Raw genomic sequence first — 228,296 nt, 5'->3', positions numbered from 1 at the left:
CGGAGAGCACGAGGACCAGCGGCGCCCGGGTCCCGCGGACCCCGGCGGCCAGCGCGGCGAGCGGACCGCCGCCGGGCGGGTCCTCGCGGGCCCAGGCCACCGGGCGCGCGGTGGCGTGCCGGCCGCCGACGACCACCGTGGCCCCGGCCCCTTCACAGGCCGTCAGGACCCGGGCGAGCAGGGTCCGTCCGCCGATCCGCACCGCGGCCTTGTCGACACCGCCGAGCCGCCGCCCGGCGCCCCCGGACAGCACGACGGCGTCATACGCGTGGGCACTCATGCCCCGAAGTATGGCCGGGCCCCGCGGCCGTCGTCGGCGAGGGGGCCCGGCCCGGGGCCGATGGCGTGTCAGAGAGTGCGCAGCAGCAGTGCCGGGTGCTCGACGCAGTCGGCGACATACCGCAGGAAGCCGCCCGCGGTGCCGCCGTCGCAGACCCGGTGGTCGAAGGTCAGCGAGAGCTGGACGACCTGGCGCACCGCCAACTGGCCTTCGTGCACCCATGGCTTGGGCACGATGCGGCCGACGCCGAGCATGGCCGCCTCGGGGTGGTTGATGATCGGCGTGGAGCCGTCGACGCCGAACACCCCGTAGTTGTTGAGGGTGAAGGTGCCGCCGGTGAGCTGGGCGGGGGTGAGCCTGCCCTCCCGGGCCGCGTCGGTGAGACGGACGAGCTCCTCGCCCAGGGACTCCACGCTGCGGGTGTGCGCGTCGCGGACGACCGGGACGACGAGTCCGCGCTCGGTTTGGGCGGCGAAGCCCAGGTGCACCTCGGAGAGCCGGACGATCTCGCGGGCCTCGGTGTCCACGGTGGAGTTCAGCTCGGGGAAGCGGGCCAGGGCGGCCGTGCAGACGCGGGCGAGGAGGGCCAGCACGGACACCTTGGGCCCGTTGCCGACGCTGTTCATCGCGGCGCGGGCGGCCATCAGCTCGGTCGCGTCGGCGTCCACCCAGCAGGTGGCGTCGGGTATCTCGCGGCGGCTGCGGGACAGCTTGCCGGCGACGGCTCCGCGCACCCCCTTGAGGGGGACCCGGACGGCGGACGCGGCGGACGGGGACGGGGCGGGCGCGGCTGCCGCAGCGGCGGAAGCCGTGACGGGGGCGGCGGGACCCGGGCGGACGGCAGCGGTCGACCCACCGGCGGCGGGCGCACGGAGGGCCTGCTCCACGTCGCCGCGCAGGATGAGCCCGTCGGGTCCCGAGCCGCTCAACTGCCGCAGATCGAGTCCGTTCTCGCGCGCCAGCCGACGTACGAGAGGAGAGATCACCGGCACGGGACCTCCGCCCCTGCCGGTGGGAGCGGGCGCACCGGCAGGAGCCACCGGAACAGCGGAAGGGGCGGCGGCAGCCGGGACCGCCGGGGCCTGCGGAGCCACGGGCTGCGCCTCACCCGCCCCCCGCGCCCCGGCCCGCACCCGGCGCCGGCGCGCCGCAGGGGCCGTCGTGCCGTACCCCACCAGCACGTTCCCCGACCCGGAGGCAGCGTCCGAGCCGTTCGCGGCAGGGGCACCGTCCGAGGCGTCCGCGCCCACCGCCACGGTCAGCAGCGGCGAGCCGACGGGCAGTTCCGTCCCCTCCTCGCCGAAGCGCGCGGTGACCACGCCCCCGTACGGGCACGGCACCTCGACCATCGCCTTGGCCGTCTCGACCTCGACCACCGGCTGGTCGACGGCGACGACGTCGCCGACCCGCACCAGCCAGCGCACGATCTCCGCCTCGGTCAGTCCCTCGCCGAGGTCCGGCAGCCTGAACTCCAGACTCGCCATTCCAGAAGCCTGTGCCATCGTCAGTCCTCCCACTGGAGCCGCGCGACCGCGTCCAGCACCCGGTCCACGCCGGGCAGGTGGTGGCGCTCCAGCATCGGCGGCGGGTACGGCACGTCCAGCCCGGCGACGCGCAGTACCGGAGCCTCCAGGTGGTGGAAGCAGCGCTCGGTGATCCGGGCGGCGATCTCGCCGCCGGGTCCGCCGAAACCGGGCGACTCGTGCACGACGACCGCGCGCCCGGTGCGCCGCACGGAGGCGGCCACCGTCTCGTCGTCAAAGGGCACGAGGGAGCGCAGGTCGACGACCTCCAGGTCCCAGCCCTCCGCCGTCGCGGCCTCGGCGGCCTCCAGGCACACCGGCAGGGACGGCCCGTAGGTGATGAGGGTGGCGCTGCGGCCGGGGCGGCGGACGACGGCCCTGCCCGTCGGGGCGACGGCGGTCGGTGCGTCCGGCGACCAGTCGGCCTTGGACCAGTAGAGCCGCTTGGGCTCCAGGAAGACGACCGGGTCGTCGGAGGCGATGGCCTCGCGGAGCATCCCGTAGGCGTCCTCGACGGTCGCCGGGGTGACGACGTGCAGGCCGGGGGTGGCCATGTAGTACGCCTCGGAGGAGTCGCTGTGGTGTTCGACGCCGCCGATGCCCCCGCCGTACGGAATCCGGATCGTCAGGGGCATGGGGAGTGCGCCGCGCGTCCGGTTGCGCATTTTGGCGACGTGGCTGGCGAGCTGCTCGAACGCCGGGTAGGCGAACGCGTCGAACTGCATCTCCACGACGGGCCGCAGCCCGTACATCGCCATGCCGACCGCCGCGCCGAGGATGCCGGCCTCGGCGAGCGGGGTGTCCGTGCAGCGGTCCTCGCCGAACTCCTTGACCAGGCCGTCGGTGATGCGGAAGACGCCGCCGAGCGCGCCGACGTCCTCACCCATGACGTGCACGGTCGGGTCCTCGGCCATCGCGTCGCGCAGGGCGCGCTGGAGGGCCTGCGCCATGCTCGCGGGCTTCGCGGCGGCCTTCGCCGCGCCGCGGGCCACGGTGGTGCTGCTCATCGCCCGTCCTCCACGTCTGCTTCCGCTTCCAGCTCGGCCCGCAACTGTGCCTCCTGCTCGCGCAGTTGCCCGGTGCGCTCCGCGTAGACGTGGGTGAACAGGTCCATCGGGTCGAGCACCGGGTCCGCGTTCATCCGGGCCCGCAGGTCGGCGGCCATGGTCTCGGCGGCCTCCGCGGCCTCCCGTACGCCGTCCTCGTCCAACAGGCCGCGGGCGGTCAGCTCCCGCTCCAGCAGGGCGATCGGGTCGTGGTCGCGCCAGGCGTCCACCTCGGCGTCGCCGCGGTAGCGGGTGGCGTCGTCGGCGTTGGTGTGGGCCTCCATGCGGTACGTGATCGCCTCGACCAGCGTCGGGCCGCCGCCGCGCCGGGCGCGCTCCACGGCCTCGCCGAGCACCTGGTGCAGGGCGGCCGCGTCGTTGCCGTCGACCAGGCGGCCCGGCATTCCGTATCCGACGGCCTTGTGCGCCAGGGAGGGGGCGGCGGTCTGCTTGGCGAGGGGGACGGAGATGGCGAAGCCGTTGTTCTGCACGAGGAAGACGACCGGCGCCTGCCACACGGCGGCGAAGTTCAGCGCCTCGTGGAAGTCGCCCTCACTGGTGCCCCCGTCGCCGACCATGGCCAGCGCGACCACGTCGTCGCCCTTGAGGCGGGCGGCGTGTGCGAGGCCGACCGCGTGCGGCAGTTGGGTGGCGAGCGGCGTGCACAGGGGCGCGATGCGGGCTTCGCGCGGGTCGTACCCGGTGTGCCAGTCGCCGCGCAGCAGGGTGAGCGCCTGCACGGGGTCCAGGCCGCGGGCCACGACGGCGAGGGTGTCGCGGTACGAGGGGAAGAGCCAGTCCTGCTCCTGGAGCACCAGCGCGGCGGCGACCTCGCAAGCCTCCTGGCCGGTGCTGGAGGGGTACACGGCGAGACGACCCTGCCGGGTGAGCGCCGTGGCCTGCGCGTTGTACCTGCGGCCGCGCACCAGCTCGGCGTACAGCCGGCGCAGCAGGGCGGGGTCGGCCCCGGCGGCGGCCCCGGTGCCGAGCACGCGGTACGGCGACGCGTCGGGGAGCAGCGGAGCGGGGTCGGTACGCGGCTGCCAGGCCGGGGGCGGGCTGGGCCGGTAGGCCGTGCTGCCCGGCATCTCTTGAATCGTCACGACGAACACCTCCTCGTGGGAGCGGTGCGGACATGCCGCCCCGGCGGGTACAGGACCCACAGGACGGAAAGGACAGGTCCAGGAGGGCGCCGGAATGTGGCGCGTCTCACCTACCGATTGTTCGGTCGTGGATGCAGTTTGGCTACAGGCGGCATCAGCCTGTGGACAAACGGTTCTGCGCAGCCTGGGATGGGGACAGTACGTCCATGGCGGGGAAGCGGGGGGACATGGCAGCTGAACAAATGGCCGGATCGGGTGACGGGGTTTCCCGGGATGCGGGGGATGTCCACAGGGACCGCGCCCGGGACCTGCCGCCCGCCGCCCCCCGGGACGAGCAGCTCGCCGGCGCCCGGGGCCCGTCGCCCGCCCTCACCGGGGACCGGCCGCCCGCCCGCCCGCTGGACGCCATCGACCGCGACATCCTGCACATGCTCCAGACCGACGGCCGGGCCTCGATACGGTCCGTCGCCGAGCGCGTCCACGTCTCGCGGGCGAACGCCTACGCCCGCATCAACCGGCTCATCGACGACGGCGTCATCCGGGGCTTCAGCGCCCGCGTCGACCACGAGAGAGCAGGTCAGGGCGCCTCCGCGTACATCACCCTCAAGATCGTCCAGAACTCCTGGCGGACCGTCCGCGAACAGCTCCAGGCGCTGCCGGGCGCCGCGCACATAGCGCTGGTCAGCGGCGATTTCGACGTCCTGCTGCTGGTGCACACCCCGGACAACCGCACCCTGCGCGAACTGGTCCTGACGAAGATCCAGTCCATCCCGGAGGTGCTCAGCACGCGCACCCTGCTGGTCTTCGAGGAGACCGGCCTGGACCCGCAGCGCCCGGCCCAGGACTGAGGCCCCAGCCAGGACTGAGGGGCCCTGGTGCCGGGCGTGCGCCCCGCACCCCGGCGCCGGGCGCGGCCCCACGCCGCTCAGCCCGTGCGCAGCCCGTCGAAGGCCATCCGTACCACCGTGTCCACCAGCTGCTCCTGCTCCGCGCCCCCGTCGGGATGCGGCCGGTACCATTCCACCAGCGAGTTGATCATCCCGAAGAGCAGCCGGGTGGCCAGCCGGATGTCCACGTCCGCCCGCAGATCGCCGTCGGCGGCGGCGGCCTTCAGCAGATCGGCCACCCGCTGGTCGAACTCGCGCCGGCGCTCCAGCGCCCACCGCTCCGTCTGCGTGTTGCCGCGCACCCGCAGGAGGAGGGTCACGTACGGCAGTTCCGCCATCAGCACCTCGACGGTGCGCCGCGTGACGTGCTCGACGCGCTCGATGGCCCGCCCGCGCTGCGCCCGCGGCTCCTCCAGGGCGGCGAAAAGCCCGTCCAGCGCCCGGCTGACCGCCCGCCGCAGCAGTTCCTCCTTGCCCGCGACGTGGTGGTAGATGGACGACTTGGAGATGCCCGCCGCCTTGGAGAGGTGCTCCATGGAGGTGCCGTCGTAGCCGCGCTCGTTGAAGACGTTCACCGCCACGGCCAGCAGCGTCTCCGGGGTGTACGTGTCCCGCTTGGCCGCGGTCGGCCGGTCCGTGGTGGTCATCCGGTGCTCTCCTGTGCGGCGGTGTCCGCCCGGCCGGCGGCCTCGGACGCGGACGCCTGGTCGGCGTACCCCTGCCGGTAGTGCGCGAGCGAAGGGGCGTACCGCCCGGTGGGACAGCGCTGGTGCATCGCGGTGAGCAGGTCGAAGGTCCAGTCGGCGGTCAGTTCGCGGCCCCATTCCAGCGGTCCGCGCGGGTAGTTGACGCCCAGGCGCATCGCGGTGTCGATGTCACCGGCACTGGCGACGCCCTTGGCCACGGCGTCCAGCGCGAGGTCCACGAGCATCGCGACGGTGCGCGCGACGATCATCCCGGGGACGTCGCCGATGACGCTGACGTCCTTGCCGAGCGCCTGGAAGAGCCCGATCGCCTCGTTGAGGGTCTCCTCGGAGACGTCGTCGGACGCGGCGAGGGCGATGCGGGTGGCGGCCCGGTAGTCCAGTGCCAGGTCGAAGTAGACGACGTCGTCGTACTCCACCGAGGTGTGCCCGTCGACGGGGGCGAGCTGGCCGCCGCCGGGGAGGCCGATGTACGGGCCGCCGGAGGCCAGTTCCGTGACCTCGATGCCGTCCGTCTCCCGGAGCATCGCGAGCACCTCGGCCGCCGGCCCGAAGTCACCGGCGACGGTGACCCGCGCGGGCGGCCGCGCCGGCGGCGCGGTGTGCGGCGCGGGCCCGGCGCCGTTCTCTCCGTACGGGAACCAGCCGTGCCCGGACTTGCGGCCGAGCCGGCCGGACTCGACCAGGCGCCGCTGCGGCAGCGCCGGCACGAACTTCGGGCTCTGGTGGAACGCCTCCCACACCGAGCGGGAGACGGCCTCGTTGACGTCCTGGCCGATCAGGTCGGTCAGCTCGAAGGGGCCCATCCTGAAGCCGCCGGACTCACGCAGCACGGCGTCGATGGTGGCGGGGTCGGCGGCCTGCTCCTCGTACACCGCGAAGGCCTCGGCGTAGAAGGGCCGGGCGATCCGGTTGACCAGGAAACCGGGGGTGTCGGCGCAGCGCACCGGAGTCTTCCCCCAGGCGAGCGCGGTGTCGTAGGCGCGCGTGGCGGCGTCCGCGTCCGTGGCGAAGCCGCTGACGACCTCCACGAGGGGGAGCAGGGGCGCGGGATTGAAGAAGTGCATGCCCACGAAGCGCCCCGGATGCTTCAACGCGCCCGCGACGGCGGTCACCGACAGCGAGGAGGTGTTGGTGGCCAGCAGACAGTCGGGGGAGACGAGTTCCTCCAGCGACCGGAACACCTGCTGCTTGACCTCCAGACGCTCCACGATCGCCTCGACGACGAGGGCGGCTCCGGAGAGGTCCCGCAGGTCGTGGGCGGGGTGCAGCCGCTCCAGGGCGGCATCGGCGTCGGCGCGCGCCAGCTTCCCCTTCTCCACCAGCCGCTCCACCCGGGAGCGTACGGAGGCGTCCGCGGCGGTGGTGCGCCCGGCGTCGACGTCGAAGAGCCGGACGGGGTGTCCGGCGAGGAGGGCGACCTGGGCGATGCCCTGGCCCATGGTCCCGGCCCCGACGACGGCGACGGTGCGGGAGCGCTCGATTGCTGTCATGCGGCCCATCCTCCAGGACGGTTGTCCACAGGTTCACGCCGGTCCCGCGAACCGGTCGTCCACAGGTTCATGTCGGCCCCCTTGTCCCGACCGATCGTTCGGTTACTCTAACCGTGTCCGACCGCCACGGCCCAGCCCGAGCCCGCCCGGAGCTCAGCCGGTGCCCATCACGAGCCCATCTCGACGAGGAGTTGGTCCGCGCAATGCAGTCGCCGCAGACGCCGTCACAGTCGCCGCAGAAGCTGACGCAGCTGACCGAGACCCACCGGCCCACACTCGACCAGGCCCTCGACGCGATCCGCACGCGCGCCTACTGGTCCCCGCACCCCGAGCACCCCAAGGCGTACGGCGAGAGCGCGGCGGCCGACGGTCTCGCCGCGTTCGAGGCACTGAAGAACACCCGCTTCGACCTCGGCGACCAGCCGGGCACGGACGGCTGGGTGGGCGGCTCCGCCGCCGACGGCGGCGAGGTCTCCCCGTACGGTCCGGAGCTGGGCGTCTCCTACCCGCACGCCGACCTCGACGTCCTGCTGCCCGCCCTGCGCGCGGGCGTGGGCGCCTGGCGCGACGCGGGGCCCGAGGCGCGCGCCGTGGTCTGTCTGGAGATCCTGGCCCGGATCAACGCCCGCACGCACGAGTTCGCGCACGCGGTGATGCACACCAGCGGCCAGGCGTTCATGATGGCGCTCCAGGCGGGCGGCCCGCACGCCCAGGACCGCGGCCTGGAGGCGGTGGCGTACGCCTACGCCGAGCAGACCCGGGTGCCCGCGTCGGCCGACTGGTCGAAGCCGCAGGGCAAGCGCGACCCGCTGAACCTGGCGAAGTCCTTCACGGCCGTCCCGCGCGGGGTCGCCCTGCTCATCGGCTGCAACACCTTCCCCACCTGGAACGGCTACCCGGGCCTCTTCGCCTCCCTGGCCACCGGCAACCCGGTCCTGGTCAAGCCGCACCCGCGCGCGGTGCTCCCGCTCGCGATGACGGTCAAGGTCGCCCGCGAGGTCCTCGCGGAGGCGGGCTTCGACCCCAACCTGGTGGCGCTGGCCGCCGAGCGTCCCGGCGAGGGCATCGCCAAGACGCTCGCCACCCGCCCCGAGATCAAGATCATCGACTACACCGGGTCCAGCGAGTTCGGCGACTGGCTGGAGGCCAACGCCCGGCAGGCGCAGGTCTACACGGAGAAGGCCGGCGTCAACACGGTCGTCGTCGACTCCACCGACGACTACCAGGGCATGCTCGCCAACCTGGCGTTCTCGCTGTCCCTCTACAGCGGCCAGATGTGCACCACTCCGCAGAACCTGCTGATCCCCCGGGGCGGCATCACCACCGACGCGGGCCCCAAGTCGTACGACGAGGTGGTCGGCGACCTCGCGAAGTCGGTCGGCGGCCTGCTCGGCGACGACGCCCGGGCGAACGCCCTGCTGGGCGCGCTGGTCAACCCGGACGTGAAGGCCCGCCTGGAGGCGGCGGCCGGCCTCGGCGAGGTCGCCCTGCCGTCCCGGGAGGTCACCCACCCGGACTTCCCCGGGGCCACGGTCCGTACGCCCGTCATCGTCAAGCTGGACGGCGCGAAGCCGGACGACCAGGCCGCGTACCTCTCGGAGTGCTTCGGCCCGGTGTCCTTCGCCGTCGCCGTGGACTCCACGGCCGACGCCGTCGAGCTGCTGCGTCGTACCGTCCGCGACAAGGGCGCCATGACGGTCGGCGCGTACACGACGTCCGACGAGGTGGAGCGGGCCGTGGAGGAGGTCTGCCTGGAGGAGTCCGCGCAGCTCTCGCTGAACCTCACGGGCGGGGTGTACGTCAACCAGACCGCCGCGTTCTCGGACTTCCACGGTTCCGGCGGCAACCCGGCCGCGAACGCCGCACTGTGCGACGGCGCGTTCGTGGCCAACCGCTTCCGGACGGTGGAGGTGCGCCGCCAGGCCTGACGGCGGCGTACGCACCGGAAAACCGAACGCCGTGGTTCGCGCCCCCCAACGCGGACCACGGCGTTCCCGGTGCGCCCCGTCGGGTCAGGACGGTTCCGGCACGTCCGCGTACCGCTGCACCCAGGCGTGCATCGCGATGGCCGCGGCCGCCCCCGCGTTGATCGACCGCGTCGACCCGAACTGCGCGATCGAGCAGACCATCGACGCGTGCGCCCGCGCCTGCTCGGTGAGCCCCGGCCCCTCCTGCCCGAACAGCAGCACGCACCGCTTCGGCAGCACTGTCCGCTCCAGCGGGACCGCCCCCGGCAGGTTGTCGATGCCGATGATCGGGACGTCCTCGGCGGCCGCCCACGCGGTCAGCGACGCGGTGTCCGGGTGGTGGCGCACATGCTGGTAGCGGTCGGTGACCATGGCCCCGCGCCGGTTCCAGCGCCGCCGCCCCACGATGTGGACCTCCTTGGCGAGGAAGGCGTTGGCGGTGCGCACCACGGAGCCGATGTTGAAGTCGTGGCCCCAGTTCTCCACGGCGACGTGGAAGTCGTGCCGCCGGGTGTCCAGGTCGGCGACGATCGCCTCCCGCGTCCAGTACCGGTACGGGTCGACGACGTTGCGCCGGTCGCCGTGCGCCAGCAGCTCGGGGTCGTAGCGCTCGCCCTCGGGCCAGGGCCCGGGGTGCGGGCCGACGCCGATCCCGTCGCCGAAGCCGTCGTCGTACTGGACCGGCTCGTACGGGACCGGCTCGTCCTGGGCGGACTCGTCCACGCTGCTGTCGTTCTCGCTGCTCACCCCACGAGCGTACGGGGCCGCTCCACGGCCTCGGGACGCCGCTGGGGGCGGCGCTTGCGCGAGGGGGCGAGCACCCGGTCCCGCAGCCGGCCGGCCCGTCCGCCCAGCCACAGCAGGAACACCGTCGGCAGGAACACCGCGTCCGCGGCGATCATCGCCAGCGAGAAGAACGGCAGCCCTAGCAGCACCGCGATGCTCGCGTGCTCCAGGATCATCAGCACCAGCAGGACGTTCTTCACGCGCCGGTTGAAGAGCGTGAACGGGAAGGCGACCTGCACGATCACCGTTCCGTACGTCACCAGCATGACCATCGTGCCGTGCGCGGCGAGCTGCTCGGACAGCCACGGCCAGGGCGTGAAGTAGTCCAGGTGCAGGGGGTAGTGGACCGCGGTGCCGTCCTGCCAGCGCGAGCCCTGCACCTTGTACCAGCCGGCCGTCGCGTAGACGAAGCAGACCTCGACCATGATGATCAGCAGACCGGCGTTGTGGACAAGGTTGGCCAGGACGTCCAGCAGGCGTCGCGGCTCACCGTCCGCCCGGCGGCACGCGGCCCACCACAGCAGGTGCGCGAGCAGCAGCGCCCAGAACACCAGCGCCCAGCCCCAGCTCAGCAGCCCCATGACGGTGACCGCGGCGAGGGCCGCGCCGAGCACCGCCCACAGCACGGGCCCCGCCCGGTCCCGTACGGCGGCGGCGACGGCACCGCCCGCGTCCCGCACCCGGCGCGCGTCCAGCGACCACACCCGGCCGCAGCGCGTGAGCACCAGGTACATCGCCATCAGGTGGATGACGTTGTCGCCGCCGTCGCCCATGAAGACGCTGCGGTTCATCAGCGACAGCACGCCGATCATGAACAGCACGGACATCGTCCGGGTGCGCCAGCCGACCAGCAACAGGGCGCTGGAGACGATCGCGAGGACGTACACGAACTCGAACCACAGGGTGCTGCTCGTCCACATCAGCACGGTGAACGCGCCGTTGTCGGCGATGAGCTGCTGCCCCATGTCCCAGCCCCAGGGGCCGTCGGGTCCGTACAGCTCGTGCCGGTGGGGCAGTTCGCGCAGCAGGAACAGCAGCCAGGTCCCGGAGAACCCGATGCGCACGATCGCCGTCTGGTACGGGCCGAGGGCCGTGGCGGTGACGCGCTGGAGACCCCGCAGGAGCGACTGCCGCACCCGGGCGGGCAGCGGCCTGGCGAGGAACGGGCCGACGGCGCTCACCTGGTCACTCCCGCCTCGTCGGCGACCTTCGTCAGATCGGCGCGCGTCACCGTCCACCAGGGCAGCGTCCGGTACACGGGCTTGGTGGAGATCTTCTCCGTGCTCCACGGCGGCGGCTTCACCGAGGTCGTGGAGGAGCGGACCTGGATGCGCACCACCCGGCCGCCCATGTCGAGCTCGGACATCCGCTCCAGCACGATGCGCCGCACGTAACGTGCGGAAACGTCCCCGCGCATGCCCAGTGACTCGTTCTTGTCGTTGTGCCAGTTGGTGTAGAAGTCCCAGCCGCGACGCAGTTCGTTCTGGGTGGTGTGGCTGGGCAGGAGGCTGCCGCGGATCTGTTCGGCGTCCTTGGCGGAGAAGTCGATCCACTCCGTGATGCGCCACTGGCCGCTCTTGGTCTGGATCTGGGCGCGGGACTGGACGGCGACGTTCTGCTGCAGCGGGTTGGGGGCGAAGAGCTTCCAGTTCTGCTCGAACTCGGGGTTGATCCAGGCGCTGACGGCCTCGCCGTGCTCCTTGGAGAGCGTGTTCGACGGTGCGATGTGCAGGAACACCGCGCCGAGGTGGACGAGTGCGGTCACGCCGGCCAGGGCGAGGACGAGGGCCGCGACGACCCGGGACGGAAGGGAGAGCCCCGCGATGCCGGGGATCTCCACGGGCGCCTCGGGGGGCGGCGCGGCGGCCTCCGCCGGATTCTCGGCGGCGTCCGTGGTCGGGCCGTCGTCCGGGGTCGGGTCGGCGTCCGGGGCCTTGGCGTCGTCCGGGGCCGGGCCGGCGGCCGGGGCCTTGACGTCGCCCCGGGCCCTGTCGTCGCCCCGGGCCTTGTCGTCGTACGAATCCATCCCGCCCCGATCAGACGCGTCGGCCAGTTGTCCACAGAGGTTGACACCCTACGGGCCGTCGCTCCACCATTGAAGCCAACGAACCGAACGATCGGTCGGTAGGTGGCACAGGGGGCCAGGATGACGGCAGTGACGGAAGGGCAGACCCACCCCGCGACAGAGGGGCGGGCGGGAACGGCTCCGGACCCGCAGGCGGTGTTCGACGCGGCCGTCGCCGCGGACGAGCGCATCGAACCGCGCGACTGGATGCCGGACGCCTACCGCGCCTCCCTGGTCCGCCAGATCGCCCAGCACGCGCACTCCGAGATCATCGGCATGCAGCCCGAGGCCAACTGGATCACCCGCGCCCCCTCCCTGCGCCGCAAGGCCATCCTCATGGCCAAGGTCCAGGACGAGGCCGGCCACGGCCTGTACCTCTACAGCGCCGCCGAGACCCTCGGCACCAGCCGCGAGGAGCTCCTCGACAAACTGCACGCGGGCCGCCAGAAGTACTCCTCGATCTTCAACTACCCCACCCTGACCTGGGCCGACGTCGGCGCGATCGGCTGGCTGGTGGACGGCGCCGCGATCACCAACCAGGTCCCCATCTGCCGCTGCTCCTACGGGCCCTACGCCCGCGCGATGGTCCGCATCTGCAAGGAGGAGTCCTTCCACCAGCGCCAGGGCTTCGAGTCGCTCCTCGCCCTCTCCCGGGGCACCCCGGAGCAGCACGCCATGGCCCAGGACGCGGTGAACCGCTGGTGGTGGCCGTCGCTGATGATGTTCGGCCCGCCCGACGACGAGTCCTCGCACTCCGCGCAGTCCATGCAGTGGAAGATCAAGCGGCACTCCAACGACGAACTGCGCCAGCGCTTCGTCGACATCGCCGTCCCCCAGGCCGAAGCCCTCGGCCTCACCCTTCCCGACCCGGACCTGCGCTGGAACGAAGAACGCGGCCACCACGACTTCGGCGCCATCGACTGGGCCGAGTTCCGGGACGTCCTCAAGGGCAACGGGCCCTGCAACGACCAGCGCATCACCCAGCGCCGACGCGCCCACGAAGAGGGCGCCTGGGTGCGGGACGCCGCCGCGGCACACGCAAGCAAGCACCGCCAGAACCAGGGGGAAGCCGCATGACCGGCCCGGACACGACCAGCACGGACCAGCACCACGACTGGCCGCTGTGGGAGGTGTTCGTGCGCTCCCGCCGCGGACTGTCCCACACCCACGCCGGCAGCCTGCACGCCCCGGACGCCGCCATGGCCCTGCGCAACGCCCGCGACCTCTACACCCGCAGGTCCGAAGGCGTCTCGATCTGGGTCGTGCCGTCCGCCGGGATCACCGCCTCGTCCCCCGACGAGAAGGACTCCTTCTTCGAGCCCTCCGGCGACAAGCCCTACCGCCACCCCACCTTCTACGCGATCCCGGACGGGGTGAAGCACCTGTGACCGCCGCCGTCCCGCGTACCGCGGCCCTCGCGCTGGGTGACGACGCCCTCGTCCTCTCGCACCGGCTGGGGGAGTGGGCGGGCCACGCCCCCGTCCTCGAAGAGGAAGTCGCCCTCGCCAACATCGCGCTCGACCTCCTCGGCCAGGCCCGCATCCTGCTCTCCCTCGTCGGCGACGAGGACGAACTCGCCTACCTCCGCGAGGAACGCGCCTTCCGCAACCTCCAGCTCGTCGAGCAGCCGAACGGCGACTTCGCCCACACCATCGCCCGCCAGTTGTTCTTCTCCACCTACCAGCACCTCCTGTACGGCCGACTGGCCGCCGGAGAGGGCCCGTTCGCGCCCCTCGCGGCGAAGGCCGTCAAGGAGACCGAGTACCACCGCGACCACGCCGAGCAGTGGACGCTGCGCCTGGGCGACGGCACCGAGGAGAGCCACGACCGGACACAGCGCGCGGTGGACGCCCTGTGGCGGTTCACCGGAGAGCCCTTCCAGCCGGCCGAGGGGCTGGAGGAGGTGCCGCCGCTGGAAGAGGAGTGGCTGGCCTCCGTCACCGCGGTACTGGAGCGGGCCACGCTCACCGTGCCCGAAGGCCCCCGCACCGGAGCCTGGACGGCGGGCGCGGGCCGGCAGGGCCTGCACACCGAACCCTTCGGCCGGATGATCGCCGAGATGCAGCACCTGCACCGCAGCCACCCGGGGGCGACATGGTGAAGGACCACGCGGCAGCAGGCGAGGATACCGCCCTGGAGGCCGAACTGCGCCGCCTGGCCGGCACGGTCCCCGACCCCGAACTGCCCGTCCTCACCCTGGCGGAGCTGGGCGTACTGCGCGCCGTGCACGTCACCGGACCCGGCCGCGTCGAGGTCGACCTCACCCCGACGTACACCGGCTGCCCCGCCGTCGAGGCGATGTCCGCCGACATCGAGCGGATCCTGCACGACAGCGGCGGCATGACCGAGGTCACCGTCCGCACGGTGCTCGCCCCGGCCTGGAGCACGGACGACATCAGCGCGGAAGGGCGGCGCAAGCTCGCCGCGTTCGGCATCGCACCGCCGCGCACGACGCGCGAGGTGAACGGCCCAGGTTCTGCGGGGTCGGGGGGTTCCGGGGGTTCCGGGAGCCCCGGTTCCGGCCCGGTACCGCTGTCGCTCGCGATCCGCTGCCCGCACTGCGGCTCCATCGACACCGAACTGCTCAGCCGGTTCTCCTCCACCGCGTGCAAGGCACTGCGCCGCTGCGTGGCCTGCCGCGAACCCTTCGACCACTTCAAGGAGTTGTAGATGCCGTTCCACCCGCTCCGGGTCCGGGGCATCGAGCGGCTCACCGACGATGCGGTGGCCGTCACCCTCGCGGTGCCGCCCGAGCTGCGCGAGACCTTCCGGCACGTGCCCGGCCAGCACCTGGCACTGCGGCGGATCGTGGACGGACGGGAGATCAGGCGCACGTACTCGATCTGCGCCCCGGCGGCCGAGGCCCCGGACGAGCCGGTGCTGCGGGTCGGCATCCGGCTGGTCGACGGCGGCGCGTACTCGACGTATGCACTGAAGGAACTGCTGGTCGGGGACACCGTCGAGGCGATGCCGCCGACGGGGCGCTTCGTGCTGGAACCACGCGACGGGCACTTCGCCGCGATCGTCGGCGGCAGCGGCATCACCCCGGTGCTGTCGATCGCGACGACCCTGCTGACCCGACGCCCCCACGCCCGCTTCTGCCTGATCCGCAGCGACCGCACGGCGGCCTCCACGATGTTCCTGGAGGAGATCGCCGACCTCAAGGACCGCTTCCCCGACCGGTTCCAACTGGTCACGGCGCTGTCGAGGGAGGAGCAGCAGTCGGGTCTGCCGTCGGGGCGGCTGGACGGGGACCGGCTGACGGAACTGCTCCCCGCGCTCCTGCCGGTCGCCGACATCGACGGCTGGTACCTGTGCGGGCCGCTCGGACTGGTCGAGGGCGCCGAGCGCGCGCTGCGCGGACTCGGGGTCGGCCGGGACCGCATCCACGAGGAGGTCTTCCACGTCGACGACGGCGCGGCCGCCGCAGCACCGGCCGCGACCGTGCCGGCCGCGGTGGGCGGCACCCTGACCGCGACCCTCGACGGGCGCTCCGGGACCTGGCCGGTGCAGGACGGCGAATCGCTGCTGGAGACCGTACTGCGGGCGCGGGCCGACGCTCCGTACGCCTGCAAGGGCGGGGTGTGCGGGACCTGCCGGGCGTTCCTGGTGCGTGGTGAGGTGCGCATGGACCGCAATTACGCGCTGGAGGAGGAAGAGACGGCCGCGGGCTACGTGCTGGCCTGCCAGTCCCGTCCGGCCACCGGGGAAGTGGAGCTGGACTTCGACCGCTGAACGTACGGCGCTCGGCGCCCGCCGCCATTCCCTTCCCGTAGAACGTGTTCTATCTTGACGCTCCGTCAGATATTGGGCGTTCCGCGAGCACGGGCACGGAGGGCAGGGCAGTGGACTTCACCTTCACCGAGGAACAACAGGCGGCCGCCGAGGCGGCACGGGCGGTCTTCGCCAACGTGGCGCCGGACGCGACACCGAGCCCGGCGCTCACCACGGGCGCCGTCGCCGACGACTTCGACCGCCCGCTGTGGGCGAAGCTGGCCGCCGCCGACCTGCTGAGCCTGCTCCTGGCGAAGGAGCACGGCGGCGCCGGCCTGGACCCGCTCGCCCTCTGCCTGGTCCTGCGCGAAGCGGCGAAAGTGCTGGCCCGGGTGCCGCTGCTGGAGACGAGCGCGGTGGCCCTGACCGTACAGCGGTACGGGGACAAGGAGCTGGCGGACGAACTGCTGCCCCGGGCCGGACGCGGCGAGCTGGTCCTCACCGCCGCCGCCCACGGGCGCACCGGCCACGAAAGGGCCGAACTCGCCGTCACGGCACGCCAGTCGGACGACTCCGGGTGGACCCTGGACGGCGTCCAGACGGCGGTGCCCTGGGCCCGGCACGCCGACCACATCGCGGTGCCCGCGCACACCGAGGACGGACGCACGGTCCTCGCGCTGATCCCCCGCGGCCGCACCGGCGCCACCCTCGCCGACCAGGTCTCCACCAACGGCGAACTCCTCGCCGAGGTCCGCCTGGACGCCGTGCCCGCGACCGCACACGAGGCGATCACCGACCCGGCGGCCTGGGAGCGGCTGCACGCCCTGCTCACCACCGGAACCTGCGCGCAGGCACTGGGCCTGGGCGAACGCGTCCTGGAGATGACGGCCGCCTACACCTCGCAGCGCGAACAGTTCGGCTTCCCCGTCGCGACGTTCCAGGCGGTCGCCGTGCAGGCCGCCGACCGGTACATCGACCTGCGCGCCATGGAGGCCACCCTCTGGCAGGCCGCCTGGCGGCTGAGCTGTGACGCGGACGGGGCGCTGCCCCTGGCGGGAGACGTGGCGGTGGCGAAGATCTGGGCCTGCGACGGCGTACGCCGCACCGTGCAGACCGCCCAGCACCTGCACGGCGGCTTCGGCGCGGACACCGACTACCCCCTGCACCGGTACCACGCCTGGGCCAAACACCTGGAACTCAGCCTCGGCCCGGCCGCCGCCCACGAGGAAGCCCTGGGCGACCTGCTGGCGGCCCACCCGCTGGGGTAGCGCTCCGGGAACGGACCGGGCACCCGGCCGCCGGGCTCAGCGTCCAGGGAATGCCCCGGACACACGGCCGCCGGGCTCAGCGTCCCGAAAACGGACCCGACACTTGTTCGCCGGGCCGACGGCCCGGGAACGTCACAGGACGAACGCGGGGGCGTCGCCCTCGGCGACCATCGGCCGGCCCGCCCCGTCCCACGCCAGCATGCCGCCCTCGATGTTCACCGCGTCGATGCCCTGCTGCACGAGGTACTGGGTGACCTGCGCCGAACGCCCGCCGACCCGGCACATCACATGGGCGCGGCGACCGTCCGCCACCGCCTCGGTGACCTCGCCGAACCGGGCGACGAAATCGCTCATCGGAACGTGCAGCGCGCCCTCGACGTGCCCGGCCGCCCACTCGTCGGCCTCCCGGACGTCCAGCACCAGGCCGTCGGCCGGCACCGACGCGACGTCCACCGAGGGCATGGAGGCGAAATTCATGGGGTCAAGCCTTCTCTCGTACACACGAACCACAGGACTACACGACTACAGATCACTCACCGCACACGACGACGGGCCGCCCACGGCCCCCCGCCGCCGCCCGGAACGCTACTGCACCCAGCGGGCCAGCTCGGCCTCCCGCTCGGAGACCTGCGCGAGCAACTGCTCGGCGATCTCCTCCAGGAGCCGGTCGGGATCCTCGGGCGCCATCCGCAGCATCGACCCGATGGCGCTCCCCTCCAGGTCACGGGCGACGACGGTCAACCACTCCTTGCGCCGCGACAGCCACTCCAGCCGGGCGTACAGCTCCTCGCTGGCGCTGAGCCGCACCTCGGGCACGGGCCCCGCCGCCCACTCCTGCGCCAGTTCCCCGAGCAGCGCCTCGTCACCACGCGCATAGGCGGCGTTGACCCGGGTCAGGAACTCCTCCCGGCGGGCCTGCTCCTTCTCCTCCCGCGCCAGGTCGGGGTGGGCCTTGCGCACCAGCTCGCGGTACAGCTTCCGGGCCTCCTCGCTGGGCCGCACCCGCTCGGGCGGCCGAACCGGCTGCTCGTTCAGCATGGCCGCGGCCTCGGGCGAGAGCCCGTCGGAGTCCATCCAGTCGTGGAAGAGCTCCTCGACGCCCGGCATCGGCATGACCAGCGCCCGCAGCTCGTCCGCCTTCGCCCGGTCCTCCGGATCGCCGGTCCGCCGCGCCTTCGCCTCGGCGATCTGCGCGTCCAGTTCGTCGAGCCGCGCGTACATCGGCCCGAGCTTCTGGTGGTGCAGCCGCGAGAAGTTCTCGACCTCGATCCGGAAGGTGTCCACCGCGATCTCGAACTCGATCAGCGCCTGCTCGGCGGCCCCCACCGCCTTCTCCAGCCGCGCCTCGGGCCGTGCGTCGTCTTCATTGGGGGGAACCGGTCCCCCGGCGGCATCCTGAGTCACCCGGCCAGCCTACGGTCCCGGGCGGGGCCAGGTCCTCTTCCCCTGCCGGACGGGCCGTCCTGGGGCCCCCTCCCCCCTCCCCCCCCGCCCCCTCACCCCACCCCCCTCACACCCCCATCTCCCCCTCGATCCGCCCACCCCTCACCGCGGCCACCAGCTCCGCGTGGTCCGCCTCCGTGCGGTCCGCGTACGTCACGGCGAAGTCGGCGACGGCCTCGTCGAATTCCTCGTTCTTCCCGCAGTAGCCCGCGACGAGTTCCGGATCGGCGCTGTGCGCGTGGGCCCTGGCCAGCAGAGCCCCCGTCATCCGCCCGTAGTCGTCGACCTGCCCCGCCTCCAGTGCCGCCGGATCCACGCTCCCCTTCCTGTTCCTGAACTGCCTCACCTGGTACGGCAGTCCGTCGACCGTGCACCAGCCGAGCAGGATGTCGCTCACCACCTGCATCCGCTTCTGCCCGAGCACGACCCGCCGCCCCTCGTGCACGGGCTCCGGTATCGCGAACCCCGCCGCCGGCAGGTACGGGGTGAGAGCGGAGGCCCGCGCCTCCTTCACCTGGAGGACGAGCGGCTCCCCCCGGTGGTCGAGCAGCAGCACCACGTACGACCGGGTGCCGACGCTCCCGGTGCCGACCACCCGGAACGCCACGTCGTGTATCGCGTACCGGGCCAGCAGCGGCAGCCGGTCCTCGGCGACGGTCCCCAGGTACTCCCCGAGCGCGGTGGCGACCGCGGCCGCCTCCGCGTCGCCCACCCTGCGCAGCACCGGCGGCGCGTCCACGAAATGCCGGCCGCCGTCCTCGGTGACCTCGGTGGACCGGGCCGCGAACCGGGCGCTGGTGTTCTTGCGGGCCTTCTCGGAGACCCGTTCCAGCGTCCCCAGCAGGTCGCGGGCGTCGGTGTGCGAGACGAGTTCCTCGTCGGCTATCGCGTTCCACGCGTCGGCTGCGGGCATCTTCGCCATCAGGCGCATGGTCCGCCGGTACGCGCCGACCGTGTCGAACGCTCCCCGGCGGCAGGTGTCCTCGTCGGCCCCCGCCTCGCGTCCGGCGAGCACCAGCGAGGTCGCGAGCCGTTTGACGTCCCACTCCCAGGGGCCGACGACCGTCTCGTCGAAGTCGTTGAGATCGATGACCAGGCGGTTCCTGGCGTCTCCGTAGAGGCCGAAGTTCGCCGCGTGCGCGTCTCCGCATATCTGGGCGGCGACCCCGGTGACGGGGGTGCCGGCCAGGTCGTGGGCCATCAGGCCCGCCGTGCCGCGCAGGAAGGAGAAGGGGCTGGCGGCCATGCGTCCCACGCGTATCGGCGTCAGGGACGCCACCCGCCCCCGGTTGGACTCCTCGACGGCCCGTACGGCGTCCGGCCGCCCCGCGTCGAGGGGGAGCCTGCGGTGGTCGCCGCGCGGCACCTTCGCCCGCAGGGCCTTGCCCTCGGCCTTGCGGGACTCGGCCTTGTGGGAGGCCGCCTTATGGGACTCCGCCGTGTGGGACTCCGCCTCACCCGATGCCGCCCGACCCGGTCCCGACTCCGCACCTCTCCGCACGGCCCGCTTCGCGAAGCCCTCCACGTCCGGAATCCGCCCGTTCCCCCTGGTCCCGTTCATCACGCCGCCTCCCCCGCTCCGTACCGCTTCACGAACCGCTCTCCGCGGCCGTTCATCAACTGCCCACGACCGTAGCGCCGTTGTCGCCCCCCTGCTCAGACACCCTGTGGATAACCGAGGATTAGTACGAAAAACGGCCCCGGACCGAAGTCCGGGACCACTCCCTCCCCTGCACACAACCTCACGTACGGGACCCACATCCGCCGGCCCCACACGGACTCGCACGCACCCCGCCTCACACCCCGACCGCCTCCTCCAGCTCCTCCTCCACCGCGTCCTCGCCCCGCACAGCCGCCCCGGGCTGCTTCCCCCGCCGCGCCGCCTCAGCGAGCGCCGCAGCCCCCATCACGGCCGCGCCGGCCACGAACCACAGCGCCAGGACCAGCACGCTGCGTCCGACCCCGTTGCCCTCGAAGTACACGTGTCCGCGCGCCCCTTCGATGAACCCGGCGCCGTTCCAGAACGAGTGCAGCGCAGCGAAGAAGCCGGACTGGAGCTCGGGCCGGAAGATGCCGCCGGAGCTGGTGAAGTTGAGCATCACGAACAGCACCATCACGCCCAGCGTGGTCCACCGCTTGAGGAAGGTGTGCAGTCCCACACCGACCAGCAGAATGCCCGCCGAGTACAGCCACGACATCGCCCACACCCCGGCGAGCCCCTGGTCCACCAGGTGGAAGAGCGGCCCCGCGAACACCGCCCCGATGGCGCTGACCACCAGTGACATGCCCACCGCCAGCAGTGCCCGCAGCCGCAGCGCCAGCACCGCCCCGGCGCCGCCGATCACCGCCACCGAGGCGTACGAGCCGATGCTGAGCGCGACGAGCAGGAAGAACAGGCCCTGCCCCGTCGGGTCTCCGGACGCCACGGGCACCACGTCGGTCACCTTCAGCGGCGCCCCCTGCTGGGCCGCGATCCCGGTGAACACCTTCTCGACGACGGTCGCGGTGGTGTCCGACCCCGCCGAGGCGACGAGCAGCTCCGGTTCGGCGCCCGGCACGTACGCCCCGTAGGTCTCCCGGTCCTCCAACTGCTGCCGCGCGGTCGCCCGGTCGCCGACGGTACGGACGTCGAGCGCGCCGTCGCCCTTGTCGTTCAGCGTCTGCGCCAGCACCTGCGCACTCGGCCCGGACCCGACGACGTCCACGCGCAAGTCGTGCGGCGCGGGCGCGTGGAAGGCCCCCAGGTACGCCAGCCCCATGCCGATGCACATGAGCAGTGGGGTGAGGAGGTGGCCGAGGACGTGCCGGAGTTGCGCCCCCGTACCGCTGTGAGCCGTGGCCATGGGGGAAGCAGACATGGGCAAACTCCAAGAAATGGGACTACGGGGAGAGCGAGGGCAGCAAGGAAAGCGACCCGGGAAGAAAAAGACACAGTGGTTGGCAATTACAACCACCCGATGAATGTACTATACAACCAATAGAGTGAAGGGCAAACCACCCCATGACCACCCAGCACCCCCACGAAACCCAGCAGCCCCACAACACACAGCGCCCCCACGGCACCGAGCAGCCCCACGGCGCCCAGCCCCCTCGAAGCACCGACGCCGGCCGCAGCACCGCCGTCGACACCATCGAGCGCGAGCTGACCGCCTTCGCCCGCCGGGCCCGCGCCGCCGCCGCCCGGCTCCACCCGGACCTGCCCCTGGTCTCGTACACGCTGCTCGCGCACATCCACGACCAGCAGGGCTGTCGCGCCACCGACCTGGCCACGCACTACATGCTCGACAAATCCACCGTCAGCCGACAGCTCACCACCCTGGAGAAGCTCGGCCTCGTCGAGCGCCGACCCGACCCCGCCGACCAACGCGTCCAGGTCCTGCACCCCACCGCCGCCGGCGCCGCCACTCTCACCGCCACCCACGCCAGCCGGCACGCCGCCTACCAGGAGCGCCTCGCCGACTGGAGCGAGGACGACCTCACCCGCTTCGCCTCGTACCTGCTGCGCTACAACAACAGCCGCACCTGAGAAGCCCCGCCCCCACGGCGCCTCTCAAAGGCTCAGAACCGCACGCTCCACACCGTCGCCGCCCCCGCCGACCCTCCCGCCACGGCCGGCATCCGCAGCCGCGTCGCCGCACGCCCGTCGATGAGGTCGCGCACCCCCGCCGCGTTCGGCTGCAGCCGCCCCTTGTCGAACCGTACGAAGCTCACCCTGGTCCCCGCGGGCACCCGCACCGTCCGCCCGTCGCCGTACTTCTCCCGGTACTGGCGGTACGTCAGCGCATCGCACCCCGAATACCAGCCGAACTCCGGCTCGTAGCCGGTGACGATCAGGCAGCGCTCCCCGTCCTTCGCGGCCAGCGCCCGCGCCACCGGCACCGTCGACGCGCCCAGCTTCGTCGGTGCCGGCATCGCTCCGTGCGCCACCACCTGCGCCGTCCCGAGCACCGTCACCGCCGCCAGCGCCCCCACGCACAGCAGCACCCGGGGCGCCCACGCCCGGGTGAGCTCCGCCAGCGCCTGCACGCCGAGCACGGTGAGCAGCGTGACGGGCAGATACACGAACCGGGGCTCGCCGTCGGTGGCCACCCCCAGCACCACGAACACCAGCAGCGCCGCGGCCCCCAGGAACACCCGGCGCCGGTCGTCGCCACGAACCCCGGACCCGGACGCACCGCCCCGGCGCACCCGCCGCCAGGCCGCGAACGCCGCGCACACCCCCGCGGCCATGACCACCGCGCCCAGGTCGCCGGCCAGCCGGTACGGGAAGACACTCAGGTAGTAGACGAAGCCGTCGCCGACGTACTCCCGGTTGGCCTGCGAGGTCGCCGACAGGATCATGCCCAGCGGCTTCCCGGTGCGCTCCACGGCGTACACGAAGTGCGGCACGAGCCCCGCCGCGAGCACGCCGACCGCCGCCCACAGCCGCCACCCCAGCGCCCACCAGGCCCGGGGCCCGTATGCGAGAACACCCGCAAGAGCGACAGCGAGGAGGTTTCCGACGACTCCGTAGCGCAGATAGAAGGCGGCGAGCACCACGACCGGCGTCAGCAGGAGCGCCCTGCCGCCCGCCTTCGTGCCGGCCTGCTCCAGCGCCCGCACCAGCAGGAACACCACGATCAGCAGCAGCGCGGTGGACCCGATGTCGTTCAGGAACTCCGGCATCCTGCGCAGGAATCCCAGCCCGCTCAGCAGCACCAGGACCGCCACCAGCGCCCGCCGGGGCGTTGTCCACGCGCGGGCCACCAGGTACGTCACGCACAGCATCAGCAGGGCCAGCACCAGGGTCACCGCGCGCAGCGCCCCCGTGCCGCCGCCGGACGCGTAGCCGTCGTACCCCGTGATCCACAGGGCGAGCGCCCCCAGCGCCGGCAGCCCGACGGGCCGGTAGACGCCCCAGCCCGCGTCCGGCGTCCCGTCGAACCAGAAGCGCGCCTTGTTCGCGTAGACCGCCTCCTCATGACCGAGGTACGGCTCGAAGTCCTGCAACCAGGCCCACACGGTGGCCGTGAGGACCAGCACCGCCACGACGTACGCCCACACCGGAACGCGTCGCAGCCACTTCTCGGCCGTGTCCCAGAACCCGGGAACTCCGCCCGGGACCGGGCCGTTCTCCCTCCACCAGGGCTTCGCGAGGAGCCACAGCACGGCGGCGAGCAGCAGATAGGGCCACGGCTGCCAGCCGGGCAGCCAGCCCCCCAGGCCCACTGCCAGCATCACCTGCTGCGCGGCAGCCAGCCCCGTCAGCACCCCCGCACCGACACCGAACAGCCCCGACCGCGTCACAACCGCCTCCGACCAGCACACCGTCAGGCCGACCGCCCCGTGAGCAGAGAGGTCGCCCCGAGCCCGGACGTCCCGTGTCCGGACATACAGAAACGGGCCCCACCGTTTTCACGGTGAGACCCGAATCCCAAGAGTGCGCGAGGGGGGATTTGAACCCCCACGTCCCGAAGGACACTGGCACCTGAAGCCAGCGCGTCTGCCGTTCCGCCACTCGCGCATGAGTGATGTCGTTCGATTTCCTCGCACTGGTTTGTGCGACTGCCTGGCGACAAGAAGAAGATTAGCACGCTGGTCGGGGTGGGTTCACACCCCTTGTTTCCGGGGACCCGCCAGTGGAACGTCGGCCTCCGGCACCCACTCCTCAGAGGAGGAGCGCACGTGCGGGACACTGTCAGGAAGCCACCTCTACGATCCCTTGTGAGGGGTGACACTCATCGACTGGGCGGACAAGGGGAACCAGCCGTTTTCCCGGCGCGTGGATACGATCAGTAAGCAGTACCAGGACGACAACGACGGAGGAGGTGCCCCATGGGAGTCCTGAAGCGTTTCGAACAAAAGCTCGAAGGCATGGTGAACGGCACCTTCGCCAAGGTCTTCAAGTCCGAGGTCCAGCCCGTCGAGATCGCCGGCGCCCTCCAGCGCGAGTGCGACAACAACGCGACGATCTGGAACCGCGACCGGACCGTCGTCCCCAACGACTTCATCGTCGAGCTCAGCGCCCCCGACTACGAGCGCCTGAGCCCGTACTCCGGCCAGCTCGGCGACGAGCTCTCCGGTCTGGTCCGCGACTACGCCAAGCAGCAGCGCTACACCTTCATGGGACCCATCAAGGTCCACCTGGAGAAGGCGGACGACCTCGACACCGGTCTCTACCGCGTACGCAGCCGCACGCTCGCTTCCAGCACGTCCCAGGTCGCGGCGCCCGACGCCGGCCCCGGCCCCGCCGCTCCGCGCGGCGGCGGACTCCCGCCGTCCGCACCGGGCGGCCCGCCGCCCATGCCGCCCGGACCGCCCGGCGGCAACCGCCCGTCGGTCCCGGACCGGAGGCCCCCCGCGGGCCCCGGCCCGATGCCCGGCGCCCAGACCAGACGCTGGATCGAGATCAACGGCACCCGTCACCAGATCTCCCGTCCCACCCTCGTGATGGGCCGCAGCACCGAGGCCGACGTACGGATCGACGATCCCGGCGTCTCGCGCCGGCACTGCGAAATCCGTACGGGCAACCCCGCGACGATCCAGGACCTCGGGTCCACCAACGGCATCGTGGTGGACGGACAGCACACCACCCGCGCTACGCTCCGCGACGGCTCGCGGATCGTCGTGGGCAGCACCACCATCGTTTACCGGCAAGCCGAAGGGTGAAGCGGGGGCAATGTCAGAGCTGACCCTGACGGTCATGCGGCTAGGTTTCCTAGCTGTCCTGTGGCTATTCGTAATCGTGGCCGTCCAGGTCATCCGCAGCGACCTGTTCGGCACCCGTGTCACGCAGCGCGGCTCCCGCCGCGGCAATGCGCCCGACACGCGTGCCCAGCAGCAGAACACCGGGGCGGGCCGCCAGGCCGCGCCTCCGCAGCAACAGCAGCGCCAGCGCCGCGGCGCACCGACCAAGCTGGTCGTCTCCGAGGGCAGCCTCACCGGAACCACGGTGGCGCTCCAGGGGCAGACCATCACCCTCGGCCGCGCGCACGATTCGACGATCGTGCTGGACGACGACTACGCGTCCAGCAGGCATGCCAGGATCTACCCGGACCGCGACGGCAACTGGATCGTCGAGGACCTGGGTTCCACCAACGGCACCTACCTCGACCGGAACCGGCTCACCACGCCGCAACCGATTCCGCTGGGCGCGCCGATCCGCATCGGCAAGACCGTCATCGAGCTGCGGAAGTAGTACGACAATGAGCGAGCGGAGCGAGCGAGCCGCAGCGGCCCTGGCACAGGGCCCCCGAGCCCTGCCCGGGGCCCCGGGCGCGCTCTCGACCGGAGGGTGGGCAGTGTGGCTCGAAACCCGGTGTACCCGGAGCCGACGGGCGAGGTGCGTATGAGTCTGTCCCTGCGCTTCGCCGCCGGATCGCACAAGGGCATGATTCGCGAGGGGAACGAGGACTCCGGCTACGCCGGCCCCCGGCTCCTCGCGATCGCCGACGGCATGGGCGGCCAGGCCGCCGGCGAGGTCGCCTCCTCGGAGGTGATCTCCACTCTGGTCCAGCTCGACGACGACGTACCCGGGTCGGACATCCTGACCTCCCTGGGCATGGCCGTACAGCGGGCCAACGACCAGCTGCGGCTGATGGTCGAGGAGGACTCCCAGCTGGAGGGCATGGGCACCACGCTCACCGCCCTGCTGTGGACCGGCCAGCGCCTGGGCCTCGTGCACGTGGGGGACTCCCGCGCGTACCTGCTGCGCGACGGCGTCCTCACCCAGATCACGCAGGACCACACCTGGGTGCAGCGCCTCGTCGACGAGGGCCGCATCACCGAGGAAGAGGCCACCACCCACCCGCAGCGCTCCCTGCTGATGCGCGCGCTGGGCAGCGGCGACCACGTCGAGCCCGACCTCTCCATCCGTGAGGTACGGGCCGGCGACCGCTATCTGATCTGCTCCGACGGCCTGTCCGGCGTCGTCTCGCACCAGACGATGGAGGAGACGCTCGCCAGCTACCAGGGCCCGCAGGAGACCGTCCAGCACCTCATCGAGCTGGCACTGCGCGGCGGCGGCCCCGACAACATCACGTGCATCGTCGCCGACGTCCTGGACGTCGACGGCAACGACACCCTCGCGGTCCGGCTCAACGACACCCCGGTCGTCGTCGGCGCGGTCGCCGAGAACCAGCACCAACTCCACGACGGCGGCGCCATGCAGACCCCGGCCGGCCGTGCCGCGGGCCTGGGCCGTTCCGCGCCGCAGCCGTCCCCGGGCGGCTTCGGCCCCGCGGGCAACGGCGGCGGCAGCGGCGGCGGAGGCGGGTACGGCGGCGGTCTGCCGGACGAGACGTTCGACATGTACAACGGCGAGGACTTCGTGAAGTCCCCCGGCCGCAAGTGGTTCAAGAGATCCCTGTACCTGGTGCTCGCGCTCGCCGTCGTCGGCGGCGGCCTGTACGGCGGCTACCGCTGGACCCAGACCCAGTACTACGTCGGCGCCAACAGCGAGCACGTCGCGCTGTACCGGGGTGTCGACCAGGACCTTCCGTGGGTCTCCCTCTCGAAGATCGAGAAGGACCACCCCGAGATCGAACTCAAGTACCTCCCGGCGTTCCAGTCCAAGGAGGTCAAGGACTCGCTGCCCGCGAGCGACCTCGCCCAGGCGCGCGAGAAGATCGAGAAGCTCGCGCTCCAGGCGTCCGCCTGCAAGAAGAAGTCCGAACAGCGGTCCGCGCCGCCGAAGCCGCCGGCGAAGCCCGACCCGGCCAAGTCGCCCGGCGCCACGAACTCGCCCACACCCACTCCGAGCGCCCCCGCTCCCGGTCCCACGCTCTCCGAAGAAGAGCAGGAACTGGCCTCGCAGTGCGGTAAGCCGGCCACACCGTAGGGGGCCCACACCACCATGAGCGTTGTCACCAACACGACCACCATCGGCGCGATCGAAGCACCCAGCAGGCGCAACACCGAGCTGTTCCTGCTGGCGTTCGCCGTGATCATCCCCGTCTTCGCGTACGCCAACGTGGGCCTCGCGAAGGACGGTTCACTGCCCGCGGGCATGCTCGGATACGGAGTGGGCCTCAGCCTCCTTGCCGGCGTCACGCACCTGATGATGCGCAAGTTCGCCAAGTACGCGGACCCGCTGATGCTGCCGATCGCCACCCTGCTCAACGGCATGGGCCTGGTGTTCATCTGGCGGCTCGACCTGGAGCCCTCGCTCGGCAAGGCCATGGCGCCCAACCAGCTGATGTGGTCGACCGTCGGCGTGGCCCTCTTCCTCGCGGTCCTGCTGTTCCTCAAGGACCACCGGGTGCTCCAGCGCTACACCTACATCTCCATGGTGGTGGCGCTGGTCCTGCTGATCCTGCCGATGTTCTTCCCCGGCGTGAACGGCGCCAAGATCTGGATCACCATCCCGGGTGTGGGCTCGCTCCAGCCGGGCGAGTTCGCGAAGATCATCATCGCGATCTTCTTCGCGGGTTACCTCATGGTGAAACGCGACGCCCTGGCCCTGGCCAGCCGCCGCTTCATGGGGATGTACCTGCCGCGCGGCCGCGACCTCGGCCCGATCCTGGTCATCTGGGTGATCAGCCTGATGATCCTGATCTTCGAGACCGACCTCGGCACCTCGCTGCTGTTCTTCGGCCTCTTCGTGATCATGCTGTACGTCGCCACCGAGCGCACGAGCTGGGTGGTCTTCGGCCTCACCCTGAGCGCCGCGGGCGCCGTGGGCGTGGCCTCGTTCGCCACCCACGTCCAGACGCGTGTCAACAACTGGCTGAACCCCCTCGCCACCGCCTGCGACTACAAGGGCAACTGCGGACTCGTCACCGAGACCGCCCAGGCCATGTTCTCCTTCGGCTCCGGCGGCCTCTTCGGTTCCGGTCTCGGCCAGGGTTACTCCCGGTTCATCGGCGGCATCGCCCCCAAGAGCGACTACATCCTCGCCACCGTCGGCGAGGAGCTCGGCCTCACCGGCGTCATGGCGATCATCCTGCTGTACGGCCTGCTCATCGAGCGCGGCATCCGCACCGCCCTGGCCGCCCGGGACCCCTTCGGCAAGCTCCTCGCGATCGGCCTCTCCGGTGCCTTCGCCCTCCAGATCTTCGTGGTCGCGGGCGGCGTCACCGGCCTCATCCCGCTGACCGGCATGACGATGCCGTTCCTGGCACAGGGCGGTTCCTCCGTGATCGCCAACTGGGCGCTCGTGGCCATCCTGCTGCGCATCAGCGACACCGCCCGGCGGCCCGCGCCCGCCCCCGCCCCCACCTCCGACGCCGAGATGACCCAGGTGGTCCGCCCGTGAACAAGCCCCTGCGCCGGGTCGCGATCTTCTGCGGAATCCTGGTCCTCGCCCTGCTCGTCCGCGCCAACTGGGTCCAGTTCGTCCAGGGCGACAAGCTCAAGTCCCACAAGGACAACCGCCGTGTGCTCGTGGAGCGTTACGCCCATCCGCGCGGCAACATCATCGTCGACGGCGAGGCCATCACCGGCTCCGTCGAGGCGAAGAACGGCGACCTGAAGTACAAGCGCACCTACAAGGACGGCCCCATGTGGGCCCCCGTCACCGGCTTCGCCTCCCAGGTCTACGGCGCCACCCAGTTGGAGTCCCTCAACGACGGCATCCTCACCGGCACCGACGACCGCCTCTTCTTCGACCGCACGCTCTCCCTCTTCTCCAACGAGGAGAAGAAGGGCGGCAACGTCGTCACCACCCTCAACGGTGACGCCCAGCGCGCCGCCTACGAGGGCCTCAAGGGCAAGAAGGGCGCCGTCGCCGCCCTCGACCCGAAGACCGGCAAGATCCTCGCGCTGGCCAGTACCCCGTCGTACGACCCCTCGAAGATCGCGGGAATGGGCGACGCCGATGCCTGGAAGCAGCTCGACAAGAAGGTCAACCCGGACGACGTCTCCCTCAACCGGGCGCTGCGCCAGACCTACCCGCCCGGCTCGACCTTCAAGGTCGTCACCGCGGCCGCCGCGCTGGAGCACGGCCTGATCAGCGACATCGACGCGCCGACCAAGACGCCGCTCCCGTGGGTCATGCCCGGCACGCGGACCGAGCTGAAGAATGAAGGCACCATCCCCTGCGAGAACGCCACCCCGCGTGTCGCGCTGCGGTGGTCCTGCAACACCGTCTTCGGCAAGCTCGGCTCCGACCTCGGTGCGGACAAGATGAAGGAGACGGCGGAGAAGTTCGGCTTCAACAGCGAGCAGTTCACCCCGGTCCGCTCCAACGCGAGCGTCTGGCCCAAGAAGTTGAACCCCTCGCAGACCGCCCTCTCCTCCATCGGCCAGTTCGACACCTCGGCCACCCCCCTCCAGATGGCCATGGTCACCGCCGCCATCGCCAACGACGGCAAGCTGATGACCCCGTACATGGTCGACAAGCTGACCGACCCCAACCTGGACGTCGTCAAGCAGACCGACCCCACGGAGATGAGCCAGCCGCTCTCGCCGGACAACGCCCAGAAGGTCCAGCAGATGATGGAGACCGTCGTCAAGGAGGGCACCGGCACCCGGGCCCAGATCAACGGCGTCACCGTCGGCGGCAAGACCGGTACCGCTCAGCACGGTGTGAACAACGAGGGCAACCCGTACGCCTGGTTCATCTCGTACGCGAAGACCGACAAGGGGTCTCCGGTCGCCGTCGCCGTCGTCGTCGAGGACAGCGAGGCCGCGCGGGGCGACATCTCCGGTGGCGGCCTCGCCGCGCCCATCGCCAAGAACGTCATGAAGGCGGTGCTCGACCGCGCCAAGTAGGCGCGGGACCAAGGACCCGGCGACGGTCCGCAGAGGAATGTTTCACGTGAAACGGTCAGGCCGACCGCCGACGTTTCACGTGAAACACCCCAGCGGAAACCGATGTTTCACGTGAAACGTCCCCCCGCCCCGCCGGGTCCGGCGTGACCCCCGTCACCCCGCTTCACCATTCATGCACGTTGACGTACCGGTCAGGTATCAGGTGACGGTCGCGGGCCGAACGGCTGCGGACCGCCCGGTACCGTATGCGCGAACAGCACACCGCCGGACCACGCACAGGTGCGGTCGGGACAGACGGAGAGGGCTGGATTAGCTATGGAAGAGCCGCGTCGCCTCGGCGGCCGGTACGAGCTGGGCTCGGTGCTCGGTCGTGGTGGCATGGCCGAGGTCTACCTCGCCCAGGACACCCGGCTCGGCCGCACCGTCGCTGTGAAGACACTCCGGGTGGACCTCGCCCGCGATCCGTCCTTCCAGGCCCGGTTCCGCCGTGAGGCCCAGTCGGCCGCCTCGCTCAACCACCCGGCGATCGTCGCCGTCTACGACACCGGCGAGGACTACGTCGACAACGTCTCCATCCCGTACATCGTGATGGAGTACGTCGACGGATCGACCCTGCGCGAACTCCTGCACTCCGGGCGCAAGCTCCTTCCCGAGCGCACCCTGGAGATGACCGTCGGGATCCTCCAGGCGCTGGAGTACTCGCACCGCGCCCAGATCGTGCACCGCGACATCAAGCCGGCCAACGTCATGCTGACGCGCACCGGCCAGGTCAAGGTCATGGACTTCGGCATCGCCCGCGCCATGGGCGACTCCGGCATGACGATGACCCAGACCGCGGCCGTCATCGGCACCGCCCAGTACCTCTCCCCCGAGCAGGCCAAGGGCGAGCAGGTCGACGCCCGCTCCGACCTCTACTCCACCGGCTGTCTGCTGTACGAGCTGCTGACGGTACGTCCGCCCTTCATCGGCGACTCGCCGGTCGCGGTCGCCTACCAGCACGTACGGGAGGAGCCGCAGCCCCCGTCGAACTTCGACGCCGAGATCACGCCCGAGATGGACGCCATCGTCCTCAAGGCACTGACCAAGGACCCCGACTACCGCTACCAGTCGGCCGACGAGATGCGCGCCGACATCGAGGCCTGCCTCGACGGGCGTCCCGTCGCCGCGACCGCGGCCCTCGGCGCGGTCGGCTACGGCGGGTACGGCGGCAACGACCAGCCCACCACCGCCCTGCGCCAGACCGGCCAGGGCGGGCAGACAGCGATGATGCCGCCCGTCGGGAGCGGCGGGGACGGCTACGGCGGCCCGAACGGCAACGGCGGCTACGACGAACCGCAGGGGCGCCGTCGCCAGCAGCCCAAGAAGAGCAACACGTCGACGATCCTGCTGGTGATCGCGGGCATCTGTGTCCTCGTCGGCGCGGTCTTCATCGGCAGCTCGGTGTTCAGCAAGGACAAACCGCAGGACAAGGCCGTTCCCAAGCTCATCGGCAAGGTGCTCGCGGACGCGAAACTGTCGGCCGACAACGTCGACATGGTTCTCAAGGCGACCAACAAGCCCTGCGACAACATGGACAAGGGCAAGATCTGCTCGCAGACCCCGGCGGCCGGCACCACCCTCCCCAAGGGCGGCTCCATCGACGTCGTCGTCTCGACCGGCGCCCCCAAGGTCGAGGTCCCCGACGTCATGGAGCAGACCGAGAAGCGGGCCACTCAGCGGCTGACCAAGGAGGGCTTCACGCCCAAGGTCGAGCAGGAGGAGTCGCAGAAGCCCGAGGGAACGGTCATCGACCAGCGCCCCAAGGGCGGCGAGCAGGCGGAGAAGAACTCCGAGGTCACCATCGTCATCGCCAAGAAGAAGACGACGAAGCTCCCCAACCTCAAGGGCCAGACCTTCGAGGCCGCCTCGGCGACCCTGACGAGCCTCGGCTTCACCAAGATCACCAAGGCGGAGCAGGAGTCGGACCAGCCGCCCAACACGGTCATCCAGCAGACGCCCGAGGCCGGCACCAAGGCCCTCCCCGACACGGGCATCACGCTGATCGTCGCCAAGGCCAAGGCGACCCAGCCGCCGCCGGACGGCGGCACCGCGCAGATCCCCTTCGACCTCACGGGCAAGACCGTCGGCGAGGCCAGGGGCAAGCTCGAAGGACTGGGCCTGCGCGTCGTCGTGCCCGACGGCGTCCCGGACGACGCCAAGGTCATGAGCACCAACCCGCCCGCGGGCAGCACCGTCCCCAAGGACAGTGAGGTGACCCTGACGCTCTTCCCCGGCCAGGGCCACCACGACGGCGGAGGACTGTTCGACTAGCAGCCCGCGTACCCGGCCCCGGTACGCGGAAGGGCCCCCGGCACACACCGTGCCGGGGGCCCTTCCGCGTGCGGTGGACTACCGCAGTTCTGCCGGGGGCGTCCGCTGCGCGTTCACCCGCTCCGTGCGCTCCAGCTCGCCCCACACCACGTAGCGGTACTTCGACGTGTACACCGGTGTGCAGGTCGTCAGCGTGATGTAGCGGCCCGGTTCGGTCCTGCCGGACTCCCGGGGGACCGGGTCCAGCACCTTCACGTTGTACTTCGAGGTCTGCGGCAGCGAGGCGTACACCTTGTAGACGTACCAGGTGTCCTTGGTCTCGAAGACGATCGAGTCGCCCTTCTTCAGCTTGTCGATGTTGTGGAACTTCGCGCCGTGCCCGTCGCGGTGCGCGGCCAGCGAGAAGTTGCCCTGCCGGTCCGACGGCAGGGCGGCCTTGACGGGGTCCGTGTAGTAGCCGGCGATGCCCGCGTTGAGCGCCTCGGTGCTGGTGCCCTCGCGGACCAGCACCTCGCCGTTCTTCATCGCGGGCACGTGCAGGAAGCCGAGCCCGCCCTTTATGTCGATCTCGCCGGGCGCGCTGCTCTCCCACTGCTGGCGGACGTCGTCGCTCTGCCTGTCCGCCTCGCGGTCCGCCAGGACGTTCGTCCACCACAGCGAGTACGCGACGAAGAGCCCGAGCACCAGTCCCGCCGTGATCAGCAGTTCGCCGAAGACGCTGATCGCCCCCGCGATCCGGCCGCGCGGCCGGGTCGTACGCGGCGGCGCGGACTTCTCGGTCCGCTCTTCCTGCTCGGTACTCGCTGCCACCGCACCCGTCCCTCGTGTCCTGGTCACCGGCGTCGCCGGCCCCGGCGGCCGCGTGCAGCCGCTCCGTCAGCCGTCGAGCGCCTTCGGCATGCCCTTGCTCCGGGGGCGCTCCTCGACCATCTTGCCCCAGACGATCAGCCGGTAGGTGCTGGTGAATTCCGGGGTGCACGTCGTCAGGGTGATGTAGCGCCCGGGCCCGGTGAAGCCGGAGCCCGGCGGCACCGGCTGGATGACCCCCACGTTCGACGGCGAGGTCTGCGGCAGCATCGACGTCATCTCGTACGTGTAGAAGGTGTCCTGCGTCTCCACGACGATCTTGTCGCCCTTGACCAGCTTGTTCACGTAGCGGAACGGCTCGCCGTGCGTGTTGCGGTGGCCCGCCACCGCGAAGTTGCCCTGCTTGTCGCCGGGCATCGCCGTCTTCAGCCCGCCGTCCGCGTAGTGGCCGACCATGCCGCGGTCCAGGACCTTGTGCTTGTCGATGCCCTCGGCGACGGGCACCTTCACGTCCAGCTTCGGGATGTGCATGATCGCGAAGCCCTGGCCCGGTTCGAACGCCCCGGCCGGCTTCGCACCGTCCTTGGCCTTGGCCCACCCGTCCTGGAGGCTGTGCGCGGCGCCGTCGGCCTGCATTCCAGCCCGGACGTTGGTCCACCACAGCTGGTACGTCACGAAGAGCAGCATCACGACGCCGAAGGTGATGAACAGTTCCCCGACGAACCGGCTGACGACGACGCCGGTGCTCTCCTTGCCCACGGACGCACCCGCCGAAGTGCCGGTCGGCGCGCGCCCCTTCGCGCTCCTGCGGCGCTCCGCCCTGCCCCCGGTGCGCACGGGTTCCGACGCACCGTCACCCCCGTCACGGTCCGGCCCCGTCACCGGCTCCGGTGCGAACTCCCGCTCCGGCAGGTACTGCTGCGGCTCAGCCTCGTACGCCTGCTGCGGCGGTACGTACGTCTGCTGCTCCGGTGCGTACACCTGCTGCGGCGGCACCGGGGCCACCGGCTCCCGCGGCGCGTGGAGGGCATCCGGCGGCGGCGCGTACGCAGCGTCCTGCGGCGGCGCCCAGGAGACGTCCGGCTGCGGCGGCGCGTACGCGGCAGCCTGCGACGTCGCGTACGGCGCGTACGGGGCCTCCGGCTGCGGCGGGACAGCAGGCGCCTGCTGCTCCCCGTACCAGTCGCGGCGGTACCCCTGCGGGTCGTACCACTCCTGCTGCGGCTCCTGATGGCCGCTGTACGCCCCGTAGGCGCCGTCACGGCCCCCAGGGGCTTCCTGCCCCCAGCCCTGCTGCCGCGCGCCCGGCAGCGGATCGTTCAGCGGGTCCGCGAGCCGGTCCACCACGGCCCCGAGATCCTCCTGCGCCCCGTACACCTGCCGCCGCGGGTCGTACCCCTCCCCGGGAGCGTGGCCGTAGCCCTCCTGGGGGACGCCGTAGCCCGCCGCGTCGTGCTCGGGGCGCAGTGCCGTCACGCGAGCGCCTTGGCCGCACCCACCACCGGGGCCAGCCCGGCCGACCGCGCCACCGCCTCCGTGTCCCCGCACTGCACCAGCCAGTTGGCCAGCATCAGATGCCCCCACTCGGTGAGCACCGACTCCGGGTGGAACTGCACGCCCTCGACCGGCAGGTCACGGTGCCTGAGCCCCATCACGATGCCGTCGGCGGTCCGCGCGGTCACCTCGAGGGCGTCGGGGACGGACGCGGGCTCCGCCGCCAGGGAGTGGTAGCGCGTCGCGGTGAACGGCGACGGCAGCCCGGCGAACACGCCCGCGCCCTCGTGCAGCACCGGCGACGTCTTGCCGTGCAGCAGTTCCGGCGCCCGGCCGACCACACCGCCGTACGCGACCGCCATCGACTGCATGCCCAGGCACACCCCGAAGACCGGGACCCCGGTGCCGGCGCAGTGCCGCACCATGTCGACGCAGACGCCCGCCTGCTCCGGCGCGCCCGGTCCCGGTGACAGCAGTACGCCGTCGAAGCCGTCCTGGGCGCGGCTCAGCTCCACCTCGTCGTTGCGCAGCACCTCGCACTCGGCGCCGAGCTGGTACAGGTACTGGACCAGGTTGAAGACGAAGCTGTCGTAGTTGTCGACGACCAGAATGCGCGTGCTCATGAGCTGTTGGACCCGTTTCTTCCGTCGACGGTCACATCACCGAACGGCAGCAGGGGCTCCGCCCACGGGAAGACGTACTGGAAGAGCACGTACACCACCGCCAGGACCAGCACGATCGAGATCAGCGCCCGCACCCATGTGTTGCCCGGCAGATGCCGCCAGATCCAGCCGTACATGCTGTCCCTTCCCGTTCGGTGGTCACCAGACTAAAGGGCAGGGGCAAGCGGCAGGGGTTACCCGTCCCGAGGCGGCGGTCAGCCTTCCAGAGCCGCCGGCCGCCCCTCGCCGACCGGCTGCGTGGCGTCCAGGTGCGCCCAGACGACCAGCCGGTGGGTGCTGCCCCACTCGGGGTCGCAGGTGGTGAGGGTCAGATAGCGGCCCGGTCCGTCGAAGCCGGCCTTGCGCGGCACCGGATCGACGACGCCGACGTCACCGGGCACGGTCAGGTACGGCTTCTTCTGGACGCGGTACGTGAACCAGGTCGTCCCGTCGTTCACCACCACCGCGTCCCCGCGCCGCAGCCGGGGGAAGTCCTTGAAGGGGTCGCCGTACGTCCTGCGGTGGCCGGCGACGGCGAAGTTGCCGGTCCCGCCCGGCCGGGCGGTGCCCGCGTAGTGGCCCAGGCCCTTCTTCAGGGTGCCGGCGCCGGTGCCCTCCAGGACGGGCCAGTCCCACTGCCAGCCGAAGCGGGGCACGTACATCACGGCGAAGGGCTTGCCTTCTTCGTGGGCGGGCGCGATGCTCGGCTCCGTCGTACCGGCGGCAGCGGGCGCCGACGCCGGTGCGGGGGGACGCCGTGCCCACTCCTGCTCCAGGGAGTCGATCTGGCCGTCGGAGGCACCGGTGGCCTGTACACCGGTCCAGAAGAGCACGTAGCCGACGAACAGGACGATGAGCGCGCCCACGGTGACGCAGAGTTCGCTGAACGTCCTGACGACCAGTCGCACCGACCGTGGCACCGACACCGGGGAAGCCCCCTCCCGAGCCCCTACGGCTGTCGCACGGGCTTCGCGTAGTGGAGATCCACTGTGCCCGAGTAGCCCGGCAGAGTCACCGCCTCGCGCTCGTCGACTTTCCAGCCGAGTCCGTACGCCTTGACGTACAGCTGGTAGTTCTGGACGGCCCGGGAGGCGGTGAGGGACTGCTTGAGGCGGCCGCGGTCGCCGACGGCGGTGACCGTGTACGGGGGCGAGTAGACGCGGCCCTGGAGGATCAGGGTGTTGCCGACGCAGCGCACCGCGCTGGTGGAGATCAGACGCTGGTCCATGACCTGGATGCCCTGGGCGCCGCCCTGCCACAGGGCGTTGACGACGGCTTGGAGGTCCTGCTGGTGGATGACCAGGTCATTGGGGTGCGGCTTGGGGTAGCCGGGGTTGGCGGTGGCGCCGGGCGGGGCGTCGTTGAGGGTGACGGTGACGGCGTCGCCCGTCAGCTTCTTGGTCCCGGCGGCCTTCTCCAGCACGCCCAGCTTGGCGTCCTCGGCCCGGGTGCTGCCGTCGTCGCGCCGGGCGAGGGCGTCGACCTCGCTCCGCACGACACCGGTGGACTTCTCCAGCTCCTTGTTCTTGTCGCTGCGCTGCCGGGTGAGGTCGGAGAGCTTCAGCAGGGAGTCGTCCGTACGGATGTTGGTGCCCTTGGCGGTGTTGAAGCTGGTGACGAAGATGAGCCCGGCGAGGGCGAACACGGCGGCGGTCAACAGCCGTACGGGACGCAGGCCCGGACGTCGTACGGGCGGCCGGTCGGTGGACCTCTCCGGCACGCGTTGTGCGGGCTGCTCCGGAGAGTCGGCAGAATTGCTCATACCCTTATCTCCTTCCACGCCGCGGAAGCACTACGCTAACGGACGCCCGGGGGAGGCCGTGTTTCCCCTGTCGGCTCCCGCTTGTCCCCCGGCGTCACGCCACAGTTCCCTGCGCGGTAACGCAGCGCATCGACAGGAGAGTCCCTCGTGCCGAAGTCACGTATCCGCAAGAAGGCCGAATTCACGCCTCCGCCCGCCACGAAGAAGGCGACGGCGATCAAGCTGACCAACCGCAGCTGGGTCGCGCCGGTGATGCTGGCCCTGTTCCTGATCGGGCTCGCCTGGATCGTGCTGTTCTACGTGACCGAGGGCGACCTGCCGGTGCAGAGCCTGCAGAACTGGAACATCGTGGTCGGCTTCGGCTTCATCGCCGCCGGCTTCGGTGTCTCCACGCAGTGGAAGTAGGGGCTTGAGGGCTGGGGACGCGGGGCGCGCGAAGCACACGGGCACCTCGTTCCGCAAGCATTCCCCAGAGCTGTCCACAGCGTTATCCACACCTGAGGAAAAGTTATGACGATCTGTGGATAACTCTCACGGTGTTGACGCCAGTGTGATCGCATCCTCACTCCCCGCCCCGCTGACGCCCCTTGTCCTGGCCGGAAAAACCCAGCTCAGCGACGAGGGGCTCAGTTGTTCCCGCGTGAGCCCACAGCGTGCACAGCCATGGCCACGCGCTGTGGACAACACCCGTGGCACCGGGTGGGGAAGTCCTCCGCCCACAGCCCCTCAGGCGACCAGCGTCGCCGTTCTGACCAGCACCGTCACCAGCACGGCGACGAAGACCAGGCCCAGGGTCCCGGCCTGGACGAGGTTCCGCTTCTCCTTCGGCGCGTACACCAGGCCCAGCGCCAGCAGCAGGCCCCCGACGAGGCCGCCGATGTGCGCGGTCCACGAGATGCCGGGGACACCGAAGGTGATGATCAGGTTGATCACCAGCAGGGCGATGACCGGCCGCATGTCGTACTTCATGCGCTTCATCAGCACGGCGGTCGCACCGAACAGCCCGAAGATCGCCCCCGACGCACCCAGTGACAGGGCCTCGGGCGCGGAGACCGCGTAGGTCAGCGCGCTGCCCGCGAGCCCGGACAGCAGGTACAGGGCGAGGTAGCGGGTACGCCCCAGCGCCGCCTCCAGCGGGCCGCCGATCCACCACAGGCTGAGCATGTTGAACGCGATGTGCCAGACCTGCTGGTGCAGGAACATCGACGTGACCAGCCGGTACCACTCGCCAGCCGCCACGCCCTCGAACACCGGGTACGGCGGCGGAGGCCACGCCCCGACCAGGACGAGCTCACCGATGACGCGCTCTCCGGTCTCCGGAATCAGGGTGAGGCCGAACACCAGCAGGTTGATCGCGAGCAGGATCTTGGTGACCAGTCGCGGGTCGCCGCCGCGCACCACGCTGCCCACGACGTTGCGCGGCTGGTTCGCGCCGGGCGCGTGCCCCGTCCCCGAGCCGCCCCGCACACAGTCCGGGCACTGGAAGCCCACCGAGGCGCTGACCATGCAGTCGGGACAGATCGGCTTGTCGCACCGGGTGCACCGGATGGCGGTCTCCCGGCCGGGGTGCCGGTAGCAGTGCGCCACCGGGTCCTGCGCGTCGTCGGCGGGCTGGGGGTCCGGGCTCTTCGGCGGCTGCTCCATGCCGTCCATTGTCACGACTGCGCGCGGTGCCCGGCCACGGTCCCGGCGGTCATTCAGCGCTTCTCCACCAGGACGGTCTCCACGACGACGTCCGTCACGGGCCGTTCGGTGCGCGGGTTGCGCTCGGCGCGGGCGATCGCGTCGACGACCCGCTTGCTCGCCTCGTCGGCGACCTCGCCGAAGATCGTGTGCTTCCGGTTGAGCATCACGGTCGGCTCGACGGTGATGAAGAACTGCGATCCGTTGGTGCCGGGCCCGGCGTTCGCCATGGCGAGCAGGTAGGGCCTGTCGAAGCTGAGCTCGGGGTGGAACTCGTCCGCGAACTCGTACCCCGGGCCGCCCATTCCGTTGCCCAGCGGATCGCCGCCCTGAATCATGAACCCGCTGATCACCCGGTGGAAGATCGTTCCGTCGTACAGCCGGTCGGTGGTCTTCTCACCGGTGCCGGGGTGCGTCCACTCCCGTTCACCGCGGGCCAGTTCGACGAAGTTGCGGACCGTTCGGGGCGCGTGGTTCGGCAGCAGCCGGATGTCGATGTCGCCCTGGCTGGTCCTGAGAGTGGCGTAGAGCTGCTCGGCCACGGGTCTCCTCCGCTGAGTCCTGGTGGGCCCGCTGCGGTGCTTCAGCCGGGCGTGCGTCGATCCTCGCACGCCCCACCGGGTACGGGCCGGGTCCACCCCGTACCGACCGCTCGCCGACCGGCTTTCTTCGGACGAGTACCCCCGGAACCGGCGCGGGCGGCCGAGAAGCGTGGCATTGTCGTCGGCAGTTCCCCTTGAACCGTATTTGCCCCACCGTCTCCGTTCATGACCGTTCATGACCCGGATGCCCTTCCGCACATGCCGGGATCGGCCGTGCCGGGCATGATTTCGATTCGGGTGGAAAGGCGCATCAACGAAGCGCCACCGAGGAGGAGGATTTCCGTGACCCGTAAGGACAGCGTGCGCCACGCGACCAGTACGGCGAAGGACAGCGTGCGACACGCCGCCGAAGTGGTGGCGCCCTACGCGGGCACGGCCAAGGACACGGCCGTGCACTACGCGCACGAAGCCCGCACCAAGCTCGCCCCACGGGTTTCGCAGGCCACCCAGCAGGCAGCCGAGCAGGCCCGCGCACAGTACGGGGCGCACCTCGCCCCCCGTATCGAGCAGGCCCGCACCCATGTGCCGGCCCGGGTGGACGAAGCGGCCCACAAGGCGGCCGTACGCACCAGGCAGGCAGCCAAGCAGGCGGCGGACTACGCGGCGCCCCGCGTCGAGCAGGCCGTCGCCGCCGCACAGCCGGTGCGCGACGAGGCCGCGGCCCGCAGCGCGGCCGCTCTCGCCGCACTGCGCGGCCAGGTCTCCGCGAAGGAGGTCCAGAAGCTCGTGCGCAAGCAGGAGCGCCGGGCCCGTTCGGGGCGCCTCGCCAAGCGGTTGACGGTACTGGGCCTGCTGGCGGGCGGTGCTTTCGCCGCCTGGAAGTGGTGGGACAAGCAGGCCAACCCGGACTGGCTGGTCGAGCCCCCGGCGGCCACCGAGGTGCACGACCGCACCCCGCTGACCTCTGTCGACAGCAACGGCAAGGCCGTTCTTGACCCCGAGGTCGAGGCCAAGCAGGCCGAGGCGGAGGCCGCGGACCCCAAGGACCGCTGACCTCCTCCCGCACCGAGAAGACCCTCTGTCCCGTGACGCCACGGGCCGGGGGGTCTTGCTTGTGGCCTCTGCGGATGGGGAATCGGGGTCCGCTCAGGGGGCGACCGGCACGGGCCTGCGGTGTCGCGCAGGTCGGCGAAGGCAACGTGCCGGACGCGGTTGAGGGTGGCGAGGACCGCGAGGCGGGTCGAGTTCCAGGGCGGTGACCAGCCCGCCGTGCAGGCCGATGAGCGTGGCCCGCCCCCGGTGCGCCCGGTGCTTCGCTCCGTACCGCTGGAAACGGGCCCCGCCCACGCCGGACCATTGGACATTGCAATAGCGAATAGAGCTTCTCAGTGCTCGGGGTCTACCCCTCCTTCAACGCACGAAGGGACTGACCTGCCAGCAGTGGCGATCCCCAGGCGGTGACGAGCGACACTCCGTCCGGCCGTTTGCACAAGCATTTCGTGCCGCGCGCGAAAGGTTCTATGTGAGGGCGTTGGCACCGTGGTCCGTGTTCGAGGGGACGCCGAGTACGACGACGGCCACGCAGGCCGCCCCGGCTGTCTTCAGGGCGGCGGACGCGGTCCCATCCGGCCAGAACTGGGAAAGGAGCAGCCCCGCTCGGCGATCTCCTGCCGCAGCCGGACCGCTGATCACGGTGACACCGCGCCCCGCGAGTCCGCCGACGCTTGCACGCGCATGCGCCACACCCTCCGGCGTGGGCGCACGCATGCCCACCACAACGACCTCCAGCGCGTACCGGAGGCGGTGCACCCCGCCGAGCGGCCTAGCACGCGAAAACCCCACTGCCTGCGTTTCCGCAGCTCAGTGGGGTCTCGTCACGTGGAGCCTAGGAGATTCGAACTCCTGACATCTGCCTTGCAAAGGCAGCGCTCTACCAACTGAGCTAAGGCCCCGAAAAGGGATGCCGCGAACGCGCCGCACAGCGCGCGTCCACCGACGCACACCAGAGTAGCGGGTGACCCCCGCAATCCTGCAAACAGATTGGGACTCCCCGTCGGTGACCACTCTCCGTAAGATGCACCGCGAGGTTCGCAGCAGCGAAGGGGAGACGCAGATGGACGCAGCACAACAGGAAGCCTCGGCGCGGGCCAGAGAGCTTCAGCGCAGTTGGTACGGGGAGCCGTTGGGGGCGCTCTTCCGTCGGCTCATCGACGACCTGGGACTCAACCAGGCCCGGCTCGCGGCCGTGCTCGGCCTCTCCGCGCCCATGCTCTCCCAGCTCATGAGCGGCCAGCGCGCCAAGATCGGCAACCCCGCGGTGGTCCAGCGCGTCCAGGCCCTCCAGGAACTCGCCTCCCTGGTGGCCGACGGCAGCGTCAGCGCGGGGGAGGCCACGGACCGGATGGAAGAGATCAAGAAGTCCCAGGGCGGCTCCGTCCTGAGCACCACCAGCCAGTCCACGCCCAGCTCCGGTGCGCCCACCGTGCGCCGCGTGGTGCGCGAGATCCAGTCGCTGCTGCGCTCGGTGGCCGGGGCGGGCGACATCATCAACGCGGCGGACTCCCTCGCCGCCGACCACCCCGAGCTCGCCGAGTTCCTGCGGGTGTACGGCGCCGGGCGCACCGCCGAGGCCATCGCGCACTACGAGGCACACCAGAGCTGACGCGTCACCAGAACTACTGCGGACGGGGGCGGGCGGGGACCATGGGCGAGATCTTCGCGAACCGGTACGAACTGATCGACCCGATCGGACGCGGCGGGTCGGGAGCGGTGTGGCGCTCCTGGGACCACCGCCGCCGCCGTTACGTCGCGGCGAAGGTGCTCCAGCAGCGCGACGCCCACGCGCTGCTGCGCTTCGTCCGCGAGCAGGCCCTGCGCATCGACCATCCGCACGTCCTGGCGCCTGCCAGTTGGGCGGCGGACGACGATCAGGTCCTGTTCACGATGGACCTGGTGAACGGCGGCTCGCTCGCCCACCTCATCGGGGACTACGGCCCGCTCCCGCCCCGCTTCGTGTGCACCCTCCTCGACCAGTTGCTGTCCGGCCTCACCGCCCTCCACGCCGAGGAGGTCGTGCACCGGGACATCAAGCCCGCGAACATCCTCCTGGAGGCGACCGGCACGGGCCGGCCGCACCTGCGGCTGTCGGACTTCGGCATCGCCATCCGCAAGGGCGACGCCCGTCTGACCCAGACCGACTACGTCATCGGCACCCCCGGCTACCTCGCCCCCGAGCAGCTCCGGGGCTGCGAACCCGACTACCCCGCCGACCTCTACGCGGTCGGACTGGTCGGGCGCTACCTGCTCCAGGGCCGCAAGCCCGAGCCCGGAGAGCTCGCCGAGTGCTTCGCCCACGGCACCCCCGCCGCCCCCGAGGGGATTCCCGAGCCCCTGTGGCAGGTCGTCGCCGGACTGCTCAGGCCCGATCCGCAGGCACGGTTCCGTACCGCCACCGGCGCCCGCAAGGCGCTCACGGCGGCCGTGGAGCTGCTCCCGGAGCTCCCGGAGGACGACACGGGGCAGGACCCGGTAGAGGTCTTCGACCAGTTGGGCCCGCTGCCGCCGGGCTTCGGCCCCTCGGGCCCACAGCACCCCGGTCCGTCCAAGGCGCGTCAATCCTCCGGCCTCCCGGACCCGCGCCCCCGGACGTCGGACCCGCAGGGCCGCCCGACACCCGCCGTACCGGCTTCGGTGCCCCGCGCGACGACCGCACCGCAGTATGCCGTACCGGTGCCCGATCCGGCCCCGACCTCGACCCCGCCCCCGGACCGGGCCCGTACTTCCGCGTCCACCCCGACGCCGGCCCCCTCCCCGGCTCCCATACCCGCCCCGCACCCCGCGCCGCCCACACCGACCCCCGTGTCATCGACCGGCAGCTACCGCCTCGCTCCCCCGCCGCCGCAGCCCGCGCCCGCCGCCTTCCCACCGCCCGGAACGCCCCGGCCGTCCCCGAAGCGCACCGGGCCGCCCCCGAAGGTGACGGTCCCGGTCCTGCTGCTCGCGCTGGTCTGCTTCGCCGTGGGCATCTGGGCCCTGACCCAGACCTGATGCGGAGCAGCCGTCCGCACATGCGACCGGCACCGCTGAACCGCCCGCCCCCTCCTACCGGTCCGGGGGCGCCCCGTACCCGGACCCCATGGACCCCGGACCGGCCGCCCCCGCGCCCGCCCTCCGTCTGGCCAGCAAGGTCCACACCCCCAGCCCCAGGACCAGGACGCTCCCGGTGCCGATACCGGCCGCCGCGACGGCCCGCATCACCCCGCTCCGCTCGCTCCGCCCGTCCTGCCCGCCCGGCCGCGCCCTGTCCACTGCCTGGGGACCCCTCCCGGGGACGCCGAACTCCCGGGAGGCCGCCGCGTACGCCGGGCCGGCCTTCCGGCTGCCCTGCACCGCGACCCGGAGCGTCACCCCGTACGCCCCGTCGCCGAAAACGGTGCCCACCTCGGGGCTCAGGGTGACCCGCAGGTAGTACCAGCCCGCCAGCCGCATGCCGCCGACGCGGTCGGAGGAGTCGAAGCGGTTCTCGTACGCCACGGGCGGCAGCGGATCCAACGACACCGTCTTGAGCTCGCCGTCGTACAGCATCGAGTGGTGGCCCGCCACGAACGTCCGCGCGGGATTGTGCAGCGAGAACGCCAGCGCTCCGCCCACGATCCCCTTCCGGCCTCCCTCGGCGTTGTGCAGGCCGACGTCCGCTTGGATCTGCTGCCCCCAGTCGACGGGCACCCGGTAGAAGAGCGTCTGCCCGGGGGTGATCTCGTCGCGCCACTCCCCGCCGGCCAACGTCGAGGCGTCGTTGAAGCCGGTGCCGCCGTGCCGCTTGCGCGCACCACCCGTCGGCGGTCCGGGCGACGCACTGGGCCAGCTCCGCGGCGCCTCGGTCGGACCGGCCTTCTTCAGCCCCGGCTCGGCCTGGTGCCGGATCTCCAGTTCCCATGCCTCCCGCGAGGACGAAGCCTTGGTGGTGCGCTGCACCAGGACGTAGTAGACGCCCGCCGTCCCGCACCTGCGCGCGTCCGGCTCGATCAGCCGGGCGGCGGTGGCGCTCAGCGGACGCGGGTACGTCGCCGATCCGAAGTTCCTGGTCTGGCCCTGGTCACAGGGGTGGCTGCTCGCGTCGAGCACCGACACCTTGAGCCCGTCGGCGTAGTGGACGTCCGCGCCGGGCTTCGGCACCCCGACGGCCGAGACATGCGCGTTCGTCCTCGCGTCGAGATCCAGCCGGTAGTACCGCTTCTCGTCCGGCCCGATGCTGTCCCGGTACGTGTGCCCGGCCACCAGCGGGGGAGCGTCGGCCGTGCTCGACGTGGCCCGGACCCGCTCCGCTCCTTCGGCGAAGACATAGGGACCGGGCGCGGCCGCCGCGAAGGTCTGTCCCGGCAGACCGACGGCCGCGCAGAGCACTGCCGCCACCCCTCCGACGAGTACCCGCAACCGTCCGCGCCCCGAAGCCGGCCACCGCTCCCCGCCGTGCTGCCTTCTCACCACGCCGCCCCTCGCCCTCTCCGGACGGCCGTCGGCCGCCGCGACGATCCCAACGGACTCCGTGGGGCTCATCCTGCCCGGCCACACCAGCAGTGTCCGCTCATACGACCGATTAGCAGCCCTGGAAGCCCCTCTGCGAGCCTGGGAAGTGACGGCCCGCCAGGAACCCTTCCCCGCCTCGCGCATCGCCCACAGCCCGTTCCACCGCTTTTCGGCCGACCGGGCCGCACAGCCGAGACCAGGCGCGCGTTTCACGTGAAACACCGACCCATGTTTCACGTGAAACATCGACCACGCACCACCCAAAGGCCCGGGGTCCACCCAAAGGCCCGGACAGCACAAGACCCCGGCCGCTCGAAGCGGCCGGGGTCTTGCGTGGTGACTACTGGGGCTCACACACCCGAACCTGCGGGCACGGAGTCAGTCGCCTCCGTCCACAGATCCTGCTCGGCGCGATCCGCCTGGATCTGGCGGTACACGAGGAGCCCGCCAATGGCGGCCAGTGCGACCAGGAGAAGCTTCTTCACCGCGCTACCTCGTCTTTCCTTGACGTAGGAGACCTCTTGGCGGCCGACTATACACACCGGCCGATACCGATCGGTGACCTACCGGGGGGGTTCAAGTGCCGGATACACAAAACCGGTTGGCCCGGACGAGAATTACCTCGTCCGGGCCAACCGGCATCTGTGGGGCTAACAGGATTTGAACCTGTGGCCTCATCCTTATCAGGGATGCGCTCTAACCAACTGAGCTATAGCCCCGCCGCGCTCGCGCGCTGACTCCTGAAGATTAGCGCACGTGGGGCGCAGTCCCAAAATCGGTTCTCCGCCCCCCGCCACCAGCGCCTACTCGTCCTCGGCGAGCGTGAGCTCCACACCGCCCACGAAACCGGCCGACAGGTTGTAGATGAAGGCCCCCAGCGTCGCCAGGGCCGTCATCAGCACGACGTCGATCACGGCGATCACCGAGGTGAAGATCAGCACCCGCGGCAGCGACAGGAACGACTGGAGGTCGAACCCGCTGCTCTCGCCGGAACCGGCCGTCGAGCTGGTCGCCTCGCTGATCGTGCCGCCGACGGTCGCGAAGACGCCCATGGCGTCCATGACCATCCACAGCACGGCCGCCGCGATCACCGTGCAGACGCCCAGCGCGATCGACAGCAGGAAGCTCACCTTCATCACCGACCACGGGTCGGCCTTCGCCACCCGCAGCCGCGCCTTGCGCGTACGGGGCGTGGTCCGCGCACCCGTACGGGGCCGGCGCACGGCCCCCGTCTGACCGCCCTGCGTGCCGCCACCGCCCGCAGGAGGACGCTGACCGCCCTGGGTGGCCTCGCCGCCCTGCTGGCCGCCCTGCGGCGCCGGATACGCCTGCGGCGGGTTGTACGGCTGGGACCCCGGCCCCTGAGCCGGCTGCTCCCGCTCGCCGGGCAGCGGCCCGGCCGCGTACCCCTCATAACCCTGCTGGGGCTGCGGCCCCCGGGTGTCCGTCACAGTTCCCCCCTGGGAGTCCGCGGCAGAGCCACGGGCACCGGGTGCTGCAGGTGCGGAAGTTTTTCCTCCGGTGCCCGTGGCTCCACTCACGACCTACTCCTCGTGCTCCCCTGCCGAAGGCTCGGCGCCCTCGGCGACTTCGGTCGCGGCCGTGGCGGTGACCGCACCGTCCGCGTCGATCTCGGAGCCGTCGGCTCCGTCGACCTCTTCGGCCTCACGGCCGGCCTCGGCGTTGCGGGCGATGCCGACGACGGCGTCCCGCTTGCCCAGGTTGATCAGTTGGACGCCCATGGTGTCACGGCCCGTCTCCCTGACTTCGTTGACTCGCGTGCGAATCACACCACCGCCGAGGGTGATGGCGAGGATCTCATCCGTCTCCTCGACCACCAGCGCGCCCACGAGCGAGCCCCGGTCCTCCACGATCTTGGCTGCCTTGATGCCGAGACCGCCGCGGCCCTGGACGCGGTACTCGTCGACGGGAGTGCGCTTGGCGTACCCGCCGTCGGTTGCGGTGAAGACGAACGTACCGGGCCTGACCACATTCATCGAGAGCAGTTCGTCGCCCTCGCGGAAGCTCATGCCCTTCACACCGGACGTCGCTCGGCCCATCGGGCGCAGCGCGTCGTCCGTCGCGGTGAACCGGATCGACTGCGCCTTCCTGCTGACCAGCAGCAGGTCGTCCTCGGCCGACACCAGTTCGGCGCCGATCAGCTCGTCGTCGCTGCCGTCCGCGGTCTCCCGCAGGTTGATCGCGATGACACCACCCGAACGGGGTGAGTCGTAGTCCTTGAGCGACGTCTTCTTCACCAGGCCGCCCTTGGTGGCCAGGATCAGGTACGGCGCCGCGTCGTAGTCCCGGATCGCCAGGATCTGCGCGATCTTCTCGTCCGGCTGGAACGCGAGGAGGTTCGCCACGTGCTGGCCGCGCGCGTCCCTTCCGGCGTCGGGGAGCTCGTACGCCTTCGCCCGGTAGACCCGGCCCTTGTTCGTGAAGAACAGCAGCCAGTGGTGCGTGGTGGACACGAAGAAGTGGTCGACGATGTCGTCCTGCTTCAGCTTCGTGCCGCGGACGCCCTTGCCGCCGCGCTTCTGCGAGCGGTAGTCCTCGGTCTTCGTGCGCTTCACGTAGCCACCGTTGGTGATGGTGACGACGATGTCCTCCTCGGCGATCAGGTCCTCGATGGACATGTCGCCGTCGAAGGGCACCAGCTGGGAGCGCCGGTCGTCGCCGAACTTGTCGACGATGACGGCCAGTTCCTCGCTGACGATCGCGCGCTGGCGCTGCGGGGAGGCCAGGATCTCGTTGTACTCGTTGATCTTGGCCTGCAGCTCGTCGTGCTCCGCGACGATCTTCTGCCGCTCCAGGGCGGCCAGCCGGCGCAGCTGCATCTCCAGGATCGCGTTCGCCTGGATCTCGTCGATGGAGAGCAGGCCCATCAGGCCCTCACGGGCGATCTCGACCGTGTTCGAGCGGCGGATCAGCGCGATGACCTCGTCGATCGAGTCCAGCGCCTTGAGCAGGCCGCGCAGGATGTGCGCCCGCTCCTCCGCCTTGCGCAGGCGGAACTTCGTACGCCGGACGATGACCTCGATCTGGTGCGTCACCCAGTGGCGGATGAACGCGTCCAGCGACAGGGTGCGCGGCACACCGTCGACGAGCGCCAGCATGTTGGCGCCGAAGTTCGACTGCAGGTCGGTGTGCTTGTAGAGGTTGTTCAGCACGACCTTGGCGACCGCGTCGCGCTTGAGCACGATGACCAGGCGCTGACCGGTGCGCGAGGAGGTCTCGTCGCGCACGTCGGCGATGCCGCCGACCTTGCCGTCCTTCACCAGGTCGGCGATCTTCTGCGCCAGGTTGTCCGGGTTCGTCTGGTACGGGAGTTCCGTGACGACCAGGCACTGACGGTTCTGGATCTCCTCGACGGCCACCACGGCGCGCATCGTGATCGAGCCGCGGCCCGTCCGGTACGCCTCCTCGATGCCCTTGCGGCCCACCACCAGGGCGCCGGTCGGGAAGTCGGGGCCCTTGATGCGCTCCATGAGGGCGTCCAGGAGTTCCTCCTGCGAGGCCTCCGGGTTCTCCAGGCACCACTGGGCGCCGGCGGCGACCTCGCGCAGGTTGTGCGGCGGGATGTTCGTGGCCATGCCGACCGCGATGCCGGCGGAGCCGTTGACCAGCAGGTTCGGGAAACGCGACGGCAGGACCGTCGGCTCCTGGTTGCGGCCGTCGTAGTTGGCCGTGAAGTCGACGGTCTCCTCGTCGATGTCGCGGACCATCTCCATGGAGAGGTTCGCCATCTTGCACTCGGTGTAGCGCATGGCGGCCGCCGGGTCGTTGCCCGGGGAGCCGAAGTTGCCGTTGGAGGCCACCAGCGGCATCCGCATCGACCACGGCTGCGCCAGCCGCACCAGGGCGTCGTAGATCGAGGAGTCGCCGTGCGGGTGGTACGTGCCCATGACGTCACCGACGACGCGGGCGCACTTGTAGAAGCCCTTCTCGGGCCGGTAGCCGCCGTCGTACATCGCGTACAGCACACGGCGGTGCACGGGCTTCAGGCCGTCCCGCACGTCGGGCAGCGCCCGCGCCACGATGACGGACATCGCGTAGTCGAGGTACGACCGCTGCATCTCGGTCTCGAGCCCGACGGGCTCGATCCGTACGGTCTGATCCTCGGGAACAGGGGTGACAGGGGTGTTCTCGTCGGCCATTGCTGGTCAAAATCCTTTCGAAGCGGTCAGCGACGGACCGACTCAGATGTCGAGGAAGCGAACGTCCTTGGCGTTGCGCTGGATGAACGAGCGCCGCGCCTCGACGTCCTCACCCATCAGCACCGAGAACAGGTCGTCGGCCTGCGCCGCGTCGTCCAGGGTGACCTGGCCGAGCACACGGTGGTCGACGTCCATCGTGGTGATGCGCAGTTCCTCGGCATCCATCTCGCCGAGACCCTTGAAGCGCTGGAGGTCGCCCTCCTTGATGCGCTTGCCCTGCTGCTCGCCCGCCTCGCGGAGCGCGTCGCGCTCACGGTCGGAGTAGGCGTACTCGACGTGGTCGCGGCTCCACTTGAGCTTGTACAGCGGCGGACGCGACAGGTACACGTGCCCCGCCTCGACCAGCGGCCGCATGAAGCGGAACAGGAACGTCAGCAGCAGCGTGTTGATGTGCTGACCGTCGACGTCGGCGTCCGCCATCAGGATGATCTTGTGATAGCGGAGCTTCTCGATGTCGAAGTCCTCGTGCACACCGGTGCCGAAGGCGCTGATCAGCGCCTGGACCTCGGTGTTCTGCAGGATCTTGTCGATGCGCGCCTTCTCGACGTTCAGGATCTTGCCTCGGATCGGCAGAATGGCCTGGTACATCGGGTTGCGGCCGGACTTCGCCGAGCCGCCGGCGGAGTCGCCCTCGACGATGAAGATCTCGCACTTCGTCGGGTCGTTGGACTGGCAGTCGCTGAGCTTGCCCGGCAGCGACGCCGACTCCAGCAGCCCCTTGCGGCGGGTCAGGTCGCGCGCCTTGCGGGCGGCGACACGGGCCGTCGCGGCCTGGATCGCCTTGCGGACGATGTCCGCGGCCTCGTTCGGGTTGCGGTCGAACCAGTCGTTGAGGTGCTCGTGCACGACCTTCTGCACGAAGGTCTTGGCCTCGGTGTTGCCCAGCTTGGTCTTGGTCTGGCCCTCGAACTGCGGCTCGCCCAGCTTCACCGAGATGATCGCGGTCAGACCCTCGCGGATGTCCTCGCCCGCCAGGTTGTCGTCCTTCTCGCGCAGGAACTTCTTCTCCCGCGCGTACCGGTTGACCAGACCCGTCAGCGCCGCACGGAAGCCCTCCTCGTGCGTACCGCCCTCGTGCGTGTGGATCGTGTTCGCGAACGAGTACACGCCCTCGGTGTACTGCGAGTTCCACTGCATCGCGATCTCGACCGAGAGCATCCGCTCCCGGTCCTCCGCCTCGACGTCGATGACGGTCGGGTGGATGAGCTCGCCCTTGCGCGAGTTCAGGTACTTCACGAAGTCGACGATGCCGCCTTCGTAGTGGTACGTGACCGTGCGGACCTGCTCGTCGTCGACGGTCTCCGGGGTGTCCGCACCGGCGACGGCCTTCGCGGACTCCCGCTCGTCGGTGAGCTTGATGGTCAGTCCCTTGTTCAGGAACGCCATCTCCTGGAAACGCCGCGACAGCGTCTCGAAGGAGTACTCGGTGGTCTCGAAGATGTCCGGGTCGGCCCAGAACGTGACCGAGGTGCCGGTCTCCGTGGTGGCCTCGTGACGCTCCAACGGCGCGGTCGGGGCGCCCGCCTTGTACTCCTGCGTCCAGCGGTAGCCGTCCGTGCGGATCTCGACGGCCAGCTTGTACGACAGGGCGTTGACGACGGAGACGCCGACGCCGTGCAGACCGCCGGAGACCGCGTAGCCGCCGCCGCCGAACTTGCCGCCCGCGTGCAGCACGGTGAGCACGACCTCGACGGCCGGCTTCTTCTCCACCGGGTGGATGCCCACCGGGATGCCTCGGCCGTTGTCGATGACGCGCACGGCGCCGTCGGCCAGGATCGTGACGTCGATGGAGTCCGCGTGCCCGGCCAGGGCCTCGTCGACGGAGTTGTCGACGACCTCCTGCACCATGTGGTGCAGGCCACGCTCACCGGTTGAGCCGATGTACATGCCGGGGCGCTTGCGGACCGCGTCCAGGCCCTCGAGGACTGTGATCGCGCTGGCGTCGTACGACGAGGTGACCTCGGAGTTGGTGCCTCCCGAAGGAGTCACCTTCGCGGGGGTGACCTCGGCGTCCTCGCCTGCGGTGGACGGACTGATCTCGTTGGGGTTGCCGGAATCGGCCACGAAGCGCCCTTTCTGGCACAGCACAGGCCCATCCCCTGCCGTCGGCTGGGGGAATCCCCATCCCCAGGCAGGCAGGAGCGGCTGCGTCGTTCTGTGTGAGTCGACGTGCCCCGCGAAACAAGCGAGGACTAGCCACCAGTCTACCGGTAGCGCAGACATGAATGGGGGTTTGCCGGTACCTGAGTCCGCATGTGCCGCCCGGAACCGGGGCTGCCCGACTCCCCATATCCGGAGAGGGGCTCCAGGCGGCTCCAGAGGGCGTCCAGCGCTTCGGGCTGTCAACCACCCATCACCGTGAGGGACGCCTCACTCCCGCTATCCGGTTTCACGTGAAACATCCGCGTCATGTTTCACGTGAAACATGGACGCATCGGCTCTAGCCGTACGTGTCCCCGGGCCCCGTGCTGCCCGGTGCGCGGAGCGGCCCGTACCGGCGCTGGGGCGCGTTCGGCCCCTGGAGCACGATCCGGCGCACGGTGTCCCGGCCCAGCTCCCCGTTCAAGCGGCGCAGCAGGTCGGGGACCATCCACTTCAGCTGGGTCGCCCACGCCGTCGAGTCGCACCGCACCACCAGGACCCGCTCGTCCTCGTCGTACTTCAGCGGCTCCGAGTGCTGCGCGTTCTCGGGGCCCACGATGTCCTTCCAGCGCCCCATCACCCCGCTGACCGCGATCGGCATCTCCCAGCCGCGCTCGGTCTTCAGCCGGTCCAGCGCCACCCCCAGCTTCAAGGGGTCCCGGCCGTCGGCTCCCGCACCCGACCGGATGCTGCCGCCCCGTCGTACCGTCTTCTTCTGCTGGGCCATCGCCCCGCGCGCCCTCGCCTGCTCCTTGGCCGCCGCCAGGGCCTGCCGGGCGAGGTCCACCCCCGAGGACTCCGGAGGCGCGGGCTTCTTCTTCTCGTCACTCACAGCCGGGTCACCTCGCCGTCGGCCACCGCGTGCCGGACCCCCGAGAGCACACCCGGAACGTCGTCGTCCACGGCCGCCGTCACCAGCACCTGCTCACCGGGGGCCACCAGCTCCGCCAGCCGCTCCCGCCGCCGCACGTCCAGCTCGGCGAAGACGTCGTCCAGGACGAGCACGGGCTCGTTGCCCTCGGCGCGCAGCAGGTCGTACGAGGCGAGCCGCAGCGCCAGCGCGTACGACCAGGACTCCCCGTGACTCGCGTAGCCCTTGGCGGGCAGTTGCCCCAGCTTGAGCAGGAGGTCGTCCCGGTGCGGGCCGACCAGGGTCACCCCCCGCTCGATCTCCTGCTTGCGCGCCTCGGCGAGTGCCGCGAGCAGCAGACCGTAGAGCTCCTCGCGGGTCTGTCCCTGGCCGGGCGCCGAGCTGCGGTACTCCAGCAGCAGCGGGCCGCCGCCGGGGGCGAGTTGCTCGTACGCCTTGTCGGCCAGCGGCTGGAGCGTGGCGACCAGGTCGAGGCGCTGGGCGAGCAGCTCGGCGCCGGCCTTGGCCAAGTGCTGGTCCCACACGTCGATGGTGGACATGTCCATGGACCGGCCGCCGTGCCGCCGTGCCATCGCCGCCGACTTGAGGAGGGTGTTGCGCTGCCTGAGGACGCGTTCGTAGTCGGAGCGCACCCCGGCCATGCGCGGGGAACGCGCGGTGACCAGCTCATCCAGGAACTTCCGGCGCTCGCCGGGGTCGCCCTTCACCAGAGCCAGGTCCTCGGGCGCGAACAGCACCGTTCGTACGATGCCCAGCACGTCCCGGGGCCTGACCTGCGAGGACCTGTTGATGCGGGCCCGGTTGGCCCGGCCGGGATTCAGCTCCAGCTCTACCAGCTGCGAGCGCTCGCCCTGGGTGACGGCGGCCCGGATCACGGCGCGTTCGGCGCCCATCCGCACCAGGGGCGCGTCCGAGGAGACCCGGTGGCTGCCGAGGGTGGCCAGGTAGCCGATCGCCTCGACGAGATTGGTCTTGCCCTGCCCGTTCGCCCCCACGAAAGCAGTGACGCCCGGGTCGAGAGGAACTTCGACCCGGGCGTACGAGCGGAAGTCGGCCAGCGACAGATGCGTGACGTGCATGGTGGTGCGCCGACCTTCCCCCGACCGCGCTTACTTCTTGTTGGACTCGACCGCGTGGCCGCCGAACTGGTTGCGCAGCGCGGCGATCATCTTCATCTGCGGGGAGTCGTCCTGACGCGAGGCGAAGCGTGCGAACAGGGAGGCGGTGATCGCGGGCAGCGGCACGGCGTTGTCGATGGCGGCCTCGACGGTCCAGCGGCCCTCGCCGGAGTCGGCGGCGTAGCCGCGCAGGCCCTCCAGGTGCTCGTCGTCGTCGAGCGCGTTGACCGCGAGGTCCAGCAGCCAGGAACGGATGACCGTGCCCTCCTGCCAGGAGCGGAAGACCTCGCGCACGTCGGTGACGGAGTCGACCTTCTCCAGCAGCTCCCAGCCCTCGGCGTAGGCCTGCATCATGGCGTACTCGATGCCGTTGTGGACCATCTTCGCGAAGTGGCCGGCACCGACCTTGCCCGCGTGCACCGAGCCGAAGTCACCCTCGGGCTTGAGGGCGTCGAAGACCGGCTGGACCTTCGCGACGTCGTCGGCGTCGCCGCCGTACATCAGCGCGTAGCCGTTCTCCAGGCCCCAGACGCCGCCGGAGACGCCGCAGTCGACGAAGCCGATGCCCTTGGCCTTCAGCTCCTCGGCGTGCTTCTCGTCGTCCGTCCAGCGCGAGTTCCCGCCGTCGACGACGACGTCGCCGGGGGAGAGCAGCTCGCCCAGGGCGTCGATCGTCGACTGGGTGGCGTCACCCGCGGGGACCATGACCCACACGACGCGCGGGCCCTTGAGCTTGCCCACAAGCTCTTCCAGGCTGTGGACGTCCGCGACGTCCGCGTTGCGGTCGTAACCGATGACGGTGTGGCCTGCGCGGCGGATGCGCTCGCGCATGTTGCCGCCCATCTTGCCGAGGCCGACGAGACCGAGCTCCATCAGAAGATTCCTTTAGCTTCGAGGCGATTCGTACCCGGGTCCGAGCCTACGCCCGGCGTGTGCGGATGGCCCGAGGGGCACGTGAGGCCCGGCGCCACCTGGGCTCCGGGCCTGCACGGCACTGCTGAGCGGTCAGCCGGACAGACGCACCGGCATGATCAGGTACTTGTACGCGTCGTCCGCCTCGGCGTCCGCGGCCGGGCGGCCGCTGAGCAGCGCCGGCTTGGTGGACGTGGTGAACGAGAGCTGGGCGACGGGGGAGTCGATCGCGCTCAGGCCGTCCAGCAGGAACGTCGGGTTGAAGGCGATCGAGATGTCGTCGCCGTCGAGGTTGGCGTCGACGCGCTCCACAGCCTGTGCGTCGTCGCTGGAGCCCGCTTCGAGGATCAGGACGCCCTGCTCGAAGGTCAGCCGGACCGGAGTGTTGCGCTCGGCGACCAGCGCGACGCGCTTGACGGCCTCGACGAACGAGGCGGTCTCGATGACGGCCACCGAGTTGAACTCGGTCGGGAACAGCGTCCGGTACTTCGGCAGGTCGCCTTCGAGCAGACGGGTCGTCGTACGCCGGCCGGCGCCCTCGAAGCCGATCAGGCCCTCACCGGCACCGGAGCCCGACAGCGCGATCGTGACCGTGTCTCCGCTGGTCAGGGACTTGGCGGTGTCCAGGAGCGTCTTGGCGGGCACCAGGGCGACCGCGGAGGCCTCCGGGTCCTCCGGCTTCCACAGGAACTCGCGGACCGCGAAGCGGTAGCGGTCGGTGGAGGCCAGCGTGACCGTGTCGCCCTCGATCTCGATGCGCACGCCGGTCAGCACGGGCAGCGTGTCGTCGCGGCCGGCGGCGATGGCCACCTGGGCGGCGGCGGAGGCGAAGACCTCACCGGGGACGGTGCCCGTGGCGGTCGGCATCTGCGGCAGCGCCGGGTACTCCTCCACAGGGAGGGTGTGGAGGGTGAACCGCGAGGAGCCGCAGGCCACGGTCGCCCGTACACCGTCTGTGGAAATCTCCACCGGGCGGTTGGGGAGGGCCCGGCAGATGTCGGCGAGCAGACGTCCCGACACCAGGACGGTGCCGTCCTCCTCGATCTCGGCGTCCACAGACACCCGGGCCGAGACCTCGTAGTCGAAGCCGGAGAGGCTCAGCGCGCCCTCCTCGGCCTTCAGCAGAAGGCCCGCGAGGACGGGCACCGGCGGACGGGCCGGGAGGCTGCGGGCCGTCCAGGCCACCGCCTCCGCGAGTACATCGCGCTCCACCCGGATCTTCACCGGAACCGCCTCCTGCTGTTGCTGGCTCGCCCTGCTGGCTTTCGTCGTCTGGATCGGTGTCCCCCTGCCGTCGGCGGGGGAGGTTCACCGGGGACCAGTCTGACGCACGCCACCGACACTCGGTGCTGCCGCCGGTCAAGTCGGGCCGGGAGCGGCCTGGAGGGTCCGGGCCGAGTTGTACACAGGGCCTTCTTCTTTGCGGATTCCGGGCTCTCTCTGAGTGGGAGTAGTAGTAGGGCCTGTGGAAACCGTGGATAACCCCGTTTCCGCAGCTCAGACCTACTTTTTTGTCCACTGACCCTGTGGGTGGCGCCCGTGGACAACTCGCCTGTTCTGTGGACGGCGCGAAGTTCTGCACACCCGATGCACAGGCAGGGGCCACTTCCCCACAGCTGCGTCCCCAGCTTTACCCACGTTCCCCACAGCCCAATCGGCCTCCTTGGTGTGACGCCTTTCACTCGACCCGGTGAAAAGGGGTGTCGCGTTGCCGAACAGTGGACAGCGGTGTGGAGAAGTTGGGGACAAGGCGGCTCAGCCTGTGGGCCGCCCGTGGACAACCTCGCTGGACCCCTGTGGAGGAAAACTTTGTCCACAGCCTGTGGATTATTGTTTGCCACAATTCCACAAGCACCTGACCTGGGGTGATGAAGTCTCAGTAACCGCCCCTGTGGACACAATCTGGACAACTCCACAGTCCCCAGGGTGTGGACGGAACATCGTCCCAGGATCTGTGGAAAACTCCAGCCCAACGGCCCGAATTCGAACAGCGCGGACTGCTGAAGACTCGTCAACAGCCTTGGGAAAACCTCGCGAAGTCCCGGAAACGGGTCCTGCGACCGCCCGGACGCACCGTCGACGGCCGTCCGGAGAACGCTTCTGGGGCAACCCGCGGGCCGCTCCCGGCGCAGACAGAAGGGCGCCCGGGGACCCGTGGCCCCCGGGCGCCCCCGGTGTCGTAACAGCGGCTGCGTCAGCCGTTCTTGATGCGGTTGGTGAGCTCCGTGACCTGGTTGTAGATCGAGCGGCGCTCCGCCATCAGGGCCCGGATCTTGCGGTCCGCGTGCATCACCGTCGTGTGGTCCCGGCCGCCGAACTGCGCGCCGATCTTCGGCAGCGACAGATCGGTGAGCTCACGGCACAGGTACATCGCGATCTGCCGGGCCGTCACCAGCACCCGACTGCGCGAGGATCCGCACAGGTCGTCCACCGTCAGCCCGAAGTAGTCCGCGGTCGCCGACATGATGGCCGGCGCCGTGATCTCCGGGGAGGCGTCCTCGCCGCCGGGAATGAGGTCCTTCAGCACCTGCTCGGTGAGGCCGAGGTCCACCGGCTGCCGGTTCAGGCTCGCGAAGGCCGTGACCCGGATCAGCGCCCCCTCCAGCTCGCGGATGTTGCGCGAGATGCGGGAGGCGATGAACTCCAGCACCTCCGGCGGGGCGTTGAGCTGCTCCTGCACCGCCTTCTTGCGCAGGATCGCGATCCGCGTCTCCAGCTCCGGCGGCTGCACGTCAGTCGTCAGGCCCCACTCGAAGCGGTTGCGCAGCCGGTCCTCCAGCGTCACCAGCTGCTTGGGCGGCCGGTCGGAGGACAGCACGATCTGCTTGTTCGCGTTGTGCAGGGTGTTGAAGGTGTGGAAGAACTCCTCCTGCGTCGACTCCTTGCTCGCCAGGAACTGGATGTCGTCGACGAGCAGGATGTCCACGTCGCGGTAGCGCTTGCGGAACGCGTCGCCCTTGCCGTCACGGATGGAGTTGATGAACTCGTTGGTGAACTCCTCCGAGCTCACGTACCGCACCCGCGTGCCCGGATAGAGGCTGCGCGCGTAGTGACCGATCGCGTGCAGCAGGTGCGTCTTGCCGAGGCCGGACTCCCCGTAGATGAAGAGGGGGTTGTACGCCTTGGCGGGCGCCTCGGCGACGGCGACCGCGGCCGCGTGGGCGAACCGGTTCGAGGAGCCGATGACGAAGGTGTCGAAGAGGTACTTCGGGTTCAGGCGCGCGTGCGGCTCGCCGGGCCCGGGGGCCGGCGCGGGCTGCGCGGCCAGCGGACCGGGCGCCCCGCCGGAGGCCGGGAGCGACGGGCCGCCGCCGTGCCGCGGGCCCTGGTCCTGGCGGTCCTGCCGGTCCTGGCGGTCCTGCCGGTCCTGGCGCTCCACCCGCTCCTGCCGCTGCTGCTCGTACGACGGCGACTGGTCGTAGGACTGGCGGTCGGGAAGCTGCGAGCGGTAGTCGTGCTGCGGCGGCCGGGAGTAGGGGTCGCGCTCCGGGAAACCGCCGAGCCGGGGCTGCTGCCAGCCGCCGTGGTCCTCCGCCGCGCCGGGCCAGGTGCCGGGCGCGGGCCGCGACTGCTGGCGGTACTCGGGGTAGGCGGGCCGGGCGACGGGCAGGCCGTCGTCGGTCGAGCGGTGGCCGTAGGAGTCGTACGCGTCACGGTCCTCGCGGCTGTCGCGGAGGTCATGCTGCTGCTCGTCGTGCTGGCCGCGCTGGCCGGGCGGGCTGTGCTGCCCCGGCTGGCGCTGCGCCGGGTAGGAGGACGACGGGCGGGACTGCTGCCGTACGGGGACGGGCGTCTCGCCGACCGAGTCGTCGACCGTGATGGCGATCCGGATCGGCCGGCCGCACTCGTGGCTCAGGGCCTCGCTGATGAGCGGCGCGAGACGGCCTTCCAGGACCTGCTTGCTGTACTCGTTCGGCACGGCGAGCAGAGCGGTGTCGGCGACCAGCGCGAGCGGCTGGCAGCGCTCGATCCACTGTTTGTCCTTGGCCTCGACCCCCTGCTGTTCCTCTCCGAGCAGGTGCTCCAGCACGCGCGGCCACACTGCGGCAAGATCGGCAGGTACGTCAGCCACAGGGCACGCTCTCTCACAGGTCCCACGAAGGTGTGGTTCTCAAGGGACGGGACGGGAAGGACAGGCCGGCCGGGCAGGGACACGGGGTCCGCTTGTCGACGAATGCCTGAATCCTGGTTGTCCCACGGTAGTCGCGGCAGCTCACGCGGTTCAAGTTGTTGTCCACAGGCTGTGCACAGTCGGCCCCCGACAAGCCCCGGTTTGACCGGATGGCGTAGCCGCGCGTACCGTAACCAGGTCGAGTTGTCGATGGCTGCTGCCGCCTGCCTCCGATGGGCAAAGATCATGGTCAATGATCGTGAAGCGGTGCACTGAGAGCGTTGCGAGCTTCCTCGTGGGCGCACGGTGACAGCCAGGCGATGTCCCGCCACCCCCGATTCATTTCTGGAGCCCCCGAGTGAGCAAGCGCACCTTCCAGCCGAACAACCGTCGTCGTGCCAAGACCCACGGCTTCCGTCTGCGCATGCGTACCCGCGCCGGCCGCGCCATCCTGGCGAACCGCCGTGCCAAGGGCCGCACTGAGCTGTCCGCCTGATCCCGTACGGGTCATGACGTGCTGCCTACCGAGAATCGGCTGAGGCGGCGCGAGGACTTCGCAACCGCAGTACGGCGAGGGCGCCGCGCAGGCCGCCCGCTTCTCGTCGTCCATCTACGCAGTAGCGGTGCAACGGACCCGCACGCGGCAGGGGAGAGCACTCCCCCGACGCGTGCGGGTTTCGTCGTGAGCAAGGCCGTTGGTGTTGCTGTCGTACGCAATGCGGTGAAGCGGAGACTGCGCCACCTCATGCGCGACAGGATCGCCGAGCTGCCCCCCGGTAGCCTGGTAGTCGTACGGGCGCTGCCCGGAGCGGGCGGTGCCGACCACGCACAGCTGGCCCGAGACCTGGACGCCGCACTGCAGCGGCTGCTGGGCGGGGCTCCCCATACCGAAGGTCAGGGGAGAGGCACGCGATGAAGTACCCACTACTGGCCCTCATCAAGCTGTACCAGTGGACCATCAGCCCGCTGCTGGGGCCGGTCTGCAGGTACTACCCGTCGTGTTCCCACTACGGATTCACGGCCATCGACCGGCACGGCGCGGTGAAGGGCACTGCCCTCACCGCCTGGCGCATCCTGCGGTGCAATCCGTGGTCGCCCGGCGGTGTGGATCACGTGCCGGCACGCACGCGCCGTCGTTGGCACGAAGCGCTGCGCGACGCGTGGCGCGGAAGCAAGGGCGAGAAGTCCGCCGTCGGCGTGTCTTCTCCGGGATCCGACCAGAACCCGAGCCCGGCCGCAGAGACCTCGCCCAATGCTCAAGGAGCTTGATTAGTGGACACGATTGCCAGTCTGTTCAGCTTCATCACCTGGCCCGTTTCCTGGGTCATCGTCCAGTTCCACAAGGTGTACGGATTCCTCTTCGGACCCGACACGGGGTGGGCCTGGGGCCTGTCCATCGTGTCCCTCGTGGTGCTCATCCGCATCTGCCTGATCCCGCTCTTCGTGAAGCAGATCAAGTCGACGCGGAACATGCAGGTGCTCCAGCCGAAGATGAAGGCGATCCAGGAGCGCTACAAGAGCGATAAGCAGCGTCAGTCCGAAGAGATGATGAAGCTGTACAAGGAGACGGGCACCAACCCGCTCTCCTCGTGTCTTCCCATCCTGGCGCAGTCCCCGTTCTTCTTCGCCCTCTACCACGTGCTCTCCAGCATCGCCGATGGCAAGAAGATCGGCGTCATCAACGACCAGCTGCTGGAGAGCGCCCGTCAGGCGCACATCTTCGGCGCTCCGCTGGCCGCGAAGTTCACGGACAGCGCCGACAAGATCGCCGGCCTGGAAGCCTCGGCGACCTCGGTGAAGATCGTCACCGCCGTCATGATCGTGATGATGTCGGCCTCGCAGTTCTTCACCCAGAAGCAGCTCATGACGAAGAACGTCGACCTCACGGTCAAGACGCCGTTCATGCAGCAGCAGAAGATGATGATGTACATCTTCCCGGTGATGTTCATGGTGATGGGCATCAACTTCCCCGTCGGTGTCCTCGTTTACTGGCTGACCACCAACGTGTGGACCATGGGCCAGCAGATGTACGTCATCAACCAGAACCCGACGCCGGGCAGCAAGGCCCAGGACTCCTACCTGCAGCGGCTGCTGAAGTCCACAGTGGACTCGGGCCAGGTCAAGGCCAAGCGCAAGCGCAACGTCGTCAAGGTCATCGTCGCCAAGGGTCCCGACCGCAACGACGTCGAGCGCAAGTTCATCACCGGGCTCGCCAAGGCCGGCTTCGTCGCCGAGGCGGACGGCACGGTCTCCAGGAGCACCACCGCCCTCGCCGAGGCGGAGGGCGGCGCGACGGCCGCCAAGCGGCAGCAGCCCAAGCGGCAGACCAAGGCCAAGCGCCAGGCGGCCACCGCCGCGCCGGGCGCGGCGGCCGCACGGGCCGCCGAGGACTCCGGCTCCAAGACCTCCTTGGAGAAGAAGGACGCGCCGCAGGACGCCAAGACCGCCGCGGCCGACAAGCCCGCAGGTTCCGCACGCCAAGCCAAGACCGGGCAGCGCAAGGGCCCGCAGCGGCCCAAGCACCCGTCCAAGAAGTAAGAAGGAGTCCTCCCGTGACGGACGGCACCACCACTTCCTCCGCGCCCGCCGAGGGCACCGACACCCTGACGCGTCTGGAGCAGGAGGGCGAGATCGCGGCCGACTACCTCGAGGGTCTGCTCGACATCGCCGACCTGGACGGCGACATCGACATGGACGTCGAGGCCGACCGGGCCGCTGTCTCGATCATCAGCGACTCGAACGGCCGCGACCTGCAGAAGCTCGTGGGCCGTGACGGCGAGGTGCTCGAAGCGCTTCAGGAGCTGACCCGGCTCGCCGTGCACCGGGAGACCGGCGACCGCAGCCGCCTGATGCTGGACATCGCGGGCTTCCGTGCCAAGAAGCGCGAGGAGCTCGCGGAGATCGGCGCCAAGGCGGCGGACGAGGCGAAGACCTCGGGCGCACCCGTGAAGCTGGACCCGATGACGCCGTTCGAGCGCAAGGTCGTGCACGACGCGGTCGCCGCAGCGGGCCTGCGCAGCGAGTCCGAGGGCGAGGAGCCCCAGCGCTTCGTCGTCGTTCTCCCGGCCTGACCGGACACGTGCTTTCTCGGCCCCGTCTGTTCTGTTCGCAGGCGGGGCCGAACTTTTGTCAGCCTGATAGTTCAGCCACCACAGTGCGGTACGGAAGGACGGTCCCCGTGACGGAGGCAGCAGCGGAGCTTCCCCAGGCGCCCGAAGAGGCCAAGGCGGTATTCGGTGAGTACTTCCCGCAGGCCGTTCGGTACGCCGAGCTGCTCGCGGACGCGGGGGTCGAACGCGGTCTGATCGGCCCGCGAGAAGTGCCGCGCCTGTGGGAGCGGCACCTGTTGAACTGCGCTGTCCTCTCGGAGGTCGTGCCGCAGAACACCACGGTCTGCGATGTCGGCTCGGGTGCCGGTCTGCCCGGCATCCCGCTGGCACTCGCCCGTCCGGACCTGAAGATCACTCTTCTGGAGCCCCTGCTGCGCCGCACGAACTTCCTCCAGGAAGCCGTCGAGCTGCTGGGGCTGGACCATGTCACCGTCGTAAGGGGCCGTGCCGAAGAGGTCATGGGCAAGGTCGAGCCCGTTCACGTGGTGACCGCGCGTGCGGTGGCGCCGCTGGACCGGCTGGCCGGCTGGGGCGTTCCCCTGCTGCGTCCGTACGGGGAGATGCTCGCCCTCAAGGGAGACACCGCCGAGGAGGAGCTCAAGGGGGCGCGGGCCGCGCTCGGCAAGCTGGGCGTGGTCAAGACCGAGGTGCTCCAGGTCGGCGCCGGTGTGGTGGACCCCTTGTCCACGGTCGTACGGGTCGAGGTCGGTGAGAGCCCGGGCGGCGTGCGGTTCGCGGCGAAGCGGGCCAAGGCGGCGCGGACCGGCAGGGCGCGTCGCCGCCGCTGAACGGCGGAGATTCACCCCGATGCTCCATCCAGGGACCCGCACCTGTGCGGCGCGGAGTGTCGGGGTCTTCCGCGGAGACCCTGCGGTCCATCGTGTTTCACGTGAAACATCGCTCGTTGCTGCAAGGAATCATCAGCCGGGGCCGTGGCGCTACCGCTCCGCGCGAATCGAGACCCGAAAGGGTCACGGGGTTGTCCACAAGAGCGGGTTCTTCCACAGGGGGACGGGCCTCACTGGTTCATGACCCCCTAAGCGTGACAGGCTCTGAGCACTACGAGCCTGAAGTCGAGGAGAGTGAATCCTTGCGGTCCGACGCCAACATCGCGGGACCGATGACCGATCCGGTCCCCGGCCCCCGTTCCGAAGCGGCAGGCGCCGATGTTTCACGTGAAACATCGCCCCTGCCGGACGACGCCCCCGTGGGGCGTGCTGCCCAGATGGCGGTGGATGCCCTCGGCCGTACCGGCGAGGGCCTTCCGAAGCCCGAGCAGACACGCGTGATGGTGGTCGCCAACCAGAAGGGCGGAGTGGGGAAGACCACGTCCACGGTCAATCTCGCCGCCTCGCTCGCACTGCACGGTGCACGGGTCCTGGTGATCGACCTCGATCCGCAGGGCAACGCCTCCACGGCACTGGGAATCGACCATCACTCCGAAGTCCCCTCCATCTACGACGTGCTGATCGACAGCAAGCCGCTGTCGGACGTGGTCCAGCCCGTCCGGGATGTCGAAGGGCTCTTCTGCGCCCCCGCCACCATCGATCTCGCCGGTGCGGAGATCGAGTTGGTGTCCCTGGTGGCACGTGAGAGCAGGCTCCAGCGGGCCATCCAGGCCTATGAACAGCCGCTGGACTACGTCCTTATCGACTGTCCGCCGTCCCTGGGGCTGCTGACGGTCAACGCGATGGTGGCCGGCCAGGAAGTGCTGATCCCCATTCAGTGCGAGTACTACGCGCTGGAAGGGCTCGGCCAGCTCCTGCGGAACGTGGAACTGGTGCGCGGGCATCTCAACCCCGAGCTCCATGTCTCCACGATCCTGCTGACCATGTACGACGGCCGGACCAGGCTCGCCTCGCAGGTGGCGGAGGAAGTGCGCAGTCACTTCGCCAAGGAAGTGCTCAAGACCAGCATCCCGAGGTCCGTCCGGATCTCGGAGGCTCCCAGCTATGGGCAGACCGTGCTCACCTACGATCCGAGCTCCAGCGGCTCGCTGTCGTACCTCGAGGCGGCGCGGGAGATCGCGTTGCGGGGGGCCGGAGTCTTTTATGACGCGCAGCACGCCCATGCTGTCGACCAGAACAATCAGCACGGTGTGGCGGAGGGTGTCCAATGAGCGAGCGACGTAGAGGACTGGGGCGCGGGCTCCAGGCGCTGATTCCGAATGCTTCCCGGGAACCGCAGGCTCCTGGGGCCGGCACGGCGACCGCGGAACGCGGGGTGGCCGCAGCCAAGGTGACCGCATTGCGGGAGAGCGATGTTTCACGTGAAACATCGCCGCTGCCGCCCCGCTCTCCGGGGACACCGGCGGCCCCGGAGCAGGAGGCCGAGACGGCGGCTCTGCAGGTGCCCGTAGGGGCGTTCTTCGCCGAGCTTCCGCTGGACGCGATCACGCCGAACCCCCAGCAGCCGCGTCGGGTGTTCGACGAGGACGCGCTGGCCGAGCTCATCACCTCCATCAAGGAAGTGGGCCTCCTCCAGCCGATCGTCGTACGGCAGGTGGGCCCGGAGAGCTTCCAGCTCATCATGGGTGAGCGGCGTCTGCGGGCCGGCCGGGAAGCCGGTCTGGAGCGCATTCCGGCAATCATCCGGGCCACGGAGGACGACAAGCTCCTCCTCGACGCCCTTCTGGAGAACCTCCATCGGGCTCAGTTGAACCCGGTGGAGGAGGCCCTGGCGTACGACCAGCTGCTCAAGGACTTCGGCTGCACGCACGACCAGTTGGCCGACCGGATCGGGCGTTCGCGTCCGCAGGTCTCCAACACGCTGCGCCTGCTGAAGCTGCCGATGGCCGTGCAGAAGCGGGTGTCGGCGGGGGTGCTCTCCGGCGGCCACGCGCGTGCGCTCCTCGGCCTTGAGGACTCCGAAGCGCAGGAGCACCTCGCGAAGCGCATCGTCCAGGAGGGTCTCTCGGTCCGTACGACCGAGGAGATCGTCAAGATGATGGAGTCCGAGCCGGCGAAGCCGGTCAAGCCGAAGGGCCCCCGGGCCGGCGCCCGGATGGCTCCCGCTCTGTCGGACCTGGCCTCGCGGCTGTCCGACCGCTTCGAGACCCGGGTGAAGGTCGACCTGGGACAGAAGAAGGGCAAGATCACCGTCGAGTTCGCCTCGGTGGAGGATCTGGAGCGCATCCTCGGCACGCTCGCCCCCGGCGAGGGACGCGTTCTGGAGAAGAGCCTGAGCGAGCAGGACGGGCAGAACCAGGAGAGCTGACCCCCCGAGGCGTCTGTGCAGGGCGGGGGTGTTCCGGCAGTGGCCGGAACACCCCCGCCCTTTGCGCTGCGTCGGTACCCGTCCGATGGCCCGATGGATACGATGCCTCGTGGTACGGCGCATCCACTGTGATCCACCTCGGAGGGGGAACGGAGCCATGCGATCGGTGAGCCGGAGCCAACTGGTGACTGCGGGTCTGGGAATCGGCGCGGTCGGCGGATTCGTCGGCAGCCTGCTCCGGGAATGGAGCGCGCTGAGTGCCGCCCGCGGTGCGGCAGGCGAGGAAAGTGGGGAACGGCCTTGGGTCGTCGGCTCGTACCGCTCACGCTGGACAACCTTGCGGATCTTCCCCAGCGGTGTCGCGGTTGCGTCTTCTGGGAACTCGACCCCGTCCGCGGTGAAGCGGCGATAGAGGCGGGTCGGGCTGAGTCGGAGAAGGAGGCCTGGATCTCCGCGGTACTCCTGGAGTGGGGGTCCTGCGGCCGGGTCGTCTACGTGGACGAGGTCCCGGTGGGCTTCGTGATGTACGCGCCGCCGGCCTACGTGCCCCGGGCCACGGCGTTTCCCACCAGCCCGGTGTCGCCGGACGCCGTGCAGCTGATGACGTCCCTGATCGTGCCCGGCTACCAGGGGCAGGGGCTCGGGCGGGTGATGGTGCAGACCGTGGCGAAGGACCTGCTGGGGCGCGGCTTCAAGGCGATCGAGGCGTTCGGCGATGCCCGGTGGAAGGAGCCCGGGTGTCTGCTGCCCGCGGATCATCTGCTGTCGGTCGGCTTCAAGACGGTCCGCCCGCACCCCACTCATCCCCGCCTCAGACTGGAGTTGCGGACCGCGCTGTCCTGGAAGGAAGACGTGGAGCTGGCGCTGGACAAGCTGCTGGGGGTCGTGCAGAAGGATCCGGTGCTGCGGCCGCTCTAGGGAGAACGGGCGGAGGCCCACCCCGTGCGGGGTGGGCCTCCGTGTTTCACGTGAAACAGCGCCGGTGATTACTCGCCGATGAAGGGGTCCAGGTCGCGGACGATCGCGGCCTTCGGCTTGGCGCCGACGATGGTCTTGGCGACCTCGCCGTTCTGGTAGACGTTCAGCGTCGGGATGGACATGACGCCGTACTTGGCAGCGGTGGCCGGGTTCTCGTCGATGTTGAGCTTGACGACCTCGATCTTGTCGCCGTGCTCGGCCGCGATGGCCTCCAACGAGGGGGCGATCTGACGGCACGGACCGCACCAGGCGGCCCAGAAGTCAACGAGGACGGGCTTGTCGCTCTTGAGGACGATCTCGTCGAAGGAGTCGTCGGTCACGTTCTTCAGGTCGCCGGCCACGGCGGCCTCCTTCACTGCTCAGGGGTGTGGGGTGGGGGTGGGGTTCAGACAGCGGGGGTCTTCTCGGGCTCGGCCAGCTTCTCGCTGTCGGCGAGAGCCGCGAGGTAGCGCTCCGCGTCGAGCGCGGCGGAGCAGCCGGTGCCCGCGGCCGTGATGGCCTGCCGGTAGGTGTGGTCGACGACGTCACCTGCGGCGAAGACCCCGGGGAGGTTGGTGCGGGTCGAGGGAGCTTCGACCTTCACGTAGCCCTCGTCGTCCAGTTCGACCTGGCCCTTGAAGAGCTCGCTGCGCGGGTCGTGGCCGACGGCGATGAACAGGCCGGTCACGTCGAGCGGGGCGGTCTCGCCGGTCTTGGTGCTGCGCAGCGTGATCCCGGAGAGCTTCTGGTCGCCTTCGAGGGAAGCGGTCTCGCTGTCCCAGGCGAACTTGATCTTCGGGTCGGCGAAGGCGCGCTCCTGCATCGCCTTGGAGGCGCGCAGGGTGTCGCGGCGGTGGACGATGGTGACGGACTTCGCGAAGCGGGAGAGGAAGGTGGCTTCCTCCATCGCGGTGTCGCCGCCGCCCACCACGGCGATGTCGTGGTCCTTGAAGAAGAAGCCGTCGCAGGTGGCACACCAGGAGACGCCGCGTCCGGAGAGCGCGTCCTCCTGGGGCAGGCCCAGCTTGCGGTGCTGCGAACCGGTGGAGATGATCACGGCCTTGGCGCGGTGCACGGTGCCGGCGGTGTCGGTGACGGTCTTGATGTCGCCCTTGAGGTCCACCGAGACGATGTCGTCGGGGATCAGCTCGGCACCGAAGCGCTCGGCCTGGGCGCGCATGCTGTCCATCAGGTCCGGGCCCATGATGCCGTCACGGAAACCGGGGAAGTTCTCGACCTCGGTGGTGTTCATCAGGGCACCACCTGCGGTGACAGCGCCTTCGAACACCAGCGGCTTCAGCGACGCGCGCGCGGTGTACAGCGCGGCGGTGTAGCCGGCCGGCCCGGAGCCAATGATGATCACGTTACGGACGTCGCTCACGGGTTTCTTCCTCGTCTCTGCAGACTGCTTACTGCCAACCGGGGCCCGGTCTGAACCTTTCACCCCACCCAACGGATACTACGGGGCTGGCATTCCCGAGCCGGACGTCCGCTTTGCGCGCGGGTCAGCCGCGGGGGTAGCCATGCGTCAGCAGCAGCTCGCCCTTGCCCGCGGGCGCCGTCTTCACACAGGCCGCGTCCACGACGTACGCCTGGACCTGCTTGGGGTCGGACGTGTGCGGGAGCAGGAGGAGGAAGGCCTGCTTGCCCTCGTAGGAGCCCTGCTTGGCGGCGAGCGGGGCGTCGGACCTGCCGGTGCCCTGTTGCACGCAGGCGGGGACGGCGACGGTCTGCACCGCGAAGGGCGTCTTCTCCTGGACGTCGACCGAGGGGGCGTTCTTGTCGCTCCGCACGGGCTTGGGAGGGTCCAGCAGAGCATCCACCTGTGTTTCCAGCGGGGTGCCGGCGAACTGCGGGGTCTGGGCCTTGGCTGCGTTCGGATGGTCGGCGTCGTTGCCGTCGGCCGGAAGGTTCTGGACGAGCAGGACGCCCAGGCCCAGGGCTGCGGCACCCAGTACGGCGCTCCACACGGCACGGCGCCGTGGCGTGCGCTGGGAGGAGCGACCGGGACCGGTCGTTCCACGAGCACGGCCCGCGGGGCGGCCTGCGGCCGGCCGGGCAGGAGCCTGTGTTGTTTCACGGGAAACATCGCCTGCTGCCGTTTCACGTGAAACATCGGCGGCCGTCGTTTCACGTGAAACACCGTGGGCCGTGTCGGAGCTCGCTCCGGGGGCCGTGGAGTCCAGCAGGGCTTCAGCGGCGAGGGCGGCGTCGATGCGGCCGGCGATGTCGGCGGGCATCCGCTGCGGCCCCGGCAGCGTGCCGAGCAGTCCGCGGATCTCCTCCAGGGACAGCTGGACGTCGGCGCACAGCTCGCAGTCGTCGACGTGACGGCGTACGTCCTGAGCGCGGGACGGCGACAGCAGCCCCTCCGTGAGATCGGAGATCTCCGCGACATCCGGGTGCTGAGCCGTTCCGGTCGTGGATGTCACGCGCGCCCACCTCCGCCCTTCACAGCGGCAGGACCGTTCGGCCCTGCGTCCCTCGGTTCCGTTGCCGGTGGGACGGATGTCCCCGGCCTCCGGTTCCTTCCCCCTCCGCGGTCCTCGTTACCCCCGGTTCCGCTGCGCAGATGAGTGAGAAGAGGAAGGAGCCTGGCGCGGCCGCGTGCGCAGCGGCTTTTCACTGTTCCGGTGGGGACGTCGAGGACGCGCGCGGCCTCGGCCACCGGGTATCCCTGCATGTCCACGAGGACGAGTGCGGCTCTCTGCTCGGCCGGGAGGGTACGCAGCGCGGCCAGGAGCTCGCGGTGCAGGTCCTGGCGTTCAGCGGGGGCCTCGGCGGACTCGTGGGGCTCCAGGAGCTGGTCGAGCCGGTCGGCGTCGTCCACGGGCGAGGTCTTGCGGGAGGCGGCCTTGCGGGCGCGGTCCAGGCAGGCGTTCACGGTTATCCGGTGCAGCCAGGTGGTGACGGCGGACTGGCCGCGGAAGGTGTGGGCGGCCCGGTAGGCGGAGACCAGGGCGTCCTGCACCGCGTCGGCGGCCTCCTCCCGGTCGCCGAGCGTGCGCAGGGCCACGGCCCACAGCCGGTCGCGGTGGCGGCGTACGAGTTCACCGAAGGCGTCGGGGTCTCCTCCGACGTGCTGGGCCAGGAGTTCCTGGTCGTCGGCATCGCGCAGTGTGACCTCGTCCAACGGTGAGCCCCCTTCCCCCCGGCGGCTGAGTCAGCCTGTGAACTTCACATCGGTTATGGCCTGCTTGTACCCGGCGTCGCTGTACTGGTCGTAGGGAGCCTGCGGCATGGCCGTGATCCACACAAGTACGTACCGGGTCTTCACAGGAGACTTTGCCCGCAGGGAGGCCGTCTTGCCCTCGGTCTCCGTGGAGGCGAACTTCTTCATCGAGTCGAGAGGGGTCGACGAGGAGAGGGACTTCGCGGCGTACAGGGAGATGGCGGTCTTGTTGCCGCTGTAGTTCAGCTGTATCGACGCGGTCGACACGTCCTTGGCCTCGCCGAGGTCGTAGACGATGCCGACGCCCTGCTTGAACGGGGCGAGTACCGGGCCGCCCTTGAAGGAGTAGGAGCGCCAGTACGTCGAGCTGTCGCCGTCGTAGGTCTTGTCGACGTCCTCGGGGTGCTGCGCCTTGCCGTCCGGGTAGTACTCACGGGCGTCCTTGATCGCGACTGGCCCGGCGGGCCTGGGCTTCTCGTTGCCGCCCTGGTTGGTGGTGATCTCCGTGGGTTCGGCCACTTTGTTGCGGTCCAGGAGTGTGTCGGCGAGCTGCCAGCTCCCGAGGCCGAGGGCGGCGATCAGGAGGGAGGCGACCCCCCACTTGAGGGCCCGGCCGGTACGGCTCTGCAGAGGACGGGGCGGCGGCTGCACGGGCTGCGGGGCGGCGGCGGGCCCTGGCTGCGGACGCCCGTAGGCGCCCTGCTGGTACGTGGTGCGCTGGTACTCGGGACGGGGGGCGAACTCGGGCTCCGGCGGGCGGACGCGGGGCATCGCCGCCACCGCCTTGGCCAGCTCGTCGGGGGTCGTGCAGGGCGGTTCCTGCCGGGACGCGGTCGCGCCGTCGTTGGCCAGAGCCCGCATGGCGAGCTCGGACAGGCCCCGGTGGACGCCGGCCCGCACCTGGTCGGGGGCGATCAGCCCGATGCCCTTGGGGAGCCCGGTGAGGCCGTAGGCGTCGCTCTCGTACGGCCAGCGCTGGGTCAGCGACGCGTACAGCAGGGCGCCGATGGCCTCGGTGTCTTCGAGCTGCGGGCGCTCGGAGGTGATGCCGCGCAGGGCGGCGCTGACCGCGAGGCCGCGGATGCGGTACTGGCCGGTGGAGGTGCGCAGGACGGCGTTCGGGGTGAGCTGGAGGTGGGCCAGGCCCTCGCGGTGGGCGGCGGCCATGGCCTGGGAGACCTGGCTGACCAGCTGGTACGCGTCGTGCGGTTCCAGCGGGCCGGAGGCGAGGACGGCGGTCAGCTCGGTGGCGTCGGGCAGCCACTCGTGGACGACGTAGACGAGGTCGTTCTCCTCGACGGCGTCCAGGACCTGCACGAAGCGGGGGTCGCCCAGCAGTGCGGAGGCGCGGGCCGCGGCGAGCACGGAACGGGCCCGGGCATGGTCTGCGGGCAGCAGGTGGACCCCGACGGCTCGGCGCAGCTTCTCGTCGACGGCCCGCCAGCTGCTGAAGCCGTCGAGCCGGGTGAGGCACTCCTCCAGTCGGTAGCGTCTGGCCAGCTTGTGGCCGCTGTGGAGTTCGGGCGCGACGATCGCGGACTCCGTGCCCTTCTTCGTACCGGGCTCGTCCTGCGTGCTCATCTCCGGTGTGTCCTGGCCTTCCGCCACCCCGTCGGCCGTGGCCCCGTCCGCACAGGCGGTGACCGGTCCTGCTCCGCCGGGGGCGGGAGTGGGACCGTCACCGCTGTTGTCGGCCACGTCGACGGCAGCCGTGCTACGTTCCGCCACCGTCGTTCCTGCCTCCCCATTCGTTGCGCGCTGCTGTGCAGCCCTGCCAATTGTGCCCACAGTCCGCCGCCGCGCACGACATGCGGCGGCGGGCGGGGGCGCCCCGGGCGCTTCGCCGGCTCAGCGGCCGAGGCGTCCGCGGACCATGCCGACCAGGGCGTTGAGTTCCGCGATGCGCATCTTCTTCGCCGCGACGAAGAAGACTCCGAGCAGGACCGCACCGCCGACGACCAGCGCCGCGATCGAACCGAGGACCCCCTTGCCGAGGGCCTGGGAGAGCGCGTACCCCACTCCACCGGCAAGCATGGCTGCGGGAATCGAGGCGATCGCGAGACGTGCGTACGTACGGAGGACGTTCGCGCCGTCCAGGTCGCCGCCCAGCCGCTTGCGCAGCCGCTGCCAGGCGATGCCGACACCGATGGCGTAGGCGAGGCCGTAGGCGGCCGCCATGCCGGTGACGGCCCAGCGGTCGGGCAGCAGCAGGTAGCACAGGGCCGAGGCGCCGGCGTTGACGGCGGCGACGATGACCGTGTTGTAGAAGGGGGTGCGGGTGTCCTCGTACGCGTAGAAGGCGCGCAGGACGACGTACTGCACGGAATAGGGGATCAGGCCGAGGCCGAAGGCCATCAGCATGTACCCCATGTTCGTGGCGGCGGTGATGCCCGAGGAGCCGAAGATCAGGGTGCAGATCGGCACGCCGAGGGAGAGGAAGGCGAAGGCGATCGGGACGATGGCCACGGCGGTGGTGCGCAGCCCCTGCGAGATGTCGTCGCGGACGGCGCCCGCGTCGTTCTCGTTGGCCGAACGCGAGAGCCTCGGCAGCAGGGCGGCCATCAGGGAGACGGTGATGATGGCCTGCGGGAGGCCCCAGATCAGCTGGGCGTTGGCGTAGGCGGCGAAACCGATGCCCTCGCCGTGCTTGCCGACGGCGGCGGTGGCGAGCTGGATGACGACGACCGCGCCGACCTGGTTGGCGAGGACGAACAGGATCGTCCACTTGGCCAGCTTGGCCGCCTTGCCGAGGCCCTGGCCCTTCCAGTCGAAGCGCGGACGCAGCTTGAAACCGGTCTCGCGCAGGTACGGGATCATCGCCAGGGCCTGCACGACCAGGCCCAGCAGGACGCCGACGCCCAGCAGGCGCTCGCCCTCCGGCGGGATGGTCGAGACGGTCATTCCGGAGCTCGCCGAGGTGCCGTACACCCAGATGAACATGCCGAGGGTGGCGATGATGACGATGTTGTTGAGGACCGGGGTCCACATCATGGCGCCGAACTTGCCGCGCGTGTTGAGGATCTGGCCCATCACCACGTGGACGCCCATGAAGAAGATCGTGGGCAGGAAGTAGCGCAGCAGGGTCACCGCGACGTCGTTGGACTCCGGGTTGCTGGAGATCGGCACCGACAGGAAGCGCACCAGCAGCGGCGCGAAGACCATCGCGAGGGCGGTGAGCGCGCCGAGTGCGACCGTGACCAGCGTCAGCAGGCGGTTGGCGTACGCTTCGCCGCCGTCGGCGTCGTCCTTCATGGCCCGCACCAGTTGCGGTACGAAGACGGAGTTGAGGCCGCCGCCGACAGTGAGGATGTAGATCATCGTCGGCAGTTGGTAGGCCACCTGGAAGGTGTCGCCGAGCAGACCCGCGCCGAGCGCCGCGATGATCAGCGCGGAGCGGATGAAGCCGGTGAGGCGGGAGACCATGGTGCCCATGGCCATGACGGCGCTGGACTTCACGAGGCCCGCCGCGCGGCCCGCGGGCTTCTTGGGCGCGACAGGCGGGGCCGCCTGCGGTTCCGGGGCCGCCGGGGCGGGGATTCCCGGGGTTTGCTGGTCGCGGTAGAGGTGCGCGAAGGCGTCCTTCTCCGGCTGCTCGTCCTGGGCGGCCCGGGTCACCAGGTCGTCGACGCCGGTGAACTGCACGGTGCGGGCGTCGTCCCCGTACGGCAGGTGGCGGGACGGGCCGTCCGGTTCGGGCGGCGGGGTCTGGGCCCACACCCTGGGGTCCGGGGCGTGCCGGGGCGCGGCGGGCTGCTGGTAGAGCGGCGGGGTGTCCGGGTAGGTGCCGGGCGGCGGCGGGGGGTGCGCGGCGCGGTCGTAGAGCGCCTCGGTCACCGGGTCCTGGGCGGAGAGGTCCTGCGACCGGTAGGGGTCGTGGTCGTAGGCGGAGCGGAGGTACGGGTCGTCCGGGGCGTCCGGTGCGGGCTGCTGCGGCGGGGCGTGGCCCGCCGCATCGCCGCCCGCGCGCTGGCCGCGGTCACCGTCGTACGGCGCGTTCATTGCAACCCCACCTCATCGTCCCCGGCCGACGGCCGCGACATCATGACATCGCTCAACGGTCCACTTTCTCACCCGTGGCCTTGGGCTCCCCGCTTTCCGGACCGGTGTCCGCGGGCGGATCACTCGGCTGCTCGGGGTTCTCGTCCTGATCCGTGCCGTCCTCGGGGACCTCGTCCCGGGCGGCGGCGCGCTTGCGCTGCGAGTACATCTTGATTCCGGCGAGCACCAGCAGGAGCACACCTCCGGCGATCACCAGCATGATCGTCGGGGTGACCTCGTTGACCTTGACCGTGAACTGCATCGGCGGGCCGTACGGCGTGTTGTCCTCGGTGAACAACTGCGCGACGACCTGGACCTTGCCGTTGGCGTTGGCGGTCGTGGGGATCTTCACGGACTGGCTGTGCCCGCCGCGGACCTTGATCGGCACACGGGTCTCCGCCTGGCCCTCGCCCTCGCCCAGCTTGAGCCGGGTCGGCATGGTCGAGCGGAGGCGCAGCACCAGGTGGTCGACGTCCTGCACCAGCTTGTTCTGCACCGTCACCGGGATCGTCGCGCTGCGGCCCGAAAGGGTCGCCGTGGACTTCTCGATCAGATTGACTTCCTCGGTGAGGGCCAGCAGATAGCCCTGGACGTCCTCCCGGTAGGCGCCCGCGGCGGTGTCCTTGCCGCGCCAGGAGGTCGACATCTCGCGGTTTATGGCGTTGCCGAACGGGGTGACCACCCGCTCCGGCCGGGTCAGGACCACCTTGAACTGGTCCAGCCGCTGCTGGGTGGCCTTGATGGTCTCGAAGGCGGAGGTCGGGAGCTCCCGGTCGCGCAGCTCCTCCGGATAGGCAGCGGAACCGGGCACCCGGGTGGTGGCGCCGGGGTCCGGCTTGGCCTTGGCCGCGGCCTCCAGGTCGAGGGGCTGCGTCCAGCGCCCGGCGCTCAGTGCGCGCAGGGCGGCGGCCATCGTCTGGACCTGGGTGACGCTGGGCATGCGCTGGGGCGCGACGACGATGCTGCGCTGCTTGTCCTCGTCCTGCAGGGTCAGCGCCAGGGTGTGGGCGAGGAACTGCTGGACGGCGCGCGTCGAGTTCTCCGCCCGGGACATGTCGCCCTGGAAAACGGTGGAGAGCCGCGCGTCGGCGACGACGGCGGTGCGTCCCGCGCCGATGGGACGGACGGCGGTCGGCGTGTAGCGGAGATTGCCGCCCTCACCCAGGCTGTCACTGCGGGCGATCACGTGGTGGGCGCCCGCGGAGGTGGCCGCGTTGACGATCGCCGGGTCGACGGCCCCCTCCACCGGCCAGGCGAAGTCGGTGGACGGCTTCACGTGCAGGATCGAGTCCACGGTGATCACGGCGGCCTCGGTGGCCCGCTGGAGCTGGTTGAGGGAACCGGGGACCTGCTTGCCGCGGTGGGCGAGCGAGGCCAGGTCGGGGTCGGCGAAGGGCAGCGCGACCACCTTCTGGTCCTTCACCGCCTTCTCCAGCGAGTTCAGCCAGTTCTTGGCGACGTTCCGGTTCTCGCGGGTGCCGGCGGACGTGCTGCCGGTCGCCTTGTCCTTGACCGTGTAGCCCTTCACCATCGCTTCGACGGTGGCGAGCAGGTCGGGGTCGATCACCCAGGTCACGGGCAGTTCGTCGCCGAGCGAGACGAGCTGCTCCAGCCGCCCGCCCGGAGCGAGCTCCCTGGCCAGGTCGTCGTTCTCGAAGACGGGGGTCTGCTGCTCGTCGGAGCCCGTCTCCGCGGACAGCCGAGTCGTGGAGATCAGCGGCCACAGGTAGGTGAGCTGCGTCTTCTGCTGCGCCGGGCTGCTCTGCCAGGGAAGGAAGGTGCGCTCGACGCCGAGCACCCGCTCGGTGCTGCGTCCCCTGGTCTTCCCGGAGAGAGTCACGCCGAGCTGGTAGACGCCGGGGTCGTCGAGGTCGAGCTTGTCGACGGGGACGGCCAGGCTGAAGTCCTTGCTTATCCCCGGCGCCAGTTCGGGGATCTTGACGACGTACGTCTCCAGCTCGTCCGGCTCGACGCTCTCGACGAAGCCGGTACGGTCCGCCGCGGTGTCGAGCTGAGTGCGGCCGGAGAGCGGCTTGCCGACGCGCAGACCGACATGAGCCTCCGTGACGGGGGTACGGCTCTTGTTGGTCACCGTGCCGGAGAGGGTCACGGTGTCGCCCTTCACCGGGGCCGCGGGAGCCAGCGAGTCCAGCGACACGTCCACGGTGCGTGACCCCGAGGCCTCCTCCGCGGCCTGAGCGGCCGGTGCGGGCGGCAACTGTGCCGTCGCCGCCAGAAGCGGCGCTCCGACCAGCAGGGATGCCGCGCGCAGGGCCCATCGGCGGGCAGGAGAGGGAGTCATCCCCTGAAAGTCTGCCGCCTCGGCCACGCGCCCGCCCGTCCCTGTTCGTTGGCTGCCGTTGATGGTTGCCCGGTTGCTGCGTCCACGCATGGTAACGATGCGCGCGGCACCGAAGTGCCGCGGACCGTGCCACGTGATCGCACGAGTCTCTCAGGGGCCCGGAAAACGAGGACATCGCGCCCGGCGGGGGCACGTACCCTTTTCTGTTGTGCCGAACGCCAACGAAGACCACTCCAGTGCCCTGAGCCAGGTGCAGCACCGCGCAGTCAGTGAACTGCTGCGGGTCTCACCCGTCGCCGACGACCTCGCCCGCCGTTTCCAGGAGGCGGGCTTCAGCCTCGCCCTGGTCGGGGGTTCGGTCCGGGACGCGCTCCTGGGCCGGCTCGGCAACGACCTGGACTTCACCACCGATGCCCGCCCCGAGGACGTACTGAAGATCGTCAGGCCGTGGGCGGACGCCGTGTGGGAGGTCGGAATCGCCTTCGGGACGATCGGGTGCCAGAAGAACGCCCGCGTCGGAGAAACCGATGTGAGCTTCCTCGTCGAGGTCACGACGTACCGCTCCGAGGCGTACGACCGGACCTCGCGCAAGCCCGAGGTGTCCTACGGCGACTCCATCGAGGAGGACCTGGTCCGCCGCGACTTCACGGTGAACGCCATGGCCGTCGCCCTTCCCGAGAAGGAGTTCGTCGACCCGCACGGCGGACTGGAGGACCTCTCGGCGAAGGTGCTGCGCACGCCGGGCACGCCCCAGGACTCCTTCTCCGACGACCCGCTGCGGATGCTGCGCGCCGCCCGCTTCGCCGCCCAGCTCGACTTCGAGGTCGCCCCCAAGGTCGTCGCCGCGATGACCGCGATGGCGGAGCGCATCGAGATCGTCTCCGCCGAGCGGGTGCGCGACGAGCTCAACAAGCTGCTGCTGTCCGCGCACCCCGCCAAGGGGCTGTCGCTGCTCGTCGACACCGGACTGGCTGCGCACGTTCTTCCCGAGCTGCCCGCGCTGCGCCTGGAGAGCGACGAGCACCACCGGCACAAGGACGTCTACGAGCACTCCCTGATCGTCCTCCAGCAGGCCATCGACCTGGAGGAGGACGGCCCGGACCTGGTCCTGCGGCTGGCCGCGCTGCTGCACGACATCGGCAAGCCGCGCACCCGCCGCTTCGAGAAGGACGGCCGTGTCTCCTTCCACCACCACGAGGTGGTCGGCGCGAAGATGGCCAAGAAGCGGATGACCGCGCTGAAGTACTCCAACGACATGATCAAGGACGTGTCGAAGCTGGTGGAGCTGCACCTGCGCTTCCACGGCTACGGCACCGGCGAGTGGACCGACTCGGCCGTCCGCCGGTACGTGCGCGACGCGGGCCCGCTCGTGGAGCGACTGCACAAGCTGACCCGTTCGGACTGCACCACCCGCAACAAGCGCAAGGCCGCCGCGCTCTCCCGGGCGTACGACGGGCTGGAGGAGCGCATCGCGCAGCTCCAGGAGCAGGAGGAGCTGGACTCGATCCGGCCCGACCTGGACGGCAACCAGATCATGGAGATCCTGGGCATCCGTCCCGGTCCCGCGATCGGCAAGGCCTACCAGTTCCTGCTCGAACTGCGGCTGGAAAATGGGCCGATGGAGCACGACGACGCGGTCGCCGCGCTCAAGGAGTGGTGGGCCCAGCAGGACTGAGGGGCTGTCGCACGGGCCGATGTTTCACGTGAAACATCGGCCCGTCTTCGTGTGCGGCAACGGATGCTCCTCGTGCGCCGACGAGCGGTGTTTCACGTGAAACGGTGGGCCGTGTTTCACGTGAAACATCACGCGCGCTCCCTCTGCCGGTTCCACCGGAACAGCGCCGCCGACACCGCCGCGTACAGGACCGCGACCCCCAGAACCAGGGCCACCGAGCGTCCGTCCGTCGGCAGGACCAGGGCGGCCGTCGCCGCCGCACCGACGAAGGCGACGTTGAAGAGCACGTCGTAGAGCGAGAAGACCCGACCCCGATAGGCGTCGTCCACCGCGGACTGCACGACCGTGTCGGTGGCGATCTTCGGGCCCTGGGTGACGAGCCCCAGCACGAAGGCGCCGATCAGAACCGGTACGGGCGAGAACGGCAGCCACAGTGCCGGCACGAGGACGGCGGCCGAGGCGGTGCACACCACCATCCAGCCGTACGGGCCCCATCGTTTCGCGGCCCACGGGGTGAGCACGGCCGCGGTGAAGAAACCCGCGCCGGAGAGCCCGGCGGCCAGGCCGAGCAGCGCCAGACCGTCGGCTCCGCCGGAACGGGCGGGCTCCTCGGTCCAGGCGTACCGGCAGAGCATCAGGACCGTGACCGTCAACGCGCCGAAGCAGAAGCGCAGCACGGTCATCGACGCCAGCGCACGGACGGCGGAGCGGTGTTCGCGCAGATGCCGCAGACCGTCGCGCAGTCCGTACGCCGTGGAGGCGAGCGCGGCACCGAGCCTGGGCTGCCGCAGTTCGGGTTCGGGCCCCAGCAGTTCCCGGTTCATGCGCAGTGAGGCCAGCGCCGAGCAGAGGTAGAGGACCGCGCCCAGCAGGACGACCACGGCGTCGGAGTCCGAGCCGAGCAGCCGTACGCCGAAGGCGAGCCCGCCGCCGAGCGTGGCGGCGAGGGTGCCGGCGGTCGGCGAGAGGGAGTTGGCGATCACCAGGCGATCGGCGTCGACCACCCGGGGCAGGGCGGCCGAGAGCCCGGACAGGACGAAGCGGTTGACGGCGGTGACCGACAGGGCGGAGGCGTAGAAGATCCAGTCCGGGGCGGATCCGACGATGAGCAGGGCGGTGCAGGCGGCGAGGACCGCGCGCAGCACATTGCCGTACAGGAAGACCTGGCGACGGCTCCAGCGGTCGAGAAGGACCCCGGCGAAGGGGCCTACCACCGAGTACGGCAGCAGGAGCACCGCCATGGCGGAGGCGATCGCGGCGGGCGAGGTCTGCTTCTCCGGTGAGAACACGACGTACGCGGCGAGGGCGACCTGGTAGACGCCGTCCGCGGACTGGGAGAGCAGCCGCACGCTCAGCAGGCGCCGGAAGTCGGGCAGGCGCAGCAGCACTCGTAGATCACGCACGACGGACATGCGAGCAAGAGTCACACACAGCGGACACGAGGAGGGGCCCGGGCAGTAGCTGCCCGGGCCCCTCCTCGTGGAGGACGGTGGTGCTTAGCGCTCGACCTCGCCCTTGATGAACTTCTCGACGTTCTCGTAGGCCTCGTCGTCGAAGTACTGCACCGGCGGCGACTTCATGAAGTACGAGGACGCGGAGAGGATCGGGCCGCCGATGCCGCGGTCCTTGGCGATCTTGGCGGCGCGCACCGCGTCGATGATGACGCCCGCGGAGTTCGGGGAGTCCCACACTTCGAGCTTGTACTCGAGGTTCAGCGGGACGTCGCCGAAGGCACGGCCCTCCAGGCGGACGTACGCCCACTTGCGGTCGTCGAGCCAGGCGACGTAGTCGGAGGGGCCGATGTGGACGTTGTTGTCACCCAGCTCGCGGTCGCGGATCTGCGAGGTGACGGCCTGCGTCTTGGAGACCTTCTTGGACTCCAGGCGGTCGCGCTCCAACATGTTCTTGAAGTCCATGTTGCCGCCGACGTTCAGCTGCATGGTGCGCTCCAGGCGCACACCGCGGTCCTCGAAGAGCTTCGCCATGACGCGGTGCGTGATGGTGGCGCCGACCTGCGACTTGATGTCGTCGCCGACGATCGGGACGCCCGCCTCGGTGAACTTGTCCGCCCACTCCTTGGTGCCGGCGATGAAGACCGGGAGGGCGTTGACGAAGGCGACCTTGGCGTCGATGGCGCACTGGGCGTAGAACTTCGCCGCGTCCTCGGAGCCGACCGGGAGGTAGCAGACCAGGACGTCGGCCTGGGCGTCCTTCAGGGCCTGGACGACGTCGACCGGCTCCTGCTCCGACTCCTCGATGGTCAGGCGGTAGTACTTGCCCAGACCGTCGAGGGTGTGGCCGCGCTGCACGGTGACGCCGGTCGGCGGCACGTCGCAGATCTTGATGGTGTTGTTCTCGCTGGCGCCGATGGCGTCCGCGAGGTCGAGACCGACCTTCTTGGCGTCGACGTCGAAGGCGGCCACGAACTCCACGTCCTTGACGTGGTAGTCGCCGAACTGGACGTGCATCAGACCGGGCACGCGAGCGTCCGGGTCAGCGTCCTTGTAGTACTCGACGCCCTGGACCAGCGACGCAGAGCAGTTGCCCACGCCGACGATGGCTACGCGAACGGAACCCATTGACGGTTGCTCCCTGTGTGTTCTGTACGAGACCTGCGGAGTGCAGGACCTCAGTTGGCGGTGGCGTCGGGCGTTTCCGGCGGGGTGGAACCCCTGTCCCGGGGCGGTCCGCCCTTGTCACCTGATGTGTGGTCACCGGCCGTGCCGGCGTCCTCGGCCCGGAGTCGGTCCCGGCCCACGCGCTCGCTCTCGATGAGCTCGTTCAGCCAGCGCACCTCGCGCTCCACGGACTCCATTCCGTGCCGCTGGAGTTCGAGGGTGTAGTCGTCCAGGCGCTCCCGGGTGCGGGCCAGCGAGGCCCGCATCTTCTCCAGGCGCTCCTCCAGACGGCTGCGGCGCCCTTCCAGGACGCGCATCCGCACCTCGCGCTCCGTCTGCCCGAAGAAGGCGAAACGGGCCGCGAAGTGCTCGTCCTCCCAGGAGTCGGGACCGGTGTGCGAGAGCAGCTCCTCGAAGTGCTCCTTGCCCTCCGCCGTGAGCCGGTAGACGATCTTGGCCCGCCGTCCGGCGAGCGAGGCGGCGAGCGCGTCCTCGGGGGCGCTGCCCGGCTCCTCGATCAACCACCCATGTGTGACCAGTGCTTTGAGGCACGGGTAGAGGGTGCCGTAGCTGAAGGCACGGAAGACGCCCAGCGAGGTGTTGAGCCTCTTACGGAGTTCGTACCCGTGCATCGGGGACTCGCGCAGCAGACCGAGCACGGCGAATTCGAGGATGCCGGAGCGTCTGCTCATCCTTCGCCTTCCCTGTCGCTGTCGTGAAGTCCCGCCCGTCGACCTGCACTTATGCCGATCTTATGCCGGACCGATGTATCGACTCGATACATCCAGACGATAGAACGGCCGTCTGCCCGCGACAAGGCCAGCCACCGTGAGCGGCGTCACATCATCAATTCGTGGGAAGCAACTTGCCTGATTTGGGGTGAACATCGGCACTGAGGCGGTTTTGAGCGTGCGTAGTCTGTGCGGCATGCACAACACCGGAAGCCGCGTGACGCAAGGGGGCGTCGTGCTTCCGGGAGTAGCGAGAGCGGGCCTGTGGGAAGGCTCGTTCGCATTTCGGGGGGACCGGAACTCAGCTGCCGCTTCCAGGCGAACTCGCCTGCCCGAGGAGTAGTCGTTCGATGAGCGAGCACCGTCGCAAGCCTCCGCAGCCTCAGGGCGGCGGGCGTGCCGCGGCCAGGAAAGCCGCCCAGCAACCGTCAGGCCGCCGCGCGGCCCCGCCGCCCCCCGGTGCTTCCGAGGGGTCGCAGTCCGGTGCGTACGGGCAGGAACGTCCGTACGGAGGAAGGGCCGAGGCGCGTCGTGCCGCCCAGCGGGGCAGTGGCGGTGGCGGCGGCAGGCGCGGAGGAGGCGGCGGCCGGGGCGGCCCCGAGGGCCCCGGCCGCGGAAGAGGCGGACAGCCGCCGGGCAGAAAGAGGTTCATCGACTACCCGCGCTCCACGAAGTACGGGTGGCAGCGGTTCGTTCCGTCGTGGAAGCAGGTGGCGGGGCTGGGCATCGGCTTCGTCGGTGCGGTGATGGCGGCGGGCAGCATCGGGTACGCCATGGTGGACGTTCCGGACATCAACAAGGCCGCCAAGGCGCAGAACAACGTCTACTACTACTCGAACCCCGACGGGACCAGGGGCGACCAGATGGTCGCTACCGGCGGGGAGATCAACCGCCAGGCGCTGTCGATCAAGCAGATCCCCGACGCCATGAAGAACGCGGTGATCTCCGCGGAGAACAAGACGTTCAGGACGGACAAGGGCGTCGACCCCATGGGCATCGCCCGGGCCGTCTTCAACATGGCCAGGGGAGGCAACACCCAGGGTGGCTCCACCATCACCCAGCAGTACGTCAAGAACTCCCGGCTGAGCCAGGAGCAGACGCTCACCCGGAAGGCCGAGGAGCTCTTCATCTCGATGAAGGTCGGCATCGAGGAGGGCAAGGACACGATCATGGCGGGGTACCTCAACGTCTCGTACTACGGACGCGGTGCCTACGGACTCCAGGCGGCTGCCCGCGCGTACTACAACAAGGACGCGAAGGACCTCAACCCGAGCGAGTGCGCCTTCCTCGCCGCGGTCCTCAAGGGCGCGACGTACTACGACCCCGCCGGCGCGCCCGAGATCGACCCCCGGGCCACCAAGGAGCAGAACACCTACAACGCCACGAAGCGGTGGCGCTGGATCATGGACGAGATGGTCAAGGACGGTTCGCTGAGCGCCGGCGACCGGGCCAAGTACCGCGAGTTCCCCATGCCTCTCGCACCGCGCAAGAACGCGCAGCTCGGCGGGCAGGTCGGTTACCTGGTCGACCTGGCGAAGTCGTACATCCTGAACAACACGGACATCGACTCGGACAAGCTCTCCCAGGGCGGCTACCAGATCCAGACCACCTTCCAGAAGGACAAGGTCCAAGCCCTCTCGAAGGCCGTCAAGAAGGTCTACGACAAGAACATCGACCCGAAGAAGCGCCCCGACCTGGACTCCCACGTGCAGTTCGGCGGGGCTTCGGTCAACCCCAAGGACGGGGCGATCGTCGCCATCTACGGCGGCACCGACGCCACGAAGCACTTCACCAACAACGCCGACACGACGGGCGCCCAGGTCGGTTCGACGTTCAAGCCGTTCGTCCTCGCGGCGGCGATGGAGTGGGGCAAGCGCGACCCCGAGGGCGGCAAGGAGCAGGGCGAATCCATGCGGACCAAGCTCTCGCCCAAGAGCATCTACAACGGCAAGAACAAGCTGAAGATCAAGGAATATGACGGCAGCGTCTGGCGGAACGAGAAGGGTCTGGAGTGGCTCCAGACCAACGACGGTGACGAGTCGTACGGCGACATAGACCTCCGCAAGGCGATGGAGGTGTCGGCCAACTCGCCCTATGTGCAACTGGGCATGGACGTCGGGGTCGGCAAGGTCCGGGAGATGGCGATCAACGCGGGTCTGCTGAAGAGCAGCCTGGGCGGCGGCGACGTTCCGTCGTTCTCCATCGGCATCTCCGACCCGAGCGCCATCCGGATGGCGGGCGCCTACGCCACCTTCGCGGCCAGCGGGAAGCAGAACGACCCCTACTCCGTCGTCAAGGTGGAGAAGGAGGGCGTGACCAAGTACGAGCGGAAGTCGGACCCGGAGGCCAAGGCCGAGCAGACGATCTCCAAGAACGTCGCCGACAACGTCACCGAGGTGCTGAAGAACGTCGTGGAGAAGGGCACCGGCACCAAGGCCCGGATTCCGGGCCGCGAGGTGGCGGGCAAGACGGGCACGACCGACGGCAACAAGTCCGCCTGGTTCGTCGGGTACACACCGCAGCTGTCGACCGCCATCGACATGTACCGGTTGGACGACAACGCGGAGAACAAGAAGCGGGCGTTCCTGAAGATGTTCGGAACGGGCGGCCAGGAGAAGATCCACGGCGCCTCGTTCCCGTCGGAGATCTGGCGCGACTACATGGTCACCGCGCTCAAGGGAACGGACCCCAAGAAGTTCCCCGTGCCCGAGCCCATCGGCGAGACGGTCTGGGGCGGCGGTGCCAAGAGCCCGGAGCCCACGCCGACCGACACGCCCGACCCGACCCCCTCGGACACGCCCCCGGTGACGACACCGCCGGTGAACACTCCCCCGGCCCACACCCCGCCCCCGGAGCCGCCGGACGGCGGCGACAAGGAGTGCGAGTTCTGGGACTGGGAGTGCAAGCAGAACCAGAACGGCGGCGGCGACAACAAGGGCGGCGACAACAAGGGCGGCGACAACGGCGGCGGCGACCCGGGCCGCCCGCCGGAGGAGACCAAGCCTCCGGGCGGGGACAACGGCGGCGACAACGGAGGCGGCAACGCCAACGGCAACGGAGGCGGCGGCATCTTCGGCTGACCCCGGCCGTCACGCCGACGAGCCGGCTCCCGTCCCCGGGTCCGCCCGGCGCCACCCAGGAGGGCCGTCGCACCGAGAATCCCGGTGCGGCGGCCCTCCGCCGTGACCGGGCCCGGCCGGCTCAGGTGCAGGGGGGCCTGGCCGTGTGTCCCGTCGCGCTCAGGCTCGTACGGCAGGATGTCCCGCATGACGAGCGTGCACGAGGACCGGCCTGTACCCCCCACACGGCAGGACGACGTCGCCGCCGCGGGCAGCGAGCTGATCGGCGGTCCCGTCGGCCGGTGGGCGAGACTCGGCAGCAGCCCGCTCACCCCGGTCCGGGTGGTCGCGCTCGTGATGATCGGCATGTTCGCCCTGGGCATGGTGCAGAAGCTGCCCTGTTACAACTGGGCCTGGTTCCAGGGCGCCAGCTCCCAGTACACGCACGCCTGCTACTCCGACATCCCGCACCTTTTCGTCGGACGTGGCTTCTCCGAAGGGCTCCTGCCCTACTTCGACCGGCTCTCCGGCGACATGGACTTCCTCGAGTACCCGGTGCTCACCGGTCTGTTCATGGAGGTCGCGTCCTGGTTCACCCCCTCCGGCGGGACGATCCAGTACCGGGAGCAGATCTACTGGCTCGTGAACTGCGGGATGCTGATGGTCTGTGCCGTCGTCATCGCGGTCTGCGTCGCCCGTACCCACCGCAGGCGCCCCTGGGACGGGCTCCTGGTCGCCCTGGCGCCCGCGTTCGCCCTCACCGCGACGATCAACTGGGACCTCTTCGCCATCGCCCTCACGGCCGCGGGCATGCTGATGTGGTCGCGCGGCCGCTCGCTGATGTTCGGCATCCTCATCGGGCTCGCCACCGCCGCCAAGCTCTATCCCGTACTGCTGCTGGGACCGCTGCTCGTGCTCTGCCTGCGGGCCGGGAAGTGGCGGGAGTTCGGGGCCGCCCTGTTGGGCACCGCGGGTTCCTGGCTGCTGGTGAACCTGCCCGTGATGCTCGCGGCGCCCGAGGGCTGGAAGAAGTTCTACTCCTTCAGCCAGGAACGCGAGGTCGACTTCGGCTCGTTCTGGCTGATCATCACCCAGAGCACCGGCGTCTCGCTCCGGCACGAGCAGGTCAACACCTACGCCATCGTGCTGATGGTGCTGGCGTGCGCGGGCATCGCCTGGCTGACGTTCACGGCCCCCCGCCGGCCGCGCTTCGCGCAGTTGGCCTTCCTGGTCGTCGCCGCGTTCATCCTCACCAACAAGGTCTATTCACCGCAGTACGTCCTGTGGCTCATCCCCCTCGCAGCGCTCGCCCTGCCGCGCTGGCGGCACTTCCTGGTCTGGCAGGCCTGCGAGGTCATGTACTTCCTGGGGATCTGGATGTACCTCGCCTACACGACCAGCGGTGACAAGCACCAGGGCCTGCCCACCGACGGCTACCACCTGGCGATCCTGCTCCACCTGGTCGGCACGCTGTACCTCTGCGCGGTCATCGTCCGCGACATCCTGCTGCCCGACCGGGACACGGTCCGCCGCGACGGCTCCGACGACCCTTCCGGGGGTGTGCTGGACCGGGCTCCCGACGTGTTCGCCCTCGGCCGGGCCGCGGCGCCCAGCCGGGGCGAGGCGCAACTGGTTCAGGGGCCGCGCGTGCAGTGGGGAATGCGGCAGGGCGGGGCCACGGCAGTCGACTGAGGAGGTGTTTCACGTGAAACGACCCATGTTTCACGTGAAACGCCGCACGGGCACGTGAGCCGCTCCACGGGCACGCGGGACGCTCCACGCGGCACGCGAAACGGCCGGTGTTTCACGTGAAACACCGGCCGCCGGTTTCCGCTCAGGGACGTCTCAGCGGTCGAGCATGCGGTCGAACTGCGTCGTCGTGTGCCGCAGATGGGCCACGAGTTCGTCACCCACCGTCGGCTCCGTCGCGTCGGACGGCACGAACAGGATCGACACCTGCATGTGCGGCGGCTCCGCGAACCAGCGCTGCTTGCCCGCCCACACGAACGGCGACAGGTTCCGGTTCACCGTCGCCAGGCCGGCCCGCGCCACCCCCTTGGCACGGGGCATCATGCCGTGCAGCGCCTTCGGGGCCTCCAGGCCCACACCGTGCGAGGTTCCTCCCGCGACGACCACCAGCCAGCCGTCGGAGGCCACCTTCTGCTGCCGGTAGCCGAACCGGTCGCCCTTGGACACGGGCGTCACGTCGAGCACCGAGCCCCGGTACTCCGTCGCCTCGTGGTCGCCCAACCACAGCCGGGTGCCGATCCGGGCGCGGAACCGGGTCTGCGGGAACTGCTGCTGGAGTCGCGCCTGTTCCTCGGCCTTGAGGTGGCTGACGAACATGGTGTGCAGCGGAAGCCGCGCGGTACGCAGGCGGTCCATCCACGCGATGACCTCCTCGACCGCGTCGGAACCGTCGGCGCGGTCGAGCGGCAGGTGCAGCGCGAAGCCCTCCAGCCGGACGTCCTCGATCGCGGCGTGCAACTGCGCGAGTTCGGACTCCTTGACGCCGTGCCGCTTCATCGAGCTCATGCACTCGATGACGACCCGGGCGCCCACCAGGGCGTGCACACCGTCCACGGACGACACGGAACGGATGACCCGGTCGGGCAGCGGCACCGGCTCCTCACCCCGCCGGAACGGGGTGAGGACCAGCAGGTCTCCGCTGAACCAGTCCTTGATCCGAGCGGCCTCGTAGGTGGTGCCGACGGCGAGAATGTCCGAGCCGAAGCGCGTCACCTCTTCGGCGAGACGCTCGTGCCCGAAGCCGTATCCGTTGCCCTTGCAGACCGGAACCAGGCCCGGGAACTGCTCGATCACGGACTTCTGGTGCGCCCGCCAGCGCGCGGTGTCGACGGAGAGAGTGAGCGCCATGAGCCGGTCCGGAACCTTTCCTGTTGCTGCGGTGTGTCGGAGGTGGGAGAACGTACGGGGGCCGGGGAGGCCCGGCCGTCAGCGGCGTGACATGTAGACGTCGAGCGCCTTGTGCAGCAGCTTGTTGAGCGGGAAGTCCCACTCGCCGAGGTACTGGGCGGCCTCGCCGCCCGTGCCCACCTTGAACTGGATCAGTCCGAAGAGGTGGTCCGTCTCGTCCAGCGAGTCGGAGATGCCCCGCAGGTCGTAGACCGAGGCGCCCATCGCGTAGGCGTCGCGCAGCATCCGCCACTGCATGGCGTTGGAGGGACGGACCTCACGGCCGATGTTGTCGGAGGCGCCGTAGGAGTACCAGACGTGCCCGCCGACGACGAGCATCGTCGCCGCGGAGAGGTTCACCCCGTTGTGGCGGGCGAAGTACAGCCGCATCCGGTTGGGGTCCTCGGTGTTGAGGGCCGACCACATGCGCTGGAAGTACGCCAGCGGGCGGGGCCGGAAGTGGTCGCGGACCGCGGTGATCTCGTACAGCCGCTGCCACTCGGCGAGGTCCTGGTAGCCGCCCTGGACGACCTCGACACCGGCCTTCTCGGCCTTCTTGATGTTGCGGCGCCACAGCTGGTTGAAGCCCTTGTGGACGTCCTCCAGCGAGCGGTTGGCGAGGGGGACCTGGAAGACGTAGCGGGGCTGCGCGTCGCCGAATCCGGCGCCGTCGTCCTCACCCTGCTGCCAGCCCATCTTGCGCAGCCGGTCCGCCACCTCGAAGGCGCGCGGCTCGATGTGGGTGGCCTCGACGTCGCGCAGGCGCTTCACGTCCGGGTCCTGGATGCCCGCCTTGATGGCCGCGGCGTTCCAGCGGCGGATGACGACGGGCGGGCCCATCTTCACCGAGAAGGCGCCCTGCTGCTTGAGGTGCGTCAGCATCGGCTGGAGCCAGTCGTCCAGGTTCGGGGCGTACCAGTTGATGACCGGGCCCTCGGGGAGATACGCCAGGTACCGCTTGATCTTCGGGAGCTGCCGGTACAGCACCAGGCCGGCGCCGACCAGTTCGCCGTTGCGGTCGTCGAACCAGCCCAGGCTCTCCGAGCGCCACTCCGCCTTCACGTCGGCCCATGCCGGGACCTGCATGTGGCTCGCCGCGGGCAGGCTCTGGATGTACGCCAGATGCTGCTCTCGGGGGATGGTCCGAAGGGTCAGGCTCGTCATGCGGGGCGCTCCTCGGCAGGTGTGTCCCCATGGGGTCAGGGGCTCCGGCTCTCGCGCCGAAGCCTACTGGGCCGATGGAGCGCCCCGTCCGGCCCTGCCCGGCCGAAATGCCGCCGGGTTCAGCCCAGAAGGCCGCCGAAGAGCCCGCCGTGTGCCATCCCCAGGAAGAAACCGAGCGCGGAGGCGCCCAGACCGAGGATCAGAGCGAAGCGCTCGCGGGTGGTCGCGGAGACGTACATCCCGTAGCCCCCGGTGAGGATGCCCACCAGGCCGGCCCAGGAGGACAGGAGGTGGAGGTGGTGGAACATCGCCGTCACCAGGGCCAGCACGCCGAGGACCAGGGTGATCCCCAGAAGGGTGTCCTGGAGCGGATGGGGCTTGCCGTCGGTGGCGAAGAGGGAGACGGACGAGTCGTGTCGCATTGCCTGTGCCATGGGGCACCTCCTGGCAGAAGGCGGCGCACTGTAGCGCCGCTCACACCCGATGTGTACAGATTGCGGTCATCCGGGGCCCGATTTCAACCGGAAGCCTCTCTACGGGTACTCTGGACGGTCTGCACCGGTGTCACCCCTGCCCTAAACATCTCCGCGGGTTCTTTCCCGCAGGATTGTCAGAGGCAGCCGATACCGTTGCGTACGCATCACGACCCTCCTGCCACGGAACGACCGTGGCCGCTGAGTCCAAAGGAGGTGGGTTCCACATGCGTCACTACGAAGTGATGGTCATCCTCGACCCCGATCTGGAGGAGCGCGCTGTCGCCCCCCTGATCGAGAACTTCCTCTCCGTCGTCCGTGAGGGCAACGGAAAGGTCGAGAAGGTCGACACCTGGGGCCGTCGTCGTCTGTCCTACGAGATCAAGAAGAAGCCCGAGGGCATCTACTCGGTCATCGACCTGCAGGCCGAGCCTGCGGTCGTCAAGGAGCTCGACCGACAGATGAACCTGAACGAGTCGGTCCTCCGGACCAAGGTCCTCCGCCCCGAGACCCACTGAACTTCGGTTCAGCGGTAATCGGGTTCGAGTAGCACCCACCAGCAGCACCACAGCTTTCCGCAGCAATCCCCGCCGAGAGGTTCACCCATGGCAGGCGAGACCGTCATCACGGTCGTCGGCAATCTCGTCGACGACCCCGAGCTGCGCTTCACCCCGTCCGGTGCGGCGGTCGCGAAGTTCCGTGTCGCGTCCACTCCCCGCATCTTCGACAAGCAGACCAATGAGTGGAAGGACGGCGAAGGCCTGTTCCTCACCTGCTCGGTCTGGCGTCAGGCGGCGGAGAACGTCGCGGAGTCGCTCCAGCGAGGCATGCGCGTCATCGTGCAGGGCCGGCTGAAGCAGCGGTCCTACGAAGACCGTGAGGGCATCAAGCGCACGGTCTACGAGCTGGACGTCGAAGAAGTCGGTCCCGCGCTCAAGAACGCCACGGCCAAGGTCACCAAGACCACCGGCCGCGGTGGTCAGGGTGGCGGCGGCGGATTCGGCGGCGGCCAGCAGGGTGGCGGCGGAAACTGGGGCGGCGGTTCCGGTGGCGGCCAGCAGGGCGGCGGAGCTCCCTCCGACGACCCCTGGGCCTCCAGCGCGCCGGCCGGTGGGCAGCAGCCGCAGGGCGGGGGTGGCTGGGGCGGAAACTCCGGCAACTCCGGCGCCGGCGGCGGCGGTGGCTACTCGGACGAGCCGCCCTTCTAGGGCTGTTCGTACCCCCACTTCTTGATCACACAGGAGAAACACCATGGCGAAGCCGCCTGTGCGCAAGCCTAAGAAGAAGGTCTGCGCGTTCTGCAAGGACAAGACCCAGTACGTGGACTACAAGGACACGAACATGCTGCGGAAGTTCATTTCCGACCGCGGCAAGATCCGTGCCCGCCGCGTCACCGGCAACTGCACGCAGCACCAGCGTGACGTCGCCACGGCCGTCAAGAACAGCCGTGAGATGGCGCTGCTGCCCTACACGTCCACCGCGCGATAAGGAAAGGGTGACCGAAAAATGAAGATCATCCTGACCCACGAGGTCTCCGGCCTCGGTACCGCTGGCGACGTCGTCGACGTCAAGGACGGCTACGCTCGCAACTACCTGGTTCCCCGCGGCTTCGCGCTGCGCTGGACCAAGGGTGGCGAGAAGGACGTGGCGCAGATCCGCCGCGCCCGCAAGATCCACGAGATCGCGACCATCGAGCAGGCCAACGAGGTCAAGGCCAAGCTCGAGGGCACGAAGGTCAGCCTCTCCGTTCGCTCCGGCGACGCGGGCCGCCTCTTCGGCTCCGTGACCCCCGCCGACGTCGCTGCCGCGATCGTCGCCGCCGGTGGTCCGAAGGTCGACAAGCGCAGCGTCGAGCTGGGCTCCCCGATCAAGACCCTCGGTTCGCACCAGGTCTCCGTGCGTCTGCACGCCGACGTGGCCGCGAAGCTCGGCGTCGAGGTCGTCGCTGCCTGAGTGCAGCACGCCCCGGCCTGAGAAGGTCTGAGCAGTGGGAAAGGGCCGCATCCCCTCGGGGGTGCGGCCCTTTCTCATGGGCGGATGTTTCACGTGGAACATCCACCGCCACGTCACCGGGATGCGCCGGTGACGATCCAGCGGCCCGAGCGGGTCCGCCACCACAGGGTGACCATGCGGACCGCCATCATCAGCACCATCGCCCACCACAGCGCCGTCAGGCCGCCGCCCAGCGTCGGTACCAGCAGGGCCACCGGGGCGAACACGGCGAGCGTGGCCAGCATGGCCCAGGCCAGGTACGGGCCGTCGCCCGCGCCCATCAGCACGCCGTCCAGCACGAAGACCACACCGGAGACCGGCTGGCTGACGGCCACCACCAGAAGCGCGGGCAGCAGGGCGTCCCGGACGAGCTGGTCGCCGGTGAAGAGCGGGACGAAGAGCGGGCGGGAGAGTACGACCAGGACGCCGAGCACCACACCGGCCGCGATGCCCCACTCGACCATGCGGCGGCAGGCGGCCCGGGCGCCCTCTTCGTCCCCCGCGCCCAGACAGCGGCCGATGATGGACTGCCCGGCGATGGCGATGGCGTCCAGGGCGAAAGCGAGCAGGCTCCACAGGGTCAGGATGATCTGGTGGGCGGCCACGTCCGCGTCGCCGAGCCGGGCGGCGACGGCGGTGGCGATCATCAGCACCGCGCGCAGCGACAGCGTACGGACGAGAAGGGGGGCGCCGGCCTGGGCCGAGGCCCTTATCCCGGCGGCGTCCGGACGCAGGGAGGCGCCGTGCCGGCGGGCGCCGCGGACGACGACCACGAGGTAGACCGCGGCCATGGCCCACTGGGCGGCCACGGTGCCCCAGGCCGACCCGGCGATGCCGAGCCCGAAGCCGTACACGAGGAGCACGTTGAGGATGCCGTTGGCGACGAAGCCGCCGATGGCGACGTACAGCGGGGTCTTCGTGTCCTGGAGGCCGCGCAGGACACCGGTGGCGGCCAGGACCACGAGCATCGCGGGGATGCCGAGGCTGGAGATGCGCAGATACGTGAGGGCGTGGGGAGCGGCGGTGTCCGAGGCGCCGAAGAGCTCGACCAGGCCGGGGGCGGTCGGCAGCACGGCGGCGATGACGATCGCGCCCAGGAGCAGGGCGAGCCAGATGCCGTCCATGCCCTGGCGGATGGCGGCGGCGAGGTCGCCCGCGCCGACGCGTCGGGAGACGGCCGCGGTGGTGGCGTACGCGAGGAAGACGAAGATGCTCACCGCGGTGGTGAGCAGCGCCGAGGCGATGCCGAGACCGGCGAGCTGGGGGGTGCCGAGGTGGCCGACGATGGCGCTGTCGGCCATCAGGAAGAGGGGCTCGGCGACGAGTGCGCCGAACGCGGGCAGGGCGAGGGCGACGATCTCGCGGTCGTGCCGTCGGCGGCCTGCTTTCGTTGTCGCGGGAGCCGATGTCATGGCCTCAATCTAATCTTCCACAGGTAAGAGATGCAATGGCTTTGGGACCCTTACTGATCGGCGTTTCGCGGTGCGTGGCGTGCGCCGTTTGCAGTGATCTTGGCCTGCTGGGGAAAGTTTTTCTCCCTCACAGCCGGTGGATGGCGTTTCCGCAGGTCAGATGGGTCACGGTGAGAGTGCTGTGAACTTGTCCACAGCACTGTCCCCCGGTCCGTGCACAGGTTCTGGGGAGTTCTCCACAGCAACGGCGCACTTTCTCACAGGGCCTGTGGATAACCAGATTGGCTGACGGTGCCCGCGGGCCTACCGTGGACCGGCGCCCGCCCTGTCTTCCGGCCGCGTTCGGCCTCCGGGCGCCTGCGGAGATCACGCCTCATCCGAACAGTGGGAAGCGGAAGTCGGGCGTCTCATTTGTCGGAGCCGTGCCGTAAGAAAGAGTGGCACAGCGAGGTCCGCGGAGCGGACGGGAGGAGGTGGGCCCGGTGACGATTTCCGAGCCCTTGGACGACCCCTGGGCCGACAGCGGTCCGGGTGACCGTCTGCCCGCCCGTAAGCGAGGCGACGGCGGCGGCCGAGGCCGTGACGACCGGCACGACCGCGGCTCCGACAGCGGAGGCTGGGACGGCGGCGGGGGCAGCGGCTTCGAGCGCGTACCGCCGCAGGACCTGGACGCGGAGCAGTCGGTGCTCGGCGGCATGCTGCTGTCCAAGGACGCCATCGCGGACGTGGTCGAGGTCCTCAAGGGCCACGACTTCTACAAGCCGGCGCACGAGACCGTCTTCCAGGCGATCCTCGACCTGTACGCCAAGGGCGAGCCCGCCGACCCGATCACGGTCAGCGCCGAGCTCACCAAGCGCGGCGAGATCACCAAGGTGGGCGGTGCCCCGTATCTGCACACGCTGGTGCAGTCGGTGCCGACGGCGGCCAACGCCGAGTACTACGCGGAGATCGTCCACGAGCGGGCGGTGCTGCGCCGTCTCGTCGAGGCCGGCACGAAGATCACGCAGATGGGATACGCGGGCGACGGCGACGTCGACGAGATCGTCAACTCCGCGCAGGCCGAGATCTACGCGGTCACCGAGCAGCGCACCTCGGAGGACTACGCGCCGCTCGGCGACATCATGGAGGGCGCGCTCGACGAGATCGAGGCGATCGGCTCCCGCAGCGGTCAGATGTCCGGCGTGCCGACGGGTTTCACCGACCTGGACTCGTTGACCAACGGCCTGCACCCGGGCCAGATGATCGTCATCGCGGCCCGGCCCGCCATGGGCAAGTCGACGCTCGCCCTGGACTTCGCCCGCGCCTGCTCGATCCAGAACAACATGGCCAGTGTGATCTTCTCGCTCGAAATGGGCCGCAACGAGATCGCGATGCGCCTGCTGTCGGCCGAGGCGCGGGTGGCGCTGCACCACATGCGCTCGGGCTCGATGACGGACGACGACTGGACGCGGCTGGCGCGCCGGATGCCGGACGTCTCGGCGGCCCCGCTGTTCATCGACGACTCCCCGAACCTCTCCATGATGGAGATCCGCGCCAAGTGCCGCCGGCTCAAGCAGCGGCAGGACATCAAGCTGGTCATCATCGACTACCTCCAGCTCATGCAGGCCGGCGGCTCCAAGCGCAGCGAGAGCCGTCAGCAGGAGGTCTCGGACATGTCGCGGAACCTGAAGCTGCTGGCCAAGGAGCTGGAGGTGCCGGTGATCGCGCTGTCCCAGCTCAACCGTGGCCCCGAGCAGCGCACGGACAAGAAGCCGATGGTCTCCGACCTGCGTGAATCCGGTTCCATCGAGCAGGACGCCGACATGGTGATCCTGCTGCACCGCGAGGACGCGTACGAGAAGGAGTCGCCCCGCGCGGGCGAGGCGGACATCATCGTGGGCAAGCACCGCAACGGCCCGACGGCGACGATCACGGTGGCCTTCCAGGGCCACTACTCCCGCTTCGTGGACATGGCCCAGACCTGACGGGCCCGGAGTTCGAGGACGGGCCGGGGGAAAGCGTCGGCGTGCGGCATCCGAACCGAAGTCCTCCGTCCGGCGGGGATAATCGCGGAGCATGACACCTTCTGCGGACACCGCCCCCGGCAGCCCCGACCATGAGTCCTGCGACCTCCTTGCGAGCACCCGTCGCTCCCTGCTTCGTTCCGTCGCCGCTTCCCAGGCCGAGGGGCGTGCGCCGTCCCTGGTCGCCGCCGTGCTGCGGGACGGGCGCGTCGTGTGGAGCGGGGTGCGGGGCACGGACGTCGACGGGCGTGCGCCGGGGGAGGAGGACCAGTACCGGATCGGTTCGATCACCAAGACGTTCACCGCGGTGCTGGTGATGCGGCTGAGGGACGAGGGACTGGTGGGTCTCGCGGATCCGCTGGAGAAGTACGTGCCCGACACGGGAGTCGGCGATGTCACGATCCGTCAACTCCTGGGGCACACGGCGGGGCTGGCGGCCGAGACGCCGGGGCAGTGGTGGGAGCGCACGCCCGGCACGCTGCGCCCGGATCTCGCCGATGTGCTCGCGGCGGACGGCAAGCCGGACGGAGCGCGTCCGCACGAGGCGGGGCGGATCTTCCACTACTCCAATCCCGGGTACACGCTGCTCGGCGCTCTGGTCGAGGCGGTGCGCGGGATGCCGTGGGCCGAGGCCGTGCGGCGCGAGATCACCGAGCCGCTGGGGCTGACGCGGACCAGCGCGCAGCCCGAGGCCCCGTACGCGGAGGGCTGGGCGGTGCACCCCTGGGCGGACGTACTGATTCCGGAACCAGTGGAGGACCTGGGGCTGATGGCGCCCGCGGGGCAGCTGTGGTCGACGGCCGGGGACCTCTGCCGCTTCGGTGCCTTCCTGCTGCACGGCGACGACCGGGTGCTGTGCGCGGACTCGGTACGGGAGATGCGCGTGCCGGCGGCGCCGCTGGAGGCGGGCAACTGGTCCGGTACGTACGGGCTCGGGGTGCAGGTGATCCGGGCCGGGGGACGGGAACTGGTCGGGCACGGCGGTTCGTTGCCGGGGTACGTGGCCGCGCTGTGGGTGGATCCCGCCGCCGGGGTGGCGGCCGCGGCGCTGGCCAACGCGACCTCGGGCCCCGCGACGGGCGCGCTGGCGGCGGAGTTGGCCATCACGGTCGCCGAGGCCGAGCCCGGCATTCCGGAGCCGTGGCCTCCGCTGCCGGAGGGCCAGGTGGACCAGACGCTGCTGGAGCTGACCGGCGCCTGGTACTGGGGCACGCTCGCCCACGGACTGCGCCTGACCGGTGACGGCGGGCTCTCGCTGGGCAAGCTCGACGGCAGCGCGGGGCGCACCTCGCGGTTCCGGGCGCGGCCGGACGGGACGTGGGTGGGGCTCGACGGGTACTACGCGGGGGAGACGCTGCGGGTGGTGCGGCGGCCTGACGGCACGGTGAGCCACCTCGACGTGGCGTCGTTCGTCTTCACCCGGCAGGCGTACGACCCCGGGGCGCCGGTGCCGGGCGGGGTGGACGCGCGGGGGTGGCGGGGGATCGGCTAGCGGCCGGTACCGGGGGGCGCGGCCGGCGCCGCGTTCCCCGCCGGGCCGGAGTCGGGTCAGAGCGGGAGCTTGAAGCCCACGTGGGATCCGGTGAAGCCGAGCCGCTCGTAGAAGCGGTGGGCGTCCGTGCGGGTGGCGTCCGAGGTGAGCTGCACCAACTGGCAGCCCCGGGCGCGGGATTCCGCGATGGCCCACTCGATGAACCGGGTGCCGAGACCGCTGCCCCGGGCGTCCTCGTGGACGCGGACCGCTTCGATGATCGAACGGGTGGCGCCCTTGCGGGACAGGCCGTGGACGATCGTCAACTGGAGGGTGCCGACGACCTTTCCGTCCAGTTCGGCGACGACGACGTACTGGTTCGGGTCGTCCCGGAGCTGTTTCAGGGCGGCCGTGTACGGGGCGAGGTCGTCCGGCGATTCGCGGTGCGCACCGAGCGGGTCATCGGCGAGCATCGCGACGACGGCGGGGAGATCGGCCTCGGTCGCGGGCCGTATCCGGAGGTCTTCGGCAGTGGTCATGGCCGCAGGTTACGCAGGTCGGGCCGGGGTGCGCAGCTCTTCCACCGTGCGTACGAGAGGTGCGAGTTCGGGGTTCTCGGCGGCGGCGTCGAGGGCTTCGCGCAGGGCGGTGTCGTTGGTGGGGCGCGCCTCGGCGAGGAGGGCCTGGCCGGCGTCGGTGACGTCGGTGTAGATGCCGCGGCGGTCGGTGTCGCAGAGGTAGCGGGTGAGCAGGCCGCGGTCCTCCAGCCGGGTGACCAGGCGGGTGGTGGCGCTCTGGCTGAGCAGGACGGCCTCGGCCACCTGGCGCATCTGGAGGTGCCCGCCGGGCCCGCTGTGCTGGCGGCTCAAGACGTCGAGCAGGGAGTACTCGCGGACGCTCAGGTCGTGCCGGGCCTGCAGGGCCTTCTCGATGTGGGCCTCGATGCGGCTGTGCAGGAGGGAGAGCGCGCACCAGCCCTGGGCGAGGGCGGTGAGCGCGGGATCGGTGGCGGTCATCTGTTCTCTCCTCGTCCCCGGGCGCTGTGGAGGGGCCGGCGGTGTGCCGTGCCGTGGGCGGAGGGGGTGCGGCCCGCAGACCAGGATAGGCGACTTCCGCAATATCCCGCGCTTGCAATTAACCCGCGTCTGCAATTATTGTCTACGCTCGTAAGGGGTCCTTGCAAGCAACGGTGCAGGCAGGACCCCCAAGCCCCCCGCTCTCCTCCGGAAGGACCCCCATGCCGCTCGCGCTCCTCGCACTGGCCATCGGCGCCTTCGGTATCGGCACCACCGAATTCGTGATCATGGGGCTGCTCCCCGAGGTGGCCGCCGAGTACCAGGTCTCGATCCCCACCGCCGGACACCTCGTCACCGGATACGGCCTCGGCGTCGTCCTCGGCGCCCCGCTCATGACCGCGCTCGGCACCCGCGTCTCGCGCAAGAACATGCTGATGCTGCTGATGGGTCTCTTCGTCGTGGGCAACGTGCTCACCGCCGTCGCCCCCGCCTTCGGCGTGATGCTCGCCGGGCGGGTGGTCGCCTCCTTCACGCACGGCGCGTTCTTCGGCATCGGCTCGATCGTCGCCGCCGGGCTGGTCGCACCGGACAAGAAGGCCAAGGCCCTCTCGATGGTGTTCACGGGGCTGACCCTGGCCAATGTGATCGGCGTTCCGTTCGGGACCTGGCTCGGGCAGCAGGTCAGCTGGCGGGCCACCTTCTTCGTCGTCGCCGGGCTGGGTGTGCTCGGCCTCGCGGGCATCGCCAAGCTGGTCCCCGAACAGCCGAAGCCGGAGGGCGTGCGGCTGCGGGACGAGGCGGCCGCCTTCCGCAACGTGCAGGTGCTGCTCGCGATGGCGATGACCGTGCTGGGCTTCGGCGGTGTCTTCGCCGCGATCACCTACATCACGCCGATGCTCACCGATGTCGCGGGCTACGCGAGCGGCTCCGTCACCTGGCTGCTGGTCCTCTTCGGCCTCGGCATGGTCACCGGCAACCTGATCGGCGGCCGGTTCGCCGACCGCGCCCTGATGCCCCTGCTGTACGTGTCCCTGGCCGGCCTCGCCGTGGTGCTCGCCCTCTTCACGGTCACCGCCCACAACAAGGCCGCTGCGGCCGTCACCCTCTTCCTGATCGGCGCGTTCGGCTTCGCGACCGTGCCGCCGTTGCAGAAGCGGGTGCTGGACCAGGCCGCCGCCGCGCCCACGCTGGCCTCCGCCGGGAACATCGGCGCCTTCAACCTCGGCAACTCCCTCGCGGCCTGGCTCGGCGGACTCGTCATCGCCGGCGGACTCGGGCTGACCGCCCCGAACTGGGTCGGAGCCGGGCTGGCGGTGTCCGCGCTGGTGGTCGCCCTCATCTCGGGGTCGCTGGACCGTCGTACGGTACGAAACGGCAGCCGGGTCGTCAGGGGAAGCGCGCCCGAATCAGAGACGGCCGTACTCGCCGCGCAACGCTGACCTGCGGCTTCTGCGCCGCCCGCCCCCGGACTCTCCCGCACGGGAGGGGCCGGGGGCGGGCCTTTTTCGATCACGGGGCAAACTGGGCAACCGGTCCATGCGGTGTGTTTCACGTGAAACATCGCGGTTCGGCCGGTGACGGAGGACGGCAGGAATGGTGTCGGGGTTACTGGGAATGCGCTGCCTCGGACCGAGGGCCCATGGGCATGGGGCGAAAGCAGCCTAGGCGTAAGGAGAGATCGGAAACCTGGACTTCCCGGTCTTCGCCCGCTGTGGGCGACGGGCTGACACGCTGCGACGACGAGAACTGCGGCCGATGCGCAGCCTTTTCCGCCTTGCTCTCACAGAGCTCTCACTGAGGGAGAAGCGCGACCACATGACGTTCGAGGCGAGGCACAGAATGGACGCTCCGACAGCGACACCGACCGGGAACACCGCCGCGGCCAGGCAGAACCGCATAGCCGAGGCCGGTGGAGAGGGAGCCGGAAGAGGCCCGGACGGCGACAGGAGCAGCGGGTGGTTCGTCCCCGCGCCCGGTGCCACGGCCACTGCTGAACCCGCGGAGGCGACCGAACCACCGGCCACCGGCCCCGCCCCGACGGCGGCCGCGCCGCAGGCCGCCGACACGGACCCGGCGGACGGACCACGACGGGCCGCCGACGCCGCCCCGTCGGCCCTCGAGTCGCCGGCCGCGGACCCCGCGCCGACGGCTGCCGCACTCCTCTTCGGGAGCACCCCGCCCCGGCCCTTCGCCGCCCCCGAGGGCCACCAGCCCTCCCCGGACGCCCTTCGGGTGCGCAGGACGCTGGCCGAGATCGAGCCGGTGGCGGACCGGGCCACCTCGTACTTCTACGCGCTGCTGTTCGTCCGGCACCCCGACCTGCGGCCGATGTTCCCGCCGGCCATGGACACCCAGCGCGACCGGCTGTTCAAGGCGCTGCTGACCGCCGCCGACCACATGGACACCCCCGAGGTGCTCGGCCAGTACCTGCGCCACCTCGGCTCCGGGCACCGCAAGTACGGCACGCGGGCCGCGCACTACCCGGCTGTCGGCGAGGCCCTGATCGGGGCGCTGACCCGGTACGCGGCGGCGGTGTGGGACGCGGAGACCGAGGCCGCCTGGGTGCGGACGTACACGAAGGTCTCGCAGATCATGATCGACGCGGCGGCGGAGAGCGAACTGACCTCGCCGCCCTGGTGGCACGCCGAGGTCGTCGCGCACGACCTGCGCACCCCCGACATCGCCGTGATCACGCTCCGCCCCGACCAGCCGTACCCGTTCCTGGCCGGGCAGTACACCAGCCTGGAGACGCCGTGGTGGCCGCGGGTCTGGCGGCACTACTCCTTCGCGGCGGCCCCGCGCCCGGACGGGCTGCTCACCCTGCACGTGAAGGCCGTCCCGGCGGGCTGGGTGTCGAACGCGCTGGTGCACCGGGCCCGCCCCGGCGACGTCCTGCGGCTCGGCCCGCCCTCCGGTTCCATGACCGTCGACCACACCACCGACAACGGGCTGCTCTGCATCGGCGGCGGCACCGGCATCGCCCCCATCAAGGCACTCGTCGAGGACGTCGCGGAGCACGGGGAGCGGCGGCCGGTCGAGGTGTTCTACGGGGCGCGCACCGACTTCGACCTGTACGACATCGACACCATGCTGCGCCTGGCGGAGTCGCACTCCTGGCTGTCGGTGCGCCCGGTGGTCGACGACCGGTCCCAGTTCCCCGACGCGGTGCGCAAGTTCGGGCCCTGGAACGCGTACGACGCCTACCTGTCGGGGCCGCCCGGCATGATCCGCAGCGGACTCGACGCGCTCAGGACGGTCGGCATCCCGGGCAGCCGCATACGGCACGACGCGGTGGAGGAGCTCGTCGCAGCGGTCGGCTAGCCCAGGTCGGGGGCGAGCAGTGCCCGTACGCCCTCGATGTTGCCGTCCAGGTAGTGCCGCAGGGACAGCGGTACGAGATGCACGGCCGCGATGCCGACCCGGCTGAAAGGCACCCGCACGATCTCGTACTCGCCGAGCGGCTCGTCGACCTCCGGGCCGTGCCGCAGCGCCGGGTCTATGGACTCCAGGCGGCAGACGAAGAAGTGCTGCACCTTCACGCCCGCGCCGGCGTTGCCCGCGATGTGCTCGACGGTGTCGACGAAGCAGGGGACCACGTCGCTGATCTTCGCCCCGAGTTCCTCGTCCACCTCCCGGTGCAGGGCGTCGACGACGGTGGCGTCCGTCGGCTCGACTCCTCCGCCGGGGGTCACCCAGTACGGGTCGACGCCGGGCTTGGTGCGCTTGATGAGGACGAGGTGGTCGCCGTCGAGGAGGACGGCGCGGGCGGTGCGCTTGACCACGGGACGTTCGGTCATGGCAATAACGTGGCCCGCGCGGGGCCGGTCGAAACTTCGGGCCCCCCTCGGCTCCCGCTCAGCACCAGTCTCCGGCAGCGCGCAGCAGCCATTCGTGCGCCCGCGCGAGATGGGGCTGGGCGAGCGTGCCGGTGCGCACCGCGAGGAAATAGGTGCGCAGGGGCGGCACCGCGGGCTCGTGCAGCGCCACCACGTCGCCGCGGGCGAGCGCGTCCGCGCACAGGTAGCGGGGCAGTACGGCCAGACCCGCGCCGGCGCTGGTGGCGGTCAGGACGGCGCGCAGGTCCGGGGCGACGACGGTGCCCGCGGACGCGGGCGGGGTGTCGAAGACGGCGGCCCAGTACCGGGTGACCAGCGGCAGGCTCTCGTGGACCTCGACCACGGGGAGGTTCTCCAGGACGACGGCGCCCTTGTCGGCGAGGAGTTCCGGGGTGAGGTGCTTGGCCCAGCGGGGTGCGGCGACCAGGACGTGTTCCTCGTCGCACAGGGCGGTGGCGGTCAGCAGCCCGCCACGCGGCCGGTCGGTGGTGAGCGCCAGGTCGTGGTGACCGGCGGCGAGCCCTTCCAGGGTCTCCTCGGAACTGCCGAAGGCGGCCCGCAGCGCCAGTCCCTGGGCGGTGAGCGGAGCGAGCGCGGGCAGGGCGCGCAGCGAGGTGAACTCGGGCGGCCCGGCCAGATGCAGGGTGCGTACACCGGACTGGTCGTCGAGGCCGGTCTCGGTGATCTCGACCAGGGCGTCGAGGTGCGGGGCGGCCCGGTGGGCGAGTTCGTCGCCGATGGCGGTGGGGGTGACGCCGCGGGCCCGGCGCAGGAACAGGGGACGGCCCAACTGCCGCTCCAGCGTGCGTATCTGGCCCGTGACGGCGGGCTGGGAGAGGCCGAGCAGGGCGGCGGCCCGGGTGAAGGAGCCCGCCCGGTGGACGGTGACGAAGGTGCGCAGCAGGGCCAGGTCCATGTCATGCCTTCCGCGTCGCGCGGTACCGGGACGGCGGTCGCGGAGGCCGGAGTGCGCCCGGCCCCGTACCGCTGTCCAGGTCCCGTGGTCCGGTCCCCGCCGGTGTGCCCGAAGACGCAGTATAAATATGTCGATAGGTCGCTGTCGCTAGCGTGATTGGACACTGACGCAGAGTCAACTAGCCTTGTGCAGGCGGTTCTTCGCGCGCAGAACCGGGGCGGTCCGAGCCACGAGGGGGGAGGTTCGGACCGCCCGTCCTACGCCGGGCGGCTACCCAGCGCTACGTACATGCGTGCCGCATCGAGCGCTCGGAGACCGTCAGCCGACCGGTCCGTCCAGCGGGCCGCCCGCCGCCTCCAGCGCCCGCAGGATGTCGACGAGCAGGTCGTCCGCGTCCTCCGCGCCCACCGAGAGCCGGATGAAGCCCTCCGGCACCGCGTCGCCGCCCCACCGCCCGCGCCGCTCGGCGGTGGACCGCACGCCGCCGAAACTCGTCGCGTCGTCCACCAGCCGCAGCGCGCCCAGGAACTTCTCCGCGAACTCCCGGTCCGGCAGCGTGAACGACACCACGCAGCCGAACCGCTGCATCTGCCGCGCCGCCACCGGGTGTGCGGGGTCCTCGGGCAGACCCGGGTGACGCAGGCCGCTGACGTACGGGTGCCCGCGCAGGGCCGTCGCGAGCAGCAGGGCACTCGCGCCCTGCCGGTCGGCGCGCAGTTGCAGTGTGGCCAGCGAGCGGTGGGCGAGCCAGGCCTCCATCGGCCCGGGAATCGCCCCGACGACCTTGCGCCAGCGGCGCACCCTCGCCGCCAGTTCGGCGTCGCGGCAGGTCACGTAGCCGAGCAGCAGGTCACCGTGGCCGGTGAGCCCCTTGGTGCCGCTGGCCACCGAGAAGTCGGCGCCCAGGTCGAGCGGGCGCTGTCCGAGCGGGGTGGCGAGGGTGTTGTCGACGGCGACCAGGGCGCCGGCCTCGTGGGCGGCGTCGGCGAGGAGGCGGATGTCGCAGACGTCGAGGCCCGGGTTGGACGGCGACTCGATCCACAGCAGTCTCGCGCCGGTGAGGTGGACGATCTGCGCCTCGTCGGCGGTGGGCGCGGTACGCACCTCGACCCCGTACGCCTCCAGTTGCTCGCGGACCAGGGGGAGCGCCTGGTAGCCGTCGTCGGGCAGCACGACGGCGTCGCCCGCCTTCGCCTGGGAGAGCAGCACCGCCGAGATCGCGGCCATGCCGGAGGCGAAGACCACCGTGTGGGCGGCGCCGCCCGGGTCCTCCAGCTCTCCGATCGCCCGTTCCAGATGGGTCCAGGTGGGGTTCTCGTCGCGGCCGTAGGTGTACGGGCCCGTGGGTTCGCCCGGCAGGTGGAAGTGGGCGGCGAACACCGGTCCCGGCAGGGTCGGCTCGTAGGCGACGGGTTCGGGCAGCCCGGCCCGCACGGACCGGGTGCCGTCGCCGTCTTCGTCGGACATCGGCATGGAGGTCAGTCCCTTCCGTCGGGGAGGATCATGTTCAGGGCCCAGGACACGACGCTGATGATGAGCGCGCCGAGCACGGCGGTCCAGAAGCCCTCGACGTGGAAGGCGAGGTCGAACGTGTCGGCCAGCCACGAGGTGAGCAGCAGCATCAGAGCGTTCACGACCAGGGTGAACAGACCCAGCGTGAGGACGAACAGCGGGAAGGAGAGGAGCTTCACCACCGGCTTGACCAGGAAGTTCACCAGCCCGAAGAGCAGGGCCACCACGACGAGCGTGCCGATTCTGCGGCCGGTGCTGTCGCCGGTGAGCGTGATGTCCTGGACGAGCCACACGGCCACCCAGAGGGCGACCGCGTTGGCGATCGTCTTTACTGCAAAATTCATCATGTGCCCGATCGTGGCAGACGTGATCGGTCATACCCAGTACGGCGGTACGCGGCGAGGAGCGAGCAGGCATGAAGGCATTCCGACTGGACGATCTGGAGGCGGAGCGCGCCGCGAACGACGGCGCGTATCTGCAGTTCCTCAAGGAACGGAACATGTCGGCCGGTTTGTACGCGCTCGACGCGGGCGCGACGGACCCGCAGCAGCCGCACAACGAGGACGAGATCTACTTCGTGGTGAGCGGCCGCGCGGCGGTCACCGTCGGCATGGAGACGACGCAGGTGGCGCGGGGCAGCGTGGTCTACGTGCCGGCCGGGGTGGCGCACAAGTTCCACCACATCTCGGAGGACCTGCGGGTGCTGGTGGTCTTCTCCCCGCCGGAGGGCTGAACCCCACTGGAGAGCTGTCCCCTCCGGAGGGCTGTCCCCACCGGAGGGCTGAGCTCCCCCGGAGACCTGAGCTCCGCCGAAGGGCTGAGCCGCTTCCGTGGGCCGGCCCCCGAAATGTTTCACGTGAAACACCCCGGGTTCCCTAGGGGGCGGATCAGGGGTCTTCAAGGGCTGCCCGGCCCCGTTGGACGTGCTTCCGCGCCTAGCATCGAAAGCAGGAAAACATCGCAGAGCCGGGCAGATTCCGGACCTAGGGAGAGGCACGAAGATGGCTGCACGAGAAGTATTCGAAGGTCTGCCGGGCTGGGTGAAGTGGGTCGCGATCCCCGCCCTCGTCCTCCTCGTGTTCGGCGGTGCGATCCTCACCGCGATCGGCACGCTGATCGGGCTGCTGTTCAAGCTGCTGGTCCTGGTCGCGCTGGTCGGCGGTCTGATCTACGTCGTACGGCGCTTCAAGTCGTCCTCCTCGTCCGGCGGTTCCTCCAAGGGCTGGTGACGCCGCGCGCGGCGGGACCGTGGCCGCCGTCAGGCAACCCGTGCGGGCGTTAGCCCGCCGGGGGGAATCTGACACGTGAAAACAACTGAGCCCCCGGGCTTGGCAGTTAGGGTGAAAAACCGCTGCCGTCACCCGGGACTCCCGCTCCCCGGCGGCCGCACCGCCCCTCGGGACCCCGGGAGTGACCCATGGCCACGGCCCAGCCCACGGCCCGACCGACCGCCCCGCCCGCACCGATCACCGCGACCGTGCCGGCCGCCCCCCGCCCCCGCACCCCACCGGCGCCCGCTTCCGGAAGACCCGCGCCCGGAAGACCCGAGCCCGGCGGTTCCCCGGCAGGTGGACCCGTGCCCGGCGGTCCGGCATCCGCCCCCACCCTGATCGGCTCGGTCCAGCGCGCCCTGCGCCTGCTGGAGGCGGTCAGCGACCACCCCGGCGGCGCCCCCGCCAAGCAGCTCGCCCGCGAGGCCGGGCTTCCGCTGCCCACCGCCTACCACCTGCTGCGCACCCTGACCCACGAGGGATACCTCCGTCGTGAGCAGGGTGTTTTTGTGCTCGGACCGGCCGTCGGGCGGCTCGGGCGGGGGGCGGCGGGGCAGGACCGGCGCGAGGTCGTCACCGGGACGATGGAGCGCTGGCGCGACACGCTCGGGGTCGCGGTGTATTTCGCCGTCTACCGCGAGGGTGAAGTCGAACTGACGGCCCTCGCCGAGAGCATCGAACACCCGGCCGTCGAGGAATGGGCCGACCTCCGCGAGACGGCGCACGCGCACGCGATCGGCCAGTGCCTGCTCTCCCAGGTGGACACCCGAACCCGCCTCGACCACCTCGACCGCCACCCCGTCGAACCCCTCACCCCGTACACCGTGCGCGACGCGTCCGCCCTGCTGGAGAGGCTGTCGGCGGTCGAGCGGATGCAGACGGTGGTCGAGCGCCAGGAGTACGTGATCGGCACGGCGTGCGCGGCGATCCCGGTCACGATCGGGCCGACGGCGGCCGCGCTGGCGATCTCGCTCCCACTCGATCAGGAACATCGGCTGAGACCCGCTGTCGAACAGATGCGCGCTGAACTCGGTGGGGTGATCCGTTCGCTCATGTTCTCTATCAGTATCTGAAAACTCACTCCTTGTGATCTGTTAGTGCTTCAAGCACGATGGCGTCAAGAGGTCCGGAAGGGATCGTTCCGGCCACTTTCATCTACGGCAGGGTTGGCTATGCGCGAGTCGGTTCAGGCAGAGGTCATGATGAGCTTCCTCGTCTCCGAGGAGCTCTCCTTTCGCATTCCGGTGGAGCTGATGTACGAGGCGAAGGACCCGTACGCGATCCGCCTGACCTTCCACCTGCCCGGTGATTCCCCTGTGACCTGGGCTTTTGGGCGTGAGCTGCTGGTCGACGGGATCAATGAACCCTGCGGCGAGGGGGATGTGCACATCTCGCCGTCCGATCCGGACGAACTCGCGGACGTCCACATCCGGCTCCAGGTCGGTGGCGACCGGGCGCTGTTCCGGGCGAGCGCGGCGCCCCTGGTCGCCTTCCTCGACCGCACCGACAAGCTGGTCCCCCTCGGCCAGGAGCACACGCAGAGTAACTATGCCGGGTGCCTGGAGGACGAGCTCGGCCGCATCCTCGCGGAGGAGAACGCGGGGTGACCCCGGCCCGCGTCAGCTCTTGCGGCGCCGGCCGCGTCCGCGTCGTACCGGCCGCGCGTCCGGCGCCGTGACCGAGCCGGAACCCGTACCGGCTCCGGTGCCCGAGCGGTCCGCGGAGACCACCAGCGCCGCGAGCGCGGTGGTCACCGGCACCGAGGCCACCAGGCCGATGGAACCGACCAGGGTGCGCACGATCTCCTCCGCGACCAGCTCGCTGTTGGCCACCGTGCCGACGCTGGACTGGGCGATGGAGAACAGCAGCAGCAGCGGCAGCGCGGCGCCCGCGTAGGCGAGCACCAGGGTGTTCACGACGGACGCGATGTGGTCGCGGCCGATGCGGATGGCCGCCCGGTACAGCGCGCGCGGGCCCATCGTCGGGTCGGCCTGGTGCAGTTCCCAGACGGCGGAGGTCTGGGTGACCGTCACGTCGTCCAGGACGCCGAGCGAACCGATGATGACGCCGGCGAGCAGCAGGCCGCTCATGTCGATCGACGGATAGAGGCTGTGGATGAGGCCGGTGCTGTCGTCGATGTTGCCGGACAGGAACGCCCAGCCGATGAACAGCGAGCCCAGCAGCCCGATCAGCAGCAGCGAGATCAGCGTGCCGAGCACCGCGACGGAGGTGCGCGCGTTCAGGCCGTGGCAGGCGTACAGCGCGATCAGCATGATCGCGCTCGCCCCGACCACCGCCACGACCAGCGGATTCGACCCCTGGAGGATGGCCGGGAGGATGAACAGGGTCAGCACCGCGAACGACGCCACCAGCGCGATCAGCGCCATCACGCCCTTCAGCCGGCCGACCACGACCACCGCGACGGCGAAGATCCCGGCGAGCAGGGCGAGCGGAAGCTTCCGGTTCACGTCGGTCACCGAGTACTGGAGGTCGCGGGGCGCGTTCGGGGCGTACGCGACGACGACCTCCTGATCCTGCTTCAACTGCCGGGAGGATTCCGGCTGGACGATCTCGGTGAAGGTACGGCCCTTGTCGGCGCCGGTGGTCACCTCGACGGTGGCCTTCTTGCACTCGGTGGCGGGACCGCTGCCCGGCGGCGTCGTCCGCTCGCCCGGCGCCGCCTGCTGCGGGGCGACATTGGCGTCCTTGCAGTCGATGGTGTCGACGGCGACGACCCTGCCCTGTTCGCTCTGGCGGTCGAAGCCGACTCCGGTGCGCTCGTGGGCGGGTGCGCCGCCCGGCCACAGGATCGCCAGTCCCACGAGGACGGCGGTCGCGAAGGGGATCAGGACGGCCGCGATCACCTTGCGCAGGTGCTTGGACACCGGCGCGACCGGGCCGTGGCCGTGGCTGTGTCCGTGCCCATGACCTGCGGCGGGAGGCTGCTGGGGGGGCGTCGGCTGGGGGGAGGGCTGTGATGGGGTCACGAGGCGATCATCGCAAGAACGACAGGGGCCCTCTGTTCAGCGCGCCCGGCATGGCGCTAGCGTGGGGGCACCTTTGCACACGCGGGAGCTCGGAGCACCGGGCTGAGAGGGCGCTGACCTCCGTACGCATACGCATACGTATGCACGGAAACGGCTGCGTCGACCGCCGAACCTGTTACCGGGTAATGCCGGCGTAGGGAGTAGGTCTCATGACCACGATGGATGCACGCACGCCTGCCTCGGACCAGGACGGGCGCACGCCCGGCTGGCACAAGGGGTACGTCGAGGGATCGCGGCCGGACCTGCGGGTGCCGGTCCGTCAGGTGCACCTGACCAATGGGAAGGACGTGACGTTGTACGACACGTCCGGCCCGTACACCGACCCGACCGTCGAGACGGACGTACGGCGCGGCCTGGCCCCGCTGCGCGAGAACTGGATCATCGGGCGCGGCGACACCGAGGAGTACGCGGGCCGTCCGGTCCGCCCCGAGGACGACGGCATCAGGCACACGTCGCCGCGCGGGGGCCTGAAGAACCTCGACGCGGTCTTCCCCGGCCGGCCCCGGCAGCCCCGCCGGGGCCGCGAGGGCCGGGCCGTCACGCAGTTGGCGTACGCACGGCGCGGGGAGATCACGCCGGAGATGGAGTACGTCGCGATCCGGGAGAACGTCTCCCCCGAGGTCGTACGGGAGGAGATCGCGGCGGGCCGCGCGGTGCTCCCGGCGAATGTGAACCACCCGGAGATCGAGCCGATGATCATCGGCAAGCGGTTCCTGGTGAAGGTCAACGCCAACATCGGCAACTCCGCGGTCACTTCCTCGATCGAGGAGGAGGTGGACAAGATGACCTGGGCGACGCAGTGGGGCGCCGACACGGTCATGGACCTGTCCACCGGCCGCAACATCCACACCACCCGCGAGTGGATCCTGCGCAACGCGCCCGTGCCGATCGGCACCGTGCCGCTCTACCAGGCGCTGGAGAAGGTCGACGGCCGCGCCGAGGAGCTGTCCTGGGAGGTCTACAAGGACACGGTCATCGAGCAGGCCGAGCAGGGCGTGGACTACATGACCGTCCACGCGGGCGTGCGCCTGGCCTACGTGCCGCTGACCGCGCGCCGCAAGACCGGCATCGTCTCGCGCGGCGGGTCGATCATGGCGGCCTGGTGCCTGGCGCACCACCGGGAATCGTTCCTCTACGAGCACTTCGAGGAGCTCTGCGAGATCCTCGCCGCGTACGACGTGACGTACTCGCTGGGCGACGGTCTGCGGCCGGGGTCGATCGCGGACGCCAACGACGAGGCGCAGTTCGCGGAGTTGAGGACGCTCGGGGAACTCAACAAGACCGCAAAGCGTTTCCACGTACAGACCATGATCGAGGGCCCGGGGCACGTCCCGATGCACAAGATCAAGGAGAACATCGACCTCCAGCAGGAGATCTGCGAGGAGGCGCCGTTCTACACGCTCGGCCCGCTGACGACCGATGTGGCGCCCGCCTACGACCACATCACCTCCGGCATCGGCGCCGCGATGATCGCCTGGTGGGGCACCGCGATGCTCTGCTACGTGACGCCCAAGGAGCACCTGGGGCTGCCCAACCGGGACGACGTGAAGACCGGCGTCATCACGTACAAGATCGCCGCCCACGCGGCGGACCTCGCCAAGGGCCACCCGGGGGCGCAGGAGTGGGACGACGCGCTCAGTGACGCGCGGTTCGAGTTCCGGTGGGAGGACCAGTTCAACCTGGCCCTCGACCCGGACACGGCCCGGGAGTTCCACGACGAGACGCTCCCGGCGGAACCCGCGAAGACGGCGCACTTCTGCTCCATGTGCGGGCCGAAGTTCTGCTCGATGAAGATCAGCCAGGACATCAGGAGGGAGCACGGGGGGACCGCCGAGGAGATCGAGGCGGGCATGGCGGAGAAGTCCGCCGAGTTCGCGGCGGCGGGCAACCGGGTCTACCTGCCGATCGCCGACTGAGGCGCGGCGTGGCCGACGGGGGCACGGCGTAACGGAAGCGGCGGCTCCGGGCCGCACCGGTCACTCCGGTGTGTGGTCCGGGCCGCCGAAGTCGGGGCTGGAGAAGTCCGGGCTGGAGTAGCTGGGACGGGTCTTGTGGCCGTTCTCGCCGGGGCTGCTGAAGTCCGGCCGGGAGTATCCGAGCCCCGGGATGCGGCCGGTCTGCCGGGGCGGCCCCGGAGCGGAGGAGTCCGGTTCGGGCGCGTCGGCGAGGGCCTCGCGGAGGAACGGGACGATGCCCCGCTCCATGAGGGCTTCCGTCCAGGCGTCCCTGGCCCGGTCGACCTCCTCCGCGCTCGCGTCCCGGTGACTCGCCCGGAAGGCGGTCGAGCCGTTGCGCAGCGCGGTGAACAGCAGACCCACCGCCGCTCCCAGCAGGCCCGCCGCGGCCAGCGCCGTAAAGACCCAGCCGGCGGTCAGCAGGGCGTCGGCGATCGCGGGCGGCGGGGTCAGCATCCGCAGCGAGAAGCCCACGAGCAGCAGCACCACGGCGGCGATCCCGGCCAGCACGGGGGTCAGCACGGCGACCACGGCGATCGCCCCGGCACCGGTCGTCTCGGCGTGCTCGCCGACCCCGGGCGCGAGCAGCGTGGTGGGCAGGGCCGGCGCGCGCAGCTCGCCCCGCACCTTCACGTAGTGGTCGTACTCGGCGAGAGCGTGACCGTTGATGATCTCCCTCGCGTTGAGGGCGGCGGTGCGGAGCTGATCATTGTTCAGCCGCCCGTTCCCGGCGGCCAGTTCTGGGCGTTCGCGCGCGGTGCGCAGTGCTTCGTCGAGGGTCCGCTCGAACTCCGGGCGGTCCTCGGCCAGCAGGTGCGGAGCGCTGTTCATGTGCATCCCCCGATGCTCCGTAGGGCCGGGTTGCCCGCTTCGGTGGGGCGGTTGGGCGGAAACGGAGGAGAGCCTGCTACGGATAACCCGATGGTAGAGCCGTTACGGCACGGGGTGACAGGGGGTTTGCGGAAATTGACCCGGCGCCGGGTTTGTGTTCGATTGGCGTGCGTATGAACACGTGACGCTCAGTCATTCAGCGGCAGTTGGACCACCAGCAGCTTTCCGGCCATGGTCACGCCGCCGTCCATGGCGATCGCGAGCGAGTCGGCGTAGACGTGCGGACCCTCCACGAGCGGTCCCGAGCTGCCCTCTCCGTCCGAGGGGTCCTCGCCCCCGACCTCGCCGAGAAGGTACGGGATGGGGCTGTGACCGTGCACGATGCGCTCACCGCCATATGCGGCGAGCAATTCCCGCACGGCGTCGGAGCCGCCTTCGTCACGGAACGCGAAGCGCTTGGTGAATTTGCGGAAGACGTCCCAGCACTCGTCGGCGTCATTGCGGTTGAGGATGTCGTGCACGGTGTCGTTGACGTCCTCGATGGTGCTGCCGTAGTCGAGGTAGGCGGTGGTGTCGGAGTGCGTCAGCAGGTGCCCGTCCTCCAGGGCGACGGCGTCCAGGCGTGCCATCCAGTGCAGGTGTACGTCCTGGAGGCGCTCCATGTCGTGCTTCTGGCCGCCGTTGAGCAGCCAGGCCGCCTGGAAGGTGGCGGTGCCGGCGCCGGAGTTGACGGGGGTGTCGCCGAAGCGGCGGGCGCCGAGGAGCAGGAGTTCGTGGTTGCCCATGAGGGCCTTGCAGTAGCCGCCGGCCGCCGCCGCTTCGGCGGACAGCCGCATCACCAGGTCGATGACGCCGATGCCGTCGGGGCCGCGGTCGGTGAAGTCGCCGAGGAACCACAGGCGCGCGTTGCCGGCCGACCAGTGGCCCTCGCCGTCGATCAGGCCCTGCTCGTGCAGGGCGTCCAGCAGCTCCACCAGGTAGCCGTGCACGTCGCCGACGACGAACAGCGGGCCGGGGCCCTCGCCCTCGCTCCGGGCGGCGAAGTCCGGCCGCGGGACGCGCAGCGTGTCGCCGGGGCCGCGGTCGTCCCGGGTGATCACCGGGAGGTCGCGCTGGGTGGGGGTGTAGCCCTCGGGCTCGTCGCCCTCGTCGAAGGGGGGCTCGGGGTCGTACCCGTCGTGCGCCGAGACGTAGGGGTCAGGTGCGGGGGCGTAGGGCTCCTTGGCGAGGTCGTACGGCTGCGGCGTGGGGGTGTACGGCTCGTTGGACACGTCGTACGGCTCCTCGGCGAGGTCGTACGGCTCCTGCGCGACGACGTACGGGCGCCCCGTGTGCGGCTGCTCCCCCGGGTGCACCGGCTCTTCCGGACGCCTCTGCTCACCCACGTGCACGGGCTCTCCCGCGTGCACGGGCCCTCCCGGATGCACCGGCTCTTCCGCGCGCACCGGCTCTCCCCCGTGCGTCTGCTCCGCGTCGTACGCCGCGACGGGGGCCTGCGCATAGGGAGGCACCCGGAAGTCCCGCAACGTAGCCGTACGCACCGCGGGTCCCTGACCGGCCCCCTGAGTCATTGACCCCTCCACCACCGTCGCACCGCCGTACACCTTGGGGTCCCACCTGGTCTCGGGTGGTCCGCTGTGTCGTGCGCCCATCATAGGAATGCGTCCCGCGCTGTGTGAGGCACCAGGGGTGGTGAATCCGGGTACACCCGTGGTTCACCAGTGGTTTCGTCCGGATTGCGGAGATCGGTCCCGGTGTTGATTTCGGGGCGGCTCCCCGCCTGCCGCCCCGTCCGCCCCTTCGTGGCCCCCCTCGGGCCGTGCGCTCAGTCCCCCGCCGGCGACCGCGGGGCGCTCACCGTGGTGCGCGGCGGACGTCGCTGGGAAGACGTACGGATGATGAGCTCGGTCGGTATCACCTGCTCGACCGGGTGCCCGGTGTCCAGTCCCTCGATGGCGTCGATGAGGAGCTGCACGACGGCCGTGCCGATCCGGCGCGGCTTGAGCGAGAGCGTCGTGATGGGCGGCTCGGTGCTCGCGTACACCGTCGACTCCGAGCAGCAGACGAGCAGCAGGTCCTCCGGGACCCGCAGCCCGTAGCGCCGGGCGGCGGCCAGCAGGTCGGTGCCGTTGGGGTCGAAGAGCCCGTAGACGGCGTCCGGGCGGTCCGGGCGGGCGAGCAGCCGGTCGGCCGCGACGGCGCCCGCGCACGGGTCGTGCGCCGGGTAGGACTCGTACACCGGGTCCTGGCCGACGCGCTCGCACCAGCGCAGGTACGCGGTGGTGGAGAGCCGGGTGTACGTGTCCGTGGTGGTGCCGGTGAGGAGGCCGATGCGGCGGGCGCCGGCGTCCGCGAGGTGGTCGAGGAGATCGAGTACGGCGGCCTCGTGGTCGTTGTCGACCCAGGCGGTGACCGGCAGGGCCCCGGACGGGCGGCCGTCGGAGACGACGGGCAGGCCCTGGCGCATCAGCTCGGTGACGACCTGGTCGTCGTCGGAGGGGTCGATGACGACGGTCCCGTCGAGCGCCACGTTCTGCCACACGTCGAAGGGGCTGTGGCGGGAGGAGGCCGGAAGGATGACGAGGGCGTAGCCGCGGGCGAGGGCCGCCGAGGTCGCGGCCCTCGCCATCTCCGCGAAGTACGCGAACTCGGTGAAGGTGAAAGGTTCATCCCCGTACGTCGTCACGGTCAGACCGATCAGGCCCGACTTGCCGGTACGGAGGGTGCGGGCCGCGGCGGAGGGGCGGTAGCCCAGCCGGTCGGCGACTTCGCGGACGTGGCGGCGGGTGGCGTCCGGGAGCCGTCCCTTGCCGTTGAGGGCGTCGGAGACAGTCGTGATGGAGACACCGGCTGCGGCGGCGACATCCCGGATGCCCGCACGTCCTGGCCGACTGCCTCGCCGGGGTGTCTCGGTCCGGCTCACCTGATGCTTCCCTGCTGCTGTCATGGCGAGCCGATATTAGGGCGCGGGGGGCCAATTGACTGCCGTGCATATGCGCTCGGTGGCAGGCACGTTTTTGCACGGGTTGGATCTTCAATGACCATGGAAGTCAAGGGCGTTGGGGGGTGCGTTGCCGTGGAGTCCATGGGCTGACGGGGTGCGTCCGGCATCTGTCGTATGTTGCGGGCAGGTCTCAACTCACCGGTTCGGGGGACGCGCGCCACGGCGTGAGCCACCGGCGCGCGCGCAGACCGGGGGCGCGCCCCCCAGGGAGGCGCGCCGGTGCTTTCCGGACGGGCGGCGGTCTTCTGCGGCCCCTTCGCAGCGCTGCCCAATCCTCATAGGGTGTGCAGCATTGGCGGTACGTACGGTCGAGGAGGACCTGAAGTGAGCGAGACGAGCGCGGGGAGCCCCAAGCTGCGTGCGGTGCTGGACGGCATCCCCACGTACAAGCCCGGGAAGCCGGCCGCGGCCGCCGAGGGCGACGGCCCGGTGGCGTACAAGCTGTCCTCCAACGAGAACCCCTATCCGCCGCTCGCGGGCGTCATGGAGCAGGCGATCGCCGCGGCCGGGGTCTTCAACCGCTACCCGGACATGGCCTGCACGGGGCTGATGGAGGAGCTGGCGAAGCGTTTCGGCGTGCCGGTGTCCCACCTGGCGACCGGCACGGGCTCGGTCGGCGTCGCGCAGTCGCTGCTCCAGGCGACCTCCGGTCCGGGCGACGAGGTGATCTACGCCTGGCGCTCCTTCGAGGCCTATCCGATCATCACGCAGATCAGCGGGGCGACCTCGGTCAAGGTGCCGCTGAACGAAGGCGACGTGCACGACCTGGACGCCATGTTCGACGCGATCACCGAGAAGACCCGGCTGATCTTCGTCTGCAACCCCAACAACCCTACCGGCACCGTGGTGCGCCGGGCTGAGCTGGAACGTTTCCTGGACCGGGTGCCGAAGGACATCCTGATCGTCCTGGACGAGGCGTACCGCGAGTTCATCCGGGACGAGCAGGTGCCGGACGGCATCGAGCTCTACCGGGACCGGCCGAACGTCGCCGTGCTGCGCACCTTCTCCAAGGCGTACGGGCTCGCGGGGCTGCGGGTCGGTTTCGTCGTGGCGCACGAGCCGGTGGCGGCGGCGCTGCGCAAGACGGCCGTGCCCTTCGGTGTGAGCCAGATCGCACAGGAGGCGGCCGTCGCCTCGCTGCGCGCCGAGGACCAGCTCCTCGAGCGGGTGGACGCGCTGATCGCCGAGCGGACCCGGGTGTACGACGCGCTGGTCGGCCAGGGGTGGACGGTGCCCGTGACGCAGGCGAACTTCGTGTGGCTGCGGCTGGGGGAGCGGACGACCGACTTCGCGGCGGCGTGCGACAGGGCCGGGGTCGTGGTGCGGCCGTTCGCGGGGGAGGGCGTGCGCGTGACGATCGGCGAGGTCGAGGCGAACGACCTGTTCCTGAAGGCGGCGGAGGCGTTCCGCAAGGAGCTGTAGCCCCGCGGGAGCGCGTTGCGTCCGGTGCCCCTGCGAGCCGTGTGGCGGCTTGCGGGGGCACCGCTGTTTCTTAGGGGGACCCCCCTGGATTCCTCCGAATGGACGTGCGACATAATGCTTGTGAATGTGAACGCGTTCACAAGCGTGTCCCTGTTCGTCCCATGATGTGTGGGATTTACGGGGCGCGCAGCCCGATGGATGTCCCGCACGTCCGGGACCGTGCATGGGGCTGTGGGTTCGGCGACGTAAGGAGAGACGACGTGGAGCTGGCACTGGCGCCAGAGACCCTCGCGCGATGGCAGTTCGGTATCACCACCGTCTACCACTTCCTGTTCGTCCCCCTGACGATCTCGCTCGCCGCGCTGACCGCCGGCCTGCAGACCGCCTGGGTGCGGACCAACAAGGAGAAGTACCTCAAGGCGACCAAGTTCTGGGGGAAGCTCTTCCTCATCAACATCGCGATGGGGGTGGTCACCGGCATCGTGCAGGAGTTCCAGTTCGGCATGAACTGGTCCGACTACTCCCGCTTCGTCGGTGACATCTTCGGCGCTCCCCTGGCCTTCGAAGCGCTGATCGCGTTCTTCTTCGAGTCGACCTTCATCGGGCTGTGGATCTTCGGCTGGGACAAGCTGCCGAAGAAGATCCACCTGGCCTGCATCTGGCTGGTCTCGATCGGCACGATCCTGTCCGCGTACTTCATCCTGGCGGCCAACTCCTGGATGCAGCACCCGGTCGGTTACCGGATCAACGAGGAGCGCGGGCGGGCGGAGCTCACCGACTTCTGGCAGGTGCTCACCCAGAACACCGCGCTCGCCCAGTTCTTCCACACCATCACTGCGGCCTTCCTGGTCGGCGGGGCGTTCCTGGTCGGCATCGCGGCCTTCCACCTGGCCCGCAAGAAGCACGTCCCGGTGATGCGGACCTCGCTGCGGCTCGGCCTGGTCACCGTGGTGGTCGCGGGTCTGATGACCGCGATCAGCGGCGACACGCTCGGCAAGATCATGTACGAGCAGCAGCCGATGAAGATGTCGGCCGCCGAGGCGCTGTGGGAGGGCGAGGCGCCCGCGCCGTTCTCGATCTTCGCCATCGGTGACGTGGACAAGGGACACAACCGGGTCGCCGTCGAGGTCCCCGGAATACTGTCCTTCCTCGCCCACAACAACTTCACCGACTACGTCCCCGGCATCAACGAGATCAACAAGGCCGAGCAGGAGAAGTTCGGCCCGGGCGACTACCGGCCCAACATCCCGGTCGCCTACTGGGGCTTCCGCTGGATGATCGGCTTCGGCATGGCGTCCTTCGCCCTCGGCATCCTGGGCCTCTGGCTGACCAGGAGGAAGTTCCTGCTCCCACCGGCTCTGCGAACCGGCGAGGACGAGGTGCCGAACCTGGTGCTGTTCCGCAACAAGGTGCTCAGCCCGCGCCTCGCGTCGCTCTACTGGGTCGTCGCGCTGTGGACCATGCTCTTCCCGCTCATCGCCAATTCCTGGGGCTGGATCTTCACCGAGATGGGCCGCCAGCCCTGGGTCGTCTACGGAGTCCTGAAGACCTCCGCCGCGGTCTCCCCCGGTGTCTCGCAGGGCGAGGTCATCACCTCGATGACCGTCTTCACCCTGCTCTACGCCGTGCTCGCCGTCATCGAGGTCCGGCTGCTGGTGAAGTACGTGAAGCTCGGCCCGCCGGAACTCACCGAGGCCGACCTCAACCCGCCCACGAAGATCGGCGGCGACGACCGCGATCCCGACCGGCCGATGGCCTTCTCGTACTAGGACTGGGGAACTGCTGTGGAACTCCACGACGTCTGGTTCGTGCTCATCGCCGTCCTGTGGATCGGCTACTTCTTCCTGGAGGGCTTCGACTTCGGAATCGGCGTCCTCACCAAGCTGCTCGCCAGGGACCGCAAGGAACGGCGGGTCCTGATCAACACCATCGGACCCGTCTGGGACGGCAACGAGGTCTGGCTGCTGACCGCCGGCGGCGCCACCTTCGCCGCCTTCCCCGAGTGGTACGCCACCCTCTTCAGCGGGTTCTACCTGCCGCTCCTGCTCATCCTGGCCTGCCTGATCGTCCGGGGCGTCGCCTTCGAGTACCGGCACAAGCGGGCCGAAGCGCGCTGGCAGACCAACTGGGAGCACGCGATCTTCTGGACCTCCCTGCTGCCCGCCGTCCTGTGGGGCGTCGCCTTCGGCAACATCGTGCGCGGCGTGAAGATCGACGCGGACATGGAGTACGTCGGGAACTTCTTCGACCTCCTCAACCCGTACGCCCTCCTCGGCGGGCTGGTCACGCTCACCCTCTTCACCTTCCACGGCGCGGTGTTCGCGGCGCTCAAGACGGTCGGTGACATCCGGATGCGGGCGCGCGCGCTCGCGGTGAGGACCGGTCTGGTGGCCGCGGTGCTGGCCATCGGTTTCCTGGTCTGGACCCAGGCCGACAAGGGCGACACCGCAAGCCTCGTCGCGCTGCTCGTGGCGGCGCTGTCCATGGTCGCCGCGGTCGCGCTGATCAAGCGGGGTCGCGAAGGCTGGTCGTTCGCCCTGTCGGGTGTCACCATCGCGGCCGCCTTCGCCATGCTCTTCCTGACGCTCTTCCCGAACGTCATGCCGTCCTCGCTGAACGACGCCTGGAGCCTCACGGTCACCAACGCCTCGTCCAGCCCGTACACCCTGAAGATCATGACCTGGTGCGCCGGCATCGCGACGCCGCTGGTGCTGCTCTACCAGGGGTGGACGTACTGGGTGTTCAGGAAGCGGATCGGCACGCAGCACATCGCCGACGCGCACTGATGCGGTCCGCTTCCGTTGATGCTGTTCGTTCTCGCTAGTGGGAGATGTTTCACGTGAAACCGATCGACCCGCGTCTGCTCAGGTACGCCCGGGCCACCCGTTTCTTCCTCGGAGCGGTCGTGGTTCTCGGACTCGCAGGCGCGGGTCTGGTCGTGGCCCAGGCCATGCTCATCGCCGAGGTGGTGGTCGGGGGCTTCGAGGACGGCCTCGGCTCCGCCGGTCTGCGCACTCCGCTGATCCTGCTGGCCGTGGTCGCGGCCGGGCGGGCACTGGTGGCCTGGCTGACCGAGCTGGCCGCCCACCGGGCGAGCGCGGCGGTCAAGTCCGAGCTGCGGGGCCGACTGCTGGAGCGGGCGGCGGGGCTCGGGCCCGGGTGGCTCGGGGGGCAGCGGGTCGGCTCCCTGATCGCGCTGGCCACCCGGGGTGTCGACGCGCTGGACGACTACTTCTCCCGGTACCTGCCGCAGCTCGGGCTGGCGGTCGTGGTCCCGGTGGCGGTGCTGGCGCGGATCGTCACGGAGGACTGGGTGTCGGCCGCGATCATCGTGGTGACGCTTCCGTTGATCCCGGTGTTCATGATTCTCATCGGTTGGGCCACCCAGTCCCGGATGGACCGTCAGTGGAAGTTGCTGTCGCGGTTGTCCGGGCACTTCCTGGACGTGGTCGCGGGGCTCCCGACGCTCAAGGTGTTCGGCCGGGCCAAGGCGCAGGCCGAGCAGATCCGGGCCATCACCGGCGAGTACCGCCGGGCCACCATGAAGACGCTGCGGATCGCCTTTCTGTCGTCCTTCGCGCTGGAACTGCTGGCCACCCTGTCGGTGGCGCTGGTCGCGGTCACCATCGGCATGCGGCTCGTGCACGGTGAGCTGGATCTGTACACGGGGCTGGTGATCCTGATCCTGGCCCCGGAGGCGTATCTGCCGCTGCGCCAGGTCGGGGCGCAGTACCACGCCGCCGCCGAGGGGCTGGCGGCCGCCGAGGAGATCTTCGAGGTGCTGGAGACCGGGCTGCCCGAGGGCGGCTCGGGAGAAGCTCCGGCCGTCGGCGCGCTGCGGGTCGAGGGGGTGACCGTACGGCACGAGGGGCGGACGGCCGCTTCGCTGGACGCGGCTTCGCTGGAGGTCGGGGAGGGGGAGACCGTCGCCCTGGTCGGGCCCAGCGGTGCGGGCAAGTCGACGCTGCTGAACGCGGTGCTGGGGTTCGTGCCGCTGGAGTCGGGGCGGGTGCTGGTCGGGGACACCGATCTGGCGACCGTGGACCCGGAGAAGTGGCGGGCACGGGTGGCGTGGGTGCCACAGCGGCCGCACCTGTTCGCGGGAACCGTCGCCGAGAACGTACGGCTCGCCCGGCCGGAGGCGGACGACGCGGCGGTGCTGGAGGCGCTGCGGGACGCCGGGGCGCAGGATTTCGTGGCCGCGCTGCCGCAGGGCGTGGAGACTCTCCTCGGCGAGGACGGGGCCGGGCTCTCCGCAGGGCAGCGGCAGCGGCTGGCGCTGGCGCGGGCCTTCCTGGCGGACCGGCCGGTGCTGTTGCTGGACGAGCCGACGGCCGCGCTGGACGGCGAGACCGAGGCGGGCATCGTCGAGGCGGTACGGCGTCTGGCGGTGGGGCGGACCGTGCTGCTGGTGGTGCACCGGCCGGCGCTGCTGGCGGTGGCGGACCGGGTGGTGGCGCTGGGGGATGCGGGGGCTGTGCCGGCGGGGGCGCGGGCGCCGCGGGCGGCGGTGAGCGATGTTTCACGTGAAACGGGCCTGGAGGCGGGGGGCCCGGTGGTGGATGTTTCACGTGAAACAGGTTCGGCCGCAGTGGATGTTTCCCGTGGAACGAGCTCGGCCGCTGAGGGCGCGGCGGTGGATGTTTCACGTGAAACAGCGCCGGTCGCAGGGGGCGGTGTGCTGCGCCGGGTGCGGCACGACGCGGGCGAGCAACGCGGGCGGCTTGCGCTGGCGCTGCTGCTCGGGAGCTTGGCGCTGGGGTCGGCCGTGGGGCTGATGGCGGTGTCCGGCTGGCTGATCTCGCGGGCCTCCGAGCAGCCTCCGGTGCTGTATCTGATGATGGCGGTCACCGCGACCCGCGCTTTCGGCATCGGGCGGGCCGTGTTCCGGTACGCGGAGCGGCTGGTGTCGCATGAGGCCGTGCTGCGGATGCTCGCGGACATGCGGGTGGCCGTGTACCGGCGACTGGAGCGGATCGCGCCCGCGGGGCTGCGGGAGACGCGGCGCGGAGACCTGCTGTCCAGGCTCGTCGCCGATGTGGACGCCTGGCAGGACTACTGGCTGCGCTGGCTGCTGCCGGTCGGGGCTGCGGTTCTGGTGGGCGGGGCCGCCGTGGGCTTCACCGGCTGGCTGCTGCCGGAGGCCGGGGCCGTGCTGGCGGTCGGGCTGCTGCTCGCGGGTGTCGGGGTGCCGCTGGTGAGCGGTGCGGCGGCGCGCCGGGCGGAACGGCAGCTCGCTCCCGCTCGGGGTGCGCTGGCGGTACGGGTGGCGGACCTGCTCGGCGGGGTCGGCGAGTTGACGGTGGCGGGCGCGCTGGGGCGCAGGCTGGCCGCGGTGCGGGAGGCGGACGGGGAACTGACCCGGATCGCCTCGCGCGGGGCCTCGGCGACCGCGCTCGGCGGCGGGCTCTCGGCGCTGGTGTGCGGGCTGACCGTGGTCGGGGCCGCGTGGGCCGGGGTGCAGGCGGTGGCGGACGGGCGGCTGGCCGGGGTGGCGCTGGCGGTGGTGGTGCTGACCCCGCTGGCCGCGTTCGAGGCGGTGACCGGGCTGCCGCTGGCCGTGCAGTACCGGCAGCGGGTGCGGCGCAGTGCGGAGCGGGTGTACGAGGTGCTGGACGCGCTGCTTCCCGTTCGGGAGCCGAGGACGCCCGCGGCGCTGCCCGCGTCGCCGTTCCCGATCGAGGTACGGGGCCTGTCCGCCCGCTACGCAGGGCAGGAACGGAACGCGCTGAGCGAGGTGGACCTGACGCTGGAGGCCGGAAAGCGGATCGCCGTGGTCGGGGCGAGCGGGGCCGGGAAGACGACCCTGGCCCAGGTGCTGCTGCGGTTCCTGGACGCGGAAGCCGGGTCGTACACGATCGGCGGGACGGACGCCGACGCGCTCGACGGCGACGACGTACGGACGGTGGTCGGGTTGTGTGCGCAGGACGCCCACCTCTTCGACAGTTCGGTGCGGGAGAACCTGCGGCTGGCCAGGACCGACGCGGACGACGCGGTGCTGCTGGAGGCGCTCGGCCGGGCCCGGCTGCGGGAGTGGGCCGAGGCGCTGCCCGAGGGGATCGGCACCCTGGTCGGCGAGCACGGGGCGCGGCTGTCCGGCGGGCAGCGGCAGCGGCTCGCGCTGGCGAGGGCGCTGCTGGCCGACTTCCCCGTGCTCGTACTGGACGAACCGGCCGAGCACTTGGACCTGGCGACGGCCGACGCTCTGACGGCCGACCTCCTGGCCGCCACCGAGGGGCGCACGACCGTGCTGATCACGCACCGGCTCCGGGGTCTGGAGGCGGTGGACGAGGTGGTCGTGCTGGACGCGGGGCGGGTCGTGCAGCGCGGGGACTTCGTGGCGCTGACCGCGGTGGAGGGGCCGCTGCGGCGGATGCTGGAGCGGGAGAGGGCGGCGGAGCCGGTGGCGTAGGAGAAAGGGGATGGCGGTGGGGCGGGCGGCGCTGGGGAACGGCGGGCCGGCAGCTCACCGGGTCTCAAGTGGGGGAAACGCGTTCTGGAGTGGTCGAAACGCGCTACGGTCGACTTTCCCCTTTAAATCGGACTAACTAGTCTCAAGGGCATGTCAGCGCAGCAGGACCCGCTCGTACCCGACGGCCGGTCCGCCTCACCGCACTCCCTCGATGCCGCGACCGAGGCGACGCGCAGCCTGCAGGGGTTGTCGACCGAGCTCACCGCGCGGGTGCCGCACCTGCTGGAGGCCATGCGGTCGGTGGGTACCGGACTCGAACTGCACTCCACCCTGGACCGCATCTGCGAGACCGCCGCGGAACTGGCCGGCGCCCGGTACGCGGCGATCGGCGTCGTCGACGACGAGGGCGACGGGCTGTCCGACTTCGTGACGTACGGCGTGACCGTCGAGCAGGCGGCCGCCATCGGCCGCCTGCCGGACGGACACAAGGGCCTTCTCGGTGCGTTGATCAGGGATCCGGAGCCGGTGCGGCTCGCGGATCTGACGGCCGACCCCCGCTTCGCCGGCTTCCCCGCGCACCACCCGCCGATGCGGACCTTCCTCGGCGTCCCCATCCGGGTACAGGGCAACATCTTCGGCAATCTCTACCTCACCGAGAAGAACGACGGCGGCGAGTTCAACAACTACGACCTGCACATGCTGCGGGTGCTGGCCACCGAGGCCGGCATCGCCATCGGCAACGCCCGCCTGTACGAGGCGGCCCGTCAGCGCGAGCGGTGGATCGACGGCTCGGTGGCCGTGACGACGGCCCTGCTGTCCGGCGGGGACGTGGATGACGCGCTCACCGTGGTCGCCGAGCAGGCACGGCGGCTGGCGGACTCGGACGCCGGGATGGTGCTGCTGCCCACCGAGGACGGCGGTCTGGAGATCGCGGCGGTGTCCTCCGAGAACCCCGGCGAGACGCTGGGCAAGGTGATGCCGGCGGAGAGCCCGATCGTGAAGCTGCTGCTGGGCGGTGAGTCGGTGTTCGTCCAGGACTCCGCCACCGACCCGCGCATGATCACCCGGATGTCCGCGCGGTACGGGCCGAGCATGTTGCTGCCCCTGCGCAGCGGCGGCCGTGTGCTGGGCGCGCTGGCGACTCCGCGGGGGCGGGGCGGGAAGCCGTTCACCGAGGCGGAGCGGACACTGGCCACTCAGTTCGCCTCGCAGGCGGCGCTGGCGCTGATGATGGCCGAGTCGCAGCGCGACCGTGAGCGGCTCGCGGTGTACGAGGACCGCGACCGGATCGCCCGTGACCTGCACGATCTCGTCATTCAGCGGTTGTTCGCGACCGGGATGATGCTGGAGAGCGCCCAGCGCAGGTCGGTCGTTCCGGCGGTCCAGGAGGGGGTCGGCAAGGCGGTGGACGAGCTGGATGTGACGATCCAGGAGATCCGTACCGCGATCTTCGCGCTCCAGCAGGGGCCGGCCGAGGCGCCGTCCGGGCTGCGCACCAGGGTGCTGCGCGAGATCAACATGGCGGCGGTCCCGCTGGGCTTCAAGCCCGGGCACCGCTTCGTGGGTCCGGTGGACGCGCTGGTCGGCGAACTGACCGGGAAGAACCTGATCGCGGCGCTGCGCGAGGCGCTGTCGAACGCCTTCCGGCACGCGGCGGCCTCCCGTATCGAGGTGGTCGTGGACGCGACGGTGGCGCTGGACGACGGGCAGCGCGCGGTGCGGCTCACCGTGGCGGACGACGGGGTCGGCATCCCGGAGGGCGGCCGGCGCAGCGGGCTGCGGAACCTGAGGCGGCGGGCGGAGGCGCTGGGCGGGTCGAGCTCGTACGGTCCGGGGCTGGGCGCGGACGGCGGAGGGACGACGGTGGTGTGGGAGGCGCCGTTGTAGTGGGCGTCGCCGAGGCGGACACAGGTGAGGGGCGTCCTCCCGGATGGCGCCCCTCACTGCCTGTGGCTCCTGGTGTCGCTGCTACCGCTGCCGCTCGGCCAGGATCTGCTCGATGACCGCTGCGACCCCGTCCTCCTCGTTGGGAGCGGTGCGCCCCGAAGCGACGGCCAGCACCGCCGGGTGGGCGTTGCCCATGGCGTACGAGCGGCCCGCCCAGGCCAGCATCTCAATGTCGTTCGGCATGTCGCCGAAGGCCACGACCTCTTCCGGGAGGATGCCGCGCTCGGCGCAGCAGCGGGCCAGGGTGCTCGCCTTGGAGACGCCCGGGCCGCTGATCTCCAGGAGCGCGGTCGTGCTGGAGCGGGTGACCGAGCCGTGGGTGCCGACGACGGCACGGGCCAGGTCGAGGAAGTCGTCCGGGGCCATCGCGGGGTGGTGCGCGAGCAGCTTGATCACGGGGGTGCCCGGGCCGGGGTCCTGCGCGCGCAGCAGTTCCTCGGCGGTGCCGATGCTCGCCGCCGGGTCGAACTGGAAGGGCGGGTAGTCGGGCTCGTAGTGGATGCCCGTGGTCAGCTCCACCGCGAAGGAGGTGTCGGGGGCGGCGGCGCGCAGCGCGGCCACGGTGGCGAGGGCGTCGGGCCGCTCCAGGGGGTGGACCTCGATGAGCTCCCCGCCCGCGTGCAGGTCGACGACGGCGGCGCCGTTGGCACAGATGGCGAGGCCGTGGCCGTGGACGTGCGCGCTGACGACGTCCATCCAGCGGGCCGGGCGGCCGGTCACGAAGAAGACCTCGATGCCGGCGGCCTCGGCGGCGGCCATGGCGGCGACGGTGCGTTCCGAGACGGACTTGTCGTCGCGCAGCAGGGTGCCGTCCAGGTCGGTGGCGATCAGACGGACGGCCGTGGCACCGCCGGTGCCGTCTTCGGGGTCGTCGGCCGGGCGGGAGCGGAAGTCGGTAGCTGAGGTCATCGCTTCATCTTCCCGCATGGAACGCACGGACGTGCGAAAGGCCGCACATCTGAGGGGACGCGGTCTGCTGGGTCACGCCTCTGCGGGGGACGCAGAGAGGGAGCGGCCCACGTCTGGCCCGCGCCGGGCCCTGGCGGGTTCGCCCACGGGGTCCCGCTCCCGCCGCGCTCAGCCCAACTGTGCGAGCCCCTCGCTCGCGATCTGCTCGAAGACCTTCTCGTCCGCCGCGAACTGCGTGTCCGCGACGGGCCAGTGCAGCACCAGCTCGTCGAAGCCCAGTTCCGCGTGCCGCCCCGCGAAGTCCACGAACGCGTCGAGGGATTCCAACGGGCGGTCCGGCGTGAACCCGGTCAGCAGGGTCTTGCCCAGCTCGCCGACGTCCCGTCCGACGGCCTCGCACGCCGTGCCGAGCTTCGTCACCTGGCCCCGGATCGCCGCCAGGGACTCGTCGGGCGTGCCGTTCTCGTACAGCTTGGGGTCGCCGGTGGTCACCCACGCCTGCCCGTACCGCGCGGCCAGCTTCAGCCCGCGCGGACCGGTCGCCGCCACGGAGAACGGCAGCCGCGGCCGCTGCACGCACCCGGGGATGTTCCGCACGTCCCCGGCCGACCAGAAGTCACCCTCGTAGGACACGGCGTCCTCGGTCAGCAGCCGGTCCAGCAGCCCCAGGAACTCGGCGAACCGGTCCGCCCGCTCGCGCGGCGTCCACGGCGCGGTCCCCTCGGGCGCCAGGGCCGTCGCGTCGAACCCGCCGGCGCTGCCCGCGCCGATGCCCAGGGTGACGCGCCCGTCGCTGATGTCGTCGAGTGAGATGAGTTCCTTGGCCAGGGTCACCGGGTGCCGGAAGTTCGGCGAGGTCACCAGCGTGCCCAGGCGCAGCCTCCGGGTGGCCGACGCGGCAGCGGTCAGCGTGGGCAGCGCCCCGAACCACGGGCCCTCCCGGAAGGGCACCCGCCACGACAGGTGGTCGTAGGTGTACGCGGTGTGGAAGCCCAGTTCCTCGGCCCGTTGCCACACCTGCTTGCCGCCCTCGTTCCAACGGCGGATCGGCAGAATCACAGTGCTCAGACGCATGATCCGACTGTACGGGCCGGGCCTGCGGAGCCGGGACCCGTGGCCCGCCCGCCGACGTCGGGACCCCGCCGCCGCCCGAAAGCGCCCGCCGCGCTTTCTGAAAAGCGCCCGTCACACCCCGGGAGGGCCGCGTCACGCCTCCGGGAAGCGCAGGAATTCCACCGGCACCCGGGCCGTCAGCCACACCCCGTTCGCGCTCACCCGGAAGGTGTGGCCCGCCCGGTGCATCGCCGCCGCGTCCACCGACAGCACCACCGGTCGCCCCCGGCGCGCGCCGACCCGTGTCGCGGTCTCCCGGTCGGCCGACAGGTGCACGTCGTGCCGGGTCATCGGGCGCAGGCCCTCGGCGCGAACGGCCTCCACGGCCCGGTGGTGGGTGCCGTGAAAGAGGTACGCCGGGGGCTCGACCGGCTCCAACGCCAGATCGACCTCGACGGTGTGGCCCTGGCTGGCCCTGATCAGGGTCCCTCGGACCTGGTCCTCCCGTACCGCGAAACGCTTCTTGTCGTTGGTGGCGACGACGTGGTCCAGCTCGGCCCGGGTGAAGCGGAAACCATGTGCGGCGGCGGCTTGGACGAGGGCGTCGATCTCGACCCAGCCGTTCGCGTCGAGGGTGAGGCCGATGCGCTCGGGCTGGTGGCGCAGATGTCGCGAGAGGTACTTCGAAACCTTCACGGTGCGTTGTTCGTCCATGCGGTCACAATCCCCGGCGCGATGCCGTGCGCGCATCCGAATTCCCCTGGATCGTGCAGCAGTTGTCGGTAATCCACAGCCAACCGCCCTTTTCCACAAGGGAAATGCAAGATCTGTGGATAACTGGTGTCCACTTTAGGGTGCTTCGTCACTTTTCATGTGATTGTGTTGTGTCGCTGACAAGGCGTCCAAGGTCCGGGCGTGAAGCTCCCGCTCCGTGGCCGCCGTGACAAAGGCCGACGCGTTCTCTGCTCCGACCAGCGCCTGGACGGCGGCGATCGTTCCCGCCGGAAGGGCGAGCGCCTGCGGCCGGACGTCCGGATCGGCCACCGGTGCCGTGCCCAGATGCCGCTGGAGGTGCCGGGTGGCGTACAGCCTCATGGCACGGGCCAGTTCGGCGTCCACGCTCTGCTGGGCGAGCGGCCGCAGCCGGCGCACGAGAGCGGCCGCCTCCGCCGCCTCCGCGTCGGTGGGAGGGGTGTGCCCCAGGTAGCGCGCGAAGACGTGCTCGGTGGTGAACTCCAGGAACCTGGCCGCTATGTGCTCGACCTGGCCCCGCAGCTCCCGCAGGTGGCCCGAGATCGCGCGCAGCGGAACACCCGCCGCGTACAGCTCCACGGCCACCGCGAGCTCCTGCGGAGAGGGCACCAGGAACTCGTCGTCGCGGCCCTCGATCCTCTCCAGCACCCCGAGTTCGACCGCTTCGGCGACCGCCGCGTCGTCGGGCCGGCCGCCGAACCGCGCGTCCAGTTCCGCGCGGGTGATCCGGCTCGCCTCCTCGTCGGTCCACGGCCCGCCGACCTCCGCGACGAGGCCGAGCACCCCGCCGAGGCCCCGGCCCGCGTCCCACGCCTCCAGCAGTTCCTTGATGCTGGCCAGGGTGTAGCCGCGGTCCAGCAGGTCGGCGATCTGGCGGAGCCGGGCCAGGTGCGCGTCCCCGTACACGTTGGCCCGCCCGCGTCGCTCCGGCTTGGGGAGCAGCCCGCGGTCCTGGTAGGCGCGGATCGTGCGGACCGTGGCACCGCTGTGGTGCGCGAGGTCCTCGATCCGGTACTCGCCCTGCGCCTGTCGCTCGGGCATGACCACTTCCCTTCCGTCCGGCTCTGTCCCGGTGTCCGCCGGCCTCTCCCCGGCTCAGGGCCGCAGTGCCGCCGTCCTGTCGCACTCGTCCCACCACACCCACCGCGCCCGCCGCACCCACCGCGCCCGCCGTGGCGCGGGCCGCGAGGCGGGGCGGTCGGGTACGGGGCGGGCGGGTACAGGACGGCCGTGCGCAGCGAGCCTTCCTGCGAGGGATGGTACGACCGCCCCAGGTACCGGGATGGCACCGCGCCCGGCCCCCGCCGGTCGGCAGCACGACCATGCCCTCCCCCGGGGTCCGGTGCTCACAGCCGCGGCTCCCAACGGGCGACCGCGCGCAGCGCCCTCGGCGTGAAGCGCGACATCAGGTGCGAGGCGCGCGCCTCCGGCGTCACCGGCACCACCGCCTGGTTCTTCACCACGGCGCGCAGTACGGCGTCGGCGACCTTCTCCGGTGGATAGTTGCGCAGCCGGTACAGCCGCGCCGAACGCTGCTGCTTGCGCTCCTCCTCTTCCTCGGTCACTCCGGTGAAGCGGGCGCCGGCCGTGATGCCGGTGTTGACGAGACCGGGGCAGATGGCGCTGACTCCGATGCCCCGGCCCGCCAGTTCGGCGCGCAGGCACTCGCTCAGCATCAGCACCGCCGCCTTCGAGGCGCTGTAGGCGGACAGCGTCTTGGAGGGCTGGAACGCCGCCGCGGAGGCGGTGTTGACGATGTGACCGCCCTGTCCGCGCTCGGCCATCTGCCGGCCGAAGGTGCGGCAGCCGTGGACGACACCCCACAGGTTGACGTCCAGGACCTTCTTCCAGTCCTCCGCCGAGGTGCTCATGAAGGGCCCGGACATGCCGATCCCGGCGTTGTTGACCAGTACGTCCACGACGCCGTGGTCGGCGGCGACCTTCTCGGCCAGCTTCTCCATCGCCTGCCCGTCGCTGACATCGACGACCTCCGCCCAGGCGTCGGGCGCCCCGATCAACCGGGCCAGCTCCGCCGTCCTGGACGCCCCCTCCGCGTCCCGGTCGACGGCCACGATCCGCGCCCCCGCCTCGGCGAACGCGAAAGCGGTGGCCCGCCCGATCCCGCTGCCCGCGCCGGTCACCAGGACCAGCTGCCCGCCGAAGCGGTCGGCGTACTTGCCGTTGGCCGCCGGCGCACGTGGGGCGACGCCCGCCGCGCTGTCCTCGTTCGCCAGGACGAACTCGGCTGTCCACGCCGCCAGTTGGTCGGGACGGGTGCGGGGCGCCCAGTGCTTGGCGGGCAGGGTGCGGCGTACCAACTGCGGAGCCCACATTTCCAGTTCGTCGTACAGGTGCTCCGACAGGAAGATGTCGCCGGTCGGGATGATCAGTTGCACGGGTACGTGCGCGTATGCGTCGGCGCGCGGCCTGCGCAGCCGGGTGCGCACGTTGTCGCGGTAGAGCCAGGCTCCGTGGGCCGCGTCCCGCGGCAGCGAGGACGTCGGGTAGCCGTCGGCCGGGACCTTCTCGACCCGCTCCAGCAGCTTGGGCCAGCGCTTGCCGAGCGGACCGCGCCAGGCCAGCTCCGGCAGGACCGGGGTGTGCAGCATGTACACGTACCAGGACTTGATGCCCTGGTCGAGGAGCTGGGCGGCACGGCGCGGGGTCGGCCGGGTCGTCCGCTTCTTGATCCAGTGGCCGAAGTGGTCCAGGGACGGGCCCGACAGGGAGGTGAAGGACGCGATCCGCCCCTGTGTGCGCCGGGTCGTCGCGAACTCCCAGCCCTGCACGGACCCCCAGTCGTGCCCCACCAGGTGCACCGGCTTGTCCGGGCTGACCGCGTCCGCGACCGCCAGGAAGTCGTCGGTGAGCTTCTCCAGCGTGAAGCCGCCGCGCAACGGCTTCGGCGCCTGCGAACTGCCGTGACCCCGTACGTCGTACAGCACCACGTGGAAGCGGTCCGCCAGCCGCGTCGCGACCGCCGACCACACCTCCTTGCTGTCCGGGTAGCCGTGCACCAGCAGCACGGTCGGCCGTGCCGCGTCGCCCAGTTCGACGACGCACAGTTCGATCCCGCCGGTGCGCACCCGGCGCTCGCGCGCTCCTTCGAGTCCGGGCGCTTCCCCGGAGTGGCGCCCGGTCGTCCCCTCTGCGGGGTGGTCCTTCTCCACGCTCATGCCGCCTTCTCCTCGGCCCAGCGCCGCACGTGCGGCAGGTCGTCGTCCAGCCAGAACGCGCTCTGCTCGGGGTCCCTGGAGTCGGTGACCACCAGGATCTCCTCGAACTTCGCGCCCGTACCCCGGAATCCGAGGTGCGGTTCCACCGCCCACAGGCCCGGCTGCGGCGGATGGTCGGAGAACGTGTACGGGCTCCACAGGGGCGACCAGCCGTCCCGGTGCCCGTGCAGCGCGTCGCCCGCCAGTCCCTTCAGCGACTGCGTCCCGAATCCGAACACCTGGGGCGACCAGGAGCGTTCCCTCACCCGGCCGACCTTGTGGGCGATCACGCCGAACGGATACGCGCGGTGCCGGTTGGTGTAGCCCTGGCGGGCCATCAGCCGCTCGACGTTCTGGTAGATCTCCCGCAGCGTGCGCCGCTCGCGGACCTGGTCCAGGATCAGCGTGCGGTGCGCCTCCAGGTCGGCGAGCAACCGGTCGTGCACCGGATGCGGGCCCAGACAGCCGGAGTAGCCGATGTCCGCGGTGAAACCCTGGTGGACCGGGGCCATGTCGAGGATGAACGGCATGCCCGCCTCCAGCCGCCGGTTCGTCGGGAAGAACTGGAGAGGTATCCGGAATCCGGTGAACGCCGTCCGGTCGCCGAACCATGCGAAGGGCAGGTGGAACCAGTCGCGCACCCCGCGCTCGCGCAGCCACACCCGCTGCATACGGGCCGCGTCGCGCTCCGTGACACCGGGCCTGAGCTGCGCCGCGACGGCTTCGGCGCACTCGTACGCGAGGCGTTGCACGTGCCTGAACCCGCGCAGTCGCCGGGCGAGTTCATCCCGCGAGCCGGAGACTTCTGTGATTGCTGAGGTCATGCCACCCGTCCGTCCCGTGTAGCGGTACGCGTCCGTAACTTGACACTGATGAATGTGACAATGCCCGGCGGCTGCGTCAAGGGCTGTGCATGACGGCCTGTGGACAACGCCGCGCAATCAGCCCGTGGTTCCCTTCGGAGGCCGTTTTCGGCCGTCGGGTCAACCTCCGGTACTGCTCCCCCCTACGGGTCCGTACGACCAGAGGGGGAGAGGAGAACAACCGCCAGGGCTGACGTGGATTGTGGCCTGCGCCACTACCTTCGGACTTGTGACTGCCGTGATCGCAACCGAAGCCCTGAGCAAGCGGTTCCCCCGGGTGACCGCGCTTGACCGGCTCACGTTGGACATCGGGCCCGGAGTGACGGGTCTGGTGGGAGCCAACGGAGCCGGCAAGTCCACATTGATCAAAATCCTGCTCGGCCTGTCCCCCGCCACGGAGGGCACGGCCGCCGTGCTCGGCCTCGACGTCGCGACCAGCGGCGCCGAGATCCGCGAGCGCGTCGGGTACATGCCCGAGCACGACTGCCTGCCGCCGGACGTCTCGGCCACCGAGTTCGTCGTCCACATGGCGCGGATGTCGGGCCTGCCCGCGACCGCCGCCCGCGAGCGCACCGCGGACACCCTGCGGCACGTCGGCCTCTACGAAGAGCGCTACCGCCCCATCGGCGGCTACTCGACCGGTATGAAGCAGCGGGTGAAGCTGGCCCAGGCCCTGGTCCACGACCCGCAGCTGGTCCTCCTGGACGAGCCCACCAACGGTCTCGACCCGGTCGGCCGCGACGAGATGCTCGGCCTGATCCGCCGCGTGCACACCGACTTCGGGATCTCGGTCCTGGTCACCTCGCACCTCCTGGGCGAACTGGAGCGCACCTGCGACCACGTCGTCGTCATCGACGGCGGCGCGCTGCTGCGGTCCAGTTCGACCAGTGACTTCACCCAGACGACCACGACCCTCGCGGTCGAGGTCACCGACTCCGACACCCACCCCGACGGCACGCGGGCGCTGCGCGAGGCGCTCACCGCGGCCGGCGTCACCCTGCACGCCGCCGAGGAGCAGGGCCTGCCCGGCGCCGGTCACATCCTGCTCGTCGAGGGCGAGGGCGACGCCACGTACGACCTGGTCCGCGACACCGTCGCCGACCTGGGCATCGGCCTGGTCCGCATGGAGCAGCGCCGCCACCACATCGCCGAGGTCTTCCGCACCGACCGGAACACCGACCGGAACACTGACCGGAACACCGACCGGAGCAGCGGTCGGGGCACCGGCCCGAGCGCCGACCCGGTCACCGGCGAGAGCACCGACCAGCCCGCGGGCGCGGCACCCGTTCCGTCCGCGGCCCCCGCGGGCACCGCCCGGGGCGCCCAGCGCAACGACCAGCAGAAGGGAGGCGGCCACGATGGCAACTGAGTTCACGCCGCAGGGCGCCGACCCGACGCGCATCCACAACATCGGCTACCGCAAGTACGACGGTCCCCGCCTCGGCCGTGCCTACGCCCGCCGTTCGCTCTACTCGCAGTCCCTGCGCGGTGCGTACGGACTGGGCCGCAGCGCCAAGTCCAAGGTGCTGCCGATGGTCCTGTTCGGCGTGATGACCGCCACCGCGGCGATCATCGTCGCCGTCGCCGTGGCCGCCCCCGCGGGCACCATGACCAAACTGCCGCTGTCCTACACGGCGTTCGCGATCTCCCTGCAGCCCGTCATCGGTCTCTACCTGGCCGCCCAGGCACCCCAGACGGTCTCGCGCGACCTGCGCTTCAAGACGGTGCCGCTGTACTTCTCCCGGCCCATCGAACGCCGGGACTACGTGCTCGCCAAATACGCCGCGATGGCCTCGGCGCTGTTCGCCCTCACGGCCATCCCGCTGGTCATCCTCTACGCGGGCGCGCTGCTCGCGAAGTTCGACTTCGGCACCCAGACCAAGGGCTTCGCACAGGGGTTGGTCTCCGTGGCACTGCTGTCCCTCCTGTTCGCCGGGATCGGCCTGGTGATGGCCGCCCTGACGCCGCGCCGCGGCTTCGGCGTCGCCGCCGTGATCGCCGTGTTCACCATCTCGTACGGCGCCGTCTCGACCGTCCAGGCCATCGCCACCAGCCAGGAGGCGGACAGCGCGGTGGAGTGGCTCGGCCTCTTCTCGCCCGCCACCCTCATCGACGGCGTCCAGACCGCCTTCCTCGGCGCCACCTCCGCCTTCCCCGGAGGCGCCGGCCCCGGTGCCGGCACGGGCGTGGTCTACCTGCTGGTCGTCCTCGGGCTCATCGCCGGTTCGTACGCCGTCCTGATGCGCCGCTACCGGAAGGTCGGACTGTGACCACGATCGACATCTCCAAGGCCTCCCGCTGGTTCGGGAACGTGGTCGCCGTCAACGACGTCACCATGAACATCGGCCCCGGCGTCACCGGCCTCCTCGGCCCCAACGGCGCGGGCAAGTCCACCCTGATCAACATGATGGGCGGCTTCCTCGCCCCCTCCAACGGCTCCGTCACCCTCGACGGCAAGCCGATCTGGCGCAACGAGAGCATCTACCGGGAGATCGGCGTCGTCCCCGAACGGGAGGCGATGTACGACTTCCTCACCGGCCGCGAATTCGTCGTCGCCAACGCCGAACTCCACGGTCTGGACGAGCGGGCGGCGCAGAAGGCACTCGCGACCGTCGAGATGGAGTACGCCCAGGACCGCAAGGTCGCCACGTACAGCAAGGGCATGCGCCAGCGCGTGAAGATGGCCTCCGCCCTGGTGCACGACCCGGCGGTGCTGCTGCTCGACGAGCCGTTCAACGGCATGGACCCCCGCCAGCGCATGCAGCTGATGGACCTGCTGCGGCGCATGGGCGCCGAGGGCCGCACGGTGCTCTTCTCCTCGCACATCCTGGAGGAGGTCGAGCAGCTCGCCTCGCACATCGAGGTGATCGTCGCCGGCCGGCACGCGGCATCAGGCGACTTCCGCAAGATCCGCCGCCTGATGACCGACCGCCCGCACCGCTACCTCGTACGCTCCAGCGACGACCGCGCCCTGGCCGCCGCGTTGATCGCCGACCCGTCCACAGCGGGCATCGAGGTCGACCGCGCCGAGGGCGCCCTGCGCGTCCAGGCCGTCGACTTCGGCCGCTTCACCGAGCTGCTCCCGCGGGTCGCCCGTGCGCACGGCATCCGCCTGCTCACGGTGCAGCCCTCCGACGAGTCCCTCGAATCGGTCTTCTCCTACCTCGTCACGGCCTGAAAGGAGCTTGCTGCGATGTACGAACCCACCGTCGCCCGGCTCACCTACCGGGCCCTGCTCGGCCGCCGCCGCGCGGCCATCCTCTTCCTGCTGCCCGCCCTGCTCATCGTGATCGCCGTCGCGGTGCGGGCCCTGGTCGGCGTGGACGACGGCGTCGCCGCCGACGTCCTGGGCGGCTTCGCGCTCGCCACGATGGTCCCGCTGATCGGCGTCATCGCCGGCACGGGAGCGATCGGCCCGGAGATCGACGACGGCTCGATCGTCTACCTGCTGTCCAAGCCGGTGAAGCGGCCCACGATCATCTTCACCAAGCTGATCGTCGCCATCGCCGTCACCATGGCGTTCTCCGCGATCCCCACCTTCGTCGCGGGCCTGATCCTGAACGGCAACGGCAGCCAGATCGCCATCGCCTACACGGTCGCCGCCCTCGTCGCCTCCATCGCCTACAGCGCCGTCTTCCTGCTGCTCGGCACGGTCTCGCGGCACGCGGTCGTCTTCGGGCTGGTGTACGCGCTGGTGTGGGAGGCCCTGTTCGGCAGCCTGGTGCCGGGCGCCCGGACGCTCAGCATCCAGCAGTGGGCGCTGTCGCTGGCCGAGAAGATCGGGGCGGACGGCGCGATCGCCTCGGACGTGGGGCTGCCGACCGCGGTGATCCTGCTGGTCGTCGTCACGGGCCTGGCCACGTGGTACGCGGGCCAGAAACTGCGTTCGCTCACTCTTGCGGGTGATGAATAGCCGTATCGGCTCCTTCCGGGAACGGGGAGCGCCCCCGGTTCGTATGTCAGACACGAACCGGGGGCGCTCCCCGTTTCGGTGACAGGCCGGGAATGCCTGGCCCTGGGGACAAGGACCCCTCGGACCTTGACACCTGAAGAGCGTCAGATCTTGCGGTCCCGGGCCGCGAACAGGCCCACCGACAGAGCTGTCGCGCACACGCCCAGCATCAGGGCGATCGGCACCGTCCAACTGCCGGTCACCTGGTACACGGCCCCCGCCGCCAATGGGCCCACGGCGGCCAGCAGATAGCCGATCGTCTGCGCCATGCCGGACAGCCGCGCAGCCGTCGCCGCGTCACCGGCGCGCAGCACGATCATCGTCAGCGCGAGACCCACGGCGCCGCCCTGGCCGACGCCGAGGACCGCCGACCACAGCCAGGCCCCGGACACCGGGGCGACCATCAGACCGACGTAGCCACCCGCCACCAGAGAGGAGACCAGCACCACCAGCGGCCGCTGCGAGCGCATCCGCCCCGCCAGCAGCGGCACAGCGAAGGCGCCCGCCACCTGGATCAGGTTGTTGAACGCGAAGATCACACCGGCCGTGGAACGGCTCATCCCGTGATCCGTGAAGATCGTCGGCATCCAGGCGATCAGGACGTACGACCACAACGACTGGAGGCCCATGAAGAGAGTGACCTGCCAGGCCAGCGCCGAACGCCAGACGCTCTTCGGCGCGGTCCCGACGACGGGCTCGACCCGTACCTCGTGTCCGGTACGGCCCCGGGCGATCAGCACCTGGGGGAGCCAGGCCACCGCGGCCACGGCCGCCAGCAGCGACCAGAACGCCAGCGACGCCTCCCAGCTCCCGCCGAAGGCCTTCTCCAGCGGCACCGAGGCCGCGGCCACGACGGTGGCACCGGCGATCATCGAGCCCGTGTAGACCGACGTCATCGAGGCGGCCCGGTCGGGGAAGTCCCGCTTGATCAGACCGGGCATCAGCACATTGAGGAGGGCTATCGCGACACCGATGAGCACCCCGCCGCCGTACAGTGCCACCGTCGAGGGCACCACGCGCACCACGATGCCGATGCCCAGCAGCACCAGCGCGCAGAACAGCACCGCCTCGGTGCCGAAGCGCCGGCCCAGCCAGGGGGCCACCATCGCGCCGACGCCCAGGAAGAGCACCGGCACGGACGTCACCAGGCTGGTGGCCGTGGACGACAGGCCGAAGGCGTCACTGATCTCGCCGACCAGCGGGGACACACTCGCGAGTGCCGCGCGCATGTTGAGCGAGGCCAGCACGATGCCGACCATCAGGATCACCGGATGCGCAAGCAACGCCCGCCGCGCGGCGACCCCTTGAGGGGTGGGCCGGACGTCGGCCTCGGCGTCCAGCAGGAGTTGATCGGCTTCCGGGCGTGACAAGACGAACACCTTTCCAAGGAGAGTAAGAAAAACGAGGGAACGAAGGGGCGGAGGAACGAGGTGAAGGGGGCGGGGACTGCCGAGGGTCCGCAGGCGGACCGCAACGGCCCCGGCCGCAGGGCCTCAGCGGCCGACCAGACCCCGGATGACGTCGATGGGCACCTGGAGCAGCGCTCGCGCCGCCTGCTCGGCGGCGGCGGGGTCCCCGCTCTCGACGGCGTCCACCAGGGCGGCATGGGCGACCAGATCGATGGGCGGCATCTCGTGATCGCCGAGCGAGGTCACCAGCGACTCGTGCACCTGGGCCGAGAAGAAGCGGTAGACCTCGGTGAACGCGGCGTTGTGGGTGGCCTCCACGATCCCGAGGTGGAAGGCGAGGTCGGCGTCGGCCGCCCGGTCGCCCTGCTCGTGCAGCTTCGCGAGGGCCGCCCGCAGGGCGAGCAGGTCGTCCGCGTCCCGGCGCACCGCGGCCAGCCGGGCCGCCTCCGCCTCCAGGGCCACCCGCAGCTCCAGCACGTCAAGGGCGCCCGCGTGCCGCATCCCGCGCAGCACGGCCGCGGGGTCGGCGGTCGAGCGGACGAAGGTGCCGTTGCCCTGCCGGGATTCCAGCAGCCCCGCGTGCACCAGGACACGCACGGCCTCCCGGACGGTGTTGCGGCCGACGCCGAGCTGCTCCGCGAGGTCGTGCTCGGTGGGAATCCGGTCGCCGACGGACCACTCGCCGTCGGCGAGCTGATCGCGGAGCTGCTCCACGACGGTGTCCACCAGGGACTTCCGCCCCGCCGCCCGAAGTGCCATGCCGTACCCCGTATCCGGTCCGCTCGCCGCTGATGACCGGACGGTGATTCGCCCGGTTGCCCAGTCATCCTACAACCGAAATCGTTGTACGGCGCACGCGGTCGGAAAAGGAGTGGCGAGCGGCGGACGCCGACGCGCACAGTGGTGGGGCGGCGACGCCCGACTGCCGGGGGTGGAGCACTCGTCGGCCGGACACCCGGCCCGCGTGGCTCCCGTCGGGGCAGCGGAGCGGGGCAGGCACCGGAGGGGCGCACACCCGTCACTCCGTCGTGCGGCCCTGCGGCGACTGCCCGGGGCGGCCCTGCGCATCGCGCCGGGCCGCCTCTTCCCCGTACTCGGCCGAGGATCCGTCCGCTCAGCGGGTGCCGGCGAGCAGGTTCTCCAGGACCACGGCGATGCCGTCGTCCTCGTTGGACGCGGTGACCTCGTGCGCGACGGCCTTCAGCTCGGTGTGCGCGTTGGCCATCGCCACCCCGTGCGCCGCCCAGCCGAACATCGGAACGTCGTTCGGCATGTCGCCGAAGGCGATGGTGTCCGCCGCCTTCAGTTTCAGCCGACGGGCCGCCAGGGACAGCCCGGTCGCCTTGCTCAGGCCCAGCGGCAGGATCTCCACGACTCCGGCCCCGGCCATGACGACGTCCACCAGGTTCCCCACCGTCCGGCGGGCCACCCGGGCGAGGTCGTCGTCGGACAGGCCGGGGTGCTGGATGTACAGCTTGGTCAGCGGGGCCGCCCAGACGTCCGCGATGTCAGTGAACGGGACGTACGGCAGCTCGCCCTCGTGCACCCGGTAGCCGGGGCCGATCAGGACCGCGCCGTCCGTCCCGTCGCGGCTCGCGGCCAGGGCCAGCGGCCCGATCTCCGCCTCGATCTTGGACAGGGCGAGACCGGCGAGCTGCCGGTCCAGCGTCACCGAGGTCAGCAGGCGGCGCTCGCCCGCGTGGTAGACCTGCGCGCCCTGGCCGCACACCGCGAGTCCGTCGTAGCCGAGGGACTCGAAGATGTGCTTCGTCCAGGCGACCGAGCGTCCGGTCACCACGATGTGCGCGGCGCCCGCCGCGCAGGCGGCGTCCAGCGCGTCACGGGTGCGCTGCGAGACCGTCTCGTCGGAACGCAGCAGCGTGCCGTCGAGATCGGTCGCGATCAGTTTGTACGGGAACGGCGCGGGCGCGACCGGTCCTGTGGAGGGAGCGGTGCTCACGTGGCGATCGGCTCCAGGACCTCGCGGCCGCTCAGGTAGGGACGCAGGATCTCGGGGACCCGTACCGAACCGTCGGGCAGCTGGTGGTTCTCCAGGATCGCCACGATGGTGCGCGGGACCGCGCACAGCGTGCCGTTCAGGGTGGCCAGCGGCTGGACCTTCTTGCCCTCGCGCATGCGGATCGAGAGCCGGCGGGCCTGGAAGCTGTTGCAGTTGGACGACGAGGTGAGCTCGCGGTACTTGCCCTGGGTGGGGATCCACGCCTCGCAGTCGTACTTCCGCGCCGCCGAGGCGCCGAGGTCGCCGGTCGCCACGTCGATCACCTGGAACGGCAGCTCCAGGGCGTTCAGCCACTGCTTCTCCCACTCCAGCAGCCGCTCCAGCTCGGCCTCCGCGTCGTCCGGGTGGACGTAGGAGAACATCTCGACCTTGTCGAACTGGTGCACCCGGAAGATGCCCCGGGTGTCCTTGCCGTACGTCCCGGCCTCGCGGCGGAAGCAGGGCGAGAAGCCCGCGTACCGCAGCGGCAGCTTGTCCGCCTCGATGATCTCGTCCATGTGGTACGCCGCGAGGGGGACCTCGGAGGTGCCGACCAGGTAGTAGTCGTCCTTCTCCAGGTGGTAGACGTTCTCCGCGGCCTGGCCGAGGAAGCCGGTGCCCTCCATGGCGCGCGGGCGGACCAGCGCGGGGGTCAGCATCGGTACGAAGCCGGCCTCGGTGGCCTGCGCGATCGCGGCGTTCACCAGGGCCAGCTCCAGGAGCGCGCCGACGCCGGTCAGGTAGTAGAAGCGGGAGCCGGAGACCTTCGCGCCGCGCTCGACGTCGATGGCGCCCAGCGCCTCGCCGAGCTCCAGGTGGTCCTTGGGCTCGAAGCCCTCGGCGGCGAAGTCGCGGACGGTGCCGTGCGTCTCGCGGACGACGAAGTCCTCCTCGCCGCCGACCGGCACGTCCTCGTGGACGATGTTGCCGAGCTGGAGCAGCAGGCGCTGGGCCTCTTCGGCCGCCTCGTTCTGCTCGGCGTCCGCGGCCTTCACGGCGGCGGAGAGCTCGCCGGTGCGCTTCAGCAGCTCGGCCTTCTCGTCGCCGGAGGCCTTGGGGATGAGCTTGCCGAGCGACTTCTGCTCGTTGCGGAGCTCGTCGAAGCGGACGGCGGACGACCTGCGCCGCTCGTCGGCCAGGAGCAGGGCGTCGACGAGCGCGACGTCCTCTCCACGGGCGCGCTGGGAGGCGCGAACACGGTCGGGGTCCTCACGGAGCAGGCGAAGGTCAATCACCCCACCAGGCTACCGGTGCCCGCCTGCGCCACTCGACTTGATATCCAGGCACCTTCTTATTTGTCCGTATTGCCGGGAATGGTAATGCGGACAAAGACACTCGCCGCAGGGAGCGGAAACGCATCGCGGAAGCCGCCGCGAACCTCCCCGTGTTCGGCCCGACGGGTGCCGCATTTCTCCGGACGCGGCGACAGGCCAGGGTTCGGTGCCCCTCCGGCCTTGTGCGAGGCGGTAGTTGGGGGACCTTGTCCGAACCTCTTTTCCACAGGGGGTCGCGATTTCCGAAAGTTATCCACAGGGTGTGCGAAAGTTCTGTGGATGTCGGAATCAGATCTTCCGAATGGAGTGGAAGGGGCAGGGATTCCCAGTCCAAACCCACCCCACTCGGCTCATTCGAGTGGGAATTGCCCCCCTAAAGAGTTGATCAAGGCAAATGAGGTGACGGCGCCGGCCCTGCCGAGCTGTGGAGCACCCCTGAGCCGCTGGGGCGATTTGTCGACCATGTCGCATTGCGTTGTCGACTTGTCCCCAACCCCGACCGCTGGCCTGTGGATAACTCTGTGGGAAACTCCGACGTCCACCCGTCCCGCCTTTCCGGGCCGCCGCGGTCTCCTTCTCAGCCCCGCCCGTCCTGGCAGCGCGCCAGCCAGTCCGAGGCCTCCGTGAACTCCCGGTCCGACGTCCCGTGCCGCAGCTCCGGCACGTCCTCCACCGCCACCCCGGCCCTCGGGTACGAACCCAGGAACCGCACCTTCGGAGCGATCCGCTTCAACCCCATCAGGGCCTCGCCCACCCGGCGGTCCGCGATGTGCCCCTCCGCGTCGACCGCGAAGCAGTAGTTCCCGATCCCGGCCCCCGTCGGCCGCGACTGGATCAGCATCAGGTTCACCCCGCGCACCGCGAACTCCTGGAGCAGCTCCAGCAGCGCACCCGGCCGGTCGGGACCCAGCCAGATCACCACCGACGTCTTGTCCGCCCCGGTCGGCGCCGCCGGCCGGGCCGGCCGTCCCACCAGCACGAAGCGCGTCTGCGCGTTCACCGCGTCGTGGATGTCGGTGACCAGCGGCTCAAGCCCGTACGTCGCCGCCGCGAACTCGCCTGCGAAGGCCGCGTCGTACCGCCCCTCCTGCACCAGCCGCGCACCGTCCGCGTTGGAGGCCGACGACTCCCACAGCGCGTCCGGCAGGTTCTCCTTCATCCAGTTGCGGACCTGCGGCTGGGCCGCCGGGTGGGCAGTGACCGTCTTGATGTCCTGGAGCTTCGTCCCCGGCCGCACCAGCAGCGCGAACCGGATCGACAGCAGCACCTCGCGGTAGATCATCAGTGGCTCGCCGGAGGTCAGCGCGTCCAGCGTCGCCGTGATGCCGCCCTCCACCGAGTTCTCGATCGGCACCAGGGCCGCCGCCGCCTCGCCGTTGCGCACCGCGTCCAGCGCGGCCGGGACCGACAGCATCGGGGCGAGCTCGCGGGTGGCGGCTTCGGGGAGCGTACGAAGGGCGACCTCGGTGAAGGTGCCCTCGGGGCCGAGATAGGCGTAGCGCGTCGCTGACATGCGGTCACCCTAATGCGCCGGACGGGGCCGGGACGCGCCGTACGGGAACGGGCGGAGCCTCACGCCTCCAGCAGCCGCTGGCCCACGTACTCGCCCTCGCGCGGACCGCCCGGCACCGCGAACAGCCCGCTCGACTCGTGCCGGATGAACTTCGACAGCGCGTCCCCCCGGTCGAGCTTGCGCTGCACCGGCACGAACCCCCGCATCGGGTCCGCCTGCCAGCAGATGAACAGCAGCCCCGCATCCGGTACCCCGTCCGCCGAGATGCCGTCGTGGTACGAGAACGGCCTGCGCAGCATGGCCGCCCCGCCGTTCTGCTCCGGGGCCGAGATCCGGGAGTGCGCGTCGGACGCGATGACCAGCTTGCCGTTCGGCCCCGCCTTCTGGAGGTCCGGCTCGGTGAACTCGTCCCCGCCGGTCAGCGGCGCGCCGTCCTTCTTGCGCCGTCCGATGACCGCCTCCTGCTCGCCGCGCGGCAGCTTCTCCCAGTCGTCCAGGAGCATGCGGATGCGCCGTACGACCGCGTACGAACCGCCCGCCATCCACTCCTGACCGGCCGGGCCGCCCTTCTCCGGCACGAAGATCCGCTTCTCGAAGTCCGGCTCCGACGGCTTCGGGTTGCCCGTCCCGTCCACCTGGCCCATCAGGTTGCGGGTCGTCATCGGGGCGGCCGTCGCGCCCGGCGAGCGGTTGAACCCGTTCATCTGCCAGCGCACCCGGGCCGCGTCCCCGGCCTCCCGCTGCACCGCCCGCAGCGCGTGGAAGGCGACCAGCGCGTCGTCCGCGCCGATCTGCACCCACAGGTCGCCGTTGCTGCGCCGGGCGTCGAGCCGGTCGGAGGAGAAGTCCGGCAGCGGGTCCAGCTCCACCGGACGCTTGGCCGTCAGCCCCGTCCGGTCGAAGAAGGTCCGTCCGAAACCGAAGGTGACGGTCAGCGACGAAGGACCCGCGTCGAACGCGACTCCGGTGTCCTCCCCGGCCAGCGGCCGCCCCGCCATCAACTGCTGCGCCACCTCCGACCAGCGGCGCAGCAGTGCCGTGGCCTCCTTGCGGCCGGACCCGGGAGCCAGGTCGAACGCGATCAGATGGCCGCGGGCCTGGAGCGGAGTGGTGATTCCGGCCTGGTGTTTCCCGTGGAACATCGCCTTGGCCGTGCCCAGCGAAGCCAGCACCGCTGGACCCTCGCCCTGCGAGGAGACCGCGGTGGCGACACCCGCGCCGCCCGCCGCGCCCACGACCAGTCCGGCCGCCGCGGCTCCGCCCGCGGTGCCGAGCAGCCGCCGCCGCGAGATTCCGCCGGCGGCCGGGGCGTCAGCGTCCGGGGAGGTGGAAGAGGAGGGGGAGGACGAGGTGGAAGAGGGAGTGTTGGTCACGCCGGTCAGCCGATCTTGACGTTCTGGGAAACGGTCACTTGGTCGATGTCGGAGGTGCGGATCGTCACGTCGATCTTCCAGCTCCCGGCGATCGGGATCTGTACACCGTTCGCACTCCAGTGTCCGGCAGCGAGCTTGTCGGGCACGACGGGCAGCGGGCCGATCTGTTTGTCTTCGTTGGTGAACGCGACCTTCAGCTCGGGTGCGTCCACCGGCTTGTTGTCCGGCGAATTGGCCCAGACGTGCAGGGCGTTGCTGCCGGTGCGGCCCGGGGTGACCTGGAGGCGGACGGTGCCCTTGCCGTTCGCGCCGCCGGTGTCGAAGGGCAGGGTCAGGTCGACGGGCCGGTCGGCGACCGCGGGGGCGGCGGCAGTGCCACGGCCCGCCTCCTTGAGTTCGGTACGACCCGGTTCGGTGCCGGTCAGAACGGTGGTGACGGCGAGCAGCACCACGGCGACCCCGGCCTCCAGAAGCACGGAACGGCGCAGTCCGGTGCGCTCCGGGTCGGCGTCGCGGACCCGTTTGGCCCGGACGGTGTTCATGGCGGCCCGCTGCCGGGCGAGCTGGGCGGCCCGCTCGGGGTCGTCGGGCACGGTGACCTCGGCCTCGGCCTCCTGTACCGCCCGCTCCTCGCGCTGTGCGAGTGCGTTCTCCGCCTCGGCCTCCGGAGCCGTCCGCTCCGCCATCCGCCCGATCCACCGGCGGGAGAACCACGCCGCGGCGACCATCACCGCGACCAGCGCGATCTTCGCCAGCAGCAACTTCCCGTACGCCGTCCCGAAGAGGGCGTCCCAGGAGCCGACCTGCCGCCAGGACTGGTAGAGCCCGGTCGCGGCGAGCACGACGACGCTGCCGAAGGCGAGCCGGGAGAAATTCCGTACCGCCGTCCGTTCGAGGAAAGGGGACCGGTAGAGCGCGGTCAGCAGCGCGGCGAGCCCGCCCAGCCACGCGGCGACCGCCAGCATGTGCAGCACGTCGACCGGCATCGCGAGGCCCGGCTGAAGACCCGTCGAGGCGTGCTCGGACATCGCCCAGGTCGCGGCGATGCCCGCGGCCACGACCCCGCCGCCCAGGGCGAGACCGAAGGTGAGGTCCTTGCGCGAGGAGTCCTCGTCGTCCTCCTCCTCGGGCTCCTCGGGCTCTTCGGGGTGGGCCGCCACCTTCTTCGCGTACGCCCCGAAGAGGACGGCGACGAACAGCGCCGCCGCACCGAGCAGCAGCAGCCGCGACACCAGCGCGGCCCCGGTCTTGGTGGTCAGTACGGCCTTGAGCGCGGCCAGGTCGAAGATCCCCGACAGCTCTCCCGACCCGGTGTACGGGGCGCGCAGCAGCAGCATCAGCAGGGTCGCGGCGGTCAGCAGCAGCCAGCCGCGCACCACCAGCCGCTGCATCGGCCGCTCGGAGGCCCCGCGCCGCCAGCAGGCCAGGACGAAGGCCGCACCGCCGACGAGCAGGATGAACCCGGCGTACGCGGCGTACCGCGCGATGCCGTAGAGCACGCCGACGATCCCGCCGCCGGCCTCCTGCGAGGGCAGCACGACGCTGCTCTCGGAGGGGGCGCCGATGGAGAAGGTGAGCGCACCGGAGATGGGGTGGCTGTCCGCGGAGACGGCCTGCCAGGCGACGGTGTACGTGCCGTCGGGGAGTCCCTTGTGCAGTGCGACCCCGTACTGGACCAGGTTGCCGTTGCACAGGTCGAGCACTTCGCCGGTGTCGGCGCGCTTGCCCGTGGGGTCGAGGACGCGGATGGCGTCCTCGCCGAGCTGGATCTGCTCGGAGAAGTTCAGAGTGATGTTCTCGGGGGCGGTGGCGACCACCGCCCCGTCCTTCGGGTTGCTGTCGGTGAGCGCGGCGTGCGCGGCGGCGGGGCCGGCGCTCACGAACAGCGCGCCGACCAGGGCGAGCACCACGAGCAGTGCGCGCACTGCCGTGGAGGCCGCCGAGGGTCCGAAGCGCGGGGCGGTGGTGTCCTTCATGGTGAGTCCTCAGCCCCTCAGTGGTGCTGCTGCGGGTTGTGGGTGGCTGCTTCGACCGGCATGTCGACCTGCACGGTCCCGGCCTTCTCGAAGTGCAGCTCGACGGCGACCTTGTCGCCCTTCTTCGGCTTCTGCTTCACCTCGAGGAACATGATGTGCTTGCCGCCGCGCTTGAGCTCCAGCGTGCCGTTGGCCGGCACCGGGAAGCCCTCCTTGGCCTCCTTCATCTTTCCGTCCGCGGTCGTCTCGTGGATCTCGGCCTTGCCGGAGAACGCGGAGGCGGTGACGGACTTCAGACGGTCGGCGACGGAGCCGGAGTTCTTGACGACGAGGAAGCCGCCCGCCATGTCGGCCATGGCGGGTTCGGGCATGAACGCGCCGGTGACCGCGATCTTCGGCTTGCTGTCGGCCGCCGGGGCAGTCGTCTTGGCAGCGGCCGGGGAGCCGGTCTTGGCGTCGCCGCCGCACGCCGTCAGCGCGAGCGAGCCCGCCACGGCTATGGCGGCGAAACTGGTGAGGCGCGTCGTCCAGCGGAGGGAACGGGTGGTGCGGGTGTTCACGGGGTCTCTCCCTTGACGATCTTCGGGAGATCGGCGGTGTAGTCGTCTGCGGTCGCCTCGTCGGTGTAGAGGAGGTACCCGGCGTCGGTCTTCGGCGAGAACGCGATGACCTGCTTGGTGTGCATCGAGGTGACCTTGCCGTCCTTGTCCTTGGTGGACGGCTCGATGCTGACGCCCAGTTGGCGGGCGCCGGCCTGGATGGTCGGGAAGTCGCCGGTCAGCCCGATGAAGTCGGGGCTGCCCGCGCCCTTGAGCCACTTGCCGAGTTCCTTCGGCGTGTCCCGCTCCGGGTCGGTCGTCACGAAGACGACGCGCAGCTTCTCCTGGTCGGCCTTGGGCAGCTTCTTGTACGCGACCGCGATGTTGCTCATCGTCAGCGGGCACACGTCGGGGCAGTTGGTGTAGCCGAAGTAGATGAGCGTCGGCTTGCCCTTGGTGGCCTCGCGGAAGTCGTACTCCTTGCCGTTCGTGTCCTTCAGGACGAGGTTCGGCTTGGTGTACGGCCGGTCGAGGACCGTCGCGGCCTTCTCCTTGGTCGGGGTGATGTTCGTGGCGGTCCGGCCGTCCTCCTGCTTAGGGGAGGATTCGCCGCCGCACGCGGACAGGGTGAAGGTGGCCGCGGCGACGAGAGCCGCCGCGACCAGCACGTTCTTCTTGTGCATGAAAATCCTGGAACTGTGAGAGGGCGGGTCAGGAGGCGCGGCGACGGCCCGCGAGAACCCCGAACGCCACACCGGCGACACCCACGATGATGCCCACGATGCCGAGCACGCGGGCGGTGGTGTCGCTGGCGGAGGCCGCGGTCTCCTTCTTGTCGTCGTCGTGCGCGTCCGAGGCCTTGGAGTCCTTGGCCTTCTTGTCGTCGTCGGCGGGCGCCGCGCCGTGGCCGTCACTGGCCGGGGCGGTCAGCTTCAGGACGGGCGCGGGGCTCTGCGGCTCCGGCTGGCCCGCCTTGGGCTCCTCGATCCAGCGGACGACTTCCTTGTTGTCGTACGTCTGGATGGCCTTCAGCACGAGCTGGTCGGCGTCCTCGGGGAGCTGGCCGAGCGAGAGCGGGAACTGCTGGAACTCACCGGGGCCGATCTTCCCGCCGGTCCAGGTGATCTTCGAGACGGCTTCCTTGATCTCCTTGCCGTGCACCTTCAGCGGCTTGTCGAGCTTGGCCTTCTCGACGTTCACGGTCCAGCCGGGGACGGCCTGCGGCATCACGGAGGTCAGCGGGTGCTCGGTGACCGGGAAGCTCACTTCGAGCTTCACCGTCGAGGCGTTGTCCCGCTCGTTGGGGACCTTCACATTGACGGTCGCGTAGCCGCCCTTGGCGGCAGCGCCGACCGGCTGCACGGTGACGTGCGCGAAGGCCGGACCGGCGAGCACCACGACGGACGCGGCCGCGGCGACGCCGACGGCGGAGAGGCGGGAGATACGGGTGCGACGGTTTGCGTTCATGACGGTGAACCCCACATGGCAGAAGTGGATCGGGTGAGAGGCACACCTCGCGGGGCGCGCCGATGTTTCACGTGAAACGTGGAACACCGCGGCGCACACCTCGGCGAGGCGCGCCGGAAGCACGACCCGCCTCCGGTGACGTACGCGAGGGGGCCGTGTCAGGCAGCGAGGGAGAACGCCGTCGCGGGCGGCCCGCGCCTGATCACCGAGTGCTGGAGGTCCTCCTCGCCCGTGCGCACGGGAACGAGGAAGGGTGCGGGCGCCGACAGCGGCCCGCACGCGGGCGCGCCGGAAAGCCCCGCCCACAGGGCGCGCACCAGCGCGAAGGCGGCACGCAGGGCGCGTACGAGCACTCCCACGGCCACTTCGTACGCCCCGTAGGCGGACAGCCGGGCCAGCCGGCGCAGTGCGAGATCGCCGTGCCGCAGCAGCCACCCGGTCGCGAGCGCGGCCAACAGGTGACCGAGCAGCATGGGGAGGCTGGGGACCAGGGAATGCAGACAGCCGGCCGCACCGGCGCCGATGTCCTGTCCGCCGCCCGTACCGAGGGCGGCGTAGCCCTCGTACGCCGTCCCGGACGCTCCCGTTCCGTGGGCGGTGTGCGCACCGGAGGCCGGGTCGAGGCCCGCCGTGGCGAGCACCTTCCGCGTCTCGGCGTCGCTCATGCCGGCGCCGCCGCCGCACATCAACTGCGCGGCGAGTCCGGACAGCGGCGCGTCGCCGCCGCCCCGCACCGTGCCCGCGTGGTTCTGGCCGAGGCCGAACAGGGCGTGCAGCGCGAGCTGTCCCGCCGTCATCGCGAAGGTGATGCCGGGCAGGGAACGCGTGCGTCCGGCCAGCGGCACGGCCAGCGCGAACACCCCGGTGAAGGCCACCGCGAGGGTCCACCACGGCACGCTCGCCGTGGAGCCCAGCACGTGCCCCGTCGCGGACAGCACGACGCAGACCGCGGCGAACACCGCGGCCCTGGCGAGTCGCGGAGCGACCCGTTCGTGTGCGCCCGGCGGGGCGGGGGGCTGTGACATGGCGCAGCCATCATCGCACTGCGCCCCGGTGGCGGACCGGGCAGGTCCGGAAGCTCACAATCGTCCGGTACGTCACGGGGCCCGGCCGGCGCCGGGTCCCCGCGGCGGCCTCCGGCGGCCCGGCGCGCGGAGTGCGCGCATCCGCCGAACGAGCGCTCCGGCACCGGTTCCTGGCTTACCGACCGCCGTCGGCGGCAATAGGTAGTCGTATGTCGAGCCGCAGCCAGGAGGCTGGAGCATGAGCATCTGGTGGTCACTCCACTTGCGGCGCGAAGCCGCGAGCGTTCCGCTCGCCCGCCGTCTTCTGCTCGACAGCATGAACACCGCGGGCGTCGATCCGGACATCTCCTACGACCTCTCGGTCGCCCTCAGCGAAGCCTGTGCCAACGCGGTCGAGCACGGCGGCGACGACGAGCCGGACCCGCAGTGCGCGGCGTACCAGGTCACCGCCTACCTCGACGGCGACACCTGTCGCATCGAGGTCGCCGATTCGGGTCCCGGCTTCCCGGCCGAGCGCAGACGCGGCAGGGGCCGGGCGCGCACGCACCTGCGCGAGAGCGGCCGCGGGCTGTGCCTCATCGAGCAGCTCGCCGACCACGTGCACTTCCGCAACCGGCCCGGCCGGGGCGCGGTGGTCAGCTTCGACAAGATCTTGAAAGGGCGCGAGGGCATACTGCTCCGGGCATCCTGAGATTCCCGGGCGGCATGCCCTCGTACGTCACCCCCGCACGGCCGGCCCGCGTACGGGCGACCCGTGCCCGGCTCCTACTCGGCGGCCCTGGTCGCCGCCATCCACGCCTCGACCTCGTCGGAGCGGCGCGGCAGCGCGGCCGACAGGTTCCGGTTTCCGTCCTCGGTGACCAGGATGTCGTCCTCGATCCGCACGCCGATGCCGCGGTACTCCTCGGGCACCGTCAGGTCGTCGGCCTGGAAGTACAGGCCGGGCTCGACGGTCAGGCACACGCCCGGCTCCAGGACGCCGTCGGCGTACGCCTCGCGGCGCGCGGCGGCGCAGTCGTGGACGTCCAGGCCCAGCATGTGACCGGTGCCGTGCAGGGTCCAGCGGCGCTGGAGACCCAGTTCCAGGACGCGCTCGGCCGGGCCCTCCACGAGGCCCCACTCGACGAGCTTCTCGGCGAGCACGCGCTGGGCGGCCTCGTGGAAGTCACGGTAGGAGGCGCCGGGCTTGACGGCCGCGATACCGGCCTCCTGGGCCTCGTACACCGCGTCGTAGATCTTCTTCTGGAGCGGCGAGAACGTGCCGTTGATCGGCAGCGTGCGCGTCACGTCGGCGGTGTAGAGGGTGTGCGTCTCCACCCCGGCGTCGAGCAGCAGCAGGTCGCCGGAGCGCACCGCGCCGTCGTTGCGCACCCAGTGCAGCGTCGTGGCGTGCGGGCCGGCGGCGCAGATCGAGCCGTAGCCGATGTCGTTGCCCTCGACGCGGGCGCGCAGGAAGAACGTGCCCTCCAGGTAGCGCTCGGAGGTGGCCTCGGCCTTGTCCAGGACCTTCACCACGTCCTCGAAGCCGCGGACGGTGGAGTCGACGGCCTTCTGGAGCTCGCCGATCTCGAACTCGTCCTTCACCACGCGGGCCTCGGAGAGGTAGACGCGCAGCTCCTCGTCCGTCTCGGCGGTGGTCTTGTCGGCGAGGGCGGCCTCGATGCCCGCGTCGTGCCCGCGGACGTTGCGGACCCGGCCGGTGGCCTCGCGCAGCGCCTTGGGCAGTTCGCGGACGTCCTTGGCGGGCAGGCCCAGCAGTTGCTCGGCCTCGGTGAGGGAGTGGCGGCGGCCGACCCACAGCTCGCCCTGGCCGTCCAGCCAGAACTCGCCGTTCTCCCGGTTGGAGCGCGGCAGCAGGTAGACCGTCGCGTCGTGCCCGGACTCGGTCGGCTCCAGCACCAGGACGCCGTCCTGGGTCTGGTCGCCGGTCAGGTACGCGTACTCGGTGGAGGCGCGGAAGGCGTACTCGGTGTCGTTGGAGCGCGTCTTGAGGTTGCCCGCGGGGACCACCAGGCGCTCGCCCGGGAAGCGCGCGGAGAGCGCGGCGCGGCGGGCGGCGGTGTGCTCGGCCTGCGCGATCGGCTCCAGGCCGTGCAGCTCGGTGTCCGCCCAGCCGGACTTCATGTTCTCGGCGAGCTCGTCGGACAGACCCGGGTACAGCCCGTTCTTGCGCTGCTTGATGGGCTCTTCCTCCGTGGCTTCGGCCTCGCCGTCCACAACTTCCGGGGTCTCCGGCTTGAGCTCCTCAGACACGACACGTCTCCTCATACGACACAGGGACCAGGGGTTTCCCGCCTCCTGGTTCTCCATCGTATGTCCGTGCGGTCGATCGCTCCCCGGCCTGTGGACAACTGTGAGGAATCCATCCGCACCGGGCCGCACCGGCCCCCGTCGGCGCCCCGGCGGTCCCGTCCGGGCCGCGGGATCAGTCGAAGCGGGCCGCCAGCAGCACGACGTCCTCCGCCGAGTCCACCGCGTCCAGCCCGTCGGGCAGCACCGTGCGCAGCACGTGGTCGCAGATCGCCCCCGGGTCGCTGCGGACCGCCTTCGGCACGCCCGCCGCCGCCGCGTGCAGCCGCGCGAACGCCCGGTCCATCGGGTCGCCCGTGCGGCGCAGCAGCCCGTCGGTGTAGAGCAGCACGGTCTCGCCCGGGTATGGGCTGATGTCCACGCTGGGCGCCTCCCAGCACGAGAGCATCCCCAGCGGAGCCGACAGCGACGTCTCCGCGTACTCGGTGCGCCGCTCGCCGACGATCAGCGGCGGGGTGTGCCCCGCCCCGGCGAGCACGATCTTCCGCTTGGCCGGTTCGCAGTACGCCAGCAGCGCGGTCGCCGAGCGCGCGGGCTCGGTCAGCCGCAGCAGCAGCTCCAGGTCGGAGAGGACGGCGACGGGGTCCTCGCCCTCCATGACGGCGTACGCCCGCATGCTCGCCCGCAGCCGTCCCATCGCGGCGGTCGCACTGGGCCCGGCGCCGGTGACCGACCCGACGACCAGACCGAGCGCCCCTTCCGGCAGCGGCAGCGCGTCGTAGAAGTCGCCGCCGCCGCGCGGCCCGGTCCGGTGGCGCACCGCCAGCCGTACGCCCGCGACCCGGGGCAGGCGGCTGGGCAGCAGCTCCTCGGTCAGGGCCCGCACCTGCGCCCGCGCCCGCTCCAGCTCCAGCAGCCGGGCCAGGTGCTCGGAGGCGTACCGGCCGTAGAGCCGCACCAGGTGCCGCTGGCGCTCCGCCGGTTCGGCGGGTTCGTCGTACAGCCAGACGGCCGCGCCGAGCCGACCGGCGGCCCCGGCGAGGGGGAGCGCGTAACTGGCGGCGTAACCGAGGCGGCGGGCGACCTCGCGGTGCAGCGGGTCGAGCCCCTCCTCGTGCAGCAGGTCGGGGCTGGCGCCCGGGTCGCCGTCACCGGGCCCGGCGACGCCTTCGAGGAAGCGGCCGTACGCGGTGGCGTCGCGCGGCACGGTCTCGATGTGGCCGAGGTCGGCGTGCGCGAGACCGAGGCCGACGGTGCTGGCGGGCCCGAGGCCGTCGGCCGGCTCCAGCACGGCGAGTCCCCGGCGGGCCCCGACGAGGGCGGCTCCGGCACGCACCACCTCGTGCAGCGCCTCGTCGAGGGTGCCCGTCGCCACCAGGCGTTCGGTCAGTTCGTGCAGGGTGGTCAGGTCCGAGACCCAGCCCGCCAGCCGGTCCTGGATCACCGCTCCCGTGGGGACGGAGGGCGTTCCCGCAGGCGCGGGAGTCTGCGCGGGGGGCGGAACCAGTGGATCGATTCCGGCCACTTTCGGCACGTTCGGGGCGCTCATGTCAGCCGGCTTTCCACCTGGTGCGTTCTGCTCAATAGCATCGCAAACCCCCATGTCATTCTGCGCCGCTATCAATGGATCCACATCTACACGCAGATGTAAGGCCATGTCCAGCATTGTCCTGGAGGGATTGATGGTGTCCCTGGGAAAACAGAGGAATGGGTACCTGGCCGGAAAAAGCCGCCCCGTACCCGCATTTGCGGTCGACTGAGGGCGTTCGACAGCGCGTCATATCGGCCGTGCTGGGTATCTGCCTCAGGTGATGACCGGGGGACTGCGGCCGTGCCGCCGTCGGCCCGGAACCCGGCGGCAGGCGCAGGCGTCCTATCCGCTGTGGGCCCGGCGCCGTTCCGAATGACGGTCAGGGACCGTTCAGGCACCAGGGATCAAGCACCAGGGATCAGCACCATCGGAAACGACGGCGACGTCCCTCGGGGACGGGAAAGCGCCCTGTGCGCGCCACCCCCCGCCACGTTCCGCGCTCGGCCCCTGTGGGGCTGCCGTACCGCAGGCTGTCGAGTGGCTCTGAAATACGTCCCGTAAGTACGCGCAGTGTGCAGCAGTGAGTGCAGTAGTCATGTGGACCTCGGCGTTCAACGGAAAGGAACGAGCGCTCATGCGCGAGATCCTCGGAAGGCGACGCAGGCTCCGGTTCCGGCGGAGCGAGCGGTCGGTCCTGCCCGGTACGGCGCTCACCTGCGCCACCGTGTGGCAGTGGCCGGTCCTGCCGGGCGTGGGGCTGACGGCGGCCGACGGCCGCGCGGGCGCGGCGGTTCGCTGCGCCTGTCCCGACCCTGAGTGCGTGGTGCCCGGCGCGCACCCCTTCGATCCCGGCCTGCCGGCCGCCACCACCGACGCGCGCATGGTGCGCTGGTGGTGGGAGAAGCGCCCGGACGCACCGGTGGTGCTCGCCACCGGCGGGCGCGCCCCCTGCGCGCTCAGTCTCCCGGCGCTGGCGGGCGCGCGGGCGCTGGTGGCGCTGGACCGGATGGGGGTGCGCCTGGGCCCGGTCGTGGCGACGTCCACCCGGTGGTCGCTGCTGGTCGCTCCGTACTCCCTGGAGCGGCTCGGTGAACTCCTGTACGCCAAGGACCGGGTGCCCTCCTCGCTGAGGTTCCACGGCGACGGCGGCTATCTGGTGCTGCCGCCCGCCGAAACGGGTGCGGGGCAGGCGCGTTGGGAGCGCGAACCGGCGCTCGGCGGGGACGGGCGCCCCTGGCTGCCGGACGTGGAGACGGTGCTGGACGCCCTGGTGGTGGCGAGCAGCGGTGCTCCCGGCGGCGGCAGCAGGCTCGCCTACTGACCCGTGTTCGGTGAGCGGCGGCGGCGGACCGCCGTGCGCCGCTCACTCGTAAGAGTGCGAGACGGCGCGAGTTCAGCGGAATTGGGCGCGCGGCCGTCGAACCGTGCGCCCACCGTCGATATCTTCGGCCCACCGTCACGAATTCCCCGGCAGTTGACAGGTGGGACTCCCCTTGAATATCCGCATGATCGGGCTTTCGGCCGTCGTGGTGTTCACCGTTCTGCTGCCGTTCGCGGGAGCCTCCGCGGGGCCCGCGCCCGGAACGCCGGCCGAGCCCGGCAGGGCGCTCGCCGGCGTGCCGCGCGTGACGGACGACCCGAAGCCCCGGGAGACCGAAGCCCCGGGGCGCGTGCGCGCCCGGTGCGGTCCCGAGGTCTCCTCCCCCGACGGGGTCGAGGCGCAGACCTGTGTGCTCACCGAGGCGGGGAGGGCCTGGGCGCGCACGTACTACCGCAACGCCACGGGCGAGGAACTCGACGCCGTGCTGACGCTGATGGCTCCGGCCGGCCGTACCGTACGGATGCGCTGCGCGATCGGCGCCGGGGACGAACCGGGGTCGTGCGAGACGCCGCGCGAGCCGGCGGCGCAGCGGTGGGCGGCGGCACCCGAGAAGGACGCCTCGTACACGGCGGTGTCGGAATTCGCGGCCCGGGGAGACGGGCCGTTGCTGCTGCGCTCCGGGAGCAACTCACCGGAGTCGGCGCGGCCGTAAAGAGGCCGTAAAAATGAAAGGCCCGATCGCTGGCGACGGGGGATGCACCAGCGACCGGGCTCCTAGAACGGTAACAAGAGATCTGCTGTTCGCAAATTCGATCTCGTGTATTCAGACAGGGATTTACTCGTCAGTACGGGCCACTGTGACCGGAGTCACTGCGCCCGCTCCGTCCCGTTGTGCGACGTGCAACGGAGGGGCCCGAAGAGCCCCGTCCGGGGAGTCAGCTCAACGTCACCTGACGGTTCGTGAGGCCGCCGCGCGAGCGCCGCTCCTCGGACGTCAGCGGGGCGTCCGAGGCGAGCGCGCCGGCGAGCCGCTCGGCGAACGCGGCGGCGGGCTTCTCGCACTCCTCGGCCGTCATCGCGCTCGGCAGGTCCCAGACCGGAACGATGATCCCGTGCGCCCGGAACGAGCCGACGAGGCGGGTGTCCTCGCCCAGCGACGAGGCGCCCGCGGCGTGCAGCCGGGCCAGCGCGTCCAGGAGCTTCTCCTCCGGGTGCGGCATGGCCCACCGCAGGTGGTTCTTCTCGGGCGTCTCGCACCAGTACGCACTGTCCACACCGGTCAGCCGCACGGTCGGGATCGCGGCCGCGTTGGCGCGCTCCAGGGAGGCGGCGACCTCGGGGTCGGCGTTCGCGCCGTTCTCGGCGTCCGGCACCCAGAACTCGAAGCCCGTGTGCACGTCCGGCGCGAAGGCGGCGTCCGGGTCCAGGAGGTCCTGCAGCCGCGGGCCGTCGGCGGGCGCCGTGTCGGCGGTGACCGGGTTGCCGGGCTCGGCGACGAGCGCCCGCCGCAGGGTGTTCGCGAGGTCGCGGCTCAGGTCGCCGGAGGGGGTGTCGTTCTGCAGGCCGAGGAGGACGGAGCCGTCCGAACGGCGCAGCGCGGGCCACGCCATCGGCAGCACCGTCGCGAGGGTCACCGAAGGAACGCCGTCGGGGAGCCCGTCCTTCAGGGTGAGCGCGACCGTCGCGGCCGGCACCAGCTCGCGCAGCGCGACCCAGTCGCACTCCCCGGCCAGGCCCTCGAAGGGGCGCTGGACCAGCTCGGTCACGGCGTGCGAGGCGGCACGGCCGTGACACGCCTTGTAGCGGCGGCCCGAGCCGCACGGGCAGGGCTCGCGCGCCCCGACCACCGGCACGGGCTCGTTGCTGACGGTCTGCGGCTTGGCGGCCTTGGTCTGCGGGCGCTTCTTGGCCATGCGTGCTTCTCCCCTTGCGGCAGTGCGGTGTCGGCGCGAGCCTAGCCGCAATGGGGGACACGTCCGGCGTACGTCCTCACCCGTCCCGCGCACGTCCTCGTGCGCCCCCGGCGCGGCGGGCGCCGGCGCCGCCCGACGGCGCGGGCCGTCAGCCCAGGTCGTCGAACGGGACCGCGAAGTCCAGCACCGGCGGTGCCACGCGCGTGGCGAAGTCGCTGTGCCGGTCGCTCTCCTCGAGCACCACCCACACCGTCACCTCGCCGGACGCCCGGTCGTCCCGGACACCCCAGTCGCGGGCGAGCGCGCTGATGATGTTCAGCCCGCGGCCGCCCCGCGCGGTCACCGAGGGAGTGGCCGGAACCGGCCGGGTCGGGCCGCCGCCGTCCGTCACCTCCACGGTCAGCCGTCCCGTGGGGCCGACCTGCCAGGCGGCCCGGACGGCTCCGTCGCCGACCTCCGCCGCCCCCAGTGGCCTGCCGTGCCGGCAGGCATTGCTCAGCAGTTCGGAAAGGACCAGAACCGCGTCGTCGACGACCGATTCCGACACCCCTCCGGTGCGCAGCTCCGTACGCATCCGACGTCTTGCCGCGCCCACGCCGGCAGGGCCATGCGGAATGGCCATGCACGACGACGTGGGCACCTCCTGTGCCTCCATCAACGCCACCCCCGAGACCTCCTTCGCCCCACGCCACGGTGTGGATTCCCCAATGGCCTGGACCGGAAACCGGCCAAGCATTGGCCAATGATGCACTCGTAACGATCGAATCCGGTACGGATGCGCCGGTGCACTCCCGGCGGTGGCCGGGGCCGGTCCCCGGGCGTCAGGCGCGGCCGAGCTGCGCGAGCACCTGCCGGGGGCGGTTGGTGATGATCGCGTCCACGCCCAGGCGGACGCACAGCTCCACGTCCTCCGGCTCGTTCACCGTCCAGACGTGCACCCGGTGCCCCGCGCGGTGCAGGCGGGCGATGTAACCGGGGTGGTTGCGCACGATGCGCATGCCGGGGCCCGCGATCCCGGCGCCCGCCGGGAGCCGCCCGTCGCGCAGCCGGGGCGTCACGAACTGCATCAGGTACACCGTGGGGAGGGCGGGCGCGGCGAGGCTCACCCGGTGCAGGGAGCGGGCCGAGAAGCTCATCACGCGCACCGGGGCGGGCGCGCCCGCCTCCCGGGGCGGCCCGTCGAGACCGAACCGCCGCAGCATCTCCAGCAGCCTCTCCTCGACCCGGCCCGCCCACCGGGTGGGGTGCTTGGTCTCGATGGCGAGCTGAACCGGACGGCCCGCGTCCGCGACCAGTTCGAGCAGCCGCTCCAGGGTCAGCACGGAGGTGAGCTCGCCGCGGTCCGGGTCCCGGTCCGGACGCTCCCCGCTCTCCTCGATGCCCTTCCAGGACCCGAAGTCCAGGGCGGCGAGGTCGGCCAGCTCCAGGGTGGAGACGGCGCCGCGACCGTTCGAGGTGCGGTTGACCCGGCGGTCGTGCACACAGACGAGATGGCCGTCGGCGGTCAGGCGCACATCGCACTCCAGGGCGTCGGCCCCGTCCTCGATGGCCCTGCGGTACGCGGCCAGGGTGTGCTCGGGGGCCGCTTCGGAGGCTCCGCGGTGGGCGACTACCTGGATGGTCTGCTGTCGTGCGTGAGTCACCGCGTCATGGTGTCACCGCCGACGGGCAGGTGTACGCGAAGCAGTGCGGGGAACGGGTGGCCGCGAGGGAAACAGGGGGCCGTTCGGCCGCTTCGAGGCCGGTTCCGGGTGCGTCCGTTTGGTCCGGAATAAAGGATGACGAGCGGACGCACAGGTCCCGTTTACAGTGCTCTGACGTGCTGTGGGAAAAGCTGACAGCACACACTTGCACAGCGGAAAACGGCCTACAACGGGACCAGGCTTCCCGGAGCGTGCCGCACCATCAGAAACAGGACGACGTGGAACCGAGGAGAGAGCTGTGAGCACCGAGAACGAGGGCACTGCGGTACCGGCCGCCCCGTCCGTACCGCCGTCTCCCGTCCCGGCCACGGAACAGGACGCGAAGCCGTCCGGCGCCCCGGGCGCGGGTGCTCCCGCGGCTCCCGCGGCCGGTGCCGGTGCTCACCCCGACGCGGCGGCGCCCGCCGACCGGACGCCGGCCCCGGAGCACCCGGCGGAACACCCGCCGACCCCGCCGTCCGCCGCGCACCAGCCCCCCGGCCAGCAGCCTCCCGCCCATCAGCCCGCCGCGCACCAGCCCCCGGCGCCGCAGGCCCCCCAGCAGCACCAGGCCGCGCCCGGCGCGGCCTGGCCCCCGCCGCCGCCCGCGTTCCCGGCGTACGGCACCGCCTACGGCAGCGGCCACGGCGGCGACGCGCACCACGGCGGCGGCCACGGCGGTGGCGGCCACGGCGGCGGCGACCCCTGGGGCGCCCCGCTGGGCCAGGAGCCCCCGGCCCCCAAGCGCCGGGGGCGCGGCGGGCTGATCGCCGCCGTCCTGGTCGCCGCACTGGTGGCGGGCGGCGTCGGCAGCGGCATCGGCTTCTGGATGGCGAACCGCGAGGCGAACTCCCCGGGCGGGTCCACCACGATCTCCGCCGCGGGCAACCCGCAGGACTTCAAGCGCGACCCCGGCAGCGTCGCGGGCGTGGCGGGCAAGGCGCTGCCCTCCGTCGTCACCATCGACGCGCAGAGCGGCAGCGGCGAGGGCGGTACCGGCACCGGCTTCGTCTACGACAAGCAGGGCCACATCCTGACCAACAACCACGTGGTCGCCTCCGCGGCCGACGGCGGCGACCTGTCCGTCACCTTCTCCAACGGCAAGAAGTACGCCGCCGAAGTCGTCGGCCGGGCCCAGGGTTACGACGTGGCCGTCCTCAAGCTGAAGAAGGCGGGCGACCTCGCCCCGCTGCCCCTCGGCGACTCGGACAAGGTCGTCGTCGGCGACGCGACGATCGCAATCGGCGCGCCCTTCGGCCTGTCCAACACGGTCACCACGGGCATCGTCAGCGCCAAGGACCGCCCGGTCGCCTCGGGCGACGGCCAGGGCAGCAAGGCTTCGTACATGAGCGCCCTGCAGACGGACGCCTCCATCAACCCGGGCAACTCCGGCGGCCCGCTCCTCGACTCCCGCGGCGCGGTCATCGGCATCAACTCCGCGATCCAGTCCGTCCCCAGCGGCGGCTTCGGCTCCGGCAGCGGCCAGGCGGGCTCCATCGGCCTCGGCTTCGCGATCCCGGTCAACCAGGCCAGGACGGTCGCCGACCAGCTCATCAAGACGGGCAAGCCGGTCTACCCGATGATCGGCGCGACGGTGGCGATGGACCAGAAGGGCGAGGGCGCGAAGATCTCCGAATCGGGCGCGGGCAACACCCCCGCGATCACCCCGAACGGCCCGGCCGCCGCCGCCGGCCTCAAGCCCGGTGACGTCATCACCAAGTTCGAGGACCGCGTCATCGACAGCGGTCCGACCCTGATCAGCGAGATCTGGACGCACAAGCCCGGCGACAAGGTCAAGCTGACCTACACGCGCGGCGGCAAGGAGTCCACCACCGAAGTGACCCTCCAGGCACGCGAGGGCGACAACTGACCGGCTAGGCTGTCCTCGCGTCCCCGCAGGCGGGTGACGCGAGGGTGGGTTGCCCGAGCGGCCTAAGGGAACGGTCTTGAAAACCGTCGTGGCAGCGATGTCACCGTGGGTTCAAATCCCACACCCACCGCACCGGGTCAGTCGGCGCACTGATCAGAAGGGGTGTCCCCGCCAGGGGGCACCCCTTCGTCGTGGGGTCTGCCTCCTGCTGATCCGCCCGTGCCGGGAGCGGCGCCCGCCGGAAGACCGTTCGGCGGGCCGGCAGCCGGTCGTCCGGGGTCAGGAGCGTTCGCGGGCGGCCGGGTTGTTCAGGCAGAGCGCGATGTTCCGGACCGCGGCGGTGAGTTCCTCGATCACTCGGGCCGCCTGCTCCGCGTTGTGGAACGCCGGGCGTTCCGCCAGGGCCAGGCCCAGTTCCTGGGCGGACCGGAGCGCCGGCTCGACGCTCTCGACGGAAGGGACGACGGGTACGGGAGCGGGCGCCTCGGCCGCGGGGAGGGGCTCCGGTGCCGCCGGGCCTGCCGTGGGCGCGCCGGAGGCGGCGGGCGCGGGCTGGTACGCCGGCGCGGGTGCGACGGGCGCGGGCGCCGACGCGGGTACGCCGGTCGTCGGCGTGCCGGTCCCCAGAGCCTCCCGGTGCGCGTCGAACCGGGTGTGCACGGAGCTGAAGTCACCCGTCATGGAGGAGCACTCCTCCGTCGGCCGCGACGACATGGCCGACACGGACTGCTCGGGACGGAATTCGTGGGAGGCCCGCGGGGGGTGGTGGGACACGTCCTGCGCGTGCCGTGTCCGGGGGAGCGTGAAGTGGTCGAAACCCGGGAACGCCGGAGCGGCCGGCAGCGAGGGGGCCGCGTGGGGCCGGGGGTTGTACTCGGTCTGCCACTGCATCCGGTAGCAGTCGACCTGGTCGGCGCAGGAGGTGCGGCCGTGGAAGACGGCCGTGTCCTCGCCCAGGTCCGGGTACCAGAGGTTGGGGCCCGGGAACCGCACGGTCCGCACCCGTGGCTTGATCGGCTCGGCGCACCCCATGCAGCAGTCCTCCGGCACCATGAGCGGGATGCCGCCGTTCTGCTCCGGCCAGCGGGGGCCGCCCTCCCAGCGGTACTCCCCGTGCCGGCAGGGCGGCAGCTCGCCGCAGGCCCGGCAGACGGCGTAGTGCTCGGGCAGGACCCGCCAGTCGTGGCTGGCGGGAGCGCACCAGTGCTTCGGCGCGGAGCGGGGCAGGTTCTCGTTGCGCAGCACCAGCACCACCGGGCGCTTGTAGAACTCGGCCTGCTCGGGGACCGGTTTGATCGACTGGTTGTTGGCCCGCCGCAGTTCGTTGGCGTGCCACCACAGTTCCACGTGGTCGCGCCACGCCTTCTCGTAGGAGTCCGGCCACCGGTCGCCCGGATAACCGTTGATCTCCAGGATCCGCCACGCCTGCCGATCGAGTACCACGATGGAGCCGACTCGCAGTCGCATGTGCGTTCCGTTGTTCCCGTCGTCCGGCCAGTCGTGCCGGCCGATACAGGTGGGCTGGTCTGGGAGCCACTTGCGCGTCTGCATGTCATGCTCCTCGGCAACGAAACTTCATAGTTCCAACTGGGGCAGTAAGCAACATTCTGAACAATCAGGACGTTTAGGACGGTGTAGACACGCGCACGTTGCTGATCGAAGGCGACCGGAAAAGCCTTCCGGCGTACCGCTTTTTTCGCGTACAGCGTCGCTGCCAGGCATTTCGACCGTGAAGGACGTCATTCGTTCGGGTCCTCCCCGGCGGGCGGTCAGCAACCCCGTACCCCTGCGACCGGACCCGACACTCACCCATACGTGTGGTGACATGTGCGTTGCTGTCACTCCGTACGGGTACATCGCCTCCTATGCGCGATGCCGACCGCCTCGCGGTGGTGCCTGGCCCGGCCCGGAGAGTGGTACTGGGCGGGCGTCGGCCGGGGGCCGGGCGCGGGTGCCCGTGGAACGGCGGACGGCCGAGGCGAGGGTGGAGTGGATCTCCGGGAGGGCGAGGCCGGTGTGGAGGGCCGCGGCGGTGAGGGCGGCGGCGAGGGTTTCGCCGAGGCCGTTCTCGTAGGCGCGGCAGGCGGCCCAGAAGAGGCGGGTGTTGCGCTGGCCCTCGTGGGCGGTGCGGACGAATTCCACCAGGCCGTGTCCGTGCGCGGTACGTAACGGGGCCGGCGGCGGGGGCTTGCGGCGCTCCCGGGTGAGGAGCGCGAGGAGGGGGCCCGGGCAGGGGGCGGCCGGGAGGTGGGCCGTGCCGGGGGCCAGGCGGTAGACGCCGGCCGTGGTGAGGGAGCCCGGTCCGACCAGGTAACCGCCCGCGCCGCGGACGTCGACGCCCGGGGCGAGGCGGCTCGCGGAGTTGGGCACCGGGACGCCCGGCGGTCCGGTGAGCCACACGTGGCGGCCGCCGGAGGGGGTGAGCACCGTGAGGGTGGCGGGGATCGTGAAGCCGTGGTCCCGGGCGAGCCGGTGGAGGGCGGCGAGCGGATCGGCGCCGTGCTTGGTGTCCAGGTCGAGCCCGATGAGGTGGTGCCGGGGCCGGCCGCAGGCGATGCCGTAACCGGTCGCCCAGGGGGCGGCGGCGAACAGGGCGCGCACCACCGCGGGGTCGGTGGAGGCGTCGTGCACGCCGTGCCCGGTCAGGCCGCAGGCGCCGCGGCAGGGCGGGCCTGCCGCGGGGGGTTCTTCGCGGTGCGGCGAGGGCAGGGCCGGGAGCTTGGTGCGGGACAGCGGGATGACGGGCAGTCCGCGCTCCGCGGCCGAGAGCGCGTGGGCGAGGGCCAGGGTGGCGGTGAGCCGGTCTGGAGTGGCCATGACTCCATCGTCGTACGAATGTTCGAATAAGGGAAGCCGGGAAAGTTGGCTGAAAATGTGCCGGAACGGTTCCTCTTATGGGGTTACTGGACTCAGTGGGCTATTTGGCCAGTAGGAGGGTGATTTGCGACGGGGTCGGGGGTTTATCGACAAAAGCTCACGCTTGCGAGCGAATAAGCGCGTGGGGGGTGGTTCGCCGGGGATTCGGTGGGTCAACCTGATGTCGCGACGTCGACACCAGCGCCGAGGCGGTCGGCCGACTCTCTCGGTATCAGCCGTACTTAACAGTTCCTGGAGGAATTGACATGGCACGTATCCGTAACGCTCGCGTCATCGCCGCTGTCGCCGCTCTCCCCCTCGCGGCCGCCCTCTTCACGGGTGTTGCCACGGCCGACAACGGTTCCTTCGCGGACGACGGATCGAACGCGACCGTTGCCACGCAGATCGGCACCGGCGTGGGCGGCACGAACAACGGCAACTCCGTTTCCACGCAGCAGGTGGCCACCGGTGCCGGCGCCTCGAACCAGAACAACACCGCCGCGGTGAACGACTCGGACGACACGGCCATCCAGCAGGGCAACTACAACGTCGCGGTGAGCTTCACCGAGCTCTGGTAGTGCCGCGCGGCCTGATGGGGGGCCGTGCTGCGGGGTGAATGACTGCCTGTGCGGCGGTGCTTCGGCGCCGCCGCACAGGCATGTGTGCGTGCGGTCCCCGCCTCTTGACACGGTCGCGGAATCTGACGGACAGTCAGGAACTCTGCTCCGTACGTCCGGACACCAGCCGGAGGCCACCGCCGTGCACCTCGCACCGACCGGGCGCCAGCGACGGCTGCGCGCCGAACTCCGTTCGTACTTCCGTGAGCTGATGCCGCACGGGCCGCCGCCGGACCCGGCCGGGCAGCGCGCCCTGCTGCGGCGGATCGGCGCCGACGGGATGCTCGGGCTCGGCTGGCCGCGGGAGTACGGGGGCCAAGGACGCGGCCCGGACGAGCAGTTCGTGTTCTTCGACGAGGCGTACCGGGCGGGCGCCCCCGTCTCGATGGTCACGCTCAACACGGTCGGTCCGACCCTGATGAAGTACGGGACCCAGGCGCAGCGGGAGTTCTTCCTGCCGCGGATCCTGCGCGGTGAACTCGTCTTCGCGATCGGCTACAGCGAGCCCGAGGCCGGCACGGACCTCGCGTCGCTGCGTACCCGCGCCGTGCGGTCGGCGGACGGCGAGACGTGGCTGATCGACGGGCAGAAGGTCTTCACCAGCAACGCCCAGAACGCGGACTGGATCTGGCTCGCCTGCCGCACCGACCCCGAAGCCCCCAAGCACCGGGGGATATCGATCGTCCTGGTCCCGACGGACGCGCCCGGTTTCTCCTGGACGCCGATCGAGACGGTCGGCGGCCTGACCACCACCGCCACCTACTACGACGGGATACGCGTCCCGGCCGCCCACCTCGTGGGGGCCGAGAACGAGGGCTGGGGGCTGATCACCAACCAGCTCAACCATGAACGGGTGGCCCTCGCGGCCATCGGGATGCAGGCCGAGGACGTGTACGCCGAAGCCCTGGCCCACGCTCGGCGCATCGACCCGGAGACCGGGGAAATGCCAGGTCAGAAGCCCTGGGTGCGGGCCTGTCTGGCCGAGGCGCACGCCCGGCTCGCAATGGTGCGGCTGCTGAACTGGCGGCTGGTGGGCGATGTCGGCGCGGGAACCCTGGCACCGGGCGACGCGAGCGGAGTGAAGTTCGTCGGCACCGAGAGCGCGGTCGCCGTCTACCGGCTCTGCCAGGAGGTGGTGGGCGACGCGGGTCTGGTGCGGGCCGGTTCGCCGGGGGCCTTCGGGGACGGCGAGCTGGAACGGATGAACCGGGCCGCGCAGATCAACACCTTCGGCGGCGGGGTGAGCGAGGTGCAGCGGGAGATCGTGGCGACGATGCGGCTCGGGATGCGGAGGGCCAAGCGGTGACGGGTGACTCGACGAGCGACCGGTCCGTAACGGACGGTGCGGGAAAGCGGAAATTCGTCACAGAAAGTTATGGCGATGGGGAACGCGACGGATTCCACGCCCGTTTGAAGAAGTACGAGGGGCAGACGGCGGCCTCCTCGGCAGTGGGCAAGGACCTGGTCAACGAGCCGATGATCAGGCATTGGTGCGAAGCGATGGGAGACACCAGTCCGGCGTACGGGGGACCGGACGCGACAGCTCCGCCGACGATGCTTCAGGCCTGGACGATGGGCGGCCTGTCCGGGCACACGGATCGTTCGCCGGCATACGAGGACCTGTTCGCGCTGCTCGACGGCGCCGGGTGCACGTCGGTGGTGGCCACCGACTGCGAGCAGGAGTACGTGCGGGACCTGCGGCCCGGACAGCGGGTCACCTTCGACGCGGTGATCGAGTCGGTGTCCGACCGCAAGACGACCAAGCTGGGCTCCGGGTACTTCGTCACGACCCGGACGGACGTCTTCGGGGACGGGGAGCTGGCGGGCACGCACCGCTTCCGCATCCTGAAGTACGCCCCGGCGCGACGCCGCGAAGACCCGGCTGCGAGCACAACTCCACAGGGAGCGGCGGCACAGGAGCGCGCGGAGGTCCGGACGGAGGCCCCGGCGGAGGTCCGGGCGGAGGCCCGGACAGCGGCCCGGGCGGAGCCGTCGAAGGACGTGCCGCCCGTGCTGCGGCCGCGGCCGGTGGTCAACCGCGACAATGCCGGTTTCTGGGAGGGGGTTTCCGCGCACCGGCTGCTGATCCAGCGCTGCGGGACGTGCGAGCTGCTGCGGTTCCCGTGGCTGCCCGGGTGCAACGGGTGCGGTTCCGCGCGGTGGGACACCGTCGAGGCGAGCGGCGAGGGCACAGTCTTCAGCTACGTGGTCGTGCACCACCCGGTCTTCCCCGCCTTCGATCCGCCGTACGCGGTCGCCTTGGTCGAGCTGGCCGAGGGCGTGCGGATGATCAGCAACGTGGTCGGGGTGCCGGCCGGGCGGGTGCGGATCGGGATGCGGGTGAGGGCGGAGTTCCAGCGGTACGACGCGGAGTTGGAACTGCCGGTGTTCCGGGCCGTGGACGGTGCGGGCGACGCGCGGGGCGAGGTGTGACCGGGATGGACTTCACTCCGAGCCAGGAGCAGCGGGCCGCGCGGGACCTGGCGGCGCGGATCTTCGGCGATCTGGCCACGCACGAGCGGTTGGCGGCGGCCGGCACGGGCAGCGACGCCGAGCTGTGGAAGCGGCTGGGCGGGGCGGGACTGCTGGAAGCGGTGGCGGAGGTGGGCCTGTTGGGGCTGGTCCTGCTGCTGGAGGAGCAGGGACGGACCACGGCACAGGTTCCGTTTGCGGCCACGAGTGTCGCGGGTGTGCTGGCGATCGGCGCTTTCGGAACGCGAGAACAGCGGGAAACGATGGGCCCGGGTCTCGGAAACGGTTCCCTCGTGGCCGTGGGCGCGTTTTCGGCCACCGGCCCCGGACGCGTTCGGGTGAGCGACGGTGCGGAAACCGGAGACGGCTCGTACACGTGTGCGCTGTCCGGGGTGGTGCCGGTGGTCCCGTGGCTGCGGGACGCCACGCATGTGCTGGTGCCGGACGCGGACCGGGGGCTGTGGATCGTACGGGCCGGGGAGGCGGGCGTCGGGGTGGCGCCGGTGGAGACCACGGCGCCCTGGGCAGCGGGGCGGCTCACCCTGGACGGGGCGCGGGCGCAGCGGCTGGGCGGGCCGGGTCCGCGGGCGTACGAGAGCGTGCGGGGGGCGGCGACGATCGCCTACGCGGGTCTCCAGGCGGGGGTGTGCGCGGGCGCGGTGGCGCGGGCCGCCGAGTACACCTCGCAGCGGGAGCAGTTCGGGCGGCCGCTGTCCACCAAGCAGGGGGTCCAGCTGCGGGCCGCCGAAGCGCACATGGACACCGAGGCGATCCGGGTCACCGCGTACGAGGCGGCCTGGCGGTACGACCGGGGCCTCCCGTACGCGACGCACGCCCTGACCGCGGCCTGGTGGGCGTCCGAGGCCGGGCGGCGGGCGGTGCACGCGGGGCAGCACCTGCACGGCGGGGTGGGCGCGGACCTGGCGCACCCGGCGCACCGGCACTTCCTCTGGGGCCGGCAGATCGACGCGTACCTGGGCGGCGGGGGCCAGGCGCTGGAGAGGCTCGGGGAGCTGCTGGTGGCGGAGGAAGGGGCGTGGGGATGAGTTCCGGAGGGGTGCGGGAGCTGCGGGCCGGCGAGGAGCTGGCACCGCTGGAGATCGCGGTGACGCGGACGCTGATCGTCGCCGGGGCGGTGGCCTCACGCGACTACCAGGATGTGCACCATGACGCCGAGGCCGCGCGGGAGAAGGGGTCGCCGGACATCTTCATGAACATCCTGACGACGAACGGGCTGGTCGGACGGTACGTGACCGAACGACTCGGGTCCGGGGCCCGGCTGCGGGCGGTGAGGATCCGGCTCGGCGCACCCAACTATCCGGGGGACACGATGGTGTTGCGCGGGACCGTCAGCGAGGTCGACGGCCCCGCGGGCACGGCCGAGATCCGCGTGGTCGGCGTGAACGGCATCGGCCGCCACGTCACCGGCACGGTGAAGGTGGCGTTCACCGGAACCCTCCGGACCCCCGGGGTCCCGGAGCCCGCCGGGGCTCCGGAGCCCTCCTCGGGCCCCGACGCCCCCGAGAAGGAGCGCGCGTGAGCATCCACCGGGCGGACGAGCTGGGCGGGAAGGCCGCGGTCGTGGGGATCGGGGCGACCGAGTTCTCCAAGGACTCCGGGCGCAGCGAGCTGAAGCTGGCGGTCGAGGCGGTGCACGCGGCACTCGACGACGCCGGGCTGGTCCCGGCGGACGTGGACGGGCTGGTCACCTTCACCATGGACACCAGCCCCGAGATCACCGTCGCGCAGGCGGCCGGGATCGGCGAGCTGTCGTTCTTCTCGCGCATCCACTACGGCGGCGGCGCGGCCTGCGCGACCGTGCAGCAGGCGGCGCTGGCCGTGGCGTCCGGGGTGGCCGACGTGGTGGTCTGCTACCGGGCGTTCAACGAGCGCTCGGGGCGCAGATTCGGGTCCGGGGTGCAGCGCAGGGAGCCGTCGGCGGAGGGGGCGGCGCTGGGGTGGGCGCTGCCGTTCGGGCTGCTCACGCCGGCGAGCTGGGTGGCCATGGCGGCGCGGCGCTACCTGCACACGTACGGGCTCACCCCCGAGGCGTTCGGACACGTCGCGGTGACCGACCGGCGGTACGCGGCGACCAATCCGGCCGCGTACTTCCACGGGAAGCCGATCACGCTGGCCGACCACGCCGCCTCGCGGTGGATCGTGGAGCCGCTGCGGCTGCTCGACTGCTGCCAGGAGACCGACGGCGGCCAGGCGGTCGTGGTGACCACGGCCGAGCGGGCCCGCGACCTCGCGCAGCCGCCCGCCGTGATCGTGGCCGCCGCGCAGGGCGCCGGGCGCGGGCAGGAGGCGATGACCAGCTTCTACCGGGACGACCTGACCGGGCTGCCGGAGATGGACGTGGTGGCGCGGCAGCTCTGGCGGACCTCCGGGCTGGCGCCTTCCGACATCGACGTGGGGATCCTCTACGACCACTTCACGCCGTTCGTGCTGATGCAGCTGGAGGAGTTCGGCTTCTGCGAGCCCGGCGAGGCGGCCGACTTCGTCGCGGCGGACGCCCTGCCGCTGAACACGCACGGCGGCCAGCTCGGTGAGGCGTACCTGCACGGCATGAACGGGATCGCCGAGGCCGTCCGGCAGTTGCGCGGCACCTCGGCGAACCAGGTCGAGGGCGCGGCACGGACGCTGGTGACGGCGGGCACCGGCGTTCCCACATCCGGGTTGATCCTGGGCGTCGATTGCTGACCGCCCCGGCGTGAGTCGTGGACTCCGGTGCTGAATGACCGTTAGCTCACCCTATGTACCGATTCTCTGACTCAGCGTACGTACCGTACGTACGAAAATGTTCCTCCCTCAGGTGGGCGGCGCTCGCGGTCGCACTCGTCGCCCTGTTCACCACCCTGGCGCTGCCCGCACCGCGGGCGGCGGCCGAGCCCGCGGCGGGCGGGGCGGCGGCGAGGCAGTACTCGGGGCGGCCCGTGCACTTCAACGGCTGGGCCTTCGACACCTGCGAGGCCCCCTCCGTCGCCACCATGAAGGCGTGGCGCTCCTCCCCGTACCGCGCCGTCGGCATCTACTTCGGCGGCCGGGCCCGCGGCTGTCCGCGCCAGACGAACCTCAACAAGCAGTGGATCAAGTCGGTGGACCGGATGGGCTGGTTCCTGCTGCCGGTGTACGTCGGCTCCCAGTCCCCGTGCGTCACCCTCAAGCACAAGCGCAGCCTCACGATCGGCCGCGACCCCTGGCGCCAGGGAGCCGCGGAGGCCCGTGACGCGGTCAACCGCGCCCGCTGGCACGGCATGATCCCCGGCAGCACGCTCTACCTCGACATGGAGGCGTACGACACCGGCAACCGGGCCTGCGCCGCCCGTACCCTGGACTTCGTGCGCGCCTGGAACCGCGAGCTGCGCCGCCATCGCTACTTCCCCGGCTACTACAGCAGTGCCGACTCCGGCGTCGCCCACCTGGAGTGGGCCCGCCGGGCGAAGTTCAAGGACCTGCCCACGGTGGTGTGGTTCGCCCGCTGGGGCAAGAAGCCCTCGGTGTCCGGAGAGCCGTCGCTGAGCCCCCGGGCCTGGTCCCCGCACCGCCGCATCCACCAGTACGCCGGCAACGTCAAGGAGACCCACGGCGGGCACCGGCTCAACATCGACCGCAACCGCATCGACGCCCTGGTCGCCCGCACCTGGGAGTGACCCCGCCGGGGCCCCACGGCCTCGTTCCGCGCCCCCGACCCCGACCCCGCCGCCGTCCCGACCCTGACTTCCCCCCGGCCCCCCTCCACCTTCAGGAGGTGGGGCCTGCCCCACCCCTACAACCTGAGGCGGAGACGCCTTCGGGACCTGGGACCGATCCCCGGGGCCGCCGCCACTTCTAGCGTGGAACACATGACCACGCCTGTCTGCACCAGCGCATCGAAGGCCGCCACCGGGCACGCCGGGCACACCGCGAACCCCGGCCGCTCCGCCTTCCCGGGGTACCCGTCGTTCTCCTCCTACGTCCGGGCCCGGGGCCCGGTCCTGCTGCGCACCGCGCGCTCGCTGACGGCCAACCCCAGCGATGCCGAGGACCTGCTGCAGACCGCCCTGACCAAGACGTACGTCGCCTGGGAGCGCATCGAGGACCACCGCGCCCTGGACGGCTACGTGCGCCGGGCGCTGGTCAACACCCGCACCTCCCAGTGGCGCAAGCGCAAGGTCGACGAGTTCGCCTGCGAGGAGCTGCCCGAGCCGAGCACGTCCTCGGTCGCCCCCGCACCGGACCCGGCCGAGCGGCAGGTGCTGCACGACGCCATGTGGCGCGCGATCATGAAGCTCCCCGAGCGGCAGCGCGCCATGGTCGTCCTCAGGTACTACGAGGACCTCAGCGAGGTGCAGACCGCCGAGGTGCTCGGTGTCTCCGTCGGCACGGTCAAGAGCGCCGTCTCGCGCGCCCTCGGCAAGCTCCGCGAGGACCCCGAGCTGACTCCGGTGCGCTGACCGGCGGAGATCCCTCCGGCGGGCTCCCGGATTTTGCCTGCGTTTTGGTTACCTCCAGGTAGTGACATACCGCCGGGTACGCGCGCAGAATCGGCCGCACAGCCACGGGCGACATTTCGCCGCCGGGCTCTTTGTGCCTTTTCGCGCGCCCATCGGGAGGACGCCGTGCTCAGCACCATGCAGGACGTATCGCTGACCGTGACCCGCATCCTGCAGCACGGGATGACCATTCACGGGAAGTCGCAGATCACGACCTGGACCGGCGAGGCGGAGCCGCAGCGCCGCAGCTTCGCGGAGACAGGCGAGCGCGCCGTCCGCCTGGCGAACGCCCTGCGCGACGAACTCGGCGTCGTCGGCGACCAGCGGGTCGCCACCCTGATGTGGAACAACGGCGAGCACGTCGAGGCGTACTTCGCGATCCCCTCCATGGGCGCGGTGCTGCACACCCTCAACCTGCGCCTTCCCCCCGAGCAACTGATCTGGATCGTCAACCACGCCGCCGACCGCGTGGTCATCGCCAACGGCAGCCTGCTGCCCCTGCTCGCCCCGCTCCTTCCGCACCTGCCGACCGTCGAGCACGTGGTCGTCGCGGGCCCCGGAGACCGGTCCCTCCTCGACGGGTGCGACCCCCAGGTCCACGAGTACGAGGAGCTGATAGCGGACCGCCCGACCACCTTCGACTGGCCGGACATCGACGAGCGCTCCGCCGCGGCCCTCTGCTACACCTCCGGCACCACTGGGGAGCCCAAGGGTGTCGCCTACTCCCACCGCTCCATCTACCTGCACTCCATGCAGGTCAACATGGCCGAGTCCATGGGCCTCACCGACCAGGACACCACCCTCGTCGTCGTCCCGCAGTTCCACGTGAACGCCTGGGGCCTGCCGCACGCCACCTTCATGACCGGCATCAACATGCTGATGCCCGACCGCTTCCTCCAGCCCGCCCCGCTCGCCGAGATGATCGAGCGCGAGCGCCCCACGCACGCCGCCGCGGTGCCCACCATCTGGCAGGGCCTCCTCGCCGAGGTCACCGCGAACCCGCGCGACCTGTCCTCCATGGCCCAGGTCACGATCGGCGGCTCGGCCTGCCCGCCGGCCCTCATGGAGGCGTACGACAGGCTGGGCGTCCGCCTCTGCCATGCCTGGGGCATGACCGAGACGTCCCCGCTGGGCACCATGGCACGGCCTCCGGCCGGGCTCACCCCCGAGGAGGAGTGGCCGTACCGCATCACCCAGGGCCGCCTCCCGGCGAGCGTCGAGGCGCGGCTGGTCGGCCCGTCCGGCGAAGTCCTGGCCTGGGACGGCGAGTCCGCCGGTGAGCTGGAGGTGCGCGGCGCCTGGATCGCGGGCTCCTACTACGGCGGCGCGGGCGGCGAGAACTTCCGCCCCGAGGACAAGGTCAGCGAGGACGGCTGGCTGAAGACCGGCGACGTCGGCGTCATCAGCCCGGAAGGCTTCCTCACCCTCACCGACCGGGCCAAGGACGTCATCAAGTCCGGCGGCGAGTGGATCTCCAGCGTGGATTTGGAGAACGCCCTGATGGCCCACCCCGAGGTCGCCGAGGCCGCCGTCGTGGCCGTCCCGGACGAGCGCTGGGGCGAGCGCCCGCTGGCCACCGTGGTCCTCACCGAGGGCGCCACGGTCTCGTACACCGATCTGCGCGACTTCCTCGCGCAGAGCATCGCCAAGTGGCAGCTTCCCGAGCGCTGGGCGCTGATTCCGGCGGTGCCGAAGACCAGCGTGGGCAAGTTCGACAAGAAGGTGATCCGCAAGAGCTACGCGGACGGGGAGCTGGAGGTCACCCAGCTCTGAGCGGGCGGCGAGGGCCGGGGCGGTGTTTCACGTGAAACACCGCCCCGGCCCTCGTGGTGTTCCACGTGAAACACCGCCGAAGGCCACCCCGGAAGTGGATGTTTCACGTGAAACATTCCTCTCCGTACGTCAGTTGGTGCCGATCTTCGCCAGCAGGTCCACGATCCGGCCCTGTACCTCGGCGCTTGTGGACCGTTCCGCCAGGAAGAGCACCGTCTCGCCCGAGGACAGCCTCGGCAGCTGTGCCTGGTCGAGTCCGGCGGACGTGTAGACGACCAGCGGGGTGCGGTTCAACTGCCCGTTGGCGCGCAGCCAGTCGACGATGCCCGCCCGGCGGCGGCGTACCAGCATCAGGTCCATCACGACCAGGTTCGGCCGCATCTGGGTGGCCAGGTTGACCGCCTCGGTGTCCGTCGCGGCGCGTGCGACCTGCATGCCCCGCCGTTCCAGCGTCGCGGTCAGCGCCTGTGCGATCTCCTCGTGCTCCTCGATCAGCAGGACGCGCGGCGGGTGCTGCTCACTGTCGCGCGGTGCAAGCGCCTTCAACAGCACGGCCGGGTCCGCCCCGTACGCCGCCTCACGCGTCGCCTGCCCGAGTCCGGCGGTGACCAGCACGGGCACCTCCGCCGCGACGGCCGCCTGACGTAGCGACTGGAGCGCGGTACGGGTGATGGGCCCGGTCAGCGGGTCCACGAACAGGGCGGCGGGGAACGCCGCGATCTGTGCGTCGACCTCCTCGCGGGAGTGCACGATCACCGGCCGGTAGCCGCGGTCGCTGAGTGCCTGCTCCGTGGAGACGTCCGGCGCGGGCCACACCAGCAGCCGGCGCGGGTTGTCCAGCGGCTCCGGGGGCAGCTCGTCGTCCACGGGCTGCGGCACGGGCCGGTTGGAGACCTCCACCGCGCCGCCCGGTCCGTCCAGCGGCTCCGGGCCCTCGCTGCCCTCGTCGGGGGCGTCTATGGCGTACGCACGCCCTCCGGAGGCCTCCGGAATGAGCTGCTGGTGCTGCTGCGGGGCGGCCGGTCCGGTGGGCGTGCCGCCGGTCGGGGTGTGCTGGGCGCTCTGCGGGTGCGGACGGGCCTCGGGCTCCGCCTCGGCCGCCCCGGCGAGCGCGGCGGCCGCCGGACGTTCGGCCTCGGTGGGGGCCGCCAGCTTGCGACGGCGGCCCGAGCCCAGCACCTGGTTCTGCTGCTGGGCGATCTGCTGCGAGAACGGCGCGTCCTGTCCGAGCGTCCGCACGCTGAAGGCACGCCCCTGGGTGGAGTGCGGAGACTCGGCCGGGAGCGGCTGCGCCTGCGGCGCCGGGTGGCCCGGCGGGTGCGGGGCGTTCTGCGGGGCCTGCGGGCTCGGGGCGTTCTGGGGGTTGGCCACGTCGGCGGACGGCGTCGGCCAGCCGCCCGGCACACCCTGCGCGGACCGCTCCTGCGGTACGTCACCGGGCCGTCCGGGAACCCGGTCCGCCTCGGCGGGCGGCAGCGCGAACGGGCTCCGCGCCTCCTCGGGCTCGGCCGGGGCGGTGGCCAGCGCACGCCGGGCGCGGCGGCCGCCCCCGGCCTGGGCGCGGGCGGCCCCGGCGGACGCGAGCACCTGCTCCTGCCCGGAGGTGTCGTCCGCACCGGCGCCGCCCTCGGCACGGGCGTCGGGCATGGCGGAGCCGTCCGCACCCGGCCGCCGGCCGGGGGAGGCGGGGGCGGGCGGCAGCGCGGGCATGCCGCCGCCCTCGTGCGGGGCAGGGGCACGGCGGGGCGCCTCGGCGGTGCTCTGCGCGGGGAGTCCCGGAGCCGGAAGTCCCTGTGCGGGGAGCCCCTGCGCGGGAACGGAGTGCGGGGGCACGCCCTGGGGCGGCACGGTCTCACCGAGCGCGGCACGCCCGGCGGCGCCTTCACCGGCCGTCACGACGGAACCCTCGGCAGGACCGGCAGCGGCACCGGAGGCACCGGTCGGGTCGGCGGGCCTGGTCGGGCCCGGCAGCGCGAGTGCCTGACCGGTGCCGGGCGCGGGGGCGTCGGTACCGGACCCTCCCGCGCTTGTCGTGCTCGTACCGGCGCCGTCGTTCGCGGAGGCCGGTGCGGGCTCCTCGCCGGGGCTCGGACGGCCGCGCCTGCGGCCCGTGCCGCCCGTGCCCTCGCCGGTGCCCTGGGCCGGGATCAGCTCGGGCTGCTCGTCGGCGGGGCCGCGACGGGCCCTGCGCCGTCCGCTGGGGGCGGCGGTGCCGGGCGCGGCCTCCGGGGGTGCTCCGGGGGCCTCCGGGGCGCTCTCCTCGACATCGAGGAAGGCGTCGGTGGAGGACCTCCGGGCGCGTCGGCCGCCGGCCTGCTGGGCGGGCACGGCGGCCTCCGCGACAGGCGCCGTCTCCGTCTCCGGCTGCGGCTCCGTCTTCGGCTCCCGGGCGGCCCCGGAACCGGAGCCGTCACCGATCGGCACCTCCAGGACGTACGCGCTGCCGGTCATGCCGGGCACCTCGTGCGTCTGGAGCACGCCGCCGTGCGCCTGGACGATGCCCCGCACGATCGGCTCGTGCACCGGGTCGCCGCCCGGGTACGGGCCGCGCACCTCGAACCGCACGACCTCGCCGCGCTGGGCGGCCGCCACCACGATCGTCGAGTCGACGTAGCCGCCGGCCGGCGCCGCTGCCGGGGCCACCTTGCCGGTGGAGTCGACCCCGGCGACGTCCGCCACCAGGTGGGCCAGGGCGGTGGCCAGACGCACGCCGTCCACCTCGGCCTCTATGGCGGGCGCGTGCACCGCGAACTGGGCACGCCCCGGGCCGATCAGCTCGACCGCGCCCTCGACGGCCGCCGCGACGATCCCGTCCACCAGGACGTTCGCCTTGACCAGCGGCTCGACGCCGGAGGCCAGGCGCTGGAAGCCGAGCACGTTGTCGACCAGCGTCGTCATCCGGGCGTATCCGGCGGCCAGGTGGTGCAGCACCTGGTTGGCCTCGGGCCAGAGCTGTCCGGCCGGGTCGGCGGCCAGCGTGCCCAGCTCGCCCCGCAGCTCCTCCAGGGGGCCGCGCAGGGAGCCGCCGAGCACCGCGCTCAACTGGGTGTGCCGGTCGGCCAGTTCCTCGTACCGCTCCTGCCCGAGCGCGACCTCGGCGTCGTACCGCTCGCGCGTGGCGGACAGCTCCTCGGCGTGCTCGGAGGTCATCCGCTCCACGACAGCGGCGTGCTCGGACGTGAGCCGCCCCAGCTCCTCGGCGTGCTGGGCCGCCTGCTCCTCGTACGCGCGGCGGTCGGCGAACGTCATGACCGCGCCCACCAACTGCTCGCCGTCGCGCACGGGGGCGGTCGTCAGGTCGACCGGCACCTGCTTGCCGCTCTTCGCCCACAGCACCTGGCCGCGCACCCGGTGCTTGCGCCCGGACTTCAGGGTGTCGGCGAGCGGGGACTCCTCGTACGGGAACGGCGTCCCGTCCGCCCGCGAGTGCACGGCGAGCGCGTGCAGCTCCTTGCCGCCCAGGTCGCTGGCCCGGTAGCCCAGGATCTGCGCGGCGGCCGGATTCGCGAGGACGATGCGGCCCTCGGTGTCGGTCCCCACCACGCCCTCGGAGGCGGCGCGCAGGATCATCTCGGTCTGCCGCTGGGAACGGGCCAGTTCGGCCTCAGTGTCGACGGTGCCCGAAAGGTCCCGTACGACCAGCATGAGCAGTTCGTCACCGGTGAGGGAGGTGGCGCCGGCCGGGCGCTCGGCGGAGAAGGCGTCCCGCCCGTCCTCCAGGTTGGCGCTGGTGACCTCGACGGGGAACTGGCTGCCGTCGGTGCGTCGGGCGGTCATCCGGGCCGGCTTGGTGCGGCCCTGCGGGTCGACCCCGGAGGGGCGGCGCATGGACCCGGGGATCAGCTTGGAGTCGAACTCCGGCAAGAGGTCGAGCAGTCCGCGTCCGACCAGCGCGGTGCCCGGGGCCTCGAAGGTCTCCAGGGCGATGGTGTTGGCGTTGACCACGGTCCCGTTGCAATTGACGAGCAGAAGCCCGTCCGGGAGAGCGTCGAGTATCGCTGCGAGGCGAGCAGCGCCTCGGAATGGCCTGCTGCTCACGACGACGGTTCCTCCCTGAATTACTGCATTTTGCCCAGTCGGTGACCCTCCGGCGGCCTCAATTTTTCCCCTCGGGCCGCGCGTTGTCACTGGAAGGAGTCTAAAGGCTGGGGATGCGGGCGTGACGGCGGATGACGGGGAGTCGCCGCGGAGCCTTCCCCGCGGCTGAAGTGGATCTTCGCGGTGACGCGCCGACGATCATGCGTCGCCCGTCGCCCGACCCGGCCCCCGCACTGCGCCGGCACGAAGTGGATCTTCGCGGCGAAACGCCCCGCCGGGCCGTCACAAGTGCTTTGCCCTGCTGCCCGGTCGCCTAGTACCGTGGGGTGCGATTGGTGACACCGCGCAATGCTGTGCCATCATCTGCAACGCACCTACTCGCGAACGCGCAAGCGCTGGCGTGTGTGGGTCGTGCTGGAGGCGTCGCCTAGTCCGGTCTATGGCGCCGCACTGCTAATGCGGTTTGGGTCTTAAAGCCCATCGAGGGTTCAAATCCCTCCGCCTCCGCCAGCACCATCGAAGCCCCGGTCCTCCAGGACCGGGGCTTCGGTCGTTCCCGGGACCGGTCCGGACGGCGGGGCCCGGTTTCCGGAAGTGATCGTCGGGCGCGACTGCGCCCGACGCGACGCGCCCGTCACTCGTCCGAGTGTTTGTGCAGGTCAGGCCGGGTGTGCGGAATGGATTTCGCATGACGGCGCAGGTCATGTAATGTTCTTCTTGCAACGCCGACGGGGCGGAAAACGGCCCGGAAGCACAGCGACAAGCACTCGTAGCTTAACGGATAGAGCATCTGACTACGGATCAGAAGGTTGCAGGTTCGAATCCTGCCGAGTGCACAGTGAGAGAAGCCCCCCGGACTGAGTCCGGGGGGCTTCTTCGTGTTCGGGGTTCGACTGGCCGGCGGGAGCCGGGGCGTTGTCAGTGGTGGAGGACACACTGGCGGTATGGAGAGGGAGCGGGCGGGGCGGCGCGAGTGGCGGAGTGCCGGGCTGAGCTGGGCCGGTGGCATGCCGGGGCTGCGGTGGGAGGCGGAGGCCGGGGGCGGGTCCGCGGGCGGGGGCGGGCCGGTCAGTCCGTTGTCGTACGGGGTGGGGGCCGGGGGGACCGTCTCGTACGGGCGGGAGATCGGGTTCCGGGTGGTCGGGGAGCGGCGGTGCGTGGGGGTGCGGGGGAATCCGTGCCCCCTGCGTGCTGTCGTGGCGGGGCGGGCCACGCAGGCGCAGTGCGGGGAGTGCGCGCGGCTGGACCGGTCGCGGTCGGTGGCGGCGGACACGATGGCCGATGATCCGCGGCCGTATGCGGTGTACCTGGCGTGGTTCGGGCCGGGGATGGTGAAGGTGGGGATCACCAGGGAGGACCGGGGGTCGGCGCGGCTGCTGGAGCAGGGGGCGGTGGCGTTCAGCCTGCTTGGGCGGGGGCCGTTGATGGCGGCGCGGCGCTGCGAGGAGCTGCTGCGGGCGGGGCTCGGGGTCCCGGACCGGATCTCGTACGCGAAGAAGCGGGCGGTGCGGGCCGCGTTGCCGGGAGCGGCGGAGCGGGCGGCGGAGGTGCGGGAGCTGCATGCGCGGGCCGTGGAGCTGGCGGGCTGGCCGGAGGCGTTGGCGGTGGTGGGGTGCGAGGTCGTCGACCACGCGGGGGTTTTTGGGCTGGACGGCTTGGCGGGGGCCGTGGGGGTGGTGCGGGAGCTGGTGAGCGGGGGGTGTGTCGCGGGGAGAGTCGTGGCGGTGGCGGGGCCGGATGTGCATGTGGAGGTGCCGGGGGCCGGGGCTGGGGTGGTTGTGGTGGACAGCCGGCTGGTGGCGGGGTGGGTGCTGGAGAAGGGGGATGCGGGGGGTGGGGTGACGGTGCCCGTGAAGGCTGTGGAGGGGGAGGCGGGGGTGCAGGAGGGGTTGTTCTGAGGGGCTTTGTGTGGGGAGTGGGGGCTTGGTCGGGGTCGGGGTGCCGGTGGTGGGGCAGGGAGGGTCCGGGCCTGTGCGGGGGAAGTTCACCGGGGCGGGGTCGGTGGGGGAGGTGGTGGTGCGGCATCCGGGGTGAAGGGCGACCGTCGTGCCGGGGGGGGACACTCGCGCACGGGGCGTTTCCGGGGCTAGTAGGGACGTACGAGGGTTGGTGCCGTTTCCCGAGGGGGGTGGGAACGCAGAGGGTTGCTGGGGAGCGGCTTTCTGCATGTTCCGTACGGGTCCTCGCGCCAGCCGGAGGCGCTGGAGCGGCTCCGGCTGGGGGAGGGGCGGTCGCGGGGACGCCGGTTCTTGAGCAGCGGTTAGAGGAGGGCCTTGGCCAGGGCTCGCCACTCCTCGCGAGGGAGGGCGCCGACGGGGGCGCCGGCCGGGGGCAGGGCCTGGAGGGCGAGGTGGTCGGCGCCGGCCGCGTAGAACTCCTCCGCCTTGGCGCGGACGCGGTCCTCGTCGCCCAGCGCGAAGAGGGCGTCGAGGAGGCGGTCGCTGCCGTCGTCCGCGAAGTCGGCCTCCGTGAAGCCGAGGCGGAGGAGGTTGTTGGTGTAGTTGGGGAGGGCGAGGTAGCGGGCGAGCATCGCGCGGGCGGTCGTGCGGGCCTCGGCCAGGTCGGGGTTGAGGACGACCGTCAGCTCCGGGGCCAGGAAGGCGTCCGGGCCGAGGGCTTCGCGGGCCTGCGCGGTGTGGGCCGGGGTGACCAGGTACGGGTGTGCCCCGACGGCCCGGGACGAGGCCAGCTTCAGCATCTTCGGGCCGAGGGCGGCGAGGATGCGGCGCTCCGCGGGGAGCGGGGTCGCCGCCCGGTCGAGGGCGTCGAGGTAGGCGGTCATCGCCGAGTACGGGCGGGCGTACTGCGGGGCGAGCGCGTCGTGGCTCACGCCGAGGCCCAGGACGAAGCGGCCGGGGTAGCGCCGTTCGTAGGCGGCTGCCGTCGCCGCCACGTCCTCGGCCGTGTGCTGCCAGATGCTGACGATGCCGGTGGCGACCTTGAGGTGGTCCGTCGCTTCGAGGAGCGGGGCCACGTCGTCGAGGGACGGGTTGCCGCCGGACCAGACCGTTCCGTATCCGAGGTCCTCCAACTCCGTGACCGCGTCGGTGAGTTCCAGCGGGTCCTGCGGCTCGGGGGAGCGGAGGGCCCCGTGCCAGATGCCGAGGCGGCCGTGCGTGCGGGAGAGGCGGGAGCGGTGGGAGTCGGAAGTCATGTGGGGGCTAACGGGCAGGTCGGCGGGGCTATTCCGGGGGAGGGGGGCGTTCCGGGGGCGTTCTTCTCAGGGGATTCACAGGAACGGGCAAGGGGGCTCTCACCGTTCGCGGTGAGGGTGGGGCCATGCGGACGACAGTGAGTGGGCCCCGGGTGGGCGATCGGGGGCGCAGGCCGGTGGGTGAGCGGGTCGGCGTTGGTGGCGGCGGCGGTGGTGCCGTCCGAGTGCTGGTGGTGGACGGAGAGGCTCCGCTTGCGGAACTGCTGTGCATGACGCTGCGGTACGAGGGGTGGGAGACCCGGAGTGCCGGGGACGGGGCGGCGGCGGTGCGGGCCGCGCGGGTCTTCCGGCCGGACGCGGTCGTACTGGATGTGACGCTGCCCGACATGGACGGGCTGGACGTGCTGCGGCGGGTCCGGGCAGACCTGCCGGACGTGCCCGTGCTGTTCCTGACGGTGCGGGCCGCGGTGGAGGACCGGATCGCCGGGCTCACCGCGGGCGGCGACGACTACGTCGCCAAGCCGTTCAGCCTGGAGGAGGTCGTGGCGCGGCTGCGGGGGCTGATCCGGCGCAGCGGGGGTGGGCGGGTGGTCGCACGGCCGGACTCGGAGCTGGTGGTCGGGGACCTGCGGCTGGACGAGGACAGCCACGAGGTGTGGCGGGGGGAGGCCGAAGTGCGGCTCACGGCGACCGAGTTCGAGCTGTTGCGGTTCCTGATGCGGAATCCGCGGAGGGTGCTGAGCAAGGCGCAGATCCTGGACCGGGTCTGGAACTACGACTTCGGGGGGCAGGCCAATGTGGTCGAGCTCTACATCTCGTATCTGCGGAAGAAGATCGACGCGGGGCGGCCGCCGATGATCCACACGCGGCGCGGAGCCGGGTACCTGATCAGGCCGGGCGGGTGAGCGCCGGCGAGTGCTGAGTGCCTCCGGGCGGCGGGTGGCGGGTGGTGCCGGGTGCTGAGTGCCTCCGGGCGGCGGGTGGTGCCGGGTGCTCAGTGCCGCCGGTCGGGGGGCGTTGTCGGGTGTTGCGTGCCGTCGAGCGTTGAGCATCGCCGCGTGCTGCCGCGTGCGAGTGCTGCCGAGCGCTGAGCGCCGCCGAGGGCGGGTGCTGTCGCGTGCCGCGTGCTGCCGCGTGCTGCGCGTGCCAAACGCCGCTCGTGAACGCATGCCGAACGCCGCCGGGCTTCAATGTGCGCTGAGCGCGCCGAGTGCCGCCGCGTGCTGCGCGTGTCGAACGCCGCCCCTTGTCACGTGCCGAACGCCGCCGAGCGTTGCCGAGCGCTGTGCCGCCCCGAGTGCTGGACGTTGCCGGGTGCCGTCGAGTGCTGCGCGTATCGAGCGCTGAGAGTTGCCGCGTACAAGCACGCCGCCGAGCGCTGAGTGCCGCCCGAACGCTGAGCGTTGCCGCGTGCCGAATGCCGCCGCCGCGTGTCACCGCCGCCGAACACCCCCGCATGCTGGGCGTTCCGCGCGTCGAGCGCTGCCGTGTACAAGCGCCGCCGAGCGCGGAATGCCGGCCCGCCGAGCGTTGCTGCGTGCCGAGCGCCCCCGAGTGCTGTGCGCCGCCGCCTCCAGAGCGTTGCCGAGCGTCGTGCGAGCGGGTCCCGGGCATATTTCCTTTACGGTGTACAAGAGTGTCCTCTACGGTGTAGAGCGTCAGCCTGTACACCGTAGAGGAGTCCCGTCGTGGCAACGACGACCACCGACAGAAACCCGTCCGCCGTTCCGCCCGTCGCGTCGCCCCAGGGGCATCCCCAGCGCTGGCTGATCCTCGGCGTCATCTGCCTCGCGCAGCTCACCGTGCTGCTCGACAACACCGTCCTGAACGTCGCCATCCCCTCCCTCACCGCCGAGCTCCACGCCTCCAGCACCGACATCCAGTGGATGATCAACGCGTACGCGCTCGTCCAGTCCGGCCTGCTGCTCACCGCGGGCAGCTCGGCCGACCGCTACGGCCGCAAGAAGCTCCTGGCCGCCGGGCTCGCCCTGTTCGGGATCGGGTCGCTCGCGGCCGGACTCGCGCAGACCTCCGCACAGTTGATCGCCGCGCGCGCCGGGATGGGCGTCGGCGGCGCGCTGCTGATGACCACCACCCTCGCCGTCGTCGTGCAGATCTTCGACGAGAAGGAACGCGTCAAGGCGATCGGCCTGTGGTCCACCGTCGCCATGCTCGGCTTCGCCTCGGGGCCGCTGGTCGGCGGCATCATGCTCGAACACTTCTGGTGGGGCGCGATCTTCCTCATCAACATCCCGGTCGCGCTGCTCGCACTGGTCGCGGTCCTCGCACTCGTACCGGAGTCCAAGAATCCGGCCGGTGACCGGCCCGACCTGCTCGGCGCTCTGCTCTCCACCGTCGGCATGACGGCGATCGTGTACGTGATCATCACCGGGCCCGAGCACGGCTGGTCCTCCGGGCCGGTACTGGGCGCGGCGGCCGCCGGGCTCGTTTCGCTGGCCGCGTTCGTGTGGTGGGAGCTGCGGATTCCGTATCCGATGCTCGACATGCACTTCTTCCGCAACCAGCGCTTCGTCGGCGCGGTCGCGGGGTCGATCCTGGTCGCGTTCGGCATGACGGGGTCGCTGTTCCTGCTCACCCAGCACCTCCAGTTCGTGCTCGGGTACGCGCCGTTGGAGGCGGGGCTGCGGACCGTGCCGCTGGCCGCCACCGTCGTCGTACTGAATCTGGCGGGCGTCGGTGCGCGGGTGCTGGCCAGGCTCGGCACCCCGAGCACCGTCGTGCTCGGCATGGGCTGCGTCGCGGCGGGGCTCGCGGCGATCGCCGTTCTCGGCGGAGCGGACAGCCACGGCTACGGCGGCATGGTCGTCGGGCTCGTGGCCATGGGCGTCGGCGTCGCGCTGGCCGCGCCCGCCATGGCGAACGCCCTGATGAGCGCCATTCCGCCGGAGAAGGCCGGGGTCGGGGCCGGAATCAACGGCACCCTCGCCGAGTTCGGCAACGGGCTCGGGGTGGCGGTCCTCGGCGCGGTCCTCAACTCCCGGTTCGCCGCCCTGTTCACGGGTGCGGCAGGGGCGGTCTCGCTGCCCGTGGCACTGGCGGCGGCCCGTGACGAGGGGGAGCGGGAGCGTGTCCGGGACGCGTTCGCCTCCGGGCTGGAGACCAGCCAACTGGTGGGGGCGGCGGCCGTGCTCGCGGGCGGACTCCTGGCGGCGGTGCTGCTCAGGAGGGCGGAGGCCACCGCTCGTAAGGCCGGGGTGTGAGGGGCGACGGGGTCCGCTGCTCGTAAGCGTGCACGGGGGGCGGCACTCCGCGGGCTGTCCGTACGGCCGGACGTTCCTCACGGCCGAGGCCGCCCCGCAACCCCGTGACCCCGTGGCCGGGCCTCCGCAACCCCGTGGGCCCGAGCCGCCGCCCCCGCCGCCCCCCGCCGCCCGAGCCGCCCCGTACCCCCGCGGGCCGATACTGAATAGCATCGCCCCGGACGGAACCGGAACGCCACGGTCCGCCCCAGCAGAACCAAGGAGTGTGGCCCATGGTGCCCGCGGACGACCGCGTCAAGAAGCCCGGAATGCGCAGCGTGTGGCTGGACGCCAAGGTGCCGCGCGGCAGCGGGGGCGGTGCGCGCAAGGGGGATCCGGACTCCGGTCTGGACCGGGAGAAGATCACCGCCGCGACCGTCGCCCTGCTCGACGCGGAGGGCCTCGCGAAGTTCTCCATGCGCCGCCTCGCCGCCGAGCTGGGCGTCACCGCGATGTCCGTCTACTGGTACGTCGCCAACAAGGACGACCTCCTGGAGCTGGCCCTCGACCGGGTGGCCGGCGAACTCTCCCCGCCCGACCCCGACGACGACACCGACTGGCGCGTCCAGCTCCGCCGGCTCGCCCAGAGCTACCGGGAGATGCTGGTCAGCCACCCCTGGACGACCGGCCTGCTCAGCCGCTTCCTCAACATCGGCCCGCACATGATGGCGTTCTCGCATGCCTCGATCGAGGTCATGCGCAAGGGCGGCGTCCCGGTGGAGCGGCAGGGCGGGGCGATCTCCGCCGTCTTCCAGTTCGTGTACGGATTCGCCAACAGCGAGGCCCAGTTCCGCGGGCTCGCCGCCGACGCGGGGCTCAGCGTGGACGAGCTGTTCCGGGAGTCGATGGGGCTGATCGCCGGGGAGATCGAGGAGACGGAGCTGTTCCGCGCCTCCTCGGAGATCATGGCGGCGCGGGGCGGTGGCACGGTCGAGGAGATGTACCAGCGGGACTTCACGTACTCACTGGACGTGCTGATCGCGGGCATCGAGGCCACGCGCGGCGGACCGGCCGGAGCCGCTGAGGCTCCTGAGGTTCCCGGGGCCTGAGGGCCCGCCGCTCCAGCAGCGGCCTCACCCGGACAGGCGGTCCTGCCCCGGGAAGCAGCCCTGCCCGGAAGCGCCCCCGTCCCGAGGAGCGGCGCCCCGCGAAGCCGCCCGAACCCCCCGCCGCGCGGCAGCCCCCCGGGACGCCTCAGTCCCAGTCCCAGAGCTCCTCCTCGCCCGCCACCGCGTCCGCCGCCGACCCGTACACCGGCACGTCCCGTCGTACGCCCGTCAGCGTCACCACCCGGCGCACCACCCCCTCCTCCGCCACCGCGAGCCGCAGCGCGATGCCCGCCCCTGCCGCGTACTCCCGCGTGGCGGAGATCAGGCGGGCGCCGCGGCTGTCGGTGAAGGACGTCCCGGTGAAGTCCAGAACCAGGACGTCCGTCAGGTCGCGCCGCGAGTCCACGGCGTCGCACACGGCTCCGTACAGCTCCTCGCAGTTCGCGATGTCCATCTCGGGGGGCATGACGAGCAGCGTGCACCGCGGGTGGTGCGGGGAGCCGGAAAGATCGCTGAGGGTGAGGCGGAAGGACACAGTGGTCACCTGTCCGATGACGCCTTGTCGATGCGTCGTGATCGGGGGGCCGCTTCCTGACCGGGACTCTCATTGGACCACGCGGGCCGCGGCCGGTCGAGGAAACGCGGGCGATCCCCGCAGAAGCTTCGCACCGGGGTCCGCGTCTAGCTGATCGTCGCCTGCTTGCTTCGCCGCAGGACAGAAGCGGATAGAGTCTGTTCGTCCTTTGCTCGCAGTCGGGAATGTGCTGCGGAGCTCTCCCGGGCACGGCCGTATCCAGCGCCGTGCACGCCGAAGAGGTTCGTGGTGACTGCGTCCGACATTCCCGAAATTCCACATGCCCAGGTCGATTTCGACCTGCTTCCCGCCGGGCCCCCCGATGCCGGCCTGGCGGAGGCCCTGGCCGCCGCCGCGGTGGAACTGCACGAGGCCGACGGCCGCGAGCAGACCGCCCGCACGGCCGTCCGGCTCGCCCGCGACCTGGTTCCGGGCACCGACCACGCCGGGCTCTTCGTCGTCGAACGCTCCGGCCGCGTCCGTGCGCTCGCCACCACCGACGACGTACCCGCGTCCGAACTGCCGTTGCCGGGCGAGGAGTTGTGGCTGTCGCCGCTGTCCGTCGTCGACGACGGGGACGCGGGCTGCGCGCTCTTCCTGCGGCTGCGCGGGCACCAGAGCCGGTTCAGCGTGCTGACTCTGTACGCGAAGCGGCCGGGCGGGTTCGCCGACCCGGCCGTCGTGCGCGTGGGGCGGCTGCTGTCCGCGTACGTCGGGATCGCCCTGGAGACCGTCGACGTCACCGAGCAGCTCACCGAGGCCATGCACACCCGGGACGTCATCGGGCAGGCTACCGGGCTGCTGATGGGGCGCCTCGGCATCGACGCCGCGCAGGCCTTCGACCGCCTGGTCAGCGCCTCGCAGCAGAACAACGTGAAGCTGCGGGACATCGCGTCACGCATTGTCGATGCATCTGCCACGGAGTGACGACAGTGGGTGACGGCACAGCGTTTCCGGCGTGAAAGAGGGCACCTGCGGAGGTATGACCGACACGACTGACGCCATCACGGACTCGGGAGGACCGGGTCGGCTCCACGACTTCGACCTCGCGTCGTTGCACGATGCGCTCACCGACTGGAGGGGGCTGGACCGCTTCCTCCAGGAGCTGACCGAGCAGGCCGTCCGGGCCGTGGCCGACGCCGACTCGTGCAGCGTCACCATGCGCAGGAACGGGCGGCTGATGACCACCGCCAGCAGCGACGCCGCGGCGTTCACGCTCGACGCGATGCAGTACGAGGTGGATGCCGGACCGTGCGTGTGCAGCCTGCGGGACGGCGTCGAGAAGTACGTCGCCGACACGCTGGACGAGCAGCGCTGGGGCCCCTACCCCGGGCTGGCCGCCGGGCAGGGCGTCCGGTCGGTGTTCGCGGCGCCGCTGTCGGTGCAGGGGCGGCCGGCGTCGACGGTGCCGGACGCGGAGTCGCGGGCGCACACGGTGGGGGCGCTGAACCTGTACGCGCGGACTCCGGGGGCCTTCCGGGGCGAGAAGGAGGTCGTACGGCGCTTCGCGGAGCAGGCGGCGGGGGCGGTCGCGGTCGCGGAACGGATCGAGAGAGAGACGGAGGCGGCGCGCGATCTGCGGGCGGCGATGGAGTCGCGCTTCGTGATCGACCAGGCGATCGGGATCGTCATGGCGCGGCAGCGGTGCCCCGCGGAGGTGGCTCTCGGTGTGCTGCGGCGGGCCTCGCAGGGGCGGAACATCAAGCTCCGCGAGCTTTGCTACGAACTCGTCCTGCAGACCGGCGGACGGCCGCCGGAGCCGGGGCGCTTCACCCAGCGGGACTGAGCACCGCGGGTGCGACGGCCGGGACCGGACACCCCGGCCCCGGCCCCGGCCCCATCGGCAGGGCCCGTCGGGATCACGCCACCGGCAGCGCGGCGCCCTGCACGGACTGGATGTCCAGCTCGACGCGGAGGGTGGCGCCGATGGCGGAGATGCCCGCCTGCACCACCTGGTTGTAGTTCATCGCGAAGTCGTCGCGGCGCAGGTCCGCCGTCGCGTGGAAGGCCGCGCGCACCCCGCCCCACGGGTCCGGGCCCGTACCCAGGTACGAGAGGTCCAGGTCGACCGGGCGGACCACCCCGTGCAGGGCGAGTTCGCCGCGTACCGTCCAGCGGTCCGGGCCGGCCGGGACCAGTCCCGTGCTGCGGTAGGTGATGGAGGGGAAGGACGCGACGTCCAGGAAGTCGGGGGACTTCAGGTGGCCGTCCCGCATCCCGTTGCCGGTGTCGATGGAGGACGCGGAGATGACCGCCTCCACGCGCGACTGCTCGATGTCCTCGGCGATCTCGATCCGGCCGGAGAAGTCGGTGAAGCGGCCCCGCACGCTGGAGATGCCCAGGTGCTGGGCGACCGCGCCCACGGAGGAGTGGACCGGGTCGATGGTCCAGGTGCCCGGGGGCGGCAGTTCCACCCCGCCCTGACGCGTCAGGACCACGTGGCCCGCGTCGATCCGGCCCGCCGCGGTCACCAGCGCCGTCGAGGCCACCGGCGCGTAGCCGACGGCCGTCACGATGACCGTGTACGGGCCCGGGGTCAGCGCGGACGCGTCCGTGACGACGCCGTCCGCGTCGGCCGCCGCCCGCAGCACCTGCGTGCCGGTCATGTCGGTGACGGTCACCACCGCGTGCTGCACGGCCCAGCCGTCCCGGGTCCGTACCTGTGCGTGAAGTCCCATGCCTACCTGCCTTGCCGTGTCCGAAGCCCAAGGAAAAGAAAAGAGGGGGGCGGCAGGCCGTCCCCTGCCCGCCGCCCCCGTCCCACCGGCCCCGGGGCGCGCCTCCGCTCGACGCGCGCCCCGGGCCGGAGGTCTGAACTACTCGCCCGGGTGGGCGAGTTCGATGTCGTGCGCGTCCACGCCGCGCCCCGCCACCGTCAGGTTGCCCGCGACCGGCGGGTAGCCCGTCGCGATGACCGTGTACTCGCCCGCGTCCAGGTCGGTGAAGGCGTACGCGCCGTCCTCACCGGTGGTGGAGGTGGCGACCACGTTGCCCGCCGCGTCCACGAGCGTGACGCGGGCGTCGGGAAGCGGGCGCCGGGCGGAGCCCGCCCGGACCGTGCCCTGGACCAGCGCGCCGGCCTGGAGGACGGCCTCGATGCGGGTGATGCCGGTGCCGCCGATCTCGACCGGCAGCGCCGTCGGACGGAAGCCCGCCGCGTTGACGGCGACCGTGACCGTGCCGGGGACCAGCTCGGCGAAGGCGAACTCGCCGCTCTCGCTGGACGTGCCCGTGGCCAGGACGTCGCCGCGGACGTCGGTCACGATGACCATCGCCGCCGGGACGCCGGACCCGTCGGCCGCGCTGCGGACCGCACCGCTGAGGCCGCTGGTGCCGGAGAGCAGGATGTCGTACGCGATCGGCTCGTCCCCGACGGTGACCGTCGAGGCCTGCGGCTGGAAGCCGTCGGCGGAGGCGATCAGGACGTAGGAGCCGGCGGCCGGGGCGTCCAGGGCGTACCGCCCGTCCGGCCGGGCGACGGAGCGGCCGAGCTGCCGTCCGGCGAGGGAGATGAGGGTGACCGCCGCGCCGCGTACCGAAGCGCCTTCGGCGGTACGGACCGTGCCGTGCAGGGTCCGCCCGGTGGGCGGCAGTTGCTGCGTCGCCTGAGCCTCCTCCGCGTGGGCCGTGGCCTCCACGACCGGGGTCTCGGCGGTGGCGGCGGTGGCCGGGGTCTCCGTGGCGGCGGTGGCCGGGGTGTCCGCGTCGTTGGCGGACTTCAGGGCGACCTCCTTGACGAAGACGACCAGCAGCAGGGCGACCAGGGCGAACGGGGCCGCGTAGAGGAAGACGTCCGCGACGCCGTCGCCGTACGCGCTCTCCATCACCGTGCGGATCGGCGCGGGCAGGGCGTCCATGTCGGGGATGCCGTCGCCGGTGCCGCCGGCCGGGAGCTTGATGTTCCGGGCGGCCAGGCCGTCCGTGACGTAGTGCGTGATGCGGGTGGAGAGCACCGCGCCGAGCGCGGAGACGCCGACCGCGCCGCCGAGGGTCCGGGTGAAGGCGACCAGCGAGCTGGCCGCGCCGAGCTCCTGCGGCTTGACCTGGTTCTGCGTGGCGAGGACCAGGTTCTGCATCATCATGCCCAGGCCCAGGCCCAGGATCGCCATCCAGAGGGCGACCTGCCAGTACTCGGTGTCGTACGCGATGGTCGCGAGCAGACCGAGTCCGGCGGTCAGGCCGACGCCACCGGCGACCAGGAACGCCTTCCAGCGGCCGGTCTTGGTGATGATCGCGCCGGAGACCGTGGAGGACAGGAACAGGCCCGCGATCATCGGGATGGTCATGACGCCGGACATCGTCGGCGACTTGTCCCGGGCGAGCTGGAAGTACTGCGAGAGGAAGACCGTCGAACCGAACATCGCGACGCCGACGAACAGGCTCGCCGCCGAGGTCAGCGCGATGGTGCGGTTGCGGAAGAAGCGCAGCGGGATGAGGGGCTCGGCGACCTTGGACTCGATGATCACGAAGATGACGCCGAGGACGACCGAACCGCCGACCATCGTGTACGTCTGCCACGAGTTCCAGTCGTAGTTCTTGCCCGCGAGGGTCACCCAGATCATCAGCAGCGATGCCGAGGCGGCCAGGAAGAACGCGCCGAACCAGTCGATCCGCACCTTGCGCTTGTTGACCGGCAGGTGCAGCGTCTTCTGGAGGATGACCAGCGCGATCGCCGCGAACGGCACGCCGACGTAGAAGCACCAGCGCCAGCCGAGCCACGAGGTGTCGGTGATGACACCGCCGAGCAGCGGGCCGCCGACGGTGGCCACCGCGAAGGTGGCGCCGATGTAACCGGAGTACCGGCCGCGCTCGCGCGGCGGGATCATCGCGGCGATGACGATCTGGGAGAGGGCCACCAGGCCGCCGGTGCCGATGCCCTGGAGCACCCGGAAGCCGATCAGCATGCCGGTGTTCTGGGAGAGACCGGCCAGCGCCGAGGCCAGCACGAAGATGATCAGGGATATCTGGACCAGCAGCTTCTTGCTGAACAGGTCCGCCATCTTGCCCCAGATCGGGGTGCTGACGGCCATGGACAGCATGGCGGCGGTGACGACCCAGGTGTAGGCGCTCTGGGTGCCGTCGAGGTCGCGGATGATCTCGGGGAGGGCGTTCGACACGATCGTCGACGACAGCATCGCGACGAACATGCCGAGCAGCAGGCCCGCGAGGGCCTCCATGATCTGGCGGTGCGTCATCGGAGCGGCGCTGTCGGAGGCAGGAGCCGGGGAGGCTCCGTGCTTGGCGTGGCCGCCCCGCACACCGGTGGGTGTGGTCGTAGCCAATGGAATCCTTTTCCTTTACGCGGGTGTTGCGGGTATCGCGGAAGTCGTGAGCGCCCCGGCGGCGGGCCGCGGGGCGACGAGTGCCCCGCCGCCCGGTGCGGGGGCGGTGAGCGCGGCGGCGCAGTCCAGCGGCGCGGGCGGCCAGGAACGGCAGTCGCCGAAGCTGTCGCGCAGCCGGGCGAGCATCGCGTTGAGCTGTCCGACCTCGTCGTCGGACCAGTCGCCCAGGGTGTGGGCGAGGGTTTCGGTGGTGCGCCGGGACAGCTCGCGCAGGACGGACTCGCCGTCCGGGGTCAGGCGGAGGATGCGGGAGCGCTTGTCGCCCGGGTCGGGAGAGCGCTCGATCCAGCCGCGTTCGGCGACGTGGGCGACATGGCGGCTGGTCACCGACAGGTCGATCGCCATCAGCTCGGCGAGCCGGCTGAGCCGCATCTCGCCGTGCCGGTCGAGGAGGGTGAGCACGGCGGCGGAGCCGGGCGGGCACTCGGGCGGCAGGATGCGTCCGAGACCCCGCTTCACCGCGCCGATGGCACTGAGCTGGCGGGCCAGCTCCTCGTACTGGATCTTGGCGGCCATGGCACCTCCCTGCAAGCCTTCGGGTCCGTCGTGTCACTCATCTTGTTGCTTAGGGCAACGATAGGATTAGTTGGTTGCTTCAGGCAAGTTAAATTCGGGCCTCTCGGGCAAAGGAATCCAAAAGGCTGCGTGATCGGCCGGTCAAGGGCCCCTGGAGGCGGTGTGAAGCCGCAGGTCTGCGCGGAGAGGGGCCCTGGGGTGTCGCTCGGACCCCTCCTTTCGCTAGGGTCTCGCGCATGGCACACAACCCCCACGCCCCTCAGGGCCAAGGTCCCGAGGGCAACTACGACCCGGCGGGCAGCACTCAGATGTTCCGCGCGTTCGTGGACGAGGAGCCCGCGCAGCAGCAGCGGCGCTCGCAGCCGGCGGCACAGTCGTCGGGCCCCAAGACGGGCCTGATCATCGGCATCGTCGCCGTCGTGGTGATCCTGGCCGCGGTGGCCTGGCTCGCGCTCGGCTGATCCTCTTACGTTCCGCCCTCCGTCACGTCCCCTGCTGCCAGGCGGCGGAGACCTTCCGCGTCTCCACGCGCATGCCCAGCGGCACCCGCCAGGCGTCCACGCACACGGTGTACGTCACGTTCCTGGCCTCTCCCGGGCCGATCCGGCCGGGGAGAGGCTGGGTGGACGTCCGCGCCCCCCAGTCGACGCCGAGCGCCCCGATGATGTGCGTCCGGAACGTCACGCTGCCCGAGCGCACCGCCGTTCCGCCCGTGTTGTGCAGCCGCACCGTCACCTTCTCGCACCAGCGCCGGTCCGTCTTCGCCCGTACGGGCGCGCCGACGGACAGCGTGGCGGGGCTCGCGGGCGGTTCGGCGGAGGCCGGCGGCCCGGACGGGGGCGGGCCGGACGGGGCGGGCGGCTTCGGGCTGCCGGTGTCGGTTTCGCTGCCGGGGCCGGGCGGGGCGGTGGGCCTGCCGCCGGGGGTCTGCGGGGTGCCGACGGGGGCGTCCGAGCCCGTGGCGCCGGACGAGCCCGGCGACGTACCCGAAGTACCGGACGTACCCGAAGCACCGGACGTGCCGGAAGCGCCGGACGTACCGCTCGTGCCAGTCGTACCGGGGGTTCCCGGCGTGCCCGGGGTGCCGGGCCGGCTGCCCGGCCCGCCGCCGGAGTCGGGCGCGTCCAGCGGGAACAGTTCGACGGAGCTCTCGGGCGGCACCGGGCGCGTCGGGGCGTCCCCGGAGCCCGTTCCGGCCGCGCCCACCGCCACGAAGCCCTTGTCGCCCCCGCCGTCGCCGCCGACGGCCAGCAGGCCGCCCAGGCACAGCGCGAGAACACCGGCCCCCACTGCCACATGCTGACGTCGCATCGCGACAGTGTCACTGACGGTGCGTCAAATAACCAGCCCCGCCGACGGCTTCGCGCGGACGGGGCGGGCGGGTGAGGCGGGGCCTCAGTCGGCGATCAGGCCCTCACGCAGTTGCGAGAGCGTGCGGGTGAGCAGCCGGGAGACGTGCATCTGGGAGATGCCGACCTCCTCGCCGATCTGCGACTGGGTCATGTTCGCGAAGAAGCGCAGCATGATGATCTGCCGTTCGCGCGGCGGGAGTTTGGCCAGCAGCGGCTTCAGCGACTCGCGGTACTCGACGCCCTCCAGGGCCGTGTCCTCGTAGCCCAGGCGGTCCGCGAGGGAGCCCTCGCCGCCGTCGTCCTCGGGGGAGGGCGAGTCGAGGGAGGAGGCCGTGTACGCGTTGCCGACCGCGAGGCCGTCGACCACGTCGTCCTCGGACACGCCCAGTACGGCGGCGAGTTCGGGCACGGTGGGCGAGCGGTCCAGCTTCTGCGCCAGCTCGTCGGAGGCCTTGGTGAGGGCGAGGCGCAGCTCCTGGAGGCGGCGCGGAACACGCACCGACCACGAGGTGTCGCGGAAGAAGCGCTTGATCTCGCCGACCACGGTCGGCATCGCGAACGTCGGGAACTCCACGCCGCGTTGGCAGTCGAAGCGGTCGATCGCCTTGATCAGGCCGATGGTGCCGACCTGGACGATGTCCTCCATCGGCTCGTTGCGCGAGCGGAAGCGGGCCGCCGCGTACCGCACGAGCGGGAGGTTGAGCTCGATCAGGGTGTCGCGGACGTACGTGCGTTCCGGGCTGTCCTTGTCGAGGACGGCGAGCCGCAGGAACAGGGAGCGGGACAGCGTGCGGGTGTCGAGTGCCTCCGGCTGGGAGACGATCGGCGGCGCTTGCGCGGGCCCGGGCTGGGCCGGGATCGCGGTCATCGCCGGAGCGCGGTCGAGCATGTCGGGCGCATCCTTGATGAGCACCTTCGAACTGCCCTGTTCTACGGACATGCCACCCCCTCTTAGGGTCGCGGACGGTAGCGGCAGACGCTTCCCGTCGAAGGAAGCAGCCTCCACCTGAATACCGGCGGCGGAGCTGCGGCAAACGCGGTTCCAGCAGAATGTCACATGTCGGCAACACGCTGTAGCGCCAAGTCGACAAATACAGGCAGGAAAGAGGGGGTGTGCGGCTTTTCTTCCCCCCACAGCTTCCCTCGCGTTGTACCCGCGAGGATTACGCCTCGATCCTATTTGCGGACCTCAGGCGCGCGAAGCTGCGGGCGAGCAAACGGGACACGTGCATCTGGGAAACGCCGAGCTCGGCGCTGATCTGGGACTGGGTCAGGTTGCTGTAGTAGCGCAGGACCAGGATCCGCTGCTCGCGTTCCGGGAGCTGCACCAGCAGGTGGCGGACCAGGTCGCGGTGCTCGACCCCGGCCAGCGCCGGGTCCTCGTAACCGAGTCTGTCGATGAGTCCGGGCAGTCCGTCGCCCTCCTGGGCGGCCTCCAGCGAGGTGGCGTGATAGCTGCGGCCGGCCTCGATGCAGGCCAGCACCTCCTCCTCGCCGATCCGCAGCCGTTCGGCGATCTCGGCGGTGGTGGGGGAGCGGCCGTGCAGCGTGGTGAGGTCCTCGGTGGCGCCGTTGACCTGCACCCACAGCTCGTGCAGCCGCCGGGGGACGTGCACGGTGCGGACGTTGTCGCGGAAGTAGCGCTTGATCTCGCCGACCACGGTGGGCATCGCGAAGGTGGGGAACTGGACGCCCCGGTCCGGGTCGAAGCGGTCGATCGCGTTGATCAGGCCGATGGTGCCGACCTGGACGACGTCCTCCATCGGCTCGTTGCGGCTGCGGAAGCGCGCGGCGGCGTACCGGACGAGGGGGAGGTTCGCCTCGATCAGCGCGGCCCGCACCCGGGAGTGCTCCCCGGAGCCGGGGGTGAGGCCCTTGAGCTGGCCGAACAGCACCTGGGTGAGGGCGCGGGTGTCCGCGCCCCGGGTGCGCGGCGCGGGCGTTCCCGGCTCCCGGTCGGCGGTCTCGACGAGGGGCGTCTCGCCGGGGGTCTCAGCTCCGCGCGGCTCAGGAGTACCAGGTGACTCGTCTGCGTCGTGCGACTCGTGTGCGCCGTGCAGCTCATGTGTGCCGTGCGGCTTCTGCGGGCCGTGTGGCTCATGGGGTCCGTGGGACTGATGGGGCGGTGCTTGCGGAGCAGTACTGGCCGGCACAGTCAACGCCACCCCTTTTTCAGTCGTTGAGCGAACACTTCGTCGCACTCATCCGTCAAAAGCGGTCATAGCATCACAAGACATGTGCACTGTGTGCAAGCACCTGATAACCCCGTGTTGGTGGCAAGTTGGGGCATAAATATGCAAAAACCCCGCACCGGGAGGGTGCGGGGCTGTGCTGTGGAAGCCCTGGGAGCGGTGGCCGCCCGGCCTAGAAGGGGTAGTCCGCGATGACCCAGGTGGCGAACTCGCGCCACTGTGCGACGGCCGCCTGATGGGCCGGGTGCTCGGCGTACGCCTTCAGCGCATCGGCGTCCGCCACGGCCGAGTTGATGGCGAAGTCGTAGGCGATCGGGCGGTCCGAGACGTTCCAGGCGGACTCCCAGAACTTCAGCTCGGGGATGAGGCCGGGCAGCTCGGCGAAGGCTTTCGCGCCGGCCTGCACGCGCTCCTCGTCGCGGGAGACGCCCTCGTTGAGCTTGAAGAGGACCAGATGGCGGATCACGGGGCACTCCTTGGGGAAGAGGAGCGGCCGTCGGAGGGACGCGGCGGACGCGTCCGGGCTACTTCACGAGGTTGGTCATGAACGAGCCGATTCCCTTGGCCGCGTCGGACAGGCCCTGGAAGCCTAGTCCGACCATGTTGGCGGCCTTCTCCGGGGAGGTGATGATCGTGTACAGCACGAAAACGACCAGGATGTAGAGAATGGCCTTCTTGATGTCCATGCCCAGACCCTCCCCTGTGGTCCGCCGAGCGGTCGCGAGAGTCTAACCGCAGGACCGCACAACTCAAGCGGGCGCGTGCGATCACCCTGCGGGCACCGCCGGAATCTCCCGCTCCGCCCCACCCGCCCTTTAAGGACCAAGGGCCCGCCCCCGGAGGTCCTTCGGCGGGGATGCCGGGCTTGCGGGGGGAGCAGGATTGTCCTTGAGCCCGGAGGGATCTGGCAGGAGTCCACCGGGTGAGGAACGTGACCCCACTGCGGGGTCCGCGCCGCGCACTCCCCTGACTGCGGCCCGGACTTGGAGGTCCGTTCTCATCGGGGGAAGCGGCTTGTCCCCCCGATGCCGCTTCCCCCGGCCTGAACCCCTCCCGCGAGCGGCGGCCCCCACGGACCAGCAGAGCCCCGGCCTCTCCCAGGCCGGGGCTGCTGCTGCGTGGCCGCCGGTCACGGCGACCGCGTACGGACATGAGGAAAGCCCCTCCGGAATCCCGGAGGGGCTCTCTTCTGATGGCGGTAGCGGTGGGATTTGAACCCACGGATAGCTTGCACCATCACACGCTTTCGAGGCGTGCTCCTTAGGCCACTCGGACACGCTACCGAGACAGAGTCTAGTACACGCCGGGCAGTGCTCCGAAACCGATGACCGCCGGTCCGCGCTACCGCTCGCGGAAGAAGGCGGTCAACTGCCGCGCGCACTCCTCCTCGCGCACACCCGCGACGACCTCGGGCCGGTGGTTGAGCCGCCGGTCCCGCAGCAGGTCCCAGAGCGAGCCCGCGGCCCCGGCCTTCTCGTCGCGCGCGCCGTAGACGACCCGCTCCAGGCGGGACTGCTGGATCGCGCCCGCGCACATCGTGCACGGCTCCAGGGTGACCACCAGCGTGCACCCGGTCAGCCGCCACTCCCCGAGCTTCTCCGCGCCCCGCCGGACCGCCAGCACCTCGGCGTGCGCGGTCGGGTCGCCGTGCAGTTCGCGCTCGTTGTGCCCGGTGGCGAGCACCTCCCCGGCCGGGGACAGCAGGACGGCGCCGACCGGCACGTCGCCGGACCGCGCCGCCGCTGCCGCCTCGGACAGGGCGAGCGTCATGGCCGTACGCCAGGGATCTCGTACGGGATCGGACAGGGGGGACTCCTCGGGCACTAGCGCACGGCCTCCAGGATCTCCGCGGCGCCCAGCGCCTCGGCGATCGTGGACAGCGCGTCGCTGTCGAGGGCGAGCAGCTCCTTCTCCGACAGGCCCAGGTCGGCCAGGATCAGCCGGTCCCCGGCCGGGCCCGCGACGGCGGGCCCGCTCTGGGCGGGCACGAGCGCGACGGCGTCGGTGGACTCTGCCTCGTCCACGGTCTCCGTCTCGCTCTCCCCGTCCTCGGTGCCGTCGAGGTCCAGTGCTTCCAGGTCGACGACGACGTCGTCGTCGGAGCCGAGCAGTTCGTCGGTGAGGATCTCTCCGTACGAGGAACGGGCGGCCGCGGCTGCGTCGGAGACGTAGATCCGCGGGTCCTCCAGTTCCTCCACGCGGACGACGCCGAACCAGGCGTCCTCCTGCTCGATGAAGACGAGCACCATGTCGTCGTCCACCGAGCCCTCGCGGGCAAGTTCGACGAGGTCCGTGAGGGACTCCACGTCGTCGAGCTCCGTGTCGCTCGCTTCCCATCCGTCTTCGGTGCGCGCGAGCAGTGCGGCGAAGTACACCGTGACTCTCCCACTGGTCAGAGGTGACGATTCAGCGGTGCTCAGAAGGCCCCGCCCAATCGGAATCGTGACAGAAACCAGTCGCGAGCGGGATGTCTTCCGCTCTTGCGTCGTGCATCAGTCCGGTGGGCGGCCTGTCCGCGGGGCGCTCCGGACCGGTCGTACGACTACCAGCGGAAGGTCCGCATCCGCATCTGCTGGCGCATTCTCGCCGCCCGCGCCCGTCGCGGCTGGACCCGGTCGCGCAGCTCCTTGGCCTCGTTGAGTTCGCGGAGGAACTGGGCGCGTCGCCGCCTCCTGGCCGCGTCGGACTCCTGCGCCCGCTGCTCCTCGGTGAGCTGCTCGGCGTGGAGAGTGTCCTGTTCTGGCTGCTGCGTCATGGGCCCGCACCGTCCTGATGAGGCGTCTTTCGGTACGTCTTCACCTTCCCTCGGGTTCCGGGGATGATGCGAGCCGGAACGCGACGGGACGTCTGTCCGGGCGTGCGCGGGGAGCAGGGGCCCGGCACGCCCGGTTACTGTGGAAACATGCGGATACACGTCGTCGACCACCCGCTGGTGGCGCACAAACTCACCACGCTGCGCGACAAGCGCACCGATTCCCCCACCTTCCGGCGCCTCGCCGACGAGCTGGTCACCCTGCTCGCGTACGAGGCCACCCGGGACGTGCGCACCGAACAGGTCGACATCGAGACCCCGGTCACCACGACCACGGGCGTCAAGCTCTCGCACCCGCGCCCCCTGGTCGTCCCGATCCTGCGGGCCGGTCTGGGCATGCTCGACGGCATGGTCCGGCTGCTGCCGACCGCCGAAGTGGGCTTCCTCGGCATGATCCGCAACGAGGAGACCCTCCAGGCGGAGACGTACGCCACCCGGATGCCCGAGGACCTCTCCGGCCGGCAGGTCTACGTCCTGGACCCGATGCTGGCGACCGGCGGCACGCTGGTGGCGGCCATTCAGGAGCTCATCAAGCGCGGCGCCGACGACGTCACCGCGGTCGTGCTGCTGGCCGCGCCGGAGGGCGTGGAGGTCATGGAGCGCGAGCTGGCGGGCACGCCGGTCACGGTGGTGACGGCCTCGGTGGACGAGCGGCTCAACGAGAACGGCTACATCGTGCCGGGCCTGGGCGACGCGGGCGACCGCATGTACGGCACCGCGGAGTAGTCCTCCGCCACGACAGGAACGTTCAGCACTTCTCGCCGGAGGGCGCGGGGGCGGGCTTGGCCAGGGCGGCCAGGGCCGCGTCCGCGTCCTTCTGGGCGTCCAGGGCCTTGAAGGCGTTGCCGATGATGAAGTCGACCTCCTGGGCACCCCGGGCGTCGGCCTTCTTCTCGGCGCCCCTGAGCTGGGTGCCGAGAACCGGGAGCTGTGCCTGGAGGGACTTGGGCGCGCCGACGAGCAGGGCGGCGGCCGGCACCTTCTTGTCGTACTCCTTGGGCGCGTTCTCCGTCTTCACCACGGTGAAGCCGCGCTTCTTCAGCTCCTCGCCGACCTGCTTGGCGAGGCCGGGGCGCACGGTCGCGTTGTAGACGTTGACCTTGACCGCGGCGGGCTTCGGCAGCTTCACCGCGTCCTTGGCGGGAACGGCCGCGCCGGTCGTCGCCGGTGTGCAGCCGGGCTTCTTGCCGCCCGCCACGGCCTTCTTCTCACCACCGGTGAAGACGTCGACGAGCTGCATCGTTCCCCATCCGGCCAGGCCGAGCGCGACGACGGCCGCGACGGCCAGGGCGATGATCCGGCGGCGGCGGTGGGGACGGCGCATCCGGGGATAGGCGTTACCCGTGATGCGGTACTTTCCGCCCATGCCGGGGGGAGTCAGCATGCTCATGGGCGCAGCGTAGTGCCGTCCGGAGTGAATGCGTACTAAATGATCAACGAATGGGTCAATGACCGACCCAAAAGGGCCAATGGGACACCCGAGTGCCGTGACGGGTGCCGGAAGGGCCCGGGGGGCCGCCCGGGAAGTCCCTTGTGGGTCAGCCCAGTTCGAGGACGCGGGCGTGCAGCACCTGGCGCTGCTGGAGCGCGGCGCGGACCGCGCGGTGCAGTCCGTCCTCCAGGTACAGGTCGCCCTGCCACTTCACGACGTGCGCGAAGAGGTCGCCGTAGAAGGTGGAGTCCTCGGCGAGGAGGGTCTCCAGGTCCAGCTGGCCCTTGGTGGTGACGAGCTGATCGAGGCGGACCGGGCGCGGCGCGACGTCCGCCCACTGCCGGGTGCTTTCCCGGCCGTGGTCGGGGTACGGCCGGCCGTTTCCGATGCGCTTGAAGATCACACGGAAAGCCTACCGGGGAAGGTGCTCCGGGCGCAGCCATGAGGGAGGGGTGCAAAGGTCGTATTCAGCGCCAGAACGGGAGCAAACGATGAGCGGAAGTACCCCCTCCGGTGACATGAGCGATGCTCCGGGCCCCTCACCGGCCCCTTCTCCGGTCGCTTCCCCTGCTTCCCCGGCCGCGTCCCCGGCTCCCTCCCTGGACGCCGAGGCCGCGTCGATCGTGGCCGGGTACGCCTTCACGGGCCCCGCGCTGGACCTCGGCGCGCTGCTCTGGAACGGGACCTGCCTCCCCGGGGCGCAGATCCGCGTCCCCCTCGCCGTGCTCAACCGGCACGGTCTGGTGGCGGGCGCGACCGGCACCGGGAAGACCAAGACCCTCCAGCTCGTCGCCGAACAGCTCTCCGCGCAGGGCGTCCCGGTGTTCCTGGCCGACGTCAAGGGCGACGTGTCGGGCATCGGCGCGCCGGGCGAGGAGAGCGAGAAGGTGCGGGAGCGGGCGGCGGCGGTCGGCCAGGAGTGGTCCGCCACCGGGTACCCGTGCGAGTACTACGCGCTGGGCGGCATCGGCCCGGGCATCCCGCTGCGGGCGACGGTGACGAGTTTCGGCCCGGTGCTGCTCGCCAAGGTGCTGGGGCTCAACCGGACCCAGGAGCAGTCGCTCGGCCTGATCTTCCACTACGCGGACGCGAAGGGGCTCGAACTCGTCGACCTGAAGGACCTGCGGGCGGTCGTCGCGTTCCTGACCTCGGACGTGGGCAAGCCGGAGCTGAAGGGCATCGGGGGCCTGTCGACGGTGACGGCCGGTGTCATCCTGCGCGCCCTCACCGTCTTCGAGCAGGAGGGGGCGGGCGCGTTCTTCGGGGAGCCGGAGTTCGACACCGTCGAGCTGCTCCGCCGGGCGGCGGACGGGCGGGGGCTGGTCTCGGTGCTGGAGCTGGCGGCGGTGCAGCGCAGTCCGCAGCTCTTCTCGACGTTCCTGATGTGGCTGCTGGCGGACCTCTTCCACGACCTGCCGGAGGTCGGGGACCTGGACCGGCCGAAGCTGGTCTTCTTCTTCGACGAGGCGCACCTGCTGTTCAGCGGGGCCTCGAAGGCCTTCCTGGAAGCCGTCACCCAGACCGTGCGGCTGATCCGCTCCAAGGGGGTCGGCGTCTTCTTCGTGACGCAGACCCCGAAGGACGTCCCGGCAGACGTCCTGGCCCAGCTCGGCAACCGGGTCCAGCACGCGCTGCGGGCCTTCACGCCGGACGACGCGAAGGCCCTGCGGGCCGCGGTGCGGACCTTCCCGACCTCCCCCTACGACCTGGAGGAGGTCCTGACCGGCCTCGGTACGGGCGAGGCGGTGATCACCGTGCTGAGCGAGAAGGGCGCGCCGACTCCGGTGGCGGCGACGCGGCTGAGGGCGCCGGAGTCGCTGATGGGCCCGGTGGGGGACGAGGCGCTGGACCGGGCGGTGCGGGCGTCGCCGCTGTACGGGCGGTACGCGGAGGCGGTCGACCGGGAGTCGGCGTACGAGAAGCTCCAGGCTTCGCAGGTCCCGGCCGCGCAGGTCCCGTCCGCGCAGGCCCCGGCGCCCGCTCCGGCCGGGGAGCGGGACGACCCTTCGCTGATCGAGCAGGTGATGGGGAGCGGGATGTTCAAGTCGCTGGCCCGGTCGATCGGGACGCAGTTGGGGAGGGAGATCAGCAGGTCGGTCTTCGGGACGTCGCGCCGGCGGCGGTGAGGGGGAGGCTTCGTCACATCGCCCGTCGCCTGCCGCCCACCGCCTGCCGCCTGTGCTGCCCGTCACCCGTCGCCTGCTCGGCGGCCCGGGGGCGGTGGGTCAGGCGCGAGGGGTGCCCGGGACCCGGCGTCGGCCGCCGTTGCGGGACTGCCAGTCGCGGTAGACGTCCACCGCCGCCTCGCGCGCGTCGTGCCGCATCGGCAGCCGCCGGTCCTGCCACGGCTTCGCGAACTCCTCGTAGAAGGTGCCGAGCTCGAAGTACTTGCGGTCGTCGACGTAGTGCGGCTCGTACTCCTCGCGCGTGGTGAGGAAGACGACCTCGGCCGGTGAGCAGTAGTAGAGCGAGCCGAGGCACATCGGGCACGGGTGTGCCAGAACGTAGATCGTGCAGTCCGTCAGGTGCTCCGTGCCGAGCTTGGTGCACGCGTCACGGATCGCGAGGATCTCGGCGTGGGCCGTCGGGTCCCCGCTCTGGGCGACCTGGTTGCCGCTCTCGGCGACGATCTCGCCGTTGCGGACGATGACGGTGGCGAAGGGGCGACCGCCCTCCGCCACGTTGGCGCGGGCGAGGTCGATGGTGCGCTGGGCGAAGTCCATGGGGCTTCCTTTCCGGGGCGTTGCTGCGGAGGCGGTTCCGGGGCGGGGACGTTTCACGTGAAACGTCCCCGCCCCGGTGGAGGATTAGAAGGGCTTGGTGGGGAGGTACTTGCCGTCCAGCGTGATGACGGCCCGCTCGCCGCCCTCGGGGTCCGCGACCTTCTGCACGTCCAGCCTGAAGTTGATCGCCGAGATGATGCCGTCCCCGAACTCCTCGTGCACCAGGGCCTTCAGCGTGGTCCCGTACACCTGGAGCATTTCGTAGAAGCGGTAGATGGTCGGGTCCGTGGGGATGCCGCCGTTGCCGACGATGCTGCCGCGCATCGGGACGGTCTGGAGGAGGCGTACGGCCGCGTCGTCCAGGCCGAGCAGGTCGGCGACCGTGCGGGCGGCGTCGGCGGGCAGCGGGTGCTGGCCGAGGAGGGCGGCCGTCACGAAGGCGACGGACAGGCCGGTCGGCTCGGCGATCTCCTTCCAGGACAGGTCACGGCGGGTCTTGGCCTCGATGGCCGCGACGGTGAGCTGCTGACGGGAGTTCTGGTCGGCCTGGGCGTGGAGGGTGGTCATGGAGGAGGTCCTGCTTTCGTGCGTGGGAGGAATTGGGTTTCGTGCGTGGGGAGTCGGGTCTCGTGGGGGGAGGGGGTCGTGGGGTCAGGCGGCCTGTCGGGCCGGTGCTCCCGCAGCCGTGTCGAGGGCTTCGACGCGGCCGGAGCCGATGTCGTAGACCCAGCCGTGCAGGGTGAGTGCGTCGCGGGCCAGGGCGCGCGCCACCGAGGGGTGGGTGCGCAGGTGGGTGAGCTGCGTGGCCACGTTGAACCGGATGAGGGCGGCGATCCGCTCCTCGCCCTGCTGGGAGGCGTCCAGCAGCGCCTGCGAGGAGTCCGCGTGCCGCAGCCAGCCGGCCGTGGCGGGCAGGGACGACATGTCCGTGCCGGAGGCCAGCGCGGTCATCGCGCCGCAGGCGGAGTGGCCGCAGACGACGATGTCGGCGACCCCGAGGGCGTTCACCGCGTACTCGATGCTGGCGGCGATGCCGTCCGCGCCCTGCCCGTACGCCGGGACGAGGTTTCCCGCCGTACGGATGACGAACAGCTCGCCCGGTTCGCGCTGGGTGATCAGTTCGGGGACGACCCGGGCGTCCGAGCAGCCGATGAACAGGGCGTTCGGCGTGTGGGTGGTGGCCAGCCGCCGGAAGAGCTCGGCTCTGGGCGGGAAGGCCTCGCGCCGGAAGCGCTCGACTCCGGCCTCGAATCCTGCTGCGATCTCCGGCATGGGACCACTCCTTGCGGCCTTGCGGCTGACGGGGGCTCTCGCCCGGTTCGCCGGGCTGTTCGTCCGACGTGCTCCACCATGCATGAGCTGGCTCTATAGAGTCCAAGAGCTGTTGCCGCTGTCAGTGATAGGTCGCATCTATAGTCGAGGTCATGGCTCTGGAACTCCGTCACCTCCGCTATCTCCTCGCCGTCGCCGAGCACGCGAACTTCACGCGCGCCGCCGAGGCCCTGCACATCTCGCAGCCGACGCTCTCGCAGCAGGTCAAGCAGTTGGAACGGGCGTTGAAGGTGCAGTTGCTCGACCGTTCCGGGCGGTCGGTGCGGCTCACCGACGCGGGTGAGGCGTACGCGGCGTACGCGCGCCGGGCACTGCGGGACCTGGCGGCCGGCGAGCGGGCGGTGCTGGACGTGGGGGACCTCTCGCGGGGGACGCTGCGGGTCGCGATGACGCCGACGTTCGCGACGTACCTGGTGGGGCGGCTGGTCGCGGACTTCCACGCCCGTCACCCGGGGATCACGCTCGACGTGCGGGAGATGACGCAGGCGCGCATCGAGGCCGAACTCCTCGACGACCGGGTCGACGTGGGCATCGCCTTCACGGGCGAGCGCGTGGCGGGGGAGGGGGCTGCCGGCGGGCACGCGCCGGGGATCGTGGTGACGCCGTTGTTCGAGGAGACGCTGGGGCTCGTGGTCGGGCCGGGGCATCCGTACGCGGAGCGGGACGCGGGGAGTGGTCCCGTGCCGCTGACGTCGCTGTCGGGGCAGCAGCTCGCGCTGCTCAGCGGTGACTTCGCGACCCGGCGCCACATCGATGCCTACTTCGAGCGGGAGGGCGTGCGGCCCGGCATCGCGGTCGAGGCGAACTCGCTCGGCGTGCTGGTGGAGGTCGTCGGGCGGGGCGGCCTGGCGACCGTGCTGCCGGACCCCATCGCGGCGGGCGACGGCCGGCTGCGGCGGGTGCCGGTCGAACCCGCGCTGCCCGCGCGGACGGCGGCGCTGCTGCGCCGGGACTCGGCGTACCGGAGCGCGGCGGCGCGGGCGTTCGAGGAGCGGGTGGCGGGGTGGGTCCGGGAGGAGGGGCTGCGGGGGGTGTGACGAGGGGAGCGGAGGAGGGCCGTCCGGTGTCGGCTGCGTCGGCGCCTATCGCGACGTGAGTGAGGGGGCGGCCAGCGGGGCGGTGAGGGCGGCGGCTGCGGCCGGCTGCGGCGTGGCCGGGGCCTCGTCCCGCCAGGGGTGGCCGTGCGCGAGGAGCGCCGTGCTCAGCGCGTGCCGTGAGGCCTGACGCGGGCCGCGCGCCAGTTCCCGCCCGGCGGCGTCGAGCACCACGAGGTCCCGGCGGTCCAGGTAGACGGCCGCCACGTCGGCGCGGGCCAGCGTCGTGGCCTTCCTGCCGTCGCGCGGCGCGAGGACCAGCGCGTCCTCGGTCACGGTCAGCCGGGTCGCGTCGGCGACGGCGACGTACGCCGCGAGCAGCCCGAACGCGGTGGCGGCCAGTGCGCACAGCGCGATCTGCCAGGGCTGATCCAGGCCGCCGAGCGCGGCGGCGACGCGGCGCAGCGGACCCGTCGCCGAGCCGTCGACCCAGCGGGCCACCGGCGGCAGCAGGAAGCCGATGCCGAGGCCGACGGCCGGAAAGCCGACGAGGATGCGCAGGAGGCGGGTGCGGGAGTATCCCAACACGGTTGCTGCGGCTGGTTCGTTGTGGCTCATGCGTGGCTCCCCCGTCGGCGGGCCGGTCGTGCCCGGTTCATGTTTCGAGCCTAGTGAACCGGGGAAGCGCCGGGCATCACCCGATGGGTGGGAACGCGGCGACTTCGGTCTCCGACGCAGGTGGGAGGGGCGTCCTCCTTTGTGCGTACGTGCCCTGCGTTCCCGGGGCCCGGCGCTCCTTCCGCGCCGCGCCTCAGCCCAGCCCGGGGACCGCCGGGAGTGCGCCGGGCCTGCGGGAGGCCAGGGCCAGGGCGCGGACGGTGCTGCGGCAGATCTGCTCCTTGACGAAGGCGGCGGGCTTGCCGGTGAGGGTGAGTTCGCGGGGCGAGTCGTCGGAGCGTACGGACTGGACGAGGCCGTCGGCGCGGCCGAGGCTGACGCACTGGAGGACGAACGCGACCGGGCGGGCGTCCGGGGCCTTGCCGCGCGCCTCCGCGAGGATCGAGGACGCGACCCGTGAGCCGGTGGGCAGGGCGGCCTGGCAGGACATCCGCTGAGTGCCGCCCGCGTCGCCCGGCACGTAGATCTCCGGGTGCGAGACGCTGCGCCGGGAGGCGTCGACGTCGATGCGGCCGAGGGAGTTGAGGGCGAGGCCGGCGCGGGCGGCGAGCGCGGTGCCGGGGACCATCGACGCCGACCAGACGACGACGTCGGCGTCCACGGCGTCCGGGTCGTCGACGCGGGCGCCCTCCGTCACCCGTACGCCGAGGGCGGCGAGCGTCGCGTGCAGATGGGCGCGGCCCTTGGCGCTGACGCCGGGGGCGAGGCCGCCGGAGGTGAGGAGCCGCACCTGCCAGTCGCGGCCGCACCGTTCGGCGATCTCGGCGGCCGTCTCGATGCCGGTGAGGCCGCCGCCGACGACGGCGAGGCGGCCGGGCCCGTCGAGGAGGCGTTTGTGCAGGGCGGGGGCGGACTCGGCGGTGAAGAGGCGCTCGGTGTGGGCGGCGGGGAGGCGGGTGGTGCTGCCGAGGGCGTACACGAGACGGTCGTACGGCAGGACCAGCCCGGTGTCGAGGGTGACGGTGCGGGCGGCCGGGTCGAGGTCGGTCGCGCGGGCGGTGTGATGGGTGATGCGGGTGTGCCGCAGGAAGCGCCGGAGCGGGTGCACGACCTCGGCCTCGGGCCGCCCGGCGGCGACCTCGTGCAGCCGGATGCGCTCGGTGAGGTGGCCGACGGGGTCGACGAGGGTGACGGGGACGTGCGGGGCCAGCCGCAGGGCGGCCATGAGCCCGGAGTAGCCGGCTCCGATGACGAGGGTGCGGGGGGTGCGGTGAGTGTTCATGCCCGGGGGACGACGCGGAGGCGGAAAGTGTGAGGTCGTGTGGGCCACACGGGCTCCCGGCCGCTTGCCGGCGGGGGGGCTGGGCCGGGTGGGGCGCGGCCGGCTTCTGCCGGGGGAGGACGCTCGTACCGACCCGGGTCCGACCAAGGGCCAAGGACCGGGGGCCGGGGGCCGGGGGCGGGGGCCGGGCGCCGGGGGCGGGGGCCGGAACGAGAAGGCCGGACCTCCGCCCGGGGCCCGGCCCCAACCCTGACCCCGGCTCCAGCTCCGACCCCGGCCTCGGCCTCGGCCCACGGCTCCCCGGACCCGGCCCCCGGAACGCCCCTACAGCGCGTCGAAGTCCAGATGCCCCAGCTTCTCGGGGTTCAGGACCACGTCGATCCCGCTGATCAGCCCGTCCTCCCCGATCGTGAACGACAGCGTGCCGTGGTACCCGACCGCCCGCGCGTCCAGCACCAGTCCCGGCGCGCCGTTCACGTCGTACCGCAGAATCCGCATGCTCGCCGGGTCGAAGAACCGGTAGATCCCCTGCGCGAGCGCCGCCACCTTCGCCGCGCCCCTGACCGGCCGCCGTGCCGCGCTGACGACGCCGCCGCCGTCGGAACGCCAGACCACCTGCGGGGCGAGGACGCGCAGGAGCGCGTCGAGGTCGCCGCTGCCGGTGATCGCGGCGAGGAAGGTCTCCACCGCCCGTCGGTGCTCGTCCCGCCCGACCCGCTGCCGCGGTCTGGCCTCCCGTACGTGCTTGCGCGCCGTCGACGCGGACTGCCGTACGGCGGCGGGCGACTTGTCCAGCGCCTGGGCGATCTCCGGGAACGGCACCCCGAACACGTCGTGCAGCACGAACGCCACCCGTTCCGCCGGCGTCAGGCTCTCCAGCACGGTCAGCATGGCCGTGCTCACCGACTCGTCCAGCGCGACCCGCTCCGCAGGGCCCTCCTCCGCCGGCGCGGTGACCAGCGGCTCCGGGAGCCACGGGCCCACGTACCGCTCCCGGCGGGCCCGGGCGGAGGTCAGTTGGTCGTAACAGAGACGGCTGACCGTCGTCGTCAGGTACGCACGCGGATTGCCGGCCGTGCCGTCCTCGACCGCGTTCCACCGCAGCCAGGCCTCCTGCACCGCGTCGTCGGCGTCGGCGACGGACCCGGTGATGCGGTAGGCGACGGCGTGCAGATGCGCACGATGCTGTTCGAACTCGGCCTGGTCCGCCATGGTTTCCGCTCCGGGGGTGAGGTGCGAGGGCAGGTGCCACCGACCCTAGACGGGCTTTGCGAGGATGGGTGGCGTGCCCACACTCATCGCGTTCTTCGCCCACCCCGACGACGAGGTCCTGCACGCGGGCGGCACCCTGGCCCGCGCGGCGGCGGAGGGGCACCGGGTGGTGCTGGTGTCCGCGACGGACGGCGAGATGGGCCCGGTACGGGAGGACCAGGTGCGCCTGCGGGAACTCGCGTCCTCCGGAGCGGCGTTGGGAGCGGCCCGGGTGACCACCCTGGGCTACGCCGACAGCGGCCACGGCAAGGACCTGTACCCGGACCCGCCGGACCGGCGGCGCTTCGTACGGGCTCCGCACGAGGAGGCGGCGGAGAAGCTGGCCGCGATCCTCCGGGAGGAGCGGGCGGACCTGCTCCTCACCCACGACGCGGGCGGCGGCTACGGCCATCGCGACCACGTCCACGCCCACGAGGTCGCCCTGCGCGCGGCCCGGCGGGCGGGTGGCGTCCGCACCTTGACCGCCGCCATTCCCCTCACCGCCCCCATCCGTCTCCTCCGCCTCACCTCCCTCCTGATGTCCCCTCTGGCCCTCCTGCGCGGCCCACGGACCTTCCGTACGGCGCTGCTGCGCGTCGAGCACATGCCCCGCGCACGGATCACCCACGCCGTCGACGCCCGCCGGTACGCCTCGCACAAGCAGGCCGCCCTGGCCGCCCACGCGTCCCAGGTCCGGGGCCCGGGCCGCAGCGCGGGAGCCTTCCGGGCCCTGGTGAACATGCGCACACCACTGTTCGCGGCCCTGCTGGGCCGGGAGTGGTGGACGGAGGTCGAACGGGGCTGATCCCGCGGCCGGGCCTGGTCCTGGCCCTCTCCAGAGGGGGCTGAACTGCGGCGATGCCATTGCCAGGACTGATTGTCAGACCCCTGTGGAAGCATTCTTCACGTCAGCTGCAATCGACGTGGTTTGCGGGTGGGGGTCATGATCAGTTCGTACGGTTGTGAGGCGTGCGGCGGGCCGCAGGGCAGGTGGCGCCCGGTGCTGGGACGCGCGGTGTGCGCGGCCTGCGAGAAGGGGAGCGGCGGGCGGGAGCCCGTGGTCCTCGCGGAGGTGCTGGCGAACGCGGCGATCGAACTGGGTTCGGCCGCCCGCCAGTTGCGGGCCGTGCCCGATCCGCGTACGTCCGGCGGGACGTTCTGCAAGCGGTGCGGGGCGGCGGCCGAGTGGCACCGGACGGTGCGTGGGAAGTGGATCCTCATCGAGCCGGGCGAGCGGGTCGTGGGGTCCGTGCCCGCCGGGAAGCGGTGGCGGATCGCGGGCGACGGGACGGCCGTCAACCTGGGCTCCTCGATACCGACGGACACCTGCCGGATCAGCCACTTCGACCTGTGCCCCGCGAGATCGGCGGCGGCGGTGGCGTGACCGCCGGCCGGGGGGCTCACAGCACGGCGGGGGCGAGGGCCTCGGCCATCGCGCGGTAGCCGGCGTCGTTGGGGTGCAGGTGGTCGCCGCTGTCGAAGGCGGGACGCAGGCGCTCCGGGTCGGCCGGGTCGGCGAGCGCCCTGTCGAAGTCGACGTACGCGTCGTACGCGCCCGAGGTGCGGACCCACGCGTTGAATTCGTCGCTCGCCGCTGCCGCCCGCTTGCCGTAGTGGTCGGAGCCGCCGAGCGGGAGCAGCGTCGCCCCGACGACGCGGACGCCCTTCGCGCGGGCCTGACGGATCAGCTCCTTGTGCCCGTTGATGAGGTCGCGGCCGGTGATGTCCGGTGCGGGCTTGTAGAGCGGGTGGTCCGTCTCCTGGAAGCCGATGTCGTTGACGCCTTGGAGGACGACGACCGTACCGACGCCCGGCAGGTCGAGGGCGTCGCGCGAGAAGCGGTTCGTCGCCCGCTCGCCGAACCAGGCGGAGTCGTTGAGGACGAGGTTGCCGCCGATGCCGGCGTTGAGGACCGGGCGGGGCTTGCCCAGGGACTTCAGACGGGCGGCGAGGGCGTCGGAATAGCGGCGGTCGGCGTTCGGGGTGGAGGCGAAGCCGTCGGTGATGGAGTCGCCGAAGAGGACGATGCCGTCCCGCTGCCGGGTGCGGGAGTCGGAGCCCGGGCCGGCGGGCGTGCCCGTACCCGCGTCCTTGCCCGTGTCCGGGACCCCCGCGTCGACTCCCGACAGGTAGTACCAGGACTCGGTGGACTCCGTGAACGCGGCGGCCGAGGCGTCGGACGCGTGGTCCCCCTCCGCCCGGTAGGAGTCCGTGAAGGACTGGGCGTGGAAGGTCGCGGGGCCGGTCGTCCGCTTGAGGTGGAGGGTGACGGTCACCTGGTCGCCCGCCGTGAGCCGCAGCCCGGCGGGGTCGCTGGAGAGCTGCCCGCCCGCCGGGACGGACACCGACCTCCCGCCGGCGAAGGTGAGGTCCCGGACCGTGCCCGCTCTGACCGCCGCGCCCTTGTCCGTACGGGCGACCGTGGCGCGCTCCACCCGCAGCGGGGAGGTTCCGTACGCGTTGGACAGGCGGATGCGGGCCTGTGTGCCGCCCGCGGTGACGCGGACGACCTGGCGGACGGTGTGGTCGTCGAAACCGGCCTCCGACCAGTTGGGCTTGAAGCTGACGGAAGGCCGTTGCGGAGAGGCGGCCCACGCGGCGGACCACTTCCCGGTCGCCGCGGGCGAGGGCGCGGTCGCGGGAGCGGAGTGCGTACGGTCCAGCGCGACAGCCGTCGTTCCGGCGCTCAGCGCGAGGGTGACGGCGGCGGCGAGCGCGGTCCTGCGGGCACGTGAAGGCATGGCTGGCTCCAGGGGAGTCGGGTCGATGGGTGATGTCCGGACCGGACTCCTCAAAGATCCTCCGCAGTCCCGCCCCGAACAACGCCGATCCGTGCAACGATCGATAACCCAGCACAATCGATCCAGCTCGACGGGGAAGAGCGACGACCCTGCCTGGAGGCGATCACCGGTGATGGAACGGCACGAGGCCGAGATCTTCCTGGCCCTCGCCGACGAACTCCACTTCGGCCGCACCGCCGAGAAGCTGCGCGTCTCCCAGGCCCGCGTCAGCCAGGTCCTCAAGCGCCTGGAGCGCACCATCGGCGCCCCGCTCTTCGACCGCACCAGCCGCAGGGTCGCCCTGACCCCGCTCGGCCGTCAACTGCACACCGAACTGGCGCCGCTGCACGCCGAGTTGGCAGCGGTGCTGCACCGTGCGAAGGCCGCCGCGCGCGGTGTCGACGGAGTCCTCGCCGTCGGCTTCCTCGGCTCCGGTGCGGGGCAGCTCACCCGGGACATCCAGCGCACCTTCCGCGAGCGGGCGCCCGGCTGCGAGGTGCGTCTGCGCGAGGTGCAGTTCGCCGACCCGCTCGGTCCCTTGCGTGCGGGCGAGGTCGACGTGCTGTTCACGCGGCTCCCGGTGGAGGAGCCGGACCTCACCGTCGGCCCGACGGTCGTGTCCGAGCCCCGGGTGCTGGCCGTCCCCTGCCACCACCCGCTGGCCCACCGGGACTCGGTCTCCCTGGAGGACGCCGCCGGGGAGCGCTTCTTCGGTGTGACGGGAGGAGCTCCGGCCTACTGGTGGGACGCGCAGGTGCCGCGTCGTACTGCCGGTGGGGCGGTCCTGGAGCGCGGGCAGGACGTGTCCACGTTCCAGGAGATGCTGTCGATGATCGCCGCCTGCCAGGGGGTCTCGCCGGTCGACGCGTCCATGGCGACGTACTACGCCCGCCCGGACCTGGCGTACGTCCCGCTCACCGACGTACCGGACAGCGAGGTGGCCCTGGTGTGGCGTACGGGCGGAACGAACGCGCGCTCCGAGGCGTACATCGGGGCGGTCCGGGACGCGGTCGCGGCGCACGGCGGCCCATTGGCCCTCTGACCCGCCCCGTCGCCGTGTTCGGCAACGCATGTTTCACGTGAAACAACGGTGGGGCACCGGCGGTTGCCCGCCCGTGCCCCACCGCGCACCGCCGGCGTGCTAGCTGCTCACACCGTCGTGGTCGTGGCCGCTGTGCCCACCGCTGCCGCTGTCGCCGCCCGTGGTCGGCTTCGAGACGACCGGCTTGCTGAGCGAGCTCAGGTCATGGGCGTACGTGCCGACCGCGTTCGCGATCACGTCGACGTTGATGTCGAGCGCCTTGTCGTTGATGTTGGTGATGTCGTCGCACTTCGCGTGGTAGCACTTGTCGTACGCGACGCCCGCCGTACCGCCGAACTTGGCTGCCTGCGCCGGGGTCTTGATGCCCTCGGCGCCCGTGAAGGTGCCGCCCGACGGGATGCCGACCTCGATGAAGGGGCCGTAGTCCGAGCGACCGCTGAAGTCGGTGCCCTCGTGCGGGAAGTTCTTGCTGTCGAGGAAGTCGTTGATGCCCTTCTCGAGCTGGGCGGAGCCCTCCGGGCCCGGACCCTCGCCGACGCCGTCCGAGTTGTCGCCGTCGTAGACGAACTGGCCGAAGTTCGGCGAGGCGATCATGTCGAAGTTGAGGTAGAGCTTGATCTTCGCCTTCTGCTCCGGGGTCAGCTTGGCGACGTAGTCCTCGGCGCCGAGCAGACCCAGCTCCTCCGCGGACCACCAGGCGAAGCGCACCTTGTTGGCGGGCTGCTTGCCGTTCTTGGTGGCCTTGGCGAGCTTCAGGGCGACCTCGATGAGGCCGGCCGAGCCCGAGGCGTTGTCGTTGATGCCGGGGCCCTCGGCGACCGAGTCCAGGTGGGCGCCGAGCATCACGGTCTTGTCGGCGTTGCCGCCCTTGGTCTCCGCGATGACGTTGCGCGTGGTCTTGTTCTGCTGGAGCTGGCGGATCTCCAGGTTGACCTTGACCGGGCCCTTGGCGATCTCGGCGGCCAGCGCCTCGCCCTCGGCCTGGGTGATGCCGCCGGTGGGGAGCTTGCCCTCGGCGGCGCTGTTCAGGGTGCCGTTGAGGTCGCCCGGAACGTTGTTGTAGATGATCGCGGCGGCCGCGCCCGCCTCGGCGGCGATCGCCTGCTTCTGCGCGAAGGGGCAGCCGCCGCGCTTGATCAGGGCGATCTTGCCGGTGAATCCGGCCGCGTAGTCGCCGATCTCGCAGCCCGTGGTGTCGTCGACCGGCACGGCCGCGAGGGTCGCGTTCAAGCCACCGACCGGAGTCGACTTCGTGTACGACATCGCGATGATCTTCACGTCGCGCTGCGTCGGCGAGGTGACCTTGAGGGTCTCGGCCTGCGTGGTGATCGAGACGAAGTCGAACTTCTCGTAGTGGACGTCGTACCCGGCGTTCTTCAGCAGGCTGTACACGTACGCGCCGGAGGCGTCGTGGCCCAGCGAACCTGCGGCGCGGTTGCCGCCCGCGGAGTCCGCTATCGCCTGGAACTGCTTGAGGTGCTGGAACGCGCCCGGCCCGGACGAGTCCGCCACCAGCTTCTTGGCCAGCTTGGCGGCCTCCTTCGCCGGGTCGGCGGCGGCGCGCTGCGCGGTCGCCGGGGTGGCGGCGGCGAGCAGGAGCGGGGTGGCGATCGCCAGGGACGCCAGCGCGGCCATGGATCTGCGACTGCGGGATGAAGCGTTCACAGAAGTCCTCTCGGTGCGAACAAATGTGAGGGGAAGTTAGCGATTCCGGGGGCGTCTGGGAATGCTTTTCCGAATACTCACGTGCCCGAGTGTGCGGACGGGGGTGCCGGGACGCGCGCGACGACGGCTGAATGGCGCTCTTGCGTCACCCCGGGTGCGTGTGCCACCAGTTGGGCCGCGCACCGGCCCGGGGCGTCAGTCCGTCAGGTGCAGCGAGAGGAGCTGGTCGAGGCCCTCCTTGATCTGGTCCGCCGTCGCGCCGCGGGTCGTGCGCAGGTGCTGGACGGCGCTCGGCGAGAGCGTGGCGAGCAGCAGATGGGCCACCAGGGCGGCGTTGGCGTGTGGCTGGATCTGGCCGATCAGCATCGCGACGTGGGTGTGCAGCGTCAGGTACGGAGCACCGTGGTAGCGGCCCTGCGGCGACGCGCTCTCGGCGGCCAGCAGCAGCTCCTGCTGCTCGGCGGTGCGGTCCGCCAGCGCGTGCAGGAACGCCCGCAGCCGTACCGCGGGCGGCGTCGGCGGGGCGGGCAGCGCGTCCGGGCCCAGCGGGGGCGGCCCGCTGATGAACGCCTCCTGGAACCGCTGCTCCCGGTCGTCCAGGAGGGCGTACAGGAGGTTCTGCACGTCGCCGAACCGCCGGTAGACGGTGCCGACCCCGATGCCGCTGGCGTGCGCGACCGCGTTCATGGTGAGGGCGGCGGCGCCCTTGTCGGCGACGATCCGCGCGGCGGCGTCCAGGATGCGGCGCCGGTTGCGGGCTGCGTCGGCGCGTTCCGGCGGCGGCCCCTCCGCGAGCGGCAGTGCGGCCCGGCCCACCGGCGGCGGGACGACGGGAGCGCCGGTGCCGGAGGGGCCGGCCGGGGCGGGGGACGAGGGCGGGGGCGGCGGCTGGGCGGGGGCGCTCTCGGGCTCGCTCATGGCCGGGAGCGTACCCGAAACGGACAGCTATCCACTTCTTCCCCGCCACCTCTTGCCAACCGGATAGCCATCCGCTTAACGTCAGCGGCGTCAACTCAAGCGGATGGCAGTCCGGTTGAGAGCCACGGGAGCGCACGCCTGACGCACACCCCCGGAAAGGCCCCGCCATGACCGTCCCCGGCCCCGCGCCCATGCCCACGCCTACGCCCATGCCCGCTCCCGCGCCCGCTCCCGCTCCCGCGCCCGCGCCCGCGGAGAGTGCGGAGTGAGACGCCAACTCCGCGAAGCAGCCGCCGAGTTGGTTCTCACGGCCGCTCTGCTCCTCCTCGTCTCGACCGTCGTACGGTGGCTCCTCGCCCCGGACTCCCCGGCGGTCGCCGCCGTCCCGGACCCCACCCTCCGCCTCGCCGGGGTGGCCCTCGCGGTCGGCGCGGCCATCGCCCTCGTGATGTCGCCCCCCGCGCGGCGCTTCACCGCCGGGCACCTCAACCCGGCGGTCACCGTCGGCCTGTGGGCGCTGCGGGAGTTCCCCGGCCGGGCGGTGCTGCCCTTCGTCGCGGCGCAACTGACGGGCTCGGCGCTGGGCACGGGGCTCGGCCGCGCGGTGTGGGGCCCGATGGCCGACACGGCGGCGGTGGCGCCGGGGGAGACCTGGAGCGGAACGGCCGTGCTGGCGCTGGAGGCGGCCGCGATGGCCGCGATGACGCTGCTCGCGGCGTACGCGCTGATCGCTCCCCGCCTCGCCCGCGCGCTGCCAGTGCTGATGGGCGGGTCCGTGGCGGCGGCGATCGTCGGGCTCGGCCCGGTCACCGGGGGCTCGGTCAACCCGGCCCGGCAGTTCGGCCCCGCACTGTGGTCGGGGCAGACCGCGCACCTGGCCGCGTACGTGCTGGCACCGGTGCTGGGAGCGCTGCTGGCGGCGGCCGCGTTCAGGATCGTACGGGCACGGGCACGCACTCATGTGCGGCCTCGGGTACGGTCGTTGGGGCCGCCGCACGCGCTCTGAAGCGCCCGCGCACGCGCTCTGAAGCAGCCGCGCACGCGCTCTGACGTGCCCGCGCACGCGCCCCTGTGAAACACCCCACAGAGAAAACACACGCCCCGTGGGCAACTGTCGCGAATGCCCGTGTTCGTGCGAGCGGCAGTCGGCCGACGGCCCGGCGGGGTGTGGATTTCTCCTTCTCCCACCCGCTCTCCGGTCGTACGATCACGGGGCCGCCGCCCGCGTGAGGCAGCACTCCGCAGCGGCGCCCCACCTCTTTCCTCGCCTTTCCTCGTTCCGAGGTCTCTCCGAACCGGAGACCCCTTCCCAGAAAAGGGCCCGCGTGAAGATACGCCGCATGCTCGCGACGGCCGTCGTCGCCGCCGTCACCACCCCCGCACTGCTCCTGTCCGTCGCCCCCGCGTTCGCCGCCGACGCCCCGCCGGCGGCCGGCCAGGCGCAGGACGCGAAGCCGAAGCCGACCCCGGCCGAGCTGGAGAAGCTCAAGAAGGCCATGGACGAGGCGAAGACGGCGTACGACACCGCCGCCGCCAAGGCCGCGGCGGCGCAGAAGTACGCCGACGAGTACCTGAACCCCGACAGCCCCGCCCGCAAGCCGATCGCCGAGGCCAAGAAGGCGGCCGAGGAGGCGGGCGCCGCGCTGACCGCAGCCAAGGCGGAGCTGACGAAGGCCGAGGAGGCCCTCGCCAACCTGCCCAAGGACGCCCCCGAGGCGGATGTCACCAAGGCGAAGGAAGCCGTCAAGGCGGCGGACGACAAGCACAAGCTCGCCGTCACGGCCAAGTCGGACGCCGACAGGACCCTCTCGTTCACCGAGGGCAACCTCTTCAAGGGCTACATGGACGCCAAGACGAAGGCCGCCGAGGCGGCCATCGCGGCGGAAAGCGCGAAGAAGGTGTACGACGACGCGGCCAAGGCGTACAAGGACGCCGAGGCCGCGGCGGGCAAGCCGGACCCGACCAAGCCCCCGGTGGACCCGACCAAGCCCCCCGTCGACCCCACCAAGCCGCCGGTCGACCCCACGAAGCCGCCGGTGGACCCGACCAAGCCGCCCGTCGACGACGAGTGCAAGGTCGGCCCCGAGCTGCGCACCACGCTGGTCGGGCTGCCCGGCAAGGTCGTCGCCGGTACGACGGTGAACTTCACGCTGCGCGTCACCAACGGCACCGGCAAGAAGGTCGACGAGATCAAGCCGTTCGCCGTGGTCTACGGCCACGACAACAAGAACTTCGACGACATCAGCAAGCTGCTGCGCCTCCAGGCCGCCGGCGCGGGCTCCGACGACTGGAAGGACGTCAAGGAGGCCGAGTACGCGGGGACCGTCACCAACCTGGACGCCGGGAAGTCCGCCGACCTGAAGCTGCGCCTGACGGTCGACAAGAAGGCCCCGGCCGCCGACGGCATCGCCTTCGCCGCCGGTGACTACGCCAACGAGGACGGCTCCTGCGGCGGCAACGACCTGACGGAGTACACGTTCTCGATCCTCACCGCGGGCAGCGACCCCGGCAAGGTCCCGGACGCCAAGCCCGGCAAGGTTGCGAACCCCGCCAACGTCCCGGTCCCGCAGGGCGGCGCGAGCGCCACCCCGGTCACCACGGACGCGGGCAACCTCGCCGCGACCGGCTCCGCCGGCACCCCGCAGGTCGCCCTCGCGGCGGGCGCGGCGGTCGTGCTCGGCGCGGGCGCGATGTTCGTCGTACGACGCAGGAAGGCGGGCCAGGAGGCCTGAGCGTGACGGCCCGGGGGGCCTGAGCGGTACCGGAGGGGCGGGGAGCCGTGCGGCTCCCCGCCCCTCCCTTCGTCCACCCGCCCGGCCAGGGGCTCTTCCGCCCTCACTTCCCGAGCAGGCCCCGCACCGCCGCCCGGTCGACGTTCGTCAGCGCCCGCACGACCTTCGGCGTCAGGAACACGATCGCGAAGCCGACCAGGGAGGCCGCCGCGAGCTGGATCGGCGAGGTGATGTCGTACGTGTGCCGGATGCCGCCGGAGGTGTAGTCGTACACCCGGTACCCCTCCCACCCCTCGATGTACTTCCCGAAGACCCAGTTGTACGCGGGCAGCAGCGTCACGACCCACCCGGTCACCAGGAACGTCGTCGCCACCACGAAGCTGACGACGCGGTACGGGAACATCACCACCTGGAACAGCAGCGCCTTCCACCCGGCGGCGTCCGTGAGCCGGGCCCGCGTCGCGCCCCAGAGCCCGTCCCGCTCCGCCACGACCGGAGCCGGGCCCGCCACGTCGATCCCCAGTCCGTGCCGCGCCCGCACGCGCTCGGCGGCCCCGAGCCCGCGCGCCCCGGTGAGCAGCACGGCCAGCAGCGGCAGCCCGAGAACGGTGACGGCGAGCCCGGCCCCCGCCGAGAACAGCGCGACGCTGAACACGAACCCGACGACCGCCACCGGCAGCGAGGTGATCGTGTACCCGATCTCGCGGAAGGTGGAACCGGCGAACGGGGCCCGCAGGAACTCGAGCTCGTGAGCGTCACCGGAGGTGGTGCGGGAGGAGACGGGGGCGGTGGCGTACGCGGTCATGCCGGGCCTCGAAATTCATCGCGGAGGGGACGGTTCGCAACGTGTTCGTTGACAAGGACCACGATCCCGAATCCCCAGGCCGGAGGACATGGGGCCGCCTGCCCGATCCGGGGTGGTGCTACCCCCCCCTGCCGACGGTGAGTGCCTCCCACCTCCTCTCGGACACCGAGCGCCGTGTCCTGGAAGCCCTCGCCCGCACGGACAAGGACGAGACCGCCACCCGGCACCCGGCACCCTGCACCCTGCACCCGGTCAGCCCGGTCAGCCCGGTCAGCCTGGTCAGCCCGGTCAGTCCCGCCCGATGTGCTCCGGGTCGACGTGGCGCCGTACGAGCGGGAGAGCCGCGAGCCCCGCGACCACCAGCATCCCCAGCGCGCTCGCGAGGAGGAGCGGAAGTCCGTCCGCGTCCCAGAAGACGTCGCCGCCGCCGGTGATGAGGTAGCTGGACTCGGCGAGCCGCCCGGCGACGAGCGCGGCGGCGAGACCGATGCCGAGGGGGAGCAGGACCTGCACGCACTGGACGGTGCGCAGGGTGGCCGGGCGGGCGCCCAGCAGCGCGAGGGCGGTGACCTGCCCTCGGCGTTCCATGGCGCGGTCCGCGACGGACACGACGAAGGCGGCGACGCCGATGAGGAGGCCGAGGACCATGCCGGAGGCGAGGAGGCTCTTGATGACGGTGATCTGTTGCAGGGCCTCGACGTTGACGCCGACGGCCTCGACGTCGGCGGTGGGGGCGAGGGTGCCGATGCCGTTGAGCGCGGTGCGCACGGCCGTGGGTTCGGAGCCGGTGACGACGAGGAGGTCGCCCTTCGCGGGGAGTGTGCCGGCGGGCAGCAGCGAGGGCGGAATGCGTACGTCCGCACTGGTGAGCGCCGAGGGCTGGCGGGCATGAAGGGTGAGGCGGTCGTGCGGGAGGGTGAGGGAGAGCTTCTCGGCACGGGCCGGGGAGGGTCCTGCCGACGGCCGGAGGAGGAAGGGGAAGGCCGCTCCGGGGCGCGCGTCGAGGTTTTCGGAGGTGTCGGGGTCGGTCAGGCGCTGGACCCTTCCGTCGACGCAGCCGGGGGCCAGGTCGGCGAAGGCGGCGAGTTGCGCGCAGGTGGCGACGACGGCGTTGATGCGGGGCGCGGGGTTGCTCAGGTCGGGGATCCAGGACTCGGCGGTCAGGGCCTGCGCGCGTACGCCGTCCACCCGGGCCATGCGGGCGCGCTGCTCCGGGGTCACGTCGCCGAGGGTGACCCGGTACTCCTGGGTGGGGGAGGTCGGCCGGCTGATCTGGCTGAGCTCGACGAGTACGCCCTGGGTGAGCGAGGCGGCGTACACGAGGAGGACCAGGCCGGTGACGACGCGCAGGGAGCTGCCGGGCTCGACCTCGTTGCGGCGCATGGCGAGGGTGAGCGGGAGCGACTGGGCGCGTCCGGCGATGCGGCGGGCCAGCCAGGAGGTGATGGGGCCGAGCGAGAGGACGAGCCCGGCACCGGTCAGCAGGACCGCCGCCGGAACGAGTACGGCGTCGGCGGGGCCCTCGGCGGGGGTGCGCCCCAGAGCGCCGAGGACGCAGTAGCCGGTGATGACGCCGAGGCCCGGCAGCAGCAGGAGCAGCCCGTACGGACGCGGCGGTGTGCGCTGCGCCGGACGCTGAGCGGCGAGAGGGCGGCCTCCCGGGCATGGTGCCGCCCGACGAACCAGGCCAGGGCGGGGCAGCCGAGCAGGCATGCGGCCAGGGTCGGGGCGGCGGGGCGACCGTCGGCCGCGTACCACCGGAGCCCGGGCAGGCCGACGCGGGCCACGACCTCGTTGACGAGGAGGTACGCGCCGATTCCGAGCAGTGCGCCGAGGAGCGCGGCGGCGACGGTTTCGACCGCGTTGACGCGCAGGGTTCCCTTGATGCTGAGGCCGAGCAGCCGCAGCAAGGCGAGCCTGCGGGACCGCGACTCGGCGGACAGCCGCGCGCACACGGACAGGAACACGGCGAGTGGCAGCAGGACCAGGCAGGCCAGGGTGAAGCGCAGGATGTCGAGGGTGGAGGCGTCCACGGCGGGGGACGGGGAGTGCGAGGACCCGAAGGAGGCCAACGGGCGTGCGTCGCGCGGAATCCCTGCCCGGGTCTGCCCGAGGTAGGCGTACAGCTCGTCGGGCCCGGCGAGCCCGGCCGCCCCGATGGTCCCGGTGACACGTCCGGGCAGGAGCCCCGCGAGGCCGGGTTCGGCGGCCAGGACTTCGCGCAGCCGGGGCGAGACGTACACCTCGCCGGGCGCGGGAAGCCGCTCCAGGCCGGGCGGCACGGGGGCGGGTCCTGCGACCGGGCGGGCGACGAGGACGCGCGTGAACGGCTGCGCGCCGTACGGGTCCTGGCGGGTGAGGAAGAGGGTGTCGGCGGCCGACCGGGCGTGCATCACCTCGGGAACGTCCTGCGGGGCGCGGGCGGCGGAACGCCCGTCGTGGGCGGAGAGGATGGCCGGAATGGTCAGCACGGCGGCCAGGCAGGCCACCCCGAGCGAGCACCCGAGCGACATCAGCAGGAAGCGGACCCGCCCCGTGCGTTCGCCGGACCACAGCAGCCGCAGTCCGAGCAGAACGGTGCTCGTGCCGGACGGCCGCGCGGCCTTCACACCGCCACCCGCTGGGTGAGGACGCCGTCGGTCATCGTGTACTGGCTGTCGGCGTGGGCGGCCACGTCCGCGTCGTGCGTCACGATCACCACCGCCGTGCCCTGTGAGCGCGCCAGACGCAGGAACTCCTCCAGTACGGCGGCGGCGTTGGCACTGTCCAGCGCTCCGGTCGGCTCGTCCGCGAACACCACGGCCGGCCGGTGCACGAGCGCCCGCGCGACCGCCACCCGCTGGCTCTGCCCACCGGACACCTGAGAAGGCCGCCGCTGCTTCAGCTCCCCGAGCCCCAACCGCTCCAGCACCTCGCCCGCCGCCGCATGCGCCGGGGCCTTGCGCTGCCCCGCGAGACGCAACGGCAAGGCGGCGTTCTCCTCGACCGTGAGCTCGGGCAACAACTCCCCGTACTGGAAGACGAACCCGAAGCGCTCACGCCGCAGGGTGCTCAACGCGTCGTCGGAGAGCCCGGAGAACGCGACCCCCTCGAAAGACACCACCCCCTTCGACGGCGCGAGCACCCCCGCCAGGCAGTACAGCAACGACGACTTCCCGGACCCGCTGGCCCCCATGACCGCGGCGACCTCCCCGCGACACAGGGCGAAGTCCGCACCACGGACGGCCCGTTGCGATCCGTAGAGCAGGTCCACGCCCCGGGCCCGAAGAATGACGTCCATGGTGATGCGAACTCCCTTGTACGGCGGAGGCCGCGCCGATCGCATCGGCCGGACCTCCGCGTCGGCCGACCGCCGGCCACCGGTCGGAGCACCCCCTGACGGACGGGCCGTCCCGGCGCGGCAAGCCCTCGCTGATCACCTCGCGGCTGCGCCGCACCCTCGTACCGGTCGGCCCGGGAGAGCGCCGTACGCGACTATGGCGGGCCGTACGACTGCCACCACACGGTGAAGTGCCGACTGGCCCCGCGCCGCCCAGCACGACTGCCCTGCTGGTGGCGGTGTGCGGCGGGTGAGGGCTCGGGAGGGGAGAGTCACCCGGACGAGTGCGGTGATCGAACCGCGGGCCTGCTCCTGGGCCCGTTGAGGCCGGCTCGGGCGCGACGACGGGACAACCGGCGGAGCAGCCCACGGGCACGCCGGTCCCGCTGTCCTTTGTGGCAGTGCCACTGGGAAGCGTTCTCAGCGGAGGTACGGCACCCCCACACGACGAAGGCCCCAACCGGAAACCGGTCGGGGCCTTCGTCTGCCCTGCTGGGCGGGTGCGGAGGATACGAGATTCGAACTCGTGAGGGGTTGCCCCCAACACGCTTTCAAAGTCTGGTCGTTGCCGCGCCGAGTTGGTGCGGAGCCGTTCACCTGCATTCATGTCATGCCGCTGCGGGTCCGTTGAATCGGCTGCGTACGCCAACGGACGCTGCTGGACCTTGGCGACTGAGACGGAAACTGAGACGGTGACGCATCGCTCTCAGCGCTATCGGCGCTTCCTCAGGACCGTCTGATCCGGGTCGTAAGGTTCCGGCGTGCTGCGTCCTGTTCGAGAGACCCCCAGTATCGGGCGACCCGCCTCCTGGCTGTAGTAGGTGTCGATCTGCACTGCGGTGATGCGGGCCGTGCGATACCTACCGGTCGATGCCTGGATCAGGATGGTGTCACCCGCTGCAAGCTCAGAGGCTTTTACCCTCTCGGTGTTCCGCAGAGTGGGCGCGTTGCGATCATCTACTTCTCGGTACCACTGCTGAAGGCTGGCTGAGCGTTCCTCGTTGGATCGTTGGATTGCCGCGAGCACTTCACGCTGCTGCTGGACTACTGCTCGCGCCAGCTCCACATGCTGTGACACCTCGAGGGCTGGGGGCCAGGTTTCAGGGCGTTGTGGGTTGGTGAGCTCTCTCTCAAGATGATCAGTTATGGAGCTCAGGAGGTCCAAGAGGTCGCGTTCAGAAGCCATATGCCGATCATGCCGGACCACGTAGGCCGGTGGAGCGGCTTTGGGCTGGAGCTGCTTTGGGGCGAGTGATCAGGGACCCTTACGCTGGCCGCGATTCGGGCAGTCACTGGACCTGCCCGCAAAGCCCGAATCTGGGGCCCTGATCGTAGAGGCTCGCCCCAAAGTGGCTGCCTAACGAGTTGGTGCGTGATAGCGGGTGAGGCATCGTTGCTGGCAAGTGGCATGATCCGATTGTGGCGATCATGGTCAATCGGGCGGTCCTGGCGCATCGGCTGTTCACTGGAATCTCACGGCATCATCTGGCTTGCTTGATCGAGGAGTTGGCCGTGCCGTGGCAGGCCGGTGCCGAAGGCCGCCGCCATGCTGCACGAGGCGGGATCAGGAAGCGGGCAGCGGGTGCCGGCGCCCGTCACCAGCTGGTGTTCGTCGACCGGCTGGTGGCCACGTTGATCCATCTGCGCCATGATCTGCCGCACTCGGTTCTTGGCCTGCTGTTCAGCGTCGACCGCTCCACCATCACCCGCGCGATCGGGGAGATACGTCACCCCCTGTCCGAGCGGGGGTGCGCGGTCCCCGACCGCCCCGGCCTGCGTCTGCGGACGCTGCCGGACGTTTTCGCCTACGCCCAGGCCGAAGGCATCGAGCTGCGGCTGGACGCCACCGAGATCCAGGTCCGCAGACCGCCGGCCAACCGCGGCGGTCGCCGTGCGTTCGTCTCGGGCAAGAAGAAGCAGAACACCATGAAGGCCACCGTGACCGCCGACCGGCGGGGCCGCACTCTATGGACCGATGCCTTGCGACCTGCACGTATGCACGATGCCACGGCCGCCCGCAATGAGGGCATCGCCGTCTGTTTCCAGCACTTCTCCGACGCCGAGGTCCTCCTGGACGACGGCTGCCTCGGCCTCAGTCGCGACCACCGAGGACAAGCGATCACACCACCCAGAAAGCCCCGGCCGGGAGCACTGCCCGGCAGAGTTGAGCAGTGGCAACGCGACCGCCACGACCACGCGCCCGACCGCATCAGCGTCGAACACGCCCTCGCCGACCACGCACGCTGGAAACAACTGACGCGCTGGACCCACCGCCGCGACCGCCTGCCCGACACCTACCGCGCCATCGCCGGCCTCGTCTCCGACCGAACCAACAACGACTGACAACACGCCAGGACCAAACCAAAGACGCCTCACCCGCTATCACGCACCAACTCGTAAGACCTGGCTTGAACACTGGGTAGACAACATTGCCAAGAAGTACGTCAGCGAGAACAGCTACGACGGCTACGAGGTAGATGTGCGCGTTCACCTGGTGCCGGGGCCTGGGGGCTCACAAGCTGGAGCGCTTGGAGCCGGAACACCTGGAAGCCTTCTACGAGCTGATGCAGACGCGGGGGAGCGCTGCCGGAACGGCCCACCACGTTCACCGGACGATCCGGGTCGCGCTCGGTGAGGCGGTCAAGCGTGGGTACGTCACGCGGAACGTCGCTGAGATCGCCGAGGCTCCGCGTCTCGAAGAAGAGGACATCGAGCCGTACTCGATCGAGGAAGTGCAGAGCCTCTTGCTGGAGGCGTCGAAGCTGCGCAACAGCGCCCGGTGGGTCGTGGCCCTGGTTCTCGGTCTGCGGCAGGGCGAAGCGCTCGGACTGAAGTGGGAGGACGTCTACCTGGACGCCGGATACATCCGCACGAGGAAGAACCGGCTGCGCCCGAAGTACGCGCACGGCTGCGGCGACACCTGTGGTCGCAAGCCCGGGTGCTGCCCGAAGCGCGAACAGACCCGGCGGGAGTTCAAGAACACGAAGTCCCGCGCCGGGCGTCGGACGATCGGCCTGCCCGACCCGGTGACCAAGATTCTTCTCAAGCACAAGGAAGATCAGGAGAGGGAGAGGCAGGAAGCCGGGGACCTTTGGGAGGACAAGGGGTACGTCTTCGCCTCAGAGACCGGGACACCGCTGATCCCGAACACCGACTACCACCGGTGGAAGCAACTGCTGGAGGACGCTGGGGTACGAGACGGGCGACTGCACGATGCACGTCACACGGCCGCGACGGTCCTGCTCCTGCTCGGGCCCCCGATGTGGCGGTCGACGCAATCATGGGCTGAGAGCCTGGCGGTGCCGCTCGGATGCGCGCCCGGTGCATGCACGTCACCGGTCCGATGCTGAAGAAGGTGGCCGATCAGGTGGGCGTCGCGCTCTGGGGCTTGCCGGACCCGGACTGAGACGGAGAAAGACGAAGGCCCGAACCGCTTTCACGGTCCGGGCCTTCTGCCTGCGGAGGATACGAGATTCGAACTCGTGAGGGGTTGCCCCCAACACGCTTTCCAAGCGTGCGCCCTAGGCCACTAGGCGAATCCTCCGCCGCAAACAATACAAGACGTTGAGGGGTGCTTGCGACCGCCTTCCCCGGGCGGGGGTCCCGGAGGATTCGCAGGTGGGCCCGGGTCGTCAGGGGCGGGGGCGATCCGCTAGGGTGGGGTCCAGCCCCTCACGTGGCGCTATCTGACTGAACTCCCCCAGGGCCGGAAGGCAGCAAGGGTAGGTTGGCTCTGGCGGGTGCGTGGGGGGTCTTTGCGTTTCCGGCGAGGCGTTCTCGGGGCGGGGCCGGTTGTCGGTGGGTCCCGATAACCTCGTAGGTGTGTCGTCCCTTGCGTTGTACCGCCGTTATCGCCCCGAGTCGTTCGCCGAGGTCATCGGGCAGGAGCATGTCACTGTCCCGCTCATGCAGGCCCTGCGGAACAACCGGGTCAACCACGCGTACCTGTTCAGCGGGCCGCGGGGTTGTGGAAAGACGACCAGCGCCCGGATCCTGGCGCGCTGCCTGAACTGCGAGCAGGGGCCGACCCCCACGCCCTGCGGTGAGTGCCAGTCCTGCCAGGACCTCGCGAGGAACGGGCGCGGGTCCATCGACGTCATCGAGATCGACGCGGCTTCGCACGGTGGCGTGGACGATGCGCGTGACCTGCGGGAAAAGGCGTTCTTCGGGCCTGCCAGCAGTCGGTACAAGATCTACATCATCGACGAGGCGCACATGGTCACGTCGGCGGGCTTCAACGCGCTGCTGAAGGTCGTCGAGGAACCGCCGGAGCACCTGAAGTTCATCTTCGCGACGACGGAGCCCGAGAAGGTCATCGGGACCATCCGGTCGCGCACGCATCACTACCCGTTCCGGCTGGTGCCGCCGGGGACGCTGCGGGACTACCTCGGCGAGGTCTGCGGCAAGGAGGGCATCCCGGTCGCGGACGGTGTGCTTCCGCTCGTGGTGCGGGCCGGGGCCGGGTCCGTACGGGACTCGATGTCGGTCATGGACCAGCTCCTGGCCGGCGCCGCCGACGACGGTGTGACATACGCCATGGCGACCGGGCTGCTCGGTTACACGGACGGGTCGCTGCTCGATTCCGTCGTGGACGCCTTCGCGGCCGGGGACGGCGCGGCTGCCTTCGAGGTGGTCGACCGGGTCATCGAGGGGGGCAACGATCCGCGGCGGTTCGTGGCGGACCTGTTGGAGCGGTTGCGGGACCTGGTGATTCTGGCGGCCGTTCCGGACGCGGGGGAGAAGGGGCTGATCGACGCCCCCGCCGACGTGGTCGAGCGGATGCAGGCGCAGGCCTCCGTCTTCGGCGCTGCCGAGCTGAGCCGCGCCGCCGACCTGGTCAATTCCGGGCTCACGGAGATGCGCGGGGCCACCTCGCCGAGGTTGCAGCTCGAGCTGATCTGCGCGCGGGTGCTGCTGCCCGCGGCGTTCGACGACGAGCGGTCGGTGCAGGCGCGGCTGGAGCGGCTGGAGCGGGGCGGGGCCGGCGCGGGCGGCGGGGCGTTCATGGCGGGCGGGGGCATGCAGGGGATGCCGCCTGTCGGGTACGTTCCGGGACCCGAGGCGCACGGGGCTCCTGCGGCGGTGCCCTCCGCGCCTCCCGCAGCGCCGGTGGCTCCTGCCGCCCCCGTGCAGGCCCCGGTCGCGTCCGCGCCGGTGGCGCAGGGGTCCGCTCCCGCTCCGGCTCCCGCGCGGCGGCCGGGCGGGTGGCCCACCACGTCCGCTCTCGGGGCGGGACGGCCCGAGCCCACCGCGCAGACGCAGGCCACGGCACCGGTGGCTGTCGCGCCGTCCGGACCGACGCAGGCCGCGCCCAGCCCGGCGGCCGCGCAGGGCGCCGCCCAGGTGCGGAACATGTGGCCGAACATCCTGGAGGCCGTCAAGAACAAGCGGCGCTTCACCTGGATCCTGCTCAGCCAGAACGCCCAGGTGGCCGGTTTCGACGGCACCACGCTCCAGGTCGGCTTCCTGAACGCCGGCGCCCGCGACAACTTCGCGAGCAGCGGCAGTGAGGACGTGCTCAAGCAGGTGCTCGCCGAGTCCTTCCAGGTGCAGTGGCGGATCGAGTCCGTCGTGGACGCGGGCGGCGCCGGTGCCGGCGGGCCCGGCGGGGGCCCCGCGGCGGGCCCGTCCGGCGGGTTCGGTGGCGGGAGCTTCGGCGGGGGTGGCGGCTTCGGCGGAGGCGGCGGTGGCGGTGGCTTCGGGGGCGGCAGCGCTCCCGCGCCGTCCGCCGCACCGCGCCCGCCGCAGGACATGGCCGCGCCGGGGGGCGGCGGGCCCGTGTCGCAGGCGGCGACGTCGTACGCACCTGTTCAGGCCGTAGCCCCCGCGCCCGCACCTGCGTCCGCGCCACAGACCTCCTACTCGTCCGCCCCGGCCCCCGCGGCCCCGCCGCAGTCCGCGCCGGCCCCGCAGCGCAGGCCCGTCTCCGCCGAGGACGACGTACCGGAGGACGACGATCCGGACCTCCAGGAGGACGCGCTGTCGGGCTATGACCTGATCGTCCGCGAACTGGGCGCGACGGTCGTCGAGGAGTTCGTCAACGAGTAGTGGCGCGGCGGGGGCCGTGGGCTGTGCGGGGAGGGTTCTCTCGGCATTGGTCGTGCCAGGGATGGTTCTCTCGGGCGGTGGCCGTCCCGGCGGGGCACGGCCGTTCCCGGCAGGGGCCTCTCGGGTGATGGCCGTCCCGGGGCGTGGCCGCCCCTGGCAGGAGCTCTCGCGGGTAGTGGCTGTGCCGGGCAGGGGCCCTCTCGGGCAGGGCCCCTCGGGCAGTGACCGCTCCACGACATGGCCGCCTCTGGCAGGGGCTCCTGCGAACAGTGGCCGTCCCGGACAGGTGCAGGCGCCCTCCCGGACGGTGACCGCCCCAGGCACGGGCCGCCGGACACCCGCCTCCCGGGGCACGCACCCCGCGCCGTAAGCCACTTCTCGGGCACGCACCCACAGGCACGCACCCTCCCAGGCGCGCACCCCCGCGCCGTAAGCCACCTCCCAGGCACGCACCCCCCCGGGCACGCACCCCGCGCCGTAAGCCACCTGCCAGGCACGCCCCCCGAGCACCCACCTCCCAGGCATGCCCCCCTCCCGGTACGCACCCCGCGCCGTAAGCCACCCCCCCCGGGCACCCACCCCCGGGCACGCCGCCCCCGCACCACCACCCCCTCCCCAGCCGACGGCCCACCCCCCACCCTCGTAGCAACCCACAACCCCCCACCCCCACCCTCCTGGGAGGGAACTCCAGCCCCGGAGCGACCGGCTCCCGTTCCAGGCCCTAGGCTTCACCCCGTGAAGGTCCTCGTCATCGGCGGCGGCGCCCGCGAACACGCCCTGTGCCGCTCTCTGTCCCTCGACCCCGACGTCACCGCCCTCTACTGCGCCCCCGGCAACGCCGGCATCGCGGAAGTGGCGGAGCTGCGTCCGGTCGATGCCCTCGACGGGGCCGCCGTCGCGCGCCTCGCCACCGAACTCGGCGCCGGTCTCGTCGTCGTCGGCCCGGAGGCCCCGCTCGTCGCGGGCGTCGCCGACGCCGTGCGCGAAGCCGGGATTCCGGTCTTCGGCCCGTCCGCGGAAGCCGCCGAACTGGAGGGCTCCAAGGCGTTCGCCAAGGACGTCATGGCCGCCGCCGAGGTGCCCACCGCCCGCAGTTACGTCTGCACCACGGCCGAGGAGATCGACTCCGCGCTGGCCGCTTTCGGCGCTCCGTACGTCGTGAAGGACGACGGTCTGGCCGCCGGCAAGGGCGTCGTGGTGACCGACGACGTCGAAGAGGCCCGGGCGCACGCCCTGGCCTGCGAGCGCGTCGTCATCGAGGAGTTCCTCGACGGGCCCGAGGTGTCGCTGTTCGCGATCACCGACGGCACCACCGTGCTCCCGCTCCAGCCCGCGCAGGACTTCAAGCGCGCACTGGACGGGGACCAGGGGCCCAACACCGGCGGCATGGGCGCGTATTCGCCGCTGCCGTGGGCCGATCCCAAGCTGGTCGACGAGGTCATGGAGTCCGTGCTCCAGCCCACCGTCGACGAGCTGAGGAGGCGCGGAACGCCGTTCTCCGGGCTGCTGTACGCCGGGCTGGCGATCACCTCCCGCGGCGTGCGCGTCATCGAGTTCAACGCCCGCTTCGGCGACCCGGAGACCCAGGTCGTGCTGGCCCGGCTCCGCACCCCCCTCGCCGCGGTCCTGCTCGGCGCAGCCAACGGCACGCTCGACACCCTGCCGCCGCTGGCCTGGCGCGACGACGCCGCCGTCACGGTGGTCATCGCCTCGCACAACTACCCCGGCACCCCCCGCACCGGCGACCCCGTCGAGGGCCTCGCCGACGTCGCCGCACAGGACGCGCCGTACGCCTACGTCCTCCACGCGGGCACCAGGAGCGACGGGGACGCCGTCCTCAGCGCCGGCGGGCGCGTGCTGTCGGTGACCGCCACCGGCGCCGACCTCACCGAGGCGCGCACCCGTGCGTACCGTGCGGTCGGACGGATCCGCCTCGACGGCTCGCAGCACCGTACGGACATCGCCGAGAAGGCCGCCGGGGCGGCAGCCCGGGCGGTCTCCGCGGAGGGCTGAGGCCGCCCCCAGCAGGTACGACACGAACCGGAGCACACCTGAGCCCCGGGTTCGCCCGGGAAGCCAGCACCTTTACCCAAAGCCATTCCATCGGGTGACGGCTCGTCCATCCGGATGACTCGTGCGGAAGCCCCAACTAGGGTGCCGCGCAAGCGTTCCGGCACTTGGCCCACCGACATTGCGTTGTCAGTGGCGGGTGCCACAGTGGGGATGTGACCAACCCATTGGCGGGCGAGCAGGGCAGAGGGGGTGAATCCGGTCGTGTCCGGTGTGTCTGATTCCGGTGCCAGTTCCACTGGCCCCGATTCTCGGTCCGGTTCTGGTTCCGAGGGCGCCGCGGAGCCCGGAGGGCCCGGCGCCACCGGAGGGCCCTTCGGCGGCTCCGGTGACTCCGGTGCCCTCGGTGGCTCCGGCGGATCTGGCGTCTCTGGTGGATTCGGTGCCCCTGGTGGCTCCGGTGCCCCCGGTGGTTCCGGATCAGGGTCCGGTGGCTCCGGTACGTCCGGTGGCCTCAGTGATCCCTGCGATCCCCGTGACCCCCGTGATCCCCGTGATTCCGGAGCGTTCGGTACGGAGCTGGGGGCGCAGGCCGCCCGTTCCCGGGCCGCCGCCGTGCTGCGCGTGCGCAGCCGGGCGCTGACGGCCGCCCTGTTGCCCGCCGCCGCGGCCGTGGTGCTGCTGGCCGGCGGCGTCACCGGGCGGCTTGCGGGCGCGGGCTGGGACCTGGCCCGCTGGGTCGTGTCCGGGACCGCCCTGGTGGTGCTGGTCGTGGGGCTCGTGGTGGCCGCCGTGGTCGCCCGGGCCCGGCCCGCCGTGACGCCCACGGTCGAGCTGAGCGAGAAGTCCGCCCCCGACCTCTACCGGCTCGTACGGGACCTCGCCGCGCGGCTCGACGTGCCCGCGCCCTCCGCGATAGCCCTCACCCCGGACTGCGACAGCTGGCTGGAGGACCGCTCGCACCCCGCCGTGCGCGGGGGCGGCGGTGCCCGCGCCGCCGAGTCCATACGCGGCGGGACCGCCCCGGTGCTGGTCATCGGGTCGCCCTTCCTGTGGTGGATGCGGGTCGCCGAGCTGCGCGCGGTCCTCGCCCCCGTCGTCGCCGGTACGGGACCCGCCGCGCATCCCGGCACGGCCGCCGCCCGCCGTTTCGTCCGGGGGCTCGACGCGGCTCTCGCGATCGCGGCCAAGCCCGGCCAGGGCGTCGTGCGCCGCATCGCCCTCCTTCCGCTCGGGCGGATCTCCCGGTTCCTCCTGGGGGCCTGCCGCGAGCACATCACGCAGTTGGAGCGGGGCGTCGCCGCCGCCGCGTCCGAGCGCGCACAGGCTGTGGACTACGGGCTGCGGATCGCCGCCCAGGAGCAGGTCGGCCTCGCCTACGCCGGCTGGGACCGCCTCCTCACCCGGGTCGCGCTGCCCGCCTGGCGGATGGGCCGCTGGCCCGCCCGGCTCGACGCCGGGGTCGTCTCCGCCCTCACCGAGCTCTCCCGCCGCGACCGGCTCGCCGACGGGTTCGCCTCCCGGCTGGGGGAGCGGCCCGCGTGCGACCTCCTGGAGGAGCCGGGGGCGGTCGACGAGGCCGCCTCGCTGCTGGCGGCCCGGCTGTTCCACGGCGGTCCCGCCGCCGCGGGGCCCGACTGGTCGCCGGTCGACTGGCAGGCGTACCCCGAAGAGGTCGTCGACCGGAAGTGGCGCACCGAGGCGGCCCGGCTGCACCGGGTGCTGGACCGGCTGGGCGCGCGCCGCAGCGGCGGCGACCGTACGGGGCCCACGCTGGCCCGCGTCATGGACCACCTGGCCGCCGAGGCCATAGCGCTCACCGGAGCCCCCGGTCCCGACGACGGCCGCAGCGACGAGGAGCGCAGGGACGCCCTCGCGGCCGGCATCACGGCCGAGGCGGCCCGGGAGGAGGCCGCCGCGCCGACACCGGTGCCGGTGGCGCTGGGGGACGGCCAGGAGTTCATGGACGGCGGGGCCTGGAGCGGCGATCCACTGCCGGTCTTCCCCATCCAGCCGCCCCGGACCGGGCGGGACCTGCTCGCCGACCACGTCACCGCGATGGTGTGCTGCGCCGCGGTGGACACGGCGGGGGCCGCGCCCGGGCTGGACTGGCTGGACGGACCGTCCCTGCTGGTCGACGGCGTCCGGCGCGGTGACCTCGCGGGGCCGGTCCTGAGCCTGGTCGAGGACGGCGACCCCGGCCCCCTCCGGGGCTGGCTCACGGAGATGGGCGTCCGCCCCGAGAAACCGGTCCGCCTGGTCTGACCCCCCGCTCGCCCCCGGCACGGGCGGCGGCCCCCGGGGCCGGCCTGGACGGCATCCCTAGGCCCACGCCGGACGCCACTCCGCGCCCCGCCCCGCCCCCGCACACCCCCGGCCCCCACCCCCGTCCGCCCCGCCGACGAGTCCCACGAACGGAGTAACAGGTTCCGGTTCCCGCCAATTCGCGACGAACGGTGACGGAGTGAGTGCTTTATGTGATGTGCTGGGCCCTTGGAGCTGACAGCCGACGTACCGCTGTTGTCACCGGGCACCGAACGCGGGCCGGTGATGCCGGGGGAAAGCCAGGGAGGGGCGCGACGTGGCGGTGGAGCAGATTCGCTGGGATTCGGGGGCGCTCGCGCACGCCGTGTCGGACCCCTTCGGGCAGGGCCCCCTGCCCTGGCTGCGCGGCGGCGACCAGTACTTCGACGCCGACGGCACCGTCGTCCCCTGGTACGCGGACCTGGACCCGGCCACGGGCGCGAAGGTCCCGCCGCCCCGCCGCACCTCGGGACCCCGCGCCGCCGACGACGTGAACTGCCAGATCAAGGGCTTCACCTCGTCCGGCTCCGTCCGGCCCGGCGGCTCCGTCGACTTCCACGTCACGGTCAACCCGCCGCAGGAGTTCTCGGTCTACGTCTACCGGATCGGCCACTACGGCGGCGCCGGCGCCCAGAAGGTCGACACCAGCCCCCGCCTCTCCGGCATCGTCCAGCCCGCCCCCCTCGCCGTCGACCGCACGGTCTCCTGCCACCACTGGTGGCAGTCCTGGCGGCTGCAGATCCCCGAGTACTGGAGCCTCGGCGCGTACGTCGCCGTCCTGACCAGCGCGGACGGGCACCGCACCCACGTCCCCTTCACCGTCCGCGACGACCACCCCGCCGACTTCCTCCTGCTCCTCCCGGACGTCACCTGGCAGGCGTACAACCTCTTCCCCGAGGACGGCCGCACCGGCGCCAGCCTCTACCACGCCTGGGACGAGCGGGGACGGCTGCTCGGCGAGGAGGACGCCGCCACCACCGTCTCCTTCGACCGCCCCTACGCCGGCCAGGGCCTGCCCCTGCACGTCGGGCACGCCTACGACTTCATCCGCTGGGCCGAGCGCTACGGCTACGACCTCGCCTACGCCGACGCCCGCGACCTGCACGCAGGGCGCGTCGACACCGCCAAGTACCGGGGCCTGGTCTTCCCCGGCCACGACGAGTACTGGTCGGTGCCGATGCGCCGGGCCGTCGAGCGGGCCCGCGACGAGGGCACCTCCCTGGTCTTCCTGTCGGCCAACACCATGTACTGGCAGGTCGAGCTGGGCCCCGCCCCCTCCGGGGCCCCCGACCGCCTGCTGTCCTGCCGCAAGCGCCGCGGCCCCGGAAAGGCCGCCCTGTGGCGCGAGGTCGACAGGCCCGAGCAGCAACTGCTGGGCATCCAGTACGCGGGCCGCGTCCCCGAGCCGAGCCCGCTCGTCGTGCGCAACGCCGAGCACTGGCTCTGGGAGAACACCGGCGCGGGCGAGGGCGACGAGATCGAGGGCCTGGTCGCGGGCGAGGCCGACCGCTACTTCCCCCGCTCCCCCCTCCCGGAGCACCGCGGCCGCATCCTGCTCGCCCACTCCCCGTACCGCGACGGCGAAGGCGCCCTGCGCCACCAGGAGACCTCCCTCTACCGTTCCCCCAGCGGCGCGCTGGTCTTCGCCTCCGGCACCTTCGCCTGGTCCCCCGCCCTCGACCGCCCCGGCCACGTGGACCCCCGCATCCAGAAAGCCACCGCCAACCTGCTCGACCGCATCGCCAAAGGCACCTGAACGGCCCCTCTTCGCGCGCCCCGCCCACCCTGGCCGGGGACTTCCCCCGCGCATACGGGAGAATCGACACCGATTGGCCATATCCACGGGGAGGAACCGTGTCCGGATTCGTAGTAAAGCCCGAACCCGTCGAGGTGCCGGGCCTGGTACACCTGCACACCGGCAAGGTGCGCGATCTGTACCAGAACGAGGCGGGCGACCTCGTGATGGTCGCCAGCGACCGCACCAGCGCCTTCGACTGGGTGCTGCCCACCGACATCCCCGACAAGGGCCGCATCCTCACCCAGCTCTCGCTGTGGTGGTTCGACCAGCTCGCGGACCTGATCCCCAACCACGTCCTGTCCACGGACGTCCCCGCGGGCGCCCCCGCCGACTGGGCCGGCCGCACCCTCGTCTGCACGTCCCTGCGGATGGTCCCCGTCGAGTGCGTCGCCCGCGGCTACCTGACCGGCTCCGGCCTGGTCGAGTACGAGGAATCGCGCACGGTCTGCGGTCTCGCCCTCCCCGAGGGCCTGGAGAACGGCTCCGAGCTGCCCGCGCCGATCTTCACCCCCGCCACCAAGGCCGCCGTCGGCGACCACGACGAGAACGTGAGCTACGAGGAGGTCGCCCGCCAGGTCGGCGCGGAGACCGCCGCCCAGCTCCGCCAGGCCACCCTCGCGGTGTACGGCAGGGCCCGCGACATCGCCCGCGACCGGGGCATCGTCCTCGCCGACACCAAGTTCGAGTTCGGTTACGAGTCCACCGACCCCGGCGACGACGAACCGCAGCTCGTCATCGCCGACGAGGTCCTCACCCCGGACTCCTCCCGTTTCTGGCCGGCCGCCGACTGGCAGCCCGGCCGCGCGCAGAAGTCCTTCGACAAGCAGTTCATCCGCGACTGGCTGTCCTCGGAGGCCTCCGGCTGGGACCCGAAGTCCGAGAACCCGCCGCCCGCCCTGCCGCAGGAGATCGTGGACGCCTCCCGGGCCAAGTACGTCGAGGCGTACGAGCGCCTGACCGGCCAGAGCTGGTCGTAGACCGCCGAAGGGGCCTCGGCGCCGCCCCCCGGGGCCCCGCGGCACACGAAAAGGACCCCGCAGCACGCGCAGACGGCCTCGCAGCACGCGCAGGCGGCCCCGCAGCGCACGAAGAAGGCCCCGGTCGCGATGACCGGGGCCTTCTTCCTTCGGAGCGGACGACCAGGTTCGAACTGGCGACCTCAACCTTGGCAAGGTTGCGCTCTACCAACTGAGCTACGTCCGCGTTGCGCCGTGGCGCGAGGACAA

195 protein-coding genes, 9 tRNA genes, 1 other RNA gene and 2 pseudogenes (1 of these 207 only partly in view) are annotated in these 228,296 nt (G+C 71.3%); 92 read left to right on the top strand and 115 right to left on the bottom strand.

Features of this window, described 5'->3' with window-relative positions; translation table 11 throughout:
- The 4 genes from ACZ56L_RS06235 to pdhA all read right to left on the bottom strand — a co-directional run.
- On the bottom strand, nt 1-280 hold the start of the coding sequence (locus ACZ56L_RS06235) for a DUF6457 domain-containing protein (protein WP_471062128.1). Its footprint begins 752 nt before the window's first position; only the first 280 of its 1,032 coding nucleotides appear in the window; it begins with the start codon at nt 278-280; its stop codon lies beyond the left edge, outside the window.
- 68 nt (nt 281-348) lie between these two features.
- The gene (locus tag ACZ56L_RS06230) at nt 349-1,782 is read right to left on the bottom strand and encodes a dihydrolipoamide acetyltransferase family protein (RefSeq protein ID WP_471062125.1); all 1,434 of its coding nucleotides are present in this window, start codon (nt 1,780-1,782) and stop codon (nt 349-351) included.
- Between the two features lie 2 nt (nt 1,783-1,784).
- Complete coding sequence (locus ACZ56L_RS06225; protein ID WP_345221018.1) at nt 1,785-2,810, bottom strand: alpha-ketoacid dehydrogenase subunit beta; 1,026 nt, start codon at nt 2,808-2,810, stop codon at nt 1,785-1,787.
- Entirely contained in the window at nt 2,807-3,937 is a 1,131-nt protein-coding gene (gene pdhA / locus ACZ56L_RS06220) for a pyruvate dehydrogenase (acetyl-transferring) E1 component subunit alpha (RefSeq protein WP_468688519.1), read from the bottom strand. The genes ACZ56L_RS06225 and pdhA overlap by 4 nt, the downstream gene beginning before the upstream one ends.
- A gap of 242 nt (nt 3,938-4,179) precedes the next feature.
- Between pdhA and ACZ56L_RS06215 the strand changes: the two genes are divergently transcribed.
- The gene (locus ACZ56L_RS06215) at nt 4,180-4,800 is read left to right on the top strand and encodes an Lrp/AsnC family transcriptional regulator (protein WP_471062121.1); all 621 of its coding nucleotides are present in this window, start codon (nt 4,180-4,182) and stop codon (nt 4,798-4,800) included.
- Between the two features lie 77 nt (nt 4,801-4,877).
- Here the strand turns inward: ACZ56L_RS06215 and ACZ56L_RS06210 are convergent, their stop codons facing one another.
- Both ACZ56L_RS06210 and ACZ56L_RS06205 read right to left on the bottom strand, forming a co-directional pair.
- On the bottom strand, nt 4,878-5,486 hold the full coding sequence (locus tag ACZ56L_RS06210) for a TetR/AcrR family transcriptional regulator (RefSeq protein WP_345221011.1): 609 nt from the start codon (nt 5,484-5,486) through the stop codon (nt 4,878-4,880).
- A complete protein-coding gene (locus ACZ56L_RS06205) occupies nt 5,483-7,036 on the bottom strand; it encodes a 3-hydroxyacyl-CoA dehydrogenase (protein WP_468688297.1) in 1,554 nt (517 codons plus the stop codon). Before ACZ56L_RS06205 ends, ACZ56L_RS06210 begins: the two co-directional genes overlap by 4 nt.
- Nucleotides 7,037-7,239: 203 nt before the next feature.
- Between ACZ56L_RS06205 and paaN the strand changes: the two genes are divergently transcribed.
- On the top strand, nt 7,240-8,964 hold the full coding sequence (paaN, locus tag ACZ56L_RS06200) for a phenylacetic acid degradation protein PaaN (protein WP_471062117.1): 1,725 nt from the start codon (nt 7,240-7,242) through the stop codon (nt 8,962-8,964).
- Nucleotides 8,965-9,048: 84 nt separating this feature from the next.
- Here paaN and ACZ56L_RS06195 read toward each other — a convergent pair whose 3' ends face one another.
- From ACZ56L_RS06195 to ACZ56L_RS06185, 3 genes are read right to left on the bottom strand one after another with little or no spacing between them, the layout of a single operon-like run.
- On the bottom strand, nt 9,049-9,750 hold the full coding sequence (locus tag ACZ56L_RS06195; protein WP_471062114.1) for a TrmH family RNA methyltransferase: 702 nt from the start codon (nt 9,748-9,750) through the stop codon (nt 9,049-9,051).
- Complete coding sequence (locus ACZ56L_RS06190; RefSeq protein WP_471062111.1) at nt 9,747-10,970, bottom strand: HTTM domain-containing protein; 1,224 nt, start codon at nt 10,968-10,970, stop codon at nt 9,747-9,749. The genes ACZ56L_RS06195 and ACZ56L_RS06190 overlap by 4 nt, the downstream gene beginning before the upstream one ends.
- Entirely contained in the window at nt 10,967-11,815 is an 849-nt protein-coding gene (locus ACZ56L_RS06185) for a DUF5819 family protein (protein ID WP_471062108.1), read from the bottom strand. The genes ACZ56L_RS06190 and ACZ56L_RS06185 overlap by 4 nt, the downstream gene beginning before the upstream one ends.
- A gap of 120 nt (nt 11,816-11,935) precedes the next feature.
- Between ACZ56L_RS06185 and paaA the strand changes: the two genes are divergently transcribed.
- From paaA to ACZ56L_RS06155, 6 genes are all read left to right on the top strand, one after another.
- Nucleotides 11,936-12,931 (top strand): 1,2-phenylacetyl-CoA epoxidase subunit PaaA, encoded by a 996-nt coding sequence (gene paaA / locus ACZ56L_RS06180; RefSeq protein WP_471062105.1) that lies wholly within the window; start codon nt 11,936-11,938, stop codon nt 12,929-12,931.
- Entirely contained in the window at nt 12,928-13,242 is a 315-nt protein-coding gene (gene paaB, locus ACZ56L_RS06175) for a 1,2-phenylacetyl-CoA epoxidase subunit PaaB (RefSeq protein ID WP_345220996.1), read from the top strand. The genes paaA and paaB overlap by 4 nt, the downstream gene beginning before the upstream one ends.
- Nucleotides 13,239-13,955: a 1,2-phenylacetyl-CoA epoxidase subunit PaaC gene (gene paaC / locus ACZ56L_RS06170; protein ID WP_471062102.1), complete on the top strand. Its 717-nt coding sequence runs from the start codon at nt 13,239-13,241 to the stop codon at nt 13,953-13,955. The genes paaB and paaC overlap by 4 nt, the downstream gene beginning before the upstream one ends.
- The gene (gene paaD, locus ACZ56L_RS06165; RefSeq protein ID WP_471062100.1) at nt 13,949-14,524 is read left to right on the top strand and encodes a 1,2-phenylacetyl-CoA epoxidase subunit PaaD; all 576 of its coding nucleotides are present in this window, start codon (nt 13,949-13,951) and stop codon (nt 14,522-14,524) included. Before paaC ends, paaD begins: the two co-directional genes overlap by 7 nt.
- Complete coding sequence (locus ACZ56L_RS06160; protein ID WP_345220989.1) at nt 14,525-15,589, top strand: 2Fe-2S iron-sulfur cluster-binding protein; 1,065 nt, start codon at nt 14,525-14,527, stop codon at nt 15,587-15,589.
- A 110-nt stretch (nt 15,590-15,699) separates the two neighbouring features.
- On the top strand, nt 15,700-16,836 hold the full coding sequence (locus ACZ56L_RS06155) for an acyl-CoA dehydrogenase family protein (RefSeq protein WP_471062098.1): 1,137 nt from the start codon (nt 15,700-15,702) through the stop codon (nt 16,834-16,836).
- 132 nt (nt 16,837-16,968) lie between these two features.
- On the opposite strand, the gene ACZ56L_RS06150 is transcribed toward ACZ56L_RS06155, so the two are convergent.
- The 4 genes from ACZ56L_RS06150 to ACZ56L_RS06135 form a co-directional block, all read right to left on the bottom strand.
- Entirely contained in the window at nt 16,969-17,313 is a 345-nt protein-coding gene (locus ACZ56L_RS06150; protein ID WP_345220984.1) for a rhodanese-like domain-containing protein, read from the bottom strand.
- A gap of 108 nt (nt 17,314-17,421) precedes the next feature.
- The gene (locus ACZ56L_RS06145) at nt 17,422-18,240 is read right to left on the bottom strand and encodes a hypothetical protein (protein ID WP_345220981.1); all 819 of its coding nucleotides are present in this window, start codon (nt 18,238-18,240) and stop codon (nt 17,422-17,424) included.
- Nucleotides 18,241-18,346: 106 nt separating this feature from the next.
- Complete coding sequence (locus tag ACZ56L_RS06140) at nt 18,347-19,840, bottom strand: DUF2252 domain-containing protein (protein WP_471062095.1); 1,494 nt, start codon at nt 19,838-19,840, stop codon at nt 18,347-18,349.
- A 235-nt stretch (nt 19,841-20,075) separates the two neighbouring features.
- Nucleotides 20,076-21,137, bottom strand: coding sequence for a hypothetical protein (locus ACZ56L_RS06135; protein WP_401755120.1), 1,062 nt, complete (start codon nt 21,135-21,137; stop codon nt 20,076-20,078).
- Nucleotides 21,138-21,280: 143 nt separating this feature from the next.
- On the opposite strand from ACZ56L_RS06135, the gene ACZ56L_RS06130 reads away from it, so the two are divergent.
- Nucleotides 21,281-21,805 carry a MarR family winged helix-turn-helix transcriptional regulator gene (locus tag ACZ56L_RS06130; RefSeq protein ID WP_471062092.1) on the top strand — a complete coding sequence of 175 codons (525 nt, stop codon included), beginning with the start codon at nt 21,281-21,283 and terminating at the stop codon, nt 21,803-21,805.
- Nucleotides 21,806-21,837: 32 nt separating this feature from the next.
- Here ACZ56L_RS06130 and ACZ56L_RS06125 read toward each other — a convergent pair whose 3' ends face one another.
- Together ACZ56L_RS06125 and ACZ56L_RS06120 are read right to left on the bottom strand one after the other, a co-directional pair.
- The gene (locus tag ACZ56L_RS06125; protein ID WP_471062090.1) at nt 21,838-23,565 is read right to left on the bottom strand and encodes an ArnT family glycosyltransferase; all 1,728 of its coding nucleotides are present in this window, start codon (nt 23,563-23,565) and stop codon (nt 21,838-21,840) included.
- A 134-nt stretch (nt 23,566-23,699) separates the two neighbouring features.
- A tRNA-Leu gene (locus ACZ56L_RS06120) sits at nt 23,700-23,782 on the bottom strand.
- A gap of 311 nt (nt 23,783-24,093) precedes the next feature.
- Here ACZ56L_RS06120 and ACZ56L_RS06115 point away from each other — a divergent pair.
- The 6 genes from ACZ56L_RS06115 to pknB all read left to right on the top strand — a co-directional run bounded on the left by ACZ56L_RS06115 (nt 24,094) and on the right by pknB (nt 32,280).
- Nucleotides 24,094-24,927 carry an FhaA domain-containing protein gene (locus tag ACZ56L_RS06115; protein ID WP_471062088.1) on the top strand — a complete coding sequence of 278 codons (834 nt, stop codon included), beginning with the start codon at nt 24,094-24,096 and terminating at the stop codon, nt 24,925-24,927.
- Nucleotides 24,928-24,937: 10 nt separating this feature from the next.
- Nucleotides 24,938-25,456, top strand: coding sequence for an FHA domain-containing protein FhaB/FipA (locus tag ACZ56L_RS06110; RefSeq protein ID WP_345220969.1), 519 nt, complete (start codon nt 24,938-24,940; stop codon nt 25,454-25,456).
- A gap of 150 nt (nt 25,457-25,606) precedes the next feature.
- A complete protein-coding gene (locus ACZ56L_RS06105; protein ID WP_471062086.1) occupies nt 25,607-27,097 on the top strand; it encodes a PP2C family protein-serine/threonine phosphatase in 1,491 nt (496 codons plus the stop codon).
- Between the two features lie 15 nt (nt 27,098-27,112).
- On the top strand, nt 27,113-28,513 hold the full coding sequence (locus tag ACZ56L_RS06100) for an FtsW/RodA/SpoVE family cell cycle protein (protein WP_345220965.1): 1,401 nt from the start codon (nt 27,113-27,115) through the stop codon (nt 28,511-28,513).
- Nucleotides 28,510-29,970, top strand: coding sequence for a peptidoglycan D,D-transpeptidase FtsI family protein (locus ACZ56L_RS06095; protein ID WP_345220963.1), 1,461 nt, complete (start codon nt 28,510-28,512; stop codon nt 29,968-29,970). Before ACZ56L_RS06100 ends, ACZ56L_RS06095 begins: the two co-directional genes overlap by 4 nt.
- 315 nt (nt 29,971-30,285) lie before the next feature.
- Nucleotides 30,286-32,280 carry a Stk1 family PASTA domain-containing Ser/Thr kinase gene (gene pknB, locus ACZ56L_RS06090; protein ID WP_471062082.1) on the top strand — a complete coding sequence of 665 codons (1,995 nt, stop codon included), beginning with the start codon at nt 30,286-30,288 and terminating at the stop codon, nt 32,278-32,280.
- A gap of 78 nt (nt 32,281-32,358) precedes the next feature.
- Here the strand turns inward: pknB and ACZ56L_RS06085 are convergent, their stop codons facing one another.
- From ACZ56L_RS06085 to ACZ56L_RS06060, 6 genes are all read right to left on the bottom strand, one after another.
- Entirely contained in the window at nt 32,359-33,090 is a 732-nt protein-coding gene (locus ACZ56L_RS06085) for a class E sortase (protein ID WP_468688324.1), read from the bottom strand.
- 66 nt (nt 33,091-33,156) lie between these two features.
- Entirely contained in the window at nt 33,157-34,563 is a 1,407-nt protein-coding gene (locus ACZ56L_RS06080; RefSeq protein WP_471062079.1) for a class E sortase, read from the bottom strand.
- Nucleotides 34,560-35,204 (bottom strand): aminodeoxychorismate/anthranilate synthase component II, encoded by a 645-nt coding sequence (locus ACZ56L_RS06075; RefSeq protein ID WP_471062077.1) that lies wholly within the window; start codon nt 35,202-35,204, stop codon nt 34,560-34,562. The genes ACZ56L_RS06080 and ACZ56L_RS06075 overlap by 4 nt, the downstream gene beginning before the upstream one ends.
- Nucleotides 35,201-35,380, bottom strand: a complete 180-nt coding sequence (locus ACZ56L_RS06070) for a hypothetical protein (RefSeq protein WP_345220953.1) — start codon at nt 35,378-35,380, stop codon at nt 35,201-35,203. The genes ACZ56L_RS06075 and ACZ56L_RS06070 overlap by 4 nt, the downstream gene beginning before the upstream one ends.
- A gap of 78 nt (nt 35,381-35,458) precedes the next feature.
- The gene (locus ACZ56L_RS06065) at nt 35,459-36,169 is read right to left on the bottom strand and encodes a class E sortase (protein WP_471062074.1); all 711 of its coding nucleotides are present in this window, start codon (nt 36,167-36,169) and stop codon (nt 35,459-35,461) included.
- 23 nt (nt 36,170-36,192) lie between these two features.
- Nucleotides 36,193-37,005 (bottom strand): DUF881 domain-containing protein, encoded by an 813-nt coding sequence (locus ACZ56L_RS06060; protein ID WP_401755148.1) that lies wholly within the window; start codon nt 37,003-37,005, stop codon nt 36,193-36,195.
- A gap of 147 nt (nt 37,006-37,152) precedes the next feature.
- Between ACZ56L_RS06060 and crgA the strand changes: the two genes are divergently transcribed.
- Nucleotides 37,153-37,410, top strand: a complete 258-nt coding sequence (gene crgA, locus ACZ56L_RS06055; protein ID WP_345220947.1) for a cell division protein CrgA — start codon at nt 37,153-37,155, stop codon at nt 37,408-37,410.
- Nucleotides 37,411-37,731: 321 nt separating this feature from the next.
- On the opposite strand, the gene ACZ56L_RS06050 is transcribed toward crgA, so the two are convergent.
- Complete coding sequence (locus tag ACZ56L_RS06050) at nt 37,732-38,649, bottom strand: rhomboid family intramembrane serine protease (RefSeq protein WP_345220945.1); 918 nt, start codon at nt 38,647-38,649, stop codon at nt 37,732-37,734.
- A 53-nt stretch (nt 38,650-38,702) separates the two neighbouring features.
- Nucleotides 38,703-39,230 carry a peptidylprolyl isomerase gene (locus ACZ56L_RS06045; protein WP_468688332.1) on the bottom strand — a complete coding sequence of 176 codons (528 nt, stop codon included), beginning with the start codon at nt 39,228-39,230 and terminating at the stop codon, nt 38,703-38,705.
- Between the two features lie 342 nt (nt 39,231-39,572).
- On the opposite strand from ACZ56L_RS06045, the gene ACZ56L_RS06040 reads away from it, so the two are divergent.
- On the top strand, nt 39,573-40,283 hold the full coding sequence (locus ACZ56L_RS06040) for a DUF5324 family protein (protein ID WP_345220940.1): 711 nt from the start codon (nt 39,573-39,575) through the stop codon (nt 40,281-40,283).
- A gap of 826 nt (nt 40,284-41,109) precedes the next feature.
- Here the strand turns inward: ACZ56L_RS06040 and ACZ56L_RS06035 are convergent.
- Nucleotides 41,110-41,182, bottom strand: a tRNA-Ala gene (locus ACZ56L_RS06035).
- Nucleotides 41,183-41,343: 161 nt separating this feature from the next.
- On the opposite strand from ACZ56L_RS06035, the gene ACZ56L_RS06030 reads away from it, so the two are divergent.
- Together ACZ56L_RS06030 and ACZ56L_RS06025 are read left to right on the top strand one after the other, a co-directional pair.
- Nucleotides 41,344-41,892 (top strand): helix-turn-helix domain-containing protein, encoded by a 549-nt coding sequence (locus ACZ56L_RS06030; RefSeq protein ID WP_345220938.1) that lies wholly within the window; start codon nt 41,344-41,346, stop codon nt 41,890-41,892.
- 41 nt (nt 41,893-41,933) lie between these two features.
- The gene (locus ACZ56L_RS06025; protein WP_471062067.1) at nt 41,934-43,277 is read left to right on the top strand and encodes a serine/threonine-protein kinase; all 1,344 of its coding nucleotides are present in this window, start codon (nt 41,934-41,936) and stop codon (nt 43,275-43,277) included.
- Between the two features lie 54 nt (nt 43,278-43,331).
- Here the strand turns inward: ACZ56L_RS06025 and ACZ56L_RS06020 are convergent, their stop codons facing one another.
- The 11 genes from ACZ56L_RS06020 to dnaA form a co-directional block, all read right to left on the bottom strand.
- Nucleotides 43,332-44,642 (bottom strand): hypothetical protein, encoded by a 1,311-nt coding sequence (locus tag ACZ56L_RS06020; protein ID WP_471062064.1) that lies wholly within the window; start codon nt 44,640-44,642, stop codon nt 43,332-43,334.
- A gap of 464 nt (nt 44,643-45,106) precedes the next feature.
- The gene (locus tag ACZ56L_RS06015) at nt 45,107-45,241 is read right to left on the bottom strand and encodes a DLW-39 family protein (RefSeq protein WP_003958712.1); all 135 of its coding nucleotides are present in this window, start codon (nt 45,239-45,241) and stop codon (nt 45,107-45,109) included.
- Between the two features lie 160 nt (nt 45,242-45,401).
- Nucleotides 45,402-45,475: transfer RNA gene (locus tag ACZ56L_RS06010), tRNA-Ile, on the bottom strand.
- 84 nt (nt 45,476-45,559) lie between these two features.
- Nucleotides 45,560-46,207 (bottom strand): DUF3566 domain-containing protein, encoded by a 648-nt coding sequence (locus tag ACZ56L_RS06005; RefSeq protein WP_345220932.1) that lies wholly within the window; start codon nt 46,205-46,207, stop codon nt 45,560-45,562.
- A gap of 93 nt (nt 46,208-46,300) precedes the next feature.
- Complete coding sequence (gyrA, locus tag ACZ56L_RS06000; protein ID WP_345220930.1) at nt 46,301-48,916, bottom strand: DNA gyrase subunit A; 2,616 nt, start codon at nt 48,914-48,916, stop codon at nt 46,301-46,303.
- 42 nt (nt 48,917-48,958) lie between these two features.
- Nucleotides 48,959-51,064 carry a DNA topoisomerase (ATP-hydrolyzing) subunit B gene (gyrB, locus tag ACZ56L_RS05995; RefSeq protein WP_345220928.1) on the bottom strand — a complete coding sequence of 702 codons (2,106 nt, stop codon included), beginning with the start codon at nt 51,062-51,064 and terminating at the stop codon, nt 48,959-48,961.
- Between the two features lie 352 nt (nt 51,065-51,416).
- The gene (locus ACZ56L_RS05990; protein WP_401755167.1) at nt 51,417-51,950 is read right to left on the bottom strand and encodes a DciA family protein; all 534 of its coding nucleotides are present in this window, start codon (nt 51,948-51,950) and stop codon (nt 51,417-51,419) included.
- Nucleotides 51,947-53,068: a DNA replication/repair protein RecF gene (gene recF / locus ACZ56L_RS05985; RefSeq protein WP_468688342.1), complete on the bottom strand. Its 1,122-nt coding sequence runs from the start codon at nt 53,066-53,068 to the stop codon at nt 51,947-51,949. Before recF ends, ACZ56L_RS05990 begins: the two co-directional genes overlap by 4 nt.
- A gap of 30 nt (nt 53,069-53,098) precedes the next feature.
- Complete coding sequence (gnd, locus tag ACZ56L_RS05980) at nt 53,099-53,980, bottom strand: phosphogluconate dehydrogenase (NAD(+)-dependent, decarboxylating) (protein ID WP_345220922.1); 882 nt, start codon at nt 53,978-53,980, stop codon at nt 53,099-53,101.
- A 132-nt stretch (nt 53,981-54,112) separates the two neighbouring features.
- Nucleotides 54,113-55,243, bottom strand: a complete 1,131-nt coding sequence (gene dnaN, locus ACZ56L_RS05975) for a DNA polymerase III subunit beta (RefSeq protein WP_345220919.1) — start codon at nt 55,241-55,243, stop codon at nt 54,113-54,115.
- Nucleotides 55,244-56,213: 970 nt separating this feature from the next.
- Complete coding sequence (gene dnaA / locus ACZ56L_RS05970) at nt 56,214-58,091, bottom strand: chromosomal replication initiator protein DnaA (protein ID WP_471062055.1); 1,878 nt, start codon at nt 58,089-58,091, stop codon at nt 56,214-56,216.
- Between the two features lie 397 nt (nt 58,092-58,488).
- On the opposite strand from dnaA, the gene rpmH reads away from it, so the two are divergent.
- The 9 genes from rpmH to ACZ56L_RS05925 all read left to right on the top strand — a co-directional run bounded on the left by rpmH (nt 58,489) and on the right by ACZ56L_RS05925 (nt 65,374).
- Nucleotides 58,489-58,626 carry a 50S ribosomal protein L34 gene (gene rpmH, locus ACZ56L_RS05965; protein WP_014137019.1) on the top strand — a complete coding sequence of 46 codons (138 nt, stop codon included), beginning with the start codon at nt 58,489-58,491 and terminating at the stop codon, nt 58,624-58,626.
- A gap of 18 nt (nt 58,627-58,644) precedes the next feature.
- Nucleotides 58,645-59,046: a ribonuclease P protein component gene (gene rnpA, locus ACZ56L_RS05960; protein WP_345220912.1), complete on the top strand. Its 402-nt coding sequence runs from the start codon at nt 58,645-58,647 to the stop codon at nt 59,044-59,046.
- Nucleotides 59,043-59,399: a membrane protein insertion efficiency factor YidD gene (gene yidD, locus ACZ56L_RS05955; RefSeq protein ID WP_345220909.1), complete on the top strand. Its 357-nt coding sequence runs from the start codon at nt 59,043-59,045 to the stop codon at nt 59,397-59,399. Before rnpA ends, yidD begins: the two co-directional genes overlap by 4 nt.
- Nucleotides 59,400-59,402: 3 nt before the next feature.
- Nucleotides 59,403-60,668: a membrane protein insertase YidC gene (gene yidC / locus ACZ56L_RS05950; RefSeq protein WP_471062050.1), complete on the top strand. Its 1,266-nt coding sequence runs from the start codon at nt 59,403-59,405 to the stop codon at nt 60,666-60,668.
- A gap of 14 nt (nt 60,669-60,682) precedes the next feature.
- On the top strand, nt 60,683-61,201 hold the full coding sequence (locus ACZ56L_RS05945) for a Jag family protein (RefSeq protein WP_189822530.1): 519 nt from the start codon (nt 60,683-60,685) through the stop codon (nt 61,199-61,201).
- A 107-nt stretch (nt 61,202-61,308) separates the two neighbouring features.
- Nucleotides 61,309-62,028 (top strand): 16S rRNA (guanine(527)-N(7))-methyltransferase RsmG, encoded by a 720-nt coding sequence (gene rsmG / locus ACZ56L_RS05940; RefSeq protein ID WP_345220904.1) that lies wholly within the window; start codon nt 61,309-61,311, stop codon nt 62,026-62,028.
- 254 nt (nt 62,029-62,282) lie between these two features.
- Complete coding sequence (locus tag ACZ56L_RS05935) at nt 62,283-63,359, top strand: ParA family protein (protein ID WP_468688349.1); 1,077 nt, start codon at nt 62,283-62,285, stop codon at nt 63,357-63,359.
- Nucleotides 63,356-64,456, top strand: coding sequence for a ParB/RepB/Spo0J family partition protein (locus ACZ56L_RS05930; protein WP_345220900.1), 1,101 nt, complete (start codon nt 63,356-63,358; stop codon nt 64,454-64,456). Before ACZ56L_RS05935 ends, ACZ56L_RS05930 begins: the two co-directional genes overlap by 4 nt.
- Before the next feature lie 300 nt (nt 64,457-64,756).
- A complete protein-coding gene (locus ACZ56L_RS05925; protein ID WP_468690894.1) occupies nt 64,757-65,374 on the top strand; it encodes a GNAT family N-acetyltransferase in 618 nt (205 codons plus the stop codon).
- A gap of 68 nt (nt 65,375-65,442) precedes the next feature.
- Here ACZ56L_RS05925 and trxA read toward each other — a convergent pair whose 3' ends face one another.
- The 7 genes from trxA to ACZ56L_RS05890 all read right to left on the bottom strand — a co-directional run bounded on the left by trxA (nt 65,443) and on the right by ACZ56L_RS05890 (nt 74,952).
- Nucleotides 65,443-65,775: a thioredoxin gene (trxA, locus tag ACZ56L_RS05920; RefSeq protein ID WP_189822535.1), complete on the bottom strand. Its 333-nt coding sequence runs from the start codon at nt 65,773-65,775 to the stop codon at nt 65,443-65,445.
- Between the two features lie 44 nt (nt 65,776-65,819).
- The gene (gene trxB / locus ACZ56L_RS05915; protein ID WP_345220894.1) at nt 65,820-66,794 is read right to left on the bottom strand and encodes a thioredoxin-disulfide reductase; all 975 of its coding nucleotides are present in this window, start codon (nt 66,792-66,794) and stop codon (nt 65,820-65,822) included.
- 124 nt (nt 66,795-66,918) lie between these two features.
- Nucleotides 66,919-67,845, bottom strand: coding sequence for a hypothetical protein (locus tag ACZ56L_RS05910; protein ID WP_471062040.1), 927 nt, complete (start codon nt 67,843-67,845; stop codon nt 66,919-66,921).
- Nucleotides 67,842-68,546 carry an RNA polymerase sigma factor SigM gene (sigM, locus tag ACZ56L_RS05905; protein WP_401755202.1) on the bottom strand — a complete coding sequence of 235 codons (705 nt, stop codon included), beginning with the start codon at nt 68,544-68,546 and terminating at the stop codon, nt 67,842-67,844. Before sigM ends, ACZ56L_RS05910 begins: the two co-directional genes overlap by 4 nt.
- Nucleotides 68,547-68,576: 30 nt before the next feature.
- On the bottom strand, nt 68,577-70,313 hold the full coding sequence (locus tag ACZ56L_RS05900) for a protein kinase family protein (protein WP_471062036.1): 1,737 nt from the start codon (nt 70,311-70,313) through the stop codon (nt 68,577-68,579).
- A 120-nt stretch (nt 70,314-70,433) separates the two neighbouring features.
- Nucleotides 70,434-72,584, bottom strand: a complete 2,151-nt coding sequence (gene murJ / locus ACZ56L_RS05895; RefSeq protein ID WP_345220884.1) for a murein biosynthesis integral membrane protein MurJ — start codon at nt 72,582-72,584, stop codon at nt 70,434-70,436.
- Between the two features lie 52 nt (nt 72,585-72,636).
- Nucleotides 72,637-74,952, bottom strand: a complete 2,316-nt coding sequence (locus ACZ56L_RS05890; RefSeq protein ID WP_471062032.1) for a DUF6049 family protein — start codon at nt 74,950-74,952, stop codon at nt 72,637-72,639.
- Nucleotides 74,953-75,133: 181 nt separating this feature from the next.
- On the opposite strand from ACZ56L_RS05890, the gene ACZ56L_RS05885 reads away from it, so the two are divergent.
- A complete protein-coding gene (locus ACZ56L_RS05885; RefSeq protein ID WP_471062029.1) occupies nt 75,134-76,600 on the top strand; it encodes a CCA tRNA nucleotidyltransferase in 1,467 nt (488 codons plus the stop codon).
- Nucleotides 76,601-76,728: 128 nt separating this feature from the next.
- On the opposite strand, the gene ACZ56L_RS05880 is transcribed toward ACZ56L_RS05885, so the two are convergent.
- The 3 genes from ACZ56L_RS05880 to ACZ56L_RS05870 all read right to left on the bottom strand — a co-directional run bounded on the left by ACZ56L_RS05880 (nt 76,729) and on the right by ACZ56L_RS05870 (nt 79,910).
- Complete coding sequence (locus ACZ56L_RS05880; protein WP_471062026.1) at nt 76,729-78,012, bottom strand: MFS transporter; 1,284 nt, start codon at nt 78,010-78,012, stop codon at nt 76,729-76,731.
- Between the two features lie 84 nt (nt 78,013-78,096).
- Entirely contained in the window at nt 78,097-79,179 is a 1,083-nt protein-coding gene (locus ACZ56L_RS05875) for an inositol-3-phosphate synthase (protein WP_345220875.1), read from the bottom strand.
- Nucleotides 79,180-79,229: 50 nt separating this feature from the next.
- On the bottom strand, nt 79,230-79,910 hold the full coding sequence (locus tag ACZ56L_RS05870) for a PadR family transcriptional regulator (RefSeq protein ID WP_471062022.1): 681 nt from the start codon (nt 79,908-79,910) through the stop codon (nt 79,230-79,232).
- 389 nt (nt 79,911-80,299) lie between these two features.
- On the opposite strand from ACZ56L_RS05870, the gene ACZ56L_RS05865 reads away from it, so the two are divergent.
- On the top strand, nt 80,300-83,029 hold the full coding sequence (locus tag ACZ56L_RS05865) for a transglycosylase domain-containing protein (RefSeq protein WP_471062019.1): 2,730 nt from the start codon (nt 80,300-80,302) through the stop codon (nt 83,027-83,029).
- Nucleotides 83,030-83,215: 186 nt separating this feature from the next.
- A complete protein-coding gene (locus tag ACZ56L_RS05860; protein ID WP_471062016.1) occupies nt 83,216-84,700 on the top strand; it encodes a glycosyltransferase family 87 protein in 1,485 nt (494 codons plus the stop codon).
- Nucleotides 84,701-84,853: 153 nt separating this feature from the next.
- Here ACZ56L_RS05860 and ACZ56L_RS05855 read toward each other — a convergent pair whose 3' ends face one another.
- The 3 genes from ACZ56L_RS05855 to ACZ56L_RS05845 all read right to left on the bottom strand — a co-directional run bounded on the left by ACZ56L_RS05855 (nt 84,854) and on the right by ACZ56L_RS05845 (nt 87,522).
- The gene (locus ACZ56L_RS05855) at nt 84,854-85,885 is read right to left on the bottom strand and encodes an alanine racemase (protein WP_345220864.1); all 1,032 of its coding nucleotides are present in this window, start codon (nt 85,883-85,885) and stop codon (nt 84,854-84,856) included.
- 78 nt (nt 85,886-85,963) lie between these two features.
- The gene (locus tag ACZ56L_RS05850; protein ID WP_345220862.1) at nt 85,964-87,088 is read right to left on the bottom strand and encodes a lipid II:glycine glycyltransferase FemX; all 1,125 of its coding nucleotides are present in this window, start codon (nt 87,086-87,088) and stop codon (nt 85,964-85,966) included.
- Nucleotides 87,089-87,207: 119 nt separating this feature from the next.
- The gene (locus ACZ56L_RS05845; RefSeq protein WP_345220860.1) at nt 87,208-87,522 is read right to left on the bottom strand and encodes a hypothetical protein; all 315 of its coding nucleotides are present in this window, start codon (nt 87,520-87,522) and stop codon (nt 87,208-87,210) included.
- 266 nt (nt 87,523-87,788) lie between these two features.
- On the opposite strand from ACZ56L_RS05845, the gene rpsF reads away from it, so the two are divergent.
- The 4 genes from rpsF (at nt 87,789) to rplI (ending at nt 89,514) form a co-directional block, all read left to right on the top strand.
- Nucleotides 87,789-88,079 (top strand): 30S ribosomal protein S6, encoded by a 291-nt coding sequence (gene rpsF, locus ACZ56L_RS05840; protein WP_005482942.1) that lies wholly within the window; start codon nt 87,789-87,791, stop codon nt 88,077-88,079.
- Nucleotides 88,080-88,166: 87 nt separating this feature from the next.
- Nucleotides 88,167-88,769 carry a single-stranded DNA-binding protein gene (locus ACZ56L_RS05835; RefSeq protein WP_345220858.1) on the top strand — a complete coding sequence of 201 codons (603 nt, stop codon included), beginning with the start codon at nt 88,167-88,169 and terminating at the stop codon, nt 88,767-88,769.
- 43 nt (nt 88,770-88,812) lie between these two features.
- Entirely contained in the window at nt 88,813-89,049 is a 237-nt protein-coding gene (rpsR, locus tag ACZ56L_RS05830) for a 30S ribosomal protein S18 (RefSeq protein ID WP_003967857.1), read from the top strand.
- 18 nt (nt 89,050-89,067) lie between these two features.
- Entirely contained in the window at nt 89,068-89,514 is a 447-nt protein-coding gene (rplI, locus tag ACZ56L_RS05825; RefSeq protein WP_345220855.1) for a 50S ribosomal protein L9, read from the top strand.
- Nucleotides 89,515-89,627: 113 nt separating this feature from the next.
- On the opposite strand, the gene ACZ56L_RS05820 is transcribed toward rplI, so the two are convergent.
- Complete coding sequence (locus ACZ56L_RS05820) at nt 89,628-90,965, bottom strand: MATE family efflux transporter (protein ID WP_401755222.1); 1,338 nt, start codon at nt 90,963-90,965, stop codon at nt 89,628-89,630.
- A 500-nt stretch (nt 90,966-91,465) separates the two neighbouring features.
- Between ACZ56L_RS05820 and dnaB the strand changes: the two genes are divergently transcribed.
- On the top strand, nt 91,466-92,929 hold the full coding sequence (gene dnaB / locus ACZ56L_RS05815) for a replicative DNA helicase (RefSeq protein WP_401755649.1): 1,464 nt from the start codon (nt 91,466-91,468) through the stop codon (nt 92,927-92,929).
- Nucleotides 92,930-93,020: 91 nt separating this feature from the next.
- Nucleotides 93,021-94,460, top strand: a complete 1,440-nt coding sequence (locus ACZ56L_RS05810) for a serine hydrolase domain-containing protein (protein ID WP_471062008.1) — start codon at nt 93,021-93,023, stop codon at nt 94,458-94,460.
- A 56-nt stretch (nt 94,461-94,516) separates the two neighbouring features.
- Here ACZ56L_RS05810 and ACZ56L_RS05805 read toward each other — a convergent pair whose 3' ends face one another.
- Nucleotides 94,517-94,978: a GNAT family N-acetyltransferase gene (locus tag ACZ56L_RS05805; RefSeq protein WP_345220848.1), complete on the bottom strand. Its 462-nt coding sequence runs from the start codon at nt 94,976-94,978 to the stop codon at nt 94,517-94,519.
- Nucleotides 94,979-94,987: 9 nt separating this feature from the next.
- The gene (locus ACZ56L_RS05800) at nt 94,988-95,455 is read right to left on the bottom strand and encodes a MarR family winged helix-turn-helix transcriptional regulator (RefSeq protein ID WP_345220846.1); all 468 of its coding nucleotides are present in this window, start codon (nt 95,453-95,455) and stop codon (nt 94,988-94,990) included.
- Between the two features lie 221 nt (nt 95,456-95,676).
- Between ACZ56L_RS05800 and ACZ56L_RS05795 the strand changes: the two genes are divergently transcribed.
- Entirely contained in the window at nt 95,677-96,894 is a 1,218-nt protein-coding gene (locus tag ACZ56L_RS05795; protein WP_471062003.1) for an MFS transporter, read from the top strand.
- 400 nt (nt 96,895-97,294) lie between these two features.
- Nucleotides 97,295-98,776, top strand: a complete 1,482-nt coding sequence (locus ACZ56L_RS05790; protein WP_471062000.1) for a globin domain-containing protein — start codon at nt 97,295-97,297, stop codon at nt 98,774-98,776.
- Here ACZ56L_RS05790 and ACZ56L_RS05785 read toward each other — a convergent pair.
- From ACZ56L_RS05785 to ACZ56L_RS05770, 4 genes are all read right to left on the bottom strand, one after another.
- On the bottom strand, nt 98,773-99,252 hold the full coding sequence (locus tag ACZ56L_RS05785) for an NUDIX domain-containing protein (RefSeq protein ID WP_471061997.1): 480 nt from the start codon (nt 99,250-99,252) through the stop codon (nt 98,773-98,775). The genes ACZ56L_RS05790 and ACZ56L_RS05785 overlap by 4 nt on opposite strands.
- A 58-nt stretch (nt 99,253-99,310) precedes the next feature.
- Nucleotides 99,311-100,207 carry a LysR family transcriptional regulator gene (locus ACZ56L_RS05780; protein ID WP_345220834.1) on the bottom strand — a complete coding sequence of 299 codons (897 nt, stop codon included), beginning with the start codon at nt 100,205-100,207 and terminating at the stop codon, nt 99,311-99,313.
- Between the two features lie 318 nt (nt 100,208-100,525).
- Nucleotides 100,526-101,674, bottom strand: a complete 1,149-nt coding sequence (locus tag ACZ56L_RS05775) for a cystathionine gamma-lyase (protein ID WP_401755239.1) — start codon at nt 101,672-101,674, stop codon at nt 100,526-100,528.
- Nucleotides 101,675-101,685: 11 nt separating this feature from the next.
- Nucleotides 101,686-102,066 carry a phage holin family protein gene (locus ACZ56L_RS05770; RefSeq protein ID WP_345220830.1) on the bottom strand — a complete coding sequence of 127 codons (381 nt, stop codon included), beginning with the start codon at nt 102,064-102,066 and terminating at the stop codon, nt 101,686-101,688.
- Nucleotides 102,067-102,134: 68 nt separating this feature from the next.
- Between ACZ56L_RS05770 and ACZ56L_RS05765 the strand changes: the two genes are divergently transcribed.
- From ACZ56L_RS05765 to ACZ56L_RS05750, 4 genes are all read left to right on the top strand, one after another.
- Nucleotides 102,135-102,452, top strand: a complete 318-nt coding sequence (locus ACZ56L_RS05765; protein ID WP_345220827.1) for a cupin domain-containing protein — start codon at nt 102,135-102,137, stop codon at nt 102,450-102,452.
- A 268-nt stretch (nt 102,453-102,720) separates the two neighbouring features.
- Nucleotides 102,721-102,948 carry a DUF5326 family protein gene (locus ACZ56L_RS05760; RefSeq protein ID WP_345220825.1) on the top strand — a complete coding sequence of 76 codons (228 nt, stop codon included), beginning with the start codon at nt 102,721-102,723 and terminating at the stop codon, nt 102,946-102,948.
- Between the two features lie 377 nt (nt 102,949-103,325).
- Nucleotides 103,326-104,063 carry an IclR family transcriptional regulator gene (locus ACZ56L_RS05755; protein ID WP_468691029.1) on the top strand — a complete coding sequence of 246 codons (738 nt, stop codon included), beginning with the start codon at nt 103,326-103,328 and terminating at the stop codon, nt 104,061-104,063.
- A 99-nt stretch (nt 104,064-104,162) separates the two neighbouring features.
- Complete coding sequence (locus ACZ56L_RS05750; RefSeq protein ID WP_345220823.1) at nt 104,163-104,597, top strand: SsgA family sporulation/cell division regulator; 435 nt, start codon at nt 104,163-104,165, stop codon at nt 104,595-104,597.
- A 12-nt stretch (nt 104,598-104,609) separates the two neighbouring features.
- Here ACZ56L_RS05750 and ACZ56L_RS05745 read toward each other — a convergent pair whose 3' ends face one another.
- Complete coding sequence (locus tag ACZ56L_RS05745) at nt 104,610-105,977, bottom strand: YibE/F family protein (RefSeq protein WP_471061990.1); 1,368 nt, start codon at nt 105,975-105,977, stop codon at nt 104,610-104,612.
- Nucleotides 105,978-106,186: 209 nt separating this feature from the next.
- Here ACZ56L_RS05745 and thiC point away from each other — a divergent pair, with 209 nt between their 5' ends.
- Nucleotides 106,187-107,953 carry a phosphomethylpyrimidine synthase ThiC gene (gene thiC, locus ACZ56L_RS05740; protein ID WP_468690929.1) on the top strand — a complete coding sequence of 589 codons (1,767 nt, stop codon included), beginning with the start codon at nt 106,187-106,189 and terminating at the stop codon, nt 107,951-107,953.
- 60 nt (nt 107,954-108,013) lie between these two features.
- Here the strand turns inward: thiC and ACZ56L_RS05735 are convergent, their stop codons facing one another.
- The 3 genes from ACZ56L_RS05735 to ACZ56L_RS05725 form a co-directional block, all read right to left on the bottom strand.
- Complete coding sequence (locus ACZ56L_RS05735) at nt 108,014-108,829, bottom strand: hypothetical protein (RefSeq protein WP_345220815.1); 816 nt, start codon at nt 108,827-108,829, stop codon at nt 108,014-108,016.
- A gap of 182 nt (nt 108,830-109,011) precedes the next feature.
- Entirely contained in the window at nt 109,012-110,394 is a 1,383-nt protein-coding gene (locus ACZ56L_RS05730; protein ID WP_471061984.1) for a metallophosphoesterase, read from the bottom strand.
- 254 nt (nt 110,395-110,648) lie between these two features.
- Entirely contained in the window at nt 110,649-111,770 is a 1,122-nt protein-coding gene (locus ACZ56L_RS05725; protein WP_345220812.1) for a LacI family DNA-binding transcriptional regulator, read from the bottom strand.
- A 381-nt stretch (nt 111,771-112,151) separates the two neighbouring features.
- On the opposite strand from ACZ56L_RS05725, the gene hisC reads away from it, so the two are divergent.
- The 5 genes from hisC to ACZ56L_RS05700 all read left to right on the top strand — a co-directional run bounded on the left by hisC (nt 112,152) and on the right by ACZ56L_RS05700 (nt 121,548).
- On the top strand, nt 112,152-113,249 hold the full coding sequence (hisC, locus tag ACZ56L_RS05720) for a histidinol-phosphate transaminase (protein ID WP_468690940.1): 1,098 nt from the start codon (nt 112,152-112,154) through the stop codon (nt 113,247-113,249).
- 260 nt (nt 113,250-113,509) lie between these two features.
- Nucleotides 113,510-115,018, top strand: a complete 1,509-nt coding sequence (locus tag ACZ56L_RS05715) for a cytochrome ubiquinol oxidase subunit I (protein ID WP_401755261.1) — start codon at nt 113,510-113,512, stop codon at nt 115,016-115,018.
- Nucleotides 115,019-115,033: 15 nt separating this feature from the next.
- Nucleotides 115,034-116,035 carry a cytochrome d ubiquinol oxidase subunit II gene (gene cydB / locus ACZ56L_RS05710; RefSeq protein ID WP_345220807.1) on the top strand — a complete coding sequence of 334 codons (1,002 nt, stop codon included), beginning with the start codon at nt 115,034-115,036 and terminating at the stop codon, nt 116,033-116,035.
- 53 nt (nt 116,036-116,088) lie between these two features.
- Nucleotides 116,089-119,661 (top strand): thiol reductant ABC exporter subunit CydD, encoded by a 3,573-nt coding sequence (cydD, locus tag ACZ56L_RS05705; protein WP_471061978.1) that lies wholly within the window; start codon nt 116,089-116,091, stop codon nt 119,659-119,661.
- Between the two features lie 150 nt (nt 119,662-119,811).
- Entirely contained in the window at nt 119,812-121,548 is a 1,737-nt protein-coding gene (locus ACZ56L_RS05700) for a GAF domain-containing sensor histidine kinase (protein WP_471061975.1), read from the top strand.
- An 81-nt stretch (nt 121,549-121,629) separates the two neighbouring features.
- Here ACZ56L_RS05700 and ACZ56L_RS05695 read toward each other — a convergent pair whose 3' ends face one another.
- The 6 genes from ACZ56L_RS05695 to ACZ56L_RS05670 all read right to left on the bottom strand — a co-directional run bounded on the left by ACZ56L_RS05695 (nt 121,630) and on the right by ACZ56L_RS05670 (nt 128,362).
- Complete coding sequence (locus ACZ56L_RS05695; protein WP_401755271.1) at nt 121,630-122,517, bottom strand: Cof-type HAD-IIB family hydrolase; 888 nt, start codon at nt 122,515-122,517, stop codon at nt 121,630-121,632.
- A 168-nt stretch (nt 122,518-122,685) separates the two neighbouring features.
- Nucleotides 122,686-123,591: an LLM class flavin-dependent oxidoreductase gene (locus ACZ56L_RS05690; protein WP_401755274.1), complete on the bottom strand. Its 906-nt coding sequence runs from the start codon at nt 123,589-123,591 to the stop codon at nt 122,686-122,688.
- A 132-nt stretch (nt 123,592-123,723) separates the two neighbouring features.
- Complete coding sequence (locus ACZ56L_RS05685) at nt 123,724-124,284, bottom strand: RNA 2'-phosphotransferase (protein WP_471061970.1); 561 nt, start codon at nt 124,282-124,284, stop codon at nt 123,724-123,726.
- 135 nt (nt 124,285-124,419) lie between these two features.
- On the bottom strand, nt 124,420-125,364 hold the full coding sequence (locus ACZ56L_RS05680) for a MerR family transcriptional regulator (protein WP_471061967.1): 945 nt from the start codon (nt 125,362-125,364) through the stop codon (nt 124,420-124,422).
- Between the two features lie 305 nt (nt 125,365-125,669).
- Nucleotides 125,670-127,499, bottom strand: coding sequence for an SDR family oxidoreductase (locus ACZ56L_RS05675; protein WP_471061964.1), 1,830 nt, complete (start codon nt 127,497-127,499; stop codon nt 125,670-125,672).
- Nucleotides 127,496-128,362, bottom strand: coding sequence for a M24 family metallopeptidase (locus ACZ56L_RS05670; RefSeq protein WP_471061961.1), 867 nt, complete (start codon nt 128,360-128,362; stop codon nt 127,496-127,498). The genes ACZ56L_RS05675 and ACZ56L_RS05670 overlap by 4 nt, the downstream gene beginning before the upstream one ends.
- 277 nt (nt 128,363-128,639) lie before the next feature.
- Here ACZ56L_RS05670 and ACZ56L_RS05665 point away from each other — a divergent pair, with 277 nt between their 5' ends.
- From ACZ56L_RS05665 to ACZ56L_RS05650, 4 genes are read left to right on the top strand one after another with little or no spacing between them, the layout of a single operon-like run.
- Nucleotides 128,640-129,770, top strand: a complete 1,131-nt coding sequence (locus ACZ56L_RS05665; protein ID WP_471062808.1) for an ABC transporter ATP-binding protein — start codon at nt 128,640-128,642, stop codon at nt 129,768-129,770.
- On the top strand, nt 129,760-130,671 hold the full coding sequence (locus tag ACZ56L_RS05660) for an ABC transporter permease (protein WP_471061957.1): 912 nt from the start codon (nt 129,760-129,762) through the stop codon (nt 130,669-130,671). Before ACZ56L_RS05665 ends, ACZ56L_RS05660 begins: the two co-directional genes overlap by 11 nt.
- The gene (locus ACZ56L_RS05655) at nt 130,668-131,579 is read left to right on the top strand and encodes an ABC transporter ATP-binding protein (protein ID WP_345220785.1); all 912 of its coding nucleotides are present in this window, start codon (nt 130,668-130,670) and stop codon (nt 131,577-131,579) included. The genes ACZ56L_RS05660 and ACZ56L_RS05655 overlap by 4 nt, the downstream gene beginning before the upstream one ends.
- A 15-nt stretch (nt 131,580-131,594) precedes the next feature.
- Nucleotides 131,595-132,314, top strand: a complete 720-nt coding sequence (locus ACZ56L_RS05650; protein WP_345220782.1) for an ABC transporter permease — start codon at nt 131,595-131,597, stop codon at nt 132,312-132,314.
- Nucleotides 132,315-132,457: 143 nt separating this feature from the next.
- On the opposite strand, the gene ACZ56L_RS05645 is transcribed toward ACZ56L_RS05650, so the two are convergent.
- From ACZ56L_RS05645 to ACZ56L_RS05595, 11 genes are all read right to left on the bottom strand, one after another.
- Entirely contained in the window at nt 132,458-133,723 is a 1,266-nt protein-coding gene (locus ACZ56L_RS05645) for a CynX/NimT family MFS transporter (RefSeq protein WP_345220778.1), read from the bottom strand.
- Nucleotides 133,724-133,846: 123 nt separating this feature from the next.
- Nucleotides 133,847-134,521, bottom strand: coding sequence for a FadR/GntR family transcriptional regulator (locus tag ACZ56L_RS05640; protein WP_345220776.1), 675 nt, complete (start codon nt 134,519-134,521; stop codon nt 133,847-133,849).
- Nucleotides 134,522-134,876: 355 nt separating this feature from the next.
- Nucleotides 134,877-135,722, bottom strand: coding sequence for an HAD family hydrolase (locus tag ACZ56L_RS05635; protein WP_471061951.1), 846 nt, complete (start codon nt 135,720-135,722; stop codon nt 134,877-134,879).
- Complete coding sequence (gene serS, locus ACZ56L_RS05630) at nt 135,719-136,996, bottom strand: serine--tRNA ligase (RefSeq protein WP_471061948.1); 1,278 nt, start codon at nt 136,994-136,996, stop codon at nt 135,719-135,721. Before serS ends, ACZ56L_RS05635 begins: the two co-directional genes overlap by 4 nt.
- 616 nt (nt 136,997-137,612) lie before the next feature.
- On the bottom strand, nt 137,613-138,548 hold the full coding sequence (pheA, locus tag ACZ56L_RS05625) for a prephenate dehydratase (RefSeq protein ID WP_345220769.1): 936 nt from the start codon (nt 138,546-138,548) through the stop codon (nt 137,613-137,615).
- Between the two features lie 59 nt (nt 138,549-138,607).
- A complete protein-coding gene (gene efeB, locus ACZ56L_RS05620) occupies nt 138,608-139,921 on the bottom strand; it encodes an iron uptake transporter deferrochelatase/peroxidase subunit (RefSeq protein WP_468690959.1) in 1,314 nt (437 codons plus the stop codon).
- Between the two features lie 5 nt (nt 139,922-139,926).
- On the bottom strand, nt 139,927-141,897 hold the full coding sequence (locus ACZ56L_RS05615; protein WP_471061943.1) for a copper resistance CopC/CopD family protein: 1,971 nt from the start codon (nt 141,895-141,897) through the stop codon (nt 139,927-139,929).
- 17 nt (nt 141,898-141,914) lie between these two features.
- A complete protein-coding gene (locus ACZ56L_RS05610) occupies nt 141,915-142,397 on the bottom strand; it encodes a copper chaperone PCu(A)C (protein ID WP_380836813.1) in 483 nt (160 codons plus the stop codon).
- A 56-nt stretch (nt 142,398-142,453) separates the two neighbouring features.
- Nucleotides 142,454-143,119, bottom strand: a complete 666-nt coding sequence (locus ACZ56L_RS05605) for an SCO family protein (RefSeq protein WP_468690962.1) — start codon at nt 143,117-143,119, stop codon at nt 142,454-142,456.
- 28 nt (nt 143,120-143,147) lie between these two features.
- Complete coding sequence (locus tag ACZ56L_RS05600) at nt 143,148-143,903, bottom strand: YcnI family copper-binding membrane protein (protein ID WP_471061939.1); 756 nt, start codon at nt 143,901-143,903, stop codon at nt 143,148-143,150.
- Between the two features lie 158 nt (nt 143,904-144,061).
- Nucleotides 144,062-144,928: a hypothetical protein gene (locus ACZ56L_RS05595; protein ID WP_471061937.1), complete on the bottom strand. Its 867-nt coding sequence runs from the start codon at nt 144,926-144,928 to the stop codon at nt 144,062-144,064.
- Nucleotides 144,929-145,166: 238 nt separating this feature from the next.
- Between ACZ56L_RS05595 and ACZ56L_RS05590 the strand changes: the two genes are divergently transcribed.
- On the top strand, nt 145,167-145,619 hold the full coding sequence (locus ACZ56L_RS05590) for an ATP-binding protein (protein ID WP_468690966.1): 453 nt from the start codon (nt 145,167-145,169) through the stop codon (nt 145,617-145,619).
- Nucleotides 145,620-145,693: 74 nt separating this feature from the next.
- Here ACZ56L_RS05590 and ACZ56L_RS05585 read toward each other — a convergent pair whose 3' ends face one another.
- Both ACZ56L_RS05585 and ACZ56L_RS05580 read right to left on the bottom strand, forming a co-directional pair.
- Complete coding sequence (locus ACZ56L_RS05585; RefSeq protein WP_345220752.1) at nt 145,694-147,181, bottom strand: aminopeptidase P family protein; 1,488 nt, start codon at nt 147,179-147,181, stop codon at nt 145,694-145,696.
- A 172-nt stretch (nt 147,182-147,353) separates the two neighbouring features.
- The gene (locus ACZ56L_RS05580; protein ID WP_471061932.1) at nt 147,354-148,844 is read right to left on the bottom strand and encodes a PP2C family protein-serine/threonine phosphatase; all 1,491 of its coding nucleotides are present in this window, start codon (nt 148,842-148,844) and stop codon (nt 147,354-147,356) included.
- 499 nt (nt 148,845-149,343) lie between these two features.
- Between ACZ56L_RS05580 and ACZ56L_RS05575 the strand changes: the two genes are divergently transcribed.
- On the top strand, nt 149,344-150,030 hold the full coding sequence (locus tag ACZ56L_RS05575; protein ID WP_401755316.1) for a bifunctional DNA primase/polymerase: 687 nt from the start codon (nt 149,344-149,346) through the stop codon (nt 150,028-150,030).
- 184 nt (nt 150,031-150,214) lie between these two features.
- Nucleotides 150,215-150,742 carry a hypothetical protein gene (locus ACZ56L_RS05570; RefSeq protein ID WP_401755319.1) on the top strand — a complete coding sequence of 176 codons (528 nt, stop codon included), beginning with the start codon at nt 150,215-150,217 and terminating at the stop codon, nt 150,740-150,742.
- 223 nt (nt 150,743-150,965) lie between these two features.
- On the opposite strand, the gene ACZ56L_RS05565 is transcribed toward ACZ56L_RS05570, so the two are convergent.
- The 3 genes from ACZ56L_RS05565 to ACZ56L_RS05555 all read right to left on the bottom strand — a co-directional run bounded on the left by ACZ56L_RS05565 (nt 150,966) and on the right by ACZ56L_RS05555 (nt 153,586).
- Nucleotides 150,966-151,943, bottom strand: a complete 978-nt coding sequence (locus ACZ56L_RS05565) for a DUF5926 family protein (protein ID WP_471061928.1) — start codon at nt 151,941-151,943, stop codon at nt 150,966-150,968.
- A gap of 148 nt (nt 151,944-152,091) precedes the next feature.
- A complete protein-coding gene (locus ACZ56L_RS05560; RefSeq protein ID WP_345220742.1) occupies nt 152,092-152,679 on the bottom strand; it encodes an ATP-binding protein in 588 nt (195 codons plus the stop codon).
- An 85-nt stretch (nt 152,680-152,764) separates the two neighbouring features.
- On the bottom strand, nt 152,765-153,586 hold the full coding sequence (locus ACZ56L_RS05555) for a glycerophosphodiester phosphodiesterase (protein ID WP_345220740.1): 822 nt from the start codon (nt 153,584-153,586) through the stop codon (nt 152,765-152,767).
- Nucleotides 153,587-153,884: 298 nt separating this feature from the next.
- Between ACZ56L_RS05555 and ACZ56L_RS05550 the strand changes: the two genes are divergently transcribed.
- Together ACZ56L_RS05550 and ACZ56L_RS05545 are read left to right on the top strand one after the other, a co-directional pair.
- Nucleotides 153,885-155,495, top strand: a complete 1,611-nt coding sequence (locus ACZ56L_RS05550; protein ID WP_471061923.1) for a S1C family serine protease — start codon at nt 153,885-153,887, stop codon at nt 155,493-155,495.
- Nucleotides 155,496-155,538: 43 nt separating this feature from the next.
- Nucleotides 155,539-155,625: transfer RNA gene (locus tag ACZ56L_RS05545), tRNA-Ser, on the top strand.
- A 149-nt stretch (nt 155,626-155,774) separates the two neighbouring features.
- Here the strand turns inward: ACZ56L_RS05545 and ACZ56L_RS05540 are convergent.
- Together ACZ56L_RS05540 and ACZ56L_RS05535 are read right to left on the bottom strand one after the other, a co-directional pair.
- Nucleotides 155,775-157,046 carry a hypothetical protein gene (locus tag ACZ56L_RS05540; RefSeq protein WP_471061921.1) on the bottom strand — a complete coding sequence of 424 codons (1,272 nt, stop codon included), beginning with the start codon at nt 157,044-157,046 and terminating at the stop codon, nt 155,775-155,777.
- Nucleotides 157,047-157,358: 312 nt separating this feature from the next.
- A complete protein-coding gene (locus ACZ56L_RS05535; RefSeq protein WP_471061918.1) occupies nt 157,359-158,312 on the bottom strand; it encodes a bifunctional DNA primase/polymerase in 954 nt (317 codons plus the stop codon).
- Nucleotides 158,313-158,617: 305 nt separating this feature from the next.
- Here ACZ56L_RS05535 and ACZ56L_RS05530 point away from each other — a divergent pair, with 305 nt between their 5' ends.
- The 9 genes from ACZ56L_RS05530 to ACZ56L_RS05490 all read left to right on the top strand — a co-directional run bounded on the left by ACZ56L_RS05530 (nt 158,618) and on the right by ACZ56L_RS05490 (nt 167,688).
- The gene (locus tag ACZ56L_RS05530) at nt 158,618-158,929 is read left to right on the top strand and encodes a hypothetical protein (RefSeq protein WP_345220726.1); all 312 of its coding nucleotides are present in this window, start codon (nt 158,618-158,620) and stop codon (nt 158,927-158,929) included.
- Nucleotides 158,930-159,110: 181 nt separating this feature from the next.
- The gene (locus ACZ56L_RS05525) at nt 159,111-160,274 is read left to right on the top strand and encodes an acyl-CoA dehydrogenase family protein (RefSeq protein ID WP_471061914.1); all 1,164 of its coding nucleotides are present in this window, start codon (nt 159,111-159,113) and stop codon (nt 160,272-160,274) included.
- A 104-nt stretch (nt 160,275-160,378) separates the two neighbouring features.
- Nucleotides 160,379-161,401, top strand: a complete 1,023-nt coding sequence (locus tag ACZ56L_RS05520) for a bifunctional MaoC family dehydratase N-terminal/OB-fold nucleic acid binding domain-containing protein (protein ID WP_471061911.1) — start codon at nt 160,379-160,381, stop codon at nt 161,399-161,401.
- Nucleotides 161,402-161,406: 5 nt separating this feature from the next.
- Nucleotides 161,407-162,486 (top strand): acyl-CoA dehydrogenase family protein, encoded by a 1,080-nt coding sequence (locus tag ACZ56L_RS05515; protein ID WP_471061908.1) that lies wholly within the window; start codon nt 161,407-161,409, stop codon nt 162,484-162,486.
- A gap of 20 nt (nt 162,487-162,506) precedes the next feature.
- The gene (locus ACZ56L_RS05510; RefSeq protein WP_471062806.1) at nt 162,507-162,980 is read left to right on the top strand and encodes a MaoC/PaaZ C-terminal domain-containing protein; all 474 of its coding nucleotides are present in this window, start codon (nt 162,507-162,509) and stop codon (nt 162,978-162,980) included.
- Nucleotides 162,977-164,143: a lipid-transfer protein gene (locus ACZ56L_RS05505; protein ID WP_345220713.1), complete on the top strand. Its 1,167-nt coding sequence runs from the start codon at nt 162,977-162,979 to the stop codon at nt 164,141-164,143. The genes ACZ56L_RS05510 and ACZ56L_RS05505 overlap by 4 nt, the downstream gene beginning before the upstream one ends.
- A gap of 53 nt (nt 164,144-164,196) precedes the next feature.
- The gene (locus ACZ56L_RS05500) at nt 164,197-165,093 is read left to right on the top strand and encodes a DUF1906 domain-containing protein (RefSeq protein WP_471061905.1); all 897 of its coding nucleotides are present in this window, start codon (nt 164,197-164,199) and stop codon (nt 165,091-165,093) included.
- A gap of 192 nt (nt 165,094-165,285) precedes the next feature.
- Nucleotides 165,286-165,876, top strand: a complete 591-nt coding sequence (locus tag ACZ56L_RS05495; RefSeq protein ID WP_345220709.1) for a SigE family RNA polymerase sigma factor — start codon at nt 165,286-165,288, stop codon at nt 165,874-165,876.
- A gap of 165 nt (nt 165,877-166,041) precedes the next feature.
- Entirely contained in the window at nt 166,042-167,688 is a 1,647-nt protein-coding gene (locus ACZ56L_RS05490; RefSeq protein ID WP_401755357.1) for a long-chain fatty acid--CoA ligase, read from the top strand.
- 129 nt (nt 167,689-167,817) lie between these two features.
- Here ACZ56L_RS05490 and ACZ56L_RS05485 read toward each other — a convergent pair whose 3' ends face one another.
- The gene (locus ACZ56L_RS05485; RefSeq protein WP_471061902.1) at nt 167,818-171,726 is read right to left on the bottom strand and encodes a PAS domain-containing protein; all 3,909 of its coding nucleotides are present in this window, start codon (nt 171,724-171,726) and stop codon (nt 167,818-167,820) included.
- Between the two features lie 416 nt (nt 171,727-172,142).
- Between ACZ56L_RS05485 and ACZ56L_RS05480 the strand changes: the two genes are divergently transcribed.
- The 3 genes from ACZ56L_RS05480 to ACZ56L_RS05470 all read left to right on the top strand — a co-directional run bounded on the left by ACZ56L_RS05480 (nt 172,143) and on the right by ACZ56L_RS05470 (nt 173,624).
- A tRNA-Ser gene (locus ACZ56L_RS05480) sits at nt 172,143-172,236 on the top strand.
- A gap of 253 nt (nt 172,237-172,489) precedes the next feature.
- A tRNA-Arg gene (locus ACZ56L_RS05475) sits at nt 172,490-172,562 on the top strand.
- A 108-nt stretch (nt 172,563-172,670) separates the two neighbouring features.
- Complete coding sequence (locus ACZ56L_RS05470) at nt 172,671-173,624, top strand: DUF2797 domain-containing protein (protein ID WP_471061898.1); 954 nt, start codon at nt 172,671-172,673, stop codon at nt 173,622-173,624.
- Nucleotides 173,625-173,986: 362 nt separating this feature from the next.
- Here the strand turns inward: ACZ56L_RS05470 and ACZ56L_RS05465 are convergent, their stop codons facing one another.
- On the bottom strand, nt 173,987-174,880 hold the full coding sequence (locus ACZ56L_RS05465) for an LLM class F420-dependent oxidoreductase (protein WP_345220699.1): 894 nt from the start codon (nt 174,878-174,880) through the stop codon (nt 173,987-173,989).
- 125 nt (nt 174,881-175,005) lie between these two features.
- Here ACZ56L_RS05465 and ACZ56L_RS05460 point away from each other — a divergent pair, with 125 nt between their 5' ends.
- From ACZ56L_RS05460 to ACZ56L_RS05450, 3 genes are all read left to right on the top strand, one after another.
- Nucleotides 175,006-175,785 carry a response regulator transcription factor gene (locus ACZ56L_RS05460; RefSeq protein WP_471061895.1) on the top strand — a complete coding sequence of 260 codons (780 nt, stop codon included), beginning with the start codon at nt 175,006-175,008 and terminating at the stop codon, nt 175,783-175,785.
- Nucleotides 175,786-176,568: 783 nt separating this feature from the next.
- The gene (locus tag ACZ56L_RS05455) at nt 176,569-178,101 is read left to right on the top strand and encodes an MFS transporter (RefSeq protein ID WP_471061892.1); all 1,533 of its coding nucleotides are present in this window, start codon (nt 176,569-176,571) and stop codon (nt 178,099-178,101) included.
- Between the two features lie 272 nt (nt 178,102-178,373).
- Nucleotides 178,374-179,189 (top strand): TetR/AcrR family transcriptional regulator, encoded by an 816-nt coding sequence (locus tag ACZ56L_RS05450; RefSeq protein WP_471061889.1) that lies wholly within the window; start codon nt 178,374-178,376, stop codon nt 179,187-179,189.
- 145 nt (nt 179,190-179,334) lie between these two features.
- Here ACZ56L_RS05450 and ACZ56L_RS05445 read toward each other — a convergent pair whose 3' ends face one another.
- Nucleotides 179,335-179,733 (bottom strand): STAS domain-containing protein, encoded by a 399-nt coding sequence (locus ACZ56L_RS05445; protein WP_468691003.1) that lies wholly within the window; start codon nt 179,731-179,733, stop codon nt 179,335-179,337.
- A gap of 279 nt (nt 179,734-180,012) precedes the next feature.
- Between ACZ56L_RS05445 and ACZ56L_RS05440 the strand changes: the two genes are divergently transcribed.
- Nucleotides 180,013-180,690 (top strand): ANTAR domain-containing protein, encoded by a 678-nt coding sequence (locus tag ACZ56L_RS05440; RefSeq protein WP_471061885.1) that lies wholly within the window; start codon nt 180,013-180,015, stop codon nt 180,688-180,690.
- A 55-nt stretch (nt 180,691-180,745) separates the two neighbouring features.
- Nucleotides 180,746-181,549 (top strand): GAF and ANTAR domain-containing protein, encoded by an 804-nt coding sequence (locus ACZ56L_RS05435; RefSeq protein ID WP_345220685.1) that lies wholly within the window; start codon nt 180,746-180,748, stop codon nt 181,547-181,549.
- Between the two features lie 73 nt (nt 181,550-181,622).
- Here the strand turns inward: ACZ56L_RS05435 and ACZ56L_RS05430 are convergent, their stop codons facing one another.
- The 3 genes from ACZ56L_RS05430 to ACZ56L_RS05420 all read right to left on the bottom strand — a co-directional run bounded on the left by ACZ56L_RS05430 (nt 181,623) and on the right by ACZ56L_RS05420 (nt 185,621).
- Entirely contained in the window at nt 181,623-182,441 is an 819-nt protein-coding gene (locus ACZ56L_RS05430; RefSeq protein WP_345220683.1) for a YceI family protein, read from the bottom strand.
- A 138-nt stretch (nt 182,442-182,579) separates the two neighbouring features.
- Complete coding sequence (locus ACZ56L_RS05425; RefSeq protein WP_471062804.1) at nt 182,580-184,958, bottom strand: MFS transporter; 2,379 nt, start codon at nt 184,956-184,958, stop codon at nt 182,580-182,582.
- A gap of 102 nt (nt 184,959-185,060) precedes the next feature.
- Nucleotides 185,061-185,621, bottom strand: coding sequence for a MarR family winged helix-turn-helix transcriptional regulator (locus ACZ56L_RS05420; protein WP_345220679.1), 561 nt, complete (start codon nt 185,619-185,621; stop codon nt 185,061-185,063).
- A gap of 236 nt (nt 185,622-185,857) precedes the next feature.
- On the opposite strand from ACZ56L_RS05420, the gene ACZ56L_RS05415 reads away from it, so the two are divergent.
- On the top strand, nt 185,858-186,082 hold the full coding sequence (locus ACZ56L_RS05415) for a hypothetical protein (protein WP_189822633.1): 225 nt from the start codon (nt 185,858-185,860) through the stop codon (nt 186,080-186,082).
- A gap of 22 nt (nt 186,083-186,104) precedes the next feature.
- Here ACZ56L_RS05415 and ACZ56L_RS05410 read toward each other — a convergent pair whose 3' ends face one another.
- The 9 genes from ACZ56L_RS05410 to ACZ56L_RS05370 all read right to left on the bottom strand — a co-directional run bounded on the left by ACZ56L_RS05410 (nt 186,105) and on the right by ACZ56L_RS05370 (nt 191,920).
- Nucleotides 186,105-186,932, bottom strand: a complete 828-nt coding sequence (locus tag ACZ56L_RS05410; RefSeq protein WP_471061879.1) for a hypothetical protein — start codon at nt 186,930-186,932, stop codon at nt 186,105-186,107.
- Nucleotides 186,933-187,016: 84 nt separating this feature from the next.
- Nucleotides 187,017-187,913, bottom strand: a complete 897-nt coding sequence (locus ACZ56L_RS05405) for an RNA polymerase sigma factor SigF (RefSeq protein WP_345220675.1) — start codon at nt 187,911-187,913, stop codon at nt 187,017-187,019.
- Between the two features lie 223 nt (nt 187,914-188,136).
- Complete coding sequence (locus tag ACZ56L_RS05400) at nt 188,137-189,126, bottom strand: RNA polymerase sigma factor SigF (RefSeq protein ID WP_471061875.1); 990 nt, start codon at nt 189,124-189,126, stop codon at nt 188,137-188,139.
- 211 nt (nt 189,127-189,337) lie between these two features.
- Complete coding sequence (locus tag ACZ56L_RS05395; RefSeq protein WP_471061872.1) at nt 189,338-189,631, bottom strand: Dabb family protein; 294 nt, start codon at nt 189,629-189,631, stop codon at nt 189,338-189,340.
- A gap of 58 nt (nt 189,632-189,689) precedes the next feature.
- Nucleotides 189,690-189,851 carry a hypothetical protein gene (locus ACZ56L_RS05390; RefSeq protein WP_189822638.1) on the bottom strand — a complete coding sequence of 54 codons (162 nt, stop codon included), beginning with the start codon at nt 189,849-189,851 and terminating at the stop codon, nt 189,690-189,692.
- 507 nt (nt 189,852-190,358) lie between these two features.
- Nucleotides 190,359-190,448: transfer RNA gene (locus tag ACZ56L_RS05385), tRNA-Ser, on the bottom strand.
- A gap of 58 nt (nt 190,449-190,506) precedes the next feature.
- Nucleotides 190,507-190,935, bottom strand: coding sequence for a tRNA adenosine(34) deaminase TadA (tadA, locus tag ACZ56L_RS05380; RefSeq protein ID WP_401755385.1), 429 nt, complete (start codon nt 190,933-190,935; stop codon nt 190,507-190,509).
- Between the two features lie 53 nt (nt 190,936-190,988).
- Nucleotides 190,989-191,540: a tRNA adenosine deaminase-associated protein gene (locus ACZ56L_RS05375; RefSeq protein ID WP_345220664.1), complete on the bottom strand. Its 552-nt coding sequence runs from the start codon at nt 191,538-191,540 to the stop codon at nt 190,989-190,991.
- Between the two features lie 167 nt (nt 191,541-191,707).
- Nucleotides 191,708-191,920: a hypothetical protein gene (locus ACZ56L_RS05370; protein WP_345220662.1), complete on the bottom strand. Its 213-nt coding sequence runs from the start codon at nt 191,918-191,920 to the stop codon at nt 191,708-191,710.
- 147 nt (nt 191,921-192,067) lie between these two features.
- On the opposite strand from ACZ56L_RS05370, the gene upp reads away from it, so the two are divergent.
- Nucleotides 192,068-192,703: a uracil phosphoribosyltransferase gene (upp, locus tag ACZ56L_RS05365; RefSeq protein WP_345220661.1), complete on the top strand. Its 636-nt coding sequence runs from the start codon at nt 192,068-192,070 to the stop codon at nt 192,701-192,703.
- A 22-nt stretch (nt 192,704-192,725) separates the two neighbouring features.
- Here upp and ACZ56L_RS05360 read toward each other — a convergent pair whose 3' ends face one another.
- Nucleotides 192,726-193,367, bottom strand: coding sequence for a LytR C-terminal domain-containing protein (locus ACZ56L_RS05360; RefSeq protein ID WP_468691022.1), 642 nt, complete (start codon nt 193,365-193,367; stop codon nt 192,726-192,728).
- Between the two features lie 148 nt (nt 193,368-193,515).
- A complete protein-coding gene (locus ACZ56L_RS05355) occupies nt 193,516-193,812 on the bottom strand; it encodes a type II toxin-antitoxin system VapB family antitoxin (RefSeq protein WP_003955420.1) in 297 nt (98 codons plus the stop codon).
- Nucleotides 193,813-193,900: 88 nt separating this feature from the next.
- Between ACZ56L_RS05355 and ACZ56L_RS05350 the strand changes: the two genes are divergently transcribed.
- The gene (locus tag ACZ56L_RS05350; protein ID WP_471061864.1) at nt 193,901-195,535 is read left to right on the top strand and encodes a helicase HerA-like domain-containing protein; all 1,635 of its coding nucleotides are present in this window, start codon (nt 193,901-193,903) and stop codon (nt 195,533-195,535) included.
- A 99-nt stretch (nt 195,536-195,634) separates the two neighbouring features.
- Here ACZ56L_RS05350 and ACZ56L_RS05345 read toward each other — a convergent pair whose 3' ends face one another.
- From ACZ56L_RS05345 to ACZ56L_RS05335, 3 genes are all read right to left on the bottom strand, one after another.
- Complete coding sequence (locus ACZ56L_RS05345) at nt 195,635-196,132, bottom strand: nucleoside deaminase (RefSeq protein ID WP_471061861.1); 498 nt, start codon at nt 196,130-196,132, stop codon at nt 195,635-195,637.
- Between the two features lie 84 nt (nt 196,133-196,216).
- Nucleotides 196,217-196,699, bottom strand: coding sequence for a cyanase (gene cynS / locus ACZ56L_RS05340; RefSeq protein WP_345220658.1), 483 nt, complete (start codon nt 196,697-196,699; stop codon nt 196,217-196,219).
- Nucleotides 196,700-196,783: 84 nt separating this feature from the next.
- Nucleotides 196,784-197,404, bottom strand: coding sequence for a carbonic anhydrase (locus ACZ56L_RS05335; protein ID WP_471061857.1), 621 nt, complete (start codon nt 197,402-197,404; stop codon nt 196,784-196,786).
- Nucleotides 197,405-197,556: 152 nt separating this feature from the next.
- Between ACZ56L_RS05335 and cynR the strand changes: the two genes are divergently transcribed.
- Entirely contained in the window at nt 197,557-198,501 is a 945-nt protein-coding gene (cynR, locus tag ACZ56L_RS05330) for a transcriptional regulator CynR (protein ID WP_471061854.1), read from the top strand.
- Between the two features lie 45 nt (nt 198,502-198,546).
- Here the strand turns inward: cynR and ACZ56L_RS05325 are convergent, their stop codons facing one another.
- The 3 genes from ACZ56L_RS05325 to sigJ all read right to left on the bottom strand — a co-directional run bounded on the left by ACZ56L_RS05325 (nt 198,547) and on the right by sigJ (nt 201,610).
- Nucleotides 198,547-199,116 carry a YqeB family protein gene (locus ACZ56L_RS05325; RefSeq protein ID WP_471061851.1) on the bottom strand — a complete coding sequence of 190 codons (570 nt, stop codon included), beginning with the start codon at nt 199,114-199,116 and terminating at the stop codon, nt 198,547-198,549.
- Between the two features lie 193 nt (nt 199,117-199,309).
- Nucleotides 199,310-200,398 carry an NAD(P)/FAD-dependent oxidoreductase gene (locus ACZ56L_RS05320; protein WP_345220650.1) on the bottom strand — a complete coding sequence of 363 codons (1,089 nt, stop codon included), beginning with the start codon at nt 200,396-200,398 and terminating at the stop codon, nt 199,310-199,312.
- Between the two features lie 324 nt (nt 200,399-200,722).
- On the bottom strand, nt 200,723-201,610 hold the full coding sequence (gene sigJ, locus ACZ56L_RS05315) for an RNA polymerase sigma factor SigJ (RefSeq protein WP_345220648.1): 888 nt from the start codon (nt 201,608-201,610) through the stop codon (nt 200,723-200,725).
- Nucleotides 201,611-201,674: 64 nt separating this feature from the next.
- Here sigJ and ACZ56L_RS05310 point away from each other — a divergent pair, with 64 nt between their 5' ends.
- A complete protein-coding gene (locus ACZ56L_RS05310) occupies nt 201,675-202,454 on the top strand; it encodes a PIG-L deacetylase family protein (RefSeq protein WP_471061846.1) in 780 nt (259 codons plus the stop codon).
- A gap of 195 nt (nt 202,455-202,649) precedes the next feature.
- Nucleotides 202,650-203,033 (top strand): DUF6083 domain-containing protein, encoded by a 384-nt coding sequence (locus tag ACZ56L_RS05305; RefSeq protein WP_345220643.1) that lies wholly within the window; start codon nt 202,650-202,652, stop codon nt 203,031-203,033.
- A 16-nt stretch (nt 203,034-203,049) separates the two neighbouring features.
- Here ACZ56L_RS05305 and ACZ56L_RS05300 read toward each other — a convergent pair whose 3' ends face one another.
- On the bottom strand, nt 203,050-204,390 hold the full coding sequence (locus ACZ56L_RS05300) for an SGNH/GDSL hydrolase family protein (protein WP_471061842.1): 1,341 nt from the start codon (nt 204,388-204,390) through the stop codon (nt 203,050-203,052).
- Nucleotides 204,391-204,562: 172 nt separating this feature from the next.
- Here ACZ56L_RS05300 and ACZ56L_RS05295 point away from each other — a divergent pair, with 172 nt between their 5' ends.
- Complete coding sequence (locus tag ACZ56L_RS05295; RefSeq protein WP_401755416.1) at nt 204,563-205,471, top strand: LysR family transcriptional regulator; 909 nt, start codon at nt 204,563-204,565, stop codon at nt 205,469-205,471.
- 99 nt (nt 205,472-205,570) lie between these two features.
- Here ACZ56L_RS05295 and ACZ56L_RS05290 read toward each other — a convergent pair whose 3' ends face one another.
- Nucleotides 205,571-207,106 (bottom strand): M28 family metallopeptidase, encoded by a 1,536-nt coding sequence (locus ACZ56L_RS05290; protein ID WP_468692380.1) that lies wholly within the window; start codon nt 207,104-207,106, stop codon nt 205,571-205,573.
- 225 nt (nt 207,107-207,331) lie between these two features.
- The gene (locus ACZ56L_RS05285; RefSeq protein WP_471061839.1) at nt 207,332-208,054 is read right to left on the bottom strand and encodes a TetR/AcrR family transcriptional regulator; all 723 of its coding nucleotides are present in this window, start codon (nt 208,052-208,054) and stop codon (nt 207,332-207,334) included.
- A 265-nt stretch (nt 208,055-208,319) separates the two neighbouring features.
- Here ACZ56L_RS05285 and ACZ56L_RS05280 point away from each other — a divergent pair, with 265 nt between their 5' ends.
- Nucleotides 208,320-209,060 carry an aquaporin gene (locus ACZ56L_RS05280; RefSeq protein ID WP_471061836.1) on the top strand — a complete coding sequence of 247 codons (741 nt, stop codon included), beginning with the start codon at nt 208,320-208,322 and terminating at the stop codon, nt 209,058-209,060.
- Nucleotides 209,061-209,379: 319 nt separating this feature from the next.
- Nucleotides 209,380-210,786, top strand: coding sequence for an LPXTG cell wall anchor domain-containing protein (locus tag ACZ56L_RS05275; protein WP_471061833.1), 1,407 nt, complete (start codon nt 209,380-209,382; stop codon nt 210,784-210,786).
- A 103-nt stretch (nt 210,787-210,889) separates the two neighbouring features.
- On the opposite strand, the gene ACZ56L_RS05270 is transcribed toward ACZ56L_RS05275, so the two are convergent.
- The 4 genes and pseudogenes from ACZ56L_RS05270 to ACZ56L_RS05255 all read right to left on the bottom strand — a co-directional run bounded on the left by ACZ56L_RS05270 (nt 210,890) and on the right by ACZ56L_RS05255 (nt 216,096).
- On the bottom strand, nt 210,890-211,591 hold the full coding sequence (locus ACZ56L_RS05270) for a sensor domain-containing protein (RefSeq protein ID WP_468692351.1): 702 nt from the start codon (nt 211,589-211,591) through the stop codon (nt 210,890-210,892).
- Between the two features lie 288 nt (nt 211,592-211,879).
- Nucleotides 211,880-214,104, bottom strand: a pseudogene (locus tag ACZ56L_RS05265) (FtsX-like permease family protein).
- 92 nt (nt 214,105-214,196) lie between these two features.
- A complete protein-coding gene (locus ACZ56L_RS05260; protein WP_471061828.1) occupies nt 214,197-214,871 on the bottom strand; it encodes an ABC transporter ATP-binding protein in 675 nt (224 codons plus the stop codon).
- A 751-nt stretch (nt 214,872-215,622) separates the two neighbouring features.
- The gene (locus tag ACZ56L_RS05255; RefSeq protein WP_471061825.1) at nt 215,623-216,096 is read right to left on the bottom strand and encodes a hypothetical protein; all 474 of its coding nucleotides are present in this window, start codon (nt 216,094-216,096) and stop codon (nt 215,623-215,625) included.
- 242 nt (nt 216,097-216,338) lie between these two features.
- Between ACZ56L_RS05255 and ACZ56L_RS05250 the strand changes: the two genes are divergently transcribed.
- Together ACZ56L_RS05250 and ACZ56L_RS05245 are read left to right on the top strand one after the other, a co-directional pair.
- On the top strand, nt 216,339-217,253 hold the full coding sequence (locus ACZ56L_RS05250; protein WP_471062801.1) for a transposase: 915 nt from the start codon (nt 216,339-216,341) through the stop codon (nt 217,251-217,253).
- Nucleotides 217,254-217,308: 55 nt separating this feature from the next.
- Nucleotides 217,309-218,316: pseudogene (locus ACZ56L_RS05245) on the top strand (tyrosine-type recombinase/integrase); the annotation flags it as partial.
- Between the two features lie 53 nt (nt 218,317-218,369).
- Here the strand turns inward: ACZ56L_RS05245 and ACZ56L_RS05240 are convergent.
- A tRNA-Ser gene (locus tag ACZ56L_RS05240) sits at nt 218,370-218,454 on the bottom strand.
- Between the two features lie 119 nt (nt 218,455-218,573).
- Here ACZ56L_RS05240 and ffs point away from each other — a divergent pair.
- The 6 genes from ffs to ACZ56L_RS05210 all read left to right on the top strand — a co-directional run bounded on the left by ffs (nt 218,574) and on the right by ACZ56L_RS05210 (nt 228,047).
- Nucleotides 218,574-218,670, top strand: an RNA gene (gene ffs / locus ACZ56L_RS05235) — signal recognition particle sRNA small type.
- Nucleotides 218,671-218,732: 62 nt separating this feature from the next.
- On the top strand, nt 218,733-220,958 hold the full coding sequence (locus tag ACZ56L_RS05230; RefSeq protein ID WP_471061822.1) for a DNA polymerase III subunit gamma and tau: 2,226 nt from the start codon (nt 218,733-218,735) through the stop codon (nt 220,956-220,958).
- A gap of 735 nt (nt 220,959-221,693) precedes the next feature.
- Complete coding sequence (purD, locus tag ACZ56L_RS05225) at nt 221,694-222,971, top strand: phosphoribosylamine--glycine ligase (RefSeq protein ID WP_468692347.1); 1,278 nt, start codon at nt 221,694-221,696, stop codon at nt 222,969-222,971.
- A gap of 621 nt (nt 222,972-223,592) precedes the next feature.
- Nucleotides 223,593-225,233 carry a M48 family metalloprotease gene (locus ACZ56L_RS05220; RefSeq protein WP_471061819.1) on the top strand — a complete coding sequence of 547 codons (1,641 nt, stop codon included), beginning with the start codon at nt 223,593-223,595 and terminating at the stop codon, nt 225,231-225,233.
- A gap of 316 nt (nt 225,234-225,549) precedes the next feature.
- Nucleotides 225,550-227,028, top strand: coding sequence for a N,N-dimethylformamidase beta subunit family domain-containing protein (locus ACZ56L_RS05215; RefSeq protein ID WP_471061816.1), 1,479 nt, complete (start codon nt 225,550-225,552; stop codon nt 227,026-227,028).
- A gap of 98 nt (nt 227,029-227,126) precedes the next feature.
- Complete coding sequence (locus ACZ56L_RS05210; RefSeq protein WP_345220617.1) at nt 227,127-228,047, top strand: phosphoribosylaminoimidazolesuccinocarboxamide synthase; 921 nt, start codon at nt 227,127-227,129, stop codon at nt 228,045-228,047.
- A gap of 153 nt (nt 228,048-228,200) precedes the next feature.
- Here the strand turns inward: ACZ56L_RS05210 and ACZ56L_RS05205 are convergent.
- Nucleotides 228,201-228,273 (bottom strand) — tRNA-Gly (locus ACZ56L_RS05205).
- Nucleotides 228,274-228,296 lie beyond the last annotated feature (23 nt).

It is taken from the genome of Streptomyces sp. NPDC039736, from assembly GCF_055596485.1.
This window is presented reverse-complemented; position numbering and strand designations above follow the sequence as displayed.

Excerpts from the sequence above, each read along its gene's own strand:
- ACZ56L_RS06230 (WP_471062125.1), bottom strand. The coding sequence starts at position 1,782 with ATGGCACAGGCTTCTGGAATGGCGAGTCTGGAGTTCAGGCTGCCGGAC.
- ACZ56L_RS06225 (WP_345221018.1), bottom strand. The coding sequence starts at position 2,810 with ATGAGCAGCACCACCGTGGCCCGCGGCGCGGCGAAGGCCGCCGCGAAG.
- pdhA (WP_468688519.1), bottom strand. The coding sequence starts at position 3,937 with ATGCCGGGCAGCACGGCCTACCGGCCCAGCCCGCCCCCGGCCTGGCAG.
- ACZ56L_RS06215 (WP_471062121.1), top strand. The coding sequence starts at position 4,180 with ATGGCAGCTGAACAAATGGCCGGATCGGGTGACGGGGTTTCCCGGGAT.
- ACZ56L_RS06210 (WP_345221011.1), bottom strand. The coding sequence starts at position 5,486 with ATGACCACCACGGACCGGCCGACCGCGGCCAAGCGGGACACGTACACC.
- ACZ56L_RS06205 (WP_468688297.1), bottom strand. The coding sequence starts at position 7,036 with ATGACAGCAATCGAGCGCTCCCGCACCGTCGCCGTCGTCGGGGCCGGG.
- paaN (WP_471062117.1), top strand. The coding sequence starts at position 7,240 with ATGCAGTCGCCGCAGACGCCGTCACAGTCGCCGCAGAAGCTGACGCAG.
- ACZ56L_RS06185 (WP_471062108.1), bottom strand. The coding sequence starts at position 11,815 with ATGGATTCGTACGACGACAAGGCCCGGGGCGACGACAGGGCCCGGGGC.
- paaA (WP_471062105.1), top strand. The coding sequence starts at position 11,936 with ATGACGGCAGTGACGGAAGGGCAGACCCACCCCGCGACAGAGGGGCGG.
- paaB (WP_345220996.1), top strand. The coding sequence starts at position 12,928 with ATGACCGGCCCGGACACGACCAGCACGGACCAGCACCACGACTGGCCG.
- paaD (WP_471062100.1), top strand. The coding sequence starts at position 13,949 with ATGGTGAAGGACCACGCGGCAGCAGGCGAGGATACCGCCCTGGAGGCC.
- ACZ56L_RS06160 (WP_345220989.1), top strand. The coding sequence starts at position 14,525 with ATGCCGTTCCACCCGCTCCGGGTCCGGGGCATCGAGCGGCTCACCGAC.
- ACZ56L_RS06150 (WP_345220984.1), bottom strand. The coding sequence starts at position 17,313 with ATGAATTTCGCCTCCATGCCCTCGGTGGACGTCGCGTCGGTGCCGGCC.
- ACZ56L_RS06140 (WP_471062095.1), bottom strand. The coding sequence starts at position 19,840 with ATGAACGGGACCAGGGGGAACGGGCGGATTCCGGACGTGGAGGGCTTC.
- ACZ56L_RS06135 (WP_401755120.1), bottom strand. The coding sequence starts at position 21,137 with ATGTCTGCTTCCCCCATGGCCACGGCTCACAGCGGTACGGGGGCGCAA.
- ACZ56L_RS06130 (WP_471062092.1), top strand. The coding sequence starts at position 21,281 with ATGACCACCCAGCACCCCCACGAAACCCAGCAGCCCCACAACACACAG.
- ACZ56L_RS06115 (WP_471062088.1), top strand. The coding sequence starts at position 24,094 with ATGGGAGTCCTGAAGCGTTTCGAACAAAAGCTCGAAGGCATGGTGAAC.
- ACZ56L_RS06110 (WP_345220969.1), top strand. The coding sequence starts at position 24,938 with ATGTCAGAGCTGACCCTGACGGTCATGCGGCTAGGTTTCCTAGCTGTC.
- ACZ56L_RS06105 (WP_471062086.1), top strand. The coding sequence starts at position 25,607 with ATGAGTCTGTCCCTGCGCTTCGCCGCCGGATCGCACAAGGGCATGATT.
- ACZ56L_RS06100 (WP_345220965.1), top strand. The coding sequence starts at position 27,113 with ATGAGCGTTGTCACCAACACGACCACCATCGGCGCGATCGAAGCACCC.
- pknB (WP_471062082.1), top strand. The coding sequence starts at position 30,286 with ATGGAAGAGCCGCGTCGCCTCGGCGGCCGGTACGAGCTGGGCTCGGTG.
- ACZ56L_RS06075 (WP_471062077.1), bottom strand. The coding sequence starts at position 35,204 with ATGAGCACGCGCATTCTGGTCGTCGACAACTACGACAGCTTCGTCTTC.
- ACZ56L_RS06070 (WP_345220953.1), bottom strand. The coding sequence starts at position 35,380 with ATGTACGGCTGGATCTGGCGGCATCTGCCGGGCAACACATGGGTGCGG.
- ACZ56L_RS06060 (WP_401755148.1), bottom strand. The coding sequence starts at position 37,005 with ATGAGCAATTCTGCCGACTCTCCGGAGCAGCCCGCACAACGCGTGCCG.
- ACZ56L_RS06050 (WP_345220945.1), bottom strand. The coding sequence starts at position 38,649 with ATGGAGCAGCCGCCGAAGAGCCCGGACCCCCAGCCCGCCGACGACGCG.
- ACZ56L_RS06030 (WP_345220938.1), top strand. The coding sequence starts at position 41,344 with ATGGACGCAGCACAACAGGAAGCCTCGGCGCGGGCCAGAGAGCTTCAG.
- ACZ56L_RS06025 (WP_471062067.1), top strand. The coding sequence starts at position 41,934 with ATGGGCGAGATCTTCGCGAACCGGTACGAACTGATCGACCCGATCGGA.
- gyrA (WP_345220930.1), bottom strand. The coding sequence starts at position 48,916 with ATGGCCGACGAGAACACCCCTGTCACCCCTGTTCCCGAGGATCAGACC.
- recF (WP_468688342.1), bottom strand. The coding sequence starts at position 53,068 with ATGCACGTCACGCATCTGTCGCTGGCCGACTTCCGCTCGTACGCCCGG.
- gnd (WP_345220922.1), bottom strand. The coding sequence starts at position 53,980 with ATGGAGCTCGGTCTCGTCGGCCTCGGCAAGATGGGCGGCAACATGCGC.
- yidD (WP_345220909.1), top strand. The coding sequence starts at position 59,043 with ATGAAGTACCCACTACTGGCCCTCATCAAGCTGTACCAGTGGACCATC.
- ACZ56L_RS05930 (WP_345220900.1), top strand. The coding sequence starts at position 63,356 with ATGAGCGAGCGACGTAGAGGACTGGGGCGCGGGCTCCAGGCGCTGATT.
- murJ (WP_345220884.1), bottom strand. The coding sequence starts at position 72,584 with ATGAACGCGCCGTACGACGGTGACCGCGGCCAGCGCGCGGGCGGCGAT.
- ACZ56L_RS05880 (WP_471062026.1), bottom strand. The coding sequence starts at position 78,012 with ATGTCCGTCGTGCGTGATCTACGAGTGCTGCTGCGCCTGCCCGACTTC.
- ACZ56L_RS05875 (WP_345220875.1), bottom strand. The coding sequence starts at position 79,179 with ATGGGTTCCGTTCGCGTAGCCATCGTCGGCGTGGGCAACTGCTCTGCG.
- ACZ56L_RS05870 (WP_471062022.1), bottom strand. The coding sequence starts at position 79,910 with ATGAGCAGACGCTCCGGCATCCTCGAATTCGCCGTGCTCGGTCTGCTG.
- ACZ56L_RS05865 (WP_471062019.1), top strand. The coding sequence starts at position 80,300 with ATGAGCGAGCACCGTCGCAAGCCTCCGCAGCCTCAGGGCGGCGGGCGT.
- ACZ56L_RS05860 (WP_471062016.1), top strand. The coding sequence starts at position 83,216 with ATGACGAGCGTGCACGAGGACCGGCCTGTACCCCCCACACGGCAGGAC.
- ACZ56L_RS05855 (WP_345220864.1), bottom strand. The coding sequence starts at position 85,885 with ATGGCGCTCACTCTCTCCGTCGACACCGCGCGCTGGCGGGCGCACCAG.
- ACZ56L_RS05850 (WP_345220862.1), bottom strand. The coding sequence starts at position 87,088 with ATGACGAGCCTGACCCTTCGGACCATCCCCCGAGAGCAGCATCTGGCG.
- ACZ56L_RS05845 (WP_345220860.1), bottom strand. The coding sequence starts at position 87,522 with ATGGCACAGGCAATGCGACACGACTCGTCCGTCTCCCTCTTCGCCACC.
- rpsF (WP_005482942.1), top strand. The coding sequence starts at position 87,789 with ATGCGTCACTACGAAGTGATGGTCATCCTCGACCCCGATCTGGAGGAG.
- ACZ56L_RS05835 (WP_345220858.1), top strand. The coding sequence starts at position 88,167 with ATGGCAGGCGAGACCGTCATCACGGTCGTCGGCAATCTCGTCGACGAC.
- rpsR (WP_003967857.1), top strand. The coding sequence starts at position 88,813 with ATGGCGAAGCCGCCTGTGCGCAAGCCTAAGAAGAAGGTCTGCGCGTTC.
- rplI (WP_345220855.1), top strand. The coding sequence starts at position 89,068 with ATGAAGATCATCCTGACCCACGAGGTCTCCGGCCTCGGTACCGCTGGC.
- ACZ56L_RS05820 (WP_401755222.1), bottom strand. The coding sequence starts at position 90,965 with ATGACATCGGCTCCCGCGACAACGAAAGCAGGCCGCCGACGGCACGAC.
- ACZ56L_RS05810 (WP_471062008.1), top strand. The coding sequence starts at position 93,021 with ATGACACCTTCTGCGGACACCGCCCCCGGCAGCCCCGACCATGAGTCC.
- ACZ56L_RS05805 (WP_345220848.1), bottom strand. The coding sequence starts at position 94,978 with ATGACCACTGCCGAAGACCTCCGGATACGGCCCGCGACCGAGGCCGAT.
- ACZ56L_RS05800 (WP_345220846.1), bottom strand. The coding sequence starts at position 95,455 with ATGACCGCCACCGATCCCGCGCTCACCGCCCTCGCCCAGGGCTGGTGC.
- ACZ56L_RS05795 (WP_471062003.1), top strand. The coding sequence starts at position 95,677 with ATGCCGCTCGCGCTCCTCGCACTGGCCATCGGCGCCTTCGGTATCGGC.
- ACZ56L_RS05790 (WP_471062000.1), top strand. The coding sequence starts at position 97,295 with ATGGACGCTCCGACAGCGACACCGACCGGGAACACCGCCGCGGCCAGG.
- ACZ56L_RS05785 (WP_471061997.1), bottom strand. The coding sequence starts at position 99,252 with ATGACCGAACGTCCCGTGGTCAAGCGCACCGCCCGCGCCGTCCTCCTC.
- ACZ56L_RS05780 (WP_345220834.1), bottom strand. The coding sequence starts at position 100,207 with ATGGACCTGGCCCTGCTGCGCACCTTCGTCACCGTCCACCGGGCGGGC.
- ACZ56L_RS05775 (WP_401755239.1), bottom strand. The coding sequence starts at position 101,674 with ATGTCCGACGAAGACGGCGACGGCACCCGGTCCGTGCGGGCCGGGCTG.
- ACZ56L_RS05770 (WP_345220830.1), bottom strand. The coding sequence starts at position 102,066 with ATGATGAATTTTGCAGTAAAGACGATCGCCAACGCGGTCGCCCTCTGG.
- ACZ56L_RS05765 (WP_345220827.1), top strand. The coding sequence starts at position 102,135 with ATGAAGGCATTCCGACTGGACGATCTGGAGGCGGAGCGCGCCGCGAAC.
- ACZ56L_RS05760 (WP_345220825.1), top strand. The coding sequence starts at position 102,721 with ATGGCTGCACGAGAAGTATTCGAAGGTCTGCCGGGCTGGGTGAAGTGG.
- ACZ56L_RS05750 (WP_345220823.1), top strand. The coding sequence starts at position 104,163 with ATGCGCGAGTCGGTTCAGGCAGAGGTCATGATGAGCTTCCTCGTCTCC.
- thiC (WP_468690929.1), top strand. The coding sequence starts at position 106,187 with ATGACCACGATGGATGCACGCACGCCTGCCTCGGACCAGGACGGGCGC.
- ACZ56L_RS05735 (WP_345220815.1), bottom strand. The coding sequence starts at position 108,829 with ATGCACATGAACAGCGCTCCGCACCTGCTGGCCGAGGACCGCCCGGAG.
- ACZ56L_RS05730 (WP_471061984.1), bottom strand. The coding sequence starts at position 110,394 with ATGACTCAGGGGGCCGGTCAGGGACCCGCGGTGCGTACGGCTACGTTG.
- ACZ56L_RS05725 (WP_345220812.1), bottom strand. The coding sequence starts at position 111,770 with ATGACAGCAGCAGGGAAGCATCAGGTGAGCCGGACCGAGACACCCCGG.
- ACZ56L_RS05700 (WP_471061975.1), top strand. The coding sequence starts at position 119,812 with ATGTCAGCGCAGCAGGACCCGCTCGTACCCGACGGCCGGTCCGCCTCA.
- ACZ56L_RS05695 (WP_401755271.1), bottom strand. The coding sequence starts at position 122,517 with ATGACCTCAGCTACCGACTTCCGCTCCCGCCCGGCCGACGACCCCGAA.
- ACZ56L_RS05690 (WP_401755274.1), bottom strand. The coding sequence starts at position 123,591 with ATGCGTCTGAGCACTGTGATTCTGCCGATCCGCCGTTGGAACGAGGGC.
- ACZ56L_RS05685 (WP_471061970.1), bottom strand. The coding sequence starts at position 124,284 with ATGGACGAACAACGCACCGTGAAGGTTTCGAAGTACCTCTCGCGACAT.
- ACZ56L_RS05680 (WP_471061967.1), bottom strand. The coding sequence starts at position 125,364 with ATGCCCGAGCGACAGGCGCAGGGCGAGTACCGGATCGAGGACCTCGCG.
- ACZ56L_RS05675 (WP_471061964.1), bottom strand. The coding sequence starts at position 127,499 with ATGAGCGTGGAGAAGGACCACCCCGCAGAGGGGACGACCGGGCGCCAC.
- ACZ56L_RS05670 (WP_471061961.1), bottom strand. The coding sequence starts at position 128,362 with ATGACCTCAGCAATCACAGAAGTCTCCGGCTCGCGGGATGAACTCGCC.
- ACZ56L_RS05660 (WP_471061957.1), top strand. The coding sequence starts at position 129,760 with ATGGCAACTGAGTTCACGCCGCAGGGCGCCGACCCGACGCGCATCCAC.
- ACZ56L_RS05650 (WP_345220782.1), top strand. The coding sequence starts at position 131,595 with ATGTACGAACCCACCGTCGCCCGGCTCACCTACCGGGCCCTGCTCGGC.
- ACZ56L_RS05640 (WP_345220776.1), bottom strand. The coding sequence starts at position 134,521 with ATGGCACTTCGGGCGGCGGGGCGGAAGTCCCTGGTGGACACCGTCGTG.
- pheA (WP_345220769.1), bottom strand. The coding sequence starts at position 138,548 with ATGTCAGCGACGCGCTACGCCTATCTCGGCCCCGAGGGCACCTTCACC.
- ACZ56L_RS05615 (WP_471061943.1), bottom strand. The coding sequence starts at position 141,897 with ATGAAGGACACCACCGCCCCGCGCTTCGGACCCTCGGCGGCCTCCACG.
- ACZ56L_RS05605 (WP_468690962.1), bottom strand. The coding sequence starts at position 143,119 with ATGCACAAGAAGAACGTGCTGGTCGCGGCGGCTCTCGTCGCCGCGGCC.
- ACZ56L_RS05600 (WP_471061939.1), bottom strand. The coding sequence starts at position 143,903 with ATGAACGCAAACCGTCGCACCCGTATCTCCCGCCTCTCCGCCGTCGGC.
- ACZ56L_RS05595 (WP_471061937.1), bottom strand. The coding sequence starts at position 144,928 with ATGTCACAGCCCCCCGCCCCGCCGGGCGCACACGAACGGGTCGCTCCG.
- ACZ56L_RS05590 (WP_468690966.1), top strand. The coding sequence starts at position 145,167 with ATGAGCATCTGGTGGTCACTCCACTTGCGGCGCGAAGCCGCGAGCGTT.
- ACZ56L_RS05580 (WP_471061932.1), bottom strand. The coding sequence starts at position 148,844 with ATGCTGGACATGGCCTTACATCTGCGTGTAGATGTGGATCCATTGATA.
- ACZ56L_RS05575 (WP_401755316.1), top strand. The coding sequence starts at position 149,344 with ATGCGCGAGATCCTCGGAAGGCGACGCAGGCTCCGGTTCCGGCGGAGC.
- ACZ56L_RS05570 (WP_401755319.1), top strand. The coding sequence starts at position 150,215 with ATGATCGGGCTTTCGGCCGTCGTGGTGTTCACCGTTCTGCTGCCGTTC.
- ACZ56L_RS05565 (WP_471061928.1), bottom strand. The coding sequence starts at position 151,943 with ATGGCCAAGAAGCGCCCGCAGACCAAGGCCGCCAAGCCGCAGACCGTC.
- ACZ56L_RS05560 (WP_345220742.1), bottom strand. The coding sequence starts at position 152,679 with ATGCTTGGCCGGTTTCCGGTCCAGGCCATTGGGGAATCCACACCGTGG.
- ACZ56L_RS05540 (WP_471061921.1), bottom strand. The coding sequence starts at position 157,046 with ATGCAGACGCGCAAGTGGCTCCCAGACCAGCCCACCTGTATCGGCCGG.
- ACZ56L_RS05535 (WP_471061918.1), bottom strand. The coding sequence starts at position 158,312 with ATGGCCACTCCAGACCGGCTCACCGCCACCCTGGCCCTCGCCCACGCG.
- ACZ56L_RS05530 (WP_345220726.1), top strand. The coding sequence starts at position 158,618 with ATGGCACGTATCCGTAACGCTCGCGTCATCGCCGCTGTCGCCGCTCTC.
- ACZ56L_RS05515 (WP_471061908.1), top strand. The coding sequence starts at position 161,407 with ATGGACTTCACTCCGAGCCAGGAGCAGCGGGCCGCGCGGGACCTGGCG.
- ACZ56L_RS05500 (WP_471061905.1), top strand. The coding sequence starts at position 164,197 with ATGTACCGATTCTCTGACTCAGCGTACGTACCGTACGTACGAAAATGT.
- ACZ56L_RS05495 (WP_345220709.1), top strand. The coding sequence starts at position 165,286 with ATGACCACGCCTGTCTGCACCAGCGCATCGAAGGCCGCCACCGGGCAC.
- ACZ56L_RS05470 (WP_471061898.1), top strand. The coding sequence starts at position 172,671 with ATGGAGAGGGAGCGGGCGGGGCGGCGCGAGTGGCGGAGTGCCGGGCTG.
- ACZ56L_RS05465 (WP_345220699.1), bottom strand. The coding sequence starts at position 174,880 with ATGACTTCCGACTCCCACCGCTCCCGCCTCTCCCGCACGCACGGCCGC.
- ACZ56L_RS05460 (WP_471061895.1), top strand. The coding sequence starts at position 175,006 with ATGCGGACGACAGTGAGTGGGCCCCGGGTGGGCGATCGGGGGCGCAGG.
- ACZ56L_RS05450 (WP_471061889.1), top strand. The coding sequence starts at position 178,374 with ATGGTGCCCGCGGACGACCGCGTCAAGAAGCCCGGAATGCGCAGCGTG.
- ACZ56L_RS05435 (WP_345220685.1), top strand. The coding sequence starts at position 180,746 with ATGACCGACACGACTGACGCCATCACGGACTCGGGAGGACCGGGTCGG.
- ACZ56L_RS05430 (WP_345220683.1), bottom strand. The coding sequence starts at position 182,441 with ATGGGACTTCACGCACAGGTACGGACCCGGGACGGCTGGGCCGTGCAG.
- ACZ56L_RS05425 (WP_471062804.1), bottom strand. The coding sequence starts at position 184,958 with ATGACGCACCGCCAGATCATGGAGGCCCTCGCGGGCCTGCTGCTCGGC.
- ACZ56L_RS05420 (WP_345220679.1), bottom strand. The coding sequence starts at position 185,621 with ATGGCCGCCAAGATCCAGTACGAGGAGCTGGCCCGCCAGCTCAGTGCC.
- ACZ56L_RS05415 (WP_189822633.1), top strand. The coding sequence starts at position 185,858 with ATGGCACACAACCCCCACGCCCCTCAGGGCCAAGGTCCCGAGGGCAAC.
- ACZ56L_RS05410 (WP_471061879.1), bottom strand. The coding sequence starts at position 186,932 with ATGCGACGTCAGCATGTGGCAGTGGGGGCCGGTGTTCTCGCGCTGTGC.
- ACZ56L_RS05405 (WP_345220675.1), bottom strand. The coding sequence starts at position 187,913 with ATGTCCGTAGAACAGGGCAGTTCGAAGGTGCTCATCAAGGATGCGCCC.
- ACZ56L_RS05390 (WP_189822638.1), bottom strand. The coding sequence starts at position 189,851 with ATGGACATCAAGAAGGCCATTCTCTACATCCTGGTCGTTTTCGTGCTG.
- tadA (WP_401755385.1), bottom strand. The coding sequence starts at position 190,935 with ATGACGCTCGCCCTGTCCGAGGCGGCAGCGGCGGCGCGGTCCGGCGAC.
- ACZ56L_RS05370 (WP_345220662.1), bottom strand. The coding sequence starts at position 191,920 with ATGACGCAGCAGCCAGAACAGGACACTCTCCACGCCGAGCAGCTCACC.
- upp (WP_345220661.1), top strand. The coding sequence starts at position 192,068 with ATGCGGATACACGTCGTCGACCACCCGCTGGTGGCGCACAAACTCACC.
- ACZ56L_RS05360 (WP_468691022.1), bottom strand. The coding sequence starts at position 193,367 with ATGAGCATGCTGACTCCCCCCGGCATGGGCGGAAAGTACCGCATCACG.
- ACZ56L_RS05350 (WP_471061864.1), top strand. The coding sequence starts at position 193,901 with ATGAGCGGAAGTACCCCCTCCGGTGACATGAGCGATGCTCCGGGCCCC.
- ACZ56L_RS05345 (WP_471061861.1), bottom strand. The coding sequence starts at position 196,132 with ATGGACTTCGCCCAGCGCACCATCGACCTCGCCCGCGCCAACGTGGCG.
- cynS (WP_345220658.1), bottom strand. The coding sequence starts at position 196,699 with ATGACCACCCTCCACGCCCAGGCCGACCAGAACTCCCGTCAGCAGCTC.
- ACZ56L_RS05335 (WP_471061857.1), bottom strand. The coding sequence starts at position 197,404 with ATGCCGGAGATCGCAGCAGGATTCGAGGCCGGAGTCGAGCGCTTCCGG.
- cynR (WP_471061854.1), top strand. The coding sequence starts at position 197,557 with ATGGCTCTGGAACTCCGTCACCTCCGCTATCTCCTCGCCGTCGCCGAG.
- ACZ56L_RS05325 (WP_471061851.1), bottom strand. The coding sequence starts at position 199,116 with ATGAGCCACAACGAACCAGCCGCAGCAACCGTGTTGGGATACTCCCGC.
- ACZ56L_RS05320 (WP_345220650.1), bottom strand. The coding sequence starts at position 200,398 with ATGAACACTCACCGCACCCCCCGCACCCTCGTCATCGGAGCCGGCTAC.
- sigJ (WP_345220648.1), bottom strand. The coding sequence starts at position 201,610 with ATGGCGGACCAGGCCGAGTTCGAACAGCATCGTGCGCATCTGCACGCC.
- ACZ56L_RS05310 (WP_471061846.1), top strand. The coding sequence starts at position 201,675 with ATGGGTGGCGTGCCCACACTCATCGCGTTCTTCGCCCACCCCGACGAC.
- ACZ56L_RS05300 (WP_471061842.1), bottom strand. The coding sequence starts at position 204,390 with ATGCCTTCACGTGCCCGCAGGACCGCGCTCGCCGCCGCCGTCACCCTC.
- ACZ56L_RS05295 (WP_401755416.1), top strand. The coding sequence starts at position 204,563 with ATGGAACGGCACGAGGCCGAGATCTTCCTGGCCCTCGCCGACGAACTC.
- ACZ56L_RS05290 (WP_468692380.1), bottom strand. The coding sequence starts at position 207,106 with ATGGCCGCGCTGGCGTCCCTGGCGATCGCCACCCCGCTCCTGCTCGCC.
- ACZ56L_RS05285 (WP_471061839.1), bottom strand. The coding sequence starts at position 208,054 with ATGAGCGAGCCCGAGAGCGCCCCCGCCCAGCCGCCGCCCCCGCCCTCG.
- ACZ56L_RS05270 (WP_468692351.1), bottom strand. The coding sequence starts at position 211,591 with ATGACCGCGTACGCCACCGCCCCCGTCTCCTCCCGCACCACCTCCGGT.
- ACZ56L_RS05260 (WP_471061828.1), bottom strand. The coding sequence starts at position 214,871 with ATGGACGTCATTCTTCGGGCCCGGGGCGTGGACCTGCTCTACGGATCG.
- ACZ56L_RS05255 (WP_471061825.1), bottom strand. The coding sequence starts at position 216,096 with ATGGCTTCTGAACGCGACCTCTTGGACCTCCTGAGCTCCATAACTGAT.
- ACZ56L_RS05250 (WP_471062801.1), top strand. The coding sequence starts at position 216,339 with ATGGTCAATCGGGCGGTCCTGGCGCATCGGCTGTTCACTGGAATCTCA.